This is a genomic window from Gordonia sp. SID5947 (assembly GCF_009862785.1).
GTDB lineage: Bacteria > Actinomycetota > Actinomycetes > Mycobacteriales > Mycobacteriaceae > Gordonia.
This window is the reverse complement of sequence record NZ_WWHU01000001.1, coordinates 3855844-4086529: the sequence shown is the minus strand read 5'-3', so window position 1 is coordinate 4086529 and position 230686 is coordinate 3855844. Positions and strand designations below refer to the sequence as shown.

Annotated in this window: 189 protein-coding genes, 2 tRNA genes, 19 pseudogenes and 1 riboswitch (2 of these 211 running past the window's edge); of the genes and pseudogenes, 99 read left to right on the top strand and 111 right to left on the bottom strand. The window is 66.3% G+C overall.

Annotated elements, in window-relative coordinates:
* Nucleotides 1-490: the end of a thiamine pyrophosphate-requiring protein gene (locus GTV32_RS18640; RefSeq protein ID WP_161061571.1), read on the top strand. Its footprint begins 1310 nt before the window's first position; only the last 490 of its 1800 coding nucleotides appear in the window; the start codon falls outside the window, past its left edge; it ends in the stop codon at nt 488-490.
* Nucleotides 491-828: 338 nt separating this feature from the next.
* Here GTV32_RS18640 and GTV32_RS18635 read toward each other — a convergent pair whose 3' ends face one another.
* On the bottom strand, nt 829-1329 hold the full coding sequence (locus GTV32_RS18635; RefSeq protein WP_161061570.1) for a hemerythrin domain-containing protein: 501 nt from the start codon (nt 1327-1329) through the stop codon (nt 829-831).
* A 50-nt stretch (nt 1330-1379) separates the two neighbouring features.
* Complete coding sequence (locus GTV32_RS18630) at nt 1380-2456, bottom strand: NAD-dependent epimerase/dehydratase family protein (RefSeq protein WP_161061569.1); 1077 nt, start codon at nt 2454-2456, stop codon at nt 1380-1382.
* 62 nt (nt 2457-2518) lie between these two features.
* Here GTV32_RS18630 and GTV32_RS18625 point away from each other — a divergent pair.
* The 5 genes and pseudogenes from GTV32_RS18625 to GTV32_RS18605 form a co-directional block, all read left to right on the top strand.
* Nucleotides 2519-3882: pseudogene (locus GTV32_RS18625) on the top strand (molybdopterin dinucleotide binding domain-containing protein); the annotation flags it as partial.
* Nucleotides 3883-3884: 2 nt separating this feature from the next.
* Entirely contained in the window at nt 3885-4805 is a 921-nt protein-coding gene (locus GTV32_RS18620) for a 4Fe-4S dicluster domain-containing protein (protein WP_161061568.1), read from the top strand.
* A complete protein-coding gene (gene nrfD / locus GTV32_RS18615) occupies nt 4802-5812 on the top strand; it encodes an NrfD/PsrC family molybdoenzyme membrane anchor subunit (RefSeq protein ID WP_161061567.1) in 1011 nt (336 codons plus the stop codon). The genes GTV32_RS18620 and nrfD overlap by 4 nt, the downstream gene beginning before the upstream one ends.
* Nucleotides 5813-5895: 83 nt before the next feature.
* Nucleotides 5896-8033, top strand: a pseudogene (locus GTV32_RS18610) (acyltransferase family protein).
* Nucleotides 8034-8280: 247 nt separating this feature from the next.
* Nucleotides 8281-9474 carry an acyltransferase gene (locus GTV32_RS18605; protein WP_343287457.1) on the top strand — a complete coding sequence of 398 codons (1194 nt, stop codon included), beginning with the start codon at nt 8281-8283 and terminating at the stop codon, nt 9472-9474.
* Nucleotides 9475-9480: 6 nt separating this feature from the next.
* Here the strand turns inward: GTV32_RS18605 and GTV32_RS18600 are convergent, their stop codons facing one another.
* Nucleotides 9481-10074, bottom strand: a complete 594-nt coding sequence (locus GTV32_RS18600) for an ElyC/SanA/YdcF family protein (RefSeq protein ID WP_343287383.1) — start codon at nt 10072-10074, stop codon at nt 9481-9483.
* A gap of 158 nt (nt 10075-10232) precedes the next feature.
* Between GTV32_RS18600 and GTV32_RS18595 the strand changes: the two genes are divergently transcribed.
* The 6 genes and pseudogenes from GTV32_RS18595 to GTV32_RS18570 all read left to right on the top strand — a co-directional run bounded on the left by GTV32_RS18595 (nt 10233) and on the right by GTV32_RS18570 (nt 20678).
* On the top strand, nt 10233-11630 hold the full coding sequence (locus GTV32_RS18595) for a wax ester/triacylglycerol synthase family O-acyltransferase (protein ID WP_161061565.1): 1398 nt from the start codon (nt 10233-10235) through the stop codon (nt 11628-11630).
* 267 nt (nt 11631-11897) lie between these two features.
* Nucleotides 11898-15290: a (Fe-S)-binding protein gene (locus GTV32_RS18590; RefSeq protein WP_161061564.1), complete on the top strand. Its 3393-nt coding sequence runs from the start codon at nt 11898-11900 to the stop codon at nt 15288-15290.
* Nucleotides 15291-15420: 130 nt separating this feature from the next.
* Nucleotides 15421-16673, top strand: a pseudogene (locus tag GTV32_RS18585) (pyridoxal phosphate-dependent aminotransferase).
* A gap of 115 nt (nt 16674-16788) precedes the next feature.
* Nucleotides 16789-18576, top strand: coding sequence for an SDR family oxidoreductase (locus GTV32_RS18580; protein WP_161061563.1), 1788 nt, complete (start codon nt 16789-16791; stop codon nt 18574-18576).
* A gap of 13 nt (nt 18577-18589) precedes the next feature.
* Nucleotides 18590-19524, top strand: a pseudogene (locus GTV32_RS18575) (metal-dependent hydrolase).
* Nucleotides 19525-19539: 15 nt separating this feature from the next.
* A pseudogene (locus GTV32_RS18570) lies at nt 19540-20678 on the top strand (PDR/VanB family oxidoreductase).
* Here the strand turns inward: GTV32_RS18570 and GTV32_RS18565 are convergent.
* Nucleotides 20640-22211 carry an MFS transporter gene (locus GTV32_RS18565; RefSeq protein ID WP_161061562.1) on the bottom strand — a complete coding sequence of 524 codons (1572 nt, stop codon included), beginning with the start codon at nt 22209-22211 and terminating at the stop codon, nt 20640-20642. The pseudogene GTV32_RS18570 and the gene GTV32_RS18565 overlap by 39 nt on opposite strands.
* A 94-nt stretch (nt 22212-22305) precedes the next feature.
* On the opposite strand from GTV32_RS18565, the gene GTV32_RS18560 reads away from it, so the two are divergent.
* Together GTV32_RS18560 and GTV32_RS18555 are read left to right on the top strand one after the other, a co-directional pair.
* The gene (locus GTV32_RS18560) at nt 22306-22881 is read left to right on the top strand and encodes a TetR/AcrR family transcriptional regulator (RefSeq protein ID WP_161061561.1); all 576 of its coding nucleotides are present in this window, start codon (nt 22306-22308) and stop codon (nt 22879-22881) included.
* A 35-nt stretch (nt 22882-22916) separates the two neighbouring features.
* Complete coding sequence (locus tag GTV32_RS18555; protein WP_161061560.1) at nt 22917-23687, top strand: MerR family transcriptional regulator; 771 nt, start codon at nt 22917-22919, stop codon at nt 23685-23687.
* Nucleotide 23688: 1 nt separating this feature from the next.
* On the opposite strand, the gene GTV32_RS18550 is transcribed toward GTV32_RS18555, so the two are convergent.
* The 3 genes from GTV32_RS18550 to dcd form a co-directional block, all read right to left on the bottom strand.
* Nucleotides 23689-25026 carry a hypothetical protein gene (locus GTV32_RS18550; RefSeq protein ID WP_161061559.1) on the bottom strand — a complete coding sequence of 446 codons (1338 nt, stop codon included), beginning with the start codon at nt 25024-25026 and terminating at the stop codon, nt 23689-23691.
* A gap of 63 nt (nt 25027-25089) precedes the next feature.
* On the bottom strand, nt 25090-26520 hold the full coding sequence (locus GTV32_RS18545; protein WP_161061558.1) for a UDP-glucose/GDP-mannose dehydrogenase family protein: 1431 nt from the start codon (nt 26518-26520) through the stop codon (nt 25090-25092).
* A gap of 144 nt (nt 26521-26664) precedes the next feature.
* Complete coding sequence (gene dcd / locus GTV32_RS18540; RefSeq protein ID WP_161061557.1) at nt 26665-27240, bottom strand: dCTP deaminase; 576 nt, start codon at nt 27238-27240, stop codon at nt 26665-26667.
* A gap of 220 nt (nt 27241-27460) precedes the next feature.
* Between dcd and GTV32_RS18535 the strand changes: the two genes are divergently transcribed.
* Nucleotides 27461-28879, top strand: coding sequence for a hypothetical protein (locus GTV32_RS18535; RefSeq protein WP_237421586.1), 1419 nt, complete (start codon nt 27461-27463; stop codon nt 28877-28879).
* A gap of 41 nt (nt 28880-28920) precedes the next feature.
* Here the strand turns inward: GTV32_RS18535 and GTV32_RS18530 are convergent, their stop codons facing one another.
* Nucleotides 28921-30012 (bottom strand): hypothetical protein, encoded by a 1092-nt coding sequence (locus GTV32_RS18530; protein WP_161061556.1) that lies wholly within the window; start codon nt 30010-30012, stop codon nt 28921-28923.
* Between the two features lie 184 nt (nt 30013-30196).
* Between GTV32_RS18530 and GTV32_RS18525 the strand changes: the two genes are divergently transcribed.
* A tRNA-Gly gene (locus GTV32_RS18525) sits at nt 30197-30267 on the top strand.
* 27 nt (nt 30268-30294) lie between these two features.
* Here GTV32_RS18525 and GTV32_RS18520 read toward each other — a convergent pair.
* The 5 genes from GTV32_RS18520 to GTV32_RS18500 form a co-directional block, all read right to left on the bottom strand.
* On the bottom strand, nt 30295-31836 hold the full coding sequence (locus tag GTV32_RS18520; RefSeq protein WP_161061555.1) for an NAD(P)/FAD-dependent oxidoreductase: 1542 nt from the start codon (nt 31834-31836) through the stop codon (nt 30295-30297).
* Nucleotides 31837-31979: 143 nt separating this feature from the next.
* A complete protein-coding gene (locus GTV32_RS18515) occupies nt 31980-33656 on the bottom strand; it encodes a SulP family inorganic anion transporter (protein ID WP_343287382.1) in 1677 nt (558 codons plus the stop codon).
* Nucleotides 33657-33750: 94 nt separating this feature from the next.
* Nucleotides 33751-34986: a sulfotransferase gene (locus GTV32_RS18510; RefSeq protein ID WP_161062622.1), complete on the bottom strand. Its 1236-nt coding sequence runs from the start codon at nt 34984-34986 to the stop codon at nt 33751-33753.
* Entirely contained in the window at nt 34986-36074 is a 1089-nt protein-coding gene (locus tag GTV32_RS18505) for a DUF1214 domain-containing protein (protein ID WP_161061554.1), read from the bottom strand. Before GTV32_RS18505 ends, GTV32_RS18510 begins: the two co-directional genes overlap by 1 nt.
* Nucleotides 36071-37195, bottom strand: coding sequence for a hypothetical protein (locus GTV32_RS18500; protein ID WP_343287381.1), 1125 nt, complete (start codon nt 37193-37195; stop codon nt 36071-36073). Before GTV32_RS18500 ends, GTV32_RS18505 begins: the two co-directional genes overlap by 4 nt.
* A gap of 111 nt (nt 37196-37306) precedes the next feature.
* Between GTV32_RS18500 and GTV32_RS18495 the strand changes: the two genes are divergently transcribed.
* The 3 genes from GTV32_RS18495 to GTV32_RS18485 all read left to right on the top strand — a co-directional run bounded on the left by GTV32_RS18495 (nt 37307) and on the right by GTV32_RS18485 (nt 39174).
* Complete coding sequence (locus tag GTV32_RS18495) at nt 37307-37897, top strand: TetR/AcrR family transcriptional regulator (protein ID WP_161061553.1); 591 nt, start codon at nt 37307-37309, stop codon at nt 37895-37897.
* A 104-nt stretch (nt 37898-38001) separates the two neighbouring features.
* The gene (locus tag GTV32_RS18490) at nt 38002-38520 is read left to right on the top strand and encodes a hypothetical protein (RefSeq protein ID WP_161061552.1); all 519 of its coding nucleotides are present in this window, start codon (nt 38002-38004) and stop codon (nt 38518-38520) included.
* A 210-nt stretch (nt 38521-38730) separates the two neighbouring features.
* Nucleotides 38731-39174 (top strand): Hsp20/alpha crystallin family protein, encoded by a 444-nt coding sequence (locus tag GTV32_RS18485; protein ID WP_161061551.1) that lies wholly within the window; start codon nt 38731-38733, stop codon nt 39172-39174.
* A 60-nt stretch (nt 39175-39234) separates the two neighbouring features.
* Here the strand turns inward: GTV32_RS18485 and ppk2 are convergent, their stop codons facing one another.
* Complete coding sequence (ppk2, locus tag GTV32_RS18480) at nt 39235-40032, bottom strand: polyphosphate kinase 2 (RefSeq protein WP_343287456.1); 798 nt, start codon at nt 40030-40032, stop codon at nt 39235-39237.
* A gap of 194 nt (nt 40033-40226) precedes the next feature.
* Between ppk2 and GTV32_RS18475 the strand changes: the two genes are divergently transcribed.
* Entirely contained in the window at nt 40227-40928 is a 702-nt protein-coding gene (locus GTV32_RS18475; protein WP_161061550.1) for a DUF6766 family protein, read from the top strand.
* Between the two features lie 232 nt (nt 40929-41160).
* Here the strand turns inward: GTV32_RS18475 and GTV32_RS18470 are convergent, their stop codons facing one another.
* Entirely contained in the window at nt 41161-41406 is a 246-nt protein-coding gene (locus tag GTV32_RS18470) for a hypothetical protein (protein WP_161061549.1), read from the bottom strand.
* 263 nt (nt 41407-41669) lie between these two features.
* Here GTV32_RS18470 and GTV32_RS18465 point away from each other — a divergent pair, with 263 nt between their 5' ends.
* From GTV32_RS18465 to GTV32_RS18440, 6 genes are all read left to right on the top strand, one after another.
* Nucleotides 41670-42185: a MarR family transcriptional regulator gene (locus GTV32_RS18465; RefSeq protein ID WP_161061548.1), complete on the top strand. Its 516-nt coding sequence runs from the start codon at nt 41670-41672 to the stop codon at nt 42183-42185.
* Nucleotides 42185-43021, top strand: a complete 837-nt coding sequence (locus GTV32_RS18460; RefSeq protein WP_161061547.1) for a carboxypeptidase-like regulatory domain-containing protein — start codon at nt 42185-42187, stop codon at nt 43019-43021. Before GTV32_RS18465 ends, GTV32_RS18460 begins: the two co-directional genes overlap by 1 nt.
* On the top strand, nt 43018-43827 hold the full coding sequence (locus GTV32_RS18455; protein WP_161061546.1) for a YceI family protein: 810 nt from the start codon (nt 43018-43020) through the stop codon (nt 43825-43827). The genes GTV32_RS18460 and GTV32_RS18455 overlap by 4 nt, the downstream gene beginning before the upstream one ends.
* Before the next feature lie 60 nt (nt 43828-43887).
* Nucleotides 43888-46533: an MFS transporter gene (locus GTV32_RS18450; RefSeq protein WP_161061545.1), complete on the top strand. Its 2646-nt coding sequence runs from the start codon at nt 43888-43890 to the stop codon at nt 46531-46533.
* A 171-nt stretch (nt 46534-46704) separates the two neighbouring features.
* On the top strand, nt 46705-47745 hold the full coding sequence (locus GTV32_RS18445) for an NAD(P)-dependent alcohol dehydrogenase (protein ID WP_161061544.1): 1041 nt from the start codon (nt 46705-46707) through the stop codon (nt 47743-47745).
* A complete protein-coding gene (locus GTV32_RS18440; protein WP_161061543.1) occupies nt 47742-49343 on the top strand; it encodes an FMN-binding glutamate synthase family protein in 1602 nt (533 codons plus the stop codon). Before GTV32_RS18445 ends, GTV32_RS18440 begins: the two co-directional genes overlap by 4 nt.
* 14 nt (nt 49344-49357) lie before the next feature.
* On the opposite strand, the gene GTV32_RS18435 is transcribed toward GTV32_RS18440, so the two are convergent.
* Nucleotides 49358-49828 carry a nuclear transport factor 2 family protein gene (locus tag GTV32_RS18435; RefSeq protein ID WP_161061542.1) on the bottom strand — a complete coding sequence of 157 codons (471 nt, stop codon included), beginning with the start codon at nt 49826-49828 and terminating at the stop codon, nt 49358-49360.
* 253 nt (nt 49829-50081) lie between these two features.
* Here GTV32_RS18435 and GTV32_RS18430 point away from each other — a divergent pair, with 253 nt between their 5' ends.
* Nucleotides 50082-51218, top strand: a complete 1137-nt coding sequence (locus tag GTV32_RS18430) for a DNA adenine methylase (protein ID WP_343287380.1) — start codon at nt 50082-50084, stop codon at nt 51216-51218.
* Nucleotides 51219-51245: 27 nt separating this feature from the next.
* A complete protein-coding gene (locus tag GTV32_RS18425; protein WP_202422725.1) occupies nt 51246-52127 on the top strand; it encodes an LLM class flavin-dependent oxidoreductase in 882 nt (293 codons plus the stop codon).
* Between the two features lie 9 nt (nt 52128-52136).
* Here the strand turns inward: GTV32_RS18425 and GTV32_RS18420 are convergent, their stop codons facing one another.
* The 5 genes from GTV32_RS18420 to GTV32_RS18400 all read right to left on the bottom strand — a co-directional run bounded on the left by GTV32_RS18420 (nt 52137) and on the right by GTV32_RS18400 (nt 57804).
* Entirely contained in the window at nt 52137-52808 is a 672-nt protein-coding gene (locus GTV32_RS18420) for a TetR/AcrR family transcriptional regulator (RefSeq protein ID WP_161061539.1), read from the bottom strand.
* A 72-nt stretch (nt 52809-52880) separates the two neighbouring features.
* On the bottom strand, nt 52881-53603 hold the full coding sequence (locus GTV32_RS18415) for an ABC transporter ATP-binding protein (protein ID WP_161061538.1): 723 nt from the start codon (nt 53601-53603) through the stop codon (nt 52881-52883).
* A complete protein-coding gene (locus GTV32_RS18410; protein WP_161061537.1) occupies nt 53600-54427 on the bottom strand; it encodes an ABC transporter ATP-binding protein in 828 nt (275 codons plus the stop codon). The genes GTV32_RS18415 and GTV32_RS18410 overlap by 4 nt, the downstream gene beginning before the upstream one ends.
* Nucleotides 54420-56432 carry an ABC transporter permease gene (locus GTV32_RS18405; RefSeq protein WP_161061536.1) on the bottom strand — a complete coding sequence of 671 codons (2013 nt, stop codon included), beginning with the start codon at nt 56430-56432 and terminating at the stop codon, nt 54420-54422. Before GTV32_RS18405 ends, GTV32_RS18410 begins: the two co-directional genes overlap by 8 nt.
* Before the next feature lie 109 nt (nt 56433-56541).
* The gene (locus tag GTV32_RS18400) at nt 56542-57804 is read right to left on the bottom strand and encodes an ABC transporter substrate-binding protein (RefSeq protein ID WP_161061535.1); all 1263 of its coding nucleotides are present in this window, start codon (nt 57802-57804) and stop codon (nt 56542-56544) included.
* Between the two features lie 470 nt (nt 57805-58274).
* Here GTV32_RS18400 and GTV32_RS18395 point away from each other — a divergent pair.
* Nucleotides 58275-58799: pseudogene (locus tag GTV32_RS18395) on the top strand (polynucleotide kinase-phosphatase); the annotation flags it as partial.
* 7 nt (nt 58800-58806) lie between these two features.
* Here GTV32_RS18395 and GTV32_RS18390 read toward each other — a convergent pair.
* Nucleotides 58807-59397 (bottom strand): hypothetical protein, encoded by a 591-nt coding sequence (locus tag GTV32_RS18390; RefSeq protein ID WP_161061534.1) that lies wholly within the window; start codon nt 59395-59397, stop codon nt 58807-58809.
* A gap of 253 nt (nt 59398-59650) precedes the next feature.
* Between GTV32_RS18390 and GTV32_RS18385 the strand changes: the two genes are divergently transcribed.
* Entirely contained in the window at nt 59651-60280 is a 630-nt protein-coding gene (locus GTV32_RS18385; RefSeq protein WP_237421584.1) for a hypothetical protein, read from the top strand.
* 43 nt (nt 60281-60323) lie between these two features.
* Here the strand turns inward: GTV32_RS18385 and GTV32_RS23635 are convergent, their stop codons facing one another.
* Entirely contained in the window at nt 60324-60761 is a 438-nt protein-coding gene (locus GTV32_RS23635; RefSeq protein WP_237421583.1) for a hypothetical protein, read from the bottom strand.
* A 505-nt stretch (nt 60762-61266) separates the two neighbouring features.
* On the opposite strand from GTV32_RS23635, the gene GTV32_RS18375 reads away from it, so the two are divergent.
* The 7 genes from GTV32_RS18375 to GTV32_RS18345 all read left to right on the top strand — a co-directional run bounded on the left by GTV32_RS18375 (nt 61267) and on the right by GTV32_RS18345 (nt 71497).
* On the top strand, nt 61267-62229 hold the full coding sequence (locus GTV32_RS18375; protein ID WP_161061533.1) for a hypothetical protein: 963 nt from the start codon (nt 61267-61269) through the stop codon (nt 62227-62229).
* Between the two features lie 81 nt (nt 62230-62310).
* Nucleotides 62311-63261: a hypothetical protein gene (locus GTV32_RS18370; protein ID WP_161061532.1), complete on the top strand. Its 951-nt coding sequence runs from the start codon at nt 62311-62313 to the stop codon at nt 63259-63261.
* Nucleotides 63262-63465: 204 nt separating this feature from the next.
* Nucleotides 63466-64662, top strand: a complete 1197-nt coding sequence (locus GTV32_RS18365) for an NAD-dependent epimerase/dehydratase family protein (RefSeq protein ID WP_161061531.1) — start codon at nt 63466-63468, stop codon at nt 64660-64662.
* On the top strand, nt 64659-66569 hold the full coding sequence (locus GTV32_RS18360) for a hypothetical protein (protein WP_161061530.1): 1911 nt from the start codon (nt 64659-64661) through the stop codon (nt 66567-66569). The genes GTV32_RS18365 and GTV32_RS18360 overlap by 4 nt, the downstream gene beginning before the upstream one ends.
* Nucleotides 66566-68488, top strand: a complete 1923-nt coding sequence (locus tag GTV32_RS18355; RefSeq protein WP_161061529.1) for a glycosyltransferase family 2 protein — start codon at nt 66566-66568, stop codon at nt 68486-68488. The genes GTV32_RS18360 and GTV32_RS18355 overlap by 4 nt, the downstream gene beginning before the upstream one ends.
* Nucleotides 68489-68558: 70 nt before the next feature.
* Complete coding sequence (locus GTV32_RS18350; protein ID WP_161062618.1) at nt 68559-69554, top strand: TIGR00341 family protein; 996 nt, start codon at nt 68559-68561, stop codon at nt 69552-69554.
* Between the two features lie 44 nt (nt 69555-69598).
* Nucleotides 69599-71497 (top strand): alkyl sulfatase dimerization domain-containing protein, encoded by a 1899-nt coding sequence (locus GTV32_RS18345; protein ID WP_161061528.1) that lies wholly within the window; start codon nt 69599-69601, stop codon nt 71495-71497.
* A 71-nt stretch (nt 71498-71568) separates the two neighbouring features.
* Here GTV32_RS18345 and GTV32_RS18340 read toward each other — a convergent pair whose 3' ends face one another.
* Nucleotides 71569-72222 carry a GAP family protein gene (locus GTV32_RS18340; RefSeq protein ID WP_161061527.1) on the bottom strand — a complete coding sequence of 218 codons (654 nt, stop codon included), beginning with the start codon at nt 72220-72222 and terminating at the stop codon, nt 71569-71571.
* A gap of 160 nt (nt 72223-72382) precedes the next feature.
* Between GTV32_RS18340 and GTV32_RS24145 the strand changes: the two genes are divergently transcribed.
* Complete coding sequence (locus tag GTV32_RS24145) at nt 72383-74065, top strand: solute carrier family 23 protein (protein ID WP_343287379.1); 1683 nt, start codon at nt 72383-72385, stop codon at nt 74063-74065.
* A 27-nt stretch (nt 74066-74092) separates the two neighbouring features.
* Here the strand turns inward: GTV32_RS24145 and GTV32_RS18330 are convergent, their stop codons facing one another.
* Nucleotides 74093-75997: an alkyl sulfatase dimerization domain-containing protein gene (locus GTV32_RS18330; protein ID WP_161061526.1), complete on the bottom strand. Its 1905-nt coding sequence runs from the start codon at nt 75995-75997 to the stop codon at nt 74093-74095.
* Between the two features lie 217 nt (nt 75998-76214).
* On the opposite strand from GTV32_RS18330, the gene GTV32_RS18325 reads away from it, so the two are divergent.
* Complete coding sequence (locus tag GTV32_RS18325; protein WP_343287378.1) at nt 76215-77627, top strand: amidohydrolase family protein; 1413 nt, start codon at nt 76215-76217, stop codon at nt 77625-77627.
* A gap of 123 nt (nt 77628-77750) precedes the next feature.
* On the opposite strand, the gene GTV32_RS18320 is transcribed toward GTV32_RS18325, so the two are convergent.
* Entirely contained in the window at nt 77751-78923 is a 1173-nt protein-coding gene (locus GTV32_RS18320; RefSeq protein ID WP_161062617.1) for an ATP-grasp domain-containing protein, read from the bottom strand.
* A 163-nt stretch (nt 78924-79086) separates the two neighbouring features.
* Here GTV32_RS18320 and GTV32_RS18315 point away from each other — a divergent pair, with 163 nt between their 5' ends.
* Nucleotides 79087-80160 (top strand): EamA/RhaT family transporter, encoded by a 1074-nt coding sequence (locus tag GTV32_RS18315; RefSeq protein WP_161061524.1) that lies wholly within the window; start codon nt 79087-79089, stop codon nt 80158-80160.
* An 8-nt stretch (nt 80161-80168) separates the two neighbouring features.
* Here the strand turns inward: GTV32_RS18315 and GTV32_RS18310 are convergent, their stop codons facing one another.
* Together GTV32_RS18310 and GTV32_RS18305 are read right to left on the bottom strand one after the other, a co-directional pair.
* Complete coding sequence (locus GTV32_RS18310) at nt 80169-81635, bottom strand: DUF1254 domain-containing protein (protein ID WP_161061523.1); 1467 nt, start codon at nt 81633-81635, stop codon at nt 80169-80171.
* Nucleotides 81636-81749: 114 nt separating this feature from the next.
* Nucleotides 81750-82634, bottom strand: a complete 885-nt coding sequence (locus GTV32_RS18305) for a hypothetical protein (protein ID WP_161061522.1) — start codon at nt 82632-82634, stop codon at nt 81750-81752.
* A gap of 104 nt (nt 82635-82738) precedes the next feature.
* Here GTV32_RS18305 and GTV32_RS18300 point away from each other — a divergent pair, with 104 nt between their 5' ends.
* Entirely contained in the window at nt 82739-83191 is a 453-nt protein-coding gene (locus tag GTV32_RS18300) for a nuclear transport factor 2 family protein (RefSeq protein ID WP_161061521.1), read from the top strand.
* A complete protein-coding gene (locus tag GTV32_RS18295; protein WP_161061520.1) occupies nt 83191-83868 on the top strand; it encodes a phosphoribosyltransferase family protein in 678 nt (225 codons plus the stop codon). The genes GTV32_RS18300 and GTV32_RS18295 overlap by 1 nt, the downstream gene beginning before the upstream one ends.
* On the opposite strand, the gene GTV32_RS18290 is transcribed toward GTV32_RS18295, so the two are convergent.
* From GTV32_RS18290 to GTV32_RS18265, 6 genes are all read right to left on the bottom strand, one after another.
* Complete coding sequence (locus GTV32_RS18290; protein WP_161062616.1) at nt 83861-85255, bottom strand: wax ester/triacylglycerol synthase domain-containing protein; 1395 nt, start codon at nt 85253-85255, stop codon at nt 83861-83863. The genes GTV32_RS18295 and GTV32_RS18290 overlap by 8 nt on opposite strands.
* Nucleotides 85256-85296: 41 nt before the next feature.
* Entirely contained in the window at nt 85297-86781 is a 1485-nt protein-coding gene (locus GTV32_RS18285; protein WP_161061519.1) for an HAD-IB family hydrolase, read from the bottom strand.
* Nucleotides 86778-89030: a glycerol-3-phosphate 1-O-acyltransferase gene (locus GTV32_RS18280; RefSeq protein ID WP_343287377.1), complete on the bottom strand. Its 2253-nt coding sequence runs from the start codon at nt 89028-89030 to the stop codon at nt 86778-86780. The genes GTV32_RS18285 and GTV32_RS18280 overlap by 4 nt, the downstream gene beginning before the upstream one ends.
* A 109-nt stretch (nt 89031-89139) precedes the next feature.
* Nucleotides 89140-91755, bottom strand: a complete 2616-nt coding sequence (locus GTV32_RS18275; protein WP_161061518.1) for a LuxR family transcriptional regulator — start codon at nt 91753-91755, stop codon at nt 89140-89142.
* A 49-nt stretch (nt 91756-91804) separates the two neighbouring features.
* On the bottom strand, nt 91805-92557 hold the full coding sequence (locus GTV32_RS18270; protein ID WP_161061517.1) for an ABC transporter permease: 753 nt from the start codon (nt 92555-92557) through the stop codon (nt 91805-91807).
* Nucleotides 92554-93495: an ABC transporter ATP-binding protein gene (locus tag GTV32_RS18265; RefSeq protein ID WP_161061516.1), complete on the bottom strand. Its 942-nt coding sequence runs from the start codon at nt 93493-93495 to the stop codon at nt 92554-92556. The genes GTV32_RS18270 and GTV32_RS18265 overlap by 4 nt, the downstream gene beginning before the upstream one ends.
* A gap of 69 nt (nt 93496-93564) precedes the next feature.
* Between GTV32_RS18265 and GTV32_RS18260 the strand changes: the two genes are divergently transcribed.
* The gene (locus GTV32_RS18260) at nt 93565-93855 is read left to right on the top strand and encodes a DUF1330 domain-containing protein (RefSeq protein ID WP_161061515.1); all 291 of its coding nucleotides are present in this window, start codon (nt 93565-93567) and stop codon (nt 93853-93855) included.
* Between the two features lie 47 nt (nt 93856-93902).
* Here GTV32_RS18260 and GTV32_RS18255 read toward each other — a convergent pair whose 3' ends face one another.
* From GTV32_RS18255 to thiO, 3 genes are all read right to left on the bottom strand, one after another.
* A complete protein-coding gene (locus GTV32_RS18255) occupies nt 93903-94661 on the bottom strand; it encodes a thiazole synthase (protein WP_161062614.1) in 759 nt (252 codons plus the stop codon).
* A 16-nt stretch (nt 94662-94677) separates the two neighbouring features.
* Entirely contained in the window at nt 94678-94875 is a 198-nt protein-coding gene (gene thiS, locus GTV32_RS18250; RefSeq protein WP_343287455.1) for a sulfur carrier protein ThiS, read from the bottom strand.
* Nucleotides 94872-95963 (bottom strand): glycine oxidase ThiO, encoded by a 1092-nt coding sequence (gene thiO, locus GTV32_RS18245; RefSeq protein WP_343287376.1) that lies wholly within the window; start codon nt 95961-95963, stop codon nt 94872-94874. Before thiO ends, thiS begins: the two co-directional genes overlap by 4 nt.
* Nucleotides 95959-96073, bottom strand: a riboswitch (TPP riboswitch). Its footprint overlaps the gene before it by 5 nt.
* Nucleotides 96074-96092: 19 nt before the next feature.
* Between thiO and thiE the strand changes: the two genes are divergently transcribed.
* Nucleotides 96093-96773: a thiamine phosphate synthase gene (gene thiE / locus GTV32_RS18240; protein ID WP_343287375.1), complete on the top strand. Its 681-nt coding sequence runs from the start codon at nt 96093-96095 to the stop codon at nt 96771-96773.
* Here the strand turns inward: thiE and GTV32_RS18235 are convergent.
* Nucleotides 96763-97461 carry a nitroreductase gene (locus GTV32_RS18235; protein ID WP_161061512.1) on the bottom strand — a complete coding sequence of 233 codons (699 nt, stop codon included), beginning with the start codon at nt 97459-97461 and terminating at the stop codon, nt 96763-96765. The two genes, thiE and GTV32_RS18235, sit on opposite strands and share 11 nt — an antisense overlap.
* A gap of 371 nt (nt 97462-97832) precedes the next feature.
* Between GTV32_RS18235 and GTV32_RS18230 the strand changes: the two genes are divergently transcribed.
* A complete protein-coding gene (locus GTV32_RS18230) occupies nt 97833-98225 on the top strand; it encodes a hypothetical protein (protein WP_161061511.1) in 393 nt (130 codons plus the stop codon).
* Here GTV32_RS18230 and GTV32_RS18225 read toward each other — a convergent pair.
* Nucleotides 98200-98682: an NUDIX hydrolase gene (locus GTV32_RS18225; protein WP_161061510.1), complete on the bottom strand. Its 483-nt coding sequence runs from the start codon at nt 98680-98682 to the stop codon at nt 98200-98202. The genes GTV32_RS18230 and GTV32_RS18225 overlap by 26 nt on opposite strands.
* A 345-nt stretch (nt 98683-99027) precedes the next feature.
* Between GTV32_RS18225 and GTV32_RS18220 the strand changes: the two are divergent.
* From GTV32_RS18220 to GTV32_RS23925, 3 genes and pseudogenes are all read left to right on the top strand, one after another.
* Nucleotides 99028-100472, top strand: a pseudogene (locus tag GTV32_RS18220) (hypothetical protein).
* On the top strand, nt 100469-101467 hold the full coding sequence (locus GTV32_RS18215; protein WP_161061509.1) for a glutamate ABC transporter substrate-binding protein: 999 nt from the start codon (nt 100469-100471) through the stop codon (nt 101465-101467). The pseudogene GTV32_RS18220 and the gene GTV32_RS18215 overlap by 4 nt, the downstream one beginning before the upstream one ends.
* A gap of 19 nt (nt 101468-101486) precedes the next feature.
* Nucleotides 101487-104095: pseudogene (locus tag GTV32_RS23925) on the top strand (tetratricopeptide repeat protein).
* A 45-nt stretch (nt 104096-104140) separates the two neighbouring features.
* Here the strand turns inward: GTV32_RS23925 and GTV32_RS18205 are convergent.
* The 4 genes and pseudogenes from GTV32_RS18205 to GTV32_RS18190 all read right to left on the bottom strand — a co-directional run bounded on the left by GTV32_RS18205 (nt 104141) and on the right by GTV32_RS18190 (nt 109750).
* A complete protein-coding gene (locus tag GTV32_RS18205; protein WP_161061508.1) occupies nt 104141-105349 on the bottom strand; it encodes an acetate kinase in 1209 nt (402 codons plus the stop codon).
* Nucleotides 105346-107454 carry a phosphate acetyltransferase gene (gene pta / locus GTV32_RS18200; RefSeq protein ID WP_161061507.1) on the bottom strand — a complete coding sequence of 703 codons (2109 nt, stop codon included), beginning with the start codon at nt 107452-107454 and terminating at the stop codon, nt 105346-105348. The genes GTV32_RS18205 and pta overlap by 4 nt, the downstream gene beginning before the upstream one ends.
* A gap of 28 nt (nt 107455-107482) precedes the next feature.
* On the bottom strand, nt 107483-109114 hold the full coding sequence (locus tag GTV32_RS18195; protein ID WP_161061506.1) for an FAD-binding oxidoreductase: 1632 nt from the start codon (nt 109112-109114) through the stop codon (nt 107483-107485).
* A gap of 88 nt (nt 109115-109202) precedes the next feature.
* Nucleotides 109203-109750: pseudogene (locus GTV32_RS18190) on the bottom strand (TetR/AcrR family transcriptional regulator).
* A gap of 75 nt (nt 109751-109825) precedes the next feature.
* Between GTV32_RS18190 and GTV32_RS18185 the strand changes: the two are divergent.
* Entirely contained in the window at nt 109826-110071 is a 246-nt protein-coding gene (locus GTV32_RS18185) for a hypothetical protein (RefSeq protein WP_161061505.1), read from the top strand.
* 149 nt (nt 110072-110220) lie between these two features.
* A complete protein-coding gene (locus tag GTV32_RS18180; RefSeq protein WP_161061504.1) occupies nt 110221-110436 on the top strand; it encodes a hypothetical protein in 216 nt (71 codons plus the stop codon).
* On the opposite strand, the pseudogene GTV32_RS18175 reads toward GTV32_RS18180, so the two are convergent.
* Nucleotides 110433-111415 (bottom strand): annotated as a pseudogene (locus GTV32_RS18175) (DMT family transporter). The gene GTV32_RS18180 and the pseudogene GTV32_RS18175 sit on opposite strands and share 4 nt — an antisense overlap.
* 70 nt (nt 111416-111485) lie before the next feature.
* Between GTV32_RS18175 and GTV32_RS18170 the strand changes: the two are divergent.
* Nucleotides 111486-112412, top strand: a complete 927-nt coding sequence (locus tag GTV32_RS18170) for a LysR family transcriptional regulator (RefSeq protein ID WP_161061503.1) — start codon at nt 111486-111488, stop codon at nt 112410-112412.
* Here the strand turns inward: GTV32_RS18170 and fgd are convergent.
* On the bottom strand, nt 112360-113373 hold the full coding sequence (fgd, locus tag GTV32_RS18165) for a glucose-6-phosphate dehydrogenase (coenzyme-F420) (protein ID WP_161061502.1): 1014 nt from the start codon (nt 113371-113373) through the stop codon (nt 112360-112362). The two genes, GTV32_RS18170 and fgd, sit on opposite strands and share 53 nt — an antisense overlap.
* A 307-nt stretch (nt 113374-113680) precedes the next feature.
* Between fgd and GTV32_RS18160 the strand changes: the two are divergent.
* Nucleotides 113681-115243 (top strand): annotated as a pseudogene (locus GTV32_RS18160) (DUF222 domain-containing protein).
* 97 nt (nt 115244-115340) lie between these two features.
* The gene (locus tag GTV32_RS18155) at nt 115341-117260 is read left to right on the top strand and encodes an ABC transporter ATP-binding protein (protein ID WP_161061501.1); all 1920 of its coding nucleotides are present in this window, start codon (nt 115341-115343) and stop codon (nt 117258-117260) included.
* A gap of 16 nt (nt 117261-117276) precedes the next feature.
* On the opposite strand, the gene GTV32_RS18150 is transcribed toward GTV32_RS18155, so the two are convergent.
* From GTV32_RS18150 to GTV32_RS18135, 4 genes are read right to left on the bottom strand one after another with little or no spacing between them, the layout of a single operon-like run.
* Nucleotides 117277-117693, bottom strand: coding sequence for a TIGR03668 family PPOX class F420-dependent oxidoreductase (locus GTV32_RS18150; RefSeq protein WP_161061500.1), 417 nt, complete (start codon nt 117691-117693; stop codon nt 117277-117279).
* 7 nt (nt 117694-117700) lie between these two features.
* On the bottom strand, nt 117701-117946 hold the full coding sequence (locus GTV32_RS18145) for a hypothetical protein (protein WP_161061499.1): 246 nt from the start codon (nt 117944-117946) through the stop codon (nt 117701-117703).
* Between the two features lie 29 nt (nt 117947-117975).
* The gene (locus GTV32_RS18140; RefSeq protein WP_161061498.1) at nt 117976-118329 is read right to left on the bottom strand and encodes a DUF202 domain-containing protein; all 354 of its coding nucleotides are present in this window, start codon (nt 118327-118329) and stop codon (nt 117976-117978) included.
* A 28-nt stretch (nt 118330-118357) separates the two neighbouring features.
* Complete coding sequence (locus GTV32_RS18135) at nt 118358-119332, bottom strand: alpha/beta hydrolase (protein ID WP_161061497.1); 975 nt, start codon at nt 119330-119332, stop codon at nt 118358-118360.
* Between the two features lie 264 nt (nt 119333-119596).
* Here GTV32_RS18135 and GTV32_RS18130 point away from each other — a divergent pair, with 264 nt between their 5' ends.
* A complete protein-coding gene (locus GTV32_RS18130; RefSeq protein ID WP_161061496.1) occupies nt 119597-123475 on the top strand; it encodes a Pls/PosA family non-ribosomal peptide synthetase in 3879 nt (1292 codons plus the stop codon).
* A gap of 19 nt (nt 123476-123494) precedes the next feature.
* Here the strand turns inward: GTV32_RS18130 and GTV32_RS18125 are convergent, their stop codons facing one another.
* Nucleotides 123495-123920 carry a DoxX family protein gene (locus GTV32_RS18125; RefSeq protein ID WP_161061495.1) on the bottom strand — a complete coding sequence of 142 codons (426 nt, stop codon included), beginning with the start codon at nt 123918-123920 and terminating at the stop codon, nt 123495-123497.
* A gap of 239 nt (nt 123921-124159) precedes the next feature.
* Between GTV32_RS18125 and GTV32_RS18120 the strand changes: the two genes are divergently transcribed.
* Nucleotides 124160-125515, top strand: a complete 1356-nt coding sequence (locus tag GTV32_RS18120; RefSeq protein ID WP_161061494.1) for a M1 family metallopeptidase — start codon at nt 124160-124162, stop codon at nt 125513-125515.
* Nucleotides 125516-125540: 25 nt separating this feature from the next.
* Nucleotides 125541-126812 (top strand): polysaccharide biosynthesis protein, encoded by a 1272-nt coding sequence (locus GTV32_RS18115; RefSeq protein ID WP_161061493.1) that lies wholly within the window; start codon nt 125541-125543, stop codon nt 126810-126812.
* Here GTV32_RS18115 and GTV32_RS18110 read toward each other — a convergent pair.
* Nucleotides 126755-127627, bottom strand: coding sequence for a glycosyltransferase family 2 protein (locus tag GTV32_RS18110; protein ID WP_161061492.1), 873 nt, complete (start codon nt 127625-127627; stop codon nt 126755-126757). The genes GTV32_RS18115 and GTV32_RS18110 overlap by 58 nt on opposite strands.
* A gap of 51 nt (nt 127628-127678) precedes the next feature.
* On the opposite strand from GTV32_RS18110, the gene GTV32_RS18105 reads away from it, so the two are divergent.
* Nucleotides 127679-128383, top strand: a complete 705-nt coding sequence (locus GTV32_RS18105) for a glycosyltransferase family 2 protein (protein WP_161061491.1) — start codon at nt 127679-127681, stop codon at nt 128381-128383.
* 5 nt (nt 128384-128388) lie between these two features.
* On the top strand, nt 128389-128730 hold the full coding sequence (locus GTV32_RS18100; RefSeq protein WP_161062611.1) for a DUF2304 domain-containing protein: 342 nt from the start codon (nt 128389-128391) through the stop codon (nt 128728-128730).
* Between the two features lie 40 nt (nt 128731-128770).
* Here the strand turns inward: GTV32_RS18100 and rfbC are convergent, their stop codons facing one another.
* Both rfbC and rfbA read right to left on the bottom strand, forming a co-directional pair.
* A complete protein-coding gene (gene rfbC / locus GTV32_RS18095; protein WP_161061490.1) occupies nt 128771-129391 on the bottom strand; it encodes a dTDP-4-dehydrorhamnose 3,5-epimerase in 621 nt (206 codons plus the stop codon).
* Nucleotides 129392-130266, bottom strand: a pseudogene (gene rfbA, locus GTV32_RS18090) (glucose-1-phosphate thymidylyltransferase RfbA).
* Between the two features lie 58 nt (nt 130267-130324).
* Here rfbA and rfbB point away from each other — a divergent pair.
* Nucleotides 130325-131329 (top strand): dTDP-glucose 4,6-dehydratase, encoded by a 1005-nt coding sequence (rfbB, locus tag GTV32_RS18085; protein ID WP_161061489.1) that lies wholly within the window; start codon nt 130325-130327, stop codon nt 131327-131329.
* Between the two features lie 144 nt (nt 131330-131473).
* Nucleotides 131474-132493 carry a UDP-glucose 4-epimerase GalE gene (galE, locus tag GTV32_RS18080; RefSeq protein WP_161061488.1) on the top strand — a complete coding sequence of 340 codons (1020 nt, stop codon included), beginning with the start codon at nt 131474-131476 and terminating at the stop codon, nt 132491-132493.
* Here the strand turns inward: galE and GTV32_RS18075 are convergent.
* The 3 genes and pseudogenes from GTV32_RS18075 to GTV32_RS18065 all read right to left on the bottom strand — a co-directional run bounded on the left by GTV32_RS18075 (nt 132478) and on the right by GTV32_RS18065 (nt 136523).
* Nucleotides 132478-134540, bottom strand: a pseudogene (locus GTV32_RS18075) (DUF6541 family protein). The gene galE and the pseudogene GTV32_RS18075 overlap by 16 nt on opposite strands.
* Nucleotides 134541-134613: 73 nt before the next feature.
* Nucleotides 134614-135813, bottom strand: a complete 1200-nt coding sequence (locus GTV32_RS18070) for an MFS transporter (RefSeq protein WP_237421933.1) — start codon at nt 135811-135813, stop codon at nt 134614-134616.
* A 56-nt stretch (nt 135814-135869) separates the two neighbouring features.
* Entirely contained in the window at nt 135870-136523 is a 654-nt protein-coding gene (locus GTV32_RS18065; RefSeq protein WP_161061486.1) for a GntR family transcriptional regulator, read from the bottom strand.
* A 247-nt stretch (nt 136524-136770) separates the two neighbouring features.
* Between GTV32_RS18065 and GTV32_RS18060 the strand changes: the two genes are divergently transcribed.
* Entirely contained in the window at nt 136771-138000 is a 1230-nt protein-coding gene (locus GTV32_RS18060) for an NADP-dependent malic enzyme (RefSeq protein WP_343287374.1), read from the top strand.
* Between the two features lie 66 nt (nt 138001-138066).
* Here the strand turns inward: GTV32_RS18060 and GTV32_RS18055 are convergent, their stop codons facing one another.
* Nucleotides 138067-138735, bottom strand: a complete 669-nt coding sequence (locus GTV32_RS18055; RefSeq protein WP_161061485.1) for a VOC family protein — start codon at nt 138733-138735, stop codon at nt 138067-138069.
* Nucleotides 138736-138780: 45 nt separating this feature from the next.
* On the opposite strand from GTV32_RS18055, the pseudogene GTV32_RS18050 reads away from it, so the two are divergent.
* The 6 genes and pseudogenes from GTV32_RS18050 (at nt 138781) to GTV32_RS18020 (ending at nt 142618) form a co-directional block, all read left to right on the top strand.
* Nucleotides 138781-139376, top strand: a pseudogene (locus tag GTV32_RS18050) (hypothetical protein).
* Nucleotides 139377-139394: 18 nt separating this feature from the next.
* Entirely contained in the window at nt 139395-139865 is a 471-nt protein-coding gene (locus GTV32_RS18045) for an AraC family transcriptional regulator (protein WP_161061484.1), read from the top strand.
* A 55-nt stretch (nt 139866-139920) separates the two neighbouring features.
* Nucleotides 139921-140351, top strand: a pseudogene (locus tag GTV32_RS18040) (VOC family protein).
* 40 nt (nt 140352-140391) lie between these two features.
* Nucleotides 140392-141252: an alpha/beta fold hydrolase gene (locus tag GTV32_RS18035; protein WP_161061483.1), complete on the top strand. Its 861-nt coding sequence runs from the start codon at nt 140392-140394 to the stop codon at nt 141250-141252.
* 94 nt (nt 141253-141346) lie between these two features.
* Nucleotides 141347-141422: transfer RNA gene (locus GTV32_RS18030), tRNA-Thr, on the top strand.
* 548 nt (nt 141423-141970) lie between these two features.
* Nucleotides 141971-142618, top strand: a complete 648-nt coding sequence (locus GTV32_RS18020; RefSeq protein ID WP_161061481.1) for a hypothetical protein — start codon at nt 141971-141973, stop codon at nt 142616-142618.
* Between the two features lie 423 nt (nt 142619-143041).
* Here GTV32_RS18020 and GTV32_RS18015 read toward each other — a convergent pair whose 3' ends face one another.
* From GTV32_RS18015 to GTV32_RS18005, 3 genes are read right to left on the bottom strand one after another with little or no spacing between them, the layout of a single operon-like run.
* Nucleotides 143042-144205, bottom strand: a complete 1164-nt coding sequence (locus GTV32_RS18015; RefSeq protein ID WP_237421580.1) for a GIY-YIG nuclease family protein — start codon at nt 144203-144205, stop codon at nt 143042-143044.
* A 35-nt stretch (nt 144206-144240) separates the two neighbouring features.
* Nucleotides 144241-146214: a DEAD/DEAH box helicase gene (locus GTV32_RS18010; RefSeq protein ID WP_161061479.1), complete on the bottom strand. Its 1974-nt coding sequence runs from the start codon at nt 146212-146214 to the stop codon at nt 144241-144243.
* Complete coding sequence (locus tag GTV32_RS18005; protein WP_161061478.1) at nt 146211-148919, bottom strand: DNA methyltransferase; 2709 nt, start codon at nt 148917-148919, stop codon at nt 146211-146213. Before GTV32_RS18005 ends, GTV32_RS18010 begins: the two co-directional genes overlap by 4 nt.
* A gap of 196 nt (nt 148920-149115) precedes the next feature.
* Here GTV32_RS18005 and GTV32_RS18000 point away from each other — a divergent pair, with 196 nt between their 5' ends.
* On the top strand, nt 149116-149700 hold the full coding sequence (locus GTV32_RS18000) for a hypothetical protein (RefSeq protein ID WP_161061477.1): 585 nt from the start codon (nt 149116-149118) through the stop codon (nt 149698-149700).
* A gap of 302 nt (nt 149701-150002) precedes the next feature.
* On the opposite strand, the gene GTV32_RS17995 is transcribed toward GTV32_RS18000, so the two are convergent.
* The 6 genes from GTV32_RS17995 to GTV32_RS17970 all read right to left on the bottom strand — a co-directional run bounded on the left by GTV32_RS17995 (nt 150003) and on the right by GTV32_RS17970 (nt 154357).
* Nucleotides 150003-150182, bottom strand: coding sequence for a hypothetical protein (locus GTV32_RS17995; RefSeq protein WP_161061476.1), 180 nt, complete (start codon nt 150180-150182; stop codon nt 150003-150005).
* A gap of 2 nt (nt 150183-150184) precedes the next feature.
* Nucleotides 150185-151276 carry a hypothetical protein gene (locus GTV32_RS17990; RefSeq protein ID WP_161061475.1) on the bottom strand — a complete coding sequence of 364 codons (1092 nt, stop codon included), beginning with the start codon at nt 151274-151276 and terminating at the stop codon, nt 150185-150187.
* Nucleotides 151277-151284: 8 nt separating this feature from the next.
* A complete protein-coding gene (locus tag GTV32_RS17985; RefSeq protein WP_161061474.1) occupies nt 151285-151518 on the bottom strand; it encodes a hypothetical protein in 234 nt (77 codons plus the stop codon).
* A gap of 244 nt (nt 151519-151762) precedes the next feature.
* Nucleotides 151763-152959, bottom strand: coding sequence for an AAA family ATPase (locus GTV32_RS17980; protein WP_202421838.1), 1197 nt, complete (start codon nt 152957-152959; stop codon nt 151763-151765).
* Nucleotides 152956-154029 (bottom strand): bifunctional DNA primase/polymerase, encoded by a 1074-nt coding sequence (locus tag GTV32_RS17975; RefSeq protein WP_161061473.1) that lies wholly within the window; start codon nt 154027-154029, stop codon nt 152956-152958. The genes GTV32_RS17980 and GTV32_RS17975 overlap by 4 nt, the downstream gene beginning before the upstream one ends.
* 91 nt (nt 154030-154120) lie before the next feature.
* On the bottom strand, nt 154121-154357 hold the full coding sequence (locus tag GTV32_RS17970) for a helix-turn-helix domain-containing protein (protein ID WP_161061472.1): 237 nt from the start codon (nt 154355-154357) through the stop codon (nt 154121-154123).
* Nucleotides 154358-154578: 221 nt separating this feature from the next.
* On the opposite strand from GTV32_RS17970, the gene GTV32_RS17965 reads away from it, so the two are divergent.
* The 6 genes and pseudogenes from GTV32_RS17965 (at nt 154579) to GTV32_RS17940 (ending at nt 160537) form a co-directional block, all read left to right on the top strand.
* Complete coding sequence (locus tag GTV32_RS17965) at nt 154579-155988, top strand: site-specific integrase (protein ID WP_161061471.1); 1410 nt, start codon at nt 154579-154581, stop codon at nt 155986-155988.
* Between the two features lie 686 nt (nt 155989-156674).
* Nucleotides 156675-156998 (top strand): hypothetical protein, encoded by a 324-nt coding sequence (locus GTV32_RS17960; protein ID WP_161061470.1) that lies wholly within the window; start codon nt 156675-156677, stop codon nt 156996-156998.
* A 132-nt stretch (nt 156999-157130) separates the two neighbouring features.
* A pseudogene (locus tag GTV32_RS17955) lies at nt 157131-158543 on the top strand (potassium transporter TrkG).
* Nucleotides 158536-159213, top strand: a complete 678-nt coding sequence (locus GTV32_RS17950) for a TrkA family potassium uptake protein (RefSeq protein ID WP_161061469.1) — start codon at nt 158536-158538, stop codon at nt 159211-159213. The pseudogene GTV32_RS17955 and the gene GTV32_RS17950 overlap by 8 nt, the downstream one beginning before the upstream one ends.
* 157 nt (nt 159214-159370) lie before the next feature.
* On the top strand, nt 159371-159574 hold the full coding sequence (locus GTV32_RS17945) for a hypothetical protein (protein ID WP_161061468.1): 204 nt from the start codon (nt 159371-159373) through the stop codon (nt 159572-159574).
* Between the two features lie 42 nt (nt 159575-159616).
* Nucleotides 159617-160537 carry a LysR family transcriptional regulator gene (locus GTV32_RS17940; protein ID WP_161061467.1) on the top strand — a complete coding sequence of 307 codons (921 nt, stop codon included), beginning with the start codon at nt 159617-159619 and terminating at the stop codon, nt 160535-160537.
* Nucleotides 160538-160539: 2 nt separating this feature from the next.
* On the opposite strand, the gene GTV32_RS17935 is transcribed toward GTV32_RS17940, so the two are convergent.
* Entirely contained in the window at nt 160540-161793 is a 1254-nt protein-coding gene (locus tag GTV32_RS17935) for a DNA polymerase III subunit delta' (protein WP_161061466.1), read from the bottom strand.
* A 171-nt stretch (nt 161794-161964) separates the two neighbouring features.
* On the opposite strand from GTV32_RS17935, the gene GTV32_RS17930 reads away from it, so the two are divergent.
* Nucleotides 161965-163473, top strand: coding sequence for an adenylate/guanylate cyclase domain-containing protein (locus tag GTV32_RS17930; protein WP_237421931.1), 1509 nt, complete (start codon nt 161965-161967; stop codon nt 163471-163473).
* Nucleotides 163474-163652: 179 nt separating this feature from the next.
* On the opposite strand, the gene topA is transcribed toward GTV32_RS17930, so the two are convergent.
* The 3 genes from topA to GTV32_RS17915 all read right to left on the bottom strand — a co-directional run bounded on the left by topA (nt 163653) and on the right by GTV32_RS17915 (nt 167796).
* Nucleotides 163653-166685: a type I DNA topoisomerase gene (gene topA, locus GTV32_RS17925; protein WP_161061465.1), complete on the bottom strand. Its 3033-nt coding sequence runs from the start codon at nt 166683-166685 to the stop codon at nt 163653-163655.
* Nucleotides 166686-166860: 175 nt separating this feature from the next.
* Nucleotides 166861-167448 carry a hypothetical protein gene (locus tag GTV32_RS17920; RefSeq protein WP_161061464.1) on the bottom strand — a complete coding sequence of 196 codons (588 nt, stop codon included), beginning with the start codon at nt 167446-167448 and terminating at the stop codon, nt 166861-166863.
* A gap of 144 nt (nt 167449-167592) precedes the next feature.
* Nucleotides 167593-167796, bottom strand: coding sequence for a cold-shock protein (locus tag GTV32_RS17915; RefSeq protein ID WP_004022110.1), 204 nt, complete (start codon nt 167794-167796; stop codon nt 167593-167595).
* Nucleotides 167797-168126: 330 nt separating this feature from the next.
* Between GTV32_RS17915 and GTV32_RS17910 the strand changes: the two genes are divergently transcribed.
* Nucleotides 168127-170454, top strand: coding sequence for a DEAD/DEAH box helicase (locus GTV32_RS17910; RefSeq protein WP_161061463.1), 2328 nt, complete (start codon nt 168127-168129; stop codon nt 170452-170454).
* Entirely contained in the window at nt 170447-170995 is a 549-nt protein-coding gene (locus GTV32_RS17905; RefSeq protein WP_161061462.1) for a hypothetical protein, read from the top strand. Before GTV32_RS17910 ends, GTV32_RS17905 begins: the two co-directional genes overlap by 8 nt.
* A gap of 8 nt (nt 170996-171003) precedes the next feature.
* Here the strand turns inward: GTV32_RS17905 and GTV32_RS17900 are convergent, their stop codons facing one another.
* Nucleotides 171004-172053, bottom strand: coding sequence for a TIGR03857 family LLM class F420-dependent oxidoreductase (locus GTV32_RS17900; protein ID WP_161061461.1), 1050 nt, complete (start codon nt 172051-172053; stop codon nt 171004-171006).
* 155 nt (nt 172054-172208) lie between these two features.
* Between GTV32_RS17900 and GTV32_RS17895 the strand changes: the two genes are divergently transcribed.
* Complete coding sequence (locus GTV32_RS17895; protein ID WP_161061460.1) at nt 172209-174650, top strand: LuxR family transcriptional regulator; 2442 nt, start codon at nt 172209-172211, stop codon at nt 174648-174650.
* Here the strand turns inward: GTV32_RS17895 and GTV32_RS17890 are convergent.
* The 12 genes and pseudogenes from GTV32_RS17890 to GTV32_RS24140 form a co-directional block, all read right to left on the bottom strand.
* Entirely contained in the window at nt 174591-174836 is a 246-nt protein-coding gene (locus GTV32_RS17890) for a helix-turn-helix transcriptional regulator (RefSeq protein ID WP_161061459.1), read from the bottom strand. The two genes, GTV32_RS17895 and GTV32_RS17890, sit on opposite strands and share 60 nt — an antisense overlap.
* A complete protein-coding gene (locus GTV32_RS17885) occupies nt 174833-177403 on the bottom strand; it encodes an AAA family ATPase (protein ID WP_161061458.1) in 2571 nt (856 codons plus the stop codon). Before GTV32_RS17885 ends, GTV32_RS17890 begins: the two co-directional genes overlap by 4 nt.
* Nucleotides 177404-177566: 163 nt before the next feature.
* A complete protein-coding gene (locus GTV32_RS17880; protein WP_161061457.1) occupies nt 177567-178985 on the bottom strand; it encodes a hypothetical protein in 1419 nt (472 codons plus the stop codon).
* 145 nt (nt 178986-179130) lie between these two features.
* Entirely contained in the window at nt 179131-179493 is a 363-nt protein-coding gene (locus GTV32_RS17875; RefSeq protein ID WP_161061456.1) for an Rv3654c family TadE-like protein, read from the bottom strand.
* Nucleotides 179490-179825: a TadE family type IV pilus minor pilin gene (locus GTV32_RS17870; protein ID WP_161062607.1), complete on the bottom strand. Its 336-nt coding sequence runs from the start codon at nt 179823-179825 to the stop codon at nt 179490-179492. The genes GTV32_RS17875 and GTV32_RS17870 overlap by 4 nt, the downstream gene beginning before the upstream one ends.
* 79 nt (nt 179826-179904) lie before the next feature.
* Nucleotides 179905-180123, bottom strand: coding sequence for a DUF4244 domain-containing protein (locus tag GTV32_RS17865; protein WP_161061455.1), 219 nt, complete (start codon nt 180121-180123; stop codon nt 179905-179907).
* Between the two features lie 96 nt (nt 180124-180219).
* The gene (locus GTV32_RS17860) at nt 180220-180846 is read right to left on the bottom strand and encodes a type II secretion system F family protein (RefSeq protein WP_237421579.1); all 627 of its coding nucleotides are present in this window, start codon (nt 180844-180846) and stop codon (nt 180220-180222) included.
* A 24-nt stretch (nt 180847-180870) separates the two neighbouring features.
* Nucleotides 180871-181668 (bottom strand): type II secretion system protein F, encoded by a 798-nt coding sequence (locus tag GTV32_RS17855; protein ID WP_161061454.1) that lies wholly within the window; start codon nt 181666-181668, stop codon nt 180871-180873.
* Nucleotides 181665-182840 carry a TadA family conjugal transfer-associated ATPase gene (locus GTV32_RS17850; RefSeq protein ID WP_161061453.1) on the bottom strand — a complete coding sequence of 392 codons (1176 nt, stop codon included), beginning with the start codon at nt 182838-182840 and terminating at the stop codon, nt 181665-181667. Before GTV32_RS17850 ends, GTV32_RS17855 begins: the two co-directional genes overlap by 4 nt.
* Nucleotides 182837-183898, bottom strand: a complete 1062-nt coding sequence (ssd, locus tag GTV32_RS17845; protein WP_161061452.1) for a septum site-determining protein Ssd — start codon at nt 183896-183898, stop codon at nt 182837-182839. Before ssd ends, GTV32_RS17850 begins: the two co-directional genes overlap by 4 nt.
* Before the next feature lie 96 nt (nt 183899-183994).
* Entirely contained in the window at nt 183995-184678 is a 684-nt protein-coding gene (locus GTV32_RS17840) for a hypothetical protein (protein ID WP_343287373.1), read from the bottom strand.
* Nucleotides 184666-184878, bottom strand: a pseudogene (locus GTV32_RS24140) (lipase); the annotation flags it as partial. The pseudogene GTV32_RS24140 and the gene GTV32_RS17840, both read right to left, overlap by 13 nt.
* Nucleotides 184879-185371: 493 nt before the next feature.
* Here GTV32_RS24140 and GTV32_RS17835 point away from each other — a divergent pair.
* Nucleotides 185372-186184 carry an HAD-IB family hydrolase gene (locus GTV32_RS17835; RefSeq protein WP_237421929.1) on the top strand — a complete coding sequence of 271 codons (813 nt, stop codon included), beginning with the start codon at nt 185372-185374 and terminating at the stop codon, nt 186182-186184.
* A gap of 602 nt (nt 186185-186786) precedes the next feature.
* Here the strand turns inward: GTV32_RS17835 and GTV32_RS17830 are convergent.
* Nucleotides 186787-187542, bottom strand: coding sequence for an oxidoreductase (locus GTV32_RS17830; RefSeq protein ID WP_161061450.1), 756 nt, complete (start codon nt 187540-187542; stop codon nt 186787-186789).
* Between the two features lie 224 nt (nt 187543-187766).
* Between GTV32_RS17830 and acs the strand changes: the two genes are divergently transcribed.
* The 5 genes from acs to GTV32_RS17805 all read left to right on the top strand — a co-directional run bounded on the left by acs (nt 187767) and on the right by GTV32_RS17805 (nt 193141).
* The gene (gene acs / locus GTV32_RS17825) at nt 187767-189719 is read left to right on the top strand and encodes an acetate--CoA ligase (RefSeq protein WP_161061449.1); all 1953 of its coding nucleotides are present in this window, start codon (nt 187767-187769) and stop codon (nt 189717-189719) included.
* A gap of 147 nt (nt 189720-189866) precedes the next feature.
* On the top strand, nt 189867-190550 hold the full coding sequence (locus tag GTV32_RS17820) for a HEAT repeat domain-containing protein (RefSeq protein WP_161061448.1): 684 nt from the start codon (nt 189867-189869) through the stop codon (nt 190548-190550).
* Nucleotides 190537-191535, top strand: a complete 999-nt coding sequence (locus tag GTV32_RS17815; protein WP_161061447.1) for a MerR family transcriptional regulator — start codon at nt 190537-190539, stop codon at nt 191533-191535. The genes GTV32_RS17820 and GTV32_RS17815 overlap by 14 nt, the downstream gene beginning before the upstream one ends.
* 117 nt (nt 191536-191652) lie before the next feature.
* A complete protein-coding gene (locus GTV32_RS17810; RefSeq protein ID WP_161061446.1) occupies nt 191653-192192 on the top strand; it encodes a phage holin family protein in 540 nt (179 codons plus the stop codon).
* Nucleotides 192193-192196: 4 nt separating this feature from the next.
* Entirely contained in the window at nt 192197-193141 is a 945-nt protein-coding gene (locus tag GTV32_RS17805) for an alpha/beta hydrolase (RefSeq protein WP_161061445.1), read from the top strand.
* Between the two features lie 33 nt (nt 193142-193174).
* On the opposite strand, the gene GTV32_RS17800 is transcribed toward GTV32_RS17805, so the two are convergent.
* Genes GTV32_RS17800 through nth form a run of 4 tightly spaced genes read right to left on the bottom strand, consistent with a single transcriptional unit; the run spans nt 193175 to nt 196657 of the window.
* Nucleotides 193175-194374, bottom strand: coding sequence for a MarP family serine protease (locus GTV32_RS17800; RefSeq protein WP_161061444.1), 1200 nt, complete (start codon nt 194372-194374; stop codon nt 193175-193177).
* Nucleotides 194371-195231, bottom strand: coding sequence for a CoA pyrophosphatase (locus tag GTV32_RS17795; RefSeq protein WP_161061443.1), 861 nt, complete (start codon nt 195229-195231; stop codon nt 194371-194373). Before GTV32_RS17795 ends, GTV32_RS17800 begins: the two co-directional genes overlap by 4 nt.
* Nucleotides 195228-195971, bottom strand: coding sequence for a TlpA disulfide reductase family protein (locus GTV32_RS17790; protein WP_343287372.1), 744 nt, complete (start codon nt 195969-195971; stop codon nt 195228-195230). Before GTV32_RS17790 ends, GTV32_RS17795 begins: the two co-directional genes overlap by 4 nt.
* Entirely contained in the window at nt 195968-196657 is a 690-nt protein-coding gene (gene nth / locus GTV32_RS17785; RefSeq protein ID WP_161062604.1) for an endonuclease III, read from the bottom strand. Before nth ends, GTV32_RS17790 begins: the two co-directional genes overlap by 4 nt.
* A 265-nt stretch (nt 196658-196922) precedes the next feature.
* Between nth and GTV32_RS17780 the strand changes: the two genes are divergently transcribed.
* Together GTV32_RS17780 and GTV32_RS17775 are read left to right on the top strand one after the other, a co-directional pair.
* Nucleotides 196923-197195: a hypothetical protein gene (locus GTV32_RS17780; protein ID WP_237421578.1), complete on the top strand. Its 273-nt coding sequence runs from the start codon at nt 196923-196925 to the stop codon at nt 197193-197195.
* 190 nt (nt 197196-197385) lie between these two features.
* Nucleotides 197386-198060 carry a Crp/Fnr family transcriptional regulator gene (locus tag GTV32_RS17775; RefSeq protein WP_006330855.1) on the top strand — a complete coding sequence of 225 codons (675 nt, stop codon included), beginning with the start codon at nt 197386-197388 and terminating at the stop codon, nt 198058-198060.
* Nucleotides 198061-198185: 125 nt separating this feature from the next.
* On the opposite strand, the gene GTV32_RS17770 is transcribed toward GTV32_RS17775, so the two are convergent.
* The 6 genes from GTV32_RS17770 to GTV32_RS17745 all read right to left on the bottom strand — a co-directional run bounded on the left by GTV32_RS17770 (nt 198186) and on the right by GTV32_RS17745 (nt 202195).
* Complete coding sequence (locus GTV32_RS17770) at nt 198186-199019, bottom strand: MBL fold metallo-hydrolase (protein ID WP_161061442.1); 834 nt, start codon at nt 199017-199019, stop codon at nt 198186-198188.
* Nucleotides 199020-199095: 76 nt separating this feature from the next.
* Nucleotides 199096-200208 (bottom strand): flotillin family protein, encoded by a 1113-nt coding sequence (locus GTV32_RS17765; RefSeq protein WP_161061441.1) that lies wholly within the window; start codon nt 200206-200208, stop codon nt 199096-199098.
* 140 nt (nt 200209-200348) lie between these two features.
* Nucleotides 200349-200492 (bottom strand): hypothetical protein, encoded by a 144-nt coding sequence (locus tag GTV32_RS24135; protein WP_343287371.1) that lies wholly within the window; start codon nt 200490-200492, stop codon nt 200349-200351.
* Between the two features lie 252 nt (nt 200493-200744).
* A complete protein-coding gene (locus GTV32_RS17755) occupies nt 200745-201503 on the bottom strand; it encodes a TSUP family transporter (protein ID WP_161061440.1) in 759 nt (252 codons plus the stop codon).
* A gap of 48 nt (nt 201504-201551) precedes the next feature.
* Nucleotides 201552-202025 (bottom strand): RidA family protein, encoded by a 474-nt coding sequence (locus GTV32_RS17750; RefSeq protein ID WP_161061439.1) that lies wholly within the window; start codon nt 202023-202025, stop codon nt 201552-201554.
* Between the two features lie 5 nt (nt 202026-202030).
* Nucleotides 202031-202195, bottom strand: coding sequence for a DUF4177 domain-containing protein (locus GTV32_RS17745; protein WP_161061438.1), 165 nt, complete (start codon nt 202193-202195; stop codon nt 202031-202033).
* A 43-nt stretch (nt 202196-202238) separates the two neighbouring features.
* On the opposite strand from GTV32_RS17745, the gene GTV32_RS17740 reads away from it, so the two are divergent.
* Both GTV32_RS17740 and GTV32_RS17735 read left to right on the top strand, forming a co-directional pair.
* Entirely contained in the window at nt 202239-203264 is a 1026-nt protein-coding gene (locus GTV32_RS17740) for an ArsA-related P-loop ATPase (protein WP_161061437.1), read from the top strand.
* Entirely contained in the window at nt 203265-204383 is a 1119-nt protein-coding gene (locus tag GTV32_RS17735; RefSeq protein ID WP_161061436.1) for an ArsA family ATPase, read from the top strand.
* Here the strand turns inward: GTV32_RS17735 and GTV32_RS23920 are convergent.
* The gene (locus GTV32_RS23920) at nt 204370-204495 is read right to left on the bottom strand and encodes a hypothetical protein (RefSeq protein ID WP_272918239.1); all 126 of its coding nucleotides are present in this window, start codon (nt 204493-204495) and stop codon (nt 204370-204372) included. The genes GTV32_RS17735 and GTV32_RS23920 overlap by 14 nt on opposite strands.
* Before the next feature lie 32 nt (nt 204496-204527).
* On the bottom strand, nt 204528-204842 hold the full coding sequence (locus GTV32_RS17730; protein WP_161061435.1) for a WhiB family transcriptional regulator: 315 nt from the start codon (nt 204840-204842) through the stop codon (nt 204528-204530).
* A gap of 352 nt (nt 204843-205194) precedes the next feature.
* On the opposite strand from GTV32_RS17730, the gene GTV32_RS17725 reads away from it, so the two are divergent.
* The 3 genes from GTV32_RS17725 to GTV32_RS17715 all read left to right on the top strand — a co-directional run bounded on the left by GTV32_RS17725 (nt 205195) and on the right by GTV32_RS17715 (nt 209406).
* The gene (locus GTV32_RS17725) at nt 205195-207639 is read left to right on the top strand and encodes a penicillin-binding protein (protein ID WP_161062603.1); all 2445 of its coding nucleotides are present in this window, start codon (nt 205195-205197) and stop codon (nt 207637-207639) included.
* A gap of 64 nt (nt 207640-207703) precedes the next feature.
* Nucleotides 207704-208705, top strand: a complete 1002-nt coding sequence (locus GTV32_RS17720; protein WP_161061434.1) for a metallophosphoesterase — start codon at nt 207704-207706, stop codon at nt 208703-208705.
* A gap of 20 nt (nt 208706-208725) precedes the next feature.
* Nucleotides 208726-209406 (top strand): haloacid dehalogenase type II, encoded by a 681-nt coding sequence (locus tag GTV32_RS17715; RefSeq protein WP_202421837.1) that lies wholly within the window; start codon nt 208726-208728, stop codon nt 209404-209406.
* A gap of 27 nt (nt 209407-209433) precedes the next feature.
* Here GTV32_RS17715 and GTV32_RS17710 read toward each other — a convergent pair whose 3' ends face one another.
* Complete coding sequence (locus tag GTV32_RS17710) at nt 209434-209877, bottom strand: nitroreductase family deazaflavin-dependent oxidoreductase (protein WP_161061433.1); 444 nt, start codon at nt 209875-209877, stop codon at nt 209434-209436.
* Nucleotides 209878-210033: 156 nt separating this feature from the next.
* Here GTV32_RS17710 and GTV32_RS17705 point away from each other — a divergent pair, with 156 nt between their 5' ends.
* Complete coding sequence (locus GTV32_RS17705; protein ID WP_161061432.1) at nt 210034-210438, top strand: hypothetical protein; 405 nt, start codon at nt 210034-210036, stop codon at nt 210436-210438.
* Nucleotides 210439-210460: 22 nt separating this feature from the next.
* Here GTV32_RS17705 and GTV32_RS17700 read toward each other — a convergent pair whose 3' ends face one another.
* The 4 genes from GTV32_RS17700 to GTV32_RS17685 form a co-directional block, all read right to left on the bottom strand.
* Complete coding sequence (locus tag GTV32_RS17700) at nt 210461-211273, bottom strand: crotonase/enoyl-CoA hydratase family protein (RefSeq protein ID WP_161061431.1); 813 nt, start codon at nt 211271-211273, stop codon at nt 210461-210463.
* Nucleotides 211270-212283 carry a crotonase/enoyl-CoA hydratase family protein gene (locus tag GTV32_RS17695; RefSeq protein WP_161061430.1) on the bottom strand — a complete coding sequence of 338 codons (1014 nt, stop codon included), beginning with the start codon at nt 212281-212283 and terminating at the stop codon, nt 211270-211272. The genes GTV32_RS17700 and GTV32_RS17695 overlap by 4 nt, the downstream gene beginning before the upstream one ends.
* Before the next feature lie 14 nt (nt 212284-212297).
* Nucleotides 212298-213941 carry an acyl-CoA dehydrogenase family protein gene (locus GTV32_RS17690; RefSeq protein ID WP_161061429.1) on the bottom strand — a complete coding sequence of 548 codons (1644 nt, stop codon included), beginning with the start codon at nt 213939-213941 and terminating at the stop codon, nt 212298-212300.
* 110 nt (nt 213942-214051) lie between these two features.
* Nucleotides 214052-214801 carry a PaaX family transcriptional regulator C-terminal domain-containing protein gene (locus GTV32_RS17685; protein WP_161061428.1) on the bottom strand — a complete coding sequence of 250 codons (750 nt, stop codon included), beginning with the start codon at nt 214799-214801 and terminating at the stop codon, nt 214052-214054.
* Nucleotides 214802-215384: 583 nt separating this feature from the next.
* On the opposite strand from GTV32_RS17685, the gene GTV32_RS17680 reads away from it, so the two are divergent.
* From GTV32_RS17680 to GTV32_RS23910, 3 genes and pseudogenes are all read left to right on the top strand, one after another.
* Entirely contained in the window at nt 215385-216881 is a 1497-nt protein-coding gene (locus GTV32_RS17680) for an oligopeptide:H+ symporter (RefSeq protein WP_161061427.1), read from the top strand.
* Nucleotides 216882-217019: 138 nt separating this feature from the next.
* A pseudogene (locus tag GTV32_RS23915) lies at nt 217020-217367 on the top strand (5'/3'-nucleotidase SurE); the annotation flags it as partial.
* Between the two features lie 101 nt (nt 217368-217468).
* Nucleotides 217469-218041 (top strand): annotated as a pseudogene (locus tag GTV32_RS23910) (5'/3'-nucleotidase SurE); the annotation flags it as partial.
* A gap of 138 nt (nt 218042-218179) precedes the next feature.
* On the opposite strand, the gene GTV32_RS17665 reads toward GTV32_RS23910, so the two are convergent.
* Together GTV32_RS17665 and GTV32_RS24130 are read right to left on the bottom strand one after the other, a co-directional pair.
* Nucleotides 218180-218977: an acetoacetate decarboxylase family protein gene (locus GTV32_RS17665; protein ID WP_161061425.1), complete on the bottom strand. Its 798-nt coding sequence runs from the start codon at nt 218975-218977 to the stop codon at nt 218180-218182.
* A 35-nt stretch (nt 218978-219012) separates the two neighbouring features.
* On the bottom strand, nt 219013-219342 hold the full coding sequence (locus GTV32_RS24130) for a cupin domain-containing protein (RefSeq protein WP_202421836.1): 330 nt from the start codon (nt 219340-219342) through the stop codon (nt 219013-219015).
* A 151-nt stretch (nt 219343-219493) separates the two neighbouring features.
* Between GTV32_RS24130 and GTV32_RS17655 the strand changes: the two genes are divergently transcribed.
* Nucleotides 219494-220249, top strand: coding sequence for a class II aldolase/adducin family protein (locus GTV32_RS17655; protein ID WP_161061424.1), 756 nt, complete (start codon nt 219494-219496; stop codon nt 220247-220249).
* Nucleotides 220250-220314: 65 nt separating this feature from the next.
* Here the strand turns inward: GTV32_RS17655 and GTV32_RS17650 are convergent, their stop codons facing one another.
* The 4 genes from GTV32_RS17650 to GTV32_RS17630 all read right to left on the bottom strand — a co-directional run bounded on the left by GTV32_RS17650 (nt 220315) and on the right by GTV32_RS17630 (nt 223677).
* The gene (locus GTV32_RS17650) at nt 220315-220719 is read right to left on the bottom strand and encodes a pyridoxamine 5'-phosphate oxidase family protein (protein WP_161061423.1); all 405 of its coding nucleotides are present in this window, start codon (nt 220717-220719) and stop codon (nt 220315-220317) included.
* Nucleotides 220720-220837: 118 nt separating this feature from the next.
* Complete coding sequence (locus tag GTV32_RS17645) at nt 220838-221458, bottom strand: nitroreductase family protein (protein ID WP_161061422.1); 621 nt, start codon at nt 221456-221458, stop codon at nt 220838-220840.
* 857 nt (nt 221459-222315) lie between these two features.
* On the bottom strand, nt 222316-222645 hold the full coding sequence (locus GTV32_RS17635; RefSeq protein ID WP_161061420.1) for a putative quinol monooxygenase: 330 nt from the start codon (nt 222643-222645) through the stop codon (nt 222316-222318).
* Nucleotides 222646-222912: 267 nt separating this feature from the next.
* A complete protein-coding gene (locus tag GTV32_RS17630) occupies nt 222913-223677 on the bottom strand; it encodes an SDR family NAD(P)-dependent oxidoreductase (protein ID WP_161061419.1) in 765 nt (254 codons plus the stop codon).
* Nucleotides 223678-224249: 572 nt separating this feature from the next.
* Between GTV32_RS17630 and GTV32_RS17625 the strand changes: the two genes are divergently transcribed.
* Nucleotides 224250-225143: an NAD(P)-binding domain-containing protein gene (locus tag GTV32_RS17625; RefSeq protein WP_161061418.1), complete on the top strand. Its 894-nt coding sequence runs from the start codon at nt 224250-224252 to the stop codon at nt 225141-225143.
* A 63-nt stretch (nt 225144-225206) separates the two neighbouring features.
* Nucleotides 225207-225779, top strand: a complete 573-nt coding sequence (locus tag GTV32_RS24125; protein WP_343287370.1) for a TetR family transcriptional regulator C-terminal domain-containing protein — start codon at nt 225207-225209, stop codon at nt 225777-225779.
* Nucleotides 225780-225819: 40 nt separating this feature from the next.
* Here GTV32_RS24125 and GTV32_RS17615 read toward each other — a convergent pair whose 3' ends face one another.
* Complete coding sequence (locus tag GTV32_RS17615) at nt 225820-226344, bottom strand: TetR/AcrR family transcriptional regulator (RefSeq protein ID WP_161061417.1); 525 nt, start codon at nt 226342-226344, stop codon at nt 225820-225822.
* A 140-nt stretch (nt 226345-226484) separates the two neighbouring features.
* Between GTV32_RS17615 and GTV32_RS17610 the strand changes: the two genes are divergently transcribed.
* Entirely contained in the window at nt 226485-227633 is a 1149-nt protein-coding gene (locus GTV32_RS17610; protein ID WP_161061416.1) for an FAD-dependent monooxygenase, read from the top strand.
* A gap of 64 nt (nt 227634-227697) precedes the next feature.
* On the opposite strand, the gene GTV32_RS17605 is transcribed toward GTV32_RS17610, so the two are convergent.
* The 3 genes from GTV32_RS17605 to GTV32_RS17595 form a co-directional block, all read right to left on the bottom strand.
* On the bottom strand, nt 227698-228366 hold the full coding sequence (locus GTV32_RS17605; RefSeq protein WP_161061415.1) for an MspA family porin: 669 nt from the start codon (nt 228364-228366) through the stop codon (nt 227698-227700).
* Between the two features lie 66 nt (nt 228367-228432).
* Complete coding sequence (locus GTV32_RS17600) at nt 228433-229065, bottom strand: MspA family porin (protein WP_161061414.1); 633 nt, start codon at nt 229063-229065, stop codon at nt 228433-228435.
* 400 nt (nt 229066-229465) lie between these two features.
* On the bottom strand, nt 229466-230686 hold the 3' portion of the coding sequence (locus GTV32_RS17595) for an acetate--CoA ligase family protein (RefSeq protein WP_161061413.1). It continues 936 nt past the right edge of the window; the window shows 1221 of its 2157 coding nt (coding positions 937-2157); the start codon falls outside the window, past its right edge; the stop codon is at nt 229466-229468.

The following is a 230686-nucleotide window of genomic DNA, read 5'->3' as shown; positions in this document are numbered from 1 at the left end:
CGCGTTCGAAGGTGATGGGGCGATGCAGATGAACGGTCTCGCCGAGATGCTCACCGTCGCGCGGTACTGGCGGCAGTGGACCGATCCGCGTCTGATCGTCGTGGTGCTGCACAACAACGATCTCAACCAGGTGACGTGGGAGCAGCGCGCGATGTCGGCCTCGCCTAAGTTCCCGGAGTCGCAGACGCTCCCCGATCTCGACTACGCGGAGTTCGCGCGGGGAATCGGGCTGGACGGTGTCAACGTCGGCTCGCCGGACGAGCTCGGCGACGCCTGGGATCGGGCTCTCGCATCGGATCGTCCCACCCTGCTCGACGTACGGTGCGACCCGAACGTCCCGCCCATTCCCCCGCACGCCACTCTCGAACAGGCCAAATCCCTGAGCACCGCGTTGGTCAAGGGCGACGAAGACGCCTGGGGAATCGTCAAGCAGGGCGCCAAACTGAAGGTGCAGCAGTACCTCCCGGGCACCAAAGACGACAACTCGTGAAGCCGGGGGCGGCACCGTCCTGAATCCCGGTACGTCATCGGGGTTTATGTCTGCGCCGTGGCGGGTAGGACTCAGGTAACCGCGGCGCTCACCCGGGTGTCCGTCACGGCCAGATCTCCAAGGTTCTGTGAGTAGCCTTGGAGGTCGCCCCCCCAACCACGAGAGCCACCGGCAACGACGACCTCGCCGGCTCCGCGTCGGTCGACGGGCCGCGACAACAGCGGGCACGATGCGCGTTCGACGGTGGCCGGCGCGATCTCACCGGGTGCGGCGGCGAAGGAGTGGCCGCGCTGGGGATCTCGTCGCGGTCGAATACTGCCGACAGCCGCGCCTGGTCATCATTTGATGATGGCGTCGACCGTCTTCTTCAAGGCGGAGGGTTGCGCAGGCGAGCGCGGGGCCTTGGCCTTCAGTTCGAGCAACTGCTCACCGAGTTCCTGTAGTTCCTTACGGCCCAGGGCCTTACGTACCTCTGGGAACCACTCGGACTCTTCCTCTTCGATGTGGTGTTCGACATTCTCGATGAGTACGGTGGTCTTCGCGTCGAACCGCTCGTGGTCGGGTTTCATCGTCATGAGCTCCATCACGAGCAAGTCGGCGACGTGGTGCTCCTCGTAGGATTCGAGGATGTCGTCCTCGACCTCCGGAACGGCCTCCCGTACCGCTGGATACATCCCTTCGTTCTCGATGTAGGTATGCACGGTGAGAGCCTCGATGATCTTGGCGACGATGTCGCCCTTGGTCTTCGTGGCGTTCGGCCCGGCGCTGCGAAAATCCTTGAACAGCTTCTTGATCTCCTTGTGGTCGTCTTTCAGGATCACGATTGCGTCTGTCGACATGGGGGCTCCTCGAGGGTGTGATTGTTGTCGGGTTGTCGAGATCTGGACGGTCAGGTGTCGTGTTCGCCGATGCCGGTACGTACTTCGTGTAGCCGGCGCTGCGGGCTGTCCGGCGCGAGGGGTTGCGTCGGCGCACCCGCCCCGGCCCGCAGTCCGTCGAGGAACTCGTCGAGCACTGCGCGTGGCTCTCGCGGGTTCCACGACAACTCTTCTCGTGCTCGGGTGCTGTCGAGCAGCGGTAGGTGCATGACGGTGTCGAACAGTCCGGGAGTCGCCGGCACCAGCCGACACCGCCAGGCGATACCCAGGACTGCTGTGACCAGACGTGACGGGACCGCCACGCAGCGGGCATCGCAGTAATCCGCGAGGAAGTCCGAATCCACCGCAGGCTCCGAACCGAGGTTGAAGGCGCCCCTGGCGGATCCCAGTGCCGCCGCGACATATGCGGCCGCGACGTCGTCGGTGTGGACCACCTGCACGCTCAATCCGGGTATGCGCGGCACCACCGGCAACCGTTGTGGGCGGGCCAGCCGGCCGGGCACGAAAGGGCCGCCGAACAGACGGCGCTGGGAGGTCGCGGACGTCCGTTTGAAGATGAAGCCGGGTCGCATCCGGACCACGCGGACCGCTGGATGGCGCGCTTCGAAACCGTCGAGCCACCGTTCGACGTATGCCTTTTCACGCGGGTAGGCCGCCGCGCCCCAGCCGTCGGTCGACCAACTCTCGTCGACATGCCGATCCGGATCCGCCGCCGAGTAGGCCGCAACCGATGACGCATAGACGATCGCCTTCACGTTTTCTGCCGCCGCGGCCTCGAAGACCCGGATCGCCCCGATGACGTTGTTCTCCCACGTCACCGCGGGATGCCTGGTCGGCTGGAAAAGCCAAGCCAGATGGATGACAACGTCGGCGCCACGCAGCAGCGGGCGCACGTCGGAGCGGGCCACATCGGCCGTGGTGACAGTGACTTTCGGCGATGCAGGCTGCGCAGGCCGGCGGGCGATCCCCCGGACCTCGGCCACCTCGTCGTGGCGGAGCAGTTCGGCAATCACACTGGTGCCGACATTCCCGGTCGCACCACAGACCACGACCCGCAGGCCGTCGGCCGCATCGTTGGTGGGCGTCATCTTCGTCATCTACCCGTTATGCGGCGGGCCGAAACGTCGACAGCCATCGCCTGCCGTGCGCAGAACTGAGAACCGAGGACATCGACACCGAGGTCTTCTTCCTTCCCGCGGCCGCGCACACCGAGAAGTCCGGCAGCTTCACCAACACCAACCGCATGCTCCAGTGGCATCACCAGGCGGTCGAACCGTCCGGGGATGCCCGAAGCGATCTGTGGTTCATGTATCACCTGGGACGGATCATCCGCGAGAAGCTCCAGAACTCAGACGATCCACGCGATCGCCCGATCCTCGATCTCACGTGGGACTATCCCACCGAGGGCGCGCTCGACGAACCGATCGCGGAAGCGGTGCTGGCCGAGATCAACGGGTGGAACGCCGACGGCGAGATGCTCGGCGCCTACACCGAGATGCGCAATGACGGAAGCACTTCCGGCGGATGCTGGATCTATTGCGGCGTCTATGCCGACGGAGTCAATCAATCGGCGAGGCGTAAGCCGTCCGAGGAACAGGACTGGGTCGGCGCACAGTGGGCGTGGGCGTGGCCGGCAAATCGTCGAATTCTCTACAACCGCGCGTCGGCGGCGCCGGACGGGTCGCCGTGGAGCGAACGGAAGAAGCTCGTCTGGTGGGACGCCGAGGCGGAGACCTGGAGCGGTTACGACGTTCCCGACTTCGAACCGCACAAGCCGCCCGACTACCGCCCCGATGACGATGCCCACGGCGTCGACGCGCTGAGCGGTATCGATCCGTTCATCATGCAGGCAGATGGCAAGGGGTGGCTCTACGCACCCGCGGGGGTCATCGACGGCCCGATGCCCACCCACTACGAGCCACAGGACTCGCCCGTCTCGAACCCCGTGTATCGACAGCAGCGCAATCCGGGCCGGATGGTCTACCGCGATGAGCACAACCGATACACCCCGGACCCGGATGCCGCCGGTGCGGATGTCTACCCCTATGTGGTCACGACGTATCGACTCACCGAACACTTCACGGCCGGTGGAATGACCAGGTGGACGCCCTATCTGAACGAACTCCAGCCGGAGGCGTTCTGCGAGGTCTCGCCCGAGCTCGCCGCTGAGCGCGGCTTGGAGAACGCCGGGTGGGCGACCCTGATCAGTCCCCGTGGTGCCGTGGAACTCCGAGTTCTCGTCACCGATCGGATGACCCCTCTGCGGATCGACGACCAAGTCACCCACCACATCGGGGTGCCCTACCACTGGGGGCCCAACGGGGGTCGACCGGCGATGCGATCAACGAATTGTCCGCCATCGTGCTCGATCCCAACTCCCATATCCAGGAGGTGAAGGCGTTCACGGCGGACATCCGCCCTGGCCGTCGGCCTCGTGGCACCGCGGTGGCCGATCTGGTCAGGGATCACCGGCGCCGTGCGGACGTTGATGCCGACACCGGAACAGGAGTCTGAGAATGGCTGCGCCGCAACACCACTCGCTGCAGAGTGACGATCCTCCCAACGGCGGAGGGTACGGCGACGACCCCTCTCCGCGCTACGGCTTCTTCACCGACACCAGCGTGTGTATCGGTTGCAAGGCGTGCGAGGTCGCGTGCAAGGAGTGGAACGCGATCCCCGAGGACGGGCTCGAATTCTCGGGGAACTCTTACGACAACACGGGCGGCCTCGGCGCCGGCACGTGGCGTCACGTCGCGTTCATCGAACAGCGCAAACCATTGGGAGAACAGCGGAGTGAGGCGGGCGCCGCGGTCGACCTCGGCTTGCCGGAGTTCGCGCGGCCGGGCGACGACGTCGAGGGCGAGCGCACCGAGTTCCGCTGGTTGATGTCCTCGGACGTGTGTAAGCACTGCACGCACGCGGCATGTCTGGACGTCTGCCCGACCGGATCGCTGTTTCGCACCGAGTTCGGCACCGTGGTGGTGCAAGAAGACATCTGCAACGGCTGCGGTTACTGCGTTTCCGCCTGCCCGTACGGCGTCATCGACCAGCGGAAGGAGGACGGCCGCGCATGGAAGTGCACGCTCTGCTACGACCGCCTGGGCGAGGGTATGGAACCTGCGTGCGCCAAAGCGTGCCCCACCGATTCCATCCAGTTCGGGGTTCTCGACGACCTGCGCGAACGGGCCGATGAGCGGTTGGCACAGTTACACGATGCCGGAGTCGACGACGCGCGACTCTATGGCCGCGACCCGGACGACGGAGTCGGCGGCGACGGCGCGTTCTTCCTGCTGCTCGACGAGCCCGAGGTCTACGGCCTCCCTCCGAATCCTGTTGTGACCACCCGTGATCTACCACAGATGTGGAAGCACGCCGGTGCGGCGGCGGGGGCCATGCTCGCCGGACTCGGCGCACTGTTCCTGGGAAGGCAGCGATGAACGAGCGCCGCACGGGCGTCCCCGACGATCCCGTCGCCCCGCCGGAGCGAGAGGCCGTCACCGGAGCCGCGGAGCCCGCGCCCCGGCGCAAGCGCCGGCGCGGCCGTGGTGAGCAGTTGATGGTCCCCGACGCCGAGTTCCAGAGTTACTACGGCAAACCGATCCTCAACGGACCGACCTGGGCGGCCACCGACATCGCCGGGTATCTGTTCCTGGGCGGCCTGGCCGGTGGTTCGTCGGTGCTGGCCGCCGGGGCGCACCTCACCGGGCGGCCGCGTCTCGCACACGGACTCAAGATCGGCGCGGTCGGCGCGATCTCGGCATCGGTCGCCGCACTTGTGCACGACCTGGGCAAGCCGTCCCGATTCGTCAACATGCTGCGCGTGCTGAAGCCCAGCTCTCCGATGAGCGTCGGGTCGTGGCTGCTCTCGGTGTACGGTCCGGCCGCCGGCGTCGCGGCGATCAGTGAAGTGACCGGACGCCTCCCCCGGCTGGGATCGGCGGCGACCGTGGCCGCGGCCGCCACCGGACCGGCCGTCGCCGCGTACACGGCGGTCCTCATCAGCGATACCGCGGTACCCGCGTGGCACGAGGGACATGTGGAGATGCCGTATCTGTTCGTCGGTTCCGCGTCGTTGGCCGCCGGCGGTCTCGGCATGCTCGTGGCCCCGGTCCGGGAGGCCGGTCCCGCGCGCCGTGCCGTGGGTCTCGGAGCCGCGGTGGAGCTGGGCGCCGAGGAGCTCATGCGGCAGCGCATGGGCCTCCCCGGAGAGACCTTGCGCAACGGGAAGGCGGGCCGGCTGATCCGCACCGCCCGCGTGCTCGGACTGTTCGCGGCCACCGCTGCCCTCACCAAGGCGGACGATTCGCGGCCGCTGTCGATGGTCGCGGGTGCCGCAGCCCTCGCCGGTTCTGCATGTATGCGCTTCGGGCTGTTCGATGCGGGTGTCCAGTCCACCCGTGACCCGAAGTACGTCGTCGTGCCCCAGAAGGAATCGAACCACTAGCGACCACAGCTCGGTCCGAGGTCTTGGGCCACACGGCCACTGGTCACCGGAATCATCGTCGGGGCCAAGTAGCATCCCTGCCTGTGAGCACGGTCGTATCCACCCCGACAGCGACGCCCAACGAGGACGCCGCGACCGGCAACACGTCTGGGTACCGGTTGGACCTCGACGGTCTGCGGGGATCGCGATCGCGCTCGTCGCGATCTTCCACGTCTGGTTCGGACGCGTGTCCGGCGGCGTCGACGTCTTCCTGACGCTGTCGGGCTACTTCTTCGTGGCATCCCTGCTCAAGCACGTCATCGCCACCCAGCCCGCAGCGGTGCCGTGGCGCACGGCGATCAACCCGTGGCCGAGGTTCTCGCGCCTCGTGCGCCGGTTGCTCCCGGCGCTGCTGGTCATCCTGGTCTTCATCACCGCGCTGATCGCCCTGGTGATGCCCAAGACCCGATGGGGACCGCTCGGTTCGGAGGTGCAGGCGAGCGCGCTTTACTACCAGAACTGGCATCTCGCGCTCGATTCGCAGGATTATCAGGCCGCGGACTCGGCCAACAGCCCGATGCAGCACTTGTGGTCGATGTCGATGCAGGGACAGTTCTTCGTCCTCACGCTGGTGTGTGCCCTGGCCCTCGGCGGACTCCTGCGCCTTCTGTCCCGGCGGTTCCCCGCGCTGTCGAATCCTTCGGCGATCCGCGCCATCGTCGGTTTCGGCCTGCTCGCGGTCGCACTCGTCTCGTTCGCCTGGGCCAATCACCGGCACGCGGTGAATCAGCCGTTCAACTACTACGACACCATCGCGCGGCTGTGGGAGCCGCTGGCCGGCGGCCTGCTCGCCGTCTGGATGCCGCGGCTCGCGCTACGGCCATGGATGCGCAACCTCCTGGGCGTCGTCGCGCTGGCGCTGATCGTCACCTGCGGCTGGTGGATCGCCGGCGTGCAGGAGTATCCCGGCGTGATGGCGTTGGTACCGGTCGGCGCGACATTGCTCCTGATCTGGACCGGATCGGCGGCCACCCAGCCCGACCCCACCGCGGGGACCGGAGCCGTCAGCAATGCCCTCGCACATCCACGTCTGGTCTGGCTCGGCTCCATCGCCTACGCGCTCTACCTCTGGCACTGGCCACTGCTGATCTTCTATCTGGCATGGCGCTATCAGGACGACGTGAACTGGCTGGAGGGCACCGCCATCCTCGCGATCTCGGTGGTGCTGGCCTGGGCGACCACCCGATTCATCGAGACGCCGTTGCGTGCCGGACGGGCAACGGTTCTCGGACCGCGATATCGCCGGGCACTGCTCGCGCTCATTCTGGTCACCAGCGTGGTGGCCGGCTCCGCCGTCGTGATCTGGCAACGCAACGCCGCCAACGCGACCGTCAACACCGAGAACCTCGATACCCGCCTGTATCCGGGCGCCCGGGCCTACCTCGACGGCGCACCGGTGCCGAAGGTCGACCCGCAGCCGAGCCCGGAGGTCGTCGAGAAGGACTGGCCGATCACGTCCTACGACTCGGTCATCAGTGGCTGGAAGGACCCGTCGATCAAGGTCGGCGTCTACGGCGACACGAGTGCCACCCGAACCGTCGCGCTGGTGGGCGGTTCGCACGCCGAATATTGGATCACCGCGCTCGACGCCATCGGGAAGCAGCGCGGATTCAAGGTGACCACCTATCTCAAGGTCGGATGCGCGCTGACGACGAGTCATGTCTTCATCTGGTTCGGGCAGAAGTACTACCAGTGCAACGACTGGTCGAAGCGGGTGATGGACCGCCTCGCCGTCGACAAGCCGGACGTGGTCTTCACCAACTCCACCCGGCCGGTGGAGGGCAGGGGCGCCCGTGGGGACTACGTCCCGCAGGATTACGAGGACATCTTCGCGCAGTTCCGGGATCGAGGACAGCGCGTGATCGCGGTGCGGGACAACCCGTGGGCACACGGGCAGCTCAAGCCGCCAGAATGCCTGGCCGAGGGGAAGAAGCCGCAGGTCTGCGGGGTGCCGCGCGATCTGGCGATGGCGCCGACCGACCCGGCACAGGCCATCGCGCCGCAGTTCCCGAACATCAGTTTCCTCGACTACACCGACGCGATGTGCGGGCCCACCTACTGCCCGGCCGTGGTCGGCAACATCCTCGTGTGGCACGACTATCACCATCTTTCGGCGACTTTCGTCCGCAGCCTCACACCCGCCGTCGATGCCGATCTGGCAAAGACGCTGCACTGGTGGTGATCTCGGTCACATGGCGCTGACCCCGGATACCGCCCGGTCAACGTCTCAGGCCACCCCCAGAGTGCACTGTTAAGGTGTCAACCGATGCTCGTGGCGCGGGCGTCTGCGCCCGACGGCGCGGGCCGCGACCGAATCGCCGTGAGCTCCGAGGACTCACGGCCGAGCCCCTCGGAACCGAGAAGTCCATCTAACGGTTGGGGCTGAGACACGCGTGACCACCTTTGCGCCGGAGCGAGGAAGCGCCACCATCCAGAGCGCCGACACGATCGCACGCTCCGGCCAGAAGGTCAGCTCCGCAGGCCGAAAGGCTTATCTCCACCATCTCGACCTGATCCGGGCGACCACGTTCTCACTGGTGATCTTCGTCCACTGCCTCACGCAGACCACCGACGAGTTCAACAGCTTGCCTGTCAACACAGCATCGTTGCTGCTGCATTTCACCCGCAACACCTTCTTTGCGTTGACCGGCTTCGTGCTGATGTATCAGAACTTCGACAAGGCCGACTTCAGCACCACCGGCTTCTGGCGTAAGCGCATCAAGCTGGTCATCTTCCCGTACCTCATCTGGTCAGCGATCTATTGGCTCGTCCAGGAGGTGTGGGCGAAGGATCGCATCGGCGACGTGCTGTCGAATCCGGTCAGCAGCCTCGCCGAGTTCGGCCGGCTGGCCGGCTGGGGTCTGTCCGGCTTCCAGATGTACTTCTTGTTCGTCATGCTGCAGGTGTACCTGTTGTTCCCGTTGGTCCTGTGGCTGGTGCGAGCGACCCGTGGTCATCACGGAAAGCTCCTGGCGGGAAGCCTCGCCGTACAGCTCGCCATCACGGCCACCATCACCTTCTGGCATCCGCCCGCTCCCGTCGCCGAGTACTGGTGGCATCACTACGCGACGTTCGTCCCGTATCAGTTCTTCATCCTGTACGGCGCGGTGGCCGCGGTGCACCGTGAGGCCATCGCCCGATGGCTCGCCGGCAAGGGCTGGTGGCTGTTCGGTGCGTTGCTGACGACCGGCGCCATCGCCGTCGGCACGTACCTGTCCGGCGTCTGGTTCGGCGGGAAGCCGGTGCACGACAACGACTCCGCCTTCCGCCCCACGCTTATCCCCTTCATCGTGGTCGCCATCACCTGCCTGTACGCGGCTGCGGCACACTGGGCGAGCAACTGGCGCGACGGCACACCGCGATTCGCGCGGGCCGTCTCGTTCGCATCCAACCGCTCGTTCGGCGTCTTCCTCGGACATGTCCTGGTGTTGTACTTCGTGCTCACACCGAGATCCGGTGACCAGGCCTGGCTGGTGGCCACCCTCGGGCAGCCATGGGGCACGTTGGTCACCTACATCGCCACGATCGCAGGCTCGCTGCTGCTGGTGGAGATCCTGCGGCGACTGCCAGGGTCGCTGTACCTCACCGGTCGGCCCCGCCTGCCGCTCCCGGTCCGACGCTGACCGGCTTCACGGTCCGCCGACCACGCTCAGCAACGCTCGCGGGCGTGCCAACGCGAGTTCGCGAAGATGGTTGCGCACGACCGTCCACGCCGGGCAGTCACACCGCGCAGCGACTCCGGTCGCGTCGATACCCAGGCTGCGGCACAAGGCGATCGCCCGCGTCAGATGAAAGTCCTGTGTGACGATCACTGCGGCGCGGACGCCGAAATCCTCGTCGGCGCGCCGACAACTCGCCTCGGTGTCCATCCCGTGCGGATCGTCGGTGATGTCGTCACCGACGACGCCGTGATCCTCGAGATAACTCCGCATCACCGCGGGCTCGTCGCCCGCCGCAGCAGAACCGTTGCCCGAGTTGATGATCCGCGAGACTCTGCCGGTGCGGTAGAGGTCCACCGCGGTGTCGAGGCGGCCGCGCACGTAGTCTCCGGGCTCGCCGTCGTGCACCAGCGATCCCAGTACCAGTGCCGTCGAACCGGCCGGGACGTCAGCCGCATCGAGCACCCGTCCCGACGACGAGGCGTACACCCAGGTGGCTGCGATCGTGATGATCAGCTCGACGGTCACGACGACGACGAGGACCGCCCGGGCTACCGGATGCACGATCACACGGTAGGCGATCGTGCTGCCGCGGGCACCGTTCGCTGAGTCGTTTCTCACCACTTGGCCCAATCCGGAGATGGCGGCCCATCGTGGGCCGATACTGAGACGATCGCACTGCCCGCACGGGTGCCCACCCCCGAGATCCAGAGGTCACCACGATGCCGTACATGCCGGTCACCGAATCCATGTTCCTGATCGCCGAGACCCGCGAGCAGCCGATGCATGTCGGTGGGCTCCAACTGTTCGTTCCCCGGGAGGGCCAGACGGGAGCCGAACTCGCCGAAGAGATCTTCGAGACCTTTCAGGCGTGCACCGACGTCCGCAGCCTGTTCCGAAAACGTCCGGCCTCTCCGGCGACGTTGCTCGGCCACGTGGCGTGGTCGTACGACGAGGAGATCGACTTCGACTATCACGTCCGGCGGGCGGTGCTCCCGCGACCGGGCCGGGTACGCGAGTTGCTGCGCTACGTCTCGCTCAATCACAGTGCCCTGCTCGATCGCACGCGTCCGATGTGGGAGTTCCACATCATCGACGGTCTCGATGACGGCCGGGTCGCGACCTACACAAAGGTCCACCACTCGCTCGTCGACGGCGTCTCCGCGCTACGACTCCTGGAGAACTCGCTGTCGACCGATCCCGACGACCGGACGGGAACCGCGATCTGGGACCCGGCCCTGACGCGCAGGCGTCGCGAGGCGTCGACCAGATCGCGTACCCCGAGGCTCCCCGATGTCGCCGGGCTGGCCGGACAGATCGTCGGTGCGGCGGGGCAGATCGTCGGGGCGTTGCCCGCGGCGGCGAAGGTCGCGTGGACTGCCGTCACCGACGACGACTTCGCCGCACCGTTCACGCCCGCACCACGCACCATGCTCGATGTCTCGATCGGCAGTGCACGCCGTTTTGCCGCGCAGCAGTGGCCGCTGCAGCGGCTCCGGGCCATCACCCAGCAACTCGACATCACGCTCAACGACGTGGTGGTCGCGATGTGTGCCGGAGCGCTGCGTTCCTACCTCATCGACCGCGACAACCTCCCCGACGCGCCGCTGATCGCCGCGGTGCCGGTGTCCATGCACACCGACGACACCTCCGAAGGCAATCTCGTCACCGCGATGATGGCGAACCTGGCGACCGACCAGCCCGACCCGGAACGACGACTGGCCACGGTGATCGCCTCGACGCGCAAGTCGAAGCAGGTCATCCGTGGCCTCAGCCCGTTGCAGGCACTGATGTTCGGAGCAGCCACGTTCGCGCCGCTCGCCCTGGCACCCGTCCCCGGGTTCGTGCGCTATACGCCACCTCAGTTCAACCTGATCATCAGTAACGTGCCCGGGCCGTCGCAGCCGATGTACTGGAACGGCGCCCGCCTCGACGGCGCGTACCCCGTGTCGATCGCCATGGAAGGACTGGCGCTCAACATCACCGTCACCACCACGGCAGACCAGGTGAACTTCGGACTGATCGGCGCCCGTAAGGAACTGCCCAGTCTGCAGCGGCTCCTGACCCATCTCGACACCGCGCTCGAAGAACTGGAGAAGGTCGCGGGCATTTCGACGTGACGCCGGATCGCCTCTCGGCGACCCTGGCCGCGTGATGCTTCCCACACCGACAAGGGGATCATCAAACCTGACTCGACAGTAAGTTACTCGTGAGTATCATTCCGGGTGACGGCGACGGCGGAACCCAGCGTTAGTTAGGTCATCCTTGGCAGCGCAACGCCCCCGCAACGAACTACGGTTACGTGTAGTACACGTCGGCCCACGTGCGCCTCAGTGCTGCGCAAATGGGCCGGGTGATGACCTTGAGAGAAAGGCCGGTAAGCGCCCGTGACATCCACGACGATTGCCATCGGCACGATCACCACGATTGTCAGCCTCTTCTGCTGGGCGATCTTCTTCCAGGGCGTCGGAAGAATGGTCTTGACCATCAGCAAGGGCCAGAAGATCGATCGGGCCCGGATCTTCCCCATCCTGCCGCGGATGAAAACCGTGGTCGTCGAGTTCGCGGCGCACACCAGGATGGCGAAGTTCCGAACGGTCGGCTGGGCCCACTGGCTGGTGATGGTGGGCTTCCTGCTCGGCTTCATCTTCGTCTTCGAGGCCTACGGACAGGCCTTCAGCCCCAACTTCCACTGGCCGTGGCTGGGCACGTGGGGGCCGTACGTCCTCGCAGAGGAACTGCTCGGCTGGGCAACGGTCATCGGCGGAATCACCCTGGTCGTCATCCGGCAGCTGAATCACCCGCGCGTGCCGGAGCGCATGTCCCGGTTCGCGGGTTCGAACTTCAGCGCCGCGTACTTCGTCGAAGCGGTCGTCGTCATCGAGGGCCTCGGCATGCTCGGCGTGAAGCTGTTCAAGATCGCGTCGGGTATCGAGCACGCCCCGATCTGGGCCTCCCCCACGCTGCACTACATCGCGATGCCGTTCGAGGGCGTGCCCGAGTGGTCGGTCTCGGCGATGGCCGTCGTGAAGCTGCTGTCGGCGATGATCTGGCTCGCCGTGGTCGGCCGCAACATCAACTGGGGCGTCGCGTGGCACCGCTTCGCCGCCTTCTTCAACATCTACTTCAAGCGTGAGATCGACGGTGGCGTCGCGCTCGGCGCGGCGAAGCCGATGATGAGCCAGGGCAAGGTCCTGGACATGGAGACCGCAGACCCCGACGTGGACGCGTTCGGCGCGGGCAAGATCGAGGACTTCAGCTGGAAGGGCTGGCTGGACTTCACCACCTGCACCGAGTGTGGTCGCTGCCAGAGTCAGTGCCCGGCATGGAACACGGGCAAGCCGCTGTCGCCGAAGCTCCTCATCATGTCGCTCCGCGATCACGGATACGCGAAAGCGCCGTACCTGCTCGCCGGCGGCAAGAAAGACATGGGCGGTGACGAGGTCGGTCTCGTCGACGCCGACGGAAACGTGCTCGACGACAAGCTGAACGCGATTCCCGAGGCAGCCCGGGCGGAGGCCGCCCGCAAGCTGGTCGGCGAGAGCAAGGGCGCGCTCGGCGGCGGAAACGGTATCGAGTCCGTCGACGGTGAGTTCGACCCGTCGGAGCTCGGCGCCGTGATCGACACCGAGACCCTGTGGAGCTGCACCACCTGTGGCGCGTGCGTCGAGCAGTGCCCCGTCGACATCGAGCACGTCGACCACATCCTGGACATGCGCCGCTACCAGGTGCTGATCGAGTCGGACTTCCCGACCGAGCTCGCGGGCATGTTCAAGAACCTCGAGAACAAGGGCAACCCCTGGGGCCAGAACTCCTCGGCCCGGACCAACTGGATCGACGAGATGGACATCGAGATCCCGGTGTTCGGCAAGGACGTCGAATCCTTCGAGGGGTTCGAGTACCTCTTCTGGGTCGGTTGCGCCGGCGCCTATGAGGACCGCGCGAAGAAGACCACCAAGGCCGTCGCCGAACTCCTCGACATCTCCGCGGTGAACTTCCTCGTTCTCGGTGAAGGTGAGACCTGTACCGGCGACTCGGCTCGGCGTGCCGGCAACGAGTTCCTGTTCCAGATGCTCGCCCAGCAGAACATCGAGATGCTCGGCGAGGTCTTCGCCACTGCACCGCAGCAGCGGAAGAAGATCGTCGTCACCTGTGCCCACTGCTTCAACGCGCTGGGCAACGAGTACCCGCAACTCGGCGCGACGTATGAGGTGGTCCACCACACGCAACTGCTCAACCGGCTGGTGCGCGAGAAGCGGCTCGTCCCGGTCGCGCCGCTCGGCGAAGGCGTCACCTACCACGACCCCTGCTACCTGGGTCGCCACAACAAGGTCTACGACGCTCCGCGCGAGCTGATGGGCGCCGCGGGGTCGACGCTCACCGAGATGCCGCGCCACGGCGAACGATCCATGTGCTGTGGCGCAGGCGGCGCGCGGATGTGGATGGAAGAGAACATCGGCAAGCGCATCAACATCGATCGCGTCGACGAGGCGCTCGATACTCTCGGGACTCCGAACGGTGATGCCCCGCAGAAGGTCGCGACCGGCTGCCCGTTCTGCCGCGTCATGCTGACCGACGGTGTCACCGCGCGCACCAGTGGCACCGAACGGGAAGGCAAGGTCGAGGTCGTCGACGTCGCCCAGTTGCTGCTCGAGTCGGTCAAGCGCGGTGCTCCCGAGGTGAGCCGCGGGGGTCGCTACCTGGGCCCGGCGTCGGTGCCGGCTGCCGCAGCGTCCGCCGCTCCGGCCACCGAGGAGAAGGAAGCCGAGGCGGCTCCGGCCGCGGCTGCCGCCACCGCCACCGAGGTCGCGCCGAAACCGAAGGTCGGACTGGGCATGAAGGGCGGCAAGAAGCCCGGCGCCGCAGGTAAGACCGCGGCCCCGGCCGCCGAGAAGGCCACCGAATCGCCGGGCGCCGCGCCGGCGGACGCCGAGAAGAAGCCGGCCGCCAAGGGATTCGGCATGAAGGGCGGAGCCAAGCGCCCGGGCGCCGCCAAGTCGGAGACCGCGTCCGCCGCGCCGGCACCGGCCGAAGCGGAGTCGTCGTCGGCCGTCGAATCGGCTGCCACCGAGAAGAAGCCCGCGGCAAAGGGATTCGGCATGGGCAGCGCGAAGCGTCCCGGCGCCAAGAAGCCCAACGCGGCAGCCGCCGACGCGGGTGTCACCGCTGCGGCAGAGAATCAGGTCGCGGAGTCGGAATCCGCTCCCGAAGCTGCGCCGACGGCAGACACCGAGGCCGCAGGCGCTGCTGCCGTGACCGAGGAAAAGCCCGCCAAGGCCAAGGGATTCGGCATGGCCGCCGGCAAGAAGCGGCCAGGCGGAGCCGGCAAGGCAGCGGCAGCTCCTGCAGCCGCCGCACCGTCGACCCAGGCCGAGCCCGCCGCGGCGGAGTCGCCGAGCGCGCCCGCGGAGCCATCGGCTCCGCAGGCGGAGGCGCCGAGCGAGACCTCAGCGGCCGCGGTCACCGAGGAAAAGCCCGCCAAGGCCAAGGGATTCGGGATGTCGGCCGGCAAGAAGCGACCGGGGTCGTTCGGCAAGCCGGCTGCAGGGGCTGCTGCCGCACCGGCCGCCGATCCGGTTCCCGAGGCAGAGGTTTCCGAGCCGGCGGCAGAACCCGAAGCAGAACCGGACGCGCAGCCGGAGGGGGCGGTCGAATCCGAGTCGGGCTCGGACGAGTCGGCGCCGTCGTCGAATGGCGGCCGGACCATCGCGGAGGCAGGCGCTTCCAAGGCGAAGGGCTTCGGCATCGCGGCGGGCAAGAAGCGCCCCGGCCACAGCTGATCCACGTTCGACCACGTCGACCGCGCCCCTCGGGGCGCGGTCGACGTGTTTCTGCGGCCGGTCGACCTGATCTGACACCTGGAAGGACACCCGGAAAACCCGTTTGCCCAGTGCTGTCACAATTGAACTCGTGAGTAGACCGCATGTATCGCACCTGAACCAGAACCTCAAGCCACTCGAGCAGTCGCAGAAGCTGCAGAACGTGTGCTACGAGATCCGTGGTCCCGTGCACGCACACGCGGCGCGGCTGGAGGCCGAGGGCCACCGGATCATGAAGCTCAACATCGGCAACCCGGCCCTGTTCGGCTTCGAGGCGCCCGACGTGATCATGCGCGACATGATCCACGCCCTGCCCTATTCACAGGGCTATTCGGAGTCGGCGGGGGTGTTGTCGGCGCGACGTGCCGTCGTCACGCGCTACGAACTCATCCCGGACTTCCCGTACTTCGACGTCGACGACGTGATCCTGGGCAACGGTGTGTCCGAGCTGATCACGATGACCATGCAGTCTCTGCTCAACGACGGCGACGAAGTGCTCATCCCCTCCCCCGACTACCCGCTCTGGACGGCGATGACCGCCCTCTCGGGCGGCCGTGCGGTGCATTACCGATGCGACGAGGACAACGACTGGAACCCAGACATCGCCGACATCGCGTCGAAGATCACCGATCGCACCAAGGCGATCGTGATCATCAACCCCAACAACCCGACCGGCGCGGTCTACTCGCGCGAGGTCCTCGAACAGCTCGTCGAACTCGCGCGCCAGCACTCGCTGCTGATCATGGCCGACGAGATCTACGACAAGATCCTCTACGACGACGCCGAGCACATCAACGTGGCGTCACTGGCCCAGATCTCCTCTGCCTCACCTTCAACGGCCTGTCGAAGGCCTACCGCGTGTGCGGCTACCGTGCCGGCTGGCTGGTCCTCACCGGCCCCAAGGAGCACGCGCGAGGATTCATCGAGGGCCTCGGCATCCTGGCCTCGACCCGACTCTGCTCCAACGTGCCCGGTCAACACGCCATCCAGGTCGCGCTCGGTGGCTATCAGAGCATCGACGCCCTCGTCGAGCCCGGTGGACGACTCTTCGAGCAGCGCAACGTCACCTGGGAGAAGCTCAACGAGATCCCCGGCGTCAGCTGTGTGAAGCCGATGGGCGCTCTCTACGCCTTCCCCCGCCTCGACCCCGAGGTGCACGAGATCCACAACGACGAACTCTTCGTCCAGGACCTGCTCTTGCAGGAGAAGATCCTGGTGGTCCAGGGAACGGGCTTCAACCTCACCGACCACAACCACTTCCGGATCGTCACCCTGCCGTGGTCCCGCGACCTCGGCGACGCGATCGAGCGAATCGGGAACTTTTTGTCGTCGTATCGGCAGTGACCAGCGACGACGCCGCGTCGACGATGTACACGTGACGCGGCGTCACGGACACTCTGGTCAATTCATGTGACGCTTGGTAACGTCTAATCCCGTTCGACGCTCGAAGGGGAGTCACATGGTCGATTGGCGCAAGCGTGGCGTCACCAACGACGGCGTTCACCTCGCCGTCTTCGAGGTGGCGGAGTCTGCCGGACCCCGCGACGCCGACCCGCGTCCGACGGTCCTGCTCGTCCACGGATGGCCGGACACCCATCACCTGTGGACCCATGTGGCACCGGCACTCGCCGAGGATTTCCGCGTGGTCGCCTACGACTGTCGCGGATTCGGGGAGAGCGACAGACCCGACGGCGACGCCCCGTATCGGTTGAGCGCGCTCGCTGATGATCTGTTCGCGGTGGCCGAGGCGGTGAGTCCGGACAGGCCGGTGCACGTCGTCGCCCACGACTGGGGCTCGGTGCAGGCCTGGGAAGCGGTCACCCGTCCGGGTGCAGAGAGGCGCATCGGATCGTTCGTCTCGGTGTCCGGGCCCAACCTGGACCATCTGGCCGAATGGGCACGCGCCAACCTTTCCCGCCCCACCCCGCGCAACCTCGGCCGTGCGCTCGCCCAGGCGACGTCGTCGTCGTACACAGTGTTCTTCCAGCTCCCCGTCCTCCCGAAGCTCTTCTTCGCCGCGGCCGGAACGCCCGCGGTGTGGCGCGAGTTCTTGCATCGGGTCGAGAGCGCGCCGCGAGAGAACGTGGTTGTCGCGGACACCCTGGGCGAGGACATGATCTCCGGCCTCCGCCTCTACCGCGCCAACATCCGGCACAAACTCCGCAATCCGCGGCCCCGACCGACGGCGGTCCCGGTGCTCGAACTTGTCAACGAGCGCGACATCGCGCTGCGCCCATCGATCTTCGAAGACACACATCGCTACGCTCAGCGCCTGTGGCGGCGCAGCACCCCGACCGGACACTGGCTGCCGTACACGAGACCCGAGTACCTTGCTCATGTGGCACGAGATTTCATCGCCACGCACGCCATGGGCTCGCGGACCGACGCCTCGGGCCGGCTCGACCGTGCACGGGTGTTCGGCAGGCCGACGGCCCTGACCGGCAAGCTCGCCGTGATCACCGGTTCGGGCAGCGGCATCGGGCGCGCCACCGCGTACGCGCTCGCCGAGCAGGGATGCGAACTCATCCTCGCCGACATCGACCTCACGGCCGCCGAGGAGACCGCCCGGGAGTGCAAGTCCGCCGGCGCCCTGGTGTCGTCCTATCACCTCGATGTCTCGGACACCGCGGCGGTGACGGCCTTCGCCGATGATGTCCGAGCCCGGCATGGAGTACCCGACATCGTCGTCAACAACGCCGGGATCGGCCTGGGCGGCGGCGCTCTCGACGCGACGGACGAACAGATCGATCGACTGCTGGATGTGAATCTGCGCGGAGTCATCTCCGGGAGCAGGGCGTTCGGCAGGCTGATGGTCGAGCGCGGGGTCGGCGGACACATCGTCAACATCGCGTCTGCCGCCGCGTTCACGCCGCAGCGCTCGCTCGGTCTCTATTCGGCCTCCAAGGCAGGCGTGCTGATGTTCTCCGAGTCGCTGCGCGCGGAGCTGGCCGAACACCGTGTCGGAGTCACCGCGATCTGCCCGGGCATCGTGGACACGGCCATCGTGGGCAACACCCCCATCGCCGGGCTGGACCCGACACATGAAGCAGCTGAACAGGATCGGCTTGCGGGCCTCTACCGGCGCCGCGGCTTCACCCCGGACCGCGTCGCCCGCGACATCGTTCGCGCCATCATCGACGACAAGGCGGTCGTCCCGGTGACATCGGAGGCCAAGATCGGTTACCGCGTCTATCGATTCACGCCCTGGCTGTCGCGGTTGGCGGCGCGCCAGCAGGTCACCCGCTAGAGAGGATCCATCGATGTCAGCGCATGCACACGCCGCGCATCCCCACCCGATCAGCGATGCCCGCGAGCCCCTCGATCGCGACGGCTCCGATCCGGGTCCGGTGGAACTCCACGCGCGCAACGTCAGCTTCGACTGGTCGGACACCCCATTGCACTGGATTCCGGGACACCCGGTCGCATCCAACTTCATCAGCGTGCTGAATCTCCTCCTCCCAGAAGGGGAACGCTGGTTTGTGCAGACCTACAACGAGGCGCTCCCGATGGTCGCCGACGACGAACTCGCGGCCACCATGCGCGGCTTCATCGGCCAGGAGGCAATGCACGCCGAGGCCCACGACCACGTGCTGTGGGAGTTCCTCGATCACCACGGCATCGATCCGCGCCCGTATCAGCGCCAGATGGAATGGATCTTCCGGAAGATACTGGGCCCCATGCACGGCGGCAGTCCCGAGGCCCGCCGGAAACAACTCATCGAACGCTTGTGGTTCATCGCCGCGCTGGAGCACTACACCGCCATCCTCGGTGATTTCGCCCTCAACAACACGTGGGTCGAATCCGGCGCCGACCCCGCGATGACCGACCTGTTCACCTGGCACGGGCCGAGGAGGTCGAGCACCGCGCCGTCGCCCACGAGGTGGCGATCTACTTCGGCGACGGTTACCTCCGGCGCGGCCGCGCGATGCTGGTGGCCCTCCCCGTACTGCTCCTGCTGATCAACCGCGGGTTCCGGTTCATCATGAAACAGGATGCATCGTTGTCGTACAACTACTTCCAGAGGCAGTTCCACTACTTTCGCGGTGTCCGCGCCGGCGTGCTCCCGAAGATGCGCAAGATCATCATGGCGACCTTCAGCTACTTCCGGCCCGGGTTCCACCCGAACGAGATCGGCAGCACCGCGCAGGCCGTCGCGTATCTCGCGGCGTCTCCGGCCGCTCGCAACGCGGGCTGAGCGGGAGGCCATCCGATGAATCACCGTGCGCACCCACACGACACCGAGATGACCTCGCCGCCTCCGCATCTGTACGGACGGTGGCGCCACGACCCCTTCCTCACCGTGGGCACGGCCATCGCGAAGATGTGGTGGCCGTTGTGGCGACCCCTGGCGCCGCTGCGCCCCACCCCGGCCGACGACGGGGTGACCACGCTCCGGCTCATCGACCGCGAGGTGGTGGCGGCCGACGAGAACGTTGTCGCGTTGACCTTGGCCGCACCCGAGGGGGCGTCCTGGCCCGGTGGCATCCCGGCGCGCACCTCGACCTCCTGCTGCCGTCGGGCCGGATGCGGGAGTACTCACTCTGCGGCGACCCTGCCGACCGACGCACCTACCGGATCGCCGTACGCCGCATACCCGACGGCGGTGGCGGATCCATCGAGGTGCACGACGACCTGCGCGTGGGCGATCCGGTCTCGGTCAAGGGCCCGCGCAATGCCTTTCCGCTCGCCGTCCCGGGCCACGGGTCCCGTGCACGATCGATCCGGTTCATCGCCGCAGGCATCGGTATCACGCCGATCCTTCCGATGCTGGCCGTCGCCGACCGGTTCGGCCTCGACTGGTCGATGATGTACACCGGACGCACGATCGAGTCGATCCCGTTCCGCGACGAGCTGACCCGCTACGGCGACAAGGTCACCATCCGCACCGACCACGAGTCGGGTCTCCCCTCCATGGAAGAGCTGCTGGGCCCGATCGATCCCCGGACCGGGCGCGCCCCGGGTGGACTCGCGGTCTATTGCTGTGGTCCGGTACCGATGCTCGAACGCCTCCGCACACATCTGTCCGACCGGCCAGACATCGAATTGCACTACGAACGTTTCAGCCCGCCGCCGGTGGAGAACGGCAGGCCGTTCACCGTCACGCTGGCGTCGACGGGTCGCGACGTCCCGGTGGCCGCCGACGAGACCGCCCTGGCTGCCATCCGCAAGGTTCTGCCGACGGCCCCGTACTCGTGCCGGCAGGGCTTCTGCGGAACATGCAAGGTGATGATGCTGTCCGGCGATCCAGATCACCGCGACAACATCCTCACCGAACCCGAACGCGCCCAAGGCATGTTCCTCACGTGCGTGTCACGGGCGGAGGGTGACCACCTCGTCCTCGACCTCTAGGCGACTGACGCCGTCGACCGGCGTGGCCGCGCCTTGTTCGCTCGGCGCGCCTCGCAGGAAGTACGCCGCCGCCAACGCAGCGGCAAGGGTCACCGCGACGGCCACCCAGACCGCGCTGTGCAGGCCGGCGACGAACACTTCCTGCACCGCGATCCGGATCTGATCGGAAACCGATGCCGGGGCGCCCTGAGCCACCTCGGCACCCGCCATCACCGAGTCCTCCGCGATCCCCGAAACCGCGCGCGGCACACCGAGGTCGGCTAGCCGTTCACCGACCCCGGAGGTGTACACCGAGGTCAGTACCGAGCCGAGCACCGCGACGCCGAGCGTTCCGCCGATCTCACGGGTGGTGTCGTTGACCGCCGAGCCGGCGCCCGCCTGGGCGGGCGTGAGGGCGTCCATGATCACCTGGGTGCACGGTCCGGAGATGAACGCCAGCCCCATCGCCATCAGCGACATCGACCAGATGATCAGTTCCCAGTACCCCGACATCCGCGACGACACCTCCACCAGCGCAAAGCCTCCCGACATCAGGACCGCTCCCACCACCGAGACCATGCGCGGCCCGAAGCGATGCGAGAGTGCCATCGCGACGGGCGAGAACACGGCCATCACCACCGCGAACGGCAAGGTGCGCAGGCCCGCCTCGAATGGGCCGTAACCCTTGACCGCCTGGAAGAACTGGGTGATCAGGAAGATGAAACCGAACAGCGCGAAGAACGCGACGCTGATCATGCCTGCCGCCGCGGCGAAGTGACGATTCGCGAAGAGCCGGATGTTCAGGATCGGATGTTCGATGGCCAGTTCCCGCCATGCGAAGAGCCCCAGGGCGATTCCCGCGACGATGAGCCCGCCCAAGGTCCGCGGATCGGCCCAGCCGAAGTGCGGACCCTCGATCACTGAGTAGGTCAGCAACCCGAGACCGATGATCGAGAGCACCAGACCGATCGCGTCGAAACGGGATACGGACTCCGGTCGCGTACCCGGCACCACCAGCACGACAGCCAGCACGGCCACCGCCGCCATCGGGACATTGACCCAGAACACGGACGACCATGAGTAGTGCTCGAGCAGCCAGCCGCCCAGTACCGGACCGATGGCGACGGCGATGCCCGACGTCGCGGCCCAGACCCCAACGGCCGCAGCACGGTGCTTCGGTTCGGTGAAGATCGACATGATGATCGCCAGCGTCGCCGGGAACACCAGCGCCGCGAACAACCCGAGCCCGCCGCGGGCGACGATCAACTGTCCGAGCGTCTGCGAGGACGCCGCCAGCACCGACACGACGGTGAATCCGGCAATGCCGGTCAGCAACATCCGGCGGTGCCCGAATCGGTCTCCGAGATAGCCGCCGGTGAGCAACAGACCGGCGAACACGAGCGTGTAGGCGTCCACGATCCATTGCAGTCCGGAGATCCCGGCATCGAGATCGCGCGCCATGGTCGGGAGCGCGACGTTGACGATCGTGTTGTCGACCATCACGAGCAGTTCGGCAAAGCAGAGGGCCGCCAGGGCGAGCCAACGAGTTCTCATGCCTTCTCCTTGAAGTGAGTGAGATGGAACGTCGCCCTACTGTTGTAGCACGTTGTTCTATTCAAGAAGAACATTGTTCTAGTACGATGTCAACGTGCCGACGCAAAGAAACACCCGAACACCGGCCACCGAAGTCCGCGCCAACCTGATCGCCGCGGGTCGAAGGCTGTTGGAACGCGAAGGTGCGGCCGCGTTGACCGTCCGCGCCGTGGCCACCGAGGCCGGAGTCGCACCGATGGGGGTCTACAACCACTTCGACGGCAAAGACGGCCTTCTCGACGCCGTTGTGACGGATGGTTTCGCCGAGTTCGCCACGGCGGTCGCCGCTCACGACGGAGATGCGGCGACCAGGCTGCGCAACAGTGGTCGCAACTATCGGGAGTTCGCGATCGCCAACCCGACGCTCTACGGCTTGATGTTCTCCGCAGAGTGCGAGGCCGAGGACGAGGTGGCGGCCCGGGCGTTCGGCGTGTTGGCGGACATCGTCCGCTACGGCCAGGCCGCCGGGGTGATCCGACTCGGCGATGCCACCCACCTGGCCGCCCAGATCTGGGCGTGTGTGCACGGCGCGGTGTCGTTGGAGCTCGGATCGGTGTATCCACCGTTCATCGATGTGGCGGCCTCGTACGAGCACGTTCTCGACCTCATCGCACGAGGAGTCGCGGCCTGAGCCGAGCAGGGGACCCGATCTGGGACAATGTCGCGGTGACCGAATACCGGATCGACGATCTGGCACGGGCAGCGGGAACCACCACCCGCAACGTGCGTGGCTACCAGGACCGCGGTTTGCTCCCGCGGCCCCTGCGTCGTGGACGCATCGCCATCTACACCGATGCCCACCTGGCGCGGCTGCGGGTCATCAACGATCTGCTCAAACGCGGCTTCACCATCCGCCACATCGGCGACTTCCTCTCCGGCATACAGCGCGGTGACAACCTCGCCGAGGTACTGGGTCTCGAGGAAGTGGTGTCCGAGCCGTGGTCGACGGCGACGTCGACCACGATGTCGGCCGAAGATCTCAAGGACCTGCTCAACTCCGGCAACCCGGCACATTTCGAGCGGCTGGCAGCCTTCGGCCTCATCACTCCGAAGGGTGATGACGCACACCCCAAGCAGTACACGATCCTCGATCAGGAAACCGTCTCCGCGTACGGCCGGCTGGTGAAACTCGGGCTACCGCTCAGCGGCATCCTCGACGTCCACGGGCGGCTCGACCAGGAGATGGCGGCGGTCGCGAAGGTGGTGATCTCGGCCGGCCGGCACGCCATCACCGAAGGCCACGAGGACGGCTGGCTGCCGCGAACTCCCGCCGAGTCAGAGTGGGCGACAGAGCTTCTCGGTGAGATGCGGCGTACCGGGTCGATCTCGGCACACAACGCCCTCGACCGCGCCCTCGATCGGGATCTCGCCCGTCAGCTCAACGACTATCTCGGGCGATCGCGCCAGACCTCCATCGAGCCGCCGGCGGACGACTGACCTAACCGGGCAGGACGATCGGCGGCAGCCCGGGGATCGGGTTGGGGATGACGCGCTGACGCGGGAGAGGCGGCGGTGCGGGCAGGGGTGCCGGCGCCGGCGGCGGTGCGTTCTGCCGAGGCCGCCTGGGCGGTGGCTGTCTCGTGGGCTCGCCGGTGCGCTGCCTTCCGGTCGCCGTCTCACCCGACGATGAGTTGTCGCTGGTCGGCTCCGGCGGAGGCGGCGGGGGTGGCGGAACGTAGGTGGCCGCCGGCACCCGCGCAGCGGTCAGGTCCGCCGGGTCGGCATACGCCGAGTCGTCTCCCGACGTCGCCGTCGTCGCGTCCTCGGCGGACGCCGACGAACCATCGGAATCACTGCCGCCGCTCACCGCCACCGCGGTCGCGGCACCGATCACGACGATCGCGCAGAGGGCGGCGATGCCGATCAGGGCACGCCGTCCGGACAGCCGCTGGCGCCACACCATCGCGCGGGTGGCAGGTCGCAGCTTCCCCGCGCCCGCCTCCCAACCTCGGGTTTCGGGCGCGGGCCGCCGCGCGTCCGGCGGCGATGCGCGTGGACGTTCGGACGAACCGCCCGCCATCGGCGCCGGGAAGTCACCCGTTCGGGGCGCTACCGGCGGCGCCGATGGAACAGTCTCGGGCACAATCAGATCCGGCGTCGGCGGCGCCGCGCCGAGCGGGACGCCGTCATCGTGTCGCGGTTCGGACCGCTCGACTTCCGGTGTGCCGGCGGGCATCAACGCGATCACCGGAACCGGCGCACGCCGTCCGAGCATCGGGGCGAGACCGGGCCACGCCTCGTGCCCACCGGCGAGCACCACGGAGGTGATGCGGCCGGGCGCATCGACCGCCGCCTCCTCGCACAACCGCGCCACGCCGTCTGCCGGTCCGGCGGTTGCCTCGTCGAGGTCGCGTTGCCAGACACGGAAATACTGCACGTACTCGCGGCCCACGATGAAGGTGCCGTCGGTGCTCGCGAGTCGACTCCGTGCCCGCGACGCCAGGTCGACCAGTTCGGCCGACCATTCCTCGGTGGTCGGCTGCTCCACCCGCCCGGTCCGGATCAGATGCGCCGCCAGCAGTTGATCGAGCGACGACGGACGGATGGCCTCCGCCATCAGGGCTGCTACCGAGGCGTCGAGCCGCGGGTCGACGGTGGTGACCCGCAGGCCATCGTCCGTCACGTCGACCAGGAGAAACGGGAGGTCGGCAGGGATCCCACGCGCCAACTGCCGCGCAGCCACGTCGCCGAGGAGCTCGTGGCTGACCGGGTGTGCGTGCACATCGGTCGTGGTGGCAAGTGCCCCACGTCCGAAAGCCGTGGTCTCGTCTGTCATCCGATCTGATGCCCTGCGTCCATGCACTATCCGAATCTCGGAATGCACGAGACTAACATGGGATCAGTGCGAATGCGGCGGAACAGAAGCCGCGACCTGCGGCGATACCTGCCCCACATCCTCCCGACGAGCCGGTACCGGCGCCGAAGCCGAGCGCATCGGACCGCCGATGGCATAGAACTCCCATCCCGCCGCACGCCAGGCGCCGGCGTCGAGGCAGCGGCGGCCGTCGACGATGACACGCGATCGCACCACGCCGGACAGCTCCTCGGGCCCCATGTGGACGAACTCCGCCCACTCGGTGGCCACCACCACCGCGTCCGCCTCCTCACACGCCTCGACGGCGCTGCCGGCATACGACAGCATCGGATACATGCGCCGCGACGTCGCGGTGGCCTTGGGGTCGAAGACACTCACCGACGCCCCCCGTAACGCCAACTGGCCTGCGACGTTGAGGGCGGGCGAATCCCGGACGTCGTCGCTCTCCGGTTTGAAAGCCGCACCCAGCACGGCGACGTTGGCGCCGAGAACGTCACCGCCGACCGCCTCCGCGATCAGCTCCACCATCGCCGTGCGACGACGGTTGTTGATCGCGTCGACCTCCCGCAGGAATCGCAGTGCATTTCCGGCACCGACCTCGTCGGCGCGTGCCATGAACCCGCGGATGTCCTTCGGCAGACATCCACCACCGAAACCGAGGCCCGCGTTGAGGAATCGCCGGCCGATCCGACCGTCGTATCCGATCGCATCCGCAAGGGTCGACACGTCGGCGTCGACCACCTCGCAGATCTCACTGATGGCGTTGATGAACGAGATCTTGGTGGCCAGAAAGGCATTGGCCGAGACCTTGACCAGTTCCGCAGTCGCCCAATCGGTCCGGATGAACGGAACGCCGGTCTCGAGGATCTCGCGGTAGATCTCGGCGGTCACCTGCTCGGCACCGATGTGCGCGGCAGAGGCGTCGGAGTGGGGATCGGTCCCCACGACGATGCGGTCGGGTACGAGCGTGTCCTCGACGGCGAATCCCTCCCGCAGGAACTCCGGACTCCACGCGAGCTCGATGCGCGAGCCCGGCGCTGTGAGCACCGACATCCGTTGTGCGAGCGCCGCCGCCGTCCCGACCGGGACGGTGGATTTGCCGATGATCAGGTGGTCGCCGCGCAGCAGAGGGGCCAGGGCGTCGACAGCCGACTCCACATGCGAGAGGTCGACGCCGTAGCCTCGCCGCTGCTGAGGTGTGCCCACCCCCAGGAAGTGCACCGAGGCAAAGGTCGCCGCATCCCGGTGATCGGTGGTGAATCGCAGTCGGCCCGCTTCGAGATTGCGGCGCAACACGTCACCGAGACCGGGCTCGAAGAACGGCACCTCCCCCGCCTGCAGCCGAGCCACCTTGTCCGCGTCGACATCCACGCCGAGAACGTCGTGGCCGAGTTCGGCCATGCACGCCGCATGCGTGGCCCCGAGGTACCCGCAACCGATGACTGTGAGCTTCATGTCTTCAGTGAGTACGCGCGGTTTCCTGCCGCGACGCATCCACCACATGACCCGTCCCGATCGGACCGGTGAACACCGAACGGCCAAGATGAACTACACCCCAACGCGCGGGCCCGACACCGGTCGACGGCGGTCGGCCAGAGATCAGTCCGACGGCTTGGCGAAGTTCAGATAGGCCTTCGACGGGGTGGGGCCACGCTGGCCCTGGTACTTCGATCCGACGCTCGCACTCCCATACGGATGCTCCGCTGGGCTCGACAGCCGGATCAGGCAGAGCTGCCCGATCTTCATGCCGGGCCACAGGGTGATCGGCAGGTTCGCGACGTTCGACAACTCGAGAGTGATGTGTCCGGAAAAACCCGGGTCGATGAAACCTGCTGTCGAATGAGTCAGGAGACCCAGTCTGCCGAGTGACGACTTGCCCTCCAGGCGCCCCGCCAGGTCATCGGGCAGTGAGCACACCTCGAGCGTCGAGCCGAGCACGAACTCGCCCGGATGCAGGACAAACGGTTCACCCTCCGGCGGCTCGACGAGGCTGGTCAGCTCATCTTGGCGTTGCGCAGGGTCGATATGCGTGTAGCGCGTGTTGTTGAAGACGCGGAACAGGCGGTCGAGACGCACGTCGACACTCGACGGCTGCACGAGGCTCGGGTCGAACGGTTCGAGCGCCAACCGCCCGTCGGCGATCTCGGAGCGGATGTCGCGATCGGAGAGCAGCACACGTGTGAGGTTAACGGACCGGTCCGGGTGAACGCCGGATGGCCGGTGACCGTCGAACCAGATGCGATTTGCACCGAACCATGGCCAAGACGCTCAGGAATCTCTTAGAGTGTGCGCGGGCTGTGATTGTCGCGTGATCGCCACGTGATTGCGGCGAGATGCGGCTGTCGAACGAGTCGGGGGTGTGCGGGGTATGTGGGGTCAGAGGCTGTCTGTGTCGATGGTCGCGGTGACGGTCGTGGCGTGTGTGGCGATGGCGTTCGGAGGGCAGAACGGCGTCGGTGCGATGGCGTCAGCGGCACCGCTCGCATCCGCAGGGCAGGCCAGGAGTGAACACTCCCGGCCGGTCGATCGGTCCACGGAACCCAAGGAATGCGTCGGATCGCGGTTCGCCACCTTCGGCGCCATCTACGACGCCATCTTCGATTCGCTGAAGCCGTATCTGCCACAGGAGATCCAGCAGAAGTCGGCGACGATCAAGGCCGGCGCCCATCGCGACATGTCGCGGCTGCGAATCGCCTCGCTCGCCGTGTCGAACCACCCGTACGACCTGGGCGCCGACGACAAAGATCCCATCATGAAGTACCGGGATCCCATCTCCCAGTGGGTGGTCTCGCAGCTCGTCGCCGTCCGTGAGGGACGCGCCGGGGAAGCGATCCCGGTCGAGAACCTCACGCTGGCGCAGGCTGTCGAGAGCGTCTGGCTGTACCTCTATGTGACGGTGATGGTCCCGTTGACGGTGCTGCGGCGCACGCTGCCCAGCATCGGCCCGCTGGCCGGACCACTCACCATCGGTACCCTCATCACCCTGCCGATCCTGCTCGGGGTGTTCGCTGCGACGCAGCTGTACAAGTCGATCAGCGAGAAGCTCGTCGACTCGTGCGTCGTGTCGGTGACGCGCTCGCAGAAGGCGAACGCAGGCAAGTCCGTCAAGGATCTCCGCTTCGCCTACGCGGTGCCCGGGATCGTGCGGGACATCGCCGGCCAGGTCGCCGTGGCCGACGCGGACACCTGCAAGCCGATCGGCGATCTGCCGTTGACCCGGATCGTGACGCGCACCTCCGACTACCTGCAGGCGATCACCACGAACCCCGCCACCGACCGCCAGATCGTCGGTATGACGAAGCGTCTGCAGGAGTACCTGCGCACCACGCGAGTGCATCAGAACCTGATCCCCGCCGACCCTGCCGACTTCAACACACCCGAGTACATCCTCAGTCAGGTCGGAGTCTTGATCCCCTACGTCGGTGGTGCCCCGCTCGACGTGGTCATCGGCCTCAGCCACAACCGCAACAACAAGCAGGACTTCGGCGCGACGGTTCCGATGTCGGACCTGACGGTGACCAAATCGCTCACCGCCGCCTACTACGCCTACGCGCTCGCCGCACACATGGTGGAGTTGGCGTGGCAGGAGGGCGGCACCGACCCTGCCGCGGCGCTCGCCAACGAGTTGTTCCCCGGGCTGGGGATCACCACCGACATGATGCCCAAGTCGACCGGCATCGTCGGCGCGCCGAACCTGTACGGCCTTGTCGTGTACCACAACGTACTTCGTTCGATGTGCCTCGCGGAAGACAAGCGGCCCGCACCGGCGCCCACCTCCAACAAGCGCGTCCCCGTGTCCGCGGCGCGATGGTGAGAGCCACACCGCGCCTTCACCACTCAGCCGGCTTTCATCACTCAGCGAGGTAGGGGCGGCAGCACGATGGGCGGCAACCCCGGGATCGGATTCGGGATGACCAGTCGGCGCGGTGCCGATCGCCGTTGATTCGGTTGATCGGGGGCCTGTGACGTTCCGTCCGAGACGGTGTCGGTGGTCGGTGGTGGCGGCGGCGCGTAGCGCGCGGCGGGCTCCTGAGCTGCCGCGAGTTCGGCCGGATCGGCGTAGCTCGACGTGGGTGATGCAGTGCTCGACGGGAATTCGAGGCTCGACAGGGGCGGGTTCGGGGAGTCGGGGCCCGTCACGGCGAGCGCAGTCACCGTCCCGGCGCCGATGATCGCGACAACCGCGGCGGCCGCGATGGCGATGCGCTTGCCGTGAGGTCGGACGGTGGAGCCGGCTTCGTCCGGTGTACGCGCGGCCGTCGTCGGCTCAGGTTCCCTCTCGGTCGCGACGAACGGAGAGCGCGGCGGGACCGACGTCTCCAACGGTGCGGCCGGCGGTGCGGCGTCGTCGACACGGCTCGGCCTGCGCAGAACAGGCTGATCGCCAACGGGCGGGACAGGGACATCGTGGGCGTCGCCGAGCGCCGCCCCTGAGACGATCACCGGCAGAGACAGGGACCGCCGAAGCACTGCACCGAGACCTGGCCAGACCTCGTAATTCTTGCCGAGCGCCACCGAGGAGGCACCGAACTCTTTCGCCATATCGCGCAGCACGCCGGACACCTCGCCCGAGAAGGGCGCGGTTGCGTCGTCGAGGTCGCGCCGATTCACACGGAAGAACCGCACATCGCGGTGTCCTCTGACGAAGGTCCCATCCGATGTCGACAGGCGTTCTCGTCCCACCCCGGCGAGTTCCAGCAGTTCATTCCACCAGTCATCGGTTTCCGGCGTCGGCACGCGACCGGCACGGACCAGGTGCTCGGCGAGGGCTTGATCGAGCGCGAGGGGATCGACGGTCCGCAGCACGCGTCGGCCGATGACGGTCACCGCGGCTGGGTCGATCGCAGAGATCAGTAGCCCGTCGTCGGCGATGTCGACAAGCAGAAAGGGTCGATCGGCGGGTAGTCCGCAAGCCACCTGACGGCTGGCGATCTCGGCCAAGCGCATGGCATTCACGATGATCACGACCCCCGAGCGCACGCCCCACTGACATTCAGGAGAAAAGCTAGCACGTCTCACCAGGTGACGTCCGATTCGAGAACAACGCCGTGATGGGCGCGGACGGGTGTCCGTGCATAGGGTTGTGCGCAGCGTTTGCTAGGCTGTCGATCGCGAGGTCAGCGCCTCGCACGCCGATGTAGTTCAATGGCAGAACATCAGCTTCCCAAGCTGAATACGCGGGTTCGATTCCCGTCATCGGCTCCGACGTCACCCACACCGGTGGCCCGGTCAGGGATTCCCGGCCGCAGAGGAACCGGTGAATTCGTAGTCCTCGAGCGGATACAAGCGGCTGCGGAGTCCGGCTTCCGCGGTGGTCGTGGGACGCAGCGGGACGTCGCCATTCTTGTCGAAGTAGTAGCTGTGCGCAGTCCGGCACGAATCGTTCCAGAACACTTGCCGGTACCGGCGGCGCAGCATCGATTCGAAGTAGCGGTCATTGGCTTCCTGACGAACCTCGATCCGGGTCGCGCCACGTTCACCCGCGGCCCGCAGGCAACGCACGATGTGTCGGGTCTGGTTCTCGACGAGTGCAAAGTACGACGAGCCGGTATAGCCGTATGGACCGAAGACGAAGAAGAAGTTGGGGAACCCGGGCACGGAAACACCCTCGTAAGCCTGCAGCCGATGCTCACGCCAGAAGTCCGACATCGTCGTACCGTCCGGACCGGTCAACCTGAAGGTGGGCATGTTGTCGGGATCCATGACCTTGAACCCCGTTGCCAGGATGAGAATGTCGAGATCATGCTCGGTCCCGTCCGAACACCGCACGCCCATCGGCGTGACCGCCTCGATCGGGGTCGTCTCCAGGGTCACGTTCTCGCGGTTGTAGGTGGCCAAGTACTCGTTGTGAAAGCCTGGCCGTTTGCAGCCGAGAGCGTAGGCAGGAGTGAGCTTTGCACGGGTTTCAGGATCGTCGACCTGCGAACGTAGCCAACGCCGGCAGTTACGTTCGGCGATGCGGACCACCGGCAGCCACTTGTAGAACTGGGCGGAGATCGTGAATGTGAACTCGACGTAGCTCTGGCTGACCGCGCGCGGCAGCATTCGCAGGATCGGCCGTCGCGAGAGGAGCCGGATGTTGCGTGGCAAGGCGAAGTCCATCTTCGGCATGCACCAGATCGGTGTCCGCTGAAACACGGTGAGCGAACCGACCTCCCCGGCGATCGCCGGGATCACCTGCACTGCCGACGCGCCCGTACCGATGATCCCCACGCGCCGACCGCGCAGGTCTACGGTGTGATCCCACCGCGCGGTGTGCATGGTGATACCGGAGAACTCTGCGACGCCGGCGATGTCGGGGAGAGCGGGAACGTTCAGCGGGCCCGCCGCATTGATCAGGAACCGCGCAGTCACCGTTTCGCCGCCGGCGAGCGTCAATCGCCACCGGTGCTGGTCGGTATCGAAGTCTGCGCTGGCCACCTGGGTGTGGAAACGAATCCGGTCGGTCAGCCGATATCGCTCCACCATGTCGTCGGCATATCGGCGGAGTTCGACTCCCGGCGCATAACTGCGCGACCACTCACCTGGCGCGAAAGAAAACTGATAACTGAACGACGGGATGTCGACCGCCACACCCGGATAGGTGTTCCAATACCAGGTGCCGCCGGCACCGCCGCCGGCCTCGAAGATCTCCCAGTCGTGAATCCCGGCCTGTTCCAACCGGATCGCCGTCCCGATGCCCGAAAACCCGGCCCCGACGATGGCGACCGTCAGGTCTGGGTCGGCCGCGGCGTCAGTGTCGCGTGCACCGTTGTCGCTCTCGTTCGCCATGAGCTGACTCCCTTGTCTCGCTGGCGCAACCGATGCCGAACCACTGTACTCCGCACCTCGCCCGCTGGAAATGCATCACACGGATGATCAGGAGTTATCAGGCGCTTCGTCGCCGGAGTCGGGTTACCGCTCGCCTCCGGTGCTCAGTCACCCAGATCGGCAACAGCTTCGGTGACCGTCGGATAGAGCTCTATCGGATTCTTCGGGTCGACGGCGTGCACGACGTCGCGGAACTCACCGATGTCACGGGCGACGCGCAATCGAACATTCTTGCGTGCCAGGGAGTCCCGAAGATCGTTCAGCATCTGGACCGCCGTGACGTCGATGAACGGTGATGTCTCGGCATCGACTACCACGGCACGGGTCTCGTCGTCGGTCATTCCCTCGATTCGATCGCGGACGTGGTCGGCGTTTGCGAAGAACAACCCACCCTCGACGCGAACGACGAGCACCCCGGGTTCGGTCGCCAGCCCGGGGCTGTAGGCAACGTCCACCCATCGCGTGTCCTCCCGGGCGAGCGCGGCGACATGCGGCCGCGAAGCCCGGTACAGCAGCAGCAGGATCGACACCGCGATACCGATGACCAGGCCTGGCAGGGTGTCGAAGACGAGGACACCGACCATCGCCGCCACCGCCGACAGGAAGTCCAATCGCGTCGGAAGGCCGTACGCACGGGCCAGACGTGGGCTCCAGACCCGGAACAGCGCTCGCAGAGCCGGCGTGTCCACCAGCTCGACCACCGCCGCGATCACCACGGCGGCCAGCGTCGCCTCGGGAAGCTTCTCGAACAACGGCGTCAGCACCAGGAGCGTGACGATCACCAGGCCCGCCACCAACAGACCACTGGCCTGCGTTCGCGCGCCTGCGCCGCCGTTGACCGCCGTCTTCGAGAGACTTCCGTTCACCACCATCCCCGACGAGAACCCCGAGCCGAGGTTCGCCAGGCCCAGACCGCCGAGTTCCCGGTTGGGATCGACCGTGTAGCCGGCTTTGGCCGCGTAGGTCTTCGCCGCTCCCAGTCCCTCTGCGAAACCGATCAGCACGACGCCCGCGGCCGGCCCGATCAGACCGAGGTAATCGGTCAACGCCAAACCCGACGGAAGCCCCAGCGACGGAAGACCTGCGCTGATCTCCCCGACCACCTCGACACCGTGGTCGTCGAGGGCGAAGAGATACACGGTGACGATCCCGAGAATCACCACGATCAGCGAGCCCGGCAGCAGTGGCACCCAACGCTTCATGCCGAGCACCAGGATCAGGCTGACGATTCCGACCACCGCAGTCCACCAGTCGATGTCGCCCAACCCACCGAGGACGCCCACGAGTTGCTCGAAGAAGTCGCCGGACCGCTTGTCGACCCCCAGCAGCGCCGGTACCTGTCCGACGATGATCGTCAGCGCGAGGCCGACGATGAAACCCTTCAAGACCGGCTCGGAGATGAACGAGGCGACGAAACCCAGGCGTGCAACGGCGGCGAGGAGTGCGACGATTCCGGTGACCACCGCCAGCGCCGTCGTCAGCGCGATGAAGCGACCGGTGTCGCCGCCGGCGAGGGGGGCGATGATGGCGGCCGACAGCGCCGCGGTCGCCGCCATCGGTCCCACCACGAGGTGACGTGAACTCCCCACCGCGGCATACAAGATCAGCGCCGGAACGGCCGCGTACAGTCCCACGACGGTCGGCACGCCGGCTATCGACGCGTAGGCGAGACCTTCCGGAACCATCACCGCCCAGACGGTGAGCCCTGCGATCAGATCAGGTCGGAGGTACGCCCTTCGATAACCCCTCAGCGACGCGAACAGCCGGAATGTGTCTGACACACCGGCATCCTAGCCGGACTCCCCCGCCTGCGGCCGAGTAAGACGACAGCGCGGCTCGGGTCTTCGGCCGGTATCGCAACCGGCTCGCCACCCCCTACGGGAACGGGTAGAACGCCATCCGTTCACGGAGTTCGCCGGGCACGATACCGAACTGTTCCGGCTCATACCGATGTCTTCCCTTGCCACTGCGAGGCTGCGCGGCGTGATGGGCGTCGATCATCGCCTCCAGGTCCGGTGGCTCGATGTCGGCGGCCTCGTATACCCGGCGCACCGTCGACGACGTGTCGGCCACGAGGTCGGCATATGCGACGTCGAGGTACGTTATCGTCTTCGCCTCGTCCGAATCCCTGAATGCCAGAGCGCGCCGCAGCCACAGTTCTGTCTGCTCGATCTGGAAGCGCCCGACGTCGGCCCCGTCCACATCGTCGCTGTAGGTCGATCGATAGGTCGCGAACAGACTCGCGCCGGACGCAACCGTCTCGACGATGTCGCGATGAAGGTGTACGACCACCGCACCCGGATACGTGGCGGCCAACGCCCTTAGCTCGGCCGTGTGCGCAGGCGCCTTCAGGAGCCACCGCCGGTCAGAACCGTCGTCGAGTATCTGCAGCATCTGCCGATGCGCGATGTACTCGTCGTGAAAGTCCTCTCCCGCCAACCATTCTGCATAGGAATCGAGGCGAGTGGTTGAGCTGAATGCCCAGTTGCGCAACGACATCCCCATCCCGAGCACGCACTCCTCGGGGAGCCGCGCGCCGGAGTCGTGGACGGCGGCCATGGTCGGATTGAGCGTGTGGAGCAGATCGTGTCCGGCACCGCTGGCATCGATCCGACGCTCCCGCTCGTCGGGTTCGAGACCCGCCATCCGCCACGGCGCATACAGTTCGGCCGGCAACGGCGCACGCAACCGCGGATCACCTGCCAGCAGCCGGAACAAGAACGTCGTCCCGGTCCGCCAACCGCCGATGATCACGATCGGCGGCGTGAGGGCCCGCTCGGCGACATCGGGCCGGGCCGCCAGATACTCACCGGTGGCCGCCCGGGCGCGCAACTTGGCGGTGACAGTGTCCTGGACAGTGCGCGCACCGAGGGCATTCAGGCGCCCATCCAGCGCAGCCGAGGACAGGTAATGTTCGACACCCGGCCGCCACCCCATCGGATCACCCAGCGCGGCGACACCGCACCTCGAGGTCGCACGGTCGATCACGAGGTCGACCGCCTCGTCACCGAGGCGATAACGGTCCGGATTGATCTCCCGATCCGACTCGGCGGCCGCATACACCGACAGTGCCGCGTCGGATCTCGGTGGCGGCGCCCATGCGGTGGCCATCATCCGCCCCGTACGTCGTCGAGCCGCACACACCGGACCGTGGGCAACTCAGGTGTGCGATCGGGGGCGAGGAAGCGGAGCACGACGATCCCGAACGACCGCCCTTCGGTGTCGATCCAGTCGCCGAGTGCTGGGTCGGGTTGTCTACCCGCCAGGACGAATCGGTAACGCCCTTCGGTGATGGTGGCATTTGCTCCGGTGTAGGAGACCGGCCGGCTTCGGTAGTCGAGCGAATTCAGGAACCTGCTGTAGGCCAGGATGTTCCAGTATCGACACTCGACGACTTCGCCCTCGACGATCAGCGCCTCGTCGGGTTCGAGGTGCCATCCGCCCCGGAGATAGTGGATTCCGGGTTCGGTGAACACCGCCCCACCGTCCATCTCCGACCAGTGACGGATCTCGTTCGGCGGCTCCAGGTCCGCCTTGATGGAGCCCGCGAAGATGTGCGGCAGCATACGTGTCATCGCACCCAGACGTTCGACCCGCGCGCCGAGCACGGCCGGGTCGAGCGCTTCGGCCGGCGCTGGTGTGTCGATGGGTTCGATTGTGCAACTGCCGATCTGATCGGTCGTGACATCATCGTGAAAGAACCGCACCCACAGCACGCTCGTTCGATCCGTCATCCCCAGCCAGTCACCCGCTGTCGGCGCCTCGCCGCCCAGCGTCACGTCGAAATCACCGTTCGGGGCGAAGGTCATCGCATCGCTGTCGAGTCGGCCGGTGGCCTCGGCGCCGACTCCTCCCGTCCGCGCATAGGCGGTGATCGAGACATAGGTGGCGCCGCCGCGGTTGCCACGGATCCGGTAGCGGCGGTCCGAGCGCACGTCGGCCACCCAGTAGCGAAAGTCTGGGTTGTCCATCAGGAACTTCTGACGCCACCCGTTGAACGCCACCAACTCCGGACGCTCCCGGTCGACCTCGAACCGCCCCAATTGGTTGTTGAGCCCCCGCAGCAACGCGCTGAACCCGTCGGCCTGCTCGATCGGATCGAGGTCGGCGGTGTTCTCCGCGAGCTGCTCGCCGGCATCCCGCAGGGCGTCGACAAACCCGCGCCACGCGGCCACTTCCGGACGGTCGGGGCCGGTCACCGCAACCCCACCCGGTCGTCGTGCCGGTAACGCGGACGCACATCGTCGATGAGGATTCCGGGATCCGCTGCGCACACCGCGGGAACCGCGTCCAGCACTGCGCGGACGGAGGCGTTGGTGATGGGGTTGGTGCGCCCCGAACTCATCCCGAACTCGAGTTGCGCCCGCAGCTCGGCGGGTTCACCACTCAGTTCCAGCGTGTAGCAGATGTCACCCTGGAATCCGCCGAACGGCAGATCGTCACCGCGATAGACCAGTTCTGGTGCCAGATACCAACATTCCTCGTTGGTGAAGAAGTGGTGATCGCCGATGTAGCCGCGGTGGGTGAGATGGAGGGCGGCGGCCGTGCCCTCGCGGATCACCGTCGCGCCGACGGTCGCATCCCTGACCGCAGGCAGACCTCGCAACGCGGCCTCGACCCGCACAGCGTCCCCGGCCGTGCCGTACAGCGCATGGGCGACGTTGCCGGTCAGGTCTCCGTAATACAGGTCGCCTCCACGGGCAACGGGTGCATCCGGACCAAGGGTGTCGAGTTCCGCACCGAACCCCAGTCCGTTCAGGCCACCCCACATCGACCCGGCCCTGCTGAAGTCGACCGCCTCGACCGACCGGATGTGGGAGACCGACGACATCGCGCCTGCCATGGTCATCGCCAGTCGTTCGACGATGAAGGTGGGATGTACGCCCGTGCCGTGCAAGGTGGCACCACCGGTGTGGCACGCCGCCAGCATCCTCTCGGGTGGCTGGCGAAATGAACTGAGCCAGTTGGGCATCGACACGTTGTGATAGGCGGCGGTGGACACCACGTTGGTGCCGGACTCGAGAAGAGCGATGACGTCGTCGTCGAGCCCCTTGATGACCGCGGCCGGCGCCGGAGTGACCACCACGCAGTCGACATCGAGGGCCATGAACTCGTCCCGATCCGAGGTTGCCGCGACACCGATCGGATCGGTATGTGCGAGCTCCCCGACGTCTTTTCCGTGTTTGCCTTCGCGGTGGACCTTCGCACCGACGACCTCGAATGCGGGGTCGGCGATCGCGGCACGGATCACCGCGCCTCCCACCTCGCCGGGACCCCAGACCGCGATGCGCAGCGGAGATCGCGTCGGCGTGGCCGGCACAGATGGATTTGTGGCAGTTGATGTTCCGTGGTCCGACATCGGCGTGGCGATCCCTCCCATATTCAGGAAGCATGTGCTTCCCAAATAGAATCTGCCCGTATACTCGGCGCCATGTCAAGGCCCTATCGAGGTCGCCCGTCGCATGAGCGTTCCGCGGAACGCCGTGAGCGCCTGGTGGACGCCGGCGTCGAGCTCGTCGGTACCGGTGGTGTGAACGCGATGACCATGCGCGCGGTGTGCCGGGTGGCCGGGTTGAGTCAGAAGTTCTTCTACGAGAGCTTCGCCGACACCGACGCCCTGCTCCACGAGGTGTATCGAACGACGTTGCGGCGTGCCGGCGGAATCATCGACGAGGCCGCCACCGACTCAACCGACGCCGATTCCCGGCGGCGGGTCGGTGTCGACACCGCCGCCCGATTGGTGGCAGAGGATCCGCGGGTCTGTCGAATCCTGTTCGTCGAACCGATCGCGGATCAGCGGCTGCGCGCGTACGTGCGTGAATCGATCGTGGAGCTCATCTCACCCGAGCTCAGCCCGTCCGCGCGTCGCAAGCGCGTGTCCGTCCAGGCGAAGATGCAGTACGCGACCCTTTTCGGGTCCATCATCTCGCTGTTCATCGAATGGTCGGAAGGCAATCTCGGCGACGATCGCGAGGTGTTCGTCGACCACGTGACGGATGTGCTGGAAGCGTCCCCCACCTGACCAGCACGTTCCCGACCACCTCGAACGGCCGGCACGCCACCGATGATTGATTCAACATGCATCTGGGTATCCCTGCTCGACCATCATCGACCGAGGAGAGAACCGTGGATACCGCAATCTGGGTCATCATCGCCATCGTGGTCGTGGCTGTCCTGCTCGTTTTGCTCGTTCTGATCATGCGTCAGCGCCAGCAACACCGCCGTGCCAAGGCCCAGGACATCCGCCAGAACGCTACCCAGCACGTGCCGGAAGCGCGGGAACGGGAAGCAATCGCCGAGGAGTCCGAAGCGCGGGCCCGCCAGGCGAAGGCCGAAGCGGACGCGAAAGCCGCCGAAGCCAAGCGTCTCGGCGAGCACGCCCGCACCCATCAGGAGCACGCCGCCGAATCACGGCACAAGGTCGACAGCGAACTGGCCCGCGCCGACGAGGTGGACCCCGACGTGGGTCGCGACGGGACTCGTCGCCGGACGGTGGATGACCCGACAGGCGACCAGCCGCCGCGTCACGGCCACGGCACCGACCAGGGATACGATCCGCGCCAGACACAGAACGACCGACCGGGCCAGGATCCCGGAGGCGTGTCGGATTCTCCCCGTGACCGGATTCCGCCCGAGGGCCGCTGAACCGGAGCGAGCGGGCCGAACTCGAGTTTCATGCAGTCCTGCTTGCCTTTACGGCGCGGTGCCGTCTCGCTGTGAACACCGCCGTGCGCTGGCACTCCAAGCATGCGAGTGCTAGCGCACGGCGGTCGGCGGTGCTATTTTTGTGGTTGTACAGCGTGAGCTGCTCGTCAACGGGTGGCGGGCAGCCTGATGTTCAGGAGGTGAGTAGCTGTGCTTCGTTTTGATCCGTTCAGCGATGTTGATGCGCTTGCTCGTGGATTGATGACCGGCTCGCCGGCCGGTACCGCGCGGACCCCGCGGTTCATGCCGCTGGATCTGTACAAGGTCGACGACCATTACATGCTGGTGGCCGATCTTCCCGGGGCGGACCCGGGTTCGATCGACGTCGCCGTCGACAACGGGGTGCTGACGTTGTCGGCACAGCGGAGTGTCCCATCCGATGAGGGTGTCCAGTGGCTGACCAGCGAGAGGTTCTCCGGCACATATCGACGGCAGTTGTCACTGGGCGAGGGAATCGACGCGTCCGCGATCACGGCCAATTACGACAACGGCGTTCTGGCCGTGACGATCCCGTTGGCCGAGAGAGCGAAGCCCCGCAAGATCGCGGTCGAGGCCACCGGTCGACCGCAGGCCATCACCACCGGTTCCGACTGACCTCAATTGATCACCGGGCGCTGACGGGCGCGAGCAGATCGCGCCCGTCGGCGCCCTTCGTCAATAGCGAACCGGCACCTCGGTCACGGCCAGGTGCGGACTGGAATACCCACTGCGGACACGGTCGGGCAGTTCGATGTCCGGTGCCGCGAGTGGCGTGTAGGGCACCTGATCGAGCAGGTGCGTGATGATGTTGAGCCGACCGCGCTTCTTGTCGTCGGTGTTGGCGACGTACCACGGCGCCCAACCGGTGTCGCTGTAGCGGAACATGTCGTCACGCGCACGGGAATAGTCGTCCCAGTGGGTGTAGGACTTCACGTCCATCGGGGACAGTTTCCAATACTTGCGAGGGTCGTCGATGCGGCTCTGCAGACGCAGTGTCTGTTGTTCTTCGCTCACTTCGAGCCAGTACTTGATCAACAGCGTGCCGGACCGGACCACCGCTCGCTCGAACTCGGGGACGTCCGCGAGGAACTGCATGGACTGCTCCTCAGTGCAGAAACCCATCACACGCTCCACGCCCGCGCGGTTGTACCAACTGCGGTCGAAGATCACGACCTCTCCCGCGGCCGGCAGATGTGGCACGTACCGCTGCAAGAACATCTGCGACTTCTCCCGCTCGGTGGGAGTGGGCAGCGCCACCACGCGGAACACCCGCGGACTGACCCGCTCGGTGATCGCCTTGATGACGCCACCCTTGCCCGCGGTATCACGACCCTCGAAGACCACGCAGACCTTGGCACCGGTGGACCGCACCCACTCCTGCATCGCCACGAGTTCGCCGTGCAGCGGTTTCACCAGTTTCCGGAACTCTTTGTTCGTCATCGGAGATGTTGGCGCCGAATCTGTTCCACTCACCTCGGGGTACGGCCGCGCCGGTTTCGGGTCGTCGATCGCATGCTTGTTCTTCGCGTGTGACTTCTTGCTCTTCTTGCCCACGAGCGGCGCCTCCTCGATGACGAATACCCCGGTCGACCACTCCGGCAAAGGTTCCGCAGAATTCTACGCCGAGGCGCCCTCGGAGCCCGGTCGATCGCGCGTACTGTCAGCCTGTGGCGACGGTCGACGAAACCAGGCGCCGGCGTCGATTACGCGCCTGGCTCTACGAGAACGGCCTCCTGCTCACCTGCCTTGCACTGTTCCTGATCTTCTTCATCGGGATGATCATGTCCGGGGTCCGTCAGTACAACTCCGAACAGATGGAACACGGCGCCACCGAGGCGATCAGCGTATGGGCATACCTGCGGACGGGAGACTTCGTCGAGGCCGTCTTCGAGAACTGGGAATCCGAGTTCCTCCAGATGGCGATGTACGTCGTGCTGACGGTCTTCCTGTTCCAGAAGGGTTCGTCGGAGTCCAAACCTCCCCATGAAACCTCTCCGCAGGACCAGGATCCGCGATCGGTGCACGCCGACCCGCGCTCCCCCTGGCCGGTTCGCCGCGGCGGGATCTGGCTGACGATCTATCAGAACTCACTCGCCGGCGCCTTCTTCGTACTCTTCTTCGCCTCCCTCGCACTGCATGCGGTGGGTGGCGCCGCCGCCTACAACAGCGATCAACTCGACCACGGCCGGCCGACGGTTTCGGTGTGGGACTACCTGGGCACCTCCCAGTTCTGGTTCGAGTCGATGCAGAACTGGCAGAGCGAGTTCATCGCCGTCGCCGCGATCATCGGCGGCTCGATCTACCTACGCCAGAAGGGCTCACCGGAGTCCAAACCAGTCGCGGAGAGTTCACGGGAGACCGGCGCCTGACGCAGCCGGATCTGCGTGTTTTACGATCCTCCGGTGACCGTTGGTGCAGAGGATCCGTCTCACGCCCAGGCCCGGTCCTTGATCGCCGATCTCGAACGAGTGACCGACAGGATCGTCGCCGAGCTCGAATCGACGTCGATGCATCCGTCGAGTGCGAACCGTCGGCGCAGCGAACTCTATGAGGCACGTGCCCTCATCCGGCTCCTGCAGACGCAGTACGGACTGACCGCGACTACTGCTCACCGAGATGCGGCGGAGCCTTTGCGGGATCTGCCATGACCGACGACCCGCCCAGTTCCTGATTGGCCCGTCGTTCGACCAGCAGCGGCACGAAATCACGGACGCGAATCCCGTCGAAGTGACGGTAGGCCGCCTCGACAACGCCTGCCACGTCGTCTGAGGAACGGCCGGTATGGACTTCGGTCAAGCGAGCCCGGACCTCGTCGATCTGTCTACGTTCGTCGTTGTCCCCGGCCATGACCTCACGCTACGACGCGATCCGGACGCCCGCAGCGCGGCGGCGGCGATCGTCACCCACTGTTCACGTCACCTCGCTCCGCCGACTGGTGGTCCCATTACTAGAAAAATGTCCGAATTGCGCTGATTTGCCGTCCTTTTCGGCCAGATGTAGCCCAACTCACACCGTCTCGATGCGTCCCCGAGCGTCGAACTACTTTAGGCTGGCTAAGTAATTTTCATTTAGCTTTACGAAGCAAGTTGTCCACGGAGGGAAGTCTGTCTATGGGCGAGGGTGCAGCAGTGGGCCTGTCGTCCACCGCAACCCTGAGCGACGCCGCCACCATCCACCGCGATCTCATCCGGATCGGACGTGCGATCCGCGCCCGGTCGGGTGGCGGAACACTTTCCGCAGGTCAGATGTCCGCGCTCTGGACCATCGCCCAGAACGCGCCGATCCGGGCCACCGAAGTGGCCGAACGGGAGGGTGTCGCCGCACCGACGATGTCCCGGGTGGTCGCCTCGCTCGAGCGGCACGGCATGGTCATGCGCACCACCGATCCGCGCGACGGACGGGTCAGCCTGCTCACCCCGACCGCAGACGGGGTGGATCACATCCGGGGGGCGTCGTCGCGCAACTCCGAGTTGTTCGAGATGGCGCTCGATCAGCTCGCCGACGATGAGCGGATGGCCGTCGAACGATCGATGCGCCTTCTCGCCGACACGATGTGCGGTCTGACCGCACCCACCACAGACAGTCCAGATACCGCGGACAGCGCAACAGTAGGAGGGGGATCCTGATGCAGCCCAACGTCAATGGCCACCGGGATGAGGACGGGATCACACCGTCGCACACCATTGCCGGCGGAACGATCCGTGGCGAGATCCGCCGCAACGACGGCGCCACCGTCGCCGACGCGACGATCACCGTGATCGACCCGAACGGGCGCCAGGCGGCCCGCACGGCCGGAGAGTCCGACGGCACCTTCGGGATTGCCGTCCCGGGCGGCGGCCACTATGTTCTCGTCGTCTCGGCGGCGGGGCACGAACCGTCCGCGGTGACCGTGACGGTCGGTTCCACCCCGATCGATGTCGAGGTGGTGCTCACCTCGATGGCGGCACTCACCGGGAGCGTCACCACCTCGGCGACCGGCGAGGCGGTCGCGCAGGCGACGGTCGCCGTCGCCGATCACGCCGGCCACGTCACCGCCACAGCGGTCACCGGCGTGGACGGACGGTGGAGCGTGTCGGGTCTCGCGAACGGGACCTACACGGTGATCGTCACAGCCGCCGGCTGCGATCCGGTTGCCGAAACCGTGGTGGTCAGCGGAACAGCCTCTCCCTCTGTCGATGTGGTGCTGCGGACCGCGGCAGAGCTCGGCGGGACCATCACCGACGGCACCGGGCCCGACGGCGCACCGGTGGCGCACAGCCAGGTGGCCCTGCTCAACGACTCCGGTGAGATGGCGGCGAGCGCACTCACCGACGACGACGGCCGGTACCTGTTCGCGAACCTCACACCCGGCGACTACACGGTGATCGCCAACGGTTACTCCCCGGTGGCGGCCACCATAAGCATCGAGGCCGGACGATTCGTCACGCACGAATTCGTCCTCGGCGCAAGGGGGCAAGCATGAGTGCAACCATCACGGCACGAGTCGCGACCTCGAGCGGTCGTCCGTTGGACGGCGCGGTCATGACGGTCATGTCGCAGGCAGGCGAGCAGCAGGCGATCGCACGCGCGGATGCCGACGGCGCGGTGAGAGCGGCCGACCTCGACACCGGCACCTACACGGTGGTGATCACGGCCGAGGGCTACCAGCCGACGGCCCGCGTCGCGGTGGTGACCGGATCGAGCCCGGTCAGCCTCGGCGAGATCGCGGCCGCACGCGCCGGCGGCGCACCGGTCCCGGCACCCGGCCGATGGGACATCGACCCGGGCCATTCGGCGATCGAGATCAGCGTTCGCCACTTCGGTATCGCCAGCATCAAGGGCCGTTTCACCGATTTCACCGGGCAGATCGAGGTGGCCGACGACATCGAGAAGTCGTCGGTGGTCGCCGAGATCAAGACATCGAGCATCGACACCGACAACAAGACTCGTGACGACCACCTGCGGTCGGATGCGTTCTTCGACACCGAGCAGCATCCGGTCGCAGAGTTCCGGGCCGCTCAGGTACGCCCGTCCTCCGACGAGACGTGGTCGCTGTCGGGCACCCTGACGTTGCGCGGCACCGCTGTTCCGGTGACGCTCGAGCTGTCGTATCTCGGCGAGGTCGAGGACCCGTGGGGCGGACACCGCGCCGGATTCCGCGCGGAGGGGACGCTGCAGCGCAACGACTTCGGCATCAGCTTCGACGACAAGCTGATCAGCGGCGTCGCGCAGATCGGCAGCACGGCGAAGGTGATCCTCGACATCCAGGCCGTCCGTTCCGCCACCTGACCCGCGGGCGCAAAGACCCGCGACACACACGCATTTCTCTTATTGATCCGAAAGGCACACATGTCGAATCACGCAGTGGCCGAGGCAGGCGGGTCCGCACCAGCGGAACCCCGCCGGTCGCGCCAGCGATCTCTCGACGAGCTCGGTCCGAACTACAAATGGATCGCGCTCTCCAACACCACGCTGGGCATGCTGATCGCGACGATCAACAGCTCGATCGTCCTGATCGCACTGCCCGACATCTTCAAGGGCATCCATCTCAATCCCCTCGAACCCCAGAACACCAGCTATCTGCTCTGGATGATGATGGGCTTCCTCGTGGTCACCGCCGTGCTGGTGGTGAGCTTCGGACGCCTCGGCGACATGTTCGGTCGCGCCCGGATGTACAACATGGGTTTCGCGATCTTCACGATCTCCTCCATCTTCCTGGCCATCACCTGGTTCGACGGGAGTGAGGCGGCCATCTGGCTGATCTTCTGGCGCATCATCCAGGGCGTCGGCGGTGCGTTCCTGATGGCGAACTCGTCGGCGATCTTGACCGATGCGTTCCCGGCCAACCAGCGTGGCCTCGCCATGGGCATCAACGGTGTCGCGGCGATCGCCGGTTCGTTCCTCGGCCTGCTGATCGGCGGCGTGCTCGCACCGATCCAGTGGCACTACATCTTCCTGGTCTCGGTGCCGTTCGGTGTGATCGGGACGATCTGGGCGTATCTGAAGCTGCACGACACCGGCGAACGCCGCAAGGCGAAGATGGACTGGTGGGGCAACATCACCTTCGCCGTCGGCCTCATCGCGATCCTCATCGCCATCACCTACGGCATCCAGCCCTACGGCGGGTCCAACATGGGTTGGGGCAACCCGTGGGTCCTCACCGGACTCATCGGCGGTGTGATCGTGCTGGCCGCCTTCGTGTTCATCGAGACCAAGGTCGACAGCCCGCTCTTCGAACTCTCGCTGTTCAAGAATCGTTCGTTCGCCTTCGGCAACGTCGCCAACCTGATGGCTTCGATCGGCCGTGGTGGTCTGCAGTTCATCCTGATCATCTGGCTGCAGGGCATCTGGCTCCCGCAGCACGGCTTCGACTACTCACGCACACCGCTGTGGGCCGGCATCTACATGGTGCCGATGACCATCGGCTTCCTGCTCAGTGCGCCCGTCTCCGGGTTCCTCTCCGACCGGGTGGGCACCAAGTGGTTCACCAGCATCGGCATGCTGATCACCGCGGGTACCTTCGCAGCCCTGATCGCGATCCCGGTCGACTTCACCTACTGGGTGTTCGCCGTGATCATGTTGATCAACGGCATCGGTATGGGCCTGTTCGCCTCGCCCAACCGCGCCGAGGTGATGAACAGCCTCCCGATCACGTCGCGTGGTTCCGGCGCAGGCATGATGACCACGTTCCAGAACGCCGCGATGGTGCTCTCGATCGGCCTGTTCTTCTCGCTGATGATCGCCGGCCTCAGCGCTCATCTGCCGGACGCGATGTTCAGCGGTCTGACGACCAACGGGATGCCGGAGGCGCCGGCGAACGGCATCGCACATCTGCCGACGGTCGGCATCCTGTTCGCGGCCTTCCTCGGGTACAACCCGATCCGGGAGATCGGCGGCCAGGCGCTGCAGGGCCTGCCGCAGTCGAGCGTCGACCACCTGACCGGCCTGGACTTCTTCCCGCATCTGATCAGCGATCCGTTCTCCGACGGACTGACCGCGGCGTTCACCTTCGCGCTCATCTGCTGCGTGCTGGGTGCGATCGCGTCGCTGTTCACCGGCGGCTCGAAGTCACCGGTCGAGTCGCCGGAGACCGTGGGCGCCGAGCTGGCGGCTGTCGCCGCCGACGCGTCGGTCGCCGCTCCGTCGGAACTCATCGACGAGCCGCGCGGTACCGGGCCACGGCATCTGTTGCCTTCGGCGGCAAGCGCGCAGTCCGAGGTCGAACGACCGCGGATCGCCGGCCGGATCACCGGTTCCGACGGGGCACCGCTGACACACGCCGCAGTGACCGTCACCGATATCCGCGGCCACCAGGCCGGCGCAACCGCGGTGCACCAGGACGGGTCGTACGCGGTCCGCGATCTGGCGGACGGCACGTACACCGTCATCGCAACCGCCCCGGGACGCTCGCCCAAGGCGCTCACGGTTTCCGTGGTCGGCGACCTGGTCTTCCGACGGGACTTCGCCCTGACCGGCGGGTCGGTACTGCAGGGTTCGGTGCGTGACGAGCAGCGTCCGCTGCCGGCCAACCTGATCGTCACCGACCAGTCGGGCGCGGTGGTCACCCAGGCGCACGCCGATTCCGACGGACGCTTTGCCATCCACGGACTGTCGGAGGGCGACACCGTCGCGGTGACCGCATCGGTGCCCGGCTACCAGCCGACCAGCCAGCTGGTCACCGTCGATGCGACGTCACGTGCCGAGATCGAGATCGTCCTGGTCGCGACCGGCGGTGTGCAGGGCTCCGTCCGCGCGATGGACGGGTCGCCGTTGGCGGGGGCCACCGTATCGGCGATCGGCCCCGAGCAGACCATCGTCGCCTCGGTGATCACCGACGCCGACGGACGGTATCGGATCGAAGGCCTGACCGACGCCCAGTTCACCATCGTGGCCAACATGTACGAGCCGGCCGCCGTGCAGGTGAATGTGGCAGCCGGTCAACGCAATACGGCCGACATCGGACTGGGTTCGGGCAACGAGTCCCCCGTGTCGTAGGTCCCGCTGGTAGCACAGACTGCGTGACAACGCGTTCGGCCCGTGTGAATCCCTCCGAGGGTTCACACGGGCCGTTTCGCGTCCCCCGACAACGGGTATCCCACATATCGCCACCAGACGATGTGTGGGGAGTAGAACGGAGATAGCCGCCAGTCTCGACGAGGAGGAACCGTGAAGGCGATCCAGATGGTCAAGCCGGGCGAAGAGCCCGAACTGCGTGAGATCGACAAGCCCTCGCCAGGGCCCGGCGAGGTACTGCTGAAGGTGAGCGCCGCCGGCGCTTGCCACTCCGATGATTTCGTCCTGAACATGCCGGCCGAGAGCTTCCCGTATCCGCTCCCGATGACACTGGGTCACGAAGGTGTCGGTGTGGTGGCCGAACTCGGCTCCGGCGTGACAACTCTGACCGAGGGGACCGCGGTGGCGGTCTACGGTCCGTGGGGCTGCGGAGTCTGCCATTTCTGTTCCCGGGGCCTGGAGAACTACTGCAGCAATGCCGCCGAGCAGCAGATCGTCCCCCCGGGACTCGGTGCGCCGGGCGCGATGGCCGAGTACATGATCGTCGACGATCCGCGTCACCTGATCCCCATCGGCGATCTGGACCCTGCCACCACCGTCCCTCTCACCGACGCGGGACTCACCCCTTATCACGCCATCAAGCCGTCGCTGGGCAAGTTGGTCGGCGGCTCCACTGCCGTCGTCATCGGGTCCGGTGGGCTCGGCCACGTCGCGATACAACTGCTCCGGCATCTCACCCCAGCTCGCGTGATCGCGCTGGACGTGACCCAGGAAAAGTTGGATTTCGCCAAGGAGGTCGGCGCTCACGAGGCGGTGCTCAGCGACGCCGACGCTGTCGAGAATGTTCGTAAGATCACCGGAAAAGACGGTGCCACAGCAGTTTTCGACTTCGTGGGTTATCAACCGACCATCAACACGGCGATGGGTGTGGTCGGAACGATGGGTGACGTCGCGATCGTCGGTCTCGGCGACGGCCAAGCCGCGGCCAAGGTCGGCATCTGGGCGCAGCCCTATGAGGTGTCGGTCCGGGCCCCCTACTGGGGCTCGCGAAGCGAACTGATCGAGGTGTTCGACCTGGCGCGCGACGGCGCATTGGAGGTCGCCGTGCAGACCTTCGACCTCGATCACGGCATCGACGCATATCGCAAGCTCGCGGCCAACGACCTCCGCGGACGGGCCGTCGTCGTACCGTGATCCGTGTTGCCAGTGTTGTCGCGTTGGTGGCCGTCGCCCTCGCGACCATCGTCCTTGCGTCACTGGGCCCATGGGGTTGGTGGATTCCGGCGGCGCTGCTGACGGTGCTCGCGGGCGTCGGGGTTTATGACCTCATCCAGCGACGCCATTCCGTGCTACGGAACTACCCCGTGCTCGGCCACATGCGGTTCCTCCTGGAGGCGTTGCGGCCGGAGCTACAGCAGTACTTCATCGAGCGCAATTTCGACGGCCGACCGTTCGACCGTGACATCCGGTCACTGATTTACGAGCGGGCCAAGGGCACCGCGGCGGAATTGTCGTACGGGACCGAGCGCGACATCGATGCCGACGGCTACGAGTATCTGGTCCACTCGGTCGCACCGATCGAGCGGCCACCGAAACCATTTCGTGTGCGGGTCGGTGGCCCCGACTGTCGCCGGCCTTACGAGATGTCGCTGCTCAACGTGTCGTCCATGAGCTTCGGCGCACTCTCGGGAAACGCGCTGCGCGCGTTGAACAACGGTGCCCGCAAAGGCGGATTCGCGCACGACACCGGCGAGGGCGGTCTCACCCCGTATCACCTCGGCGGGGCCGACGTGATCTGGGAGATCGGCTCGGGCTATTTCGGAACACGGACCACGAGCGGACATTTCGATCCCGATCAGTTCGCGGAGAAGGCCGCCGACGACCGCGTCAAAGCCATCTCGCTCAAGCTCAGCCAGGGCGCCAAACCCGGTGTCGGAGGGGTACTACCCGCGGCCAAGGTCAGTGCGGAGATCGCGCGCTATCGCGGGGTGCCCGCCGGCGAGAAGTGCGTGAGCCCGGCGGGCCACTCCGAATTCGCCACGCCCCGTGAGCTCATCATCTTTCTCGCCCGCCTTCGCGAACTCTGTGACGGCAAACCGGTCGGGTTCAAGCTCTGCGTCGGATCGAGGGTGGATGTGCTCGCGATCTGCAAGGCGATGCTCGCCGAACGGATCACCCCGGACTTCATCGTGGTCGACGGCGCAGAAGGCGGAACCGCCGCGGCACCACTCGAGTACGAGGATCACGTCGGCCTCCCGCTGACCGACGGATTGATGACCGTGCACAACGCGCTCGTGGGCACCGGGCTGCGGGACCAGATCCGCATCGGCGCCAGCGGAAAGGTCGCGTCCGGGAACGACATCGTCAAACGATTGATCCAGGGCGCCGACTACACCAACGCCGCACGAGCGATGATGATGTCGGTCGGATGCATCCAGTCTCAGCGCTGTCACACGAATCATTGCCCGGTGGGCGTGGCCACCCAGGATCCACGTCGAGCGCGCGCCCTGGACGTGGAGGACAAGAGCGAGCGCGCGTTCCGATATCACCAGGCCACCGTCGACGAGGCGATGCGGATCATGGCGTCCATGGGTATCTCGGAACCGTCCCAGCTGTCGCCGCACCTACTGCGTAAACGAGTGTCGGCGACCAGCCAACGCTCCTACGCGGAGATCTACGAATGGCTACGACCCGGACAACTCGTCGACGGCCCCCCGCAGACCTGGGCCGACGACTGGGAGCGGGCCGACCCGGACTCGTTCGCGCCCGACGGGACGCGGGCGCGGGTCTGACCGTCGGATCAGTGTCACCGCGTTGGCTTCATGTCACCGAGGTATCCCGTTCGCCAGACGACGCGGTTCTGCACTTGGGTGAGACGCCATCCGTCCGACAGTCGGGACAGCGCGGCGGTCACCACGCCACCTGCGCTGAAGGACCTCTCGTTCAGCTCGGCGTCCGCGGGCCGGTCCTTCCAAAGATGGATCGCGACGAGATTGAATCTCAGTTCGGCACTGTCGCCGGCGACGTGGACATCGTGACCGGTCACCAGGTGCTGACTGCTCTCGAATCGCGCGAAATTCCGCGCGTGGCTGGCCGCGATGTCGTGCGGACCGACCGTCTCCGAACCGTCCGGGCGAATGATCCTGGCATCGTGGTGAAAGATCGCACAGAAGCGGCTCTCGTCGAAATCCTGCTCGTCGAGGAGACGGAAGTATGTGTTCACCAGCCCGGTGATCTGATGGGAATCGAGCAGGTGATCGAGGTCGGAGGGTTGCACATCACCATTGTGCGCCGATCCCTCCGCTTGTCGACCGGGTTCACGGGTCCTCGTGGGTGACGGCTCGGTATCCGCGAGCGCCGGCCGGCAGACGCGCACCCGCCACGATCCCGCGCACGTCACGACATGCGCGTCATCTCAGGCGATGCGCGTTCACCTCCGGCAATCCGACCCCCTCCGGCGGCATCAGGTGGGACGATGTCGGGACCCGACCCGACTCGATTCCCCGACTCGATCCGAGGTGGCATCGCCGGTGAGCCTCGACCACGCACCGTTCACGCCGCCCGCTGCGATCGTCGAGGATCCGCGCTACCTCTCGGATCAACTCCTCACCTACCTGGGGAACAAGCGATCGCTGCTGCCCTTGATCGACGCAGCGGTCGAGGAGGTGCAAACCCGGCTCGGCCGACCACTGGTGGTGCTCGACGCGTTCTCGGGCAGCGGTGCCGTGTCACGCCTCCTCAAGGCACGCGCGAGCCGGGTGATCGCCAACGATCTCGAATCGTATGCACGGGTGATGAGTGAGTGCTATCTCTCCGATCGGTCCGACGTGGACAGTGACGAGATCACGTCGATCATGGGGATCATCAACAACCAAGTGGACCAGGGACTCTCGTTCGATGGATTCATCGAGGAACTCTATGCGCCCGACGACGACGAGCACATCCGGCCGGGCGAACGGGTCTTCTACACCCGCGACAATGCGCGGCGCCTCGACGCGTACGCCACGTTGATCCACCAACTCGACGACCGGCTGAAGCCATACCTGTTGGCGCCGTTACTGTCTCTCGCATCGGTCCACGCCAACACCTCCGGCGTGTTCAAGGGTTTCCACAAGGACAGGCTCACCGGGATCGGCAGATTCGGTGGCTCCGGCCGGGACGCGCTGGTGCGCATCCTGGCGACCATCCGCCTGGCACCGCCGGTTCTCAGCCGGCATCGCGGACACAAGCAGGTGTTCCAGATGGGCGCCAACGCCCTGCCGACGCACGTCGGGCCCGTCGACGTCGCCTATCTCGATCCGCCCTACAACCAGCACCCGTACGGATCGAACTACTTCATGCTCAACCTGCTCGTGAATTACCTGCGGCCCCATGAGATCAGCCCCATCTCGGGTATACCGGTCGATTGGAATCGCTCGCGGTACAACGTGCGAAAGGATTCGGCCACGCTGCTGCTCGACCTCGCGACCTCCCTCGACGCCCGATTCCTTATCGTCTCCTTCAACGACGAGGGCTACATCGCGCCGCCGGAGATGGTCGAGATGCTCGCCTCGGTCGGGACCGTCACCGAGTTCCGATCCCGGTACAACACCTTCCGTGGCAGCCGGAATCTCCGGGCCCGTCGGACCCATGTGACCGAGCACCTGTTCGCCGTCGAGAAAGGGTGATGCGACAATCCACACGTGCGCATCGGAATGACCATGCCGGTGATGGAACCGGATCTCGACACAGATCTCCTCAGGACGTGGGCGACGGCGATCGACGACGGACCGTACTCGTCGCTGTGCTGGGGCGAACGCATCGCGTTCGACAACCCGGATTGCCTCACCCTGCTCGGCGCGCTGTCGGCGTGGACGGAGCGGGTGCGCCTGGTGACGACGGTCGTGGTGCCACAACTCCACGATCCGGTGATGCTGGCCAAGGCCCTGGCCACCGGCGACATGCTGTGCGGCGGTCGTCTGACGGTCGGCCTCGGCGTCGGCGGGCGGCACGAGGACTATCACGCGGTCGGCGCCGACACCTCCGCCCAGACGATGCGGGGCATGGCCGAGCGCGTGGACATCATGCGCCGGGTGTGGGCCGGCGAGAAGATCACCGAATCGGTACTGCCGGTGGGACCTGCGCCGCGTCAGGGTGGTGGCCCCGAACTGCATGTCGGCACCACCGGACCGAAGACCATCCGCAGCGCCTCGGCATGGGCCTCGGGCGTCGCAGGCGTCACCCTCGACCTTGACCTGACCCGACAACAGGAACTCTTCGACGTCGCGCGCACCGCGTGGGCCGAGAAGGGAAAGCCTGCACCCCATCTCGCGACATCGTTCTGGTTCGCGCTCGGAACCGGCGACGGTCCGCGCGAGCAGGTACATCGGCATCTGCGCCACTACATGAACTGGATTCCGGCCGACTTCGTCGACGCGATCGCCCCCACCACCGGGTGGGCGGGCACCGAAGAAGAACTGGTCACGGTGCTCCGTGGATTCGCCGAGATCGGCACCGATGAGGTGCAACTCATCCCGACCAGTTCGGACCCCGATCAGCTGCGCCGCGCGACCGAGGTCGCCGCCGAATTCGCCTGAGCACGACTGTTATCGCTTGGCCATCGACGCGTCGATCGCCAGGAGTTGCTCGGGTCGCACGTCGCGCAGCACCGCCATCGTGGCCGTCACCGCGAAGTCACAGGCCACATCGATGTCGGCGCCGTCGACGATGAGCGCCCGATACGCGACGTCGAGGCTGATCCCGATCAACAGCGACGCAAGCGTGTCGGCGCTGGCGGCGAGCTTCGTTCCCTGCGCCCCGTAGTTGCTGCGCAACCGAGCGGCGACCCTCGGTTCCAACGCCTGGTACAGACGACGGCCGGGATCCTCGGACTCCTCGCGATGCCCGAGCAGGATGCGGAACCCCTCCGGGTTGCGCCGCGCGTACTCGAACGTCGCCTCCACCGAATGCCGTGCCCGCGCACCGTAGGCCATGTGTTCGGAATCGTCGTATGCGGCGTACATCCATTCGGTGAACTCGGCGAGCTCGCGCTCGACGACCATGCCCACCAACGCGTCCCGCGACCCGAAATGGGCATAGAGCGTGACCCGGGTGGTGCCGCCTCGTTCGGCGATCATGTCCATGGTCGACCGTTCGGCACCGACCTCGGCGATCACCGCCCGTGCCGCGTCGAGCAGCTCTTCGTCGGTCGGCCTGTTCCGCGTGCTACGCCCTCGCGCTCGACGCCGCGGGCTCTCCGTTCGTCCGGACTTCGTCACGCTGGTCTCCTGAGTTCACGTCGTGGGCCGGCCGGGCGATACCGGTGTCTATCCATGCCGGCCCGACGCTGCTCAACCGGCGAGATCTGATACGCCGAGCCGGCCGAAGTAGGCGGCCTCGACGGTATCGCGGTGCTCGCGGAGTTCGCGCGCCGAGCCCCTCAGCGCGACCCGGCCGTGATGCAGGACAACAGCCGAATCGGCGATACCCAGTGCGAGGTCGATGTGTTGCTCCACCAGCACCACGGCCATCTGCTGCTCGTCGGCGATCGTCCGCAGCCGCGGGAGAAGGTCCTGGACCGCGATGGGCGACAGACCGAGACTGAGTTCGTCGATCAGCAGCACCGACGGCTTCGTCAGCAGGGCTTTGGCAAGGGCGAGCATCTGCTGCTCACCGCCCGAGAGGTTTCCACATCGGCGGCCGCGTAGTCCGCGCAGCTTGGGAAAGTGCTCGTAGACGACGTCGACGTTCCCACCGTTCTTGCGTTTGGCGAGTTTCAGGTTGTCGCTCACCGACAGCCGGTGAAAGAGGCCGCGGTTGTCGGGGACCAGCGTGACGCCTCGACGCGCGTTGCGTTCCACCCGCCCGTCCACCGGTTCACCCAGTGCGGTGATGCCCCCCGACATCACCGGGAGGGCACCGACCGCGGCCAGCAACGTGGTGGTCTTGCCCGCCCCGTTCGGCCCGAGGAGGGCGAGGATCTCTCCGGGACGTACCGACGCGGACAGATCGCGGACGGCCGGGACGCCACCGTGGCCGACCGTGACCCCGTCGAACTCCAACACCGCGGTCATCGCACACCCTCGCTTTCGTTGTCGGCGGAGGCGTCTGCCTCCACCTCCGGACTGCCGAGATAGGCGGCAACCACCGCCGGATCATCCTGGATCTCCGCAGGCGAGCCCGAGGCGATGACCTTGCCGAAGTCGAGAACGTACAGGCGATCGCAGACGTCGAGCACCAGTGACATGTCGTGGTCGATCAGCAGGATGCCGACGCCGGTCGCCGCGATCCGCCGCAGTTCGGCACCGAACTCGCGGCTCTCATGGGTGTCGAGTCCCGCGGCCGGCTCGTCCAGCAACACCAGACGCGTCCCACCCACGAGGGCGCGTGCGACACCCACCAGCTTCTGCTGGCCGAGCGTCAGTTCACCCGGCCGCCGGTCGGCGACGCTACGCAACCCGACCGTGCCCAACGCATCATCGATGACCTCGGCACGCGGCTTCGACCCGGTGAACACGTCAGAGACCAACGCGCGCAACCCGACCCGCTGGACCGCGACCGCGAGATTCTGCGCGACGGTGAGGTCGGCGAACAGCTCACCGGCCTGCCAGGTGCGGGCCATCCCCGCGGTCCTCCGACGGTGCGCGGCGATGCGGTCGACTCGATCACCATCGAGACGCACCTCTCCGGTCGCCTTGGCGAAGCCGGTCACCGCGTCGACGAACGTCGTCTTCCCGGCGCCGTTGGGCCCGATCAACCCGACGATCTCCCCGGCATCGACGCTGAGGTCGATGTCGGCGTTGGCGGTGACGCCGCCGTAGTGGACAGACAGCCCTTCGGTGCGGAGCAGCGGTTCGGTCGTGGTGGCGGCCCCTTGGCCACCGATGACGTCAGACATGAGCACCCGCTCCCGAGTTCGATGATGTGACAACGGTTGTGGACTCATCCGACGACGGCGCGCGTGGACGCCGCATCCGACTCAATCGGTCGCCGACGTCGGCCATCGCCCCGGACACCCCGACCGGATTGAGCACGGCCATCAGGAGGAGACCGCCTGCGGCGATGATCTCGTAATACTCACCGAGGTCGAGGGTCTGGTTGAGGAACACATAGCCGACACCCAGCGGACCGATCACACCGGCGATGAACGCACCGGACACCGAGGTGATCCCGCCGACGTAGGTCATGGCGAGCAGCGTGAGACCGACCATCACAGTGAACGATCCGGCCGACAGCTGTCCCCGGCTGTAGCCGATGAGACATCCGCCGACACCGGCCAGGAAGGCCGACAGAGCAAAGCCCAGCAACTTGGTCGCGGCGACGTTGATGCCGACGGACGCGGCCGCGCGCTCGTTCGACCGGACGGCGAGGAACGACCGTCCGGTGGACCCGGCCATCAACCGCATCACGACGAGCGTCGCGACCGCCACCACCAGCAGGACCATCAGGGCGAAGCGAACCGTGACCAGGTTGGTGCCGTCGCGAACGCCCAGGTCGAAGCCGAACAGCGTCGGATCGACGATCATGTTGCCCTCGTACGCGGTGATCTCCGGGTTGTTGAAGACGAAGCTCTGGATGGCGATCGCAGCCGCGAGGGTGACCACGGCCAGCTGCGCCCCACGGATACGCAACGCCGGGATGCCCACCAGGATGCCCAGTGCCGTCGCGATCAACGCCGCCAGCAGGATGCTCAACGGGAACGGCACATGCCAATTGACAGTGAGTTTGGAGAGCGCGAAGCCGGCAGCACCGGCAAAGGCCATCGACGCCAACGAGATCTGTCCCAGATATCCGGTGAGCAGCACCAGCGACAGCGCGATGAGCGAGAGAATGATCGAGGTCACCACGCCGAAACGCCATGTCCCGGAGGTCAGGAGGATCGCCGCGACCGTCGCGGCGAGAACCCCGATCGTGGGGATCAGACGGATACGCGGTATCCGGACGGCAGGCATCTGCACGTCGCCCAACGACCCACGCGACGGGATTCGTCCGCCGAGCAGGAACAGCGCCACCACGATCACCACGAACGGCAACGCCTCGCCCAGACCCGCCTGCGCCCACTCCGGCCACCAGTCCTTGGTGGTCAACCAGGTGATGACGGCCTGGAAGCTACCCAGCAGAAGACCTGCCCCGCAAGCGATCCCGAATGAGGTGAGCCGACCGAGGAGTGCCACCGCCAGAGCCGGGATGACAAAGAACGTGTAACTGGTGACATTCAGGCCGATCGTGAACGCCGCAAGGATGACGATCAACCCGGTGGCGGCACCCGTGAGCACCCAGATGATCGCGGCGAGGCGATCCGGTGAGTAACCGACCAGCCGTGCGGCCAACTCGTCCTCGGCGCCCGCACGTGTCGCGACGCCGAGTCTGGTGAGGCGGAAGTACGCCCACAAGATGGCCGCGATGGCGATCGCGATGCCCGCGAGGATCACGTCGGAGACGTTCACCACGGCGCCGGCGAACTCGAATGTCTTGTCCGGCAAGACTGCCAGCGCAAGGAGATTCTCGGTGTCGAACCGCAGTTGCACCAGCGCCTGGATGAACAGCATGAGCCCGACCGATGCGACCACCTGCGCGAGCACCGGCGCCTGCCGAAGCGGGCGGAACACCAGCAGATGCGCGACGACGGCCCACACGACAGCCGAACCGACGCCGATCAGGATGGCAGGCCACATGGACATCGGATCGTCGGCACTGCCGAGTGGGATGGAGCCGATCGGGAGGACGAGGCTGCCGTCGGTGCGGAGTGCCGCCACGGCGTAGACGGCCCAGAGACCCATCGCGCCCTGTGCGAAGTTGATGATGCCGGTGGCCGCGTAGACACCGACCAGCGACGTGGCCATCACGGCATAGACGGCGCCGGTCGAGAGGCCGAGGAAGACGAACTGCAGGAACTGACCCATGCGGAGACCTCAAACAGATAGTGCGCTGGTGGCGCAATGGTGAACGGTGGTGCGGGCCGGGTGGGCGCTGGCTCTGTGCCCACCCGGCCCGCGGACTACCTCGTCGGACCTACGCGGCGCCCGGGATGAGCTTGAGCACCTCGGGACTCGGTGTGATGTAACCCCCGCCGACCGGCTTCGTCGTCTTGTCACCGGTGACCTCGAACAGGAGCATCTCGGTGGTGCAGTTCGGGGTGGTGGGCTTGCCGCATGTCAGCTTCGGGCCGAGGAAGCTCTGGAAATCGGTGAGCCCCTTGAGTCCGTTCAGCACGTTGACGCCGGTGAAGTCGGTGACCTTGGCCTGATTCAGCCCGTTGACGAAGTCGACGAAGATCGCGAACGTTCCGTAGGCGTAGAAGCCGCCGGCCCCGCCTGCCGCGTCGACGTACTGCTCGGCGACCTTCAGATTGGCCTTGGCCGGTTCAGGCGCCGAATCGATGGAGGGCGGCTGCCAGCCGGGCGAGTACGTCTGCGCGCCGACCGCTTGGGAGCCCATCGTGTCGATGAACTCGGTGCACGCCGCCATGAACATGGTGTTCTTGTAACCGACTGATCGCAGCGACTGCGAGAGCTTGGTGCATGTGTTGTCGTTCGGTGCGGTCATGAGACCGGCCGCATCCGGATTGCCCTCGGCAAGAGTGGTTGCCAGGGCGGTGAAGTTGGGTCCGGTCGGCGGGTAGTAGACGCTCTTGACCTCGATACCCAGCTGCTTTCCGAGCGGAGCCAGCAGGCCGTCGAAAACCTGATGCGCCTGCGGCAGATCGGCATTCGCCAGTGTCAGCGACTTCTTACCGGCCGCCTTGAGGCTCTGCATGAAGCCGACGAGGAACGCGGCCGGCGGCGGACCGAAGTACACGCGGTTGTCGGCCTTGGCGCCGGTTGCGGTGTTGAACGGGATCTGGCCGACCAGAGGAATCTTCGCGGCGGTCAGGATCGGCACCGCGGCAAGTGATTCCGAATCGTAGGCGTCGATCGCCGCGACAACACCGGCTTGGACGAACTGATTTGCACAGGCGATGGTCGATTCCGGGGCGGTCTGATCGATCCCGCAGTCGACGACCTCGATCGGACGACCGCTGAGCCCGCCGATCTGATTGTTGATGTAGTCGACCGCGGCGTCGCGGCCCGAAGTGACCCCGGCCTGGGTGGCCGGCCCCTTGGACGGGTTGAAGAGCCCGACCTTGATGGGCGCACCGGCCGCCTTGACACCGCTCTCGCCCGCGGCGGATGTCGATCCGCCCGAGCTGTCGTCATCGCTGCTACACGAGACGACGGAGAAAACACACGCCGCAGCAATGGCAGCCGCGACGACCCGCCCTGTTCTCCTACGCATTCCCACACGCCTTTCCCACCAGTCCCCGGGCACGACAGATCAGCCCGGGAGGGCCGACGTCTGCGGGGTTTCTGCACTGGGCCGCCGGCGGCGGTCAGTGGACCCGATCCGGGTAATTGTGATCTGGGCCACTGCGAAATTAACCTGTGCCTTACAGCGGTGTCAAGCTGTTTCTGCAGGCCAAAAGCTTATGATCGCTAACGGGCTGAAATTCGGGGTGGGACGATCGACCAGAAAAGGACACCTGCGACGCGTTGCGACAACAGGTTGACCTCATCCGAAAGCGGCTACCGACGGAAGTGCGACGGCGATCCCGAGAATCGCTCACCTCTCGCGAGAGGGAAACAAAAGGACTGGCGGACCGTCGTGTCTGCGTCAAACTGGGTTGATGCTGTTGACGATTTCCGCTGAACGTTCGCCGGTGCTGACGGAGCCGAGCGATTTCGGTTTCCTGCTGCACAAGCAACACGTCGGGAATCGAGGTGGCGCCCTTTCAGATATTGGCGAGCGACACAAAGACCTACGAGACACGAGATCACCTGTGGCACCTCGGTATCGCGGATCGCCTCGTTTGCGCGGACCCCGAATTGTTTCGACCTACCCGCCGCATCGTTGTCGAGACGACCGATGAAGCGTCGCGCGGCGCAGGCGTGCAGTGGTGGGAAGAACTCACTGCGGTCGGCGGGGAAGGCATGGTGGTCAAGCCTCTTGACAACCTCGTCCGTGGCCCAAAAGGATTGGTGCAACCGGGACTCAAGGTTCGTGGTCACGAGTACTTGCGGATCATCTACGGCGCGGACTACACCACCCCATCGACGCTGGCGCGACTCAAGGACCGAAACCTCGGCCACAAACGCTCGATGGCCCTGCGTGAGTATGCCCTCGGTCTCGAGGCACTCCGTCGCGCAGTCGCGGCAGAGCCCGTGTGGCGAGTTCATCAATGCGTATTCGGTGTCCTTGCAATGGAATCCGAGCCCGTGGACCCACGATTGTGAAGGTTGATCAGTGTTGCACGACTTGTTCGGTGATGGGGAGTCCAGTCAGCAACGAGTAGCCTGTGAGGCTTCGTGCACGGGGATGGTTGGAGCACCCGTCGTAGGGATAGCGTGGCCGCAGAACGCGTCCAGTTGAATCGATCAGCCACACCTCGGGAAGACTGTGGGCGCGTGCGCTGGGCGCGTCGGCAGCACAGTCATGCGTCAACGAGCCATCATCGGTGATGCGGGCGTGAGGATCTTCGGTGGTGAAAGCACGGACGACCTCGGTGAGATCACCTCGATAGAACGTCCGGGTGTAGGGCAGCCCGGGTTCCTCACGAGGATTTCCACGGTCGAGGTCCCCACACACCATTGCCGCGACTGGATCGAAGTCCAGCGGAATGACCTGCGCCGGGCCGGGAACCGCTCCGGTGCACGTCGGTTCGACCAGCGGGTAGCGATTGTGAGCGGGCCGCTCCACGGACATCAGCGTGTGACTCTGCCCCGCAGAGGGCGCGGCGTCTTGCCACGCGCTGTTCCCGCAACCGGACACACCGATCAGCAATGTCATCACCGCGGTTCCTCGGATGATCCGTTTGGTGCCGGTGCGTCGCATGTCGCCACAATATGCCGCTCGAACCGCCTCTGGAATTGACGGGATATCGGGTCCGCGAGTCCCGTCGAGCCTGGGGGCGCGATCTGCTGCGCATGCGGCTCCACACCATTGCTCACGTGGGTGTGATGGACACCGCCGAGCCGCGTCTCATCGGATGCACCAATCCATGCCGCCATTTCGTCGCCGAGGCTTGTGACCGGCAATCAGAATCGTTGCAGCCGTTCGGATGACACGGCGGATCAACGGGTCCAGGATGGTGCAGATGACGTTGGTGCAGTGTTCGGATCTCTCCCCGGCCAGATGGCTTGTGGAACAAAGCCAAGGCGATGACTGGGCTCGCCTCGCGGCGCGCGGACCGAAGGGGTACCCGGCGTACTCGCGACTGAGATTTGTCCCCGACCCGTCATACAACGGCCAGAGCACCAACGAGGTTGACTTCAATGAGGGACATGACGGACCTCCCCCGGTCGAAGCCGAACTGATCGGATTCGTCCTGGCCGAACTCGCCGGCCACACCGATACGCCCGACGCCTGCTATTTCTGTGTATGGGATGGCTGGTCAACGATCAAAGCGGACCGGGCAATGCCGAAGGTCGAAATCCCCAACCGCGACTACTTCCTGTTCCACGGAACGACCAGCGACATCGAATACTGGGAGAAGTGCAATGCGCGGGGCGCCCTTCGCGACGCCGGACGATATGGGGAGATGCCCGACCCAGCGTTCGTGTGGCCCGCCGACCGAGCCTGGTGCATCGCCAACGACGTCGATCCCCACTACGCAACCATCGGCGCAAGCATTGAAGCGATCGAGCAACTCCTCGCCGACCCGAGGATTGACACCGTTGCTGATGACCCCCAGGTTGAACCGCCCTACTGGGCGTGAAAGACCGAACGGGACCGGCCCGGTTTGACCATAGGCGAATCTGTCAGCAGAGGCAGTGACTGGGTGACGGGGTCACAGCTCGATCGGTGTGAGTCGGCGGAGTCGTCACAGCTGGCTCTTGCGGTGACAGGCTCTTGAACATCACTGCCGCCTGCAGGCTCTCCGGTGGTATGTCCGTCTGGACAAGGGTGAGCCGGACGGGATCGATGGTGGCCGGATAGAAGAGGTAACCCTCCGGCGAGGTGAGCAACTCCACGTCATCGACGCCCTTGACCTGCCACACATCGACAGGGCCACCAGTGTTGTTCATGCGGACGAACCAGTGGCACTCACGTTCCCCTCGCGCGAGGAAGCAGCCCTCCTGTTCGGGCTGCATGCTGCCGGCGATGCCACGCGCGAGACCCATTCGACGCCAGTCCATGCCGCACGCCTCGATCGACGCTCGATTGAGCGCGGAACTGACGTGGTAGTGCTCGAGCATCGTCGCAGAGTAGGCCATCCGGCAGCAGCTGTCGACGAAATATGGCCTGCCAGCCCAGCGCCTTGAACCGCTCACCGAAGCGGCGATCCAACGGGCAGCAAAAGTCGAGCCCCCTCGCGACCGCTCCTCATCGAGATCGATCGGATCGCTGCCGCGTCCATGTCCACCGCCTGCTCGGCAACCTCAGAGAACGGTCAGGCCGAAAATGCGGTGAAATCTCCAGACGAGGGCAAGTGATCACTCGGCAGCGTGACACGAGCGTGCTGCGTCCCGGCACCGCCCCACCGTTGCGGAGGCCGAACTGCACGTCTGATATCGCCGGATTCGGCGGCAACCTGACCAGTTCCTACCGGCTCCCACGTGGTATCGGGATCTGTGGCCAAGTCGGACCGTCGCCGATATCGCCGACCGCCCATATCTGACCACGCACCTCACTACACTGCCGAAATACCCACCTTCAACATCTGAAACCCGAAATTTTCCCCGACAATGTTAGGGGTTCGAGGTGGTAGGCAGGCGATGGCTGATCTTGGCTGCGCTGGTGTTGACGGCCGCCGTTACGGCGGTGTGGGCGCGTGCAGACGCCGCCCCATCGCGCCAGGCGGTGCCCGCGCCGCGCTGGATCGTCGTCTCCGGATCGGTCCCAGGCCTGGTCGACGCCGGGTTACCCCAGTCAATCCTCGACGACGCGAACAATCCGTCGACACTGCTGCTGGTCCAGCACGTATACACCAACAGCTACCTACCGGAAGGCACCCCGACCTTCAATTTCCGTGGCGCGGCCGACCTCGCGCGCGCACTGAGGGCCGGCGAGATCCCCGATTCCATGCACTGGGTCCTGTTGGATCTGGAAGCCTCGTCGTTGACGCCGGAACGCGATCAACGTGACCCGATCGGCGCACTGCGACGTGCCCAAGATGTCGCCCATCGTTACGGCAAGAGCGTGATCTTCACGCCCGCCATCGACCTGATGAACGTGCTCGAACCGGGGTTGTCCGGCGACGCGCTCTACAGGGCATTCATCGACCGGTTGGTCACTCCTGGCGCGGCGATCGCGGACGGCTTCGAGATCCAATCGCAGCGCACGGAGGCGACCGAGTACGCGACGTCCTTCGTCAAGGCCGCGGTCCAAGCCGCCTACGCCGCCAATCCCGCCGGCGCACCGGTGCTGGCCGGGGTGAGCACCAACCCGAACGGTCGGCAGGTCACCGCCGACGACATGCTCGAGGTGTACAACGCCGCGAAGGCTGCCGGCGCGACCGGATATTGGCTCAACATCCCCGGCGGCGGCGACGAGTGCCCCAACTGCGGAGAACCCCAGTACGAGGTCGCCGTCGAGTTCTTGAAGAAGATCACCTCGACACCGACCCCACCGACCGAAACCGGCTTCCCAACCGAAACGGGCTTGCCGACCGGTCTGATCCCTACCGGCCCGGTGATTCCCACGAGTGGACCGTTCGGCAGTTGATGTTCGTTGCAGGCGCCGCCGCGTTCCGCGGAACGCTCGAGACCACCAACCCGACGTTTCCCCAGACCGATTGGAGGCCGAATGCTCCGCAACTCCGGCCGCCCATCCGTCGAGACATCTGCAGACCCCGACGTTCTGGCGTCGACCACAGCGAAAACAACCCTGCTGCAGGGCAAACGACGTCTGATCATGGCAGCACTCGTGGTGACGGCTGCGCTGACCACGGCCTGCACCGGCGCCGCCCCGCCATCGCCACCACCGGCGCCAGTGCCACACCGGATGATCGTCTCCGGATCGGTCGCCGGCCTGGTCGAAGCAGGGCTACCCCAGTCCATCCTCGACGACGCCAACAATCCGTCGACACTTCTTCTGGTCCAACACGTCTACACCAACAGCCACCTGCCCGAAGGTGCCCCGGCTTTCCGCTTTCGAAGCGCTGCCGCCCTATCCGACGCGCTGAGCGCGGACGAAGTCCCAGATTCCGTGCACTGGCTCCTACTGGACCTCGAGGCGTGGTCGTTCACGCCGGAACGCGATCAGCGTGACCCGATCGGCGCCCTGAATCGGGCTCAAGACGCGGCCCACCGTCACGGCAAGAGCGTGATCTTCGCACCCGCCATCAACCTGATGAACGTACTCGAACCCGGATTGTCCGACGACGCGCTCTACCAAGCATTCATCGATCAGTTGGTCACGCCCGGCGCCGGCATCGCCGACGGATTCGAAATCCAATCGCAGCGCACCGAAGCCACCCGACATGCGACCTCTTTCGTCACAGCGGCTGTGCACGCCGCCAACGCCGCAAATCCCGCCGGCGCACCGGTCCTGGCCGGGGTGAGCACAAATCCCAACGGCCGGCAGGTGACCGCCGACGACATGGTCGCCGTGCACGACGCCGCGAAAGCCGCAGGTGCCACCGGATACTGGCTCAACGTCCCGGGTGGTGGCGAGGAGTGTCCCGACTGCGGCGAGCCCCGATACCGAGTGGCCGTCGAATTCCTGAAGAAGATCTCGACGTCGCCGACCCCATGAGAGCGCCCGATCTGCGGAACAGTTGGGCGAAGCGGTCGGCCGACACAAACAATTGCAGGGAATCGACGCCGAGTTCAGACGCTCACGACACGAACGTCCTATTCTTGGTCGACGTGGCCGTTGTCTGATCGATGTCCGCATTCCCTGTACCGGCACACGCTGTGGACATCGCAGCGGCTGACGGGTGCGGAAGGGAACTGGCGAATGCGAATTCTGGTCCTGGGCGGCGACGGTTTCTGTGGATGGCCCAGTGCGCTGCACCTGGCCGCGAGCGGCCATGACGTCACCATCGTCGACAGCCTCGTCCGTCGGAAGATCGACGACGAACTCGGGGTGCACTCACTCACCCCCATCCACTCGCCTGCCGAACGGATGACCGCATGGCATGAGGTGTCGGGCGAGCGGATCGAGATCGTCGAACTGGACCTCGCCCGGGACTACGACCCCCTGGCCGAGCTCCTGCGGACCACACGGCCCGACACCGTCGTCCATTTCGCCGAACAGCGTGCAGCGCCGTACTCGATGAAGTCACCGGCACACAAGCGCTACACGGTCGACAACAACCTCAACGGCACGCACAATCTCCTCGCCGCGATCGTCGAGACCGGACTGGACGTCCATGTGGTGCATCTCGGCACCATGGGTGTCTACGGTTACGAGACCGTGCCGGTTGACCTCCCGGAGGGTTATCTGACGGTCAGTTACCCGGACCGCAACGGCGAGATGCGCAGCCGGGACATCTTGTACCCCACCCAACCCGGCAGCGTCTACCACCTCACGAAGTCGCTGGACCAGTTGCTGTTCCAGTTCTACGCGCGCAACGACGGGATCCGCATCACCGATCTCCATCAGGGCATCGTCTGGGGTACCCAGACCGACGAGACCGCACGGGATCCCCGGCTCATCAACCGATTCGACTACGACGGCGATTTCGGCACAGTCCTCAACCGCTTCTTGGTGGAGGCCGCGGTGGGCCATCCGCTGACAGTCCACGGCACCGGAGGGCAGACACGGGCGTTCATCAACATCCGGGACTCGATCCGGTGTATCCGTCTCGCGGTCGAGTCGGGATCGGAGGTGAACGGCCAGGTCCGCGTGATGAACCAGATGACGGAGACCCACCGGGTAGCCGACCTCGCAGAGTTGGTCGCCGCGCTGGCCGGATGCGAGGTCGCAACGGTCTCCAACCCCCGCAAAGAGGCAGATGAGAATCAGTTGGCAGCCCGGAACGACCTGCTACTCGGCCTCGGTCTCGATCCGATCCGCCTCGACTCCGAACTCCTGTCTGCGGAGATCGAGATCGCCCGCAAGTACGCGGAACGTGTTGATCGGAACCACATTCCGTGTACATCCTACTGGACCGAGGACCGCCGCAACGCCGCCCAGGAGCATGACCGGTGAGCGACGAGACTCCCGAGAACACCACACCCGATCCGAAACCTGCTGGCGACGAACAGAATACGAAGAAGGAATACTTCACCGGGGAGCGCGGACGATCCGTCCCCCGCGGAGCCTGGTGGGTGCTGGGCATCGCGCTGGTGGCGCTGCTGGTCTTCGTGATCGCGCGGCCGTCGTGGTTCACCGACGACCCGAACGACACCAGTCTCCATGTACCGCCGGAGCGTCATTTCACCAAGACGCTGGCCGGTTCCGGTCACGCCGACGGTGTGTGGCTCACCGACGACTCGCCGTCGACGAGTTATCTGGTGACCCTGCCGGCCGATTCGGCCCGCACCAAGACGCGGCTACACATGAGCGGCTCCACGCAGGTACCCGAGCAAAGCACCGTGTTCCTGAGCGTGAGCATGGACGGGCAGCAGGTCTACAACGAGCAACTCGCGTCCGGCGACAACGAGGTCGACGCGTTCATCGACGTGCCGGAACAGATCGCCGACGACGGACAGGTCCGCGTGAGCATCAAGGCCGACGGCACACGGCACGACGACACCTGTACGACGGATCACTCGGCCGGCATGCAGATCCATCTCGATCCGCAGACCGTGCTCGAGGCGGCACTCACCGAGCCGGTGCACACGGTGCGCGATGCGGTGGTGTCGTGGGATCGTGATCTGACCGTGGTGCTCGCCGATCAGGGCGATCAGTGGCGGACGGCCGCAGCGCAGATGGGGATGGCACTCACCAGAGCCGGCCATCAGGTGCGGTTCAGCCCGACCGTCCCGGACACGGACGTACGTGACGCGATCCTCGTGGGCCCGGCGGGCACCCTCGCCGACGGCTCCGGCTGGTCGCAGCCCGACGGCACTGCCGCAGGTGCCGTGGTCGGCAAGGTCGGCGGCACGCCTGTGCTTGGGGTGACCTCCCCCGACGGGAGTCTGATCTCGACATACCTCACCCAGCCAACGGTGACGACTGCCGACGCCCCCGGGAGCGACCCGATATCGGTGACCACCACTGGGCCTGCCGGAGATCAGGTAGCACTGGAATCACTCGGCGCCGACATGTCGGTCGGTCAGATCACCGAATCGCGGAAGTGGCGGGTCGGCTACTCGCTCGCCGACAGTCCCGGCGGTCGACTGCCGCAGGCGCTGCGTGTGCAGATGCAGCTTCCCGCGTCACCGCCGGATCTTCGATGGATCCTCAGCGTCGATCTCAACGGGACCCTCGTCGGCAGTCGCGTACTGAACGACACCGCCGGCGACGTCACGATCCCCCTGCCGCCGCAGAACGAGCTGTTGCAGAACGTCCTGACCCTGACTGTTGACCGCGATCGCGACCTCGGTGGGTGTGATGTCCGGGTGAGCAGCTACCCGATCCAGATCCGATCCGGTTCGGCGCTCACCCTCGGCGCCGATCCCGGAGCCGGATTCACGGCTCTGCCACGCGGACTCGCGCCCGGATTCGACATCTACGTGCCGGACGCCGGTGCAGACGCGGTCGAGCAGCTCAACGCGATCGTCCCGACATTGACCGAATTCGTCCCGGCACAGATGAATCCGGACTTCCGCTGGAACACCCAGCCCGAGGCGGGTAGGCCGTTCGTCCTGGTCGGGTCGAGTCCACAGGTGAAACCCGCTGTGCGACTGGAGAACGGCCGCATCGTCGGCGGACCGGATGGCTCGGCCCTCGACATCCCGGCCTTCGACGACGGGTTGCTGGTGGAGACGGTGACCGGCGCCGGCCGCAGCCCCGGCCTGCTCATCCAGTACCAGGGCAGCATCGGCACCACCGGGCTTCCCGATTTCGGGCGTGAGACGGCGCAGGTCGTGACGAGCCAGAGCAGCTTCGGCATCAACGCCGACGGCAGCATCGAACCGACCACACCTGTCCGCGAAGACCTGCCGAGATGACCGACGTCGCCCCACCACCCCCGGAGGCCGAGGCGATCGCCGATCATTTCCGATCGGTCGACAGCGCACCTGCCGACTACGCGGTGGACCGGCCGTCGAGTGGCACCAACGGATTCCTCATCACGCTCGTCGGTCTGTCGATCGTGTTTCTCTGCGCGCGAACATTTCTGGCGAATGTGGTGTTCGTCGATGTGCCCAGGGATCCGGTGCTGTTCGCCAAACTGCACGGCGATGTCGTCTTTCCCCTTCGGATGTTTCTGATCATCTTCTTCATCTCGTACGCGGCATTCGCCTATTCGAACATCTGGCGCCGGTTGTTCATCGGCATCTCGCTGTTGGGAAAGTTCCTGGCGTTCTGCCTCGTCGTCGACCTCACCGCGTGGTTCCTCCACCACACAGGCATCGTGTCGATCTCGGTGTTCGGCGTGCAGATGATCTCCGGTCTCGCCGCATTGGCAATTCTCCCGCACACCATCATGCGCCAGGCGCAGTTGCCGCCCCAGGGACCGATGCCATCCGTGCTGCAGGAATTGCCGATGAAGCCGTTTCTGATCTGGCTGGGATGCCTGCTGCTGTCCATCGCGGGGGCATTCGTCGCGATTCACGTCCTGTACGACGTCGTCGCCGTACTCAAGGATTGGGCGATCCTCGGTGGGATCGGGGCCGGCGTCTTCCTGATGCAGCAGATACTCGCGGTGTCGACCGCACTGTTCGGGTTACGTGCACTGAAGGCGTCCCGCAGCCATGATTTCGCGCCGCGGGTGGCCATTCTCGTCCCTGCGCACAACGAGGCGCACAGCATCGCGGCCACCATCGACGCCGTGGACGGTGCGGCCGAGAGCTATCCGGGTGGAGTCCACCTGTACGTGGTGAACAATGCGTCCTCGGATGAGACACATGAGGTCGCGCTGGAGACGATTCGCAACTGCGAGTTCATCACCGGCGAAGTCCTCGAATGCCCGACGCCCGGCAAAGCGATCGCTCTGAACATGGGCGTCGAGCACATCTCCGAGGAGTTCATCGTCCGGATCGACGCCGACACCGTGATAGGGCCCGGGTGCCTCGATTCGGCGATGCGTCATTTCGCCAATCCCGATGTGGGATGTGTCGGCGGGCTTCCGCTCCCACTCGAAGAGAAGACCTGGATCGACAAGTGTCGCCTGATCGAGGTCTACATGCGTCACGGGTTCTTCCAGGTCTCGCTGGACGGCTACAACGCGGTCATGGGCATCCCCGGCATGTTCGCCGTCTATCGCCGCAGCCAGCTGCTGGAGGTCGGCGGGATGGTCCAGGGCATGAACGGCGAGGACACCGATATCTGTATGCGGCTCACCGCTGCCGGATATCACAGCATCGCCGACCCGCACGCGGTCTATTACAGTGAGACTCCCGCGTCATATGCCCACCTACGGGAGCAGCGGACACGATGGTTCCGCAGCATCTATCACCTTGCCGCCCGTAACCGCGCCATCCTGTTCGATCGGCGGACGATGGTGGGAACCTTTGTGCTGCCGTTCAACTTGGTGAACGCGGCACGCCGCGCGATGCTCCTGCCATTGCTGATATACGCAGCCCTGACGGGGTTTGTCTTTCATGCCACTTTCGTCACGATGCGTTGGCAGCCGATCGTCGCGACACTGCTCGGGATGTCGATGATCATGACGGTCGTCGTGACACTCATCTGGCGGGCGAGCGCGGTGAGATTCATCCCGTTGTATCTGGGATTCCGGGTCTTGCGTAGCTATTTCACCTTGTCGTCGGCGTTGAGTCTCATCTATCCCCCGATGCATCCCCACCTACCCCGCCATCTGTGGTCTGGTCACGACATGCTCACCCGACGGCGTGAACTGCGCGAACACAAGGTGCACGAACCCGACCCGGACCCACTCGTCCCACCGGACATCACCCAGCCGGGATGACGACGGAATCGACGTCACGGTGCTAGATTTCCCCTTCTGAACCCTCGTGTCCGAAAGGGGCGCCGTCGTCGTGCTCAGTCTGATCCCCGATTCGCAGCGGCGCACCCTTGACGAACTCGTCGACCGTCTCGACCTGTCGGCGGGTGAGCGCAAGTCAAAACAATCGGCGTTCTGGATCATGCTGACCCTGTCGGGGATCATCGCGGTGTCCGGTGTGGTCGCCGACAGTACGGCCACGGTGATCGGCGCGATGATCGTTGCGCCGCTGTCCACCCCGATCCTCGGCATCGGTCTCGGGATCGTCACCGCCCGCGGTAAATTGATCCTGGCCAGCGTCGGCTACGTGCTCGCAGGCGTCGTGCTCGTCACGCTCCTCGGAGTGGTGCTGTCCCAGCTGTTGCCGAACCCGACAAACGTGCTGGCGAACTCCCAGGTTCTCGGCCGGACCTCGCCGACCTTGGTGGACCTGCTCGCCGCGCTGGCGACCGGCCTGGTCGGCGCCATCGCCATCACCCGCCGCGACGTCGGTGACGTGCTCCCCGGTGTCGCGATCGCCATCTCGCTGGTGCCGCCGCTCGGTGTGGTCGGGGTCTGCCTGGGCTCCGGCTCCCCTGCACTGGCCCTCGGCGCTTTCGTGTTGTTCGCCTCCAACGTGATCGCGATGATCATCACCAGCGTGATCGTGCTGACCATCGGCAGTTACGGCCGCGAGGCCGCTGCAGAGTCCGATGGTGAAACGGCCTCCACCAGCCGCCACGCGCGCGCCTACATCGTCCTGGCCGCCGCCCTCGTCGTGGTGGCCATCCCGATGGTGGTCAACTCGCTCTCATCACTGTGGTCACGACAGGTCTCGACCGCGGCCCAGGCGTGGCTGAAGGCGGGCGGCGCCCAGACCGCCGAGGTCACCGGGGTGACCTGGAGCGGCAGCACGGTGACCGTGAGTGTGCTGGCCCCGCAAGACCTGCCTCCGGTCGACGATCTCCAACACACTGTCGACGAGCTCGTTCCGTGGGACCCTGAAGTGGTGGTCGTACACACCGTCGGCGGTCGACAGGCTGCGCAGTGACCACCACCTGCCAAATCAACGACGAGACACAGAGGTGATTTTTCATGGGGAGCCCACAAGAGGCGACTCCGACCGTTGCGGACGCGAATTCCGCGGCTCGGTCCACTCTTCCGTTCGACAACACGATCGACCTCGAGAATGCTTCGCGCGGGTTGATCGCCACCTTGGAATCAGCGGTCATCACCGGTGCCGACGGAAACCCGGTGTGGGACTGCGGTGAGTTCGGATTCCTCACCGAGAGTTGCCCTCCGACGGCCAACCCAAGTCTGTGGCGCCAGTCCGAATTGGTGGCGCGCCACGGTCTGTTCGAGGTGACCGAGCGCGTCTATCAGCTGCGCGGACTGGATCTGTCCAACATGACGGTGATCGAGGGCGACACCGGCGTCATCATCATCGACCCGCTGATCTCCGCCGAGACGGCAGCAGCCGGACTGAAGCTCTACCGCGACCAGCGCGGCGACCGTCCGGTCAAGGCGGTCATCTACACCCACTCGCACATCGACCACTTCGGTGGCGTCAAAGGTGTGACCACGCAGGAAGCCGTCGACGCCGGGGAGTGCGCGATCGTCGCTCCGGCCGGGATGGTGGAACACGCTGTGGCCGAGAACGTCTACGCCGGAACGGCGATGGGTCGGCGCGCGGCATACATGTACGGTGCGGCACTGCCCCGCGGCCCGCAGGGCGCGGTGGGCGCAGGGCTAGGCCAGTCCACGTCAACCGGCCACGCGGGGCTGATCCTGCCGACGATCGACATCTCCGAGACCGGCCACACCGAGACGATCGACGGCGTGACGATCGAGTTCCAGATGACGCCGGGGACCGAGGCCCCCGCGGAGATGAACTTCTACTTCCCGCAGATGCGCGCCCTGTGCATGGCCGAGAACGCCACCCACACACTGCACAATCTGTTGACCCTTCGTGGCGCTCTGGTGCGCGATCCGCATGTCTGGTCGAAGTATCTGACCGAGGCCATCACCATGTTCGCGGGACGCTCCGATGTCCTGTTCGCCTCGCATCACTGGCCGACGTGGGGCACCAAGGAACTCACAGAGTTCCTTGCTCAGCAACGTGATCTGTATGGATATCTGCACGACCAGACATTGCGTGCGCTCAATCAGGGCCGGACGGGACTGGAGATCGCCGAGGACATCCAGTTGCCCCCGGCGCTGGAGAACGCCTGGCACACCCACGGCTACTACGGCTCGGTCAGCCACAACGTCAAAGCCATCTACCAGCGATACATGGGATGGTTCGACGGCAATCCGGCGCACCTGTGGGAACACCCGCCGGTGGAGTCGGCCAAACGGCACGTCGAATTCATGGGTGGTGTGGACGCCGTCGTCGACAAAGCCCGCAAGACCTTCGCCGACGGCGATTTCCGCTTTACGGCAACCGCGCTCAATTACGTATTGTTCACCGAGCCGGATCACGCGGCGGCACGAGAACTCCAGGCCGACACCCTGGAACAGCTGGGCTACGGTTCGGAGAACGGCACGTGGCGCAACTTCTTCCTGATGGGCGCCTACGAATTGAGAAACGGGGCGGTGGGAACTCCGACGACAACCGCCGCGCCCGACATCGTCGGCGCGATGACGGTCGAGCAACTGTTCGACGCGATCTCGTTGCGTGTCGACGGTCCGGCGAGCTGGGATGCGCACATCACCCTCGACTGGATCATCAGTGACGAAGGCATCCGTCATCGCACCGAACTTCGCAATGGTGTCCTCGTCCATTTCGATGTTCCCGAAGAAGCCGCCGGAGCGGCCGAGGCCACCTTCACTCTGACGAAGGCAGCGCTGCTGGGCGTGCTGCTCGGCGGGGTGAACCTCGACGGTGCCATCTCCGACGGATCGATCTCCGTCGAAGGCGATGCCGCACGATTCACCGAGCTCGCCGGCCACCTCGACGAACCCGACCCGGATTTCGCCATCGTGACACCCTGATCGGCAGCGGACAGCACACGGGCACGCCCCTGCCGCGGGGGCGTGCCCGTGTTGTCGAATGCGATCGCGCGCTACGCGAGTCCCGAAATACCCTTGCCGATCAACACGATCCCGATCACCAGGATCAACGTGGCCATCACTGTCTTGTTGTTGGCCTCGAGCCAGACCTTGAGGCGGTCCAGCGGATCGCGCAACCGTTGCGCAGCAATCTGATAGGCGACGACGGGGATCACCACGGTGGTCGCCGCGAGCAGCGCGAACACGATCACCAGAACGATATTCGATCCGGCGGAGAGAGCGGCAGCACCGATGGTCACACCCGCCGCGATACACATCATCAGGTTCTTCGGATTGATTGCCGCGAGAGCGAACCCGAGTCCCAGGGCGGTCAGGGGTTTCATCTCGTCGATCGCCGCCATCCATTTCGGCGTCGAATGTTCGCCACCGCGCGCACGCCATTCCCGGATTCCCTCCGCGAGCAACAACACACCGAGGACGAGCTTGATCCATGCCCCCACCGTGGAATCGGAATCACCGAATGCACCGCCCACGAGCACGAAAATCGTGGTGGCGATGACGATTCCGCCGAGCCAGCCGATCGCGAACCCGATGCTCGTGGTGCGGGCATGCTTACCGAGCAGCATCAGGATCGCGCCGATGATCGGAATGGGCGAGATCGCCACACCGACCGCAAGCGGCAAAAGATCACCCAGTACCGATCCCACAGAACCTCCTCGGCCTCACATGACAGTCGTCCTGGTGACCGTATCCCACAACCGTGAGCATCGTGCGCGTCGAACTCGCACACTGTGAAATTCTGGGGAATTCACCCTCATGGGGCGCGCCCGCATGCACCCGGACGCCTAGGCTGATCGAGTGTCTGTCGTGAACCGGTTCAGACGGCCCACCGTCCGTGTCTCGCGTCCGCGCCCGTCAGATGCCATCTCGGGGCTCGTGACCGCGCTGTTCTCGATCCCCGAAGGCATGGCTTACGCCAGCATCGGTGGCTTCAACCCGGTCAGCGGTCTCTACTCGGGGATGGTCTCGACACTGGTCGGTTCCTTCTTCGCTCGCACGGTACTCATGGTGACGACGCTGACGAGTGCGATCGCGCTCTCGGCCCAGAGCGTGCTCTCGCAGGCAGGCCTCGATCCGCACGACGTCGGAAACATCGCGATGCTCACCGTCGCGGTCGGTGCGGTGATGCTCTTCCTTGGTCTCCTACGTATCGGCGCGATCATGGACTTCGCGTCGAGCGCGGTGATGACCGGCTTCACGGCGGGGATCGCCGTGCAGATCGTGGCCGGCGTCATCAAGGACGTCACCGGATACACGCCCGACGCACACAACACCGTGATGAAATTCGTCGACGCCTTCGCACACATCTCACAATGGTCGGTCCACGCGGTGCTCGTCGCGCTGGCCACGGTCGCGGTCTGGGCGGTGTTCCGATTCATCAAACCGCTGGAATCCTATGCAACCCTGATCGCGTTGGTGGTGGTCACCGGCGTCGCCGCCGTCATCGGGACCGATGTCGAGACCGTCGGCGACATCGCCCAGGTGCCGAACAGCCTGCCCCCGTTCACCGTCCCGGATCTCTCCGCATTTCCCGACCTGCTGCTCGGCGCGTTCGCGATAGCCCTGGTCGCCCTGGCACAGGCCGCCGGGATCTCGGCAGCGGTCCCCAACCCGGACAAGTCGCGACCCAAGGCATCCGTCGACTTCTCGGCCCAAGGGGCGGCCAACCTGGTCGGCGGATTCTTCGGCTCGCTACCCACCGGCGGTTCACTCTCACGCACCGGTGTCGCCGTGTCGGCTGGTGCGCAGACACGGTGGGCCGGGATATTCGCAGGCATCTGGCTGATCCTGCTGGTCCTGATCGCGGGATCGGCCGCGCAGATCATTCCCATGGCCGTCATCGGTGGCCTCTTGTTCGTGATCGGCTTCGAGCTCATCGCGGGTCGCTGGGCCGACATCGTGCTGGTCTGGCGAACTGCACCCCTCAGCGCACTTGCCATGGTCATCACGTTCGTCGCGACGACCCAGATCCCGCTGCAGGACGCGATCCTCGTCGGTGCGGCGAGCTCGCTCGTCCTGTACTGCGTGCAGGCGGCCCGCGCGGCTCGTCTGGTCTCGCTGACGGATTCGGACGGCGACTGGTACGTGGGCGATGCTCCGGCAACGCTGAAGCCCGACTCGGTGACGATCGTGCACTACTCAGGTGTTGCGCTGTTCGCCGAGGTACCCCGGATCACCGAACACTGGCCGCGCATCACCGACGACAGTCGACGCGCTGTACTGATCCTCAGTGTCCGAACCCTTCCGGACGTCCCGTCCGCCACGATGCAGAAGATGCTGAAGGCACAGGCCGACACCCTTCGCGCGAATGGCGGGCGGTTCATGCTCGCCGGTGTCAGCCCGGTCTTCATGGACCGGATCAGTAAGTCGGGCATCGCCGAGATCGTCGGGCACGAGAACCTGTTCCCCGCAACCGACCAGGTCTTCGGCGCCCTCGACGACGCGTACGAGGAGGCGGTGCGGTGGCTCGATTCACGTCCGTCGAGCTGATCGACCTCGACATACTCGGCGTCCGGTTCAGGGTGTGACGATCGGGAAGCTGGGGTCGGCGCCGTCGAGTACGGCTGCCAGCTTGTCCAGTTCTCCCGAGTCCCCATCGAGTGTGATCGCTCCCGATGCCGCGAGTCCGGCCGCCCGTGCCGGCGTGAGAAGAGCAGCGGTCAGTGCGACCTTGGGACCACTGATACCGAGTCGCGCGGTGCCTGCCGTCGCCTGACGGGCATTGAGTACTCCCCGTGCGATCCACATCGTCCACTCCTGCTCGTGGTCGGTGAAGTGGACGTCGATGTGGATGTCAGCATCGGTCGCCTTGACCCCGTCGACCTGAACGCTGATGAAGTCGAAGAGGATGTCGATGGGCATACCGAGGATCGTGTCCTGGCTGGCGGTCGTGAACGGTGCGGGCAGTGGACCCTCGCGGAGCTCCTTGGCCGCAGTGAGGAAGATCCCGCGCCATTGCGGTCCCTCAGCCTGGTAGCCCATCTGCTCGTACGCGTCCGCCTGTAGCTCACGCGCGTCGACATTGTCCGGGTCGGCGAAGACGAGCTTGTGCAATATCTCCGCCGCCCACCGATAGTCACCGGCGTCGAAGGCGCGTCGCCCCTCCGCGATGATGCTGTCGGCACCGATGAGGTCGACATAGCGGGTCGCCGCTGCGACGGGCGGGTGAGGGTGAAGGGACACCGGATCGCCGTCCCACATCCCGAGTTCTTTGGTGAAGACCGCGCGGACGTCGTGATGCAGCGTGCCGTGATAGCCCCGGTTGGCCCAGTTCCGCCGAAGCTCCTCCGGAAGCTCGATGATCTCCGCGGCCTCGAGCGGGGTGTAACCCTTGTTGGCCAGGCGCAAGGACTGGTCGTGAATGTATTTGTATGCATCCCTCTGGGATTCGATGAACGCGACGATGTTCTCGTTGCCCCATACCGGCCAGGTGTGCGGGCCCCAGTGGACCTCGGCTTCGTCTCCCCAACGTTCGAGGGTCTCGTCCAGATAGCGCGCAAAGTTGCGGGCGTCGCGGGTGCGTGCGCCGCGCAGGGTCTGAATGTTGTGAAGCGAATGATTCGCGTTCTCCGCACACGACAACGTCTTGATGTGTGGAATCCATATGTGCATCTCCTCCGGCGCCTCGGTGTCCGGGGCGTAGAGGAACTCGAACTCGACGCCGGCGATCTCGCGCTTCGTGCCGGTCTCGGTGATCAGATCCGTCGGCGAGATATAGGAGACAGCAGGGCCTTTGGTGCTCGCCACGCCGATCCCGCAGGTGATGTGCCCAAGCGGGTCAAGCGGAAGATGGCTGCCGAAGGCATAGCTCGCACGTCGGGCCATCGCGTTGCCCGCGACGACGTTCTCACCGATCGCGTACTTGTCGAACTGGCGGCCCGGGGCGATGATCGGCACCTTGCCCGAGGCGACATCGTCAGCGTCGACCACACCTTTCACCCCGCCGTAATGATCAATGTGGGTATGGGTGTAGATGACCGCGGCGATCGGCTTGTCGCTGACATGCTCGCGAATGAGATCCATACCCTGTCGGGCCGATTCGACGCCTGCCATGCAATCGATGGCGATCAGCCCGTCGTCACCCTCGATGATCGTGAGGTTGGCGATGTCATTGCTACGGACCTGGTAGACACCGTCGGCCACCTCGAACAGGCCCCCACGCTTCACCTGTTGCGATTGGCGCCACAAGCTGGGGTTCACCGACTCGGGAGCCTCCGCGTCATCCTGGATGAAATCGAAGTCGCGGGGATCGAACACCACCGACGTCCCGTCGGAGTCGGCGAGCACGTTGCCCGGCAACTCGGCGATCAGACCTCGCGCAGACTCGTCGAAATCTCGGCGATCGTCCATGGCGTAGAGCCCCGCGGCGTCGCGGTTGATGGCTTGTGTGTGTGCGGTGGGCGGCTTCGGCGCAGTTGTCATGAGATCTCACTCCATCCGGGACGATCGATGTCGGTGGTGCAGTGTCGAGAGGATCCACCCCATCATCACCGACAAGGCGACGTGCCGTGTCCGGTTCCGCGCCACCAGCCCCTGCGTCACTCCCACTGCGTCACTCCCCTGCGTCACTCCCCCTGCGTCATACCCACTGCGCCCGCCTCATCCAGCCGCGATCGTCGAGCTGTGCTTTCGTGGTCGGGTGACCACGACCCACCTCGGCCAGATCTTCCATGTCGCCGGCCGTCCCGACGTCGCCGAGGCGTCTGAGGCCCTCAGCTGGTTCCCGGATGGCGCCCTGGTCTACGACACCACCGGTCGCATCGTGTACTGCGGACATCGCGACGGCCGTCCCGCACCGACCACACCCGAGACGGTCCACGACCATGGCGACGCATTCCTCATCCCGGGGTTCGTCGACACCCACATCCACTTCCCGCAGACCTACTCGGTGGACGCCTACGGAGGCGGTCAGCTGCTGGAATGGCTCGAGTCCTGCATCTTCCCCGCCGAGGCGCGCCTCGCCGATCCCGATTTCGCCCGCCAGATCGCCCGCGACTTCGTCGCCCGCCGAATCGCCGTCGGTACCACCGCCGCCATGGTGTTCGGCTCCGCATTCCCGCCTGCCCAGGATGCGCTGTTCGACGAGACCCGCCGCGCCGGTCTTCGCCTGGTGAGTGGCCGCGGCATCCAGACCGTGGGCGGTCCGTCGGCCGGGCCGCTGCTCACCTCCGAGCGGCAGGCGATCGAATTGACCGCCGACGAGATCGACCGATGGCACGCCGCCGATTCCGGCGATGTGGGCTCGGCGCTGCTGCATGTCGCGATCGTGCCGCGGTTCTCCCTGTCGGTGACCACCGAGACCCTTGCCGGGCTCGGTGAACTCTACGATGACGTGCGCGCTCGCGGGGTCTACGTCCACACCCACCTCAATGAGGACAACTCTCCGGACAACGGCGAGATCGACCAGGTCAAGCGCAGTTACAGGGTCGACGCCTACCTCGACACCTACGACGGCCGGTTCTTGCCGGGCAGCAGGGTGGGAGGTGCCGGACTGCTCGGCAGGCGCACCGTCATGGCGCACGCGGTGCATTGCACCGACCGTGAACTCGCCCGCATGGCCGAGACCGGGACGTCGATCGCGCACTGCCCGGTGTCCCAGTTGTTCCTCGGCTCCGGAACCATGCCGTGGAGACGGACCGTCGCCGCGGGGCTCACGGTGGCAGCGGGAACCGACGTCGGCGCAGGAGACGAGTGGCTGATCTCGCGGGTGCTGTCAGACGCTTTCAAGGTCCATCTCAGCGAACCCGGAGACGCGAGCGCGGTGATGCATCCCGCCGAGATGCTGTTCACCGGAACGCTCGCCGGCGCCCGCGCACTGGACATGGAAGATCGATTCGGCAATTTCGACGTCGGCAAGGAAGCCGATTTTCTCGTCATCGACCCCCACGCCTGGCCACCACTGGAAATGATACTGCGGCAAGGCATCCGGGCCGACGACGACGAGACGGCCCGCGATCAGACGCTTTTCGCACTCCTGATGGGCCTCCGCGAACCGGCGATCACCGAAGTTCATGTGCGCGGCCGTCGCGTGACCTCCGCCGACAGCAACTGAGATCGCGTCGACAGCAACCGCGAGCGCGCTGACGAGATCAACCGTCGCCCGGTAGCCGGTTGCCGTCGGCGAGAAACCGGTTGCCGTCGGCGCGATCTCGGTTGCTGTCGGCGGGAGGTGGCTCTACTCGGAGATGCGCAGGCCGTCCCATTCGTGGTCGTGCATGAAGCCTTCGGCGAGACCGACCTTGTACTTGTAGCAGCTGCGCAGGATGCCCAGGTATGCGAACGGCAGCAGCAAGGCGGGTCGCTGATCGCCGGGCGAGCTGATGACATCGCTCGACGACCGGAAGTCGCGCACGAACTGCCGCATGCTGCGCCCCCGTCGTGAATCCTTCCGCCAGCCGTAGAGCAGCATGCCGAGACCGATCATCTTGTCGACATCCGTACTGGGGGTGATGATCTCGTCGTTGGTCCCGAAGAACGCGCGGTCCACGCCGTCCTCCGGCCCGAACATCATGATGCCGCTGGTGGCTCGTGGGTTGCACTCGATGCAGAACAGCCCACGTTCGGCATCTTCGATGAAGTCGAAGCCCACCTGTCCGGTGAAGTTCATGTCCCGCACGAACTTCGAGATCCACTCGAAGATCGCATCATGCTGCACCGACTTGAAGTTCAGGCAGGAACTCCCGCCGATCGCGTAATCCACCGGGTAGGTGGCGTGAGCGTTGATCTGGCCGTCGCGGCAGATCGAATACGTGCAGTAGTTGGTCCCGGAGAGCCATTCCTGGGCGAGCCACGGGTTGATCGGGTCGAATTCGACCCAGTCCATCGAGTCACCGGGCGTGACCTTGTGGACCTTCTGCGACCCTCGTGAATAGCACTCCTTGAGGGCGAACGGTGCGTCGAAGTCGAGAGCGGCGATGTCGTCGGGTCCGCGGACCTGTGCATATTTCAGCGCCGGAATCCCCCGAGCGACGAGGAGCTCCTGGAATTCGAACTTGTTGTGGAGGCTGTTCTCGGTCTCGAAATCGGACAGGAACAACTCGCAGTCGGGCGGAAAGATGTCGACCATCATCGAGAGGATGTCGGTCTCCTCGTGGATCGGGATGACCATGTCGACCTTTTCGTCGGCGACGATCTGCGCGAGCGCGTGGCAGTAGGCCCGCGGCTCGAACTTGGGCGCCGGCACCCGACGAAACGCGTCTGCCCCATGCGAGAACCTGCTGACCCCGATCGGGATGCTGTCGACGATGGTCACCCGATGCCCCGCCGCCGACATCAGACGGGTGAGTTCGAGGGTCAGGAACGACCGCCCGAAAGTGATCAGTACGTGCTTTTGTCCGGAAGTCCCCACAGTGCCCACCGGCTCGAGTCTAGGAGAGGACCGCTAGGCTGATCCATCGGCCTGGACGTGGCAGGCCGAAAAGGAATAGGCGAGCCCACCGGAACGTTGCAGAATGCTGTCACGGGCTCGACCTGTGTTTTGACGTGCGTGAGACGAAAGTAGGAGGTGTGCGATGTTCGTGATCGGCATCATCGCCGCATGTCTCGCCGCCGTCGCCTACGGGATGTCCACCGTACTACGCGCGCTCGGTGCGCGTCGGGTGGCGACAACAGCTCGTGACGAGGGAACCGAACAGGACCACACGAACTCGGCAGGCGGACCCTCACTGCAGTCGACGATGTCGACCTTCGTCGACCCGGCATTCATCCTCGGCACGATGATGGTCGTCATCGGATTCGCCGGTGGTGCCCTCGCCGCGCGCTTCCTCCCGCTCTTCCTGTCGCAGACCATCGTCTCGGCAAACCTGGTGGTCACCGCCCTGTTGGGCACCATCATGCTGAACATCGCGCTGCAGACCCGCGACTGGATCGCGATCTGGTTGGTCGTGTTGTCGCTCTGCCTGCTCGGACTGTCTGCCGAGCATCACACGGGAGGCGGCGAGAGCGCTGTCTTCCATTGGGAGCTGTTCGTCGCGACGCTCGGCATCTGCGCCTTCGCACTCTTCGGCGTCTACCGGCTCGGCAAGCACGCGGCCATCGTCGGCGGCGCGACCGCCGGATTGCTGTTCGGCATGATCGCCATCGCGGTCCGTGTCCTCGACGGCATCGCACCGTTCCACTTCGTCACGCTGATCACCGACCCCGCGGCCTGGACCATCGCGATCGCGGGCGCGGTCGGGTTCTTCGTCCAGACCATCGCGCTGCAGGTCGGCGCCGTCAACGGGGTGACCGCCGTGCTGGTCGTCGGTGAGACGGCAGGCCCGAGTCTCGTCGGCGTGCTCTTCCTCAACGACACGGCCAAGCCCGGTCTGGGCTGGCTGGCCATCGTCGGCTTCGTCGGCGCCGTGATCGGGGCCGTGCTCGTCGCCTGGTATGGCTCCGGCGACCCCGATCACTTCGGTGAGGCGCCTCCCCTCAAGGGAGGATGGCGTCGTGGCCGCGTCGAGGAGTCCGGCGCCGACACCGGGGAGATCGACACCGGCTTCTCCGGATCCGATCTGTTCGGCTGGACGTCGTCATCGCGATCGGGCCGAAAAGGCCGGCCGGCCGGCGACACCGAAGGTGCCGCCGACGACACGGGCTCCTGACCTGGTCGTCACGACGTGCGGACGAAATCTCCCGGCTTGTACTGGCGATCGAAGAACCGCTGGGTCGGTCCGTAGAAGCGGAAGAGACTGAAGAATCCCCGCCCCGGAACCGTGCGCAGCCAATTCGCCGTGCCCTCCGGCCGTTGCGGCCCGACGACAATCGTCGTCGATCCGTCCGCGTTCTCTTCCAGTCCGTCCATCGAGTTCAGGGACGAATAGGTCTGGCCGGGGGCGTCGACGCCCGCAGCGGTCTCCGCGTCGTAGATCGTCAACGACCAGAACAAACCCGCCGGCGGGTCGGCGGGCATGTTGATGGTGTACGTGTTGTCGCCGCGAAGAAATTCGCCGTTGCTGTCCTTGTAGGCGTCGCCGTACTTGGCACCGAGCCCGACGATGGCCGACACCATGCCGGTGCTGATCGAGTAGTGATTGACGAACATGTGCACCTTGGCGGTGACGTCGGTGTGCCCGGTCTCGCGTGAACGCCATTCCTCGTCGAGGAGGGTGTGCATGAAGTCGTCTTTCTCGGTCTTCACATGCGCGACCCACTGGCGGTCCTCCCACCAGGTGGCCTTCTCGTCGCTCGCGTAGTTGGCGGCCACGTTCTTGGCCATCTTCCAGCCGGTCCGGCCGGCGAGGTCGAGGAGTTCTTTCTGCCGGTCCGTCGGCGCGAAGGTGTGCCCCTTCCGGATGCCGAGGGCTGCCAGCACGCCGTGCATGTAGGCGTCGTCACGGTCGATCCGCTCACTCTGGATGAACTCGTCGAGCATGTCGAAATAGCCGCCATCGGCCGGGAAGAGGGCGTTCGCCGGGGTGTCCGAGATGGGGTTGAAGGTGATCGGTGCCGGTTCTTGGCCGAGGGGGTGGATTCCGATCCCCTCGACCGCCTTCACGCCCGGCGAGAGGTCGTCGACGGAACTGAAGAATCCACGCACAAAGATGAACACGCCGTTGGTGCGGCAGGTGAAGACGAAGTACTCGTCGGAGTCGATCTCACCCTCGTAACCTTCGGGAACGATGAGGTACTTGCCGCCGGCGCCCTTGTCGGGCCCGGGTAGGCCGATGTCCCCGAGGTACTGCACGCCATCGATCTCCGGCCCGGTGAGCGGTCGATGCCAGAAATCGTCGATCAGCGCCTGCAACATCGGCGGCGCATCGATGACGAGCGGCCCGGTCTTGCTCAGATCGGCGAAGGTCAGGCCGTAGATCACGTCAGAGTTCGGCGTGGTGATCAGCGTGTTGGGCTTGAGTCGCTTCTCGGTCACCGACATCACGTCGTGGCCGTACCCGGACAGTTCCCCGAGGCCCTTCTTCATCGCGTACATGTTGATCGCCGGCAGCGCCCACAGGTACACCTGCACGGCCCGCTGGAAATACAGCTCCTCGTCGAGGGTGCGCGTGGTGTCGGCGGTCGGGTAGCCGCCGTCCATCTCCAGATTCGCGAGCTCCTGATAATGGTCTGACGACGATGCCATCGATCGATTCTCCTTCGGTGCGGGATGTCCGTACCGAGTCTGCCCGGCGGACGGCAATCCTGCAGGACCACACGCGCACGAGGCGCGATGCCGGGCCCTCGGTTCTCTTCGCGCTCAGTCTTTCTTGCGCGTGCCGGGGAGCACACCGGCGTCGATCACGGCCTTCACATATGGCCGGGTCTGCTCCAGCAACTCGTCGACGCCGGGCCGCGACCACGCCTGCGCGGTGACGGCGTCGGTGTCCGCCTCGACCGTGCGGTACAGCTCGAGGCCGGCGTCGGTGAGGCGCTCGCCCGATTCCACACGTGTCACCAGCCCCCGCCCGATCAGTCGTTCGACGGAGGCATCCCAGTCGTCGTCGGACCATCCGCGGGTGAACTGGATCAGCTTGCGACCCAGAGTTCGTCGACTGATCGTCGGGTCCGGCAGCTCGGCCTCGTGGAAGATCACCGCGTCCAGCGCGTCGAGGTCGTGGTTGACGAGTACCGCGATGTGGTTGTCGCCGCGCCATTCCCGCAGAACGGCGATGGCATGCCACAGCGCGACGTGGGGCTGCTCGGGCGGGGTGGCCGCGGCCCAGCCCGAGGCCAGCGGGCGGCCACCGAACGGGAGACCGTCGGCGAGTTCGCGATAGCGGTGGGTCAGCTCGACGATCGCGGGGTCGTCGACCCGGTCACCCAAGATGGAGCGCAGTTGTTCGTCGAGCATCTGCACGCGCCGGGCGGCGACCTTCTCGAGCCCGGCCGCCCGGGCGGCCTCCCAGCTCGTCGCGATCAGATCCGGTGCGAAGTTGTAGAACGACGACGTCACGACCGACGGATGGCAGTCCCCCATCGGGGCGCCCCGGGCGCCGACGTAGAAGGCGTGACCGTCGAGGCCGGTGTCTTCCTGCGCCGCACGCAGACCGTGATTGAAATACGCGAGAACATGGAAGGGTTCGATGCTCTCGTAAGCCTTGCGTGCGGTTTGATGGGCGGTGTCGTCGGAGATCGAGGTCATCGGTCCACACTTGCGGCCGCACGGTAGGACTGTCAACAGCCGAAGCGCGCATGATCGCCGCGGAAGTGCGCCCGTTCGGCGGGAAGTCGGGTAGATGTTGAACCATGGATGATCTCGAGGCGATCAAGCAGCTCAAGTACCGCTACCTCCGCGCGCTGGACACGAAGGACTGGGACGTCTTCGAAGGAACGCTCACGCCCGACGTGACCGGCGACTACGGCTCGAGCCTCAAGTTCACCACCCGCGAAGAACTGGTCGGCTTCATGCGCGAATCGGTGGGTCCCGCGGTGATCACCGAGCACCGGGTCGCCCACCCCGAGATCGACGTCGAGGGTGACGAGGCCACCGGACGCTGGTACCTGCAGGACCGCGTCATCGTGCCGGATTTCAAATTCATGCTGATCGGTGCCGCGTTCTACGAAGACCGTTATCGCCGCACCGACGACGGCTGGCGGATCTGCGGAACCGGCTACGACCGCACCTACGAGGCCAAGATGAGCCTCGACGACGTGCCGAGCTTCGCTCTCGACGTCGGTCCGGCGATCCGGATCGATTGATGTCTCGGCGCGCGGAGGTCTTCGCCGACCGGCAGGCCGCCGGTCGGGCGCTCGCCGAACGACTTCGCGCCGCGCCGATACTCTCCGTTCCGAGCGAGAGTCCCACATCCGAGGGTCTGGTGGTCCTGGGGCTCGCGCGCGGTGGTGTGCCGGTTGCCCGGGTGGTGGCCGACGCGCTCGATGCTTCGCTCGACGCCCTCGTGGTCCGCAAACTCGGTGCACCCGGACAGCCCGAATACGCGATGGGCGCCCTGGCGGCGGGACAGGTGGTCGTCAACGACGACGTACCCCGGCGCCTCGGCGTCTCCCCCGAGGAGTTCCAGCGGGTGGTCGACCGGGAAGAGGCCATCCGCGCCGAGCGCGAGCACCGCTACCGCGGCGGTGCCGGGCAGGTGGCCCTCGCAGGCCGGATCGTGATCCTCGTCGACGACGGGATGGCAACCGGATCGACGATGGCAGTCGCGCTGCGTGCCGTGGGTGCCGCTGGTGCCGCCGCCGTCGTCATAGCGGTGCCCACTGCGCCCGACGACGTGATCCGACGTTTCACCGCCGACCCGGCGGTCGACGAGGTGATCTGTGTGAGCTCGCCGGAGCCCTTCCATGCCGTCGGGTTGTCGTATCGCGATTTCCAGCAGGTCGGTGACGACGAGGTCACGCGCTGCCTCCAGGTCAGATGACTCGCCGCATCGTCCCGGGCACGGCGCCGGAACCCGATTCCGCGCCGAGCGCGAGCACCTCGCCGAACCCGTCGACGAGGCAGTCGGCGAAGAGTTCGGGTTCGGTGATCGAGGCGGCATCGTGGTTCAGGCCGAGGCACGCGGTCTCGTTGTGGGTGATCATCGTCGCCATCACCGCGCACCCGGGCAACGGCCCGAAGGGGAACATGCGTTCCACCTTCGCGCCTGCCACGTACGTCTCCCACGGGATACCGGGCACATTGCTGGCCTGTAGATCGTTTTGCGTTGTCGCACCGCTGAATTGAGCGAGCACCTGTCCCGGCAGCCACGCGAGCACGGAGCCGAGGGTGTTGAAGATGTCCACGGCCGGTTCGGTCCGCGCGGCCCGGACCTGTTCGCGCACGGTGAGGACCCGCTCGAACGGATCGGCGATACCGACGGGACCGGCCAAGCGTCCCACCGCGATCCGGTTCCCGCCGGCCGGATCCTCGGGCCTGCGCACCGAGATCGGGATGGCCACCGGAATCGCGTCCACCGGTTGCCCGAGCTTCTCGTGATAGAGCCGGAAACCGCCGATCAGTCCGGCGAGATAGACGTCGTTCACCGACGCCCGGGCGGTGACGCCGGCCGCCTTCAGATCGGCGAAGGGCACCTCGAAGGCACTGAACCGCCACGAGATACTGCGCGCGGCGAGCAGCGGAGAGCCCGGCGGAGAGACCAGGCCCGCCACTCGCGGCACCGAGCGTCCGTAGCGGAGAACGTCGCTCAGGGCCTTCTTCGGCCGGGTGAGCGCACGTACACCGCGCACGGCGGTGTCGGCCCGATGGGGCAGGCGCCGAAGCTCCTCGCCGAGCTGGCGACCGACCACGTCGAGCGCGGAGATGTTCACCGGTTCTGGACTGGGCGGCTGCGGCTTACCGGGGATCGGATCACGCGACGTCGAATGGAGTTGCGCGAGCCCGAGAATCGCCCCCAGACCGTCGGTCAGTGCGTGGTGGGCCTTGAGGAAGTACGCGGCACGTCCGTCGGGCAGGCCCTCGATCAGAGTGCCCTCCCATGGCGGGCGAGCCGGATCGAGGGCGGTCATCGCCAGCTGCTCACACGCCGACAGCAGCTCACGCATCGAGCCGTCGCCGGCCAAGCGGATACGCCGGAGGTGGTAGTGCAGGTCGAAGTCGGGGTCGACCGCCCAACTCGGGGTGCCGGTGCGCAACGGGGAGTCGATGACCCGCTGCCGGAAACGCGGTGCCATGCGACTGCCCCACTCGTGCGCGGCCACCAGTCGATCCCAATCCGGCACGCAGTCATAGATTTCCAGCATGCTGATGGTGCCGCGAAGCCGACGGTCGGTGTCGCCGCGCCACATCAGGGCGTCCACCGGACTCATGTGCGGTTCGTTGGCCCAGTCCAGCGGTTGGTCGATGCTGCTCACTCCCACACTCCCGTGGCTCGTGTCATCCGGCCGTCCTCGAACGACTCGACCGGCCAGTCCGCCAGCGCCGTGACGAACATCTGTCGGACCTCGGCGGCATGTTCTCCGGCGTCCTCCGATCGCCACTGCGATGTGTCGACCGGCGGCAGCACCTTGACCTCCACGGTTCCGGGTTTGATCAATTGCGAACCACGCCACATCAATTCACCTGTGTTGCGCAGCACCACGGGTACCACGGGTACGCCTGCCTGCATCGCGATGTGGAACGGCCCCTTCTTGAACGGCCCGATTCGCGGGGTCGACGACCGCGTGCCCTCCGGCGCCACGACCAGCGACACCCCCTCCTCGCGGAGCTTGCGGACTGCGGGCTGCAGCTGCTCGATTGCCTTTCCCGCGTCGGCCCGGTCGATGAACACCAGCCCTGCCGCATCGAGGATCTGGCCGAGGACCGGCACCCGCTTGACCTCTTTCTTCGCGACGCCGGTCGCGTCGCGGCGGATCAGATGGATGATGACCGGCAGGTCGAGCTTCGACTGGTGATTGAAAACGAACACACACGGACGGTTCGACGTCAGATACTCCGCGCCGTCGAGGACGGCCACCCGGACACCGGCGACGCGCAGCCCCAGATCGTTGCCTGCCGGTATCGCCGACTCCACGAGCACATTCGGATCGCGACGCACCAGCCCGCCGGCGACCCCGAGAGCCGCGGACCCGATGAACGAGCCGTAGAACGCACCGGTCCGGGCCGCCATCGCCAACCGGTTGTACGTCGGGTTGCGCAGGTCGATGACCGGCCAGCCCCGCTCCTGTGCTTCCGCGCGGAGGCCATATCGGGGCGACACCGCAGCCGGATGTCCGACCGACTCCAGATAGGGGATGTCCTCGTTCCCATCGCTGTAGGCGAAGGACGCGTCGAGATCCACGTCGTGTTCGCGAGCCAGCGCGCGGACCGCGGCCGCCTTGCCTGGTCCCCACAGGGGCCGGCCGAGGATCTCTCCGGTGACGATCCCGTCGACCACCTCGACGTCGGTCGCGAGGGCGTGGTCGGCCTCGATCTCACGTGCGATGGGCTCGATCTGGAACCGCGTGGCCGACGACGCGATGACGATCCGATGGCCCATCTCTCGATGCGCTCGCAACAGTTGCCACATCTGCGGCCGCAGGTGCGAGGCGGTCTCGTGCTTGAACAGTTCGTCACCGAACTCGAGCAGCTCGGCATACGTCTTGCCCGCGAATGTCGGTCTGGTGGCCTCGAGCACCTCGGCATAGTCCTGCTCGGACTTCACCCCGCGTAGTGCGATCAGCAGGAAGCTGCCGAGCTCACCGAGGCCGAACTCGAGACTCTTCACCCGGGCGCGGGTGATCGCGTTCGCAGAGAAGCCCTCGATGAGGGTGCCGTCGTAGTCGAAGAACGCACCCACCTTCTTTCCGGTGGGCGCCGCGCGGATCTCCCGCAATCGGTCGGCGAAGGCACTCATCTCAGCAGGCCTGCCTGCTCGGCCTCGATCCAGGCGATCCGGCGTAGTCGCTCGCGCATCAGCCGCACCTCGTCGAGCCACCGCTGTCGGGCGGCAGCGAGGTCGGGCTCCCGCGGAACGCCGCCCTCCTCGTCGGGGACGAGTCCGCGGTTGCGGGCCAGCTGATACCCCGCGTCGTACAACTCCGTCGATACCGAATCCTTGCTGCGCACGATCCCCTGCAACGCCAGCTGCCGGCCGAGCCCGAGGCAGTCGGCGAGAACCTGGTCCTTGTCGAGCGTGTCGTCGCCGAGGCACACGAGCCGTTCGGCCACCACGAGCTGGGCATCGAAGAACGGCTGCAGCGTACGGCGCGCGAACAGCGCTCCGGCATGGTCGTGCAGTACCCGATCGGTCCACTCCTCGGTCGGCGAAACCTCACGCCACCCCGGGGCCAGCAGGTCGAGCTCGGCGCCGAGCCGGTGGAGAAAGACGTCCTTGGTGGGAAAGAAGAACTCGAACTTCAGCAGGTCCCGGATTCGCAATGCCTCCTGCTGCGCGGCCGGCAGCAGCCCACCCTCGTCGACCACGAGCTCACCATCGGCGGTGGCCAGCAGTCCCAGCTCGACGATCGCACGATCGACGAAATGGTGCAGCGCGCCGTTGCGGTAGTACGCCGCGACGGCATGGTTGCCGGGTGCGATCGACCAGACCACGTCGGTGCCACCGTCATACGCGGTCAGCACGCCCGCGTCGGTGAGTTCGCGGAGGGTGCGCCGCAGTCCGACGCCTCGACACAGCGCCGGATCCGGCCCGGGCAGGTCGCGGCTGTGGATGTAGTCGAGCAGCGGGTCGAGGATTGCCTCGATCTCCGCCGCGGTGTACGCCCGATCGCGTGCACCGAGTATCGCGAAACCGGCCAGTGAGGTCGCCGAAATCGGGGTGGCGGCGTTGATCTCGTCCATCACCTTGAACGCGACCTTGTCCAATCTCGCCCGGCCTTCGCCGGCCTCGACAAGCGCCTGCCGAAGCGAGAACGGTTCGCCGAAGCGAACCCGCGCCTCCCCGAGATAGCTCCGCTGCGCCTTGGCGTACTTCAACAACCAGGTGAGCCCCTCGGGCTTCTTGGTGCCGCCGGCCGACTCCGCTGCCATCGCACCGATCTCGTGCAGCTGGTCGTAGACGATCGAGGTCGGGACCACCATCACGTCGGCGTCCTCGAGTTGCTCGATCGCATCGACGACGTAGGCGAGCAGCCCGAGCATCGGCTTACGCAGCTTGCCGGTCCGGCTGCGGCCCCCTTCGATGTACCACTCGAGGTTGAACCGCTTCTCGACGATGAACGACAGATAGGACCGCATCGCGAACTTGTAGACGGGGTCACCGCCGAACTTGCGGCGGATGAAGATCATCCCGGCGCGGCGAGCGATGGGCCCGACCGGCCAGAACGACAGATTGTTGCCACCCAGGACGAGATTCGGCGGGAAGTCGTGATCGCGCAAGACCTCGGCCAGCACCAGCGGGTCGACGTAGGAGCGATGCGACGGGAGAAACACCAGTCCGTGCGATTTGTTGAGGGTCCTGAGCCGGTTGAGGGTGTCGAGGTCGACCGACACCGTCCAGGTCCGTTCGTGCAGGTTGCTGAACACCGAGGAGAAGATGTCGTCCATCAGTCGGCTCTGGGTGGCCACGAAGTTCGACATCTTGTCGGTTGCCTCGCCGACCACCGCGGCGGCCGGGCGACCGAGTTCGGCGGCGAGTTCGGCCGCCCTCGCCTGGAAGCGCGCCGACGAACTGATCTGCTCGGCGACCAGCCTCGGCACCTTGTAGCGGTCACCGACGATCTGGCGCTCGGCACGCTCGGCCGACAACGATGCCTGCACGGACACGAACGCGGTGAACGGCTCCCCGTCGGCGAACTCGTGGATATACCGCTCCCGCAGTTCGCCCACCGTCGCCGGTTCCCCCTGCACCACGCGCAGGCGGTCCGGGCGCCGGGCCTTGATGGCCTTCTGTCGCAACGCCAGAGGCCTGCGTGGATTGGAGAGCACCAGGACATCGGCCAACGACACCCGGCGCTCCCCCTGCCGCACCGCTGGCAGCCAGACGGCACGTGCCGGGATCAATTCGGTGTCGGGCGCCAAGTCGTCGGCGTCCACCTCCCGCAACGCACATACCGGAGCGTCGGGATGGGCGGTCGCTGCCCATTCCTGCACCGCCTGCAGCTCACACGTCGTCCGCACCTCCGCGAGCACCAACGAGTCGCCCACGAAACACCGCCTCTCGCTCCCGACCCCGACGATCCGGATGGGATGCGATCATTGTGGCCCCAGATCGGCCGGCCCATGGCGGGTTCGAGCAGACAGGTCGAGACCGTGCTCAGGCCGTGGTCGAGTCGGCCTTGAGCAGCAGCGCCGCGATCTCCGACCGATCGGCGACGTCGAGCTTCGTGCAGGTCCGGTAGATGTGGCCCTCGACGGTCCGCACCGACACCGTCAGGCGCGCGGCGATCTCCTTGTTGGACAGTCCGGCGGCCACGAGATTGGCGATCTCACGCTCGCGGGTGGTCAGCGGTAGTGGCTGGGCCGCCTCGAGGAGGGCGGGCGTCCGCAGACCGCCGCATTCCGCGGCGAGACGGTTCGCGACCGCTGCCGATGCCACGGTGGCCGCACGGTGGCCCGCTGACTCGTGCAGGACGCTCGCCTGCGCGGCGGCGTCGGCGGCCGACAACCGGATGCCGAGCTGCTCGAGTTCGGTTGCACAGAGGTCGAGTTCGACGGCATCGCCCGCGCCGAGTGCCTCCGCGTGCCGAGCGTAGAGCGTCGCGAGTGGTCCGTCCAGGTGGGCGGCGAGCTCCCGAAGACGTTGCGCACCTGAGGGATCACCGAATCGGGCCGCGGAATGCAGCGCCTCTGCCTCGATGGCGTACTGTCCGGATTCCCTTGCCTCGGCAGCCGCCTCCACCGCACTGTGCGCGGCCAGGGACACCGTGCCGGCGGCCGCCTCCTGCCACGACTTCGCGATGGTCAACATCGGCCCGAACACCGCGATGTGGGGACCGAATCGGTCCTGCGCCTTGCGTAACGCGTGTTCGGCCCGCTCGGTGCGGCCGGCGGCGCTGAGCGCCTGGACGAGATAGAACTGGGCCGGATAATTCCACGACTCGGCGGCGCGACCGCTGTCGAGGGACGCCAGGGTCTGCTCCATGCGCCGCGCCACCGCCGTGCTGTCGCCGCGGGCCAGTTCGACAACCGACACGAGGATGCCCGACATGGCCCAGCCCAGATACTGGCCGATGGCGGAGAACGTGACAAAGCGTTCGGCCCGAACTGCTGCCTCGTCGAGCCGGCCGGTGAGGGTGAGCGCCAGGATCTCACCCAAACCGGTTGGGAACCTGAGCAATCCGTCGGTGGACGATTCCGCCACACGCGCCCGCGCGGCGAGTTCGGCGACCTCGTCGCCCCGACCACACAGGGCTCGCGACAGACTCCCGCCGAAGACCGCCCACTCGACTGCCCAGGGCGACGGGCTCGGCGAGCGCAGAACCTCGTCGGACAGCGCGATGGCAGCATCCATGTCATTCCCGAAAGCCGCACGCGCAGAAGCGAATGCCGTGACCACCAACGCCAGCGCCGGGTCGGTGATCTTCGCGCGCAACATGTCGAGCACCGCATCGGCCCGGTCGGCGTCGCCGAGCCCCCAGAAGAGATTGCCGAATCGCAGTCCGCCCCACAGCACGAGTTCCAACTCGCTGAGCTCGTCCGGTCGGAACGGGGCCAGCACCTCTTCTGCCTCCGCCGCGTAGCCCTGCCACATCAACGAGCGCGCCAACGGTTCGGCCGCCCCGAGGCCGCCTTTCCCCTCGGCGACCGCGGCACGCGCGAACCGCTCGCCGAGCGGGGCGTTGGCGAACCCGAGAGCGTCGCGGGCCGCCGCACTCATCAGTTCGGAATCGACACTCACGTCACTCTCCAACGCGAGGTCGGCCAGGCGGATTCGCTCGGCGGCGCTGTCTGCGCCCTTCGCCCGCAGGGCATTCACCAGGCTTCCGCGAAGTCGACGCGACGATGCCAGCCCCAGCCGGTGGCGGATGACCTCACCGAACAACGGATGGTTGTAGCGGACGTTCAGTCGGCGGCCGTCTCTGACGATCCGCACCAGACCGGCGATCTCGGCTTCTTCGACGGCCTCCTCGCCGGCGAGCTCGGCCAGGATGTCGATGTCGAGCGGTTCGCACAGGGCCAGGTACTTCAGCACGTTCAGCACCGAGTCGTCGAGCTGCTCGATGCGGCTCTCCAACAGCGAGGCGAGCTCCGAGGTGATCGCGGCGCGGCCCCGCAACTGCCACACACCGTTGACCTGTCGCAGCGTGTCGGCCTGTCGGGCGCCCTCGACGAGATGCCGGAGGAAAAGGGCATTGCCTCCCGATGCCTCCCACATCAGATCGGCCGAGAGTCCCTCGAGCTGCCCGCCCAGAACGGATTCGATGAGTTCCACACTCTGCTGTTTGGTGAACGGCGACAACGTGATCCGTTTGAGGTGATTGTCTTTCCACAGTGAGGTCACGGCGTCCGGGACCGACTCACCACTACGGACCGTCGCCACGATGTTCACGGCGCGGTCGATGGCGAGCTGATGCAGCAAGGTCGCGGACAATTCGTCGAGCAGGTGGGCGTCGTCGACGCCGATCACGACGTTGCCGTCGGCGAGCAGTGATTCGCGCGCCGCGGCCAGATAGGTCACCGGATCGCTGGTGGTCGCCGGCCCCACCAGATGCGCGAACACACCGAGCGGGATACTCCTCGCCGACTCGGTGCCCGCGACCCACCGCACACCACCGTCGAGAGCAGCCGTCACGTGGCGCGCCAAGGTCGTCTTGCCGACCCCCGAATCACCGGTCAGCACGACACCGCACGCAGTCGTCTCCCCGCGCAGCGCGGATTCGATGATGCGGAACTCTTTCTCGCGCTCGACCAGAGGCCAGTTCGAGGACATGTGGGGATTTTAGTCTCATTGCCCGGCCGACAACACCGGGCAGGGTTCGCTACGCGTCCCTGCGCTCGGTCATCACGATCCCCGCCACGAACACGACGACCGCGAAGACGGCGAAGTAGATCAGCGATCCGTAGACGTTCCAGTGATAGTTGCTGTCACCCATGCCCTCGTTCAAGAATCGGGATCCGTTGGCGAACGGCAGGAACGGCGCGATGTGCTCACCGATCTTCGGGAGGATGGACAGGATCGACTCGAGGGCCAGATTCCAGATCAGCACGATCACGATCGCACCGGCGGTGTGCCGGACGATGGCGCCCACACCCAGGCCGATCAACACATAGAGGGCGGCGATCACGGGGGTACCCCAGATCTGGCGCGCCACTCCGGAATCGCCGAGTTCGATCCCGCTCGACGTGCCGGCAAGTCCGCGCACCAGCACGATGGCCACGACGGCGAGCACCAGCGTCACCGCGACGGCGAGCGCACCGAACACGCCGGCCTTGGCGGCCAGGACGGTCGACCGTTTCGGAATGGCCTGGAACGTGGTCCGGATGGTGCCGAAACGGTACTCGCTGGTCACGGCGAGTACGGCCATGATCATCAGCACGAGGACGCCGAACTGGTTCAGCCCGATCAGCGCGGTCCACGCGGATTCACCCGGCGTCGGTCCCGGTGGCGATGTGGCGGTGGCCCCGATGAGAGTGGCGACGGCGACCGCGAGGACGACGACGATCCCGATACACCAGTACGGCGACCGTGTGGAGGTCAGCTTGATCCGTTCGGCGTTCATGGCGGCGATCATCGCGGCCCTCCCTGAGTCGGAGCGGCCCCGCCGCCCTGGTACTGCACCGCACCTGCGGTCATCGACATGAACACCTCTTCCAGAGATGCGCTCGTACCGGTCAGTTCGTGTAACAGGATTCCGGCACGGCCCGCCAGATCACCGACCTGATCGGTGGTGACGTCCGCGACGGACAGCGCCGGGCGGCCGTCGGCCGCGTTCAGGGGCACCACCTGGAGTCCGGCTTCGGCCAGTACCCGATGCAGTTCGGGCAACTGTGGGCTGCGCACCCGCACGCTGCTCGCCGCCCGGCTGGTGAACTCTCCGACCGAACAATCGGCGATCAGCCGGCCCTGTCCGATCACCACGAGATGGTCGGCGGTCAGCGACATCTCGGTGAGCAGATGACTCGACACCAACACCGTGCGGCCCTGCGCGGCGAGATGCCGCATGAAGTTGCGAATCCAGACGATGCCCTCCGGGTCCAGCCCGTTGACCGGCTCGTCGAACAGCAACGTGTGCGGGTCACCGAGCAGGGCGCTCGCGAGTCCGAGGCGCTGCTTCATACCGAGTGAGAACCCGCCGGCGCGCTTGGACGCGACGGTGGTGAGGCCGACCATGTCGATCACCTCGTCGACCCGACGCGCCGGAATGTTGCTGGATGCCGCCATCCACCGCAGATGCGACCTGGCACTGCGGTTGGGGTGCACCCACCCGGCGTCGAGCAGGGCGCCGACCTGCCGCAACGGGTGGTCGAGTTCGCGGTATGGGCGACCGTTGATGGTCGCGGTCCCGGAGGTGGGACGGTCCAGTCCGAGCATCATCCGCATCGTCGTGGACTTGCCCGCCCCGTTCGGGCCCAGGAACCCGGTCACCACGCCGGGCCGGACTTGGAACGACAAGTCGTCGACGGCGCGCGTCCGCCCGAAGTCCTTGGTCAGTTTCTCGACTGTCAGCACACCTCGACCTTAGACATCTCGGCCGAAGTCGGCCGCACTCCGCACGGCCCGTCGTCATAGGGTGAGTCCATGCCGACGACGTTCACGGTGCTGCTCTGGCCGGTCACCGGCCACGAGGCGGAACTGCACTCCTATGAGGACGATGTCCTTCGGTTGGTGGACGAACACCGCGGTCGCGTGCTCGTCCGCCTGCGCAGCGTCGAGGCCGACGCCGACCACCCACTCGAAACCCAGATCATCGAGTTCGCCGACGAGGCCGCGTTCGACTCGTACATGCAGGATTCACGCCGGCAGGCGATGGCGCGGCGTCGCGACCGGTGCGTCGCACGGACGCAGATGTGGCGGGTCGAATCCGCCTGAACCCGCCACCCCGCGGGCTGTGGGATCGGTGCGGCTCGGGTCGCGGGCTAGGTGCGCGCGGGCGACGACGCCTGCGCCCAGAACCGCTTGGGTATCCGACCGGCGCCCGCGGCGTGGCGCCCCGCGATCACCGCGTGCCGCATCGCCGCCGCCATTCGCTCCGGATTGTCGGCGCGGGTGACCGCCGACGCGAGAAGTACTGCGTCACAACCGAGTTCCATGGCGAGAGCGGCATCGCTTGCGGTGCCGATACCGGCGTCGAGGATCACCGGCACCTGCGCCGCCTCGACGATCATCTCGATGTTGTGCGGATTGGCGATGCCCAGCCCGGTCCCGATCGGTGAACCCAACGGCATCACCGCAGCGACACCGAGATCCTGCAACCGGGCGGCGAGCACCGGGTCGTCGTTGGTGTACGCCAGTACCGCGAAGCCGTCGTCGACCAGTGCGCGGGCGGCGTCGACCAGCTCGATCGGATCGGGCAGCAGGGTGCGTTCGTCGGCGACCACTTCGAGCTTGACCCAATGGGTTTCGACGGCCTCGCGGGCGAGTTGCGCGGTCAGGATGGCCTCGGCAGTCGTGTGGCAGCCGGCCGTGTTGGGCAGGATCGCGATGCCGAGGCGACGGAGCATCTCGACCATCCCGGTGCGGGACTCGGGACTCACCCGGCGCAACGCCACGGTGGTCAACTCCGTCCCCGATGCCACCAACGCACGTTCGAGCGCGGCGAGATTGGTGGCACCGCCGGTGCCCATGATCAACCGTGACCCCAGCTCCCGGTCAGCGATCCGCAGGGGTGCGTCCATCTCGGCCCGAACGCCGCTACCCACCCTGCACCGCCGTGACGATCTCGACGTCGGAATCATTGCGCAACAACTGATCCCAGCGACCACGCGGCACCACCTCACCGTCGACCGCGACCGCGATCCCACGGTCGGGCAGACCCATCTTCGTGATCAGATCGCCGATCGACGCGTCGGTTGCCAGATCCGTCTTCTCACCGTTGACGACAAGCGTCACCATGTCCCACCTCCTGGTGTGGTCGTCGTGCTCAGCTCCGGGCCGACGACGTCCGATCCGGTCAGCAGTCGGAGCACGATGTCGGCGGTGTAGGGCGCCAACAGGATTCCGTTGCGTCCGTGCCCGGCCGCCACGACGACACGGTCGTCGATACGCCGGATGTCCGGGAGACCGTCGGCCGTGCACGGCCGCAGACCGGCGCCCGCCTCGACGAGTTCATACGTCCGCAATCCCGGCATCAGGTCGGTCGCGTCGGCGAGCAGGTCGGCCACCCCGCCCACCTCGGGCACCGCCTCACCCTCGTCCAACGGCTCGTACTGGGTGGCACCGACGACGACGCCGTCGTCACGCGGCACGAGGTAGACCTGTCGTCCACGCATCCGCGCGCGGATCACGCGCGACGGCGGTGCCACCGACCACCGCGTGCGGCGCAGCCGCAGGATCTCACCCTTGGCGGCGTGCAGGTCGACGTCGGGAAGCAGCGCCCGCGTTCCCAGACCGGCCGCGACGAGAACCTGGTCGGCGTCGATGTCGGCGAGGTCGGTCACCCGCTCGTCGACGAACTGCGCACCCGCGCCGGCCACGGCGTCACGCAGTCGGGACAGCAACCTCCGGTTGTCCACCGCACCTTCGCCGGCCGCGACGTATCCGCTGTGCAGGCGTGAACTCAGCCCCGGTTCGCGGCGGCGGATCTCGGCGAGGTCGACCGGCCGCAGGTCTTCGTGCGACCGCGGCGCGCGCGACCAGACGAATCCGGCGAGGTTTGCCAGGTACTCGGCGTCGGCGGACGTCTCCGCGACGAACAACGACTCGGTCGCGGCCATCACCGCCGGATCGCCGAGGCGCGCCACCAGATCGGGCCAGCGTCGCACCGAGCGCGCCGAGCACACGAGCAACTCGTCCTCACCGGGGTGGCCCTCGCCGAGCGAGCCCAGCATGCCTGCGGCCACCCAGGCCGCGCGGTCGGTGACACCCGCGTCATGGACTCGCACGCGGTGACCGGCGTCGGCCGCCGCCAGCGCACACGTCAATCCGATGACGCCGCCGCCGACGACGGCGAGAGTCGGCCCGGGGTGTTCGGTGTTCACGTGATGGCATCCTTCCTTCGCCGGCATTACCCGGATCAGGTCAAACGGTCAGCGGGAGGATCTGCCCGCACTCTCAGCCCGTCGTACCCCGGGCTCCCGTGTCTTGCCGTCTAGCCTACCGTTGCCTCCGTGACACCGACTCGAGGCCCGAGATCCGACCGCTTGTCGTCGGCCCGTGTGTACCTGTGCACCGACGCCCGTCGCGAACGCGGTGATCTGATCGAATTCGTCTCCGCGGCCCTCGCCGGTGGTGTCGACATCGTGCAGTTGCGCGACAAGGGATCGCCCGGCGAGACGCGGTTCGGCACGCTGGAGGCCCGCGAAGAACTCGAGATCCTCGCCCGGCTCCGCGAGGTGACACACCGGCACGACGCGTTGCTCGCCGTCAACGATCGTGCCGACGTGGCCGTCCTCGCCGGCGCCGACGTCCTCCATGTGGGACAGGGCGATCTGCCCGCGCGCCTCGCCCGACAGATCGTCGGCCCCGACGTCGTCATCGGGCTGTCCAGCCATGACGAGGAGCAGATGCGGGCCGCGGTCGCCGACGACGATGTCGACTACTTCTGCGTCGGCCCGTGCTGGCCGACCCCGACCAAACCCGGGCGTGCGGCACCCGGACTCGATCTGGTCCGCGCCGCCGCAGCCACCGATCCGCCCATGCCGTGGTTCGCGATCGGCGGCATCGACGCCGGCCGACTGCCCGAGGTCCACGCGGCAGGCGCGCGTCGCGTGGTGGTGGTGCGGGCGATCACCGCCGCCGACGACGCCCGGTCAGCTGCCACGCAACTGCGGTCCGCGATCAGTCGCTGACGAACGTCACCGCGTCCGCCAGGTCCGCCCGGGTGGTCCGGAAGGTGTTGACGGGGGCGTCGGCGTCCGCGTAGCCGAACGAGATCCCGGCCACCACGTGGCGATCGGCCGGGATGTCGAGCTCGCGGTGAAGGAGTTCGGAGTACGAGGCCAGTGCCGCCTGCGGTGCCGCGCCGAGACCGAGGGACTGGGCCGCGAGCAGGAACGTGCCGATGTAGAGCCCACAGTCCACTGCACCGTAGGCACCCAGTGATTCGGTGGTCGTGATGATCGCGACGTGCGGCGCGTCGAAGAACTCGAAGTTGCGACGCATCTGCATCGCCTTGCCGAGCTTGTCCTCCCGGGTGATCCCGAGGGTCTCGTACAACGCCATCCCGCATTCGCGCCTGCGCTCTTGGTAAACACCTTCGTAGCCGGGCGGCCAGGCGATGTCGGAGGAGATCGCCCCGCCGGAGTCGACCTGGTCGAGGAGCGCCTGCCGCAGGCGCGCAGTGCCCTCGCCCTCGGTGACGACGGTGTGCCACGGCTGGGTGTTGCACCACGACGGCGTGCGCTGCGCGAGTCGTAGCAGGCGGTCGATGTCGGCACGTGGCACGGGCTCGGGACGGAACTGACGGCACGTCCACCGTTCGTCCATGATCTGTTCGAGCACAGCCGTGCCCACCTCGCGATCGACAGTCCCGGTCATCTCGCCATCCCTCCGTCACGACCGAACCCTCGTTCGGTATCCGGTCCGACGCTAGCGGAGCGAGTCACAAGCCGGTTGCCGCGCCCCGACGTGCGGGTCTATCGTGAGCGGATCATGTTGTGCATGCAGAGCATTCTCGTAACCCGCCGCAGCGGGGTCTGATTCGACCGACCCCCCGCTGCGGGGTCGTTGCGCTCTCTGCCCGTCGGTCACCTCTCATTCGACCGAAACGAACACACGAGATGCACAGCCTTCATCTTTCTCAGCAACCCTGTCCCGGCGACCCACCCGGGCAACGGCGCGGGCGTGACCCGTTCGCGCTCAGGTTCGGATGCGCCCTGCCACGCGGTATGCGTGAGGAGGCAGCCGACATGACCTGGCAAGGATTCGCCGACGAGTATGCGCCGGCCGGCGCCATCCGGCTGGGTTCTTTCAGCATGAAAACCGGTCGCGACGACATGGTCACCTGCCGCGCGACCATCGCCGTGGCCGACCGGATCATGTCCCTGCAGGCCAGGGCCGCCGGACCGATCGGCGCGATGACATCGATGCTCTACGAGGTCGGCGCACCGATACAGATCGTCAGCCTCCACCAGCGCGAGGTCGACGGGACGGTGACCACATTCCTGCTGTGCGAGGGCGACGACCGGCAGTGCTGGGCCTACGGCAACGGCGCCACCGGCGACGAGGCCAACGTGAACGCGCTGATCGCCGGCGCGAATCGGCTGCAGGCCCCGATCAGCTCTGTGGGTCGAGGGCGTTGATGCGGTCTCGCAGTCCCGGCCAGGCGTTCCCGAACGCCGGGTGCAGAGGCAGTTGCGCCACGTCGTTCTCGGGGACCCAGCGCAATTCCGCGGATTCGAAATTGGCCACCGTGCGCACCGGCTCGTCGACCTCCGCGATGACCGTGGTGTACGTCCAGCCACTCGGCGCCTGATGGGTGACGAGCGCGGCGACCACGTGCAGGTCGTCGCCGCCGACACCGGCTTCCTCATGAGCCTCGCGGACGGCGGTGTCGATCGCACTCTCATGGGAGTCGCGCGCGCCGCCGGGCAGACCCCAGGTTCCGCCCTGATGCGACCACACGGCGCGATGCTGCAGCAGGATTGCCGTCGCGCCGTCTGCCAGCGGCGCCCGCAACAGCAACCCGGCAGCGCCGTGGCGCCCCCAGTAGCGCGAACCGTCCGGATCGATCACCCATCCGTCTCCGTCTCCGCGCACCCTGCCTCCTGACGTGGTTTCCCGTCCGCTGACCCGGACCTCCCCACGGTATGTGAGTTGTGGGACACAGGCCAGGGAAAGTCGAACCGGATCTGCGATCTCAAAGGCGCGGGACACGGCCGCTCACGTCGAGCCGGACGGGGCACCGAGGACTAAGGTTGACACTGGTGAGGAACACCGATCCCGACCGGGAGGGAGTGGTCACCGATACCGCCGACGCGGTACCTGAAACGTGTGCGCAGCCCGGTGCGACACACAAGGTGGAGACCGTGAGCCCGACGCCGGCAAGCCCGGCACTACCGGAAGGCGACGCCGGAATTATGGAGAATTCGGAAGGACCGTGAGGTGACCGGCGACGTCTCGCATATGCGGACCGCGCTCACCCGCGCGGGCCGGACCATCCGGCCCACTTCTTCCGCCCCACCGATCCGGCAGGTGCTGGCAGACCGCCGGGACCTGGTCGCCGCCGCCCGTCAACGCGCCCAGTCGCCACTGACGACGATGCGGCACTACGCGGTCACCAGCCCCGGCAAACTCATCCTGATCCTGGTGATCCTGGCTATCGCCTGCGTGGCCACCGGGTTGTACGCATCAGACACCCTCGAGAAGCGCACCGAGACGCTGCGCGAGATGATCGACCGGACCGAGCCTCTCGCTGAGGCCTCCCAGGTCCTCTACAGTTCGCTCTCCATCGCCGACGCCGCCGCGAACTCGGCGTTCATCTCGGGCGGTCTGGAATCCCCGGAACTGCGCACCCGCTATTCCGATGCACTGGCAACCGCGTCGTCGTCATTGATCACCGCCGCCGGCACCACTCACGACCTCGCCGACTCCGAGAGTGCGACCGTTCAACGGCAGACCAACGCCGACCTGCGGACGCTCGCCATCAACATCCCCGCATACAGCGGACTGATCGAAACGGCACGCACCAACAACCGCCTCGGCAACCCGGTCGGTTCCTCCTATCTCGGGCAGGCCTCGGCGATGATGCAGGACAAGATCCTGCCCGCTGCCCAACGACTCTACGAACGCCGTTCCCGGTCGATCGCCGATCCCCAGAGCACCCTCACCGTCCCGCCGTGGGGGTGTACGCGGCCCTCATCGTGCTCATCGTCGGGCTCGTCGCGACCAGCCGCTACCTCCGGATACGCACCCGGCGGCGCTTCAACATCGGCGTGCTCGCCGCTCTCGTCGCGGTGATCGGGGGGACGGTGTGGCTGTTGGCGTCGGGTCTCATGTCCGTCGCAGCCACCAACAACGCGCGCATCGACGGGGCCGATCCCCTGCGGGACCTGACGTCGGCGCGCATCCTCACCCAGCAGGCCCGATCCGCGGAGACCCTCTCCCTGGTCCGTCGTGGCGATCAGGGCGACCTGGACCGGACCTTCACCGATGCCACCGCGAGCATCGGCCGGACCCTCGACGAACTCGGCAAGGACCGCGACGACTCGAGTGCGGTGTCGGAGGGACAGCTCTACAACGCCAATTATGTGCTGACGAGGTGGAAAGAGCTCGACGCGCAGGTCCGCTCGCAGATGAGTGCGGGAAACTTCGCACGGGCCCGGATGATGACCGTGGGAGACGGGCCCAATTCGACGGCGCAGGCGTACGGCGACCTGGATCGGGCGCTGGTCGACACCATCACCACCACCCGGCTCTCCTTCCGTGACGACATCAACACCGCCCAACGGGTCCTCGGATACACCGGCACCGGCATCCTGCTCCTGACCCTGTTCGCCGCAGCCGCGGTGGTGATCGGGCTCATCCCTCGCATCCGGGAGTACCGATGACGTGGACCGGCAGACATCGTGGGCGGCTGGCCCGGGCAGCAGCGGCGCTGCTGTTCGTCTGTGCGGCCGCCACCGGATGCGTACGGTTTCCGGCGCCGCCCTCACCGCCGCCGGTGGCGTTCGGTGTGCAGCCCACCCCGCCGGGCGCGGAGACCGGCGCGGCCCGTGAGCCGGCACCGAACTCCGAGAACTGTGATGCGACCGCGAGCCTGCGGCCGGGCCCCATGCCCGTGCCCGCTCAGATGCCACAACGCACCACCATGGCCGACATCCTCGGACGGGGGCGCCTGATCGTCGGCCTCGACATCGGCAGCAACCTGTTCAGTTTCCGCGACCCCCTCACCGGCGACGTCCAGGGATTCGACGTGGACATCGCGCGGGCGATCGCGCAGGCGATCTTCGACGACCCCAGCACGATCGAGTACCGCGTCCTGAGCTCGGCCGAACGCACGCAGGCCCTCATCGATCACAGCGTCGACGTGGTGGTCAAGACCATGAGCATCACCTGCGACCGCGTTCGCGACGTCTCTTTCTCCAGCCCGTACTACGTTGCATCCCAACGAATTCTGTCCACCCGCACGTCGGGCATCGACGGTCCGGCCGCCCTGGCGGGCAAACGGGTCTGCTCGGCACGCGGCGCCACCTCGATCGGGCGCATACAGTCCATCCAGCCGCGTGCCAGAATGGTCACCACCACCACCTGGGCGGACTGCCTGGTGATGATGCAGCAGGGACAGGTGGACGCCACGACCACCGACGACGCCATTCTCGCGGGTCTCGCCGAACAGGATCCGTGGGTGCAGCTGGTCGGCCCGAGTCTCGGCAAGGAGTACTACGGAGTCGGCATCCCCAAGGGCCAGGACGACATGGTGCGCTTTGTCAACGGGGTGTTGAACGAACTGCGCGTCAGCGGGCGGTGGCAGCAGATGTACGATCACTGGCTGTCCATCCTGGGGCCGGGTGACGGTCCTCCACAACCCGTGTACCGCGACTGATCCGACGAGTGACTGCGAGATGAGCGAGCACCAGAAGAGCACCGACACAACGACTCCCGCCGATGACGCGGGAGAGGTCGAGCTGGGCACGCAGGCCGTCAGTCGCGACGAGCTGATAGGTGAGGACCTCGTCGACCTCGATGTCGGGACGCAGGCGGCGAGTCGCGACGACCTCGACGTCGGCACGGTGGCAGCCAGTCGCGACGACCTCGACGTCGGAACCCAGGCCGCCGATCTCGCGGACCTCGACGTGGCGACCAGGGCGGCTGCGCCAGACTCGGGCAACACGACGACCGATCGCGTGTCCGGTCGGTCGCGCCCCACCATCCCCACCGAGGTGGCCGGGTTCGGCTCGTCTCGGCGACTCATCCCCCGCAATCGTTCGATGGTGCACGACCGCCGACTAGGCAGCGGTCTGGTCGAACTACCCAAGATCACCGACATCGAACCCGCCGACGCGGTGCTGACCCACCCGGTCATCGCCGAACGCAAACGATACTGCTGGCGATGCGGAAAGCCGGTGGGACGCAGCGCAGGCCCGGGACAGGGCGACCTCGCCGGGGAATGCCCACATTGCGGATCACGCTATTCCTTCGTACCGGGGCTCGCCCGCGGGACGCTGGTCGCCGACCAGTATGAGATCACCGGCGCAATCGCCCACGGCGGGCTCGGCTGGATCTACCTCGCCATCGACCGCAACGTGTCGGACCGGCCGGTGGTGCTCAAGGGCCTGCTGAACTCGTCGGATTCCGAGGCCCAGGCGGTGGCGGTCGCCGAGCGGCAATTCCTGGCATCGGTCAATCACCCCGGCATCGTCAAGATCTACAACTTCGTCGAGCACGTGAACGAGTTCGGCGATCGTTTCGGCTACATCGTGATGGAGTACATCGGTGGCCAGACGTTGAAGCAGATGACGACCGACGAGGGCAGTTCCCGCAGCTCTGTCAGCGGTCCGCGCGAGCGCCGGACGGACGGCGCCGACGACACACCCGACGACACCGCCGAGAACGACGACACGCACCTGCTACCCGTCGAGATCGCCATGGCCTACATGCTGGAAGTCCTTCCCGCCGTTGGCTATCTACACTCGGTCGGCCTCGTCTACAACGATGTCAAGCCGGAGAACATCATGGTCGGCAGCGACGAGGTGAAGCTCATCGACCTCGGCGCCGTCTCCCCGATCAACGGCTATGGCCACCTGTACGGCACCCCCGGGTTCCAGGCACCGGAGATCGTGAAGACCGGCCCGCAGATCGCCACCGACATCTACAGCATCGGCCGTACCCTGGCCGCTCTCACCGTGGACATGCCCAAGGTGGACGGGCGCTACCTCGACGGCCTGCCATCCCCGAGGACAACGCGGTGCTGGCCGACAACCCGTCGTATTATCTTCTGCTGCAACGGGCCACCGCCACCGATCCGGCGGAGCGATTCGCCTCGACGGACGAGATGACCACGCAGGTCCTCAATGTCCTGCGCGAGGTCGTCGCGGTGCACACCGGTGTCCCCCGCCCGTCGCTCTCGACGGTGTTCACGCCGCAACGATCGACATTCGGGACCGACCTGATGCTGGCCCCAGTGGACGGATTCTTCGATCCCGAACAGGCCGCCTTCTACGATCCCGTCGACATCGCGCGCGCCCTGCCGCTGCCGCTCGTCAATCCGCTCGATCCCGCTGCGGGACTGCTGACCTCGGCCGCGTTGTCCGATCCGCGTCAGACCCTGGATTCGATTCACGCCGCGCGAGCCGACGGTTTCGCGTCGCTGCTCGGGCGCCCCACCGACAATCCGCATCCGTCGCTGGAGATCGACCTCGCCGAGGCGCGGGCACATCTGGAACTCGACGACGTCGACACCGCACTGGAACTGCTACGCGATGTCTCGGCGCACCACGGGGATTCGTGGCGCATGCAGTGGTACATGGCGATCTGTGCACTGATGAACGACGAACCGGAGCTGGCCTACGAGCGGTTCAGCGACGTCCTGCAGGCCATGCCCGGCGAGGTGGCACCCAAGCTCGCGGTCGCGGGGACGGCGGAGCTGATCGGACGCTGGTTCTCCGACGAGAACTCGCCCTCGGACGATCATCGGCGCCGCATCACCGAGCTGTTCGACATCGCCGCACACCACTACCACGATCTGTGGCTCACCGATCACGCGATCGTCACCGCCGCATTCGGTCTCGCCCGCCTCGCGGTGGCGGCAGGCAAGGTGGACGAGGCGATCGAACCGCTCGACGAGGTCCCGCCGACGAGCCGTCACTTCAACACCGCACGCGCAACGGCAGTCCTGGCACTGGTCCACGGCAGGCCGATGCGCACCATCACCCGCGAACACATCGTCGAGGCGGCGCGACGGGTCGGGGTGATGCCCGACAGCGAGCCCCGCAAACAGCGACTTCTGCTCATCGTGCTCGGCACCGCGCTCGGCTGGGTACACGAGAACCCGGACATGGACCCGGATCTCCAGCCGACGGTGCTGCTCGGATATCCGTTCACCGAGCCGGGCCTGCGGACCGGGACCGAACGGTGTCTGCGCGGACTGGCACGGCAGACACGGCTCAACCGCGATCATCGTTTCATGCTGGTCGACCTGGCCAACTACGTGCGTCCCGACACGCTGTTCTGAGGCGGGGGGTTCGGAGTCGAGGTTCTGAGCGGGGTCTGAGCCGGGCTACGCCTCGGCGACGACTTCCGCCGACTGGCGGGCGATCGCCAGTTCCTCATTGGTGGGGACCACGAGGACGTCGACCCGGCCCCCGTCGGCGGAGATCCGTCGGGCATGGTTGGCCCGCACTGTATTCCGCTCCGCGTCGACGACGATGCCGTAGTTCTCGAGGTCCGCGAGGGCATCGGCCCGGACGCTCGCCGCATTCTCTCCGACGCCGGCGGTGAAGGTGATCGCGTCCACGCGGCCCAGCTCGATCATGTACGCGCCGATGTACCGGCGCAGCCGGTGGATGTACACCTCGTAGGCCTTGCGTGCGCCGGCATCGCCGGCCGCCATCTTCTCGGTGATGGCACGGAAATCGTTCTCACCGCACAGACCTTTGAGTCCCGACTGCTTGTTCAGCAGCGTGTCGATCTGATCCACACCGAGTTTCGCGACGCGGTTGAGGTGCATCACGATCCCAGGGTCGATGTCACCGCTGCGGGTGCCCATCACCAGTCCCTCCAACGGCGTCATGCCCATCGACGTGTCGACAGGGCGTCCACCCGCGATGGCCGACGCCGACGCCCCGTTGCCGAGGTGCAGCACGATCTGGTTGATCTCGCCCACCGGCCGGCCGAGGAACTCCGCCACCTGACCGGAGACGTACTCGTGGCTCGTCCCGTGAAACCCGTACCGGCGTATGGCGTGCATGCTCGCGACACCACGATCGATCGCGTAGGTGGCCGCCGCGTCGGGCAGCGAGTGGAAGAACGCGGTGTCGAACACGGCGACCGCCGGAACGTCCGGCAACAGTTCCCGGGCCGCGTCGATCCCGATCAGGTTCGCCGGATTGTGCAGGGGGGCAAGGGTCGAGATCCGCCGGATCTCGGAGATCACCTCTGTGGTGATCAGCGTCGGCTGGTGGAAGATCCGGCCGCCGTGCACGACGCGATGTCCGACCGCACGCAACCCGGCCGTCGCGAGATCCGTTCCGTGATCGGCGAAGAAGCGCATCGCCAGCTCGACCGCCGCCCGGTGATCGGGCAGCTCCCGCCGCTCGGTCGCGGACTCGCCGCCCTGCTCGTGGGTGATCGACGCATCGTGTTCGCCGATTCGCTCCGCGATACCGTCGGCCACCACTTCCTCGGTATCCGGATGGAGCAGTTGGTATTTCAATGACGACGAACCTGCGTTCAGGACCAGCACCGCACCGTCGGCAGTTGAACTCATCGGGTCACCTCCGCGGCCGACGCCGGTTGTTGCTGCGCCTGGATGGCGGTGATGGCGACGGTGTTGACGATGTCGGAGACGAGGGCGCCGCGCGACAGGTCATTGATCGGCTTGTTGAGACCCTGCAGGACCGGGCCGATCGCGATTGCATTCGCGCTGCGCTGCACGGCTTTGTAGGTGTTGTTGCCCGTGTTGAGGTCGGGGAAGATCAGCACGGTGGCCTGTCCGGCGACGGGTGAGTCGGGCATCTTGGTGGCCGCCACACTCGGTTCGACGGCTGCGTCGTACTGGATGGGGCCTTCCACCAGGATCTCCGGTGCGCGTTCTCGAACCAGGTCGGTGGCGATCCGCACCTTGTCGACGTCGGCGCCGGAACCGGATTTCCCCGTCGAATAGGACAGCATGGCGACTCGCGCGTCGATCCCGAACTGCTCGGCCGTCTGTGCGGACGATATCGCGATGTCGGCGAGTTGCTCGGCGGTGGGGTCGGGAACCACGGCGCAATCACCATAAGCCAGTACCCGATCCGCGAGGCACATGAAGAACACGCTCGACACCGTCGACACCCCGGGGGCGGTCTTGATGATCTCGAACGACGGCCGGATGGTGTGCGCGGTGGTGTGCACCGCGCCGGACACCATTCCGTCGGCGCGGCCGGTGTGCACCATCATCGTGCCGAAATACGAGACATCGCGCATCGTCTCGGTGGCGCGGTCGAGATCCATTCCCTTGTGCTTGCGCAGGTCGGTGTACAGACCGGCGAACTCGTCGACCAGGCTGGAGGTCGCCGGGTCGATCACCTCCACGCCGTCGAGGTCGAGAGCGAGTTCCTGTGCGCGCGTGTGTATCACGTCCTCGTCACCCAGTAGGGTGAGTTGTGCGACGCCCCGGCGCAGCAGTCTGCTCGCCGCCCGCAGGATGCGGTCCTCCTCCCCCTCCGGCAGGACGATGCGCTTGGGGGTCGAGCGGGCCTGCGCAATCAGGCTGTACTCGAACATCTGCGGGGTGACCACGGACGGGGTACGGACGTCGAGCACCTTCATCACCGCCTCGGGGGCGATGTGTTCCTCCATCAACGCGAGTGCGGCCTCGATCTTGCGTGCCGATCCGACCGCGATCCGTCCGCGGGTGTGGGCTGCGGTCCGCGCGGTCTCGTAGGTGCCCTGTTCACACGAGATGATCGGCAAGGTCGGTTTCAGTCCGCTCACCAGCGCCTGGATCATCGGATGCGGCCGGAGGCCGCCGTTGAGGATGATGCCTGAAAGTCTCGGAAAGCCTTGCGCTGTATTGGCATTGACCAGTGCCAACAGCACATCGGAACGGTCCGCCGGCGTGATGACGACGGTCCCGTCGGTCAGCCGCTCCAGGATGTGCTCGACCGTCATGCCGCCGACCATCACCTTGAGCGCTTCACGGTCGAGGAGTTCTTCGTCGCCGCTGTAGATCTCGGCACCGAGTGCATCCTTCAGTTCGGCCATGGTCGGCGCGAACAGGACCGGGGCCTCCGGCAGACACCATGTGGGGGTACCCGTCTTCTCCACCTCTTTGCCGATCACCACCATCAGCTCCGGCTCGCACCGGTTGACGACGATCGCAGCGGTGGTGGCGTGCACGGCCGAGATCTCGGTGAGGAGCAGATCCGCGAGCCCGTGGAGTTCGGTGGCGCTGCGTCCGGTTGCCTTGATGGCCAGGATGATCGGCGCCGCCAGATTGGCCGCGATGCGCGCGTTGTAGCTCAGCTCGGAGGGGTTGCCGACGTCGGTGTAGTCCGAACCGATCACCAGGACCGTGTCGCAGCGCGCCTCGACGGCGTGGAAGCGCGCGACGATCTCCCCGATGGCGCCTTCTGGGTCCGCATGGACCTGCTCGTAGGTGACGCCGATGCAGTCCTCGTAGGGCAGGTCGGCCGAAGCGTGATCGATGAGCAGGTCGAGGATGTAGTCGCGTTCACCTGCCGCGGCACGTGAGATGGGACGGAACACGCCGACCCGCCCGCCGGTCGCCGAGAGGAGTGCCAGCAGGCCCAGCGCGATTGTGGACTTGCCCGTATCGCCCTCCGCGGACGCGATGTAGATGCTGTTCGACGTGCCGGTGTCTGCACCCATGTCCGCCAGCCTATCGGCAGCCGGGGGCTCAGAGCATGATGCCGGGATTGCAGACACCGTCGGGATCGAGTGTCTGCTTGACCGCGCGCAGTGCCTCGAGCGCGAGTTCGCCGATCTCGGCGTGGTAGGCATCACGGTGATCGCGCCCCACCGCATGGTGATGGGTGATACCGGCGCCGGCGGCCCGGATCGCGTCGTTGGCCGCGCCCTTCGCCGCCTTCCACTGGGCGATCGGGTCGTCCGCCTGTGGGCAGACCACCGTGAAGTAGAGCGATGCCCCGGCCGGGTAGACGTGGCTGATGTGACACATCACCAACGGGGGCGTACCCGCCGCGGTGAGCGCGTCGGTGAGCGCCGCGGTGACCGAGGCCTTGAGATCGCCCAATCGCGACCAGTAGGTGACGGTCTCGAGGGTCTCCACCAGGACGCCTACGTCCAGCAGCGGATCACGCAGATACGGCCCCCGGAATCGACCGGCGCGCCACGCCTCACCGGGTCCGGTGCCGAGGCAGGTCCCGCCGGCGTTCTCGAGAACGCGTCGCGCCGCCACACGGCGCATCTCGGCCTCCTCATGGCGGCCCTCGTATCCGACCACCACCAGAACGCCACCGGCCGCCGTCGCGTCGGCATCGGTGCCCGCGGCATCAGGGTCGGCGAGGTTGATCGCGGTCTCCACCTCGTCGGACAGTCGCAGCACGGTGGGCATCGGCCCGTCTTGCGCGAGCGTTCGCAATGCCGCGGCACCCGAGTCGAAGTCGTCGAACCGCCATCCCTCGAACAGCCGATACTCAGGTGTCGGACGGATGCGGACGGTGACCTCGGTGATGATGCCGAACGCCCCTTCGGAACCGAGGACGAGCTGGCGCAGATCGGGGCCGGCCGCCGATCTCGGCGCCGTGCCGACCACGATGGTCCCGCGCGGGGTGGCCAGGGTCAGGCCCTCGACGATCTCGTCGAAACGGCCGTAGCCCGCCGAGGATTGACCGGCCGATCGGGTCGCCGCGTACCCGCCGATGCCCGCGCCGGCATACGACTGCGGGAAGTGTCCGAGCGTGTATCCCCTGGCTCGCAACAGTTCCTCGGCACGAACTCCGCGCACGCCCGCCTGCAACGTCGCGGTGCGGGAGATCTCGTCGATCTCGACGAGGTCGTCGAGGCGGCACAGGTCCACACTGACCACGCCCACGAACCCGACGCGATCAGGCGTGAGGCCGCCCACGACGGAGGTGCCGCCGGTGAACGGCACGACGGCGACGCGATGCGTCGCGCAGATCTGCAGAATGCGGAGCACGTCGTCGTGTGACCCCGGGGTGACCACGAGATCCGGGGCATCACTCGCGTCACCGCTGCGCAGCGCCAGGATGTCAGGCGTCGAGTAGCCACGGGTGTGGTCGATGCGCTGACGGTGGTCGGCCGTCACGTTCGCCTCCCCCAGCGCGTCGACGAGGGCCGACCGCGCAGCGGCCGGGATCGCCGGGTCGTCGAGAGTCACGTCGTCGGGGTCGGTGCCGGTGTCGACGGGGTTGTCGCCGCCGACGAGGGCGGCCGCTGCGGCGGGAAGCTGTCCGGGCGTCGCCGGGTCACCCCACCGCGGTCTGCGCAGATGGACGACCGGCAGTGCGGTCTCGTCGGTTGGCCGTGACTCGACGTGTTCTCCCATGACAGACAGCCTCCTCGATGCGTTACAGATTCAGCCTAACTGTCACGCACGGGGAGGCGCACGGGTGTCGAGGGCGCCGGCCTCGAGCTCACTTGACGATGGCACGCACCACGAGGTCGGCGACCTCCTCGTCGGACAGCGCGCTGTCAGGGATGAGCATCAACGAGTAGATGGTGCGCACCAGGAACTCGGCCGCCCCCGCGCACTCGGGTACAGCTGATCGCCGATCTCCGGCTGGAGGTCGGGGAGGGTCTGCGCCACGATCTGATGGATCAACGTCGGTCCGCCCGCGTCCTTGGTGGCCACCAGGGCACGAACGATCTCTTCTGGCTCGTTACGCAGAACGTACTGCAGCGCTTCGTGTTCGCGGATGTACGGGAGCACGTTGCGGATCTGCGCCCGCACCTTGCCCGCCGCGTCGGGCTCGGCGTCTGCCCATTCGCGCAACTTCACGCGCAAGGTCGCGACCTCACGTTCGACTATCGCCGCGATGAGGGCGTCCTTGCCGCCGAACATGCGGTACGCGGTCGCCCGGGCCACGCCGGCCTGCCGCGCAACCGATGTCAGGCTGAGCGCCTTGGCACCGAAGCGCGACACCACGCCCACCCCGACATCCACCATCCGGTCACGATCCATGACTGTCAAAGATATCGGAACCGCGACGGGACATCGGTCGGCCGTGGCCGGGCTCAGCCGACAGTCGGTGTCGTCGTGGTGGCCGTCGTGGTCGGTGTCACCGTGGTGGTCGGTGTCACCGTGGTGGTCGGTCGCACCGTCGTGGTCGGTCGCACCGTGGTGGTCGGTCGAACCGTCCGCGGCCGCACCGAGGGCCGCGTCTCGGGGCTGGTGGACCGCCGGGGCGTCGAGCGTTCGGGCGAGGCGAAAGTCGCGGTGAACACGGCTCGACGCGCGACCTCCTTGCCGACCGGCGCCGCGCTCTGGCAATCCACCACATAGGTCTGTGCGCCCGGCAGGGCCGAGGTGGCGCTGACGGTACCCCGCGCCCGAGGTCCAAGGGTGACGGTCGCGGCGGGCGGCCGAGGACCGGGCCGACCCAGCGTGCAGATCACCGGAACCGGACGAATTCCATTGTTGCGCAACGAGACATGCACAGTCCGCCCGGATGTGTGGAACACGCAGTCGGGGCCGGGCCGGAGCCCTGGAACTGTCCGCACGAGGACCGGGTCGGCGCGGCCGAGGACGGGGAAGGGTCCGCGACGAGCATTGTGATGCCGCTTCCCGCGGCGACGAGCCCGCCGGCGGCGATGACCACGACCAGTTTTCGCATGCGTGCGCTCCTCGACGACCTGCGTCAACCCTAGCCCGTACGGGCCGGCCTCGATACCTCGTCCTCGACGGCGGTGAGAGAGGCCGAGCGCCGCATGCGCACCGTCCCCCGGCCGATGGCCACCCCGGCGAGACACAGGACGCCCCCGACGATCCGGATCGCGGTCGGCAGTTCACCCAGGAACCACCACGACATCAGGATCACGATCGCGGGTACCGCGAGCGTCGACGCGGCGAGCTTGCCGGCGTCCGTGCGCGCCAGCGCGTAGGCCCACGTGGTGAACGCGATCGCCGTCGGGCCCACGCCGAGGTAGATGATCGCGCCCACCTGGCCGGGATCGGCGGCGACGAGTTCACGTATCGCGGTCGGAGCGAACGGCAGCGTCGCGACCAGACCGGCAACCGCGCCGAGCCATGTCGCGGTGACGGCATCGACGTCGCGCAGTGCCACCTTCTGCAACAGCACGCCCGCCGCGTAGAGGACGGCGGTCACCACCCCGAGTACCAGACCGAGCCAGTCGGCATGTGCGCCGTCGCCGCCGATGGTGATCAACACGACCCCGCTGAACGAGATCACGATCCCGATCACCAGCATCCGGGAGAATCCTTCGCCGAGGAAGAACCCCGCGTAGACCGCCACGATGATCGGGGCGAGGTTCACCAGCAGCGCGGCGGTTCCCGCGTCGAGGTGTTGCTCGGCCCAGTTGAGCACCACGCTGTACGCACCGAACCACGCGACGCCATAGGCGATGACGAGACCCAGGGATCGGCCACGGGGCCAGCGGGTCCCGGTCCGTACCCGCCTCGCGGTCCGACCACGCGCGACGACGAGCACCACGCTCAGCGCCGCGACACCGAACAGCAGCCGCAGGAACGCCATCGACCCTGGCGAGAACATCGTCCGAGGTCGCGGATCACCACGAAGGCCGACGCCCAGAGCACCACCGTGACGGTCGCCGCGATGGCCGGTCGATAGATCGGGTCGGAGGTCCGCGAAGGCATGCCACTCAGCATCACCGCTCCAAGCGGTTAGCACAAGCGACCATTCGTTGTGGACAGTTAAGTGCTGCTGTAGTTTCGTTTCATGATCGACCCCCATCGGCTCCGTGTCTTCCGTGCCGTCGTCGCGGAGGGATCGATCGGCGGCGCGGCGCGGACACTGGGCTACACGTCGTCGGCGGTGAGCCAGCACATCTCCGCACTCCAACGGGAGACCGGCCTGGCGCTGGTGGAACGCGACGGACGCGGTGTGCTGCCGACCCAGGACGGATTGATCCTCGCCCAGGAGTCCGCGGCCGTGTTCGACCATCTCGCACGCCTCGACGGGATCGTCAGCGACCTCCGGCACGGCCGTGCCGGGCGCCTCTCGGTGAGCTACTTCGCATCGGCCGGGACCACCTGGATTCCGCCGATCGTCGCCACCATCACGCGGGAGTTCCCCGACATCCGACTCGATCTACGCCTCCTCGAGCTCGCCGAGGACACCCCGCCCGGGCCGGATATCGAGGTCTACGTGGACGGCGCGGCCACCTCGCCGTTGCGCGGTTACGACTGCGAGCATCTGGTCACCGAACCGTACTACGCTGTCGTGCACACTGATTCGCCGCTCGCCATCGGCGGTCGCGTCACCCTCGGTGAGCTCGCCACCCGATCCTGGGTGGACAACGACATCGCCCGCGGGCCCTGCCGGCAAGCGTTGCTCGATGCGTGCACCGCGATCGGATTCACTCCCGACTTCGGTGTGCAGACCCAGGACTTTCCGACCGCGATCCGATTCGTCGCGGCCGGCGTCGGACTCACCGTGGTTCCCGAACTCGCACTCGTCGGCCTGCCCGACGAGGTGGTCGCACTACCGATCGACGACCCCACGCCGAGCCGCGCGATCTGGGTCCGCCGCCATCACCGGGTGGCGGACAGCCAGGCGGCCGACCGGGTCGTCGAGCTGCTGCGGTCGGCCGTCAGACCGACAGCTTGCGCAGCCGAGGCGCGAGATCCTTCTCGAAGTTCGTGAGGAACCGGCGCTGGTCGTGACCGGGGGCGTGGAACACGAGGTGGTTGAGCCCGCAGTCGGTGTAGAACTTCACCTTCTCCACCGCCTCGTCGGGGTCGGACGCGACGATCCAGCGCTTGGCGACCTGCTCGATCGGCAGTTCGTCGGCCAGGCGTTCCATCTCCGTCGAGGAGTTGACGCTGTGCTTCTGCTCGGCGGTGAGCGACAGCGGGGCCCAGAACCGGGTGTTCTCCAGCGCCAGCTCGGGATCCGGATCGTAGGAGATCTTGATCTCGATCATCCGGTCGATGGCGTCGAAGTCGCGCTCGGCTTTTTCTGCCCCCTCCTTGACCGCGGGGATCAGCTTCTCCTGGTATAGCTCGGCACCCTTGCCGGAGGTGCAGATGAAGCCGTCACCGGCGCGGCCTGCGTAGCGGGCCACCACCGGGCCGCCGGCCGCCACGTACACCGGGATCGGCTTATCCGGCACGTCGTACATATACGCGCCCTGGGTCTTGTAGTACTCGCCGTCGAAGTTGATCTCCTCGCCGGTCCACAGCTCACGCATGAGCTTTATCGACTCGCGCAGACGTGCGAAACGCTCCTTGAACTCCGGCCATTCACCCTGAAAACCGGTCGCGTACTCGTTGAGGGCCTCACCCGTGCCGACACCGAGCATGATGCGCCCGGGATACATGCACCCCATCGATGCGAAGGCCTGCGCGATCACCGCCGGGTTGTACCGGAACGTCGGGGTCATCACCGACGTCCCGATCTGCACCCGCTCGGTCCGCTCGCCCACCGCGGCCATCCAGGCCAGCGAGAACGGGGCGTGCCCGCCGTTGTGGCGCCACGGCTGGAAGTGATCGCTCACCGCCACCGAGTCCATGCCGTGTTCCTCGGCCGCCACCGCGATCTCCACCAGCTCACGCGGATCGAACTGCTCCGCCGACGCCTTGAAACCGAGCTTGAGTTCTGCCACGTGTTACCTCGCTCCTGACGGCCGCGGCTTGTCGAGCACGCGGTTCACCGATCGATCACTCTGTTCCAACGTACTCACGACCGTGTGGTCGTGCTGCGAGAGGTCGGCGAACAGCCCACCGAGATGGCGATCAATCTTGTCGGTGGGGCGGCATAGAGTTCTTGTCAACGGGATCGACGAGTTGATGTGAGTGCCGGAGCGAGCCGCGGCAGGACCCAGTAGGGTTCGGCGGCTTGGTCTTTCAGAGAATGTGAATGCCGAATGACGACCCCGACGGTGTTCGTTCGTTCTCTGGAAGGCGTGTCCGATGTCGGGTCCGGCGTGGCGACTGGCGACCTGGTGGGGTGAGCCCTCACCATGGCCGGATCTGCCTGCCCGCTTCACCGGGCAGGTCGACGTCGACGACATCGCCGAGGCCGACACCAACGATCTGATCGGCAGCCTGGTCTCGGCCCAACGCGGACGCTCGTTCTTGGCGTGGCGGGATTACCGGGTGGCCGCCGAGTTGCATGCGCGGTTGGTGGGCACCGAGTCGGATCCGCATGATGTCCTGCTGGTGGACGGGTTCGCCGACTGCGCGGCACGGATCGCCGTCACGTTCGGCATCGGCCAGCCCAAGGCCGAACAGCTGATCAATGAAGGCCTCGCGCTGCGGGACCGGTTGCCCCAGGTCGCCGAACGATTGCGCGAAGGACGGGTCTCGGCGGATCGGGTGACGACGATCATCGCGCGCACCGACCTCGTCGACGGACGTGACTGTGCCGCGCAGGTGGATGCCGAGATCGCTGCCCGGTTGGATCTGCATGAAGGGGCCTGGTCCGCCGAGCGGCTACGCACGATGGTGGATCGCATCGTGTTCCGCCATGATCCCGACGCGGTGCGCGAACGCCGCCAGAATGCGCTCGACGCCCGCGGCGTGTCGACCCAGCCGCTGCCGGATCAGATGGCGAAGTTCTCGGCGACCATGTCGGCCGAGAACGTGCGGCTGTCGGATGCGTCGGTCAAGGCGTTGGCTGCCGCGGCGTGCTAACACGACGAGCGGACCACACAGCAACGTGCCTCCGATGCCGTATTCGCGTTGTTGACCGGCACGCCTTTCGAATGCGAATGCGGCCGTGACGACTGCGATGCAGAGATCCCGAACCCGAACACGATGCCGCCCGCCGACAGCACCGTCGTCATCCACGTCGTGGTCGATGAATCCACCCTCGACGGCGACGCCGCGAACGCCGGGTTCATCGTCGGGCACGGCGTCATCTCCGATGATCACGCCCGCGACCTCGCCGCGCGGCCCGATGCCGTGATCAAGCCACTCGTACCAAAAGGAACACCGCAGAACGCCGACGGCTCGTTCACCCTGCCGGCACATCTGCCGTCGGATCCGTACCGGCCGACCACCGCCTTGGACACCTATGTGCGCGTTCGCGACGGCTCCAGCGTCATCCCCGGGTCGGAGGTGTCCGCATTCGACGCCGACCTCGACCATGTCGAGGAGTTCGACCACGCCCACCCGGCGGCGGGTGGGCAGACGTTGCCCGACAACCTCAACGCCAAACACCGCTTCGGCCACCTACTGAAGACCTTCGGGAACTGGGTCGATGACCAGTACCGCGACCGACACGGCACGCTGACGACCGAGTTCACCACACCCGAGGGACTCGTCATCCCTGGCGATGCGGAGAACCTGGAGATCTTGTTCCCGGGACTACGGCGCATCCGTTTCAAGGCACCGGCCGAGGAGGACGCCGAGCCGTCCGCAGCCCGCATCGAGGAGCCTCCCACCCGAGCGACCACCCGGGTGGCGGCCAAGCACGCCCGCCGACGCCAGGAGCGCGCACGCAACCGACGACGACGCGAACTCGAGGGTTGATGACACCTGCGCGAAACAGACCGCGCGACTACGCCGTGCGCGAAACGTGACCCGAGAAGTGGACTTCAAGTTAGCTTTAAGTTCTACCGTGGTCGTCATGAGCATGGAATCGGTGGGCTGGGACACCATCTACAAATCGACGAACGCGCCGGAGGCACGGAGTCTGCGCGGCGAGCGAGGCACCACGCTGCGGCGCATCGCCGGGTTCGCGAGGCCGCACCGGCGCCGGATCGCCCTGTTCCTCGGCTTGTCAGTGCTGACCGCACTGTTGACGGTCGTCACGCCGCTGCTGGCCGGACGCGTGGTCAACCTGATCACCGGCAGCGCCGACGCCGGTGGGTCGAGCAGCCAGGGCGGCGCGATCGTCGGACTGGCGCTGTTGATCGCGCTCATCGCCGTCGTCGAGGCGGGGGCGGGCGTCGCGACCCGCTGGTTCTCCGCCAACATCGGCGAGGGACTGATCCTGGATCTGCGCCGCTCGGTGTTCGACCACGTGCAGAAGATGCCGGTCGCGTTCTTCACCCGCACCCGCACCGGCGCGTTGGTGAGCCGTCTGAACAACGACGTCATCGGCGCGCAACGGGCGTTCAGCGACACGCTGTCGGGCGTCGTGTCCAATGCGGTGACCCTCGTCCTCACGCTTGGTGTGATGATCGCGATCAGCTGGCAGGTGACTCTCCTCGCGCTGGTGCTGCTGCCCGTGTTCGTGGTCCCGGCGCGCCGCATGGGCAAGCGGATGGCGTCGCTGTCCCGCGAGGCCGCGGAATACAACGCGCGGATGTCGACGCAGATGACCGAACGATTCTCGGCTCCGGGCGCGACCCTGGTGAAGCTGTTCGGACGTCCCGACACCGAGTCGGCCGAGTTCGCCGACCGCGCAGATCGGGTGCGCGACATCGGAGTCCGCCGTGCGATGCTGCAGGCCTACTTCATGACCGCGCTCACGCTGGTGTCGGCGCTCGCACTGGCCCTCGTGTACGGGCTCGGCGGGTGGCTCGCCGTCGGCGGCCACCTGTCCGCCGGGGCCGTGGTCTCCCTGGCTCTCCTGCTCACCCGGATGTACGCGCCGCTGACCGCGCTTGCCAACGCACGCGTGGAGATCATGAGTGCCCTGGTCAGTTTCGAGCGCGTCTTCGAGGTCCTCGACCTCGAGCCACTGATCTCGGACAAGCCGGATGCCCGACCGGTGCCGCCCGGCCCGGTCTCGGTTGCCTTCGACGACGTGTCCTTTGCGTACCCGTCGGCCGACAAGGTGTCGCTCGCGTCGCTGGAAGAGGTTGCGCAACTGGACAACCGAGGTGGTTCGACGGTCCTGCACAACATCGACCTCGAGGTCCCGGCCGGGACGATGACCGCACTCGTCGGGAGTTCTGGGGCAGGCAAGTCGACCATCGCGAACCTGGCCACCCGCCTCTACGACGTCGATGCGGGCGCCATCCACCTCAACGGGGTGGATCTGCGGGATCTGCAGAGCGCGTCGGTCCATCGGACGGTCGGCCTGGTCACCCAGGACGGTCACCTCTTCCACGACACGGTCCGTGCCAACCTGGCACTGGCCGATCCGACGGCCCACGAGGAGCAGATCTGGGACGCACTGCGACGGGCGCGCCTCGACGACCTGGTGGCGTCGCTGCCCGACGGCCTCGACACCGTCGTCGGCGAACGTGGCTACCGCCTCTCCGGCGGCGAACGTCAGCGCCTGACCATCGCGCGGCTCCTGCTGGCACAGCCGTCGGTGGTGATCCTCGACGAAGCGACCGCCCATCTCGACTCGACGTCGGAAGCCGCGGTGCAGGAGGCACTCGCCGAGGCGCTCGTGGGACGCACCTCCCTCGTCATCGCGCATCGCCTGTCCACCATCCGCGCCGCCGACGAGATCGCAGTCCTGGAAAACGGCCGGATCGTCGAGCGCGGTGATCACACCTCGCTGCTGGCCCGCAACGGGCGCTACGCCGAGCTCTACCGCACGCAGTTCGCCGAGGACCCACCTGTCTGCGACGAAGAGCTCACCGCCTGATCGATGGTTGCGACCTTCAGGGCCGCGCGGACCACTCATGCCAGACGAGATCGCGCATGACGATGACGGGTCCGTCGGGCCGCTCCGCGCGGTACTGGGGGTACTTGTCGGCCAGCAGGTCGATCGCGCCGGCACCCTGCGTGGTCTCGGCGTCGATCACGTCGGCGAGCCCGTCGACGCGGACCCACCACAGAGCAGACCAGTCGTCGGAATAGCGGTCGGCGAGCAGTGTCACGGCGGGGTTGGCCGCGATGTTCGCGAGACGACGCAGACGACGGGTGCGTTTGGGCTTGTGATCGACGCAGGAGTAGATCACGTCCGCGTCGGGAGCGAGCGCGAAGACGACTGGCACGAGATGCGGCACGGCATCGTCACCCACGGTGGCCAGCCGGGCGACCCGGGCCGCACCGAACCGTTCCCGGGCGGATGTCATCGCACCGTCAGTCGTCGGGATCCGTGGTGCTCGGGCGCGGCGGCGGCGTCAGCTTGCGGCGCCGGAACTGCAAGAAGATCAAACCGATGTTGACCAGCACGATCGCGATGCCGATGATCACCCACAGCCATTGTCCGTCGCGCCACCAGTTGACGGTCAGGAGCGCCACGCAGACCATCAGGATCACCGAGCCGACGATGGTCATCCCGCGGGAGAAGCCGAGGGCCCCTCGTTGGAAGTCGTTGTTGATCATCGCAACACTCTCATCGCAGCACTTTCATCTCAGGTCTGGATCGTGATCACCACGGCGATCGCCACGGCGATCACCACTATCCCAACGATCAGGAACATCACGTGCGACGGCCCCGGCATCTCGCCGCCGTTCTGGAGGGCGTCCATCGTCCGTCGCCATCGCCACCCACCGAGCAACGCGATCACGCATCCGAGTCCGACCATCACCAGACCGAGCGCGGCCTCGACCACGGGGTGAGCGATGTCGTCGGCGACGTAGACCACGGCAACGCCCGCGGCCATGAAACCGAGCGCGGTCCGCACCCAGGCGAGCACCGTGCGTTCGGCGGCAAGCGTGAAACGAGCATCGATCGCGCCCGGCACGTCAGACGAGCCGGCGACCACGCCGTCCTCGTCATCGGCGCGTCCGGACTCAGCCGGCCCGTTGGCCCTTTCGGTCGTCAGCGTCCTTGGCCTCTCGGATTGCGTGGGTGACGAATGCGGCGATCACCTCGATCGCATGCACCGTCTCCGGGTGTCTTGTGGTGAGCACGGGAAACGCGTGCACCTGCCAAGAGTAACTGTGGCCGACGGCGTCGACACCCGCGTGGTCGAGCTTCTCGACCAACTCGATCACGTCGGCCTCGAGCATCTCACCCTCTGCGGTGACGATCGCGGTCGGCGGAAAGTCGGAGTCGGCGATCTCCGTTATCCGACGAGTGCCGGTGAACGGGATCGGCCCACGGTCGAAATGCTGGGCGAGCTGCGCCATCTTGCTCTTCGGGATATAGGCATCGGAGCGACTCGACCGATCGGGGTTCGTCCCGACGTCGAGGTCGAGAAGCGGCGAGACGCCGACGAACGCGGCCGGGCGCGGCAGTCCCTCGCGGGCGGCCGCCTCCACGATCTTGCCGGCCAGGAAGCCACCCGCGGAGTCGCCCGCGACGATGACGCGCCGATATCCGCGCTCACCGACGAGTTCGCGGTAGGCCTCCACGGCATCCGACGCCGACGTCCCCACCCCCGCCGATGGCAGCTGGCGGTACTCGAGAGAGAAGACCGGGAGTCCGCACGCACTCGACAGCCGGCTCGCGATCGACCGGTGGGTACCGAGCCCGCATACCAGAAATGCGCCGCCGTGCACGTAGAGGATCGCAGTCTCCGAGTCGCGGCCGGACGGACCGGACGGCATGATCAGCTCGACCGGCCTCTCGGCAAGGGTCATCTGCTCGCGCACCACGCCGCGGGGCTTCGGTCCGACGGCGATCACCCGGTCGATCAGGAACAGTCCGGCCATCCCGGCCGTGTTGAGCGGCCAGAGCGTCAGCGCGGGCCGCAGCAAGGTCCGCGCTCCGAGCCAGAGCGGATACGACAGGAGACTGGGTGTGCGGTGCTGGACTATCGGCATACTCGTGCCTCCTCATCCAGCGAGGTCGACCATGCGGCGGTGGTGGCTGCTCGACACACCGGAAGTCGGGACGTGCTGAGATACATCAGTTCGAAAACTACACCGGTAAACTCCGGTGTCGCCTGCGATTTGCCGGGTTCGAGTGCCTCCTCACCGTTCGGAGGCACCGAGATGCGCGCCACTCGATGTTCACTCAGGTCACAGACAGTGGTTCCGTCGGTCGAGTATATTTCTCGCTTCGTGCCGAAACGATGGTGGTAAGTAGTGGTCATCCCGTCTCAATTCCTGCTGTCGTCGCAGGCCAGCGATCCGCGCACGTTGTGTGACGTGCTGGATCGAACCGCCGAGAGATTCCCGGACGCGCCTGCCGTCGACGACGGTGAGATGGCTCTCACATACTCCCAGCTCCTCGCGGTCGTCCGGCGCGGCGCCGCCCGACTGAATGCCGCGGGCGTCCGGCGGGGCGGGCGTGTCGGCGTGCGCATGCCGTCGGGGAGCCGCGACCTCTACGTCACCATCCTGGCCACGTTGTATGCGGGTGCGGCCTATGTCCCCGTCGACGCCGACGATCCCGACGAGCGCGCGGACCTGGTGTTCGGCGAGGCCCAGGTCGATGTGATCGTCGGGGCTTCGGGAATCCAGGCGCTCGATGTGGCGGCGGACGCCCGTGTCGAGCCGTCACCTCGCGCGTCGCGGCCCACCGTCGACGACGACGCATGGATCATCTTCACCTCCGGCTCCACCGGCACACCCAAGGGCGTCGCGGTGAGGCATCGCAATGCCGCCGCTTTTGTCGACGCCGAGGCGCGCATGTTCCTCGTCGACGAACCGCTGGGTCCCGGCGACCGGGTGCTGGCCGGGCTGTCGGTCGCCTTCGACGCGTCGTGTGAAGAGATGTGGCTGGCGTGGCGCAACGGCGCCTGCCTGGTCCCCGCACCCCGGTCGCTCGTCCGCAGCGGCATGGACCTCGGGCCGTGGCTCGTCCAGCACGACATCAACGTGGTGTCGACGGTTCCGACGCTGGCATCCCTGTGGCCCCCCGTGGCGCTGGAAGCGGTGCGGTTGTTGATCTTCGGGGGTGAGGCCTGCCCACCGGAACTGGCCGAACGACTCGCCGTCGAGGGCCGGGAGGTGTGGAACACCTACGGTCCCACCGAGGCAACCGTGGTCGCGTGCGCGGCACCGCTCGACGGCGTCGGCCCGGTCCGGATCGGATTGCCGCTTCCCGGTTGGGATCTCGCGGTGGTCGATGCCGACGGACAACCGGTCGCCGAGGGCGCGGTCGGTGAACTGGTGATCGGCGGTGTGGGCCTCGCACGGTATCTCGACCCCGCGAAGGACGCCGAAAAGTACGCCCCCATGCCGACTCTGGGCTGGGAACGCGCCTATCGCAGCGGTGACCTGGTGCGCCTCGATCCGGCCGGCCTCCTCTTCATGGGCCGCGCCGACGATCAGGTCAAGGTCGGCGGCCGGCGCATCGAGCTCGGCGAGATCGACAATGCGTTGCAACAACTCCCGGGCGTCAGCGGCGCGGCAGCGGCGGTCCGGAAGACGGCGGCGGGCAACAGTCTGTTGGTCGGCTACCTGGTCTCCCCGCATCCGGACTTCGACGTGGCCTCCGCCCACGCCACACTCGCCGCCCAGCTACCGGCACCCATGGTGCCGCGTCTCGCACTGGTCGCCGAGCTGCCGACCCGTACATCGGGCAAGGTGGACCGCAACGCCCTCCCGTGGCCGCTACCCGGGGCCGAGTCGATCGGTGACGCCGACGAGGAACTCACCGAGACCGAGGAATGGGTCGCGAAGTGCTGGGCCGATGTACTCGGCGTGGTGGTGAACAATCCGCAGGCCGATTTCTTCACCGAGGGCGGCGGATCGCTGGCGGCCGCCCAGCTGGTCACGGCGCTGCGGACCCGCTACCCCGACATCACCGTGGCCGACCTCTACGACCATCCGCGTCTCGGTTCGCTTGCCGAGATGCTCGACGGACGCCGGCCGTCGACCGTCATCACGCCACGCGACGTCACGCCGACCCCACGACGGACCGGGCTCGCCCAGATCGCCCTGTCGATACCGCTGACCACCCTCACCGGCCTGCAGTGGGCGACGTGGCTGGGCGTGGCGAACAACATCGCCGCCGAGGTGGTCGACCGCACCGACCGCTACGTGCCGTGGATGGTCCAGGTGAACTGGTGGGTGCTGCTGGTGGCATTCCTGCTGTTCATCACCCCGCCCGGCCGTATGGTGATCGCCGCGACGGGCGCTCGCCTGTTGCTGGCCGGGGTCACCCCGGGCACCTACCCGCGCGGCGGCGGCGCGCACCTACGGCTGTGGGTCGCCGAGCGACTGCTCGAGGCGAGCGGCGCGTCGAATCTGTCGGGTGCGCCCTGGATGATCTATCTGGCCCGCGCTCTCGGGGCGAAGATCGGTCGCGGCGTCGACATGCACACCATTCCGCCGGTGACCGGCTTCCTCACCATCGGCGATGGCGCATCGGTCGAGCCCGAGGTGGATCTGACCGGATGGTGGATCGACGGTGACGTCGTGCACATCGGGGAGATCGTGATCAAACGTGGCGCGTCGGTCGGCGCGCGGTCGACGCTGTTGCCCGGCGCGGTGGTCGGCCGCGACGCCGAGGTCGCGCCCGGCTCGGCGGTCCGCGGTCGGGTGAAGGCCGGCCAGCACTGGGCGGGCTCGCCGGCGGTGAAGGTCCGCAAGGCCGAACATCCGTGGCCCGAACACCGGCCCCCGCGTGGCAGCGCGTGGGTCTCCATCTACGGGGTGTCGTCGTTGGTGCTGGCCGCCATCCCGCTGATCGCGTTGGCCGCCGGACTCGCGGTGATGGGCTCCTGGGCCATCCACGCCGACCGCTTGCGTGGCGTGGGACAGCGCTGCCTGATCTTGCTGCCGGCGGCCACCGTGACCAGCCTTCTGGTCTTCGCGGTGGTCACCGCCGTGCTGGTCCGGCTGCTGTCGATCGGGATGACCAAGGGCTATCACCCCGTGCGCTCGCGCGTCGGCTGGCAGGTCTGGATGACCGAGCGCCTCCTCGACGCCGCGCGCACCTACCTGTTCCCGCTGTACGCGAGCCTGTTGACGCCGTGGTGGTTCCGCCTCCTCGGCGTCAAGGTCGGGACGGGCACCGAGATCTCGACGGCGCTGGTGCTGCCCAAGTTCACCACCATCGGCGACGGGGCGTTCCTCGCCGACGACACCATGGTGGCCTCCTATGAGCTCGGCGGCGGCTGGATGCACATCGACGAGGCCAAGATCGGGAAACGATCGTTCCTGGGCAACTCGGGGATGACCGGGCCCGGCCGCAAGGTGCCGAAGAACAGCCTCGTCGCGGTGCTCTCGGCCACGCCGGACCGCGCAAAGTCGGGGTCGAGCTGGCTGGGCAGTCCCCCGGTTCGGCTGCGACGCACGGCGGCCTCCTCCGACACCTCGCGCACGTTCGATCCGTCGACCCGGCTCAAGTTCGCCCGGGCGGTGGTCGAGACGTTGCGGATCATCCCGCTGATGGTGTCGTTCGGCCTCGGCCTGTTCATGTTGCTCGGTCTGCAGTACATCGCCCAGCACACCCACTACTGGGTGGCGGCCCTCGTGAGCGGACTACTGCTGCTGGTGGCCGGCGCTGCGGCGTGCTGCATCGCGGCAGCGGCGAAGTGGCTGGTCGTCGGCCGTATCCGAGTGTCCGAGCACCCACTGTGGAGTTCGTTCGTCTGGCGCAACGAACTCTCGGATGCCTTTGTCGAGACGGTCGCGGCCCCCTGGTTCGCCAACGCCGCCACCGGAACACCCATCCTCAACCTGTGGTTGCGCATGCTGGGCGCCCGGATCGGCAGAGGGGTCTGGTGCGAGACGTACTGGCTGCCCGAAGCGGATCTCGTGACGCTCGGCGACGGCGCCACGGTGCAGCGAGGCTGTGTCGTGCAGACTCATCTGTTCCACGATCGGGTGATGGCCATCGACCGGGTCACCCTCGAGGCCGGCTCCACGCTGGGCCCGCACTGCGTCGCGTTGCCGGCTGCCGGCCTCGGCGAGGCCGCCACCGTCGGCCCCGCATCACTCGTGATGCGGGGCGACGTGGTGCCGGCGCATACCCGCTGGCAGGGAAACCCGATCGCGCCGTGGAACGGTTGAGCGGCCGCGCCCGGGACGATCAGTCGACGACGGCGGTCCGGCGACGACGCCGGAACACGTAGTGATCGGCTGCGGCACCACCCGACTGGGCGAAGCCGACCGCGAGCAGTCCGCCGATCAGCGCGAGCGGGAGCTCGTACCCGCCGTCGTTGTTCCAGAATCCGTGATCCCAATGCGCGTAGGCGATCGCGCCGATCATGTCCGCGATCAACAGGATCGACACCAGCGGCAGCAACAGTCCCAGGATGAGCAGGATGCCGCCGATGAATTCGACCCACGTCGCGTACTGCGCGGCGAGGTCAGGAGCCGGGACACCCATCGCGTCGAAGCTCTTCTCCACATTGCTGATTCCGTTCGTGTGGAGCTTCTGCCAGCCATGCATGATGAAGATGTAGCCGAGAATCAGCCGTGCCAAGAAGAACGTCACACTGCGTACGCCGAACATGGTCTTCCTTTCGTCCCGACCCAGATAACCGGACTGTAGTCCGGTTCGGATCCTCACTTTCTCACGAGCGCCACTGCCGCGTGTACCTCGGGTGCGGCAGGTAACCTAAGTGTCCGCGACGGCTCACCGCCGCCGTGGGACATACGCGCCGCAACCCGTACCTCTGCGGCGCATCCATCCATCGGATCATCTCAGGTGAACGTGTGCCCGGGGTGCGTATCGGTCAGGCAGGAGCGTCAGTGCCGGGTAAGTCGAGCAGAGGCCTGCGACAACCCCTCCTCGGCGCTCCACTCGATGGCCTCGACCCCTACCTGCCCGACAACGGGAACCTCGGCTACCGGATCTCCCGCTACGACCTCGAACTCGAGTACAAGGTGTCGCCGAACCGGCTCGCCGGCACCGCGACACTGACCGCGACGTCGTTCATCCAGCTACGCAGGTTCACCCTCGACCTCGCGTCGTCGATGTCGGTGTCACGGGTCACGATCGACGGCAAGCGTGCGCGCCACAGCCACCGGAACCGAAAGCTGGCCATCACACCCGAGGCTCCGATCCCTCCGGGCGGCGCACTCACCATCGTCATCCGGTACTCCGGGTCGCCACGACCCATCCGCGGACCGTGGGGCGAGGTCGGGTGGGAAGAACTGACCGACGGCGCGCTCTGCGCCAACCAGCCCAACGGCGCCGGGTCGTGGTTCCCCTGCGACGACCATCCCGGCGCCAAGGCCCCATTCCGGATCTCCATCACCACCGACAGTCCCTACTACGCGCTCGCCAACGGCGTGCTCGAGTCCAAGCGCACGCGTGCGGCGCAGACGACCTGGGTCTATCAACAGGTGGAGCCGATGTCGACGTACCTCGCGTCCGTCCAGATCGGGATGTACAAGAAGAAGACACTGGCCACCAAACCCGTTCCGGTCGAAGCGATCCTCCCGCATCGACTGATGCACAACCTCGACATCGACTTCGGCCGCCAGACCGAGATGGTCGAGGCGTTCGTCGAGATGTTCGGCCCCTACCCGTTCCCCGCCTACACCGTCGTGATCACCGACGACGAGTTGGACATCCCCATCGAGGCGCAGAGCTTCTCCATCTTCGGCGCCAACCATTGCGACGGCACCCGTCATGCCGAACGACTCGTCGCGCACGAGCTGGCGCATCAGTGGTTCGGGAACTCGGTGACACTGTCCCGGTGGCGCGACATCTGGCTGCACGAGGGATTCGCCTGCTACGCCGAGTGGCTCTGGAGCCAGCATTCCGGCGGCCGGAGCGCCGCCGAGTGGGCGCGGGTCTACTACGACAAGCTCGCCGAACACCCTGTCCGCGCGACGCTCACCGACCCCGGGCCGCGCCGGATGTTCGACGACTGGGTCTACAAACGCGGCGCACTGACCTTGCACGCGTTGCGCCTGAGTATCGGCGACGGGAACTTCTTCGCGCTGTTGCGTCGATGGACCGACAAGTATCGGTACGGGTCGGCGACCACCGAGGACTTCATCGCGCTGGCGGCGAACTACTCGACGATGTCGCTCGGCCCGCTCTGGGACGACTGGCTGTTCACCGCCGCGCTGCCGGCCTTTCCCGGGCCGTCCTGAAACCGGTCAGATCGGTGGATCTCCCATGTCCGACGACGTAGACCAGGGGCCGGTCCGTGGCACCATCGGGCGCGTCACCGTCGCCACACTCATCGCCGCCGCGTCCGGATATCTGGTGTTGCTGCTGGCCGCACGTCATCTCGGTGCCGCGGGTTATGCCGTCTTCGCGGTGTTCTGGGCCGCTTACGGCATGGTCACCGGCACCCAGAACGGCCAGCTCCAGGAGACGACCCGCGCCGTGCGGGCCGCCCTCGACACTCACCGCACGCCCGCCGACCGCCTCCGCGCACGTCCGTGGCTGATCAACACGACGATCGGCCTGGTGCTCGCGGCCCTGGTGGCCGCGACGTCACCGCTGTGGAGCGGTCAGGTCTTCACCGACGAACGCTGGCTGTCGGTACTGCTGCTCTCGGTCGGCGTGGCGTCGTTCGCGGTCTACGCACATCTCGCGGGCGCGCTGTCGGGAGCGCTGGCCTGGGGTCCGTTCGCGGTCCTGCTCTCCGTCGACGCACTGATCCGGTTGGTCGGGGCGGTCGTCGCGGTGGCCCTCGACGGTGAGGTGACGGCATTTCTGGTGATCACGGTGATCGGATCGGTGTCGTGGATGGCCGTCCTGCTCACGTCGAGTGAGGCACGGGCCGCGGTCGGTCTGCACGGCGACGTCACGCCCCGGCACTTCACCGGCAACACGGTGACCGCGATGGCCGCGGCCGCCGCGAGCGCGGTGCTGGTGATGGGCTTCCCGGTACTGATCAACGCCACCGGCGGGGACGACGCCGACACCGCGACCGTGGGGGCGGTGGTGCTGGCCGTGACACTCACCCGGGCACCGCTCCTGGTGCCGCTGAACAGCTTCCAGGGCGTGCTCATCACCCGTTTCGTCGACGGCAGGCGCCATCTGATGGTGGCTCTGCGTGCGCCCGTCGCGGTGGTCGCGGCGATCGGCGTGGTGGGTTCGGCGGCCGCATGGCTCGTCGGCCCCTGGCTGCTGACCACCGTGTTCGGGGCCGATTTCCAGCTCGCGGGCGTCACCCTCGCCGCGTTCACGCTCGGTGCCACCGCTCTCGCCCTGCTGACGGTGACCGGGGCCGCCGCGATCGCGGTCGGCTCGCACCGCTGGTACGCCACCGGATGGTGGGTCGCCACGCTGGCGTCGGCCGGTCTACTGCTGGTGCCGCTCGGGGTCGAGGGCCGAGTGGCGATCGCCCTGATCGGCGGACCCATCGTCGGGATGTCGATTCATGGTCTCGCGTTCGCGCGGCGCAGCGCGGCGATGGCCGTCAGTACGCGCGACTGAGCGTGATTCAGCCGCGATGTCGCGTGAAAGCGCGCGGCGCGCGCGGCCCGATGCCAGCCGAGATCGGCGCATCGCCGGGCCTCGACGGCGAAGAACGCGTTCTCCTCGGCAAACCGTCGACCGTCGACAGCCTGCACAGAACTGACCGACGCCTCGTGACGCCGGTAGCGGAACACCACCGTCGGGTCGTGGACCAGCGAACCACCCGTCGCGGCGAGGTCAACCAACAACGCCAGGTCGAGGACGATCTCCAGCCCGGGACGGAAGCCGACGTCCCGAACCGCCGCCGTGCGCCACAGCAACGACGGGAAATAGGTCCAGTTGCCGTGATAGAGGCTGGTGGCCATGGCTTCACCGGTCAGTGTCGTCGCCGCCGCACCGACGGCGGGCTTGGGCGTGAGGAACGCCTTGATCCGGTCGCCGAGCGGACGCACCACATCGTCTCGGTCGTCGATGACCTCCACGCCGGGGGCGATCACCACCGCATCGGGGTGGTCGCGCGCGAGGGCGCGCACGGTGCCGAGGTAATCGGGCAGCATCACGTCGTCGCAGCCCATCACCACGAAATGCTCGGCCTCGACGAGCTCGACGCAGCGTCGGAAATTGCCGTTCACCCCGAGATTCGTCTCATTGCGCAGGTAGTGGACCCGCGGATCAGTGAGTGAGGTCAGCCATTCGCGGGGCTCGGGATCGGGGTAGCAGTCGTCGATCACCACGAGCCGGAGGTCTCCGTCACGCTGGGCCAACACGCTCGTGACGGCCTGCCGGAACTGCGCGACGTCGCCGTAGAAGGGCATCATCACGTCGATCGGCACGCGACCAGACTAGTGCCGGGATGCCCCCACACCTCGGCTAGGGTAACCGACATGGTCTCCGGTTCCACCAGCAATGATGACGTGTGGCTGGTGATACCCGTGTACAACGAGGCGCAGGTGATCCGGAAGGTCGCCTCGGACGCGGCGAAGGTCTTCCCCAACATCGTCTGTGTCGATGACGGCAGCACCGACAACTCCGCCGCCGAGATCGCCTCGGCCGGCGTCCGTCTGGTGCGGCACCCGGTCAACCTCGGCCAAGGGGCGGCCATCCAGACCGGCGTCGAGTACGCACGCGCCCAGCCGGGGGCACGCTTCTTCGTCACCTTCGACGCCGACGGCCAGCATCGCGTCGACGATGTGGTCGCGATGGTCGAGCGACTCCGCACCGAACCGGTGGACATCGTGGTCGGCACCCGGTTCGCCGAGGGGCGGAGTGAGTCGGTACCGATGATTCGTCGAATGGCCTTGCGCACCATCGTATTTCTCAGTCCGCGCACTCGGCGACTGGGACTCACCGACGCGCACAACGGATTGCGCGCCTTCAACAAGACGGTGGCCGACCAGCTCGACCTCATCATGAACGGCATGAGCCACGCGTCGGAGTTCGTCGCGCTCATCGACCATCACCAATGGCGCGTCACCGAACAACCGGTGACGATTCTGTACACCGACTATTCCCGGGCGAAGGGACAGTCGTTGATCAACGGCGTGAACATCGTCGCCGACGGCCTGCTGCACACCCGGATGAGGAAGTGAGCGCGATGATCTGGTTGCAGATCGTGACCATCGTGGGGATCGTGGCACTGGTCACGTTCTTCATCGTCAATCGCGGCACGGCGCGATCGTCGGCGGGAGTGAAGATCCTGTTCGTCGCGTTCGTGGTGTTCGGGGTGTACGCGATGTTGCGCCAGGACGACGTGACCTGGATGGCCAATCAGATCGGCATCCAGCGCGGACTGGACCTGGTCTTGTTCTTGCTGGTGATCGCATTCGCGTTCACCACGGTGTCGACCTATCTGAAGTTCCGTGAGATCGAGATCAAGTATGCGAGGCTCGCGCGAGCGATTGCGCTTCAGAACTCGGAGAACCAGAAGGAAACGTGATGGCGGGAGCGGGGCGGTCTCGACGCCTGCCGCCGATCGGTCAGCCGTCGGCCAACGACCTCAGGTAGGCCGTGACATCGGCGTACTCGGGCAGCAGTCCGCTCTCCCGCGCATCCGAGAGTCCCGGCGCAGCGGTGTCCTTCGCCGACAGTTCGTAGTCGAGCGGCGTGCCGTCACGGGCGGTGGTCGGCCACGTGATGGCGAGTTCCGGGTCGAGCGGATTGATGCCGTGCTCAGCGGTCGGGTTGTATCCGGTCGAGCACAGGTAGGTGACCGTCGAGCCGTCGGCCAGCGAACAGAAGGCGTGGCCCAGCCCCTCGGAGAGATAGACCGCGCGGCGGTCCACATCGTCGAGCAGCACGGTGTCGTAGGTCCCGAAAGTCGGTGAGCCGACCCGGATGTCGACGATGACGTCGAGGATCGCGCCGGACGGACAGGTCACGTACTTCGCCTGCCCCGGCGGGACGTCGGCGAAGTGGACGCCCCTCAGCACCCCCGCCGCCGATACCGACAGGTTCACCTGAGCGAGATCGAGCCGATGGCCGACCACCTCTTCGAGCAAGTCGCCCTTGAACACCTCCGCGAACAGTCCGCGCGCATCACCGTGCTGGACTGGTGTGAGTTCCCACGCGCCGTCGATGGCCAGCGGCCGCACCTTCATTCAGAATCCCTTTCCACGCTCGAGCAGCTCGAGAAGATAGGCACCGTAACCCGATTTGCGAAGTTTTTCCCCCGGGAACGCAGATCGTCGTCGCCGATGAATCCTCTGCGCCAGGCGATCTCCTCGGGCACCGCGATCTTGAGGCCCTGACGCTGCTCGACGGTGCGGACGAAGTTGCCCGCATCCAGCAGCGAGTCAAAGGTCCCGGTGTCGAGCCACGCGGTACCGCGTGGCAGCACCTTCACCGCGAGCTTCCCTCGATCGAGGTAGTTCGCATTCACATCGGTGATCTCGTATTCCCCACGAGCACTGGGCTTCAGGTTGCGGGCGATCTCCACGACATCGTTGTCGTAGAAGTAGAGGCCAGGCACCGCATAGTTGGAACGCGGATGCTCCGGCTTCTCCTGAAGGGCGACGGCCTGGCCGTCGCCGTCGAAATCGACGACGCCGTAGGCGGACGGATCGGCCACCCAGTAGGCGAAAATCGCTCCGCCGTCGACATTCTCGAATCCCTGCAACCGACTGCCGAGCCCTGGTCCGTAGAAGATGTTGTCGCCCAACACGAGCGCAACCGAGTCGTTGCCGATGTGATCGGCGCCGAGGACGAAGGCCTGCGCCAGTCCGTCGGGTGACGGCTGGGTGACGTAACTGATGGAGATGCCGAACTGCTCCCCGTTGCCGAGGAGGCCGCGGAACGCGTCACTGTCCTGCGGCGTGGTGATGATGAGGATGTCGCGGATGCCCGCCAGCATCAGGGTCGAGAGCGGGTAGTAGATCATCGGTTTGTCGTACACAGGCACCAGCTGCTTGCTGACCCCCTGCGTGATCGGGTGCAGACGGGACCCGGTGCCGCCGGCGAGAATGATTCCGCGCATGGCTCACAGCCTAGGCGACGGTAGGGTGAGCGGCGTCAATGCGAAAGGGGTACGGGTTATGCGCGTTCTGGTCACCGGGGGCGCCGGGTTCATCGGCGCGAACTTCGTGCTGCGTACCCTCCGTCAGCGTCCCGACGTCGAGATCACCGTGCTCGACAAGCTGACCTACGCCGCGAACCCGGCCACCCTGCAGGCGGTCTCCGATCGCATCGACCTGGTCAAGGGTGACATCGCCGACACCGACCTGGTGGACCAACTGGTGGCCGCCACCGACCTCGTGGTGCATTTCGCCGCCGAATCCCACAACGACAATTCGCTGGCCGACCCATCCGCGTTCGTGCAGACCAACCTCGTCGGCACCTACAGCCTGCTCGAGGCGGTGCGCCGCCACGGTGTGCGCTATCACCACATCAGCACCGACGAGGTCTACGGCGATCTCGACCTCGACGATCCGGTCCGCTTCACCGAGTCGACCGCGTACAACCCGTCGAGCCCGTACAGCTCCACCAAGGCCGGCAGCGACCTGCTGGTGCGTGCCTGGGTTCGGTCCTTCGGGCTGGCCGCGACCATCTCCAACTGCTCGAACAACTACGGCCCGTACCAACACATCGAGAAGTTCATCCCCCGCCAGATCACCAACGTGCTCTCGGGAGTGCGACCCAAGCTCTACGGCGACGGGCTCAACGTGCGGGACTGGATTCACGTCGACGACCACAACGACGCGGTCTGGGCCATCATCGAGAAGGGTCAGATCGGCGAGACCTATCTGATCGGCGCCGACGGCGAGGTGAACAACCGCACCGTCGTGGAAACCGTCCTGGAACTGCTCGGGCAACCCGCCGACGCGTTCGACTTCGTCACCGATCGCCCCGGTCACGACCGCCGCTACGCGATCGACTCGACCCGCCTGCGCACCGAACTCGATTGGCGCCCACAGTATGTGGACTTCCGGTCGGGGCTCTCGGCGACCATCGACTGGTACCGCGACAACGCCGACTGGTGGCAACCGAACAAGCAAGCGGTCGAACAGGGTTACGCCGCGACGGAGAAGGTCATCGGCTGAGGCCCCGCAACCTGCCGATCGAGTAGATCGCCCCTCGCCGATCGAGTAGATGCCGAGCGGAGCGAGGCGTCGTATCGAGATCACCCCCACAGCACACAGCGGCCACCCGGCAACCTCTCAGCTGCGCCGCATACGGTGGTGATCATGCGCGTACTCGTCAGCGGCGGCGCCGGCTACATCGGCTCGCACACGGTCATCCGTCTCGTCGAGGCCGGCCACGATGTGGTCGTCGTCGACGATTTCAGCAACGCCAAGCCGACGGTGATCGGCAGGCTCGAAGCCCTCACCGGCACCTCCATCCCGGTCCACTCCTTCGACCTCACCGACGTCGACAAGACCGAGCACCTGTTCGCTCATGAGCCGATCGACGCGGTGGTCCATTTCGCCGGATTCAAAGCCGTCGGCGAGTCGGTTGCCAAGCCGCTCGACTACTACCAGAACAATCTCGACAGCACGTTCTCGCTGCTACGCGCCATGCGGCGGCACGACGTGCGGACGCTGGTGTTCTCGTCGTCGGCCACCGTGTACGGCGCCGAACCGCAGCTCCCGATGACCGAGGATCTGCCGACGTCGGCAACCAATCCGTACGGCTGGACCAAGGTCATGATCGAGCAGGTCCTCACCGATGTGGCCGCGAGCGACGATCGGTGGCGGATCGCCGCGCTGCGCTACTTCAACCCGGTCGGCGCGCATGCCAGCGGCGACATCGGCGAGGATCCGAGCGGCATCCCGAACAATCTGATGCCGTTCGTCGCCCAGGTCGCCGTGGGACGCCGGGAGAAGTTGTCGGTGTTCGGCGACGACTACGACACCCCCGACGGCACCGGTGTGCGCGACTACATCCACGTCGACGACCTCGCCGCCGGACATGTCGCCGCGCTGGATCGCATCAGCGTGGGCACCGCCCCGATGTCGGTCTGGAATCTCGGTACCGGACAGGGTGTTTCGGTCCTCGAAGTCATCAAGGCATTCGAACGGGCGAGCGGAAGGCCGATCCCCTACGAGATCGCCCCCCGCCGTGCCGGTGACATCGCGGCGTCGTATGCCGACCCGGCGAAGGCCAACGCCGAACTCGGGTGGTACGCCACCAAGACCATCGACGACATGTGCGCCGACACCTGGCGCTGGCAGTCGAAGAACCCGACCGGCTATCCGGACGCCTGACCGGGGGCTGTGAAGACCGAGTCGTTCACCCGGTAGATCGTCACGTTGCCGCGCCGGAAGACGGGCGTCAGCCCCGGCGCACCGCGCTCCCGTAACGCCAGGAACGGGTCGCCCTGCACCCCGTGTTCCGGGTCCGGCACACCGTTCTGGAACGGCCAGTAGCTGGACGGGCTGTCGATCAGGTAGTGCACGTTCATGTCTCGCACGATCTGGTCGATGTGCGGGTCGGCACCGATCTGGCTCACGCCCCAGTACAGGTCGCGCTGCCGCTGCGAGAAGTCGTTGGCCCGGTAGAACGGGAACATCGGCGTGACACCGGTGACCGGATAGATCCAGCCGGTGCCCTGGTCCAGATTGTTCATCACCAGTGTGTCGCGAACCCCGGGTTGCTGTTCGAGCCAGTGATACGCGACGAGGTCGTCTGGTCCGACGTACTTGCCGTCACGCTGCTTCGACGCGATCTGCGCGTCCGACGGGTATCGCCAGACACCGGCCCCGGCGACCACCAGCAACAGCACCAGCACCGCGGTCGGCGCCACCCATCGGGCCGACCGCGGTCGCACCGGCGCTGGTTCGGGAGAGACCCGCCGCGCCACCAGGTGCGCGACACCAAGTGCCATCGCACCCAGTGCGATCCCGGCCGCGGCCGCCGACAGCATCGCGACCACGAACGTCAGTCGGTGCGGTGAGTTGTAGAAGTAGCCGCCGACGGCACCGAGTGGATACGTCAACGGTCCCAGTGCGACAACTGAGTTGGCGGTCACGAGGACGAAGACCAGCCACGCGGCGAGGCCTGCCCAGCACCGCATCCACACCAGTACACCGAGCCCGATCAGGGTCAGGATGATCAGGCCCCAGATCGGGTAGTGGTCCTGCAACGGGATGGTGCCGTTGAACGCCGCCTGACCGAGCGCGTTCAGCACACTGACCGATTCCTCGCGGAAATCGAAGAAGGGCAGTTCGTTGGTGTCGGACACCTTGATGGTCCCGGCCACCACGGGGGCGATACCCACCAATGTCACCAGGCCGACCACCACCAGGGTCGTGAGGTCACGCAGACGCCCATGGGCCGGCCGCCACAATCCTTCGCACAGCCACCACAGGGCGACGATCACCACCGCCAGGATGAGGCCTGACGGATGCGTCGCGGAGACACCTGCAAGGGCGAGGGCGGCCGGCAGCACGCGTCGACGATCGCGCACCGCGCCGATGATCAAGATCGCCGCGATCGGCGCCATCGACACCCCAACCGCATTCGGCACCGACGTCAGCTGGATCTCGACATACGGCAGCGACGGGAAGAGCGCCGACACCGCCGCCGCGGTGCCGGCGAGCACCGCCGACCGGTTCGTGTCGAAGCGATGGCGGGCCATCCAGTACGCGAGGGACGCGACACCGAACGGCACCGTGATGGCCAGCGCCGCGGGCGAATAGGTGTTGTAGAGCTCGACCGGGTCCGCACCGGTCAGCGGGAACAGCACGGCGCCGAGGGCATGCCACGTGTTGGGGTAATAGTTGAATCCGTGGGTGTCGTAGTTCATCAACTCGCCCATGCGCAGCGCCGAGCCGACACCGGTCTCGTGAATCCACCGCAGCGAACTGGCGTGCCACAGCGAGTCCCACACCTGTGAGATGTTGCCCAGCCCGCAAACGCGGTCTTGACCAGCGGCCGGATGCAGGTGATAGCGATGATCGCCCCGCCGATCGCGGCACCACCGACCAACGGCAGGGCGGCGCGCCGCGTCAGTGGCGGGTCGTCGTCGGCCACCTCCGGTGCCAGATCACGAAGTCGTCGAGTCCGCAGAAGCGCCGCATACGCCCATCCGATGAGCAGCGTGATCACGAATGCGACCAGGGCGGTCACCGCGTTCCACTCGAACCCGATGGCCGAGTACAGCACGGTGAAGAGACTCACGATCGCGAAGGTGATGGGCGGTCCGGCCGCGATCGCCACCGGCCACGGCAATGTCATCCGGCGGCCGACCAGCGCGCCGGGCACCACCAGCACAAGCGCCGTCACCACGGTCACCCACGCGCCCAGCAACATCGCCCGCACCCTCCCACGCCCTGAAGAACCACGATGAGGTTACCGGTCACCACACGACCGGTGTCCGAGCGGATCAGGTCGTCGCGGAGGTGTCGCGCGGGTCGACGGCCCTGTCGGCGCGGTGCGCGAGCGCGACGGTCGCCAGGCAGACGGACGCCGCCGCCACGCCGACGCCGAACATCATCGGGTAGGTGATCGAGGCCCATGTCTGCGACGTCCACGCGAGGACCGCAGGCACCGCGAAGCCGAGATAGGTCACCCCGTAGAACACCGCCGAGAGACCCGCGAGGTTGCCGGGACCGGCGATCCGCTGGACCTCGAGCAGACCGGAGATCATCGCCATGCCGTACCCACAGCCGAGCACTGCGGCGGCCAGCAGCGACAGCCAGATCGTCAGCATCGCCGCCGCGGCCGCTGCCAGGGCCATCCCGAGGGCCAGCACGACCAGGGCGAGAACCACGCCGCGCACCCCGTGCGGGTCGTCGATGCGGCGACCGACGGACTGGATACCGAAACCGGCGGCGAGCCCCAGCACGCAGCACAGTGCCGCGAAGGCGATCGGCGCGCCAGAGGTGTGCGCGGTCATCAGGGCCGGGATCACCGCATACGCCGACGCGCAGGCACCGAACACCCAGGGGGCGACCGGCAGCACGACGAGCAGGAACCGACGTTGAGCGATACCGGAGATCTTCAGGTCGTCGAGCAGCCGCCCCGGACATTCCTGCCGGGAGCGGGTCTCCGGGCTGCCCGTCATCCACACCAGGGCTGCGACGGCGACCGCGATGTTGACCGCGTACGGCGTGACCGTCGGCCAGGGACCCCACTGGGCCAGCACACCGGCCAGCCCGGCGCCCACCCCGAACCCTGCCGTGAGACTCATCGCGGCTCGTCGCGCGCCGGCCGGGGCACCCGATCCGTCGCGGGCGCTGATCTCGGCGATCCAACTGCCGCCGACCGCCATCGACAGACCGAGCGCCACACCGCTGGCCACCCTTCCGACACTCAGCAGGGCGAACGAGTGTGGGCCGAGTGCCAGCAGCAGAGAGCCCAGCGCGGCGAAGATCGGTGCCGGCAGCATCAACGGCCGACGCCCGAACCGGTCCGACAAGGGGCCGCCGATCACCAGGGCCGGCACGATCCCGAGCACATACGTGAAGAGCAAGCTGTCCACCGCGACGTCGGACAGGCCACCGTTCTGGCGGTACATCACCAACAGCGGCGTGAACTCGTTGCCGCCCCATGCGGCGGCGAACACCGATGCGGAGACGGGCATCCAGCGACGCGGCGTCAGTGCCGTCGCGGTGTCCTCGCGGTCGATGACAGCGACGCTCATGACCTGTCCCCCGGCCGGATGTCGTGGACCCCGGCAAGGTGCGCGCCCAGCGCGGTCTCGAACGCTGCCGCGTCACCGGCCTCGACGGCGTCGAGCAGTTCGCCGTGGTCGGACAGAATCCTGGTGGCGACGGCGATGTCCCGATGCACGCTCGCGGTCGTCATCCGTCGGTGCCGTTCCCCGAGACCGACGAAGAAGTCGGCGAGCAACGGATTGTCGCCGGCGGTGACGATGAGTTGATGGAACTCGGCGTCGAGCCGGGAGAACTCGGCGATGTCGGCCGGGTCCGCCGCACGGTGGGCCGCGAGGTTCTCCGCCAGTCGGCAGGCGAGCGCGCTGCGGACAGCGTCGTCACCGACGACCGACCGCACCGCGTGGCCTTCGAGGAGAGCCCGGGCCTCCACCACATCCCGCGCCTCACGGTCGCCGATGGGCACCACCAGCGCGCCGCGTTTGGGATACAGGCGCATCCATCCCTCGGCTTCCAGACGCAGGAATGCCTCCCGGACCGGAGTGCGGCTGACGGTCCATCGCGAGGCCACCTCCCCCTCGCTGATCAGCTCACCGCCGGCAATCTCGTTTGTGAGAATTTGGCGCTTGACCTCGCGATATACGCGCTCAGCAGCCGATTCAGGGGTAGCACTCAACATAGACACAAGTTGTATCTTATAGTCCCCGTCGATCATTCGGGGGCACCTTGATCCGGCCGTCCACACGGTGGGACACTGAGCGGGTTCCGCGCCCAGGTTGTTGCGTTATCCGGACGCGGCGGTCGCGGCATCTGATGGGGTACGCCCACCCGATGCGGTTGTGACCGACGAGGTTTTCGGGCGCCCCGCCGATGTGGCGCCACCGTCTACCCGCCTCTTCGATGACGCGGGTTACGCAGGAGGAACAGTGGCCAGCACGGCAGACAACGTCCCGACCGACCGGCAGACCCGAGCAGCATTCAACGAGCCGTCGATCGACGATTTGCCCATCACCGACGAAGAGATCTTCATGGCGCACGTCGGCGGCAAACTCTCGGTGGAGTTGCGCTCGCCGATCGACACCCAGCGGGACCTCTCGATCGCCTACACCCCAGGTGTGGCGCAGGTGTCGCGGGCCATCGACGGCGAGACCCATCTCGTGAACAAATACACCTGGACCGACCGGCTCGTCGCCGTCGTCAGCGACGGCTCGGCCGTCCTCGGTCTCGGTGACATCGGCCCGCGCGCGTCGCTGCCGGTGATGGAGGGCAAGTCGGCCCTGTTCCGCACCTTCGCGGGACTCAACTCGATCCCGATCGTGCTCGACACCAAGGACCCCGACGAGATCGTCGAGACCTTGATCCGCCTGCGCCCCAGCTTCGGCGCGGTCAACCTCGAGGACATCTCCGCGCCACGGTGTTTCGAGATCGAACGTCGCGTGATCGAGGCCCTCGACTGCCCGGTCATGCACGACGACCAGCACGGCACTGCCATCGTGGTGCTGGCCGCGCTGAAGGGTGCGATGGCCCAGCAGAAACGCGATCTGCGGGACCTCAAGGTGGTCATCTCCGGCGCGGGGGCGGCCGGTGTCGCGTGCGCCAACATCCTCGGCCATGCCGGCGTGTCCGACGTCGTGGTCCTCGATTCCAAGGGCATCGTCAGCTTCCACCGCGAGGATCTGAACGAGGTCAAGCAGGAACTGGCCGAGCGCACGAATCCGCGCAGCCTCGGAGGCGGCCCCGCCGAGGCGTTGGCCGGAGCGGACGTCTTCCTCGGTGTGTCCGCGGGCAAGATCGACGAAACGCTGATCGCATCGATGGCCGACAACGCCATCGTGTTCGCGCTGTCCAACCCGGACCCGGAGATCCACCCGACGGTCGCCGCGAAGCGTGCCGCGATCGTCGCGACCGGCCGCAGCGACTTCCCGAATCAGATCAACAACGTGCTCGCGTTCCCCGGCGTGTTCGCCGGAGCGCTGGACGCGGGCGCTCGCCGGATCACCGAACGCATGAAACTCGCTGCGGCAGAAGCGATCTTCTCGGTCGCCGCCGACGACATCCGGCCGGACCGAATTGTTCCCAGCCCGCTGGACAATCGGGTCGCACCCGCCGTCGCGGCCGCCGTGGCCGAGGCGGCAAAGGCCGAGGGCGTCGCCTGAGCCGGACCTCCCGGATTTTGTAGCAGTAGTACGCGGTGAGCGCGTACTACTGCTACGAAACCGAAGTCAGTCGCGGTTCTGCCAGGTACAGAGGCAGACCTCGTTGCCCTCTGGGTCGGCCAGAACCCACCATTCGGGGGCGAACTCGTCGGTCACCAGCTGTCCGCCGGCGTCCACGGCGGCGGCGATGCGGTCCTCCACCACGTCGTGTGGCACCCAGAGGTCGACATGCAGCCGATTGCGCTCCGTCCGCGCCTCACCCATCTGCTGGAACCAGATCCCCGGCAGGATGCCGGCGGGGTCGGTGAGGTCGATGTGCGGGTTCTCGGGCTCGTCCCGATAACCGAGCACGGCCTTCCAGAACGGCCGGACGCCGGCGATGTCGAGGGCGTCGACGGCGAGATCGAAACGGGCCGGCGGCGCCGGCAGTGGCTGCAGGTCGAGGTCGGCCGCGATCGCCGAGATCGTGTTCGCGAGTCCCACATCAGCCTCCGTCAGACGGTGTGCACTGTGCGTCGTCAACACGAGATGCACTGAACCATACCGCAATTCGATGTCGGGATGGTGCTGCACAGCTTCCGCGGCATCGATGATCTTCGCGACGAACTCACCGCCCTTCACCATGCCGCCGGTCTTGTACGCGGCACACACGGTGTCGGCGAGCACCCGCCACGGCTCGGAAAGTGCCTCGGTGGCCGCCGCGGCGCTGACAGGGGTTCCGCTGGATCCGGTCATCCTTCGACCCTACGACCGCAACACGATCCTGGGTACCCTGTCGCTGTGCTCCTCCCCGCCCGTACGGCACAAGGCGTGGCAGTCGGCTCCATCGACCTGGCATTCCGTCGATGGAGGGTCCCACGTGTCGCGGTCGGGTCGACGTTCGTCAGCTCGGCCGGTGTCGTCGAGATCATGTCGGTGACACAGATCGTCACCGAGGACATCTCCGATGACGACGCGCGCCGCGCCGGCTTCGAATCGGCGGGGAAGGCCATCGCCAAGCTCCGTGACAACGACGACCCGGTGTTCCGTATCGGCCTGCGGTGGGTGGGGCCCGACCCCGCATCGCGCTTCGGGAGGACGACGCCCTCTCCGACGATGACATCGAGGATCTGTTGACCCGGCTCGCGCGACTCGACGCACGGTCGACCCATGGCCCGTGGACAAGGGCCGTGCTCGACATCATCGCCCGCAGACCGGCGGTGGTGTCCACCGAGCTGGCCACCGAATTGGGCAGGGAAAGAGCAGATTTCAAGTTGGACGTGCGGAAGCTGAAGAAGCTGGGCCTGACCCACAGCCTCGAAGTCGGATACGAACTGTCGCCGCGCGGCCGGGCGTTGCTCGACCGTCTCGGGAGAAGTCCGGTGCGTGATCGGTAGCCGGCGCATAATCGAATCATGTCCAGGCCGCCTCCGGCTCGGCATCTGCTGCGCGCCAAGGACCTGGTCGACGCGCAGTTCGCCGAGCCGTTGACCGTCGACGAGATGGCGTCGGCGGCCGGACTGTCGCGCGCGCACTTCACACGCGCATTTGCCGCCACTTTCGGCGAGTCCCCGCACGCGTACCTCCAGACACGCCGGCTCGAGCGTGCGGCGGCCATGCTGCGCAACACCGACCGGTCGGTGGCCGACATCTGCATGTCGGTCGGTCTCTCCAGCGTCGGCTCGTTCACGACCAGTTTCACTAAGGCTTTCGGCAAGCCGCCCACCGCGTACCGGTCGACGTTCCCACCCGCGAGGGCATATGTCCCGGTGCCGGCGTGCGTGATCCGCGTCTACGGCCGCCCCGCCCCGACGACCCGCGCACCCACAACAGCGCCTCCCGAAGACAGCACACGGGAAGAAGACCACGACGTCGCCGACTCCTAACGTGAGGATCGCCGAGCACACCCCAACGAGATTCCGAGAAGGAACGGTGATCATCATGATGCGCGTTGCCAGAGCACAACTTTGGGTGCACGACCAGGATCAGGCCCTCGATTTCTGGACGCACAAGGTCGGCATGGAGATCCGGCAGGACGTCAGCTTGGCAGAGATGGGCGATTTCCGGTGGCTGACCGTCGGACCGCCGGGACAAGACGACGTCTCGATCGTCCTGATGGCCATCCCGGGCCCGCCGATGATTGACGCCGGAACACACGAGGAGATCGCCACGCTCACGGCCAAGGGATTCGCCGGCACGATCTTTCTCACCACCGACGACTGTCAGGCCTCCTACGAGGCACTCACCGCACGAGGTGTCGAGTTCACGGAGCCCCAGAGCAACGGCCGTACGGGATCGACGCAGGCTTCCGCGATCCGTCGGGAAACAGTGTGCGGCTCACTCAGCTCTCTCCTGATCTGGCCACGGCCTGATCTGCCGCGATGACCGCGGTCGCCGGGGCAGAATGACCGCATGCAGCTCACTCTCGAGCGTTCCGGACTGATCGCCGCACTGACGGCCATCTCGGCGGTCCTCGCCGTTGCCCTCGCGGGTGTCGCGGCTGCCACGCCGTTCCCCGTCACCACCGACGTCAACACGGCCATCGTCACCGGATTCAGCACGCCGGCCACGACTCCGCCATCTGGTTCGAACCATGTCGACTGCCACGACCGGTCAGGGCGCGACCCGGTGATCCTGCTGCACGGCACGGCGCTGAATCAGAATGCCAATCTGGCGTATCTCGCTCCGACCCTCGCGAATGCCGGATTCTGCGTGTTCAGCCTGACCTACGGCCAGACGAGTTGGAGTGGCAACGTCGGCGGACTCGGCGACAAGAAGCGCTCCGCGCGGCAGGTCGCCGACCTCATGGATCGAGTCCTGGCGGCGACACACGCCCGCCGGGTCGACATCGTCGGACATTCGCAGGGTGGCGCAATCGCCCAACTGGTCAGCCAGCTGCCCGGCCGCGCAACTCAGATCGACACGATCATCGGTCTAGCTGCACCGAACCGCGGCTTCTCCCGCACCAGCAACATCACCGATCGACTTCCCGCAGCACGCCGCCCGGGCGAGAACGACTGGGGCCCGCGCCACCCGAACATCCACTACCTCAACCTGGCGACCACCCATGATGAGATCGTGACGCCGTGGCAGAACTCGTTCATGTCGCCGGGCGCGAACGTCGTCAACACCCGCGTGCAGGACGTCTGCCCGAGCTCGATGATCGGCCATCTCGGCATGGCCTATTCGCCCACCGTGGCGGCCCTCGTCCGCAACGGCCTCGACCCGACACACCGCGTCCCGGTGCCCTGTGGGAAGGACTATCCAGGGTGATCAGGGGACCGGTGACGGCGCCGGCCGGCGACAAGCCCGGTTTTGTCCTCGCCACCCGGCTCGCTACACTCGTGTGCGCTGCCTCGCGCAGCACGCCGCCCTAGCTCAGTCGGTAGAGCAATTCACTCGTAATGAATAGGTCAGGGGTTCGATTCCCCTGGGCGGCTCCACGAATAACTGCAGTTCAGGGGCAATTAGCGCTGCTTCGTGAGTGTTCAACACGAGCAAACACGAGGTCGCCAGCACACACAGAGCACACGCGAGGTCGCCAGCACACACAGAGCACACGCGCGGCGCAATGTTCGGCATCCCTTTTCCAGCGGTGAGCCTCCTCGTCTCACCCTCGGAGGTGGCCGCGAAGCTGGAGGCGCCGCGGCCGATCCCTCACTACTCAAACCGCGCCTGCGCGGCGGCCGTGCCGTCGCAATTGTCGGCCAACTGCGAAAATGTGCGTTAGCATCGGCCGGTGACTGAGTGGACGGGTCTATATGGGCGATAGCTGGCCGTCGTTGCGCGCGTCCGACCTGGAACGCATCATCCGACGTCATTGTGGACAACCAATCCGCCAGAGCGGATCACATCGTATATACAAGGGCAAACACAAGAAGTTCACTTTCGCATACCATAATGGGGACGAAGTTGGCGGGAACATGGTCCGGCGTGTCTTGGTTAACGATGTCGGATTGACTCCGCAGGATGCACGAGGAGAGGTGAGCTGATGGCTAACGACACGCAGACTGTCGTCTACCGCTCAAGCATGTCCGGCGGGCCCCAGTGGCAGTTCTACTCAATGCCTGAGAGCGTCGTGGGCGGTGCCGACAGCATGGACAGTGCGCGGGCCCAGTACCGCGAAGCGCTTGCGTTCTCTCTGGAAGTAGGGCTCGATCACTTGCCCCCTGTCCGCGAGTTGGTCGAGCATGAGGCCAGCAAGGGGTCCGGGGTTTGGGTGAGAGGTGCGATTGATTCGCCCAGTTACGACAATGCACTGAAGTTCCTGACCAGATATGTCGAGAGCCAGCCAGCCGACGAGATCGGGTGGTTCTTCGAGCAACCCGCCGCTAGCGGCGATGCGATCCTCGTCCCGGTGGAGTTCGAGGACACGCTGCAATCAATCACCTCGCAGATGACACCGTTCGATTCGGTTTGGGCTGTCGCGCAAGGCAAGGACCCCGACGGTAGCGAGATGCTTGTCTGGCTAGCCCTCGGTGGCAGTGAGGCAGTATCCGACGACGACAGCGGATCTAGTGTGAACCTTGCCGACCTCGGTCTGACACCAGACAGCCCGATGATTGACGTCTTCAAGCGTGTAATCGACAACGCCCAGCAGATGCATACCGAAGGCAAGTACGCGCTAGCTACTGTGTGAACCGGTTCACGAGCGACGTTGCGCGGCAATATCTTTCAAGGACACCTGGCCTGGCCTTAGGCCGTCCGCGTAGCCCTAATCGGCCAAAAGGCCAGTTCAGAGCGTATTTCGGCATGGTTTAAGACCCGTACACATTTTGGCCGACAGTACGCGGCGGGTGCCTCCCGGTCAGGCCGGGGAGGGGCCCACCTCCGCCCCTGTCGCAGCCTTTGCGGATGCCCTATTGACCCCTGAGCTCCACGCTGGCGACCAGATCCCACCGGACGAGGACGCAAGGTCGTCCACCGTGGCACAGTCCCGGACTACGCTCAGCCCCAGCCAAGCGCGTGGCCGTGAGCAGGTGTTGGGCTAGGCTGAGTGCGATCAGAACAGACGGGTTGCACCCTTTCGACGCAGTTTGGTGCCGTAGCGTTGCATTACTTGTCACGCGTCCCGTCGTTCGACGAGTCGGCGTATGTCGGCGTTGTATATGTAGCGAACGATCTCACCCGAGATAATCAGGTCGATTGCCTGATCAATGACGTTGCGTGGCACGACGAACCATTCGGTCGGGTCGTAGTTGCGGCCCGTCTTGTCGACCTGTGTGAGGTCCAAACGCACGTCGGCGAACACGCGATGGAGCAGATTCTCCAACACTGAGACACGCGTGTTGTAGACGCGGTAGGTGGCGACAACGTCGACCGGCGCCATCAAGTAGGTGGGCGACTTGTCCGCGTTCCTGATCCTGGTCTCTACCGGTCCGCGCGAGAAGCCGATCTTGTGCAGATCAGTTATCCCCGCGATCTGCGGATCGGTGCTTCGAGAACGCAAGACGTAGATGTAGCCGCTGACCTCGTCGTCAGTAAGGATCTCCGGCTGCTCTCGCGGTACGACAATCTGACCATCCTCATCTGCCAGCCTGATCCCCAAGGATTGCCTGTACATCCGCGATTCGGTGCCGTTCTCAAAGACGCAGCGGAGGCGCTCGCGTTTGTTCTCGCGCACAGTCGATTTCTTGTACTCAGTCTCCCCGACCTCCGCGACAAAGAGCATCACACCATTCAGCACGAAGAACGCACCTGGAACTATGTGCTGCATCCCCGAATACGGCAACAACTCGCTCGCACCGTCCCGCAGCTCCGCATGCTTCTGCTGAAACATCGGAGCAAACTCGGCGAAGTCCTCAGCGGGTCGACGGCGTGCCACCTCCTCAGTCTCGAAACGCTGCTTACGGGCCGGGAGGCCAGAGACGTCCATAATGCCGGTCTCATCTCCCAGTAAGTCGAACGGATCGTGCTCCAGCAGCTCATCGATCGAACGAGGCGCCTCGGGGACGTCGAGAAGACCGAACTCGTCGAGGTGTTTGAGCGCTTGGATCTTGTCGTCGTCGGCGAAGATGCCGTCCAGACGAGCTCCGAGCTTGCGCTCGGAGATCGCCCTCGTCGTCGGGCTTGGGAGCCGGCCGTAGGTGCGGCGGAACTCTACGATCTCCAGAAATGCCCGCTCCAACCGATCGCTGGAGGTGACCTTCTTCGGTTTCTCGGGCATGTCCAGCAGGCCGTCGAGGTCGGAGTCTAGGAGTTTCTGGAACGCGTCGTGCTCAACCATGCGATCGCTTCCTGCGGTCGTCTTGTCTCGAGAGGTCATTGAGCGCTCCCCATTTCGGACGCTCGCTTTTGGATCTCGCGCTGCTGCTTGAGCCTACGCAGGAACAACAGAGCCTCTGCATAGCGCTTCTCTGTGGGGTCGTCTGAGCGCACCTCGGGGTGTCGCCCGTTGACCTTGACCCAGTTCTGAATCTTGGGGAACAACGCGAGTGCTTCATCCTCGCTGATCTCCACCCGTGTACTGGTGATCGCGTCGGAGATGATCTTGAGCACCGAAGGCGTCACCGACTTCGACATCACTTCGAACGCCCGCTGGAACGGGTTGACCGTGTCGATCAGGTTGATGCTGACGTCATCGATGTTCACGAACGTGTCGGCCATCTTGATGAACCGTTTGTCGCCGACTTCGCGGACCTCGCCGTTCTTGATCACCGAGTCCACCACGACCTGCTGGCGAACCTCCTCGACCTGCTCATCAGTCAGGTCCGGATAGCGATCCCGAATGATCTTCGGGATCAGGACCTTGTTCGTGGTCTCCGGGTCAACGCTGCCAGCCGCAGCCTTGGCGAACGTCTCGTCCTGCAAGATGTTGGCCTTCAGGTCATTCAGGTCGGTCTCGATGATCTGCTTGACCCGCTCGCTCGACGGCTCCTTGAACCCCTTGATCTTGATCGTCCCCGGCTCAGGCGCGTCGTCGTTACCCCGTTTGGCCTTGAAGGCGAAGTTCGGCGCCAGCACCTGTTCCATCAGCAGCGACGCAGTGATTGCCTTGAGCATGTTGTTCACCGACACCGTTACCTCGCCCCGCTCAGCGTCTGGCTCGGCCAGCAGATTCGTGAACTGCGCATGCGTCTTACCAGGGCTGTCGCGGGTGACCCGGCCGATGATCTGGATGATCTCGGTGAGCGACGCCCGATAACCGACGGTCAGCGCGTGCTCGGCGAACGGCCAGTCGAAGCCCTCCTTGGCCATCCCCAGGGCAATAATGATGTCCACCCCGTCGCGCTCCTTCGCCGCGACGGTCGACAGATAGTGCAGGGTATCGGCGCGCTTCTTCTGATCGGCGTCGTCGACGAGATCAGCCACCCGCAGCACTTCACCGGTGTCGTTGCGCCGGATGCGGATGACCCCGGTGTCCGGTTCGGTGTCGATCACGTCGCCGATGGTGTCGATGATGAACCCGACCTCTTCGATCTTGTCCTTGGTCGACTCACCCGAGTTCACGTTCGGGATGTGCACGATCGTCTTCTTGTTCAGGTCAAGCACCTCACCGATCGCCTCGGTGTAACGGCCCTGATAGAAGTGATGCCCGATCCCCAGCGACTTCAGATACTGATAGCCATTGAGCTGGTCGTAGTAGTTGAACGTCACCGGCGTGAACTGTGCCTCGTCCTCCGACGACAGCACCGGCACCGAGTCGCCGCGGAAGTACGAGCCGGTCATCGCCACAATATGGACGTCCGAGCCGACCATCACCTCCTTCAACAGTGCTCCCAAACGGGAGCTCTCGGTATCGGCCGAAACATGGTGGAACTCGTCGATCGCCAACACCGTGCCGTTGAACTCATCCGGCGCCAACCGCTCGAACGCGAACCGCAACGTCGCATGCGTGCACACCAGAATCGGATCACTGCTGCCTAGGAAGTCGACAAACGCATCGACCTTGCCCGCCGACGACCCCGGCGTGCACAAGTTTCGCTCGGGCTTAACCTCCCAATCGGCGAAGAAGCCATGCGAGGTCAACTTCGTCGTCGAGAACGACGCCCCGATCGAACGCTCCGGCACCGCGACGATCACCTTCTTGCGGCCCTGGTTGTACAGCTTGTCCAGACCCACGAACATCAACGCCCGCGATTTACCCGAGGCTGGCGGCGCCTTAATCAGCAGGTGCGGGGCCTCGCGCTTGGCGAACACACGCTGCTGCATCTCCCGCATACCCAACGCGTCAGTGTTCACCGAAGCACCGGTCTGCGCGTATGCCACGTCGACGACGTTCACCGTGCTGCTCACTTCTTACTCCTCTTCACAGGCTTAGCCGCTTGCTCTGCATGCGTCATTTGCTCATACATATCGAAGAGGGCCGACAAACGCTCCTCATCGGTCTCGTAGTCCCGCTTGGAGTAGACCGAATCGACTAGCGCGTCGGTCTGGGCGTGCGCAGTCCGCAAATCATCGGGCATTTTGACTGGATCGTAGAGCTCGGCCAGTGTCTTATCGCAGTGATACTCACGCACATCCAGCACCCGCAACGCCGCCACCGTCAACTGTTCCTTCATTGCGTCCGACAGAGGAGGAACCGGAAAGTTATTGTAGACGATGAGATTTGAGTACCGATAGTCCGTCTTCATCCGACCGCCCACTGCGCGGGTCCAAGCCATGTGCATCTGCGATGTCAATATCGCAAAGACCCATGGCTCAGAGTCGTAAACAGCATATGCTAGATTTGAGATTACAGTATCTTTATCCATATATCCGATTGGAATATACTCGCGCCGAACAGAAGATACAGATGGCACAATTATCGACTCGGTCGGCTTATACCCAAAGAAATAGAACCGGTTCGGAAATTCCGCGACTTCCCTGGTTGATTTTTCGGTGGATTTTCCTCGATATTCCGCCACGGCGTCGAGCCTTTGATCTATTTCAGGAATAGATCTCGCAGCACGCAAATCCTCGTCAGGAATTACAAGACACCATCTTGATCGCCCGTTTATATACTCAGAAGATCCAATATATCGCTTTACAAAGCCGTATGCAGACGGCGCTGCCCGCAGGAGGCGATCGCGTTGAGGTTCGTCCAGTATTAGGTGCCCGCCGTCAGACGGCTTCGAGCCATATATCATTCGAGGAAGGATTGAACTCAACGCCCGAGAACGCCGAAACAAATTCACATTTGACGCGTCAGCCAAATAGCCATTTATGTTGTCCACCCGACTCCGCACGCCGTCCGCGTAGATGAATTTCGAAGTTGCGCGGATATTCCGTAAGTTGATCACGGAAACCGTCACACCTGCGTTTCGCGTCGCATTGTTCTCCCATTTGAAAGACGTGTACGCAAATCCAATCTCCAGTCCACTTCCGAATATTCCGGGAAACATCAACGCGACATGCTCGCCCTGCGCTACCGAGTTGGTAGTTACAAAGGCAAGCTCGGCTTTAGTTCCTGCGATAAAATCGGCGCCTTTGATGAACCAAATGGCCACATAATCAAGCTTTTTGGGGTAGTTCGAGCCTAGCGCAAACTTGAAATCCTCCTTTTGAGATTTCGACTGCATAGTCGATCCCGCGTATGGAGGATTTCCGATGATGAAAACTTCTGATTCGCCGTCGTTTTCGCACACTGAATTCCAGTCAAGTCGCGCTGCGTTGCCAGCGCGAATCTGCCCAGTCTCTTTGAGGGGAATCAGAGGGATCTCGACGCCGAACTTCTCTCTGAACTCTCTGTTCAGCTGATGCTTTGCAATCCACAGCGACAGGATCGCCACTTCAACGGCGAAGTCGTCGATCTCTATGCCATAGAAGTTCTCGATGTCAATCCTTGATACCGCATACAGAACCTGGTGCTTGGCACTTAGATCGGCGAGGCGTTCGAGAATCGCATGCTCCAGACGACGCAGTTCCTTGTACGCGATGACCAAGAAATTCCCTGACCCACATGCCGGGTCGAAAACTCTGATCTCGCCGATCCGATCTAGTAGTTTCTCCAGCTTGGCGATGCGGCTGAAACCGGCGTCGAACTCCTCCTTCAGCTCGTCGAGGAACAGCGGCTCGATTGTCTTCAAAATGTTCGGCACCGACGTGTAGTGCTGCCCGAGGTCCGACCGCTTGCCGGGGGTGACGATCGCCTGGAACATCGATCCGAAGATGTCGGGGTTGATCTCGCTCCAGTCCAAAACCCCCAAATCCAGAAGCAGCCCACGGGCCGTCTTGGTGAACGCTGGCACCACATGCTGGTTGGAGACTTCAAACAGGCGACCGTTGACATATGGGAACGCGGACAAGTAGCTGGCCTTGTCTTTGGGCTTCTCAGTGTCCAGAGCGTTGAAAAGGTCGGTCAGGAACTCCTGCACGTCGGAGCCGTCGGCCTGGGTATGCGACCCGACTGCGGTGGTGAACTGCTCGTCGCCGAAGATTCCGGTGTCCTCAGCGAAGAAACAGAACAGCAGCCGCGTGAAGAACACGTTCAGCGCGTGCCGGCCATGCCGCTCACCGATCAGGTCCGGGTTCGCCTGCAACAGCTCGTCGAAGAGCTTGCCCATCCGCTCGGCAGCCTTGACGTCGGCGTGTGCCTCGGAGGTGTACTGCGCCTTCTCCATCCCGGCCCACGGCAGGAAGAACGTGAAGTGATTGTCGATGTCGCGGATCGGGAAGACCTTGTTCTCGCCGGTCTTCATATCGACCGCGACCAGCTCGTTGTAGTCGGTGGCGATCACGAACCGAGGGTTGTACCGAACCACGTCCGGCGATGTCCGCATCTCCTCAACGTCGGCCAGCGGCTCGCGTTCGGTCTCACGGAAGTAGACGACGTTCTTCTGCGCAACCTCACGATCAGGATCGGCCGCGACGTTGAGTGACCCGTTGCGCAAGCGGGTGACGTTGCCCTTCGGCTTCCCGTAGGCCAGCAGCAGGTCGAAGATGAACTCACGATCGTAGGACTCACGATGTCCGAGCGGTGAGACCCGCTCCTCGACCGTCTTCAGATTCAACCTAGCCACACCTGCACTCCTACGCTCAATCTAAACCCGGCCCGCAGCCGGACCGCGCATCCATCATCCCATCGTGCTTGCACCGGCCACATTCGATCGGCCCCTTCGTCCCGGCACCTCAATCCTTAGTCAGGTTTCGCTCCGGTAGCTGCCAGCTCTACCGGTCCGCCCAGTCCGGGCGTGCCGCCTTTGCTAGATTCCGTCCGTGAGCGTCTGGGAGTTCTTCGCCTCGATCATCGGATCAATGGCGTGGCCCGCTGCCCTGGTTGCCCTGGTAGTCATTCTCCGTCAGCCGATTTCAGGGCTAGCGAACGAAATTGTGTTGATGTTCGGCCGGGCCAAGTCGGTAACAGCGGGATGGGGGTCCGGCCAGATCGCACTGGAGCTGGAGAAGTTGCGCAATGAAAACGCTGGACTTCCAGAGTCGACCGGGGCGCCGTCAACGACGGAGGACACCATCACCCGACTGCTCGCTGTCGATCCCAAGGCCGCGATGCTGAGCGCGATCTTCAACGTCGAGGCCTCGGCACGGAACGTCACCGACCTGCTAACCGACGAGCAGACCACGACCGCGCCAACGTTCCGGTCATTCGGTGAGCGTATCGACATTCTGAGGGGACACGGACTTCCGGAGCAGGCGGTGATCACCGCGCGCTACATCCGTGGTGTGCGCAATGAGCTTGTGCACGGATTCGGTGACGATCTACAGGCCAACGCAGCCGAGGTGATCGCACTCGCCCGAGAGCTGACGCGCTCGATCGAAGCATTACGACCTATCGTGCCCACCTAATCCGTTGCGCGGCAACGCATTTAATCAAAATATCCGCCAACTCTGCCCGCCGGGGCGCCTTGAAGGCCGTAAAACCCCTGGCCAGGGCCTATTCGGCGTTTGACGGAAACCCGTACGCACGTGTGCGCACAGTACGCGGCGGGGTCCTGCCGATCGGACCGGGGCGGGGTGACACCCCTCTATGCCCGAGACGACACGACGGCCGGTCATACCACACCCACACCACACCTGGACACGAGACAGCCCCGGAGCGCACGAGGTGTGCACTGCCGGGGCTGAGTCGACCGCTGACGGCCTAGCGGTCAGTCCGTGACGTACCGACCAAACCCACGCGCCACGACGTCACGCGGCGGACGCTTCCCGCGCGTCTCCCGCTCCCGTTCGGCCTCGTCGCCATCGTGCGGACGAGATGCCATGTCGTCGTCGAGATATCGACCGAACCCCCGCCTGTACCCGTCGTCGTCGTCGTTGTATCGACTCACGGTCACGCTCCCTTGTTCGTGTCGAGATCGGCCACGCCGCGCGGGTTGGGCCGCTGCTTGGCATCAAGACCAACGAACCACCTCAGCACCTCGTGTTCGGTGCGGCCTGCCAACCACGAGGGTGCAGACCCCTGCCAGCAAGAGGACCCCTGGGTGCGGGCCTCGGCCTGTGGCGAGTTGTGCTTGCGTGCCTCGGCCTCCGTGAGGAACTGGCCGCCACGCACCTTCGGGGGACGTACGACAGAGACCCCCGTGGTGCGCACCTCGAACCCGCGGTCGATCGCAGCAGCACACCACATACGCACCGACTGGACATCGGACCACCGGGCCACGGCCGACCGCCACAGCCGCACTGCCGACAGCACCCCATCATCGTCCCCGTCGACGGCTTGGTCCAGCGTGACGTCGACACCGACCCCGGCGAGACTCAGGCGCTCGTGTGCCTGCACAGCGTCGGCCAGCACCGCGTCGGCCTCGTCGAGAACGGCCGTGTCGATCTCGTCGAGCACCCCGCGCACGCTGCCAGCGGCCCGCTGGCACACTTCCGACTCGATCGCCGCGCGTAGACCCTTGTCGATTTCGAGGGGCACGACCAGCCGCTCCCGGTCGTGGTGCTCGTCGACCAGCGCGCGCAGCACTTCGGGCGCCTTCTCCTTCCGTGAGGTCGCGTCGATGAGCGCGGCCGCGGCCTCGGACAACCGGGTGCGCAACGCGTACGCCGCTGCCTCGGCCTCGATCTCCCGGTTCTCGTCGGTGATCCGGGCCAGCGACCGGGTCAGGGCGCCGTCGAGCCGGTCTAGCCGGATCAGTTCGGCCACCCGCTGCCCGATCTCTCCGGCCTCGGACAACAACGGCACCGGCGGGTGCGGGTCGACGCGAGGACCGACCGGCTGTGCGGCCTGCGCGGCCCGTCGGCCAGTGTTCCACTTCTCGACCTCACGCGTCATCATCGCGTTGGAGTTGCGCGCAGCGGTTCCGCGGTTGTACTCGGCCATCGCGGCCCGGCCGGACTTCGCGGACTTCCGCTCGTGCCGCCTCCGCTCGGCGTCGATCAGTTCATCCGACGGCGGGGCGTCGGGGTTGTAGACGGTCATCGTTCCTCTCAATCCCCGGCCGGGTGTCGGCCGGAAGTCTGTGTGCTGGTGTGTTGGGCGACCCGTGCCGCGTATTCCTCATCGGTCTCGCTCGGCCACTGGTATGCCGGGTGCCACGTGGTGCCCGGTGTCGGGTCGGCCATCATGCGGTCGACGTAGTCGGCGAACTGACGCCGCCGGGTCTCGATCGCGTCGATCCGCGCGTTTGACCGGGGGCCCGAACCGCTTGTCGACGCCGTCATTTCTGCTCTCTTCTCTCGTCTCAAACACGGGGTGTCACGGGGGTACCGCCCCCCTTACAGGGGGGCGGAAACCGTGATTGACCCCCAATCACGCACCCCGCGTGATTGCTCTACCTGCGGAAACACCGGAAACGTGATTGAGCTTGATTGGTGCGTGATTGGGTACCCGCGTGATTGGGTGCGTGATTGCTTGACCTGCGGTTTTGCATTTCCGCGTGATTGCTCTACTTGTAACCATTGGCGCTCAACCGTTCTCGGCCTCGTGGCCTCGGAGAAACCACCTCGTCGGGTTGCGGTTGTCGTCGCTGCCACCCCCGCGATCACCGTCGCGCCGGACCAATGCACCCCGGTCGACACCCTCGGTCAGACGCCGCCGGGCCTTCTCGATCTGCGATCGCGTCGGCCGGGCCGTATCGCACAGCAGCACGGCAACGTCGGTGGCAGTCGCACCCTTGGGGCCACGCTGACGCACCATCTCGACGACGTCGGTGGCCGCGTTGTCGACGGTGCTGTGGCCGTCGGGGGTGTGCGTCACGAGCAGCGGACCGACATCGTCAACCGGCTGTTTCAGATGCAGCAGCATGACCACCTGGTCACCGGCGACACCATGCAGCAGCACCACCGACCCGGCACCGGCGGTGATGTGCTGTGAGCCGTAGACGTCGGCGAGCGTCTTGGGCGGGCCGTCTCCGGCCTTCTTCACCATGTGGTGCAGTTCGAGCACGTCGATACCCGCGGTGAGCACCTTCTGTCGCGCTCGGTTGTACTCAGCGCCGACGCGGTCCTCGGACAGCCCCACAGCGGCATCCTTGATCGAATCGACGACGACGCGGTCACCGGGCCCGAGTCCGGCGCGCTCGCACAGTTCGAGGAACGCGTCGGAGTCCACAGCGAAGTCGACCCACGGCGGGCCCTTCTTCACGATGAGACGGCCCGACAACCGATCGCGGTCGGCCACGGCGAAGAACCGCCGGATGTTTCGCCGGGCCTGCGCGGGTCGGTCCATCGCCAGATAGAGCACCCGGCGGCACTCTGTCACCGGCAGACCCAACGCGGTCGCGTGCAGACCCAACGACGCTGAAACCACCTGCGCGGCAACCGACGTCTTACCCACACCCGGCGGTCCGGTGATCGTCAGCGCTTCACCCGCGGACCACAGCACCCGCGCGCCGACACCCCACAGTGCAGGCGCCTCGTCGGGCTCGTCGAACAACCACGCGGCGCCGTCGACGAAATGGTCGTCGACCTCCTCGTCGGCGTCGTCGGTGTCGTCGTTGTCGAGCCGGTGGCGCTCTGCCCACTCGACCAGCGAGGTCGGCGCCGCCTCGTCGGTCTCGTCGGGCTCGTCGTGGCCGACAGGCTGACCCTGTGTATCGAAATACCCACGGCGAGCGGGCATATCCGCCGCACCTGGCAGCATCGGAAACGGCGCCGCGCTCATTCCGCACTCACCTTTACGATGGCGCCGAAGACAGCGCGCAGCATCTCCGATTCGAGCTCGTCGGCCGACCGCACGCCGTCGAGGCCGTGGCGCTCGCGGCGCATGTTCTCTTTGACGAACGCGGACAGGACACGAGCCATTGCGTCGACCGCTCCGGGGTGCCCTTCAGCACCCAAGGCGACTACTCGATACACAGCCCGCACGAGCGTGTCGTGGGCGGTCGTGCGCATCCGTTCGACCATGCGGCCGTCGACCGCCGAGGCCATCGCGAGATCCATCGATCCAGCGGGCAGCGCGTCGAGGAACGCGTCGAGATCGGCGATGGTCACAGACTCCGGCCGGACCCCGGCCAACCGCTGAACCCACGAGCCGGGCACGGTGCGAGTGGTCAGCGTCGGCCGCTGGTATTCGAGCGCTGCCAACCACGACAGCGGCAACTCCGGCGGGTCGTCCCACTCACCGGAAACCCACTCGTACCGGCGGTCACCGATCCGCGACGGCGGCACGAGCACGTAGTTCCGATCACCGGCCCGCAGGTCCACACCCGGCCCGGCAATGCCACGAAACCATGAACCGACGGCCACCTTGAGCCTGTAGTGCATACCGCCGTTCGGAGTCCGCACAGTCGGACATGCTGGCAGCGGCCCACACCGCTCTTCCAACGCCGCCAGCGTGTCATGCGCGGCGCGTTTGTAGAGGTCCGCGTCGATCACGAGCTGACCAGAGGGAACGGGCGCCGCGAGGTTGGCATTGGGCCACCGGCGGAACCATTCGGAGATCTGTGTGTGGTCGTCGGTCGCGTCCCGGAACCCACGTCGGGTCAGCGGCGCCTTACCGTTGGACTCACACGGGAACACGGACAAACCGTGGTGCTCGACGTAGGTGTGCGCGGCAAGCTCTACGTCGATCTCGATCGCCAGTTGCTCGGCGTCGGTCGGCGCGACGTGTGCAAAGTGTCCGACCACCGAAGTACGCTCGGAATCGGGAAACTTCTCCTTTCCTTCGGTGCGAGTGGTGATCGCCGCGGCGGCGTCCGGTTCTGGCCGGGCGCCGTTTGCGTTCGTAGGCAATGTCTTCTCCGTTTTCGGTTGCGCGCGTTGGGTTTCGCGCTGATCGGGTCGTCTCGGTGCAGGTGAGGGTGAGCGGCCCGGAGGGTGGAGATCAGGTCAGCCGCGAGATCCACGTTTGAATGTCGGACGCGCGGTAGCGAATCGCGGCACCGACGCGCACGAACGCCGGACCCTTGCCGCTGCCGTCGCTGCGCCACGTGCGCAGGGTGCGCGGTGACAGTCCGCACACGTGCGCGGCCTCGTCAGTGTCGAGCAGGCGATCGAGTGCGTCAGCAGGTGCCAGCACCTCTCGACTTCGGTCAGTGAGATTGATTGCCGCGGTTGCCATTTGGTGCTCCCTGAGTGTCAGTTCTAGTGTGTCCCACCGCTGTTGGTCAGTGTCTGCGCGCTGACATCAAGGTCCATCAACGTCGCCAGGGCCAGCAATTATCTGCGAGCAGAAACTAGGATCGTGTGTGCTCGACTCATCTGCATATTCGCAGTTCACCGCGGCATATTGACTCGATAACAGTTCGTCAGAATTATTGGGTCATCTGCTAGTCTGTCGGTATGAGTCCACGAGAGACCACCGAGGTCGTCAACCTCGACGACAGTCCCGCACCCCGGTCCGCCGGTCGTCGAAAGGCCGGCACCGTGTCGGTGTTCGATCGCCACTACTCCGACGCGCGCCGGAAGGTGCGACGGGGCTACTCGTGGACGACAAATGCCGCTGGTAAGGCCGTCCCTAAGTCGCCGCTGCGCTGGGAAGTGCGCTACGTCGACACCTCGGGCAAACAGCGCTACGAACGGTTCGAGGACCGTCAGGCCGCGCACGCCCGCCGGGACGAACTGGCCGATCAGTTCCGGTCCGGTTCCTACATCGAGCACGAGCGGTCACGGGTGACGGTGCGCACCGTCGCCGATACCTATGTGCGCACCCTGTCGGCGAAACCGGCGTCGACGCGCCAGTCGTACGGGTCCATCGTCGACGTGTTCTGCGGGCGGTTCGGAGACCGCGAGGTCGGTTCTCTGGTGGTGTCAGATGTCAACGGATGGATAGCCGACCTGCTCGACGCTGACAAGTCACTGACCACAGTGCGCAAGTACGCCAACGTCGTGCGGAAGTTGCTCGACGTCGCGGTCGACGATCGCCTCATCCGCAGCAACCCCGCACGCAGCGCCACAGTGCCCACCACCGACCGGCGAACGGTCGTCGAGGACGAGGGCACGGCCGACGAGTACCTGACCCCGGCCCACCTCGACGCTCTGCTGACTCATGTCGCCGACGATTACACCCGGCGACTACTCCGCTTCCAATCGCTGACCGGCCTGCGCATAGGTGAGGTGTGCGAACTGCGGCGCAAAGACATCGACAACGCTGACCACCGAGGCGCTGTGCTCAACGTCCGGCGATCGGCCGTCGAGACCAAAGGCGGACTAGTAATCGGCGCCACGAAGTCCGGCCGCGCTCGCCGCGTGCCACTGTCGCCAGAGGCCGCAGCAGTGATGCGTGAGGCTCTGGCCGTCGAGCAGACACGCCTGCCGAAACTGCGCAGGGCCGTCAAGGGCAGGGAGTCCGACGTGGCAGACATCAACGCACTCCTGTCGAGCCTGCTCGACGGCGCGCTGGTCTTCCGCACCGCTCGCGGAAAACAGTTCCGAGGGTCCAACGTCAACCGCGCGCTCACAACCGCGTGCGAGGCCGCAGGGGTCGACAAGGTCACCACACACGCGATGCGGCACGCCTGGGCATCACACGCTGTTGCCAGTGGTGTCGACTACACCCGCGTTGCGAACCTGCTCGGACATGCCGACTCAACCCTCGTCAGCCGTGTCTACGCGCACGCCGGTGGCGATGACGAACTGTTCGCGGCCGTTGCAAAGATCGAGGCAAGCACACACGAGCACACACAGAGCACACACAACGCCTCGACCTCAGCGGTCACCGATGGACAGTCGGTGACGTATCAAGCGCCGTGATCCACTGCGCTGCAACGTGTTCTAGACATTCATGGACACACAGTGACTCTCAGTGTTTCTGCAGTTCACACAGTCACGAAGAACTCGTAATGAATAGGTCAGGGGTTCGATTCCCCTGGGCGGCTCCAAAGGCCGGTGTGTTCGCGGTTTCGGCTCAGCCTTCGTGGTCGCGAGAGGCTGGCTCGGGCACGTTTTCGGCGGTCACCAAGACTCGCCACAAGATCGCCAAGGGCAAACTCGAAGCTCTGCTGCGCTCGATAAGTGTTCTGCCGTAACGCTACTCAGCGCTCATTTACGCGAGCGGAAGGGCTGCGGTATGTCTGTCCACTCCCTCGCCGATCCCCAAGGTCGCTGGCCTCAACCGAGAACCTCGTAGCCCATCAGGCGATACGAGTCGCAGGTGCGACAACCGCGGCGCGTACCTGGCGGCCGACAAGGCTGCGGAGGTTGCCGTGAATGGTTTCGAGTTGCGCACCGCCACAGGTCGCGTCCGCATCTGGATGCTGACCTGGGGCGGATTCGGTCCTTTCCGAACTTGTCGATGAAACCCCAGGGACTCCTGTTCCACGAGGGTGGGTCTGCGTCTCAGAGGTCTCGGCGTCCATGGATGTCAACGCCACGACGTGTAGCTCACTGAATACACGCGGCGCCGCTGAAACACGCATCACACCGGCTAGAGTGTCCTGATGCTGCTCGCCGAGGCCGGCCTGTCAGAATGCGCCAGGGATGCGGCTTGTAGCGCAGATTTCAATCGGCCGTTCTACATCGCGTTCGCGCTGCTCGTTCTGTTCTCCGTCTGGATCACCGTGTCGGCGTTCGCGACAGTCGACATCATCAGCCATCGTCTCGACCTACAGCGCAGCGCGATCTGGCTTACTGTCGTGTGGATTCTTCCGATCATCGGCGTGGTCGCGTGGATGCTGGGCAAGCCGACTCGTCGCGTTGTCGACTCCTGCGACGAGGACGTGCACGAGTCACGACCCCGACGTGTCCCACGAGGAATAGATTGATGCAAGGCGCCGAGCCCCACCCGAAGCGGGCCTTCGTTTGTTCGTTCTCGCACTCCCTGGCGCACAGATGATCTGACCGCGGCGTCGGACGGCCCACCCGGCGATCCCCGGAGACGGCAGCCGAACGACGCCATGAAACCGGCCCGCGCCGCCCGGTGCCCCACCGTCGAGCGTGAGCGCTATGTTCGTCTGGTGGTGCGATTATGGCCGAGGTTGTCCCGACACCCGGCGCGGCTCGTGGCGTTGGGTTTCTTGGGCGCCACCGTCTTCGGCACAATCCTGTTGATGCTGCCGGTGGCCTCGGAGAGCGGGCAGGTGACGAACCCGGTGACCGCTCTGTTCACCGCCACCTCGGCGGTCTGTGTGACCGGCTTGGTGGTGGTCGACACGGCGACATACTGGTCGGCCTTCGGCGAGGTGGTGATTCTCGCGCTGATCCAGATCGGTGGTGTGGGCGTCATGACGCTGGCGTCGATCCTGGGATTGCTGGTGGCCCGCAGGATGGGACTGCGGATGCAGCTCCTCGCGCAAACCGAGACCAAGAGTCTGCAACTGGGCGAGAGCCGACGAGTTGTCGTCGGCGTGCTCCGGATGAGTGTCATCGTCGAAGTCGTTCTCGCCGCGATCCTCGCGGCCCGCTTCATCCTCGGCTACGGGGAGTCGCCGGCCCGCGGGCTGTACCTCGGGGTCTTCCATTCGATCTCCGCCTACAACAATGCCGGTTTCGCGCTCTGGTCGGCCAGCCTCACCCAGTTCGCGACCGACCCGTGGATCATCGTCCCGATCATGGTCGGCGGCCTCGGATTTCCGGTGATCTTCGAGATCACCAGATCTGTTCGTCGGACGATGGCCCTTCGAACTGTGGTGACGCGGTGGTCGCTGCACACCAAGGTCACTCTGGTCACCTACGGCGCCCTGGCCCTGGTCGCGGTGGTGGCGGTGACCGCCATCGAATGGACCAACCCGGCCACGCTCGGGGGCCTCGGCACCCCAGGAGAACTGCTGGCCGGGATATTTCAGGGCATCTCACCGCGCACCGCCGGATTCAACTCGGTCGATATCGGTGCGATGCACCCGTCGACACTGCTGGTCACCGATGTGCTGATGTTCATCGGCGGCGGATCAGCCGGCACCGCAGGCGGAATCAAGGTCACCACCTTTGCGCTACTGGCCTTTGTGATCATCGCCGAGGTCCGCGGCCAACCCACGGTGCACGTGATGGGCCGCCGTCTGGCGGCGTCGGTGCAACGCTAGGCGGTGACCGTCGCCCTGCTCGGGGTCGGAGCCGTGATCATCGGCACGATCACGCTCTTGCTGATCACGGATTTCGACCTCGACGCGGTGTTGTTCGAAGTGATCTCGGCCTTCGGCACGGTCGGCCTGTCCACCGGCATCACCGCCGACGTCCCCGCCGCCGGACAGATTCTGCTCGTCGTCCTGATGTTCATCGGTCGGCTCGGGCCCATCACCCTGGCCTCGGCACTTGCGCTGCGCGACCGTGAACGCCGCTACGAACTCCCCGAGGAAAGGCCGATCGTTGGCTAAGACCAGAAAACCCACACGTCACGGCACCCGTGTCACCGTCATCGGGCTCGGACGATTCGGCTCCTCCTTGGCCCGCGAGCTGGTCTTGCGTGGTTCAGAGGTCCTCGGCATCGACTCCGACCCTGCGCGGGTGCAGCGGTATTCCGACGAACTCACCCACACCGCGGTCGCCGACACGACAGACCGCGACGCCCTCGAACAACTCGGCGTCCCCGACTTCCGGCACGCGGTCGTCAGCATCGGCACGGACCTCGAATCGAGCATCCTGACCACCTCGTTGCTCTCGGACTTCGAGATACCGAAGATCTGGGCCAAGGCCACCAGTCGCCAGCACGGCCGCATCCTCGAACGTGTCGGAGCACACCACGTGGTGCTACCCGAACACGACATGGGCGAACGAGTGGCACACCTGGTGACCGGACGCATGCTCGACTACATCCAGTTCGACGAGAGCTTCGCCATGGTCAAGACGTTGGCGCCGGCCTCGATCATCGGGCACAGCCTCTCCGAGAGCGGCCTGCGCCGCAAATACGGCGTCACCGTCGTCGCCATCAAACATCGGGGGGACGACTTCGCCTATGCGAGCATGGACACCGTCGTCCGCGACGGCGATGTCCTGATCGTGGCCGGCCGAACGCACGAGGTCGAAACGTTCGCAGACCTCACATGACCCCCACCGCGGTCCCCTCGGAGATCCCCTGGGGATCCTCTTGGGCTCGTCGACGGCGAACTGCGGACGCATTTCGCCCAGCCCTTCCCGACGGCCGCCTGCTCCTATAGTGGAGGCAGGTCACCGATCAGCGACGCTGCAGGCGGAGGAGAAGACGATGTCGGACTTCATCAACAAGATCAAAGAGGATGCCAAGGCGTTCTCGGCTGCGGTCGATCAGGAACTGACCGTCCTCGAAGGCGTCGACGGATATGACGCGCTCCGCGACGAGGACGACGCATCCGACGACACCGACAGCGACAACGGCGTCGAGATCGCATCGGACGACACCGAGGGTGGCGGATCGGCGACCGAGAAGTGATCTGCGGCCGGCCGCTGACCCCAATGAGACGACCGTCGTCGCATGGTGCAACGCCGGCTTCCTGACATCACCGCCCTCGACGTCGTGGTGACCGTGGCCCGACTCGGCAGCATGGGCGCCGCCGCACGCGACCTCGGCATCAGCCAACAGGCGGTCAGCGCCCGCGTGCGGGGCGTCGAGCGCGAACTGGGCGTGGAGATCTTCGTCCGGTCGGCCGGCGGCGTCGACGTGACCGCGAACGGCATGGCCGTGTTGGAGTGGGCGAACGCGCTCGTCGAGCGGGCGTCGCAATTCATGGCCGGGGTGGACTCGCTGGTCGGCGCCCGGCATGCGACTCTGGTGGTCGCCGCCTCCAAAACAGTCTCCGAATACCTTGTCCCACTGTGGATCAGCACCCTCGCCCATCGGAGCGACGTCAAGATCTCGGTTCGTCCGATGAACTCGACCGAGGTCATCGAGACCGTACGCGCGGGCAATGCCGACCTCGGATTCATCGAGAGCCCCGGCCCCACAGGAGATCTCGACAGCGCGGTGGTCGCCCGCGACGAGCTCGTCGTGGTCGCGGCGCCCGGACATCCGTGGGCCGACGGCCGGAGCGTCGATCTCCACGAAGTCGCCGCGACCCCGCTCATCCAACGCGAACCCGGTTCCGGCACCCGCGTCACCTTCGAAGCCGCACTGCGTGATTCAGGTGCGACGCCGGCCGATCCACTGATCGAGCTGCGCTCGGTCACCGCCATCCGCGCGTCGGTGCTCACGTCGCCGGGTGCCGCAGTGCTGTCGCGTCTTTCCGTCGACGACGACATCGCCGCGGGCCGGCTGGTGCGTGTCGACGTGGCCGGGCTCCGCATGGTGCGACCGCTGCGCGCGGTGTGGACTCCGCACATCTCGCTGCGCGGCCCGGCCCGCGACCTGCTCGACATCGCGATGCAATCCGGCGCTCCGACACCGCTCGGCGCGTGAGGTCACCTCCCCGAGTTCATCGCAATTCCGATCTTCGCCACCATCGCGTCGACCGCGAACTTCGGTTTCACGTTCACGTCGAGTGCGGTCCGGCATTCCAAGACGGCCTCCACACATCGCAGAAGGCGTTCGGGCGAGGCGTACTCCGCCATCCCACCGACGAGATCTGCCTTGTCGGGATGCATCGCCGTCACCGAGGCACCGACCGAGACCACCAGCGCATCCCGGAACAGAGCGGCGAGATCCACCAGCGCCCGGTCGAGCATGTCGCGGGAGACCCGGGTCGCCCGCGACTTCTGGCGCCGTTCCAGCTCCTTCAACGCACCCGCGCTCCCGCGAGGCGGGCGTGCGGTGCCCTTACCGGTGCCACCGGCGCCGAGGGCTGTCCGCATCTCCTCGGTCTCGGATTCATCGAGTTCGGCACTGATGGCCTTGGCCGCCTCCTCAGCCGACTTCACCAGCGCCTCGGCCGCGGCGTATGCCGTGGAATCCCGGGTCGCGGCCCGCGCAAGCCCGAGCGCCTTCTCCCGCTGCGCACGCGCCTCGTCGTCGGTGGCCAGCCGGCGCGCCCGGCCGACGTGCCCACCGCACACACCCGCCGCCCAGGCGGCCCGCTCCGGGTCGATGCCGTCGCGGTCGATCAGGACCCGCTCGATGTCGGCCACCGCCGGCGTGGTGAGGGGGACGTGCCGGCACCGCGACCGCAGGGTGACCGAGATGTCCTCCGGATCGACCGATGGTGCGCACATCAGGAAAACGGTGCGGGGCGCCGGCTCCTCGACCGCTTTGAGGAGGGCGTTCGCTGCCTGTTCGGTGAGCCGGTCGGCGTCCTCGACGATGACGATCTGCCACCGGCCGGTCCCCGGGCGACGCGCTGCAGCCTGCACCACATCGCGTGCCTCGTGCACCGACAGACTCAGCCCCTGCGGCACAACGTGCCGGATGTCGGCGTGCGTCTGTGCCATCGCGGTGACACACGCACGGCATTCGCCACAGCCGACCTCACCGTCGGCGTGACACTGCAGCGCCGCTGCGAAGCACGTCGCCGCCACCGAGCGTCCGCTGCCCGGCGGGCCGGTGAAGAGCCACGCATGGGTCATCGCCGCGCGCGACCGACTCGTGGGCCCCTCGGCGCCGGATGCGTCGGCGGGGCCACCGTCGAGTCGCGCCGCCACCTCGCGAGCGGCATGGGCTGCGGCCTGCAGTTCCTCGGCCACCGCGTCCTGGCCGATCAAACGGCTGAAGACATTCGTCACACCGCCACCCTAATGTGCTGCTCAGACACCTCCCACCGACCTGCGTGTGTTTAACAATTGCAAGCAGACAGCTACCGTTGTTACGTGATTGAACGGCGGTCTCGGTGGTCAAAGGGCCTGCATCTGGCCCGTTGGCTCGTGCACACACCGTGGCCGATCCTTGCCCTCGACATGCTGAGGGCCAATGTGGTCGGCGCCCTGTTCACCTTCGCGTTCCTCCGCTTCGGGATGCCGATGGAGGACTCGATACGCCTCGACGAGATCACCGCGCTCAATCAGGTGATCTTCGCCGTCTACCTCGTCGGCGCGATGCTTGTCGGCGCATTCCTGAGTATCCATCTGTCGCTGCCGGTGCTGGTGTGGCACCGGCGACGGACCCGGCTGGACAACGAGAACGCCCGCAGGCGCGCGCTCAAGCTCCCGTATCTGTTGTCGGTGGTCAACGCCGGTCTGTGGCTGGTTGGCGGGGTGTTGTTCACCCTGGTCAATTTCGCGGTGTCCCACAAGGACGCCTTCATCGTCGGCATGGCCAGTGCCATCGGAGCCCTGGTGACCTGCGTGCTGTCGTACATGCAGGCCGAGAAGGTGCTCCGGCCCATCACGGTGGCCGCGATGGCCAACGAGCCCGACGTGGCTGTCGCGCCGAGTGTGACCACCCGTATCGCCGTGTTCTGGGTGGTCAGCGTCGTCGCTCCGCTCGCGGTGATCATCGGGCTCATCACGCTGCAGCGGCTCGGTTGGATCGCGACCGACCCGGCAGGCTTGCAACGACCGATCCTGTGGATGTCGGGTGCAGCGCTCGCATTCAGCGTCATCGCGATCGTCCGTGTCGTCGCGGCGATCAACGATCCGATCAAGCAGCTGCGCCGCGCCCAGAGCCAGGTGTCGGCGGGAAACCTGAACGTCGCGGTCCGGATCTACGACGGCAGTGACCTCGGCCTCCTGCAGGCCGGCTTCAACGACATGGTCTCCGACCTTCGCGAACGCCAACAGCTTCGCAACCTGTTCGGTCGGTACGTGGGCGAGGACGTGGCCCGCCGGGCGATCGAGACGGGTACCGAACTAGGTGGCCAGGAACGGTACGTCGGTGTGCTGTTCGTCGACATCGTGGGATCGACTCGGCTCGCGGTGAACCGTCCGCCACGCGAAGTGGTGGAACTGCTCAACGAGTTCTTCCGGGTGGTCGTCACCGTCGTCGGCCGCCACGGCGGCTTCGTCAACAAGTTCCAGGGCGACGCGGCACTCGCGATCTTCGGAGCGCCGCTCGACCTCGAGGACTTCGCCGGGCGCGCCCTCGCCTCGGCGCGCGAACTCCGCACCGAGCTGTACCGCACGCTGGGCGACACCGACATCGGGATCGGGGTCTCGGCGGGCAAGGCCATCGCCGGTCACATCGGCTCCGAGCAGCGTCTCGAGTACACCGTGATCGGCGATCCGGTCAACGAGGCCGCGCGACTCACCGAGCTCGCCAAGGATGAGCCGAGCCGGGTGCTGGGCAGCGCACGCGCGGTGTTCCTCGCATCGCAGGAGGAGTCGGAGAACTGGGAGATCGGCGAGGGCGTCGAACTCCGTGGTCGCGGGATCGAGACCCTGCTCGCGCGGCCGCGGCTGGCGTCCCCTCCGCCGCCCGTCGAGTCGCCGCCCCAACCGGTCGAACCAACTCCACCGCCGGTCGAGTAGGCACGAGCCGCCAGGCCAGAGCCGTATCGAGACCGTTTGCGGCGCAAGTGGTCTCGATATCTCCCTCGCCTGGCGGCTCGGTCGTACTCGACCAGCGTGAAGTAGCCATACCCGAGCAACGGGAAGTACGCGAACTCGGCCAGCGGGAAGTGGTCGTACTCGACCGGCCGGGACGGTGACTAGTCCGCGGTCTTCTTGGCGGTCGTCTTCTTCGCCGCCTTCTTCGCGGTCGTCTTCTTGGCGGCGGTCTTCTTCGCAGCCTTCTTGGCCGGGGCCTTCTTCGCCGGGGCCTTCTTGGCCGCGCGTTTCTTCACGGGTCCGCGGGCTCGACGATCGGCCAGCAACTCCATCGCCCGTTCCGGGGTGATCGAGTCGACCTCGTCACCCTTGCGCAGGCTGGCGTTGGTCTCACCGTCGGTGACATACGGACCGAAACGGCCGTCCTTGATGACCATCGGCTTCTCGCTCACCGAATCGTTACCCAGTTCGCGCAGCGGCGGGGCGGCAGCCTGACGTCCGCGACGCTTCGGCTCCGAGTAGATCTTCAGCGCCTCGTCGAGCGTGATCTCGAAGAGCTGTTCCTCGTTGGTCAGCGACCGCGAGTCGGTGCCCTTCTTGAGATACGGGCCGTAGCGACCATTCTGGGCGGTGATCTCGTCACCGGACTCCGGGTCCACCCCCACCACCCGTGGCAGCGAGAGCAGCTTCAGCGCATCCTCGAGGGTGACCGTGGAGATGTCCATGGTCTTGAACAGCGAGCCCGTCCGCGGTTTCGGTCCGGCCTTCTTGGCCGCCTTCTTTGCCGCTGCCTTCTTCGCAGGGGCCTTCTTCGCGGTCGTGGTGCCGGTTCCGCCACCGCCGGTCGGCGCGTCATCGAGGTGGACCACCTCGCCACCGGAGTCGCCGCCGTCGCGCGGCGTCGGTCCCGCGGGGATCGTGGCCGGCGCGCTGCCGGTGTCATCGTCGTCGTCCGAGGGCAGGATCTCGGTCACGTACGGACCGAAGCGGCCTTCCTTCGCGACGATCTCGTGCCCGGACTGTGGGTCGACGCCGAGGGTCCGCCCTTCCTGAGGCGTCGCGAACAACTTCTCCGCGACCGCGAGCGTCAGTTCGTCGGGGGTGATGTCGGCAGGCAGATTGGCGCGCTTGAGATCGGGTTCGGCCCCCGCCTCCGCGACGTTGCGTTCGAGGTATGGCCCGTAACGGCCGACGCGAACGAAGACGGGCCGGCCCTCTTCGTCGTCGAAGAGTCGGATCGAGTTGACCTCGCGGGCGTCGATCTCCTCGAGGTTGACGCCGACGAGCTTCTTCAGCCCGCCGTGCCGGGCGATACCGGACCCGGAGGTCGCGGACTCATCAGTCGGTCCGCTCGGGCCGTTGTCGGCCGCTTCTGGCGTGCCGTCACCGAAGTAGAACTCGGTGAGCCATCGGGTGCGGTTCGCGTTGCCACTCGCGATCTGGTCGAGGTCGTCCTCGAGCGACGCGGTGAAGTCGTAGTCCACGAGGTTCTGGAAATACGCCTCGAGCAGTCCGACCACCGCGAACGCGATCCACGACGGGACGAGCGCATTGCCCTTCTTCACCACGTAACCGCGGTCCTGGATGGTCCCGATGATCGAGGCGTATGTCGACGGCCGCCCGATCCCGAGCTCTTCGAGCACCTTGACCAGCGACGCCTCGGTGAAGCGGGCCGGCGGGTTGGTCGAATGGCCGTCGGCCGTGAGCGACGTGGCCGTGAGCGCCTGCCCCTCCGTCAGGTTGGGGAGGCGGTTCTCCTCATCGTCGGCCTGCCCGCCGGTCTGCTCGTCGACGGTCTCGACATAGGCCGACAAGAAACCCGGGAACGTGATGGTGCGGCCGGAGGCGGCGAATGTGCAGCGCTCCCCCGTCGACGCGGTACCGCTGATCCGCAGACTCATCGTGGTGCCCTTGGCGTCGGCCATCTGCGATGCGACGGTCCGCTGCCAGATCAGCTCGTAGAGCCGGAACTCGTCGGCCTCGAGCTGGCCGGCGACCTGCCCCGGCGTCCGGAAGGTCTCGCCTGCGGGCCGGATCGCCTCGTGGGCCTCCTGCGCGTTCTTGACCTTGCGGGTGTATTGACGCGGCGTCGGATGCACGAACGCGTCGCCGTAGAGCTCGCGGGCCTGGCCGCGGGCCGCGTTGATCGCCGACTCGCTCAGCGTCGTCGAGTCGGTACGCATGTAGGTGATGAAACCGTTCTCGTACAGACGCTGCGCGATCCGCATCGTGCGGTCGGAGGAGAACCGCAGCTTGCGCCCGGCCTCCTGCTGCAGCGTCGACGTCATGAACGGCGCATATGGGCGACGGGTGTACGGCTTCTCCTCGACCGAGGTGACCGACATGTCGGCACCGTCGAGCGACTCCGCCAGCCGGGTCGCCCGCGGGCCGTCGAGCACGACGACGCCGTCGGGACGCTTGAGAGCACCGCGCGCATCGAAGTCGCGACCGGTCGCGACGCGGGCATCGTCGACCGACACCAGTCGGGAACCGAAGGTCGACGGAGTGGCCGCGTCGCCCGCATCCATCGTTGCGGCGATGTCCCAGTAATCGGCCGAGACGAACGCCATCCGCTCGCGTTCCCGGTCGACGATGATGCGCGTGGCCACCGACTGGACGCGGCCCGCCGACAGCTTCGGCATGACCTTCTTCCACAGCACCGGTGACACCTCGTAGCCGTAGAGGCGGTCGAGGATGCGGCGGGTTTCCTGAGCGTCGACGAGGTCGTTGTCGAGGTCGCGCGGGTTCTCGGCGGCAGCTCGGATCGCCGGCTCGGTGATCTCGTGGAACACCATCCGCTTGACCGGGATCTTCGGCTTAAGGGTCTCCAGCAGGTGCCAGGCGATGGCCTCGCCCTCGCGGTCACCGTCTGTCGCGAGGTAGAGCTCGTCGACGTCCTTCATCAGGGACTTGAGTTCGGTGACCGTGGACTTCTTGTCGGCGGACACCACGTAGAGCGGTTCGAAGTTGTCGTCGACGTTCACGCCGAGACGTGCCCACGGCTGTCCCTTGTACTTGGCCGGGACATCGGCGGCGCCACGAGGGAGGTCGCGGATGTGTCCACGCGAGGACTCGACGACGTAATTCGCGCCCAGGTATCCCGCGATCTTGCGGGCCTTGGTCGGCGACTCGACGATGACCAATCGTCGAGTCGTGCTCCCGTTCGCGGGAGATGCGGTGCTGGTATCGGCCACCGGGCGTCCTTACTTCGCTATCGCTGCTCGTTGAGGTTTGTACCTTATATATAGCGTCATCTGCACATCCGGATTCCCTTCTCAAAGTCCCAGTGTGACAAATTGGTCTGGCGCCAGCCCAAAACCCCAGTTCAGAGGGTTTTGACGAATTTTGCGCCTCGCCGGGTGTTGTCAGTCAGAATCCGGTGACGATCGGCCAGTGCTCGGCCGCGCCCGGCAGCGCCGGCGGTTCACCGACGTATTCGAGCAGATGCGTGAGGCGGCGCTTACCTGCGACCCGCAGTGCGGGTGACTGGCCGCGGGTCCCGACGAGCGTCGGCGCCACGCCGACCCGCATCAGCGAGGTCGCCAGCATCGGATGCATGTCGTGCGCGTGGGCATCGAGAGCGAGGAGATATCGCTCCCCTTCGCGGTCACCACCGGCGATGGTCCAGAGGCGCAACGCCCGGGGCGAAGGCACCCACCCGGCGGGCACCGCCTTGACCGCTCCCGCGGACCATCTGCGGTGCAGTTCGTCGAGTTGGTGACTGTATCCGGTCCGAGCGATCGGATTGCCCTCGTCGGACGTCACGATCTCGACCGCGAGTCCGGTGGCGCCGATCTCCTCGACGATCGCCGTGGCACGCCACTTCTCGGCCACGACCACAGACACCCGCGTACCGGCATCGGAGCGGACAGCTTGGCCGTTGGTGGCCAGCAGACCCGCCAGATCGTCGTACGCGGGCTGGTCGATCTGCGCCGAGAAGAACGACAACTGGCCCACACAGAGAGGTTACTGCGTGGCGCACCGCGACGGGCGTACCACTCACCTCGACGAGGCATATCCAAAAAGCCGCTCCCGGCCACCGTGACGGTGACCGGGAGCGGCTTCGCTCAAGCGTGCTTCGCAGCTTGCAGGAGGTGACTCCTAGACGGCGCGAACACCGGTGGCCTGCGGGCCCTTGGTGCCCTGACCGACCTCGAACTCGACCCGCTGGTTCTCTTCGAGAGTGCGGAAACCGGATCCCTGGATCTCGGAGTAGTGGACGAACACGTCGTCGGACCCCTCATCAGGTGCGATGAAGCCGAAGCCCTTTTCCGCGTTGAACCACTTCACAGTTCCCTGTGCCATTACTGCAATCCTTTACATACATTCCAACAGACGCGACACGATGGGTCTCGTGTCGTGGTCGGTTCCGACCGCCATACCTCGATGGACCCCTGCGGAGAACCCGCGAAAACCAGCCTCAGTACCACGGCCACAACACGATCTCGCTGCGCAACCGGCTGTCCGGCGCCTCACGAAAGCTGCGACCGCCACTAGTCAATCATGTTCGGCCCGCGTGCGATAGTCACCCCAACCAAACTGCACAAAAACCTGGTCATTTTCGCCTGCAAGGACATCTCGCAGTAACATCAGAGTCCACGTTGGCGAACGCCGTCGACGATTGAGTCACCAACAATGCAGAATCCCACATTCGGGTCCGAGCTCCTCCGCCAGAGCATGGCCGGCACCGACGCGATGTCGTCGTGCCTCACACACATGTCGGTAATTGGCTCCCGGACAGCCTCTTTCGCCAGGTGGCCGGAGTGGGCGCCCCCAGAATTGGTGACCGCATTCGTCGATTCCGGAATCGACGAACCGTGGACACATCAAGTGTCCGCCGCCGATCTCGCTTATCGCGGAAATCATGTCGCGCTCTGCACGGGAACTGCTTCCGGAAAATCCATGGCGTACCAGCTACCCATATTGACCACGCTGTCGAAGGATCCGAATTCGACAGCGCTCTATCTTTCGCCGACAAAGGCGCTGGGTGCAGATCAGATCCGTTCGGTGAGTTCGTTACTCGCCGGACATCAGGCGTTCACGCATCTACAACCGTGCGCCTACGACGGTGACACCGATGTGGAGATCCGGCAGTGGGCACGCGCCCACTCGCGGTGGATCTTCACCAATCCGGACATGCTGCACATCGGCATCCTCTCCGGGCATGCCCGCTGGCGGCACTTCTTCCGCCATCTCCGCTACATCGTGATCGACGAATGTCACCACTACCGGGGCGTCTTCGGCTCGAACACGGCCCTGGTGTTGCGGCGTCTGCTCCGGGTCGCGCGGTCGGCGGGCGGGAATCCGGTGGTGATCGGCACCAGTGCCACGATGGCCGAACCGGCAGAAGCCTTGACCCGCTTGATCGGCGAGCCGGCGATCGCCGTCACCGAGGACGGATCGCCCCGCGGCGAGCGCACGGTCGCACTGTGGGAGCCCGACTTCTTGCCCGCTGTCACCGGTGAGAACGGCGCACCGGTACGTCGTTCGGCCGGTGCCGAATCCGCCCGACTGCTGGCCGATTTCGTGGTGGAGGGAGCGCGGACGCTCTGTTTTCAGCGCAGTCGTCGCGGTGTGGAGCTGACCGCACGCCAAGCACGTCATCTGCTGTCGCAGACCGCGCCGGAGTTGGTCGATCGGGTCGCGGCGTATCGCGCCGGCTATCTCGCCGACGACCGTCGCCGTCTGGAGAAGGCGATCACCGACGGAGATCTCGTCGGTGTGGCGACCACCAACGCTCTCGAACTCGGCGTGGACATCAGCGGTCTCGACGCGGTCATCGTGGGCGGCTACCCCGGTACCGTGGCCTCCTTCTGGCAGCAGGCCGGCCGGGCCGGTCGACAACGCACGTCGGGGGATTCGCTCGTGGTGCTCGTCGCCCGTGACGACCCGCTCGACACCTACCTCGTGAACCATCCGGAGGCGTTGCTCGGGCGCCCGATCGAGGCGACGGTGACCGATCCGACGAATCCGTACATTCTGACTCCACACCTGTTGTGCGCGGCCGCCGAACTACCGCTGCAGGACAGTGAGATCGAGGCGTGGGAAGCCGTCGACGCGGTTGCGGGGCTCGCTGCCGACGGGATGCTCAAGCGCCGCAAGGCCGGCTGGTACGTGGCGGCGGGCGTCGAGCCACACGCCGACATCGACATCCGCGGCGGCATCGGTGGCCAGGTGCTGATCGTGGACACCAGCAGTTCCCAGCTGTTGGGTACCGTCGACTCGGGCCGCGCCATGTCGACCGTTCACCCCGGTGCGTTGCACATCCATCAGGGTGAGTCCTACGTCGTCGATGAGCTCGATCTGACCGACGGTCTCGCGCTGGCACATCCGGAAGAACCCGACTGGACAACCTCGGCGCGGGAGACCACCGACGTCACGATCACCGACGTCGTCGCGCGCCGAACCTGTGGTCCGCTGACCGTCGCACTGGTCGCGGTGGACGTGACTCATCAGGTGGTCGGCTACCTGCGCACACTCTTGTCGGGCGAGGTGCTCGACTCGGTGGAACTCGACATGCCGCCACAGACGCTGAGCACCCGTGCGGTGATGTACACGCTGACACCGGAAGCGCTGGAGGAGGCCGGGATCGAGGTCGGCCGGTTCCCCGGAGCACTGCATGCCGCCGAGCACGCCGCGATCGGGCTCCTGCCCCTCGTCGCGTCCTGCGATCGCTGGGACATCGGCGGGCTGTCGACCAATCAGCACCCCGACACCGGCCTACCGACCGTCTTCGTCTACGACGGTTACATGGGTGGCGCGGGCTTCGCCGACCGCGGATACGCGGCGTTCGATACCTGGATCGTCGCCACACGTGATGCCGTCGCGAGCTGCCGGTGCGAGAGCGGATGCCCGTCATGCGTGCAATCGCCGAAGTGTGGGAACGGCAACGACCCGCTCGACAAGGACGGTGCTGTCACGGTGCTGACGCTGCTGAGTCGGGAATACTCGACAGATGACTGACGACAGTTCCGACGGGCGCCGTGATCCGGCTTACGCGATCACGTCGTCGCGGTCCGCGTACTTTCTGCTGGCCCGACCGACCGAGCACGTCGACGAACTGCCCGCCACCATCGGCGAACGCGACGTGTTCTTCACCGAGGACGCGGCACTCGACGCACTCGACGTCCATTACGCCTGGTGCGCCGCCCAACACGGCGGCCACCACTCCGCGGTCGTGGCGGGCGCCCACTGGTATCTGCAGAGCGCGACCATCGGCTCCCAGGTGGCCGCGGGGCTCGGTGAGGTCTTCCTCGCGACCGCCGCAAACGATCCGGGTCGCCCGCTGGCAGTCGCAGGCGGGTTTCTCACCGAGGGCGAGCTGATCCACTGGACCTCATTCGTCCGGGCAGCGATGCCATACATGGCCGTCCCGTCGACCACGACGTTCGAGCTCGTCTATCGCGGTGACGAATCCGTCGACTTCGACCGCATCACCTTCGCGCCGTCCCATTCCCGACGGGTGTACCCGAAGCGGATCGTCGTGAGCGACGACGACGCCTGACGGCCGCTTCACTCGCCTCCCGCTCGATAAGCGGCCACCACCGGTTCGAGCTCGGTGGGTGTGGCGCCGTGCATGATCAGCGCGTCGGCGCCGTATCCGAACTCGTCGCGGATCCGGGCGGCGCATTGCTCCGGTGACCCCGTCGCCGCGGGTTCGAGCCATTCGGCGGGCAGGAGCGTCGCGATGTGCTCGATCTGTTCCGCGCTCGCCTTGTGATCGATTCCGCCGGCGATCGACTGCACCACCGAATCGTCCCGAAAGCGCTGCAGCACGGCCGGATCCCAATCATTGGTCCTCACCAACAGGTCGCCGTAGCCCTGTAGGTACGTGGCCAGCCGCGCCACCGTCTTCTTCAATCGCAACTCTTCGGGCAGATGATCCCCGACGGTGGCGAAGCACGACCAGACGCGCACACTGTCCGGGTCACGGCCCGCCTGCTCGGCCGCCTGCTTGACCGTTTTCACACTGCGCTGCAACGTTTCCGGAGTGAAAAAAGTGTGCAGGATGACGTCGTCGAACTCGCGGCCACCGAGGGCGAGAGTCTGCGGACCGAAGGCCACCAGCGCCAGCCGAATGTCCTCGTCGAAGTCCGAGTCCAGGTACAGCAGATCGTATTTCCCGATGGGACCCTCGTGGTTGAAGATGAGCTCGCCATGCCACAGTCGCCGCATCACCTGCGCGAAATCCTCCATCTGCGCCGTGGTGACGGCAGGCACGCCGAACGCCTGGTACATGGCAGCGATACCACGACCGAGCCCGAGCGTGAACCGACCGCCGGAGAGGCGGTGCATGGTGGTCGCCCACGACGCGGTGATGAGCGGATGGCGAGTGTTGTGATTGGTTGCCGCCGTGGCGATCTGCATGCGATCACTGACCGCACATGCGGCGCCGACCAGTGACGAGGCCTCCTTGACGTTCCAGCGTTCGGAGATGAAGGCCGTCCCCAGCCCGAGCGCCTCACCGTCGCGCGTCTCGTCCATCAGGGTGGCCGGTCCCTCGCCGCCGGCGCCGGCCAACAGGTAGTAGCCCAGTTCGTCCAGTACGCGCGGATCACTCACGCCAGCCCCCTCCGATGCAGTTCTCGACACTGCATCACAAGTTACGCCCTCGCCACGGACGAACGAGCCGGTTTACGCCGGACATCCACCCCGGCGCGACCGCAACCTACCGAACAGTAATATGACCTCAACATCCCTTCTGACGAAGCGAGCCCATGGTTGACCACGCCGCTCACCTGCATGGACGTGACGAGATCATGTCCGCGATCGGCGCTTTCGTCACGGCGCGGACGGGCGGGTCGGCGCTCATCGTGGGCGCGGACGGATCGGGCAAGAGCAGCCTCGTGCGGGTCGCCGAATCGCTGGCCGACAACGCCGGGATCGCCGTGGTCAGGGTCAGCGCCGATTCCCGGACCGGGCCGTCGCCGGTCCTGCGCTGCATCGTCGACGCCACCGACGGGGCCTTCGACGAGCTCGATCCCCCTCGCCGACGCGTCCTGCAGATCGCACTCGGCGATACGGAGGGCGTACGCCCGTCACCGTTGGTCCTATCGGCCGCGCTGCTCGACCTCATCCGTCGGCGGACGCGTCGTGGTCCCCTGCTGATCACGGTCGACGACGCCCACCTCATCGATCGCGACGGCGCCGAGATCCTGGCCTCCGTCACGCGACGACTACGCGCCGAGCCGGTCGCTCTCCTGGCAGCGGCACCGGCGGGTGAGGGTGTGTTCGCCGAGCGGTTCGTCGACCACACCTGGCGCCTGCCCCCGCTGTCCGCCCCTGCCGCACACCAGTTGTTGCGCGACCGACTCCCGATGCTGTCCGGCGCGGCGCGATCGCATGTCGTCGAGACGACCCCCGGCAATCCGCGCACCCTCATCGAACAAGGAACGGCCGAACTCTCGCGTCAGGACGCGGCAGTCGCACACACCCGCACCCAACCCAACGGTCTCCGGGACACCGCCACCACCACTGATCATCATGGTGTCGCACGCCTTCTCGACGGCGTCGCGGTCCGGGCGATGCGGCGCGGTGATGCCCGCGCCGCCTCATTCGTGCTCGAGCGCGCCGTCGACATGTCGGCCGATCCCTCGTCGCGCGCACGACGGCTGGCGGCCGCTGCATGTCTCACCGCCGACGTCACCGGAGACCTGCCCGCCCTCGGACGCCTCCTCGACCAGGCACTGCGCGCGGACCCCGGCGCGGCGCACTCGTTGGAGGCCGTCATCGCCGCATCGTATGTGGCACTTCGTGGTAGCGACGGGATCGCCGACGTCCACCGACGACTCGTGCAGGCCATCGGAGATCGCAGGGACGAGATCGGACACTGGGTGTTCGAGGAGGCCCTGTGGGCGTTGTATCTGTTGTGCTGGTTCGGCAATCAACGCGAACACTGGCACGACTTCCGCGCCGTGGTCGAGGCCGACATCGCCCGGGCGCCCTCCTGGGCGGTACTCGCCGCACGGTTGGAGTCCCGCTCCACATTCGACGACGCTGACCTCGATGCCCAGGCCGACCGGTTGATCGAGAACCTGGCCTTCACGACGGATCCGTCCGCGGTGGTGCGGATCGCCTTCGTCACCCGCGGCCGTGACCGTCGCTTCTGGTGGCGCAGCGCCTTGCAGCGATTGTGGGCCGATGAGGACAGCCCGTTCGCCTCGGTCATCTATGCGGGCGCCATGCTCGCCGCCGACGGCCTGAGTTCCGGAAACTGGAAGGCCGTCGACCAGATAACCCATCGCGCATTGAAACTCTGTGCGACACAAGATTATCGGATGTACGCCGAATCCTGGCTCCGTCATTCGCAGGCATTGCTCGCCGCATATCGCGGCGAGCAACAGGTAGCGCAATCGACCGTGATCGGCCTTCAGGAGTGGGCCGATGACCGCGGCGCCGCGGCACTGTATTGGCGGGCCCTGCACTGTCGCGCCGTGATCGCACTCGGCGCAGGTCAGGCACGTCGGGCCCATCGGCTCCTGCGCATGATTCCCGGCACCGACGGTTTCGGTGCGGTGATCGCCTTCGATGACCGCACCGCCCTGGACTTCGCGGAGGCGGCCGTGCTGGCCGGCACGCCCGACGACATCGAGTCGATCCGGACCATCGTCGCTGTGCATCCCGTGGACGATCGTCCCGCAGCAGATCGTCGAACATTGCTGTACGCGGGTGCGCTCGCCATCATCTCCGACGACGACCGGTATTACGAACGCGCAGTTTCCATCCCGGAGGCCGACCGATGGCCGTTCGACCTCGCGCGTATCCAGCTGAGCCGTGGACGATTCCTGCGGGCTCAGGGAGCCACCGCGCAGGCGCGCACGGCCCTCCGCGCCGCCGCCGTGACATTCCGCTACCTCGGCGCGGAACCATGGCTCGCCCAGACACATGCCGAACTGGGACGTCTGGGGACATTCGACGAGGGACACCGACTCGTGCACAACGACTCTCAGGTCAGCCCGATCGGACGCCGGGTCGCCGAGCTTGCCGCCACCGGGCTGTCCAACCGTCAGATCGGCGCCGTCCTGCACATGTCTCCGAGCACCGTCGGCTCACACCTGTCCCGCGTCTATGCGGCGATCGGCGTCCATTCCCGTGCCGGACTACGAGATTCGCTCCGATCCGACAGCATCGTCGCGCTGCCCGGGGCTCGGCACGCGTAGCGCGTCGCGCAGACCGCCGCGGGAGGCCACGCCCAACTTGGCGTACACCCGGTGGAGATGGTTGCCGACGGTGCGATGGGAGATCGCGAGTCGCTCGCCGATCTTCTTGTTGCTCATACCTTGGGCTGCCAGCTCCGCGATATGCCGTTCCTGCGGCGTCAGCGACCGAGCCATCACGTCGGTCACCAACACTCGGCCGGCCCCGAGGCCGCGAGTTCCGTTCGTGCCCGGGCCGACCACGGTCGGGCCTCGAGGTCGTCGAATGTCGTGAGCGCCTCGGTGAGCAGAGGCCGGGACGCCACCGCCTCGTGATGACGGCGCAGGTGTGCGCCGAACATGAGTTGGGCTCGGGCGTGGTCGAATCGCCAGGTAGCGGCGCCCGGGACCGACAGCGCCTGCCGGTAGAGCATGCGGGCGTTCTCATCGTCGGCGACCAGCGCACGGGCCACCAGGTGGATCATGGCCATCCGCGGCGACAACCGTCCGTACTCGATGCGATCCATCGCATCGACATGTGCGCGTGCAAGATCAGGTCTCCGCAGCCGAACCGCGGCATCCACCACGTCGAGGGCCACCGAGATCGCCATCCACGCGTGTGCGGTGAACTCGCCGACCGGGTTGATCGACGTGGCATGCGCCAGTACCCCTTCGGCATCTCCACGTCCTGCCGCCGCAATCGTCTCCACATGTTCGACGCATGCGATGACCGTGGTCGCCCGACGCGGAATTGCCCAGGCCGCCATCGCATCGGTGAGGGTCGCCGTCGACGCTTGGTCTCCCCGCGCCGCCGCGAGCCACGCCATCTCGTAGTCGGCGGCCCAGAGCAGCAGGTTGTAGTCACCCCCGTTGGCCAGCCGTCGCGCACGGTCGACGGCGTCGATGCAGACTTGCCACGCTCCACGGTGGCGCGCATCGCGTGCGATCATGAGCAACGCCCAGATCGCGGGGAGGATCGGACCGCGATGTTCGCCTGCATCGACAATTCGGTCGAGTGCGTCGCCGCAGTCGGGAAGTCGGTCGAAGGTCACCGCCATCTCGGCGATCTGGATGACCTGAACCGGGTCCGTTTCGGCGTGCACCCCGCCGATCAGCTCGTCGACCTCACGCAACGTCGTCGCCGTGGTGCGCGCGGGATCGAGCGAGGTTCGGCTCGCGAGGTCGGTGACGATCGGGGGCCGTGGCGTCAGCCGATCAAGAGCCCGGTAGTACGCCGGCCACAACTCCCCCCGGCCACCGAGCCAACAGACCCAACGCAATTCACCGATCGCCTCGATCAGCGCCTCGTCGGTCGGGTCCGTGCGGTGAGCGTATCCGTCGATCGCACGCGAGAGGATCTGGTGCGCCATGTCGATGTCGCCGTCATGACCGCTGGCGATCACGGTCGCCGCTGCGGCCGCGGCGGTCAGCGACTGGGTGAACCCCGGGTCGACGCCGCGGATCTCGTCGATCAGCCCGAGCGCCACGGACGGATCGGTCCCGGCCGCGATATACGCGGCGCGCGCGAGCCTTCGGACGCGGTCGATCGGTGCCGGAGTCAACGCCGCGGCACGTGTGAGAAGGGTGAGCGCACCCGTCCAGTCCCCCTCCTGGAAGGTGGCCTCTGCCGATCGTTCGAGGTCCGAGGCGAGCGATTCGTCGGGGCCATCCGGTGTGCCGCGGTCCAGTGGGCTCACCTCGCGGATGTCGACGGCGAGCAGCCTTCCGAGCCGACGGTGCGCATTCGTCCTCTCCTGCGGCGTCGAGTCGGCGAGCAACGCGGGCCCGAACAGCGGATGCGACAGGCTGATCCGGGCGTCCACACCGGGCCCGGAGATGACCAGCACGCCGGCATCGACGGCGTCGGTGATGGCGCGGGTCGCCAACCCGTCACCGAGCGCCACGACGAGGTCGCCCAGCACTGCGGTCGGCTGGAGAACGTGCAGGAGGAGAAGAAGCCGGGCCTCGGCGCCGAGCATGACGATCCGCGGGGCGAACGCATCCCGCAGTCGATGAGTCAGCGGGAGGACCTGCGGCAGCGGCCTGTCACCCGACAGTTGGTCGGCAGCCAGAGCCGAGGTCAGTTCCACGAGCGCAAGCGGGTTGCCCTGTGCCTCGGCCAGGAGCCTCGTTCGCACCACCGGCGAGAGCGTCGGGCACAGCGCGTCGAGGAGGGTTGCCGCTACGATCTCGTCGAGCGGTCCGATCCGCATCGTCCCGCTGCTCGCGGCTGCCCGGTACCGCGAGGCCGTGATGATGGCGACCCGGGGGAGTTCGAGATCGACCAGGCCGTCGATGATCGCGTGACTTGCCGCATCGGCCCAGTGCAGGTCGTCCACGACGATCAGGACCGGCGCCTCGTCGGCAAGTTCGCCTATCAGGCTCGTCGTGGCTCGGAGCACGGTGGCGACGTCGGGGATCGCGCCGTCGTGGAGGCCGAGCGCCACGCGCAAGGTCGCAACCCAGCTCTGACCGATCGCATCCGGGCGGTCGACGACGGGAAGCAGCAACTCCTGCAGGGTGGCGAAATCGATGCCGGTCTCGAACTCGACACCGCTCGCGCGCAACACGCACAATCGCCGTGAGTCGCCGAGGACGGCTGCGGTGGTGAGGATCTCGGTCTTCCCGATCCCGGGTTCCCCGACGACGGCGAGCGATCCGCTCGCGCCGCCGACGATGGTGGTCAACACCTCGCGGATGTGGGCCACGACGTCCGCGCGTCCGACGAGCCTGCGTGAGTCGCCGCGGCAATCCGTGTCGACATCATCTGCGGACAACTCGTCGGTCTCCCTCGGCCATGGCCATGCTGACCTGGCCTTCGGTGACTGAACGCTAATTCACCCCGAACGCCCAGGTCAACATCGTCCGAGGTATGGGAGAGAGTCGGCCCCGCCGACCATGTCGGCCGGCGGGGCGGAGTCTCCCGCTGTGCGGTGCTGCCTACGCGGCCGCGGTCGAGCTGCTCGAGTCGCTCGCCGACGAATCGGTCGATGACGAATCGGTGGACGACGAACCGGTGGAATCGCTGGACGACGAATCCGACGATCCGGCCGATCCGTCGGCAGCCGATCCGTCGGCATCAGTGGCCGAACCCGATGACTCCGACGACGCGGCCGACTCGGTAGAGGTCTCGGCCGCGCCGGAGTCACCGGCGGAGGCATCTGCTGAGGTTGCATCCGTCGTGGGTGCGTCCGTCGTGGTCGAATCCGTCGTGGTCGAATCCGTGGCGTCCGCCGTGCCTGCCGATTCCGCGGAACCCGTGTCCGACGACTCGGATTCAGTGCTGTCCGTGGATGTTCCGGCAGTGCTGTGATCGACCTCTGCGGCATCGACGGTGGACTCTGTAGTCGACGCGGACGCTGCCGTCTCGCTGTCGGTCGAGGCGCCGTGGGTCGAGTCGCTGTCGGCCGCGGATCGCAGTCCGGCGAGGGATGCGTTGGCCGGCGGCGTGATCCCGTACAGGATGCTCTGCTGGATGCCCTGCAGCGATGCCAGGGTGCCCGGCATGATCAGTCCACCGTCCGCGGCCACGCCACCATTGCCCAGCAGTCCTCCGCCGTAGATGGTGATGCCCGGGATGTCGAGCCCGATGAGCGGCCCGAGGTTGGGGCCGTATCCGCCGTTGAGCAGGCCGTCGAGCATCACCGCAGGCGCCTTGGCGAGTGCGTCGACGATCTCGGTTGCGCCCCCACCACTCTGGGCCGCGTCGATGACGCCCTGGATCGCGGCTCCCATGGCACCGACTCCGCCGTAGACGGGCCCGATGACGGCAAGCCCGGCGTTGAGCGCGATGTTCGGCAACTGCTCGTTGATGACCCGGGCGAGGTTTTCGGCCGGCGCAGCGAGCGCCTGCTGGATGGCGGGGACGAGATCACCCGTCACCGGGTTGATCGCGGCGAAGATGGGGACGATCACCGCGGTCAGGGCATTGTTGAGCGCAGTCGCGACGTCGCCGCCCTGCAGCGCGGTCGAGGCCGCCTCCAGCAGACCGGGAACATCGTCGTTCAACGACGTGGCGAACGCCGAGCCTGCCGACTGCAGACCGCTGATCAGGGCCTGCCCGCCGGCGGACTGGTTCTCGAGGATCTGACGCAGGATCGGGAGCGCACCCCTGGCCTCCGCGGTTGTCGCGATGCTCTCCAAGTTGGTGATCGCATGCTCGACGGCCTCTTGATAGGCCGCGAACGAACTCAACTGGACGTTGGGCGAGATGACGCTCTGGGCCGGTGCCCCGAGGTCATCCGTCAGCGACGGCGCACCGGACATGGCGAACGGGGTGGCGGCGATCGCGGTCGCGCTGACCAGCGACACTCCGGCCAGCAGGTATGGGCGCAGCTGTGGGCGACTGAGGACGTGCAATGTAGCTCTCCTTGACAACAGAAACGAACCGACACATGTCGGACGATCTCGAAGTCTGGACCGCGGTCCGCATCGCGACGGCAGAAATCCGAAACAGTGTGGACAAATGACTCATGCTCCGGTCTGCGGGACGAGGCCGGCGTCCTCATTCCACCGGTCCGGCCCTTGCGAGCGCACTTGCCCGGTGGACGCCGAACGGTCCGAGTTCGACCGGAACAGCGACGGTGACCAGCACGTCTGCACCTTCGGTCTCGCACCGGTCGATCTCGGCGCCCACGTCCTGGGCCTCGGCGATCAGACGCGCGGCGGCACAGGGGTCCGGCTCCGCGGCCACGTGCTGCTGCGCCGCCGCAAGCGCCGCGAGATCGGCGGCCGACTGCGCGCGATGTCGCGCGACCACCGCCGCGCCGACGTAGAGCAGCGTGACCGCCGTCGCCGCGATCGCCGCGATCGCGAACGCTGCGGCGACGGTCGCGAAGCCGCGATCGTCACGCAACACTGCGATCACGGCGAGGACTCCTCGACCGACGTGTTGTCGGTGGGCTCCTTCGCCGCGACCGCCCTGGCCGACACCGAGACCATCGGCAGGAGCGGTAGTGAGGACCGCACGACGGCCTCCACCCGGGTGGACGTACCCGTGATCGCGACGTGCGCGTCGCGCCCGACTACCCGGGTGGCGACCTCCCGCGCAGTCGAGTCGCCCGCCGCCGCGAGCCGGGCGGCCTCGCGTGCCGCGTCGGTGCACCGGATCTGCACCGTCGCGCCGACCACGGCCCCGACCCCGAGGATCACGGTGGCCACGATCGCCGCGATGGCATACGCACCCTCGACGGTGACCATGCCACCCTCGTCGCGCAGCCACCGATCCCGTAACCGATTCCCGATCCACCTGATCGTGACGGCCGGCGTCGTCACCACCTCAACCCACCGAGGTGTTCAGGGCCTTGCCGATGATGCCGGTGAGAGCGCTGACGATGTTGTCGCCCGTGACGACCGTGTAGAGGATCGCCCCGAATGCTGCGGCCGCGATGGTCCCGATCGCGTACTCGGCCGTGCTCATCCCCTCGTCGTCGGTTACGACCCGCCACACCTCGGCCTGCAGTCGGGCGATGGGGTTGCGAAAGATTCTGTCGGACATGATCTTCTGAGCCTCCTGAGCCACGCACCTTGCGTGTCACATAGTTGGACGCAGCGACGTCCGATTCGGATCCGCGATTCGGCAGAAGCCTTGGCGTCAGCCACCCAGGACCGATCCGGCGAGGCCGACGACCACCGGCACGATTCCGAGACAGACGAAGGCCGGCAGGAAGCACAGGCCCAGCGGACCGCTGATCGCGACGCCGGCGCGTTCGGCCGCGGCCAACGCATCGTCGTGCGCCTCCCGACGCGTGCTGTCGGCCAGTTCGGCCAGGCCACCCGACAGCGACGATCCGGACCGTGCCGAACGGCGCGCCAGCGTCGCCAGAGCCTCGAAGCGGTCGCCATCGCTGTTCTTGTCCTTGGGTTTCCGGCCACCTGCACCGGAACCATCGAATCGTCGCCAGGCGTGCTCTGGATCTGCGCCCAGTCCCAGGAGTTCGGCCGCCGACGCCAACGGTATGGCGAGCCCCGGTGGTGCGGAACGAGAGACCACGGCCGCCGCCGCGGCGATCGGCATCCCGGCCCGCAGACATACGGAGAAGAGATCGAAGGACGCCGCGACGGCGAACGGGTCGTCGGGTGCGGGACGCTTCGCTGTGGACTCACCCTCGCCCGGCCCTGACGCCGGATCGACCACCCGGTGCAGTACCCACCCTGGTGACGGCCATACCCAGAGCGCCATACCCGCCACCGCGATCGCACACATCGCGCCGACGCTCATCGGTTGATGCTCATCGGTTGACGCTCATCGATTGATCACCCGGTCGGTGATCCGCTCCGACCACACCAACCCGGCCACCGACAACGTGGTCCCGACGATCAGCAGCACACCGCCGATCCCGCCTCCGAGAAGCACCCCGGTGGGATGGGCGCCCATCAGTTCACCCAGCAGGATCCCGACGATCGGCAACCCGGCGAGCACCGCGGCAGTGGCACGCGGGCCGGCGAGGCCTGCGCGCGTCCGGGTGGCGAACTGCCTGCGTGCCAGCAGGTCGGACCGGACCGACTCCACCATCTCGATCATCGGGAGGCCATGCCGGTCGGCGGTCTGCCATGCGATCCCCACCCGACGCCACGAGAGCTGATCGTCGGCCTCGACGTCCGGCATCACCTCTCCGCCGAGTTCGGCACGGCCCGCCATCATCGTGAGGCCCTCGGCGACCGGCGAACTCGGGTGAGCAGCGCCGAGTTCGCGCGCTGCGGCCGCACACGCCAGCGCGGGCGGGGCTCCCACAGACAGCTCCGCCGTCATCACCGACAACGCCAGCAGCAGATCTGAGGTCTCCCGTTCCCGCTCCCGGACCCGTTGTGTGCGGCGCCATCGCCACATCGCCGTCGCCGACAGCAACGTGACGGCGACCGCCGCGTGGAATCCGACAGTCACGATGGCCGCCACCGGGGCGCCACATGCGACGCACACGCGCCACGGAACTGTGTGCGCCCGCGTCGACGACCCCGGTGTGAGTGCGGCGATCCGATACTGGGGGTGGGTCGACGGCCACCAGAGCACCGCGACGGCCGACGCCATGATGATCGCGATCATGTGTGTGACCGGGCCCGCACCAACGCATCGAAGTCGCACATCTCGTCGGTGAAACCGTGGGCGCGCATCCACACCGGCCGGGTACGTACGAACCCGTCACGGTCGCGCGACACCAGCGCGATCTCGGTGAGACCGCGCGAGCCACCAGGTGTTCGGGCGACGCCCAACACGACGTGCACCGCGGCAGCGAGCTGACTGTGCAGCGCGTCGCGGGACATGCCGCCGAGCGCCGCCAGCGCTTCCATTCTCGCCGGGACCTCCGACGTCGAATTGGCATGCAGGGTGCCCGAACATCCCTCGTGCCCGGTGTTCAGCGCCGTCAGCAGGTCGATCACCTCCGCGCCGCGGACCTCGCCCACCACTATCCGGTCCGGTCGCATCCGGAGAGCCTGCCGTACCAGTGTTCGCACCGGGACCTCCCCGGCCCCTTCCACATTCGGTGTGCGGGCGACGAGACGCACGATGTGCGGGTGTGGCGGATCGAGCTCGAGTGCGTCCTCGACGCACAGAATCCGGTCGGACTCGTCCATCTCTCCGATCAGCGATCCGAGAAGTGTGGTCTTGCCGGATCCGGTACCGCCGACGATGAGGAACGCGAGTCGGGCGCGCAGCATGGCGCGCAACGGTTCCACGGCCTCGGCCGGGATGGCGCCGAGCTCTACGAGTTCATCGAAGTTCCTGGTCGCGGTGTGCAGTATGCGCAGCGAGATGCATGTTCCGTCGGTCGCCACCGGCGGGATCACCGCATGCAGTCGGACAGCATGGCCACGACGACCGAGATCCGCGAGCTGGCCGTCGACCCAGGGTTGCGCGTCGTCGAGTCGCTTACCCGCGCTGAGTGCCAGCCGGCTGGCGAGTCGGCGGACCGCCGCTTCGTCGTCGAACCGGATATCGGTGCGCTGCAAACCGTTTCCGCGATCGACCCAGACCCGTCCGGCGCCGACGACCAGGATGTCCGCGACGTCGGGTTCGGCGAGCAGATGCTCCAGCTTGCCCGCGCCGATCAACTCGGTCTGCAGGAACCTCAGGGCAGCAAGCAGATCCGTGTCGCCGAGCATGCCGCGTGACTCCGAGCGGATCGCGTCGGCGATGACTTCGGCCGTCGGCTCGGCGGACTGGGCGGCAAGACGGTCACGCACACGGTCGAGAAGTGCGTCGTGCGGACCGTTCACGCCACGAGCCGTTCGCCGACAGCAACCTTGCGGTACACCGCACGGGCCGCACGGCCGAGCGGGCTACGCGATGGAACCCGCAATCTCCCGGACTCCATCCGGCCCGGCAGCCCCGGATCGGATCGGTATGCGGTGAGCAACGGGAGTCCGACGGCGGTCGCCACCTCCGCGGCGCGCAGCCCGCTCGGGGCCGGGCCCCGGACCGCCGACATCGCCGCGATCCCACGCTCGTCCAGCCACGCTGCGACGGTCCGCGACGCCGCCACCCCATGCACACCTGCCGAGGTGACGAGCACGACGAGATCGACGGAATCGAGAACGGCATCGCTGACCACGCCTGCCGTGCGGGGCAGGTCCACGACCACGGTGTCGCCGTTCACCCGACCGGCATCCATCGTCGCGATGACGGCGTCCACGCTGATCGGCAGCCGACTCTCACGGCGGGGCGCGAGCACCGACAGCCGGTCGTTCACCTGCGGCAACGCACTGTGCAGCGACCGCGCTCGCACGGCGCCGCCTTCCAGCGTCAGGTCCTGCCAGCGAAGCCCCGCGCGATCCTCGATACCGAGCGTCAGATCGATCCCCGCACCGAATTCGTCGACGTCGAAGAGCAATACGCGCGCGGAGTCCTCGGCCGCGACCAGGGCCACTGCCGCCGCCAGCGTCGTCGCACCCGCTCCTCCGTGCCCACCGACGACGGCGACCGCACCCGCCGGATTGGCCTGCGGCGCCCGTAGATCGGTGAGCAACCCGACGAGGATGGATTCCTCGGACGGCAACGTCAACGCCCGATCCGCCCCGAGACGCATCGCGCACCGCCAGATGTCCTCCGCCGGTTCATGATCGGTGACCACAACCACGCCTGCACGACGCGGTGGGCCCAGTTCGGCGAGTACACGCGTGGCGCTGACATCGGCGACCACGGCATCCGCACGCGGCCACTCCCGACGGCAGTGGTCGGGGTCGGCGCGCAGCATCCGGTATCCCGCTGCGGCCGCACATCGGGCGACGTCGTCGGCGAGGTCGGGGCCCACCAGGACGAGGAGCTGATCGGTCATGTACCGATCCTGGTGTGTCATCCGCCCGCGACGACGACGTCGGTGGCGCAACGGCCCGATCTGTGGAATGAGCCGAAAGTGTGGATGAGCGGTTTGCTACCCGGTGAACGGTGGCACGAACTCACATGGCACGCGGACGGGATGCTGCGGGTCGAGTGCGTTGAGCACCATGAAGGCCGCTCGTCGCGAGCCGGCAATGGCGAGGTGGTCGCTGTGATCGGCTGAGCAGGTGTCCTGGACGACGATGTTGCGGACGTTCTCGCCGGCGCGCCCCGGGACCTGACCGCTGGTGTACGGCACGACCAGTTCGTCGTAGCGGGTGGAGATGTTCGTGTAGTCGATGCCCTTGACGTACGGGCTCCCGCCCCGCCAGATCGCCTTGTTCAAGGGTGAGCCGGCGCCCATCTGCGCGCATGCGGCGCAGATGGGAACGTCCGCGCCCCGCAACAGCTGTTGCGTGATCGCGGTGGTGCCGCCGAACGATCCGCGCCACAACGGCGCCAACGAGATGTATTTGGTTACCTTGCGCGCACCGCCCAGATCCTTCAGGTAATAGGTGGGCATGTAGGTGCCCTGAGAATGCCCGACGATGTCGACGGTCTCGGCATCGGTAGCGGCCAGCACCTTGTCGATGAATCGGGACAGCTCCGCGGCGCTCCCCTCGATGCGACCCATCCCCCGATCGCCGACACCGGCCAGGGCGTTCCTGGCAGCGCACCGTACGTGAGTGCGAACACGCAGTACCCACGATTGGCCAGCATCGCCACGTAGGTGCCCCAATTGGTCTGCTGCGACCCTCCGGTGCCGTGGACGAGCACCACCGGACGCGGATGGCGCGCAGTGGGTTTGCAGGAGAAGTCGTTGGAACCCGGGAGGGAACCTCCCGGATGGGCGAGTTCGGCCGGGATACCGGAGAAGAAGTTGTATGTCTCCGGCAGGGGCGCGCGCGGCGCCGCCTGAGCCTCCCCACCTACGCCCATCACCAGCGCCATCACGGATGCGAGGACCGAAGCCAGCAACCCCACCCGCATGTTCCGACCTGTCGACATACCCACTCCCCCGTTCGGCTGACATCCGACCAGAACCTAGCAACTGCTTGGTCAAGCGTCCCAGTTTTCGGAAAACCGCCGCATACGCGGGAGAAAGGCTGACGAGCCAGGAGGAAACCGACCCCAGACAGAGGACGACCCCGGCCAGGGGGGAGGAGGCCGGGGTCATCGCGTTTCAGCCCCGGGGGGTCGGGCTGAAAGGCACCGGTATTAACCGGTTATGGCCGACTATACACACGAGATTTCGAAGTGTGCAACCACGATGACAACCGATCCGAGGTCACATTTTTATATCGCTGCCTGGGCATTCACGATGCAATCACGTTGCAATCGGGGCTATCGCCGACAGTGTGTCAGACCATATGCTGGCGACGTGACGGACACCTCACCGAAGGCGACCGGGTCGACACCTTCGGTACCACGTCTGACCGACCGATCCCGCGTGGCGGCATTCTTCGATCTCGACAAGACGGTCATCGCGAAGTCGAGCGCGTTGGCGTTCTCGCGACCGTTCTTCGATGAGGGGTTGATCAATCGGCGATCGGTACTCAAGTCGAGTTACGCCCAGTTCCTGTTTCTCGTGACCGCGGCCGACCACGACCAAGTGGAAAACCTGCGACGCCACGTGACCGACATGTGCCGCGGGTGGGATGTGGAACAGGTGCGGTCCATCGTCAACGAGACCCTCCACGACATCGTGAACCCGTTGGTCTTCGCGGAGGCCGCCGAACTGATCGCAAGTCATCAGGCGCGCGGACACGACGTCGTCCTGATCTCGGCATCCGGGCGGGAGATGGTCGAACCGATCGGCGATCTCCTCGGGGTCGACCACGTGGCGGCCAGTGAGATGAAAGTCGTCGACGGTCATTACACCGGCGATCTCGAATTCTATTGCTACGGAGAGAACAAGGCTGCTGCGATGGTCGCGCTCGCCGAGGACCGCGGCTACGACCTCGCCGAGTGTCACGCGTACTCCGACTCCATCACCGACCTCCCGATGCTCAACGCGGTCGGCCATCCCGTCGCGGTGAATCCGGACCGGCAACTGCGCAAGCAGGCGGCCGATCGAGACTGGCCGGTCCTGGGGTTCAATCGTCCGGTGCCGCTTCGGCGACGCATCCCCGCGCCGTCCTCCCGGATGGCCGCCGCAGTGGCGCTCGGCGCCGGCGTGGCCGCCGTGAGCGGCCTCGGGATGCACTCGCTGCTGCATCGACGGCACCACCGACGGCCCGCCTGAGACTCCCATGAACACCACTGAACGTTGGTGCGAAAGACCCTTGATGTGACTGCGGTCACGGTGTACAAAAGGGGTTACGGAATCTCGGAAGGCAAAGTCCGATCCGGAAGAGAAGGAGCGGACCCCCACGCCGAGCGCTTCCCAGCACGGGCGGCAAGCACCCACGCGGAGCACGCCGCAATAAGGCAAAAGCGTTGTGCGCCTGCGACATCGTAGGCTGGCAAGGGCAAGCCGATGGCCATCAACGGGCCGTATGCGGGAACATGAGGAGTTCCCCGTCGAGCCGGACGAATCGATCCGATCGGAACGGACCATTTGGTCTGCGAGACGGAACGAATCGATCCGAAGACGCTCGATCCGATTGCACGGCACCGTCATTCGTAAATGGTTCACATCGGGGCGTACCGACCAGTACCGCGGTCACTCGCCGAGGCGATCCACACAACCCACCGAGCACGCTTGGTAACTTGGGTCCGTGCTATGCGGGCGGCAACCCGGCCGGTTCTCCACCGGCCGAGCGGCCGCCCGCATTGTATTGTCCGGGCAGTCTCTCGAGAAACCTTTGGCGACTCATGGTTTCGCGGATCGCGAGCGGACCCGGCTCAGCCTGCGCGCGCCGCATCGGCGATCGAGCGGGCCTCTCCGGCGCCGGCTTCCAGCGCCTCGCAGCACAAGACGATCCATTCGCCCACACCGCTCGGGTCTCCGTCGGCGAACCGCGCCGACAACGAGCGGTAGTCGTCGAGACGGCGCAGCCACGTCACCTCCGGCACACCGAGGTTGTGTGGGTCCAGGCCCGACGCGGTGCAGACCAACCGGGAGGCCGCCCGCGCGACCACACCGTTCGCGGTCGGGAATGCACCGACACCCAACAACTCGCCGTGGACCACTGCCGCGAGTACCGGCGCCGGGACCGTCGTGGCACCGGTGACCAACTGACCGAGCAGATCGAGGCGGCCGGCCACCCCGGCTTGCGCACTCGGGCGGCCCAGATCGTCGGGGTCGGTGACGAGGTCGGCGGCCGCGAGCATGTGCAGTCGGGCGAACGCCTGCGCGGGCGCTCGCCGGAAGACGCCGGTGAGCTGATCGAGTGCGTCGCCGTCGAGGGACTGGGCCACCCTCATCGCACCGGCCAGCACCGGATCGTCGAAGTCACCATCACGCCGCAGTTCCACACTCCCGCCGTCGATGGCCGCCGAGGAACGTCCGGCACGCCAGGACGCCTCGGTCGCGGTCTTGTCCCAACCGCGCAGATTCGCCGGATGACGGTGCACGGCACTCAGGGCGTCCCGCGCCCGGTCGGCGGCGTCGCGCACGCCGGGCAGATCGAGCAGCGGCGCGAGCGGATCGGAGGTCACGTCTCCACACGATAGTGACCGGCGGTCCCGCGTGGTTCGGCCGGTGACGACGATCGGCCCCCTGCACCACTCGTCGTGTCCATGGGACCATTCGTCGCGGAACTGCGAGTGCCGGCCGACGGCCCCTGCAACCGCGTTCCAACGTGACTACCCTCACAATGAGTAAGCGGCATGCATGCACGTCACGCCGTATGTGTCCTCGACAGTGAAAGGTCGCCTCACCGATGACTCCCGCCACCACTTCGTCCGCCCAGGGGTACCCGCCGTCCGACGATTTCGTCGCGCAGGCCAACGCCGGCGCGGAACTCTATGATCGGGCCGACGCGGATCGTCTGGAGTTCTGGGCCGAGCAGGCTCGGCGCCTTGACTGGGCCAAGGATTTCGATCAGGTCCTCGACTGGTCGGATGCCCCGTTCGCGAAGTGGTTCGTCGGCGGAAAACTCAACGTCGCCTACAACTGCGTGGACCGCCACGTCGCTGCGGGCAAGGGCGATCGGGTCGCGATCCACTGGGTCGGCGAGCCCGGTGACACCCGCGACCTCACCTACAGCCAGCTGCAGGACGAGGTGTCCAAGGCCGCCAACTACTTCGCCTCGATCGGCCTGGTCGCCGGCGACCGCGTGGCCATCTACATGCCGATGGTCCCCGAGGCCATCGTCTCGATGCTGGCCTGCGCGCGACTGGGTCTGACCCACTCGGTGGTGTTCGCCGGGTTCTCGTCGGGCGCACTGCGTTCGCGCGTCGACGACGCGGAGGCGAAGCTCGTCATCACCACCGACGGTCAATACCGCCGCGGCAACCCGGCACCGCTCAAGGCCGCCGTCGACGAGGCGCTGGGCAGCGGCGACGACGCCGCCCGCTCGGTGGAGAAGGTCCTGGTGGTGCGCCGCACCAACCACGACCCCGATCTGCCGTGGGTCGACGGCCGTGACGTGTGGTGGGACGACACCGTCGGCGAGCAGTCCAGCACCCACGAGCCGGAGGCCTTCGACGCCGAACACCCGCTGTTCCTGCTCTACACATCGGGCACCACCGGCAAGCCCAAGGGCATCGTGCACTCCTCCGGCGGCTACCTCACCCAGGCCTCGTACACCTTCCACTACGTGTTCGATCACAAGGAAGGCCGTGACGTCTTCTGGTGCGGTGCCGACATCGGCTGGGTCACCGGGCACTCCTACCTCGTCTACGGACCGCTCTCCAACGGCGCGACCGAGGTTGTCTACGAGGGAACACCCAACTCCCCCAACGAACATCGCCACTTCGAGATCATCGAGCGCTACGGCGTGACGATCTACTACATCGCGCCGACCCTGATCCGCACCTTCATGAAGTGGGGCCGTGAGATCCCCGACGCGCACGACCTGAGCTCGGTGCGACTGCTCGGCAGCGTCGGTGAACCGATCAACCCGGAGGCGTGGAAGTGGTACCGCGAGGTCATCGGCGGCGACAAGGCACCCATCGTCGACACCTGGTGGCAGACCGAGACCGGCGCCATCATGATCTCTCCGCTACCGGGCGTGACCTCCACCAAACCCGGTTCGGCAATGGCACCGCTGCCCGGCATCTCGGCGAACATCGTCGACGACCAGGGCCGGCCGGTCGGCGCCGGTGAGCAGGGGTACCTCGTCCTCGACCAGCCGTGGCCGGCGATGCTGCGCGGTATCTGGGGCGACGACGAACGCTTCCGCGAGACGTACTGGTCGCGCTTTGCCGAGCAGGGCTGGTACTTCGCCGGAGACGGCGCCCGCTACGACGACGACCACGCCCTGTGGGTCCTCGGCCGCGTCGACGACGTGATGAACATCTCCGGCCATCGCATCTCCACCGCCGAGGTCGAAAGCGCGCTGGTCGGGCACTCCGGAGTCGCCGAGGCCGCGGTCATCGGCGCCGCCGACGAGACCACCGGACAAGGCATCGTCGCCTTCGTCATCCTGCGCGAAGGCATCGAGAACACCGGTGACGCGCTCGTCGCCGAACTCCGCGAACAAGTGGCCGTCGAGATCTCCCCGATCGCCAAACCCCGCGAGATCAACGTCGTGCCCGAACTGCCCAAGACCCGCTCGGGCAAGATCATGCGGCGCCTCCTCAAAGACGTCGCCGAAGGCCGTGAACTCGGCGACACCTCCACCCTGGTGGACCCCTCCGTCTTCGAGAACATCCGCGCACGAAAGGCCTGATCTCGACGTCGCGAGCGACCCACCTGCTCCCCGGGGAGCGAGCATCCCCCGTCCCCGGGGAGCGCGAGCGCAGCGAGCGTCACGAAGGGGCGGTGTTGACCTTGACACGGTGCCAAGGTCTTCACTGGTGTCGAGGAGGTGATCGCGATGAACAACGCGATTCGTGACACGCGACAGAACCGGCTCGTCGAGGCACTGTCGGGGCCGCAGCCGTCGACACGACTGCAGGCGGCCCTGGCTGCCGGGACGTACCCCGACGACACGCTCGTGGGCGCCCTCGTCGAGCGCTGCGGCGTCGAGCCGGACTTCTTCGTGCGCGACATGCTCACGTGGGCGCTCACCCGCTGCAGCGTCACCGTCACGATTCCGCGGTTGCTCGCCGAGCTCACCTCGCCGACGCCACAGGCCCGCGGTCAGGCGTTGCACACCCTGTCGAAGATCGGCGACCGCACGGTGTGGTCGAACGTCCCGTCGGAGCTTCTCCACGATTCCGACGACGACGTGGCACGCAGCGCCTGGCGTGCGGCGGTGGTCCTCGTTCCCGACGGTGAAAGAGGTTCTCTCGCTGCGGGATTGGCCGCCGAGTTCGGCCGCGGCGACGAGGAGACGCGGCGCAGCCTGAGCCGTGCACTCGTTGCCCTCGGCGAATCCGCGGTCCCGCTGGTCGTCGCGGCACGGGCGGTCGACGACGATGCCGCCCGCGACCACGCCATCGCTACTGCTCGTCTCATGGACGACCCGGACAGTGATTTCGCGGCCGCCGTGGATCACGCGAGACGCGTGCTCTCGCTGAAGGACGCGCCGTCGGCGGGCACCGATGCTGATCGGTGAGGTGTCGCAGCGCTCCGGTGTGAGCACCCGGATGCTGCGGCACTACGACCGGCTCGGGCTGGTGTCGCCCGCAGGCCGCACCGCAGGTGGCTATCGCGAGTACACGACGGACGACATCGCACGGCTGTTCCGCGTGGAGGGTCTACGGTCGCTCGGGTTGTCGCTGGCGGAGGTGCGACGCCTGCTGGACGCACCCGATTCTTCGGATCCGGGCGCGTTGATCGGCGACCTCGTCGAGCAGTCGCGTCGACGCCTTGCCCGTGAGGAGGAGTTGCTCGCACTGCTGAGGCGCATCGCGGCATCCACCCCGGCCGACTGGGGAGACGTTCTGCGCGCGGTGCGGCTGATGCACGACCTCGATTCGGATTCCGCGGGCGTTCGCTATGGCGCCGCTCTGGCGGCGATGGGCCACCGACTCTCGTCCGAAGCCGTCGCCGACGCCGTGCTGGCCGAATCGGACCCGAACGTCTCCGGCGCGTTGACCTGGGCATTGGCCGCGAGCGGGGACGAGTCGGGCGCCGCCGTCCTGGCCGTGGGCCTGCGGTCCGACGATGCGGACGTACGACGGCGAGCGGTGTCGGCGGTCGCCGAGATGACCGGTCCCGCGGTGACCGGCATGCTTCGCGGCGCGCTCACCGACACCGACGCCGTAGTCCGCAGCCGCGCCGCACTGGCGCTCGGATCTCGCGGCGACCAGGCGGTGGTGCCTTCGCTCATCGAGATGGTGGTCGCGGGCCCCAACGATGTCGAGGCCGCCGACCTGCTCCGCGACCTGGCAGCCGATTCCGGCACCGCCGATCAGCTCGCGACCGACCTGGGCAGGTTGCTCGACGACCCCGCGGTACCGCCTGCCGCGCGGAGCCGCCTCGCCCAAGCGCTGGTGGAGATGCCGGGCGACGCGGCCGCGGACATTCTCGCTCGATTGGTCGACGACGACGACCCGGCAGTCGCGGCCGTCGCAAAGATGCGGCATCACCGGGCGTGATCGGCCGGTCGCGAGGCCGACGGTGAGACAGGTTGTGGATGCGACCCGGGTGGCCCGCGCCCCGACCGGCCCTCGCATGGCAACATAAGCGCAGAGCACCGAGATACGGAGGATGCAGTGAGCCGCAACGAGCACGGCCAACCCGCAGAAGGCACCGGATCGGTCCCGTCCATCCCGCTGTCGGACCCCACGTTGGGTCGCCACGGCGAGCCCAGCATCGGGAATCTGGTGAAGGACGCCACCGCGAACGTGTCCACGCTGTTCCGGTCCGAGGTGGCGCTGGCGAAGGCCGAACTCGTCGGGGAGGCGAAGAAGGCGGGCGCCGGCACGGGTCTGCTGGTGGTCGCCGGGGTGATGGCCCTCTATTCGAGTTTCTTCTTCTTCTTCTTTCTCGCCGAACTGCTGGACAACTGGATGCCCCGTTGGCTGGCCTTCCTGATCGTCTTCCTGATCCTGGTGCTGATCACCATCGTCATGGCGTTCGTCGGCTACATACTCTTCCGCAAGATCAGAGGACCGAAGAAGACGATCGAATCGGTCCGGGAGGTGCCGACCGTGCTGCCCGGGAAGCATTCCGCCGACAGCCCCGCTGCGTCGCCGACACGAACCGGCGACCATCCCGAGATCCCGCGCGCGCACGACCCCGGGCGGGGATGAGGAGTTGGCGGTCCCGCCTGACCCGTCGAGCGTCCGGGTTCCCGGAAACTGGCATCACTTCGACGTCCGGGCGAACGGGGTCCGCTTTCACGCTGTCGAGTCGGACGGACGTTGGCTGGCCGACCGCCCCCTGGTCCTGCTGCTGCACGGATTCGGGGAGTTCTGGTGGAGCTGGCGACACCAGATCGCCGCGCTGACCGAAGCCGGCTACCGCGCCGTTGCCGTCGATCTCCGCGGCTACGGCGACTCCGACAAGCCGCCTCGCGGTTATGACGGCTGGTCGCTCGCCGGCGACACCAATGGACTGGTCCGCGCCCTGGGGCACTCGGAGGCCACGCTCGTCGGGCACGCCGACGGCGGCCTCGTCTGCTGGGCGACGGCCACCCTGCATCCGCGGGTGGTGAACCGGATCGCCGTCATCGCGTCACCACACCCGCGTGCGCTGCGTCGGGGTGTGCTGCGCGACCGCCGCCAACGATCGGCCTTTCTCACCGGCTTCCTGCGAAATCAGTTGCCGCGAACCGGCGAACGACGACTGACACGACGCGACGGTGCCTACATCGAGCAGTACTTCCGCGAGCGCGCCGCCGACACCTGGCAGCAGACCGACGAGTTCGCGGAGGCCGTCGAACGGAACCGGTCGGCGGTCCAGATCCCCTACGTCGCGCACTGCAGCCTGGAGTACCAGCGTTGGGCGTTCCGGTCGCAGTTCCGTCCCGACGGCGTGCGTTTCATGGACCTGATGAATCAGCGGCTGCACATTCCAGTTCTCGCGCTGCGCGGCCGGGAGGATCCGTACATCCTCGATCACCTGATGACCGCCAGCGGCCGATGGGCCGCGCACATGGACTACCGGCACATCGACGACAGCGGCCACTTCGCGCACCAGGAACGACCAGATCAGGTCAACGAGCGGCTGGTGGAGTTGCTCACGCGCGACCTCGGGTGACCGTCCACCGGCGCGCGGTGAGCGGGCGGTCCGTCACGCGTGGACGCAGGACTCGGTGCTCACCCGCGACGACCGGTTCTCCGAGTCGGTGAAATTCGACTGAACCTGCTTGGCGGTCAACACGAACCCGGTCTGGTCCGCGGTGTCCTCGGCAGCGCCGAAGACGACGCCGAGCACCTCGCCCTCCGAGTTGATCATCGGGCCGCCCGAATTTCCCTGACGGATCTGACCGCGGACGGTGTAGACCTCACGCAGGATCCTTCCGGTTCGGTAGATGTCGGGACCGGACAGGTTGATGACCTCGCGCACCCGCACGGGGTTCACCGCGAACGGTCCCGCCTCGGGATAGCCCAGCACGATCGCATCGTCGCCGGGCGAGGCCTCCTTGTCGGTGAATTTCAGTGCAGGCGCGGTCAATCCCGGGACGTCGAGTACCGCGATGTCGTTGCTGCTGTCGAAGAGCACCACCCGGGCGGGCAATTGCTGTCCGCTCGGGGCGGAGACACTGAGACGGCGCGTGCCCGCGACCACGTGGGCGTTGGTCATCACACGTTCCGGCGACACCACGAATCCACTGCCCTCGAGGGCCTGTCGACAACTCGGTGCGGTCCCTTCGATCTTCATCACGCTGGGACGCGTCTGGTTCACGACGGGCAGCTGCACCACAGAGGGATCGGGTGGACCGACGTTGACGACGGGAGTCCGTCCGAACGGTCCGATCACCTGCGGCAAACCGGAATTGTCCAGCAGCGCACTGAAGTCCCTCGGCAGATCACGCAGCCACTGCGGCGCGAACACGTCGACGCCACCGAGCACCTTGGAACCGCGGACGGCCGTCGAGAGCTGGGTCTCGGTGGAACTGCTCAACGGGATCGCGAGCAGCCATGCTGCGACCAGGACGGCGATCACCTGGAGAACCGAGCCGATGACGCTGTCGACGCGGCGTACGCCGCGCGACCGGATGCCGCTGCGCGCCGCCCGGCCGAGGACCATTCCCGACACCTCGCCGACGATGATCAACGCGACCAGCAGGACCACGCCGACCAAGAGTCGCATAGTGCTGTCGTCGAACCTCGAGATGATGTGCGGCGCAAGCAGGATGCCTGCGACCGCACCCAGGATCACTCCCAGGAACGCCAGCGCCGAGGCGACCGCGCCCTGGCGGTACCCACTGGCCGCAGCCAACAGGGCGATCACCACGACGATGAGATCAACCCATCCGGATCCGCTCACCGATGCCCACTCTCACCGCGATCGGGGTCGCCGATCGCCTGATGCATCGCCTCCGGCAACACCGCCGAGAACCCCGTCGTCTGGGGACTTCCCGCGGCCTCAATCGCCTCGTCCAGAGGACGGACATCCTCCTTGTCCCATGGCACATCCCACCCCGACACCTCGCTGATGGCCGCGATCAACCCGCCGGTGAACCCCCACACCAGCAGCCCGTCGACCATGAACGCCGGTCCGCGGTAGGCACGCGCCCCGAGCACGTTCCGTTGCACCTGAAAACGACTCTCCGGCGCGAGAAGCGCACGCAGGTTGACCCTCGCGACCCTCGACGTCTCTGCGGTGTCCATCACCTGGACGTCGCCTGGACGCTGCCAGTGGGCCAGAACGGGGATGACGTCGAACGCCGACACCGGGACGGGGAACGACGGGAGGTTGGCGACCACGTGGACGCCCTCGGCGACCAGACCGGTCTCCTCGTTCGCCTCGCGCAATGCGGTGCCCACCGGGTAGTCGTCACCCGGATCCATGGCACCGCCCGGGAAGGCGACCTGTCCGCTGTGCTGCCGGAGGGTCGGTGCGCGTTCGGTGAGCAGGATCTCGGCGTCGGCAGGAAGCCCGCCCGGATGGTCGGCGGCGGCATCCCAGCTGCCGGAGACCAGCACCAGGACTGCCGCGGCACGGCGATCCCGGCCGAGCATCGACGCCCAGCGAGTGCGATCTCCGCCGCGATTGAGCACCGCGTCGGTGACGGCACCGACGTTGCCGGTCACCGTTCGCAGCCATGGTGGGATCTGTCCGGTCGGCACCAGCGGTCCGACCGGTGAGATCTGCTCCCCGTCACGCGCATGGTCGGACGTCATGTCGTCACCCCCAGGTACTCACGGACCGCGACGGCGATCTGATCGGGATCGTCGAAGACCTGCGGCAGGATCTTGGCGACCGTGCCGTCGGCGCGCACCAGGATCGTCGACGGGAAGACCCGCGGCGCCTTCAGCGCTCCGGCGATCCGGGCGTCGGTGTCCATGACCACCGGCAGGTGGACATTGTTCTCGGTGAGGAAACGCAACGCCAGATACGGGTTCCGCGCACCTTCCTGGGCGTGCACCGCCAGCACCGTCACCTGATCTCCCGCGCGCTGTGCATAGTCGGCCATCTGCGGTAGCTCCCGACGACACGGCAGGCACCACACCGCCCACATGTTGACGACCATCGGTTTTCCGGCGGTGCCCGCCCCGACGTCGTACGGCTTGCCGTCCGCGAGACATGGCGCGGTCACGCCTGCGAGCACCGACGCCTGGCCCATCGCAAGACCGGTCTGGGGACAGGGCGCGAGCGCGGCGTCCCGTCGGGCCTGGGCCAACTGGCCCTCGTCGACCTGCGCGTCGGTCGCCCTGGGGCCGGTCGCGGTCGCCGGGTCGGACACGCTCGCCGTCTCGTCGTCGCCGCGCGGCCAGATCGCCACCACCAATGCGATCATCACGACGATGAAGACCAGCGTCCATCGGGCGGAGGCCGGGAAGCGGCGGCGTGGGGGACGGGACGGTTCCGGTGAGCCGGGCTCGGCAGGACTCGGGCTCACTGTGGACGGTGTGTCGTTCACTGCGCTGTGATCCCCGCCAACTGCAGCAGGTGATCTGTCTCGGGTCCCTTGACCAGCCGGGCGGCCTCGGCCTTGTCCATCGGACCGGTGCCGGCGGCCGGACAGTCGGCGGCCAGGACGCAGATCCCGCACGCCGGTTTGCGCGCGTGACACACCCGCCGGCCGTGGAAGATCACGCGATGCGAGAGGTCGGTCCATTCCTTGCGTTCGATGAGCTCACCGACCGCCCGCTCGATCTTGACCGGATCGGTCTCGGTGGTCCATCCCCACCGGCCGACCAGCCGGGCGAAGTGGGTGTCCACGGTGATGCCGGGCACCCCGAAAGCATTCCCGAGGACCACGTTCGCGGTCTTGCGACCGAACCCGGGGAGCGTGACGAGGTCCTTCAGCGTGTTCGGGACCTCGCCGTCGAACCGCTCGACGAGCGCCTGCCCGAGTCCGATGATCGAGTTCGCCTTGTTCCGGTAGAAGCCCGTGGAGCGGATCATCTCCTCGAGCTCGGTGCGGTCGGCCTCCGCGTACGACACGGCGGTCGGATATTTCGCGAAAAGCGCAGGGGTGACCATGTTGACGCGGACGTCGGTGCACTGGGCCGACAGGATCGTGGCGACCGACAGTTCGAGTGGCGTGGTGAAGTCGAGCTCGCAGTAGACATGCGGGAAGGCGACCTTGAGGGTTCGGTTCATCCGCCGGGCGCGCCGCACCAGCCCCAGGCGCGTTTCCGCTCCGGCGCTCTTTCGTGGACGGGCCCGCGTTGCCGGCGCCGCCGAGTCGGGGGTCTTGCGTGCACTCACCGATTCAGGTTAGCCAGATCGTCGCGGTGGGACCCACAGAGACCGTGCGCATCGCCGGAATCGGCGCCCCACGACGGTGCTACGCATTGGTAACAAGTCAGTGAAGGCCGCCACTCTGGTTGGCGGGGGACTGACCGGATTGTGTTTACTGGTCCCCATGCAAGGACTCGCGGCGCTGCTGTTCCCAGCTGTCCTCATGCTTTTCGCGCTGGCGATGGAGAAGGTGCAGAGTCGGATCGACCGCCTCGCCGTGTCCCGCGACCACGTGGACGAACTCCTCGGATCGGCGCACGCCGCGCATGCGGATCCGCTGGCCACGGACGGTTTTCCCGCTGCGCTCGACGAATTCCGCAGTCGCCGTGGAATCGGTGAACCGACGCTGCCGACCTCGGGTTCGATGATCTCGTCGTCGCCCAAGCGCGCCAGCTGACCCGCGTAACCGCCATAACCGACGAAGCCGACTCGCCGCAATGGTCAGGTCCGTGACCCATTCAACACTTATGCTTGGGGCGAGAGTAGCGTTGCACGGGGCAACGCGTCGGCGGGGCGGTATTCACGTGCTTGTGAACGTCGGTGACCAATTGCCACGCGAGTGTGGTTTGGACGAGAAAGGTTCCTAGGTGGAGGACGTACTGGCGCGGGCTGGCATATTCCAGGGTGTCGAGCCCTCGGCCGTCGCAGCGCTGACCAAGCAGCTTCAACCGGTCGATTTCCCTCGCGGCCACGTGATCTTCCACGAGGGTGAGCCGGGCGATCGGCTCTACATCATCCTGTCGGGCAAGGTGAAGGTCGGGCGTCGCTCTCCTGATGGTCGCGAGAACCTGCTGACGATCATGGGGCCGTCGGACATGTTCGGCGAGCTGTCGATCTTCGACCCGGGGCCGCGGACGTCGTCCGCCACCACGGTCACGGAGGTCCGCGCGGTCTCGATGGACCGCGACGCCCTGCGCGCGTGGATCAAGGACCGCCCCGAGATCGCCGAGCAGCTTCTGCGCGTGCTCGCACGCCGCCTCCGCCGGACCAACAACAACCTCGCGGACCTCATCTTCACCGATGTCCCGGGACGTGTGGCCAAACAGCTCCTGCAGCTCGCGCAGCGCTTCGGCACCCAGGAGGGCGGCGCACTGCGCGTCACCCACGACCTCACGCAGGAAGAGATCGCGCAGCTCGTCGGCGCGTCCCGCGAGACGGTCAACAAGGCGCTCGCAGACTTCGCACAGCGCGGCTGGCTCCGCCTCGAGGGCAAGAGCGTGCTCATCGCCGACTCCGAGCGTCTGGCGCGTCGCGCGCGGTGATCTCTCGGCGCCCTTCGTGACGCTCGCTTCGCTCCCTCCTCAGGGAGCAGTAGGTGCCGCCGCTCACTCCTCAGGGAGCAGTCACTCCCGTCCCCTGAGGTGCGAGCGAAGCGAGCCACGAAGGGTCACCGCCCCCGCAGATACTCCAACTGCGCCTTGACCGACATCCGTGCGGCCGGCCACAGCTTCTTGTCGACGTCGGCGTAGACCTTGCGGACCACCTTCATCGGCTTGGCGTCCTTGGCCGATACACCGAGCTCATCGAGCGCGGCCACGATCTGATCGATCCGTTCTTCGCGGTGCGCCTTGTAGTAGCGCGCCACCGGACCAACCTGGGGATGGTCGGGGCCGTGCGCGGGAAGCAAGACGGCGTCCTCTCCCTCGACGATGATCCGGTTGAGAGAGTTCAGATAGTCCCGCAGCGTGCCGTCGGACGGATCGATGACGGTGGTACCACTGCCGAGGATGGTGTCGCCGGTGAGAAGGGCGCGCTGGCCGTCGCACTCGACGAGGAAACTCACCGAATCGCCGGTGTGACCCGGTGTGTCGAGCACGGTGATCCGCACCCCCGCCACCTCGATGACCTCCCGGTCGGCCAGCGCAGGGGCCCCGTGGGAGAACTTCGACGACCGCGCCCGCACCGGTGCGTCGACACGTTTCCGCAGACGCTTGATGGCCCCGGTGTGGTCGAAATGTCGGTGCGAGATCAACACCAATGCGATACCCGGCTGCTCGGCAATGCGTTTGACGTGGCCCTTCTTGTTCGGCGGGCCCGGGTCGACAACAACACACTCGGCATGTCCGGGTGCCCGCAGAATCCACGTGTTGGTGCCGTCGAGCTCCATGTTTCCCGGGTTGTTGCACAGCAGCACCGACGCGAACGGGGTGACCTCCCGAACCACGCCGTAGGCGGGGTGGGCCGGCGCCGGCCCCGTGTCGTCACTTCCGTTGTCGGTCATGTCATCCGACACTACCCACAGCGTCGCCGACGGCAGTGGTCCAGGTCACCGAGCACGATCTCGGTGACGTCGGGGGCTACGCCGACCGATCGACGTCCTCGACGATCTGGGGCGCGAACTCGCTCTGGAGGCTCTTCAGCAGCGAAGCTCCCTGCGTGACGACGCCGGTCATCAGTTCGTTCACGCCTTCGGCACCGTTGAAGACGGTGAGATTCGACGCGCCGATACCCTTGGCGACCTCGCCGACCAGGGCCGGCAGTTGCTCGATGAGCTGCTGATCGAGCGCGATGCGGTTGTGCTTGGCGGCCGCCGCCGAACTGATCTCGACGGCCCGCGCCTGTGCCTCCGCGATGATCTGGGTGCGACGTGCCTCGGCCTCCGCCGGCTTCACCACCTCGGAGATCAGCTGCTGCTCGCGTAGATCGGCCTGGGCGTTCGCCAGCAGCGACTGCTCGCGGATGATCTCCTGGTTCACCCGGGCCTCGGCCAGCGGACCCGCCTGGGCTGCCTCGGCATCGGCCTTGTCGGTCTCGGCTTTGATCTGCGCCCGCTTGATGGCGGTCTCACGCTCGTAGTCGGCCTGGTTCCGCAGCGATTCCTGCTGAGCCTTCGACGCTTCCTGATCGGCCCGTGCGCGCTCGACCGCCGCCTCCCGTTGCACCTTCGCGATGTTCGGAGCCGCGAGCGCATCGATGTAACCCGAGTCCATGTCGTCGATGGACTGGATCTGGAACGAGTCGACGACGAGACCGATCGAACCCATCTCCCGCTTCGAGGCCTCGAGCACCTGCCGTGCCAGCGTGTCGCGTTCCCGGATGATCTGCTCGACGGTCATCGACCCGACGATCGAGCGCAGATGCCCGGAAAACACCTGTCCGGTGAGCTGATTCATCTCGTCCTCCTGCTCCGAGATGAACCGCTGTCCGGCATTGACGATCGACGGGACATCGCTCCCGACCTTGTGCGCGATCACCGCACGCACGTTGAGCTGAATGCCCTGGGTGGTGACACAGACCTCCCGGATCTGCGCCTCATGCAACGCCATCGAGAGGAACCGCACCTTGCGCAGGACCGGCATCACCCATTTGCCGTGGCCGACCACGACGTCGAACGGCGCACCGTCTAGTTGGGCCTTCTTACCCGAGATCAGCATCGCCTCATCGGGTTCGGGAACGTGGTAGCCGAGCATGGTGGCCCTCCTCAGTCGTCGTGACACCCGATGCGTCTGTGCGCGCACGGTGTTCACAGCTTGGACGGCTCATGCTACGGCGCGGTTCCGACGTGTCGTTCGCCTGGACGACAGGAGGTGGAAAGCCGCCGCGGACCCGGTCAGGTCGGCATCGGCAGCCAGCGCTCGACGTCGAGCACGCGACCCGGCCGGACGCCGATCACCAAGATCGTCTCGTCCACGTCGAGAGGCATCGCAGCTACGGCGAGAAAGCGTTCGGTGCCACCGGCCGACGCGAGTTCCACCTCGCCGAGCGACTCCCCGCCCCGATGGCGAGGGTGACCACCCCTGTCGTCCCGATCACGTGCACCCCCTTGTCGCCCGCAGACAGTCGCCCCCGCAACAGTCGTGCCCCGCAAACAGTCACTGCCACAAGCAGTCATCGCCGCAACCGTCGCCACGGGTAGCTGTCACCGTACACAGCCTCGGCGTGAGCGGGCGCTCACGACAATAATCGTCGCGACGCCCCGCTCACACTGCAGTCGAGTACGAAGGTGTCAATCAGCGACCAGGTCATATCCGAGCTTGGCGACCATCACCACCACCACTGCCAGCAGCACCCACCGGACAAACGCACTCCCTCGGCCGATCGCCATGCGTGCGCCGATCTGTGCGCCCGCGATGTTCGCGACGGCGAGGCCGATTCCCAACAGCCACATGACGTTTCCCTGCCACGCGAAGACCGCCAGAGCGCCGAGATTGGTGCCGGTGTTGATCACCTTGGCCATTGCCGAGCTCTCCAGGAAACCTGTCCCCACCAGCGCGGTGAGGGTGATGATCAGAAAGGTCCCGGTCCCCGGACCCATCACGCCGTCGTAGAAGGCGATCACCACACCGGCGAGCACCAGCCCGAGGATCACCGACCACCGCGGCCGAGAGACCCCGAGACCCGAACCGAACCCGGGGTTGAGGGCGACGAACAGCCCGACCACGACCAGCAGGCCGAGCACGATCGGCGTGAACACGGCCTCCGGCAGTCGACTGGCCGTGTACGCGCCGAGCGCCGAGAACGCCAGTGCACTCACGAAGACGGGGACGAGGCGACCGACGTCGATACGCAGCCGACGGACATAGGCCACCGCCGCCGACGCGGTCCCGCACACCGCCGCCAGCTTGTTGGTGCCCAGCGCGGTCGCCGGGGCCAGCCCCGGGAACACGATGAGCATCGCCGGTATGAGGACGAGGCCACCGCCCCCGACCACGGCGTCCACCCAGCCGGCCGCGGCAGCCGCCGCGATCAGGACGGCGACGTCCACCAGCGGACCGAGCCGACACAAGCGAAATCGATCCGGCGGGTCACCGGATCAGGCGACCTCGACGATGAGCTCGACCTCGACGGGCGCGCCCATCGGCAACTCGGCCACACCGACAGCCGAACGCGCATGGACACCCATCTCGCCGAAGATCTCGCCGAGGAGGTCGGACGCGCCGTTGATCACGCCGGGCTGACCGGTGAAACCGTGCGCGGAGGCGACAAAACCCACGACCTTCACGATGCGCACCACCGAGTCGATGCCGACGAGACCGTCGACGGCGGCCAGCGCGTTCAGAGCGCACTGACGTGCGGCGGCGTTGGCCTGCTCGGGACTGACGACACCCTCGGCACCCTCGTGAACCTTGCCCGCGACGTCGAGCTCACCTGCGACGATCGGTAGCTGACCTGCGGTGTAGACGAGGTTCCCGGTCCGGACGGCCGGTACGTAGCTCGCCACCGGAGACACCACCGGAGGCAGTTCGACGCCGAGCTCGGCAAGACGCTGCGTCCATGTACCTGCCATCGGCGTCAACCCTTCGGACGCTTCAGGTAGGCGACGTGCTGCTCACCGGTCGGACCGGCCAGCACACTGACCAACTCCCAGCCGTCGGCGCCCCACTGATCCAGGATCTGCTTGGTGGCGTGCGTCAGCAATGGCACGGTCACGTACTCCCACGCGGTCACTTCACTCATGGACCCACCCTAACGGGTTGAGTGTTGTCGATATGGTGATGCGGTGGTGAACGAAACACCGTCCGACGACGCCGGGCACGCGAACGAATGGCCAGAGTCCGCCGAGCGCGCCCGCCTGCACTTCGTGTCCGGTAAGGGAGGTACCGGCAAGACCACCGTCGCTGCCGCCCTCGCCCTCGCCCTGGCCGCCGACGGCAAGAAGGTCCTCCTCGTCGAATGCGAAGGCCGACAAGGCATCGCGCAACTCTTCGACATTCCTCCCCTGCCGCCGAACGACACCCGCATCGCCACCGCCTCGGGCGGCGGCGAGGTCTCGGCGCTGGCCCTCGACATCGAGCACGCCCTGCTCGAGTACCTCGACATGTTCTACAACCTCGGGTTCGCCGGCCGTGCGATGAAGCGCATCGGTGCGATCGACTTCGTCACCACCGTCGCCCCGGGTCTCCGGGACGTTCTCATCACCGGCAAGATCAAAGAGCGGATCATCCACACGGACAAGCAGGGCAAACGCGTCTATGACGCGGTCGTCGTCGACGCCCCGCCGACCGGTCGGATCGGCAACTTCCTCGACGTCACCAAGGCGATGGCCGACATCGCCAAGACCGGCCCCATCCGCAACCAGAGCGACGGCGTGGTGAAACTGCTCCACTCCGAGGACACGGTGATCCATCTGGTCACGCTGCTCGAGGCGATGCCCATCCAGGAGACGGTCGAGGCGGTGGACGAACTCCGTGAGAAGAACCTCACCATCGGCACGCTGATCATCAACCGCGTCAGCAAGACCCACCTGCCTGCCGGGTACATCGACGAGATCGCCGAGGGCCGGATCGACGCGCCGCGCGTGCTCGAACACCTGTCCGAGGCCGGCATGCACGCCTCCGACGAGGACCTTGCCGGTCTACTCACCGAGACGATCGAGCACGCGACCAGGCTGCAGGCACAGCAGATTGCCAAGGCGCAGCTCGACGACGTCGAACTGCCCACCCTGGAATTGCCGACCCTCGGCGACGGCATCGACCTCGGGGCGATCTACGAGCTCGCCAACCTCTTGCAGAAGGCAGGTGCCTAGATGCCGCTGGATCTGAAGATGGGCTCGGTGCTCACCGATCCCGCCACCCGTGTGGTCATCTGCTGCGGCGCCGGCGGGGTCGGCAAGACCACCACCGCAGCCGCCATGGCCCTGTATGCCGCCGAACAGGGCCGGACGGTCGCGGTGCTCACCATCGACCCGGCTCGCCGACTGGCCCAGTCACTGGGCATGTCCGAGCTCACCAACGACCCGCAGCCGGTGGACATCGGGGCCGCGAACGGTTCGGGCCGCCAGGCCACCGGCTCGCTCGACGCAATGATGCTCGACATGCGACGCACCTTCGACGAGATGGTGCTGGAGTACTCCTCGCCCGATCGCGCGGCGGCGATCATGGAGAACTCCTTCTATCAGACGATGGCGTCGTCGTTCTCCGGGACGCAGGAGTACATGGCGATGGAGAAGCTCGGCAAACTGCTCGAGCGGAACCACTGGGACCTCATCATCGTGGACACCCCACCGTCGCGGAACGCACTCGACTTCCTCGACGCACCGCAGCGGCTCGGGTCGTTCCTGTCCGGTCGCTTGATGAAGGTGCTCGTCGGCGGTGGTCGCGGGGTCGGCCGGATGGTGACCGGCGCGATGAGCCTGGCGATGCGCGGCGTCTCCACCATCATCGGCGGCGACATGCTGCGCGACGTCGCGACGTTCGTGCAATCGCTCGACTCGATGTTCGGCGGCTTCCAGGATCGGGCGCTCAGGACCTACGAGCTGCTCAAGCAGCCGGGCACCCAGTTCGCGGTGGTCGCGGCGGCCGAACCGGACGCATTGCGTGAGGCGGCATTCTTCGTCGACCGACTGTCGGAGGAGTCGATGCCTCTCGCGGGATTGATCCTCAACCGCACCCATCCGAATCTGACGTCGATCTCGGAGTCGTCTGCCCGGGCGGCCCTCGAGACCGTCGAGGACGAACTGACCCGCGGGGTCCTCGAGATCCACTCCGAGCGCGCGGCGACGGGCAAGCGGGAACTCCATCTGTTGCAGCGGTTCACCGCGTCGCATCCGGCCGTGCCGATCGTCGGCGTCCCGTCGCTGCCCTTCGAGGTTGCCGACGCGACCGCGCTGCGTGCCGTCGCCGAACAGATCGTCAGCCGCGGCTGACACACACGGCTGCGCGCACAGCGGATCTCCCGAACACGACGATCACCAACACGACGATCACGAACACGACGATCACGAACACGACGATGGCCGGCCCCGAAGGGCCGGCCATCAGTTGTCGTGCGACTGTTGTCCGTCGGTGGGTCACACCGCGTCGGCGCGCTGCCGACGTCGTTGGGCGTCGAAAAAGGCCGCCCAGGACGTGACCTCGGGATGCTGCCGTAGCAGTGCCCGCCGCTGCCGCTCGGTCATGCCGCCCCAGACTCCGAACTCGACCCGGTTGTCGAGGGCATCGGCACCACATTCGAGCTGCACCGGGCAGTGCCGGCAGATCGTTGCGGCCTTGCGCTGGGCCGCTCCGCGGACGAACAGGTCGTCGGGGTTTCCTCCCCGGCATCGAGCTTGTGACACCCACATCAACCGAGCGTCATCTCCGGTGGAAACTGCCGCAATCGCCATCCGCCGACCCCTGTCTGTCGTTGTGTCCCGCCGGGTCGTCACTGCGCTTCTTGCCGCGACTCCGACGTCCCTGACCGTGAATGTGGCCCTCCAGCAGGAGCATTTGCACTGATCAGGGCTCCTGCAACGCGGCTGCGCTTCACATCCCCACGGGAATGTTAAGTGAGTCACATTCTGCACTCAATTTAAGGATCTGTGCATGGGAGCGCAACCCCTGGAGCAAAGAAAATGGCACCATCGTCCAAACAAGTGATATCTGTGCAGGTCACCTGCGCCGCTCGCCGCGCGCGACCCCCCGTGCGCGACGGTCGGACGTTGTTCTGCGCATCACACGTATCCTGTCCGTGTGTCGATCTCGAAGAAGCTGTGGCCGCTCGCCGGAGCCTGCCTGTTGGCCGGTGTCTTGGTGGCAGGCCTGCTGTACCCGGTCGCCAGCGGTATGGGCGTGGTCTCCAACCGCGCCGCCTCCGCCGTCGAAAATGTCTCATCGGAGCTGCTCAACGGCACCCTCCCGGAGGTCACCACGATGACCGACGCGGCGGGGACGCCGATCGCGGTGCTCTACGACCAGTACCGCTATCAGGTCGGCTACAACGACATCTCGCCCGACATGATCCGCGCGATCATCTCGATCGAGGACCGTCGCTTCCTCGAACACGACGGCGTCGACTGGAAGGGCACCATCCGCGCCGCCCTCAAGAACTCGTCGTCGGGCGAGGTCCAGCAGGGCGCATCGACGCTCGACCAGCAGTACATCAAGAACTATCAACTCCTGGTGCTCGCACGCACCGAGGCCGACCGCCAGGCGGCGATCGAGACCACTCCGGCACGCAAGCTGCGCGAGGTCCGGATGGCGCTGACGATGGAACAGTCGCTGACCGATCAGGCAAAGCGCGACAAGGGCCTCGACGACGCGGCGGCCAAACAGGAGGCCAAGAAGCAGATCGTCACCCGGTACCTCAATGTGGTGCCCTTCGGCAACAACGCGTATGGCATCGAGGCCGCCGCACAGACCTACTTCGGCAAGCACGCCAAGGATCTGAATGTCGAGCAGTCGGCGATGCTGGCCGGCATGGTGCAGTCGAGCTCCGCGCTCGACCCGTACACCAACCCGGAGGCCGCCACCAAGCGCCGGAACACCGTCCTCGACACCATGATCGACAACTTCCCCGAGCGACGGGCCGAGCTCGTGGCCGCCAAGGCTAAGCCACTGGGCGTGGTGCCCAACCCGCAGACCCCCACCCAGGGCTGCATCGCGGCGAACAACGACGGTTTCTTCTGCGACTACGCATTGCAGTTCCTCGCCGAGAACGGGATGTCCCGTGACTCGGTGAAGCGCGGCGGCTATGTGATCCGCACGACGCTCGACCCGGATGTGCAGCGCTCGACGCTACGGGCCGTCAAAGCACAGGCGAACCCGGATTCCGACGGCGTCGCCGACGTGATGAGCGCGATCCGGCCCGGCAAGAAATCCCACGACATCTTGGCGATGGCTTCCAGTCGCGACTACGGACTCGACCTGAAGAAGGGCGAGACCGTGCAACCGCAGCCGTTCTCGATGGTCGGCGACGGCGCCGGATCGGTGTTCAAGATCTTCACCACCGCGGCCGCCATGGAAAAGGGTCTCGGCGTCGGCTCCAACATCCCGGTGCCGGGCTTCGTGGCCGTCGAGGGCATGGGTAACAGCAGCGGCACCAACGGCTGCCCGGCCAATTCGTACTGCGTCAAGAACGACGGCAAGTACCCCGCCTCGATGTCGGTGACGCAGGCCCTCGCCCAGTCCCCCAACACGGCGTTCGTGAAGCTCCTGCAGCAGGTCGGGGTGAAGCCCGCGGTCGACATGGCGGTGCGTCTGGGGTTGCGGTCCTACACGGTGCCCGGTTCGTCGGGCTACGGCGACAAGAGCATGGCCACCTACGTGAAGGAAGGCAACTTCGGTTCGTTCACGCTGGGGCCGCTGCCCATCAACGGGCTCGAGCTCTCGAATGTGGCGGCCACCCTCGCGTCCGGCGGCACGTGGTGCCCGCCGAACCCGATCGCCTCGATCAGCCGTATCAAGCGCGACCAGTACGGGAATCCGGTGCTGGGCCCCGACGGGAAGCCGGCGTTGACCGCTGTCCCGTTCACCCCTCCGTCCTGTGAGCAGGCCGTCGAGGAAGGCCTCGCGAACACCCTCGCGAACGGTCTCAGCCAGGACGACAAGGGCGGCGGCACGTCCGCCGGTGCGGCCGGGTCGGCGGGCTGGACGTTGCCGGTCTCCGGCAAGACCGGTACCACCGAGGCCCACCGCTCCTCGGCGTTCCTCGGCTTCACCAACAACATCGCCGGGTCGTCCTACGTCTACAACGACGGCCCGAACCCGACCGGCATCTGCAGCAGCCCGCTGCGGCAGTGCTACGACGGCAACCTCTACGGCGGCATGGAACCCGCCCGGACCTGGTACCAGGCGATAAAGCCGGTGGCCACCAAGTTCGGACCGGTGCGTCTGCCTCCGACCGATCCGCGATTCATGGCGGGCAACGACCGCGGCCGGATCCCGTCGGTCAGTGGCCTCCCGGCGAGCGCCGCGACATCCCGACTGCAGCAGGCCGGGTTCAAGGTGAACCAGCTCGATGTCGACAGCAACCGGCCCCAGGGCACGGTGGTCTTCACCGCGCCGTCGGATTCGGCCATGCCGGGCAGCGTGGTGACGATCTACGTCAGCAACGGCCGTCGCGACGAGGACGACCGGGGTCCCACGGAGACGACGGTGCAGGTCCCGGGTGTCGGGCCGGTGGTGATCCAGCTGCCGGGGTGAGCGGCCCTGGAACCCGGCGAAAACCCGTGGACGCCGCGGGCGTGCAACTGCGTATCCTGAGTTAATGGTTCACGTCGACAACGCCCTCGCGGGCCGGATCACCTCAGCGGGCCTGACCTCCGCCGCGGCCGTACGCGCGGCCGGTGGCCTGGCCGGCCTGGCCGCCGCGGGTCTCTTCTATTCGACGGTGGTCGAACGCAATGCGTTCACACTCCGCCACAGCACCCTTTCGGTGCTCGAGCCCGGGGCCGCACCGCTGCGTGTGCTGCACATCAGCGATCTGCACATGACCCCTGGCCAGCGACTCAAGCAGGCATGGGTGTCCGAGCTCGAGGCTCTGGAACCGGACCTGGTGATCAACACCGGCGACAATCTCGCACATCCGCAGGCGGTTCCGGCGGTCATCCAGTCGCTGGGTGGGCTGCTGTCGCGCCCGGGCATGTTCGTGTTCGGCTCCAACGACTACTTCGGTCCGCGCCTGAAGAACCCCTTCCAGTACTTCCGGAGCGACCACACCCGGAGCTTCGGCGATCCGCTGCCGTGGCAGGATCTGCGTGCGGCGTTCATCGAGCGCGGCTGGCTGGATGCCACCCACACCATCCGCGAACTCGAGGTCAGCGGAGTGCGCGTGGTGGCCGCGGGCGTCGACGACCCACATATCGAACGCGACCGCTACGAGACCATCGCCGGGCGGCCGAATCCACTCGCCCACCTGCGGTTGGGGCTCACCCACTCCCCGGAGCCCCGGGTGCTGGACCGCTTCGCCGACGACGGCTACGACCTGGTGATGGCAGGTCACACGCACGGCGGCCAGCTCTGCCTTCCGTTCTTCGGGGCGCTCGTCACCAACTGTGAACTCGATCGTTCGCGCGTCAAGGGCGTGTCCAGCTGGGGCTCCGCGATGAAGTTGCATGTCAGCGCCGGGCTCGGCACCTCGCCGTATGCGCCTGCCCGGTTCTGCTGCCGACCCGAGGCGAGCCTGCTGACCTTGACGCCGGTCTCCAACGGCGACGCCGAGTTCGACGAGGACCACTCGCTGCCGCAGTTGGCGTCGGAGATCGGCTGAGCACCGACGTCCCCCGCGGGTTGAAGGTCCTCGCCTTCGACACCTTCGGCACGGTCACCGACTGGTTCACCGGGATCTCCGGTGTGGTCGGTGACGTCGTAGCGGGCGTCGATGCGGGCGACTTCGCACGCGAATGGCGCCGACGATACGGTCCGATCCTCGCGCGGGTGGAGTCGGGAGAGCTGCCGTGGCGGCGTCTCGACGACCTGCAGACCCAGACCGTGCACGAGGTCGCGTCGTCGTTCGGTTGCACACTCGACCCTGATCAGGCGATCCGGCTGGTCCGCGCGTGGCGCACCATCCCGGGGTGGCCGGACGCCGCCGACGGAATCCGTCGCCTCCGGAGCGAATTCGTCGTGTGCGCGCTGAGCAACGGTACCGTCGCGTTGCTCACGGACATGGCCAGACACAACGGTTTTCAGTGGGATGTGGTCGGCGGGTCCGATCTCTGGCGACACTACAAGCCGGCCCGCGAGACCTACTGCGGGCTGGCCGATCTACTCGAGGTCGACCCGGCTCAGGTGATGATGGTGGCCACTCATCAGCACGATCTCGACGCGGCCCGCTCATTCGGCCTCCGAACCGCTTTCATCGAACGGCCGATGGAATGGGGCGGTGCTCCGAAGGACGACTCGGGCTCGGAACTCAACGACATCCACGCCACCGACATCCTCGACCTGGCACGGCAACTCGGCTGCTGACCTGACTCATCGAGCACCATTTCCCGTTCAGCTCAAGGTCAGTCGGACCAGCGGCACGTCATCGATCGACAGACCGGTGGATTCTTCGATGATCCCGGCCAATTCGCCGTAGGCGCGTGCGTGGGCCGTGCGATACCGGTCCATGACGGCGGTGGCGTCACCGTCGTCGAGCACCTCGGCCACCGCAGGCCGCCCCGACGACCGACCGATCGAGACGCGGCAACGGGGATCGGCCTGAAGATTCTTGAACCACTGGGCACGTCGTCCGAATCCCGACGCGATCACGACTTGTGTCGGCGTGGATCGCTCGACCGTCTCGAGAACCACGTAACGTGTCTCCCCGGTGGTACGTCCGGTGTGCTCGAGCAACAACAGGCGACCACCGAACAGAAAGCCGAGGCGTGCTCGGAAAAGGATGATCGGTGCGCGCACCAGCCACCGTGTCTGCAGCATTCGGGCGGCAATGCTCATTCTGGACCTCCTCGTCGCCCGCGGACGTCTACCGGGGCACCTTACCGCCGCGCAATCATCCGCTACGGAGGATGCGCGCAGCGGGCGGGGTCCGTGACCATGCGGTAGAGGTGACGCGACAAGGCTTCCGGCACCCCATCTGAGAGAAAGGTTGCCATGACCACACCACAGTACGAGGACCACCGACTACAGCAGGGCTTCGCGGGCGGCGCGACGATCGCCGCCGCGATACTGCTGCTCACCGGCGGTATCATCGGTCTCCTGCAGGGCATCTCGGCGGTGGCCAAGGACGATCTGTTCGTCGTCGGCCAGGAGTACATCTACAAGATGGACGTCACCGCCTGGGGATGGATCCACATCGTCGTCTCGATCATCGCCATCGGCATCGCGATCGGGATGTTCACCGGCGCGACGTGGGCGCGGATCGGGGCCATCGTGATCGCCGCGCTCTCGATCATCCTGAACTTCCTGTGGCTGCCCTATTACCCCTGGTGGTCGGTCTTGGTGATCGCGATCGATCTCGTGATCATCTGGGCGGTCGCCACCTGGAGAACCGTCTGAACCTGCATCTGCCGCCTCATCATCAGGCCCGGTCCGTGTCCGCCACATCGGCGGGCGCCGGCCGGGCCTGCGCAACACCATGGCGGCCCGCACCGTCGGCAAATCGTCGGGCGCCGGCCAGCGTGTCGACGGCCAGTGACGCCCTGCCGTGCGTGAGTTCGTTGGCGATGGCGGCCCGCTCGTCGAGGCCCTCCTGCTCCAGCATCGACAATCGGTCGTGGCGCAGGCACGTCTGGGGCAGTCCGGCGAGCTCGGCGGCCAGACGGATCGCGGCGTCGAGCGATGTTCCCGCCGGGACAACACGATTGGCCAGCCCGATGTCGAGCGCCTCCGAGGCACCGACGGCCCGCCCCGTCAGGACGAGGTCCATCGCCCGGCTCGCCCCGATGAGTCTCGGCAATCGCACCGTTCCGCCGTCGATGAGCGGCACACCCCATCGACGACAGAACACCCCGAACACCGCATCGTCGTCCACCACCCGCAGGTCGGCCCACAGAGCGAGCTCCAGGCCGCCCGCCACCGCATGACCCGACACCGCCGCGATCACCGGCTTGCTCAAACGCATCCGGGTCGGACCCATCGGGCCGTCGCCGTCGTCGGCCACGCGGTTCGGTTCACCTTCGGCGATCGCCTTGAGATCGGCTCCCGCACAGAATGTCCCACCTTCGCCGTACAGGACGGCCACCGCCACCGCATCGTCGGTGTCGAAACGTCGGAAGGCGTCCGCCAGCGCATCGGCTGTCGCCCGGTCCACCGCATTACGACGATCGGGGCGGTTGACGCCGATGATCCGCACATGTCCCTCGGTGCGTTCGATGATCGTCGACGTGGTCATCGGCCGTCCATCCCCGATCGCTTCCAGTCGCCGAAGGGCTCATCCCGCTCACGCACCGCCTCGCGGAATCCTCTGTCGGCCGCGCGGGCCGCAAAGGCGTACCCCTCGCTGGTATGCCGGGAGATTCCGTCGAACACGGTACTGATCATGCCCGAGTTGGCGACTCCCTGATTCTGCAGCGCGGAATTGAGTGCGAGCTTCACCATCATCAGCTGGTTGATCGGCATCCGCGCGATCCTGGCGACCAGGTCTTCTGTGCGGGCGTCCAATTCGTCGGCGGGAGCGGACTCGACGGCCAGTCCCCAGTCGGCGGCCTGCCTGCCCGAGATGCAATCACCGGTGAGCAGCAGCCGTTTCGCTCGTTGGTCGCCGAGGCGATGCGCCCACATCCCCGCGGCCGGCACACCCCACACCCGAGTGGGCGGATAGCCGATCTTGGTGTCGTCGGCGCAGATGATCTGGTCGGCGAACAACGCGATGTCGGTGCCGCCGGCGATCGCGAACCCGTGCAACTTGGCGACGGTCGGCTTGTTGGCGTGCATGAGGCTCGCGAACCCCCGATTGAACCGGCTCATCATCGCGTAGTCGATCATCGGATCCCAGACCGATCCCGGGTCGTGGTTGCGGGCCTGCACGATCGGGTCGATGACCGTGCCCTCCGGCGAGTCGGCACCGTTGTCGCCACCGGCCCCCTCGGCGAAGATCGACAGGTCGTAACCACCGCAGAATCCTTTTCCGTTGCCGGACAACAAGATCACGTGGACTTCGGGGTCGAGGTCGGCCCGCTCTACCGCTGCGGCGAGGTCGACCGGGGTGTCGGCGGTGATCGCGTTGCCGCGCTCCGGACGATCGAAGGTGATCCGCGCGATGCGTCCGGTCACCTCATAGGTCAGCGTGCGGTACGTCCGCTCGGAGGCCGCACGGTGTCGTCCGCGGAACTTGCTGTCGGCGCCGGCGGTCTGGCCGGCGTACCAGGGTGCGGCGGCGGTGTCGGTCGGTTCGTCGGTCATGGCTTGTGCTCCACTCAGCCGATCTTCGGGGTGACACGGTCCAGTATCGTCGCGATGTCGAGACCGGCCGGCAGTGCACCGAACACATCACCACGGACCGCCCCCAGCCGAGTGGCCGAGAAGGCCTCGGCCACAGCGGGATGGCCGTGGCGGTGCAGGAGGGAGCCTTGCAACACCAACGCCATCTCACCGACGATCTGACGTGCCGCGAACTGCGCCGCGCCCGCGTCGTCGATGTCGGCGAACCGGTGGCGCAGTCGGTCGATCGCGGCATCGAGTGCGGCGGACTGCCCGCGGCCCGACTCCACCTCCGCGAAGAAGACGTCGAGAGTCTCCGGCTGTCGCACGATCGCGCGCAGCACGTCCAGCGCCGCAACGTTTCCGGAACCCTCCCACACCGACATCAACGGCGCCTCACGGTACAACCTCGGCATCCGGGATTCCTCCACGTATCCGTTGCCGCCCAGGCACTCCAGGGATTCTGCCGCATGCGCGGGACCGCGTTTGCACACGTAGTACTTGCTGACGGCGAGTGCTATCCGCCGCAGCGCGTCCGCCTCGTCGTCACCCGCGACGGCACGGTCGGTCACCTCTGCCAGCCACAAGGCCACGACCGTCGACGCCTCGGCCTCCACGGCCAGGTCGGCGATCACGTTCCGCATCAACGGCTGATCGATCAGCGTCAGGCCGAACGCGCTGCGGTGTGCAGCGTGATGGGCGGCGGTCATCACGCCTGTGCGCATCGACGTGGCGCTTCCCAGGGTGCAGTCCAGCCTCGTCAGGTTGACCATCTCGATGATGGTGCGCACGCCGCGGCCCTCATCGCCGACGAGCCATCCGATGGTGTTCTCGTATTCCACCTCGCCGCTGGCGTTGGACCGGTTTCCGAGCTTGTCCTTGAGCCGTTGCAGTGCAAAGGGATTGCGCGAACCATCGGGAAGCACACGGGGGACAAAGAAGCACGAGAGGCCGCCGGGTGCCTGCGCGAGGACGAGGAACACATCGGACATCGGCGCCGAGGTGAACCACTTGTGCCCGGTGATGCGGTAGGTGCCGTCCCCGATGGGAACCGCCGTCGTGGTGTTGGCCCGCACATCGGAGCCGCCCTGCTTCTCGGTCATCGACATGCCGGCGATGAGACCAGCCTTCGACAACGGGTTACGCAAACCGGGATCGTAGACGGGCGCGGTGAGCAGCGGCTCGTACCGCGCGGCGAGGTCGGCGTCAGCCCGCAACGCCGGGACGACCGCATAGGTCATCGAGATCGGACAGAGGTGTCCGGCGTCCGTCGGACCCCACACGCTCATCTTCGCCGCCCGGACCAGATGCGGGTTCGGTGAGGTGTCGGCCCACGGGGCACCGTGGAGACCGAATCCGACTGCGCGGCGCATCAGTTCGTGGTACGCCGGGTCGTAATCGACCTCGTCGACGCGGTTGCCGAATCGGTCGTGGGTGCGCAGCTGGGGCGGATGGGCCTCCGCGCGATCAGCGAGATCGGCCACTTCCGCAGAACCGGCCTGCCGACCGATCTCGTGCAGGTCGTCGAGGGCGTACCCGGCATGGGCGCGGGCCATCGCCTCCAGGACCACGGGTTGCTCGGCGAGGTCGTGATCGACGAGAGCGGGAGCTTGATTGGTGACTACGTGTGTTGCCGGCATGCGACGCCTCCTCGAGATGCCGATGACCCGAGAACGGGCCACCCATGTCGCACCACTATTACATAATCGGCGCGCGGGAATCGAGAGTGTAATGGCCGCGCCGGGTTGGATCAGCCGTGCGCGCGGTCGAGGACCCGCGCGACGTGCGCGCCGAATTCGTCGCGAAACCGCTCGTAACCTGTGCGGATCCGGGCACCCGGCCACGGCGTGGGCAGTAGGGGCTCCGGCAGCAGCGGATCGCGCATGATGTGCCGCACGACCTGCGCGGCGACCTCGAACCGGTCCCGCAGCTCGACGGCGCCGTCGAGCGAGGCGATCAGCTCCTCGGCCCGCTCGGCCCATCGTGTCGGTCCGAACAGACGATCCGCGAGCTCGACGGCAGGTTCGTCGGGTTCCGCATCGAACAGGGTCACGCGTCCCGCGACGGCCGGGTCGTCGTCGAGAATCACGTCGAGGTTGGCCGGGCGCGTCCACACGCCCTCGCGGAGTTCGCCGAAACGCGCCCCGGCCAGAGCGGCCCTCGTCGCATTCCGCGCACCTGCGTCATCGGCCGGCACGCTCACCACCACGAGCCGCCAGCAACCGTTCCACTTCCGGAGCCCCGGATGGATGGACGCGTCCTGTCTCCGCTGACGTTCCACGAGCCGATCACTCAGCCGATACAGCCCGTCGACGCGCTCGAGATCGCCACCCGCGACCATCCGGGTCAGCGCGACCCGCACCGCCGACTCACCGAGCCCGAGTTCGGCGGCGATCGCCAGGATGCCCGCCGGTGTGGCCTGCCCAGGATGGGCTCCCAGCAGAGTGCTGAGAATGGCCGACCGGGCCGAGAGTCGCTGTGGTCCGGTCGCGCGGGGCATGGCGTGATGCTATCCCGGGGGCCGGAGTGCCCGGCGCCGGTCGAGGCCGCGGACCACCTCGGAAGGGTTGACGCCGTATCGCCGACGATCTGCGGCCTACGCGCCCCACGAGCAGCCGCCCCGGACCAAGAGATCGTGTCCAGGTATGGCAGGGAGTCCGGCTCGGGAAGGCTGCTCGGGCATAGGCGCGGGCAGGACTGTTCGGCGTCACAGTCGCTACGCGCGAGTCTCCCAGGACAGAAAGACCCCCATCACGCCAGCTTAATGAACGATCGTTCGTCTTTCAGGCCACGCCGTCTACGCCATGAGTCCCGCTCGCCCAAGAGGCACTTGATCTCGATCTCAAGGTTCCTATACTGTGTTCGAAGCCACAGCATCGACCCAATTTGTCGCCACAGACCCCAGGCGTGCATTGAGGAAATTGTACGAACAGGCGTTCGTGTTATGCGTTGGCCCGACAGGGGCTGCGACATACAGAACGGGCGTTCGCGCGAGGCGATTGTGCGGCGCAGTACCCCATCGGCTGGTATCGGCCGTGGCTTCTCTGGCATGTGAATCCAGAACTCCAGACAGGAATTCCGCTATGGACACCAACCGCTCGGCGACAGCGACAGCGAATCGCGATCGCGCGACTGCCCCCACGGGTGCCACCACGCCCTCTGAGCGCAAGCTCCTCGGACACCCCCGTGCACTCGCGTACCTCGTCTCTCTCGAGTTTTGGGAGCGGTTCTCGTACTACGGGATGCAGTCGATCCTCGCGCTGTACATCTATTACTCGGTGACAGACGGGGGGCTTGGCCTGTCCGAGGCGGTGGCGATCGGTGTCGTCGGCTCCTATGGAGCGAGCGTCTATTTCGCCACGGTGGCGGGCGCATGGCTGGCCGACCGGGTGGTAGGCGCTGAGCGACTCATGTTCGCGTCCGGGTTCACCATCATGTGCGGCCATATCGCACTGGCCCTCGTCCCGGGCGTACCTGGCCTCGCGCTCGGACTCATCCTCATCGCCCTCGGTTCAGGTGGCCTGATTGCCAACGCGACCGGCATCCTCGGTGGGCTGTATCGCGAAGGCGACCCGATGAGGGAAGCCGGCTTCAACCTCTTCTATGCGGGGCTCACCTCAGGGGTCGCGTTGGGCCCCATCCTCACCGGATTCATGCAGACCACTTGGGGGTTCCACGCCGGATTCGGCTGCGCCGCGGTTGGTATGGCGATCGGACTGATCCTCTATGCCTTCGGTCGGTCAAGTCTCCCCGCGTCAGTCAACATCGTCCCGAACGCGTGCTCGAGCCGCACTCGCACGGCCGTCACCATCAGCGTTGTTGCCGTCGTCGCTGTGGTCTTGTTTGCCTTCGCGCTCGGCATCCTGACTCTGGACAACATCTCCTACTGGTTCACAGGAGCGATCGGCGTGACACTCGTGGCCTACCTGATCACGATCCTGCGCTCTGATCGCATCACGCCGGTCGAGCGCGACCGCGTGTACTCGTCACTGCCCCAACTGTTCTCGAACGTCGTGTTCTACAGCCTGCTGATGCAGGTCTTCGGCGCAATCGCCGTCTACGCCGACCAGAACGTGAACCGGTGGATCGGCAGTTGGGAAATGCCCGTCGCCTGGATCATCGGTTTGTCGTCGGGCGTGACCCTGGTCGTATCACTCCTGGCCACCACGCTGTGGACCAAGATGGGTGATCGGCAGCCGTCCACTCCCACGAAGATGGGCATCGGACTACCGCTCATCGGCTGCTCGTTCCTGATGTTCATCCCCTTCACCAACTCCGATTCCACGCCGCTCCTATATGTTTTCCTACTACTGCTCATCATGGCGTTCGGCGAGATCATCTTCGCGCCGACTGGAATCAGCATGTCGACGAAGCTTGCTCCCGCGGCCTACCGAACCCAGATGATCGCGGTCTACTACCTGTCCATCGGTCTCGGCACGAGCCTCGCAGGCGTCTTCGGGCAGTACTACAGCAATGTGACCGCCTACTGGGCCGTTCTCGGCGGCGTCGCGATCACGGCCGGCATCGTCCAGTTGTGCCTCGGCGGGTGGGTACGGCAACGCATGCATGGCGTCTTGTAAACGCTCCGCAGGCATGTCGCCCGCGTTGCCGGCAGTTCTCTCGCCTGCAACGCGGGCGAACGTGCAGGTGCCTCGATTCCGCGGCAGTCGCCGGGTTCGGAGCCACCCCCGCACGACCCCAAGCGGCCGGCGGACCACATGGGGCGCGATCTCAATGGTCCACAGACCTTGCCAATGAGCCACGCACTGTGGCCACAACAGAGATTGGATGACATGAAACGAACCTCGATGGTCGCGACTCTCGCTGCCGCACTATTGGTCGGGGGTTGCAGTACCTCCACGGAGTCTGCCGACTCCTCACCCGCACGCGACTCCGCGGCGCCGACGACCGGCCTCAACATCCTGCTCACGAACGACGATGGATGGGATGCCGACGGCATCCGCGCAGTCTATGCCGCTCTGCGCGCAGAAGGACATACCGTCACCGTCTCCGCCCCAGCCGTCAACCAGTCCGGGGTCGGGGGGCTGAAGACATTCTGGGGGCCGGTCGGCGTGGTCCGGCCCGACCTCGCCACACACCCCGAGTACGCCGGGGCCGACGTCTGGGCTGTAGGCCCCAGTGAGGCCAATCCGCGGGGGGCACCCCGTCCGACAGTGTGCACTTCGGACTGTCACATCTGTTCAAAGGCAAGGCACCAGACCTCGTCGTGTCCGGCGCCAATCACGGCATCAACACCGGTGGCGCCGCGAACAATTCGGGCACGGTCAATGCGGCGATCGAAGCACTCGAGCAGGGTGTTCCGGCGATTGCGATCAGCACCGAGGACCCGGCCGAATGCGATCCCGAGACAACGGCACCCCCCCTGGATTTCACCGAAACAGCCTCGTACACCAGCGAGCTGGTGGCTGCGATCGCCAGTCACCGCGATGGCGAAGGTCCTCTGCTCCCGGCGGGTGTTGGGTTGAACGTCACGTACCCGGCGGGTAAAGCCAAGGGAACCAAACTGACCGCGGCCGACGTGGACCCGGCCCAGGTCGACTATGTGGAGACCACCCCCGGTCAGTTCGAGGCAGTCCCCTCATGCGCAGGTACGGCCGACGACCCTGCAACCGACTTCGGAGCCATGCGGGCCGGGTACGTCGCCATCACCCAACTCGAGGCCCCACAGAAGCAAGGCGGCGTCGCCGACGACCTGGACTATCTTGCCGAGCTGAAATAGCCGGCCAGCCACGCTGTCCGCGGGGCTGACGCCGTACACAATCGAACGAGGCGGCGACTCGATCTTCTCGAGTCGCCGCCTCACCCGGGCGGATCTCGTCAGCCCTACGTGAACCTCAGCGCGGAGTCGCCAACGCGATTACTCCAGGCGGCGGGTTGCACTGCGATCGAGGTACCGGTCGATCACATGAAATGCCATCGCACTGTCGACCCGGAGGATCGGAAGCTGCGCGAGGCGATTCGCGATCCGTCCCGAGATCGGGATGCCGACGCTGTCCGCGTTGAAGGCGATGTCAGCTGAACCTCGCCACCCCTGGTCGTAGGTGTTGCCCTGCGTGACGATCGTCGGGTAGCTCGCATCCGGTTCGGCAACCGCCCCTTCCAGCGGTGTTCCGGGAACATGCTTCCATCCCAGCCAATGCCAGGTCGAGGACTCCGCGCTTGCGTAGTCGACGACCTCCTGCGCCATGGGTTCCATGTCGGAGAAGGTGATGCCGAGCAACTCGGTTCCATACAGCGAGCAGCTCACCCGGAACGCCGACTCCCCCACCGCCACCTCTGGGATGTCGGCATAGAGCTTGGGAATTCCAAGGTAGTCCCGACCGGCGATGATCGAATGACAGTCGTCCTCCCAGACGACCGACGCGAAAGGACCCGCAATCGTCTGCTGCTCGCCTCGATAGACGACAGGGATATTGACGGCGAGCAGGCTGTAACTGCGGCCACCGAGCCAGTCGACCTCGTCCAACCGCGCGTAACTGAGTTGCACTGTCGGGGTCTCGGTGAGTTCGTAGAAGGGCGGCAGTAGGTCTGCGAGCGCCTCACGTTCGGTCTCGAACGACACCCCCGCAACCCACCCGGTGCCACCCCGGCTCACAGCAGGCATCGCCGACGGTCCGAAGCTGGCCGGCATGTCAACCCGTAAGTCGTACGTCATCTGAATTCTCCTCGAGCCCGCGGACGGGTCAGTCGTTACCGCGCCGGCCGGACGATGATCTTTCGCAGCGTCTCGTGGACGGTCCAGCGGGTGGAATCCTTCTCGAAGAAGACGCCGACCGATCCGGGCCCGATCTCGCTGACGCGTCCGTCCTCGAACTCGATGGTCGCCCGACCGCTGATGACGATGAAGGTCTCCTCGGCCTTCACACCCTCGAGCACGCCGGGTGTCATCTGCCACACAGCACCGAGCTCGTTGCCTCCCTCGCGATCCCAGAGCACATTCGCAGTCGCCTCGGTGCCGGGAGTGATCCGCTCGGGCTCTACCGGGTACGGGTGCATGTCGACGACGGTGGGGTCGATCACGAGACTTGTCACTTGGCTCCAGCCCTTTCGATGGGTGAAAACGCTATAACAATGCGTTCGTTCGTTAACATACTTGTAGTTCAGTGACTCACGCAACATCGACCGCGCAGAATCGGTCGAGGTCCTCGTCACCAAGCACAGGAGCGATGCCATGGGAAGCGTTCTCGTCGACGGTTCGCAGAACGACCTCGAGCGGGAACGCCTGCACCGCAAACAGATTCTGGCCGCGTCCTTCCGGATCTTCGGGCGTTTCGGATTCAGCGAAGGAGTCGCCGGCCACATCACTGCTCGCGATCCGCTGCGCCGCGACTGCTTCTGGGTCAATCCGTTCGGTATGCACTTCAGTCGCATCACCGTGAGCGACCTCATCCTCGTCGACCATGACGGTGAAGTCGTACAGGGCGATCGTCCCGTCAATCGAGCGGCATTTGCCATCCACTCCCAGATCCACGCCGCCAGACCCGATGTCGTCGCTGCGAGTCATTCGCATTCCGTCCATGGAAAAGCGCTGTCCGCGTTGCGCGTCGAATTACTGCCGTTGACACAGGACGCCTGCGCGTTCTTCCAGGACCACGCGGTGTTCAACGACTGCACGGGTGTCGTGCACGAGACCGGTGAGGGTCGTCGTATCGCCGAAACTCTCGGCGCGCGAAAAGCCGTGGTCCTGGCGAACCACGGATTGCTCACCGTCGGACGTACCGTGGAATCGGCAGCATGGTGGTTCATCACGATGGAGCGCTCGTGCCAGGCGCAGCTCTTGGCGATGGCGGCGGGCGACCCGGTACTCATCGACCCGATCACCGCCAAGCTGACCTACGAGCAGGTGGGCCTGGAATCGACCGGCGAGCTACAGTTCAACCCGCTTCTGGAATGGATCGTCGCGGATCAACCGGAGTTGTTGACCTGACCACACTCTCGAAGTTCGGCATAGCCGAGGCCGGCCGGTCCGTCCACATCAGAACCGACCGGCAGTCAACTCGAGAGGTCGACGGCCCTGACCTTCGTCGGCGTGAGATCAAACCGGATGGTACGCCCGATATTGACAGTCGAAACGTACGCGTCGAGGGTCGCCGGGTCGAGGTAGCGCGCAGAGACCGACCGGACATCGTCTGCTGAAGCGGGGCGCTCCGTGACCGCCCCCTCGATGCCGACGTAGCTGTATGGCATGGTCGTTCGCTGAACCAGGAACGACACCCGCCCGGTCCGCCGGATCAGTCGGGTCTTGAGTGTCTCTTCCTCGGTACAGAAGAAGATGTTGCCACTCTGCTCGACGCCGTACCACATCGGTACCATCAGCGGCGGTTTCGTGGCGCGCTCGATTGCCAGCACCGCCACGTGTGGTTCATGCAGGAGGTTCTGCATCTCCGGAGTGTCCATCGTCGCCATTGTTGTAGCCTCGCCCTCTCGACCAGAAACCCTTGAATACGAACTCCGCCGGGTGGATCCGACTCGCCCCGACTACACCCGCCCCGCGAGTTGCCGGGCGCCTCGTTGGTCACCAGCGGTTATGATGCAACACGTCCGCCAGTGGCCTGCGTCCCGCCGGCCTGAAGTCGGTCCCCTTCGTGTACGCGACAGGCATCAGTACGCCCTGGTGCACACCGTCAGGAATGCCGAGCAACTGTGAGATCTCTCGCTCGTAGGCCAGATGCAGTGTGGTCCAGGCTGATCCGAGACCACGTGCGCGCAGGGCCAACGCGAGACTCCAGGCGCCGGGCAGTAGCGAACCCCAGATACTGCTCTGATTGCCCGCAGGGAGTTCACCGCCGATGTCGATCGCGCCGATCACCAGGACAGGGACCTCGGCCATCGTATCTGCGAGATACTGCGAACTCGCTCCTACGCGACGAGCCGTTTCGTCAACCCGCTCCCGGTTGGCCGAATACAGTTCGTAGGAGCGTGAGTACAACTCGGCCACACGCCTTTTCGTATCCTCGTCGGTGAGAACGATCCAGTGCCAACTCTGCAAGTTGCTACCCGACGGGGCCTGCAGCGCGACCGTCAACGCTTCCTCGACCAATTCCAACGGAACCGGACGCTCGAGGTCCAAGCGCTTCCGCACCGAGCGGGTCGTGGTCAACAGCTGGTCAGGGCCGAGATCGAGGAGGGACACCATAGGCGGCGATATTATCACGAATGTTCGTTCATGCAGTGGCGTTGGTTGTGAAACGCGATACGAATCCCTGCTCACCACGTCCAGCTACATCGCCGGCCGGCGGAAATGAGAGTCCAGCACTGACCGAACGTATCCTGACCAGACACGGTCTTCCCGTGCGCTTCGCCGCCGGAGAAGGCTATGCAGATCCCGACCTCGACCCTCGTGGGCACGAGCAGGCCGAACGGCTCGCGGAATACTTGCAGACCGAGCCGATCTCGGGCCACGGAGTGGCCCGACTGTTACGAGCCCCTCGACACTTTTCACGAACGCATCGTCACCGCGATCGACGCCATGGTCGCCCGTCATCCCAAGCAGGTGGTCGCGGTGTTCTGCCACCGTGGCGTGATCGCCCGGTACACGGCCGCGGTGCTCAAACTTCCATGGGAACAGTCCGGCTTCTTCTACCCGTTGTACACGTCCATCACGCGTATCGGAGGAAGTGCCAGCGGTCGAATCATCCTCACTCTCAACGAGACTCCCCAATCTTCGTGGCACCGGCCTGCCTACGGGCGCCATCTTCTGACCGATAGCGTCCGTCCGTGCATGGGACGGGGCTTCGAGAAAGACGCGCTACGGGAGACAAGAGTCGCTACTCGAGGCTCGCGCCGCTGTCGGCGACTTCAAACCACCGACACCGACGATCAGCACTGGGCTACCGGACCAGGCCGCTACACTGCTGGGTACACCCCGCCATGCAGGAACTGCCTCTGGAACCGCCTGGCCCGCTATTGGGACCTGCCACTCACATTGCCCTGCAGACTGATCGGCGATCCGATGGTTGTCGGTGACGGGCGTGGTGATTCGCGAGACCGGAGTCAGCGCGTCGGTCCGTCACCTTTGAAGGTGAGCACCTTGCGATCGGCCAGGAGCGGATTGATCAGCGCCTTGCCGAGGACAGCGAAGTGCGCGGACGCCAAATGGACGCTGAAGTCGGCCTCGGTTACGTATCGTTCGACGATCAGGATATGGCGCGGATTCTCGACACTCTGGAAGTAGTCGTATCCAATGCTGCCCGGCTCAATTCGGGTGGCCAAGGCCAGCTCCGCGAGATGTCCGAGCACCTCAGTTTCGCAGCCGGGAAGGACGCTGCACTCGGTCATGACATTGAAGTGCGAGCGGCGGCTCACTGGACCAGCCAACTTCACAGATTCTTCCTCCACTGTGTCGAACCCGAGGCTGTATGGCGACTACGGGCAGGTTCTTGAATACTGGTGCGGTTGCAATCGGGACTGCGTCGTTCGAACCGTCGACCGGACGGCTGTGCTCAGCCGGCCGTCCGTCGGTTCGTATTACGGATCACGTACCCGTGGACGCCTGGGGGGCGAAGCGCAGACTGCAGGCCGAGCGAGAACATCGCTCGGCCTGCAGTTGCAGTCTGTGCCCAGTCGACCTCGGACGTCACGTCACCCCGGTCAGCCCGCCAGGAGCCCGCCGTCCACTGTGAAGATCCCGCCCGTGGAATACGACGACAGATCGCTGGCCAGGAAAATCACCATCTTGGAGACCTCTTCCGGTTTGGCGATTCGGCTGATCGGCTGGGCACTGAGCCAGTCGTCGAAGCTGAACAGCTCATTCTGCTTGAAGTGTTCCATCTCTTTTTCGAACATCGCGGTGTCGACCACTGACGGTGCGATTGCGTTGACACGGATGTTGTCATACGAATGGGTCAGGGCGACGGACCGAGTGATACCCAGTACGGCCGCCTTGCTCGTCTGGTACGCAAGGTAGCCGAACGTACCCCTGATCGCCTGGACCGAAGCGGTGTTCACGATGGTGCCGCCGCCGTTTCGCTTCATGATCGGGACAACGGCCCGACACCCGCGAAAGACGCCGCCCGCGTTGGTGTCGAGGACGTCGTGCCACTCCTCATCCGACGTCTCCTCGACGGTCGACAACTCGCAGATTCCCGCGTTGTTGACCAGTACGTCGATGGCTCCCCACCGCACGGCGATGTCCTCGGTCACGCTCGCCCACTGAGCCGTGTCGCGGACGTCCAGACGGACGTACTCCGCGAGCCCACCTCCATCGACGATCTTCTCAGCAGTCGCCTTGCCCTCGTCGTCGAGGACGTCGGTGACGATGACTCGTGCACCCTCATCGGCGAGGTGCCGAGCATGGGAGGCGCCCTGTCCGCGCGCACCGCCGGTCACCAGAGCAACTTTGTTCTCGAGCAGCATGGGTCTCATCTCTTTTCATCCGAGGTCGGGAAGTCGATCCAGACGCGCCTCCGGCATGGATTGCACGACGACACTCGCGTTCACTGGGCATGTCTCCGACCCAGTCCGGTAGCAAAACGAACATTCGATCAAACTGGCGGCCGAGCTTCTTGTGCACACGCGAGTGAGGGTTGCCGTTGAACCAATTCTAGAATATCGTTCTGCTCGCGGCAAGGGCTCCTCGTGGGCCGATGGGTTCACAACCGATTCGGTAGACGAAGACGTCACGTCGCCTGATCCCGATTCAACTCCGGAGGTTCAGTGAAGATTGTCGCCCTCTGCGGTGCTGGCGGGATGGGTGTCCATTTTTTCGACCAGTTGGTCGTAACCGGCCATACCGCGGTTGTGGCACGACCCGGCCGGTCTCCATTGCAATCGGAAGGCCGCCAATCGTATGGAAAGCACTGGCCCGCGGCAACTCTCGAGCGCCGAGAACTTTCGGTAGCTCCTGTCACCAATCACAATTCATGTCGTCTCAGCCCTTCTGGAACCGAACACGGGGACCGTCGACGACCACGAGAACGGAGAAGTTGATGACCGACGTCGCTGTGCTGGGTATGGGCAGGATGGGAGCGGCGATCGCCTCTCATCTGCTGGCTTCCGGGTCAACGGTGACGGTATGGAACCGGACCGGGTCGAAGACCGACGATCTCGTCGCGCAGGGCGCCGTCAGGGCAGACACCGCACTGGACGCGATCGCGTCGAGTCCGATCGTCATCACTGTCCTGGTCGGTTATGACACCGTGGCCGCCCTTCTCCCGCAGGATTCCCTGGTCGGCCGAGCCGTGGTCAACTTCTCGACAGGCGCACCGGAGGAGGCCGTACGGCTCGCCGGCGTGGTCGAGAAACTCGGCGGGGAGTACCTCGACGGCGTGATCCTGAACTACCCGAACCAGATCGGCACCCCGGAAGGCAGTATCCAGTACTCCGGGTCGGAGTCCGCGTGGGACCGACACGGTGAGTTGCTCGCCGGGATGTCCGGCGACACCCAGTACTGGGGTTCAGAGCCCGGCTGGGCGTGCGTGATGGACCATATCGGACTGGCCTTCAGCACCCCGTTGCTCGTTGCCGCAATGGAGGCCGCGGCGTACGCAGCCAGTCACGGCATCCCTGCGAAAGACACGATTGCAGGCTTCGCACTGGGCTTTCCGACAATCGCGCAGATGCTCGAATCACTGGCGGCGAGCGTCGGTGACAGCGACTATTCCGCCAGACTCGCAGCGCTCGACGTCTACCATGCCGGAATTCAGGGCGTACACACTGCCATGACGGCAGCCGGCGTCGACGCGCTGGCTGTCGGTGCGGCCGCCCGCCAACTCGGCTCCGCCATGGAAGATTTCGGAACCGATGCAGATCTGGCGGCCGTGTACGGGCGGCTTCGCGGCCCGATGGCCTCCGCTGAAATCTCTGAGACCGACCGGCCCTGAGCCAGCCGGTGAAAGTACATTTGTACGCATGCAGTGTACGAGTCGGGCCTCGGGAATCATCCGGTGACGGTGACGGGAGAGAGTCCGCGTCGACGTCGCGACCCGGAAGCCCGTCGGCGCGACATCATCGAGGCCGCGGCCACGCTGATCACCGAGATAGGTTCGGGTGGTCTGACTCATCGGCTCGTGGCGAAACGTGCAGGAGTCGCCGTCGGGTCGACGACACAGTACTTCGCCACTCTGGATGATCTCCGTCAGGCGGCTCTCGGTCACCTGGCCGACGACATCGACGAAGCGCTCGCCGCAATCGCGCAGAGCTTGACCGACAACGGCGCCTCGCCCGATGCCTTCGCCGAAGCGTTGCACGACTACCTCTCGACTCCCAGACTCCTCCGCGCCGACATGGCATTGTTGTCGGCAGCCATGGTGGATCCTGCAATTCGTCCACTCGCCCGTCGCTGGTCTGATGGATTGGTCGAGCTGCTCACGCCGTTCGTCGGCGAGCGTTCCGCACGCGCCATCACTGCATACATCGACGGCGCCTCGGTGCACGCCCTGTTCTACGAACCCCCGATGACCGTCGACGAACTCTCCGCCGCGCTGACTGCGCTCATCGATTACGGCCGGACTCCCTGAGACCGTCTCGATGGTCTGTTCTACCTCCGCAGCCGGTCCATCATGACATGCGCGGAAGGTGCCGAACCGCGGCACGGACCTCGGCGCGTGTCGATTCCGACAGTGTGAGGTATTCGGTGGCATCGCTGAACCACAGGCCGACTGCGGCCAGGATCGCCACCTGCTCCCATACGGTTGTCGCCTCGTCGGAGACCCACCTGGACCGCAGATGTTCCCACGCCGGATGCCTCGACTCGCCCGCCATGGTCTCGGCTGCGAGCACGAGCTCCGACGATGTCCTCTTCCCGCTGAGCAATGTCTGCAGATAGGCCGTCACGCGTTCGGCAGACGACGATTCCTCGAACGAGTCGGTCAAGTATCCAGAGGCTTCCTCGTCCCATTCACGGGTCACCTTGTCGACGACCGCAGCCAGCAGCTCGTCTTTGGTCGGAAAATGGTACACAATGCCGGCTTTTGTCAAAGCTGCCTGCTCGGCGATCATCTCGTAGGTGAGCGCTCCGACCCCCTGCTCACCGATCACCCGCAGCGCCTGGTCGACGATCATCTCCCGCTTGCTGGGGCGCATCCGACTCACTCTCTTCACATGCCCTGCGGGCGTCGTTGGCTTCGTCCCCTCCAGGAGGGGTGCATCACATCTTCTGGCGCGCCAATCGTATCTATAACTATACTGTTAGTATAGTTCAAAAGCGAGTCGAGAGGTTCAGGATGAAAATATTGGTGGTCGGCGGCGGAATCGCAGGCAGCGCATCTGCATACTGGCTCAATGACATGGGCCACGAGGTGGTTCTCGTCGACGGAGCACCGGCCATACCCAGCGGTGGCTACCTGATCCAACTCGACCGTACTGCGCAGTCGCTCCTCACCGAGATGGGGGCCGGGGCGATGGTCGACAGCATGAGCGTACCGGCGCCGCAGGTGTCGGTCCGAGGTCCCCGCCAACCGAGATTCGAACTACGCACCCCTGGTTTCAGATTGGCCCGGAGAAGCGACCTCGTCGGCGCTGTTCTCCGACACACCGCGGAACGTGTGCCCCTACAGCTCGGTCGCGAGCTCGTCGGGATCGAGCAGGATGCCGACCACGTGACAGCCCGGTTCCGCGACGGAGGCAACGAGGACTTCGACCTGCTGGTCGGCGCTGACGGACTGCGATCAACGGTCCGACGCCAGATCCTGGGCCCGGACGATCGGCTGGTGTACGAGAACGGGAGAACCAACGTCTGGATCGATGTCCCGGGCCTCAGCGACCACGGCGATGCCGCGGTCTTGACGGGCAACGAGTATGTCGCTCAAGTTTTTCCGTACCCAAACGCCGACCGCTCACTGGTGGTGGCCTCCACGTTCACCGGAAGCAGTCGGCCTGACGTGGAGGTCCTACGTCATGGTGCGGTGGCCCTGCTGCGACAACACGGACCAGACTTCGCACATCTCGCCGACGCTGCGGTCGAGGCGGACGCCGAGACGATTCGCCTCACGCGCTTCGCCCAGGTGCGCGCGCCGCGTTGGCACAACGGTCGGGTGGTACTCGTCGGGGATGCCGCGCATTGTGTCGATCCCTTGTCCGGACTAGGTGCCCATGCCGGATTGCTGGGCGCCCAGTTGCTCACGACACAACTGACCCGATCCGCAGACCTCGGCCGTGGACTGCACCGGTACGAGCGCGAGATGAAGCCGTTTGTGAAACTGGCCCAGTTCACTACCGCGGCACTCGTCGAAGGAACTACACCACACAACCTCCGACATCGGATATCGTCAGTCGCTTCATTTCTCAAGGCCACGGCGCATGCGATCCCCGCCGCCGTGGATGCGTGGCGGCACCGGTCGCTGACGACGGGCGTGGCGCCTGCGGCTGCCTGACAAGAGGTCCACGGCCGCCGGCTTGCACAGCGACCGCGGACCTCTGTCCGGTGGAGCAGTCAGATCAACCGAGAGAGAACGGCTTACCCCAGATGGTCACCTGACCCTTGACCGTGTCGGTATCGACCTGAACGGTCATCCTGGCGCGGGCCTGCGCGTATCCGGCACACCCGTCGACGTTGAATGTCTGCTGGCTGTACGCGACACCGCCGGTCCTGCCACTGAAGGTGAAATCGTTGATGCGGTACTTGTCATACGCCGTGTTCGTGCCGGACGTGGTGTCGACGATCGGGGCGTAGAACGCCTCACCGGGCGCAAGCTGGAACCCGCCGCCCGCCGACCCATCGGGCTGCAGCTGCTGCGTTGCCCCGGTCTCATCCGTGTAAGGCCCCGCGCCGACGCCGCCCTCGGCCCCCGCGCCGAAGAAGACCTGACACCCGACGACGTAGCCGCCCTTCACCGAGGCTCCCTTGGCCGGCCCACTGGTCGACACCTTGATCTTTCCGGAGACCCAGACCTCGCGGCTCGTGGGCACATTGGTGACCGGACGTTGGATGGTGGCGGACTCGTCGTACAGGTGGACCTTGACATGAGAGCCGTCCACAAAAGTCTTCTGGGCAAATCCACCGGGCAGCCGCATCGCCTCGGCAGACGGCGACACCATCACCTGGGTTCCCATCGCCGTGACGCCGACCGCGATTGCCACCGCCGCCCGCTTGATGTTCTTGTTCATTGTTGTCCTTTGCAAGATGTGTGATCCGGCCGGCAGGCCGTGAAGTTCAGGGGAACGCCGAGTACGTCAGTTGAGACTGAAAGGCTTGCCGTAGAGGTAGGACTGGACCAGGCCACTCTTGCCGCTGGCAGTACCGTTGGCGGTGTCGAGGTCCTCGGCGGCGAACACCACGGCAACCGAGCGTGCCGACGCATACCCACCGCACTGCTGGACATCGATCTCCTGTCGGTCCCACTGGACGCTGGCGCCGAGGTAGAAGTCTTTGTCGAACAGCGGAACATACTTGACCTGACCGGGATTCAGCGGCACGGTCAGCGACCCACTGACCGTCGGGCCGGCCGGAGCGATGCTGCCGGACAGTCCACCGGAGAACCCGGTGATGTCCACCTGGCAACCGACGAGGTAGCCGACCGACAGATTGCCCGAACCTTTGCTCACCTGGGTGCTGAACGTTCCACTGACCACCGCCGAACGACCAGCACCGTTGGCCGCCATCGACATTGCCGGACTAGCGGATTCGCCGGTGCGCCAGACCTGCACAACCTGCCCATCGATACCGACGGTCTTCTTGTAGCCGTTCGGCAATGACGCTGCAGAGGCGGATGCGTCGGCCGACATCGCAAGGCCGGCAACGGTTGCCACTGCCAGCGCGCTCACGCCGAGCCGCCTGCGCACGGCACGGAGGGTGGACTGCTTCATCTGATCCCTTTCATCGGGGTGGGTCCCGCTCGATGTCCGGAACGATCCATCGTCCGGACGTGGGCCCACTGAAAACGTTGCACGCCACCCCGCGAGAGCGACGACGACGGCGACGTGGAGCGAACACTGGATGTCGGCACCCGGACCGGGGCGGATCATGGCGCCGACGCCAGCCCAGTATGAGGTGGATCACCCCGCACAGTCAAGAGGCGATTTGTCACGTCTCGACCTTAAACTTGTTGTCGATCAACATGTTTCGTGGCCTCCCCGGAAAACGGCACAACACACCACCGTCGGTCGCACCGACGGTGGTGTGTTGCGTTCAGCCGGGTCCCCCGATACCGGCCGGTGTGCCCGGACTCCTGCGAGAGGAAACGGTGTCATCCGGGCGAGTCGAGATTCAGTTGTCGGATCGCCACTGGATCAATGCATCCAGGGCGAGCACCTCACTTCCGTTCACGACCAGAGGATTGATCTCGAGCGACTCCAACCTGTCCCCCAATCGATAAGCAACAGAAGCTATATCGGCGATCACGCGAGCCAGCGTGTCCAGATCTGCCTTCGTGGTTCCACGAAGGCCTTCGAGGAGCCGGAAACCCCGCAGCGACCGCAGGGCGTCCCCCACCTGATCCGGCGTGGCGGGCAGGCGTATCAGGGATGTGTCCCGGAGGACCTCCACCCACACACCACCGAGGCCGACCGCGAGCACCGGGCCCCACATCGGGTCACGGACGGTCCCGATGAGCAGTTCCACCCCGCCGGACACCTGGGGCTGGACGAGGACCCCGTCCATGTTCACCTTCGCAGCATTCCCCGCATCGACCATCTCGCGGAATGTCTGGCGCACCGCTTCGGCATCCGCCACGCCCAGCCGGACTCCGCCGATGTCGCTCTTGTGCTCGACGTCGGCCGCCATCTTGATCACGACCGGATAGCCGAAGCCCTCGGCAGCCTGCACCGCCTCGTCCTCCAAAGTCGCGAGAACGCTGGGGGACATCGGAACTCCCTGCGCGGCAAGGAACTCCGAGGCGCGGTGTTCGGTCCAGACCGACTCGTCGGGAGCGAGCGCCGCGAGCTCTCCGTAGACGGGGAGCTCGTCCGTCCGGCTGCTCGTCGCAGCTCGCCGGCGTTCTGACCATCGCACCGCGTGGCCCAACGCCGTGAGGGTGTGTTCGATCCCGCCGAACACCGGTGGGAAACCGGTCGATCTCGCGACCTCACGGCCGTACTCGGTGATGTCGTTGAGTGTCTCGGTCAGGGTGAGCACGGGCTTCGGCGAAGACTTGATGACCTCTGCCATCATCCGGTACTGCCCGATCCACGCATCCTCGTACTCCGGCGGAGGGGCCTGCCCCGGCAGGTCGTAGAGCAGCACCGTCAGATCGATGGCTGGATCGGCCTGGACCGCTTTCACCGCATGCGCCAGCAGATCTGGACGGACCATGATGTATCCGGTCACGTCCACGGGGTTCTGCGCCGACGCGAAATCGGGAAGCATCGGTTCGAGCTGCCGAAGGGTCTCTTCGGTGAACTCGGGTAGCTCGAGCCCCTCGGCTTCGGCACGGTCGGCGATGATCCCACATGCGCCGCCCGAAGCCGTCACCACTCCGATCCGCTTACC

Coding starts and splice junctions, on each gene's coding strand:
- GTV32_RS18255 (WP_161062614.1), bottom strand. CDS start 94,661: ATGGACGCACCCCTGCGGATCGCTGACCGGGAGCTGGGGTCACGGTTG.
- GTV32_RS18105 (WP_161061491.1), top strand. CDS start 127,679: ATGGTCTCCGGTTCCACCAGCAATGATGACGTGTGGCTGGTGATACCC.
- GTV32_RS17610 (WP_161061416.1), top strand. CDS start 226,485: ATGAAAATATTGGTGGTCGGCGGCGGAATCGCAGGCAGCGCATCTGCA.
- GTV32_RS18630 (WP_161061569.1), bottom strand. CDS start 2,456: ATGACGCCCACCAACGATGCGGCCGACGGCCTGCGGGTCGTGGTCTGT.
- GTV32_RS17945 (WP_161061468.1), top strand. CDS start 159,371: ATGTCGGACTTCATCAACAAGATCAAAGAGGATGCCAAGGCGTTCTCG.
- GTV32_RS17685 (WP_161061428.1), bottom strand. CDS start 214,801: ATGCCCCGCGCGACCGGACCACAGCGACTCTCGGCCCGGTCGGCCATT.
- GTV32_RS17980 (WP_202421838.1), bottom strand. CDS start 152,959: ATGAGCGCGGCGCCGTTTCCGATGCTGCCAGGTGCGGCGGATATGCCC.
- GTV32_RS17730 (WP_161061435.1), bottom strand. CDS start 204,842: ATGGCGATTGCGGCAGTTTCCACCGGAGATGACGCTCGGTTGATGTGG.
- GTV32_RS18290 (WP_161062616.1), bottom strand. CDS start 85,255: ATGAGTCCGGTGGACGCCCTGATGTGGCGCGGCGACACCGACCGTCGG.
- acs (WP_161061449.1), top strand. CDS start 187,767: ATGACTCCCGCCACCACTTCGTCCGCCCAGGGGTACCCGCCGTCCGAC.
- GTV32_RS18595 (WP_161061565.1), top strand. CDS start 10,233: ATGCCGTACATGCCGGTCACCGAATCCATGTTCCTGATCGCCGAGACC.
- GTV32_RS18455 (WP_161061546.1), top strand. CDS start 43,018: ATGAGTGCAACCATCACGGCACGAGTCGCGACCTCGAGCGGTCGTCCG.
- GTV32_RS18410 (WP_161061537.1), bottom strand. CDS start 54,427: ATGTCTGACGTCATCGGTGGCCAAGGGGCCGCCACCACGACCGAACCG.
- GTV32_RS18370 (WP_161061532.1), top strand. CDS start 62,311: ATGCTCCGCAACTCCGGCCGCCCATCCGTCGAGACATCTGCAGACCCC.
- GTV32_RS17695 (WP_161061430.1), bottom strand. CDS start 212,283: ATGACCGACGAACCGACCGACACCGCCGCCGCACCCTGGTACGCCGGC.
- GTV32_RS18315 (WP_161061524.1), top strand. CDS start 79,087: ATGTTCGTGATCGGCATCATCGCCGCATGTCTCGCCGCCGTCGCCTAC.
- GTV32_RS18045 (WP_161061484.1), top strand. CDS start 139,395: ATGTCCAGGCCGCCTCCGGCTCGGCATCTGCTGCGCGCCAAGGACCTG.
- GTV32_RS17605 (WP_161061415.1), bottom strand. CDS start 228,366: ATGAACAAGAACATCAAGCGGGCGGCGGTGGCAATCGCGGTCGGCGTC.
- GTV32_RS18450 (WP_161061545.1), top strand. CDS start 43,888: ATGTCGAATCACGCAGTGGCCGAGGCAGGCGGGTCCGCACCAGCGGAA.
- GTV32_RS17665 (WP_161061425.1), bottom strand. CDS start 218,977: ATGACGTACGACTTACGGGTTGACATGCCGGCCAGCTTCGGACCGTCG.
- GTV32_RS18460 (WP_161061547.1), top strand. CDS start 42,185: ATGCAGCCCAACGTCAATGGCCACCGGGATGAGGACGGGATCACACCG.
- GTV32_RS17855 (WP_161061454.1), bottom strand. CDS start 181,668: ATGATCGCGATCATCATGGCGTCGGCCGTCGCGGTGCTCTGGTGGCCG.
- GTV32_RS18530 (WP_161061556.1), bottom strand. CDS start 30,012: ATGCGCTTGGCCGAGATCGCCAGCCGTCAGGTGGCTTGCGGACTACCC.
- GTV32_RS17625 (WP_161061418.1), top strand. CDS start 224,250: ATGACCGACGTCGCTGTGCTGGGTATGGGCAGGATGGGAGCGGCGATC.
- GTV32_RS18330 (WP_161061526.1), bottom strand. CDS start 75,997: ATGACAACTGCGCCGAAGCCGCCCACCGCACACACACAAGCCATCAAC.
- GTV32_RS17860 (WP_237421579.1), bottom strand. CDS start 180,846: ATGAGCGTCGGCGCGATGTGTGCGATCGCGGTGGCGGGTATGGCGCTC.
- GTV32_RS18305 (WP_161061522.1), bottom strand. CDS start 82,634: ATGACCTCGATCTCCGACGACACCGCCCATCAAACCGCACGCAAGGCT.
- GTV32_RS17780 (WP_237421578.1), top strand. CDS start 196,923: ATGCAAGGACTCGCGGCGCTGCTGTTCCCAGCTGTCCTCATGCTTTTC.
- GTV32_RS17910 (WP_161061463.1), top strand. CDS start 168,127: ATGCAGAATCCCACATTCGGGTCCGAGCTCCTCCGCCAGAGCATGGCC.
- GTV32_RS17745 (WP_161061438.1), bottom strand. CDS start 202,195: ATGAGTGAAGTGACCGCGTGGGAGTACGTGACCGTGCCATTGCTGACG.
- GTV32_RS17650 (WP_161061423.1), bottom strand. CDS start 220,719: ATGGACACTCCGGAGATGCAGAACCTCCTGCATGAACCACACGTGGCG.
- pta (WP_161061507.1), bottom strand. CDS start 107,454: ATGGGTGCAGACACCGGCACGTCGAACAGCATCTACATCGCGTCCGCG.
- GTV32_RS17690 (WP_161061429.1), bottom strand. CDS start 213,941: ATGCCGGCAACACACGTAGTCACCAATCAAGCTCCCGCTCTCGTCGAT.
- GTV32_RS17710 (WP_161061433.1), bottom strand. CDS start 209,877: ATGAGCATTGCCGCCCGAATGCTGCAGACACGGTGGCTGGTGCGCGCA.
- GTV32_RS18155 (WP_161061501.1), top strand. CDS start 115,341: ATGAGCATGGAATCGGTGGGCTGGGACACCATCTACAAATCGACGAAC.
- GTV32_RS18355 (WP_161061529.1), top strand. CDS start 66,566: ATGACCGACGTCGCCCCACCACCCCCGGAGGCCGAGGCGATCGCCGAT.
- GTV32_RS18260 (WP_161061515.1), top strand. CDS start 93,565: ATGCCGACGACGTTCACGGTGCTGCTCTGGCCGGTCACCGGCCACGAG.
- GTV32_RS18545 (WP_161061558.1), bottom strand. CDS start 26,520: ATGAAGCTCACAGTCATCGGTTGCGGGTACCTCGGGGCCACGCATGCG.
- GTV32_RS17985 (WP_161061474.1), bottom strand. CDS start 151,518: ATGACGGCGTCGACAAGCGGTTCGGGCCCCCGGTCAAACGCGCGGATC.
- GTV32_RS18365 (WP_161061531.1), top strand. CDS start 63,466: ATGCGAATTCTGGTCCTGGGCGGCGACGGTTTCTGTGGATGGCCCAGT.
- GTV32_RS17870 (WP_161062607.1), bottom strand. CDS start 179,825: ATGGTCACCGTCGAGGGTGCGTATGCCATCGCGGCGATCGTGGCCACC.
- GTV32_RS18270 (WP_161061517.1), bottom strand. CDS start 92,557: ATGATCGCCGCCATGAACGCCGAACGGATCAAGCTGACCTCCACACGG.
- GTV32_RS17600 (WP_161061414.1), bottom strand. CDS start 229,065: ATGAAGCAGTCCACCCTCCGTGCCGTGCGCAGGCGGCTCGGCGTGAGC.
- GTV32_RS18145 (WP_161061499.1), bottom strand. CDS start 117,946: ATGATCAACAACGACTTCCAACGAGGGGCCCTCGGCTTCTCCCGCGGG.
- GTV32_RS18180 (WP_161061504.1), top strand. CDS start 110,221: ATGCACAGTCCGCCCGGATGTGTGGAACACGCAGTCGGGGCCGGGCCG.
- GTV32_RS17700 (WP_161061431.1), bottom strand. CDS start 211,273: ATGACCACGTCGACGATCATCGAACGCACCGAGGGACATGTGCGGATC.
- GTV32_RS17815 (WP_161061447.1), top strand. CDS start 190,537: ATGCTGATCGGTGAGGTGTCGCAGCGCTCCGGTGTGAGCACCCGGATG.
- GTV32_RS18385 (WP_237421584.1), top strand. CDS start 59,651: ATGGTGCAGATGACGTTGGTGCAGTGTTCGGATCTCTCCCCGGCCAGA.
- GTV32_RS17895 (WP_161061460.1), top strand. CDS start 172,209: ATGGTTGACCACGCCGCTCACCTGCATGGACGTGACGAGATCATGTCC.
- GTV32_RS17965 (WP_161061471.1), top strand. CDS start 154,579: ATGAGTCCACGAGAGACCACCGAGGTCGTCAACCTCGACGACAGTCCC.
- GTV32_RS18520 (WP_161061555.1), bottom strand. CDS start 31,836: ATGGCGAACGAGAGCGACAACGGTGCACGCGACACTGACGCCGCGGCC.
- GTV32_RS17770 (WP_161061442.1), bottom strand. CDS start 199,019: ATGACCGACAACGGAAGTGACGACACGGGGCCGGCGCCGGCCCACCCC.
- GTV32_RS17915 (WP_004022110.1), bottom strand. CDS start 167,796: ATGGCACAGGGAACTGTGAAGTGGTTCAACGCGGAAAAGGGCTTCGGC.
- GTV32_RS18300 (WP_161061521.1), top strand. CDS start 82,739: ATGGATGATCTCGAGGCGATCAAGCAGCTCAAGTACCGCTACCTCCGC.
- GTV32_RS18405 (WP_161061536.1), bottom strand. CDS start 56,432: ATGGGTCAGTTCCTGCAGTTCGTCTTCCTCGGCCTCTCGACCGGCGCC.
- GTV32_RS18115 (WP_161061493.1), top strand. CDS start 125,541: ATGTCCGACGACGTAGACCAGGGGCCGGTCCGTGGCACCATCGGGCGC.
- GTV32_RS17960 (WP_161061470.1), top strand. CDS start 156,675: ATGCTGCTCGCCGAGGCCGGCCTGTCAGAATGCGCCAGGGATGCGGCT.
- GTV32_RS18550 (WP_161061559.1), bottom strand. CDS start 25,026: ATGACAGACGAGACCACGGCTTTCGGACGTGGGGCACTTGCCACCACG.
- GTV32_RS18470 (WP_161061549.1), bottom strand. CDS start 41,406: ATGGCCGGGGACAACGACGAACGTAGACAGATCGACGAGGTCCGGGCT.
- GTV32_RS18170 (WP_161061503.1), top strand. CDS start 111,486: ATGATCGACCCCCATCGGCTCCGTGTCTTCCGTGCCGTCGTCGCGGAG.
- GTV32_RS18020 (WP_161061481.1), top strand. CDS start 141,971: ATGGCTAACGACACGCAGACTGTCGTCTACCGCTCAAGCATGTCCGGC.
- galE (WP_161061488.1), top strand. CDS start 131,474: ATGCGCGTACTCGTCAGCGGCGGCGCCGGCTACATCGGCTCGCACACG.
- GTV32_RS18275 (WP_161061518.1), bottom strand. CDS start 91,755: ATGTCCTCGAACTGGCCTCTGGTCGAGCGCGAGAAAGAGTTCCGCATC.
- GTV32_RS17655 (WP_161061424.1), top strand. CDS start 219,494: ATGGGAAGCGTTCTCGTCGACGGTTCGCAGAACGACCTCGAGCGGGAA.
- GTV32_RS18535 (WP_237421586.1), top strand. CDS start 27,461: ATGGTCGCGGTGACGGTCGTGGCGTGTGTGGCGATGGCGTTCGGAGGG.
- GTV32_RS17905 (WP_161061462.1), top strand. CDS start 170,447: ATGACTGACGACAGTTCCGACGGGCGCCGTGATCCGGCTTACGCGATC.
- GTV32_RS18215 (WP_161061509.1), top strand. CDS start 100,469: ATGACGTGGACCGGCAGACATCGTGGGCGGCTGGCCCGGGCAGCAGCG.
- GTV32_RS17940 (WP_161061467.1), top strand. CDS start 159,617: ATGGTGCAACGCCGGCTTCCTGACATCACCGCCCTCGACGTCGTGGTG.
- GTV32_RS17705 (WP_161061432.1), top strand. CDS start 210,034: ATGACCACACCACAGTACGAGGACCACCGACTACAGCAGGGCTTCGCG.
- GTV32_RS18035 (WP_161061483.1), top strand. CDS start 140,392: ATGCAGCTCACTCTCGAGCGTTCCGGACTGATCGCCGCACTGACGGCC.
- GTV32_RS18295 (WP_161061520.1), top strand. CDS start 83,191: ATGTCTCGGCGCGCGGAGGTCTTCGCCGACCGGCAGGCCGCCGGTCGG.
- GTV32_RS18345 (WP_161061528.1), top strand. CDS start 69,599: ATGGGGAGCCCACAAGAGGCGACTCCGACCGTTGCGGACGCGAATTCC.
- GTV32_RS17735 (WP_161061436.1), top strand. CDS start 203,265: ATGCCGCTGGATCTGAAGATGGGCTCGGTGCTCACCGATCCCGCCACC.
- GTV32_RS18285 (WP_161061519.1), bottom strand. CDS start 86,781: ATGAGTGCCTTCGCCGACCGATTGCGGGAGATCCGCGCGGCGCCCACC.
- ssd (WP_161061452.1), bottom strand. CDS start 183,898: ATGACCGATCAGCTCCTCGTCCTGGTGGGCCCCGACCTCGCCGACGAC.
- rfbC (WP_161061490.1), bottom strand. CDS start 129,391: ATGAAGGTGCGGCCGCTGGCCATCGACGGCGCGTGGGAACTCACACCA.
- nrfD (WP_161061567.1), top strand. CDS start 4,802: ATGAACGAGCGCCGCACGGGCGTCCCCGACGATCCCGTCGCCCCGCCG.
- GTV32_RS18580 (WP_161061563.1), top strand. CDS start 16,789: ATGGTCGATTGGCGCAAGCGTGGCGTCACCAACGACGGCGTTCACCTC.
- GTV32_RS18195 (WP_161061506.1), bottom strand. CDS start 109,114: ATGGGAGAACACGTCGAGTCACGGCCAACCGACGAGACCGCACTGCCG.
- GTV32_RS18235 (WP_161061512.1), bottom strand. CDS start 97,461: ATGACCGGGACTGTCGATCGCGAGGTGGGCACGGCTGTGCTCGAACAG.
- rfbB (WP_161061489.1), top strand. CDS start 130,325: ATGCGCGTTCTGGTCACCGGGGGCGCCGGGTTCATCGGCGCGAACTTC.
- GTV32_RS17820 (WP_161061448.1), top strand. CDS start 189,867: ATGAACAACGCGATTCGTGACACGCGACAGAACCGGCTCGTCGAGGCA.
- GTV32_RS18465 (WP_161061548.1), top strand. CDS start 41,670: ATGGGCGAGGGTGCAGCAGTGGGCCTGTCGTCCACCGCAACCCTGAGC.
- GTV32_RS17990 (WP_161061475.1), bottom strand. CDS start 151,276: ATGACCGTCTACAACCCCGACGCCCCGCCGTCGGATGAACTGATCGAC.
- GTV32_RS17865 (WP_161061455.1), bottom strand. CDS start 180,123: ATGTCCGACAGAATCTTTCGCAACCCCATCGCCCGACTGCAGGCCGAG.
- GTV32_RS18510 (WP_161062622.1), bottom strand. CDS start 34,986: ATGGCCACCGCATGGGCGCCGCCACCGAGATCCGACGCGGCACTGTCG.
- GTV32_RS17970 (WP_161061472.1), bottom strand. CDS start 154,357: ATGGCAACCGCGGCAATCAATCTCACTGACCGAAGTCGAGAGGTGCTG.
- GTV32_RS18565 (WP_161061562.1), bottom strand. CDS start 22,211: ATGAGAACTCGTTGGCTCGCCCTGGCGGCCCTCTGCTTTGCCGAACTG.
- GTV32_RS17680 (WP_161061427.1), top strand. CDS start 215,385: ATGGACACCAACCGCTCGGCGACAGCGACAGCGAATCGCGATCGCGCG.
- GTV32_RS17795 (WP_161061443.1), bottom strand. CDS start 195,231: ATGACGTCCGACCATGCGCGTGACGGGGAGCAGATCTCACCGGTCGGA.
- GTV32_RS18230 (WP_161061511.1), top strand. CDS start 97,833: ATGACCTGGCAAGGATTCGCCGACGAGTATGCGCCGGCCGGCGCCATC.
- GTV32_RS18150 (WP_161061500.1), bottom strand. CDS start 117,693: ATGACATCCGCCCGGGAACGGTTCGGTGCGGCCCGGGTCGCCCGGCTG.
- GTV32_RS18070 (WP_237421933.1), bottom strand. CDS start 135,813: ATGCCCGTCTCCGCATCGGTGTTCGCCGCCGCATGGGGCGGCAACGAG.
- GTV32_RS18205 (WP_161061508.1), bottom strand. CDS start 105,349: ATGAGTTCAACTGCCGACGGTGCGGTGCTGGTCCTGAACGCAGGTTCG.
- GTV32_RS18390 (WP_161061534.1), bottom strand. CDS start 59,397: ATGCGACGCACCGGCACCAAACGGATCATCCGAGGAACCGCGGTGATG.
- GTV32_RS18635 (WP_161061570.1), bottom strand. CDS start 1,329: ATGTCGACAGACGCAATCGTGATCCTGAAAGACGACCACAAGGAGATC.
- GTV32_RS18055 (WP_161061485.1), bottom strand. CDS start 138,735: ATGACCGGATCCAGCGGAACCCCTGTCAGCGCCGCGGCGGCCACCGAG.
- GTV32_RS18135 (WP_161061497.1), bottom strand. CDS start 119,332: ATGCCGATAGTCCAGCACCGCACACCCAGTCTCCTGTCGTATCCGCTC.
- GTV32_RS17765 (WP_161061441.1), bottom strand. CDS start 200,208: ATGCTCGGCTACCACGTTCCCGAACCCGATGAGGCGATGCTGATCTCG.
- GTV32_RS18100 (WP_161062611.1), top strand. CDS start 128,389: ATGATCTGGTTGCAGATCGTGACCATCGTGGGGATCGTGGCACTGGTC.
- GTV32_RS17930 (WP_237421931.1), top strand. CDS start 161,965: ATGCTGAGGGCCAATGTGGTCGGCGCCCTGTTCACCTTCGCGTTCCTC.
- GTV32_RS23920 (WP_272918239.1), bottom strand. CDS start 204,495: ATGGCCGGCCCTTCGGGGCCGGCCATCGTCGTGTTCGTGATCGTCGTG.
- GTV32_RS18425 (WP_202422725.1), top strand. CDS start 51,246: ATGACCATGCCGGTGATGGAACCGGATCTCGACACAGATCTCCTCAGG.
- GTV32_RS18125 (WP_161061495.1), bottom strand. CDS start 123,920: ATGTTCGGCGTACGCAGTGTGACGTTCTTCTTGGCACGGCTGATTCTC.
- GTV32_RS23635 (WP_237421583.1), bottom strand. CDS start 60,761: ATGCTCGAGCACTACCACGTCAGTTCCGCGCTCAATCGAGCGTCGATC.
- GTV32_RS18415 (WP_161061538.1), bottom strand. CDS start 53,603: ATGACCGCGGTGTTGGAGTTCGACGGGGTCACGGTCGGCCACGGTGGC.
- GTV32_RS18620 (WP_161061568.1), top strand. CDS start 3,885: ATGGCTGCGCCGCAACACCACTCGCTGCAGAGTGACGATCCTCCCAAC.
- GTV32_RS17720 (WP_161061434.1), top strand. CDS start 207,704: ATGGTTCACGTCGACAACGCCCTCGCGGGCCGGATCACCTCAGCGGGC.
- GTV32_RS18065 (WP_161061486.1), bottom strand. CDS start 136,523: ATGTTGAGTGCTACCCCTGAATCGGCTGCTGAGCGCGTATATCGCGAG.
- GTV32_RS17645 (WP_161061422.1), bottom strand. CDS start 221,458: ATGGTGTCCCTCCTCGATCTCGGCCCTGACCAGCTGTTGACCACGACC.
- nth (WP_161062604.1), bottom strand. CDS start 196,657: ATGAACCGAACCCTCAAGGTCGCCTTCCCGCATGTCTACTGCGAGCTC.
- GTV32_RS17615 (WP_161061417.1), bottom strand. CDS start 226,344: ATGCGCCCCAGCAAGCGGGAGATGATCGTCGACCAGGCGCTGCGGGTG.
- GTV32_RS18495 (WP_161061553.1), top strand. CDS start 37,307: ATGTCAAGGCCCTATCGAGGTCGCCCGTCGCATGAGCGTTCCGCGGAA.
- GTV32_RS17750 (WP_161061439.1), bottom strand. CDS start 202,025: ATGGCAGGTACATGGACGCAGCGTCTTGCCGAGCTCGGCGTCGAACTG.
- GTV32_RS18400 (WP_161061535.1), bottom strand. CDS start 57,804: ATGCGTAGGAGAACAGGGCGGGTCGTCGCGGCTGCCATTGCTGCGGCG.
- GTV32_RS18015 (WP_237421580.1), bottom strand. CDS start 144,205: ATGGTTGAGCACGACGCGTTCCAGAAACTCCTAGACTCCGACCTCGAC.
- GTV32_RS18310 (WP_161061523.1), bottom strand. CDS start 81,635: ATGGCATCGTCGTCAGACCATTATCAGGAGCTCGCGAATCTGGAGATG.
- GTV32_RS17630 (WP_161061419.1), bottom strand. CDS start 223,677: ATGCTGCTCGAGAACAAAGTTGCTCTGGTGACCGGCGGTGCGCGCGGA.